The organism is Bartonella capreoli (assembly GCF_902813205.1).
In the GTDB taxonomy this organism is placed as follows: domain Bacteria; phylum Pseudomonadota; class Alphaproteobacteria; order Rhizobiales; family Rhizobiaceae; genus Bartonella; species Bartonella schoenbuchensis.
Genome location: NZ_CADDZX010000002.1, coordinates 57,672 through 288,357, shown reverse-complemented (window position 1 = coordinate 288,357; position 230,686 = coordinate 57,672). Strand labels below are relative to the sequence as shown.

Sequence of the window (230,686 nt, the reverse complement as noted above, 5' to 3'; positions counted from 1 at the left end):
CAGAAGTTTACGATAAACGTATGGCAATTATGCGTGATAATGTTCTTCAGCAACTTTATTTTAAACAGATGGTTGTTGATAAAATTCAAGATGCTGATTTGCAAGCTCTTTATGATAAGGAAGTTGCTGCTTTACCTAAAGAGGATGAGGTTAAAGCACGTCATATTTTGGTTAAAACGAAAGAAGCAGCAGAAGCTATTATTAAGCGCTTGAAAAAGGGTGAAAAATTTGAAGAGATTGCAAAAAAAGATTCAACAGATGGTTCGGCTTCTGTAGGCGGTGATCTCGGTTATTTTAGTTATGGTCAAATGGTTAAGCCCTTTGAAGATGCCGCATTTAGTTTGAAAGTTGGTGAATACACTAAAAAACCTGTTGAAAGCCCATTTGGTTGGCATATTATCAAAGTGGAAGATCGTCGCCCCAAACAACCTCCTGCATTTGATGATGTTAAAGAGGTATTGCGTACACAGATTATGAAAGATCGTTATCATGCATTAATCACTGATTTGCGTAATAAGGTAGATGTGAAATATCCTGATTCTCATATTGCAAAACTCATGCAATCACTTAATGAAAATAATGCAACCCTTCCAGGTGAAACATCCAATGAAGAAGAGGAATAATATCTTTTCAATCTAGGTTATTTGATGTTTTTTCTTTTTCAAAAATTTCAGCAATTATTTAATTACATGGGATTTCATTGATTTTGACGGGAAAATACGTAATGGCTGTACAGATATCGCCTTTATCTCCCAAAACAATACAAGAGCTTCCGCCATTATCCGGTGTACGGATGGCAACGGCGGAAGCTGGGATTAAATATAAAAATCGTACAGATCTTCTCTTGATTGTATTTGATGAGCCAGCAAATGTGGCAGGTGTTTTTACACGTTCTAAATGTCCGTCTTCTTCTGTAGATCATTGTCGTGCATCGCTTTCTCATGGAGTTGCGAGGGGTGTTGTCGTTAATTCTGGGAATGCAAATGCTTTTACAGGACATAAAGGTAAGCAAACAACAGATGCAATAGTACACACTGCAGCGAGTATCTTAAAGGCTAGAGAAAATGAAATTTTTTTGGCCTCTACTGGTGTTATTGGCGAATTAATGAATGCCTCTTGTTTATTAAATCTTTTGCCCAATATGGTTGCTGAAGCAGAAGAAGGAAATTGGTTAGAAGCTGCAAAAGCTATTATGACAACTGATACGTTTCCAAAGCTTGCAACACGCAGATTTGACTTTGGTGGGGAAGTTGTGACCATTAATGGAATTGCAAAAGGTTCTGGTATGATTGCTCCAGATATGGCAACAATGCTTTCTTTTGTAGTAACTGATGCAGCAATTGCTTCTGATATACTTCAATCTATGTTATCAGAGGCGGTTCAGGGATCTTTCAATTCTATTACTGTTGATAGTGATACTTCAACATCCGATACATTGATGTTATTTGCAACAGGGAAAGTAACAGGCAATTCCCTTTGTTTGACGAGTAAATCAGATCCGCGTTATAAGGCATTTACAAAGCAATTGAGTGAGCTTTTGCATGAACTTGCATTACAGGTTGTTTGTGATGGTGAGGGGGCCCGTCATTTAATTGAAGTTAGCATAACTGGTGCCACAACAAATAGCGCCGCTAAAAGCATTGCTCTATCAATTGCAAATTCACCACTTGTAAAAACGGCTATTGCGGGTGAAGATGCTAATTGGGGGAGGGTGGTTATGGCAGTTGGAAAAGCTGGTGTTGAAGCAAATCGCGATCTCTTAACAATCTGGTTTGGCGAGCATCGTGTGGCTGTCAATGGAGAGCGTGATCCTGATTATAGTGAAGAGATGATGAGCACTTATATGAAAAACCAATACATTACGATTCGTGTTGATATCGGTCTTGGAAGTGGTAAAGCGACAGTTTGGTCTTGCGATTTAACAAAAGAATATGTTGCAATTAATGGCGACTATAGAAGTTAATTGATATAATATAAATTCAGATATTAAATATACATTCTCTTTTAATTATTAGACACTCAGACTTTTTCAATTCTTTAAGGAGAGATAATAGAAGAGGTTAGAGTTATTATATTACTGTTGGAGACAAGTAATGCAGATAAAACGCTCACTTCTTCTTGTCGTTGCATGTGCATTGTTGGATAAAGATAATCGAGTTTTACTTGCAAAGAGACCTTCAGGAAGATCAATGAGTGGTTTGTGGGAATTTCCTGGTGGAAAGGTTGAAGAGGGGGAAACACCAGAGGAATCATTGATTCGTGAATTAAAGGAGGAGCTTGATATTCATGTTCAAAAAAATGACTTTTTGCCTTTAACATTTGCAAGCCATAGTTATGAAACATTTCATTTATTAATGCCATTTTATATATGTCGCCATTATAGGGGTATCCCTCAAGGGCGAGAAGGGCAAAATTTAAAATGGATTTTTATTAACGATCTTGATAAATATTCTATGCCTGATGCTGATAAGCCATTAGTACAGGTGTTGAAAAACTTTCTTCTGTAATATGTTTATGAGTGGAGAAAATATTGAAAAATGGACGTTTTGTTCATTAAATATTTTGATAAAAGGAGGCTTTAGATAGATCTACCTCCGAAAAGGTGTTTTGTGATTATCCTCAAGGATTTTCTTATTTCTCTTTAAGATCAATCGCTCCATCATTACTGTTTATGGCTTTTATATATTGTTTTTCATTGAGATGCGATAGTGATTGCATGGAGCTTATTATTTATGAAAGAAATATTATATTCTTTAAAATAGAATTTTGTAGATATGTAAAAATCAGCTTATTTATTTTCTATTTTTATATAACTATGAATATGAATAGGTGAAAATTCGTTTCTGGCCTATAACTAATAAAAATAATGATTTTGTAAAAATATAGTAAGCTCTATATTTTTTTAATATTACGAGTGAATTTTAAATTATATATTATTTTTTAATGTAAAGCACAAAAAATAGTAGGCATAAGCAATGACATTTAATTTTTTTATTAATTTATTTCTATTTATTATTTTTTTATTATTGCTTTCTCAAAGTAAAAAAATCAAATGGGGTTTTGCGTTACGTGTTATGTTGGGTCTTATTGTTGGCCTGATTTTTGGAAGTGCTTTGCAGTTTATTTATGGGGAAGGCGAGTCAACACTATTAAAATCTGTTGAATGGTTTAACATTATTGGAGATGGTTATCTATTATTGTTGCAAATGATTGTTATGCCATTAGTGTTTATCTCTATCGTTTCAGCGGTAGCACATTTGCATTCTTCTTATGCTGTTAGCAGAATTAGTGTAGTAACAATTTCAATATTACTTTTTACAACATGTATTTCAGCATTGGTTGGTATTTTAGTAGTTAACTTTTTTGGGTTAACAGCGAATGGTTTAGTGCATGGGGGGGAGGATATATCTGCTGTTCTTGGCGGGAATACTTTTCAAGTTGGAGAAATAAATATACCAAAATTAATTTTATCATTTATTCCCCAAAATCCATTTGCTGACTTAATGGGATCTGAACGTACATCGATTATTAGGGTTGTTATTTTTTCAGCGTTTTTAGGATCTGCTGTTCTTCTTTTAAAGAAAGATGATCCAGATAAAGGGGAAAAAGCTCTTTCGTTTATTCAAGTTATACAGTCTTGGGTTATGTGGTTAGTACGTATTGTAATTGCGTTAACACCTTATGGTATTTTTGCTCTTATGACTAAGGTTGGTGCAACCTCAAATGTTGCTGATATTTTTAAATTACTAGTTTTTATTATTGCTTCTTATGTTGGTATTATTCTTATGTTTGGAATTCATGGTGTGTTGCTTGGTGTATCAGGCATTAACCCATTTCGTTTTTTCAAAAAAGTTGTACCTGTTTTGACATTTGCTTTTAGTAGCCGTTCAAGTACTGCTACTATTCCTCTAAATATTGAAGCGCAAACCCAGTGGATTGGTGTACCACAATCAATTGCAAGTTTTGCAGCTTCTTTTGGTGCAACGATTGGCCAAAATGGTTGTGCAGGTCTTTATCCAGCTATGCTTGCAACCATGATAGCACCATCTGTTGGTATTAATCCTTTCGACCCTATCTGGATTACTACTCTTGTTGGGGTAGTAACTTTGAGTTCTATTGGAGTTGCTGGTATTGGTGGTGGTGCTGTTTTTGCTGCATTAATTGTTTTACCAATTATGGGGCTCCCTATTGCTTTGGTAGCCGTACTTATTTCTGTTGAACCTTTAATTGATATGGGGCGTACAGCTCTTAACGTTAATGGTTCAATGTTGGCTGGAGCTATGACAAGTCAAATATTACGCACAACGGATAAGAGCATTTTTGAAAAATGATTTTTCTATAAAATTTGCGGTTTTTTCATTGTTATTTTGATTGTTTTTCTAAAACATCAACAAGGGATATTTGCGCTGAACCAGGACGTAAGGGTTTTTGTTGATTTTGATCAGGTGCCCAGCCGGATAACCATATGAAAGAAAAATGCGCGCGAATGCGACCATCTGGATCACTAAATTGTTGTGCGTAGATTTCAGCAGCGCGAAGAAAAAAGCGCTTAGATATAGGGCGTTGTGAGCGGTTAATTAACGCATTTTGCATCCCCATGGCTTTAAGGTCATGCATGAGATCAAACATTGTATTGTAACGTATTGTGATATTTTCGACATCCACTACGGGCATAGCAAAACCAACACGTTGTAAAATAGCTCCTACATCACGAATATCGGCAAAAGGATAAATTCTTGGGCTAACTCCTCCATAAATTTCGAGTTCAGCTTGAAGCAAACTTTCTCGCAATTCTCTTAATGTTCCAGCTCCAGTCATAACTGCAAGAAATAGGCCATCTGGTTTAAGAATGTCCTTTATTTGTTTTAAAACACCAGGGGTATCATTGGTTAATTGTAGTGAGAGAAGCGAAACAATAAGATCACAATAGTGTGGTGGAAAATCAAGAAATTCTCTGTCACGTAAATGAAATTTTTGATCATGACTTTGGTAAAGAATGTCAGTTTCAACACGTTCTATAGAGCTAATTTTGCCAGATTTTTTTAAAGTTTGTACAGCAAGGCCCGTATGGCTATGTAAATCTAGAGCTAGTGTGAATTGACGCTCAACAGTTTTTAGACGTTTGTAAAGATCCTCAGCAACATAGGATAATAAAAAATCATATCCCTCTTTTGCTTTTTTAAAAGCGCGTTTGCGAAATTGTTCAATGCGGATATGGTCAAAAATAAGAGGATGAGGCATATCGCTTACCATTTCCTGTTTTGGGGATATAGTTTTAAATAAGTTTATTATGATGCAATGCTATATCAAGCTTATGATGAAAAAGGAACGATGAAATAGCTTGATAAAACTGAGTATTTTTGAAAAAATCAAATTTTATAGGTTTTGAAACGTAAAAAAAATGTCTTATGCTACAAAGCTATGAAAGAATAAACTGATGAAGTGATACTTTTGAGATTTTTAAAAATAGGGGGATATGTTGGGTAAATTCATTGAGTCCTTAATAAAAATTTTATATCTACCGACTTGCCCTGGATGTAAGAAAATTGTTTCTGCTTATAGTACGGTTTGTTCTGATTGTTGGAAAGATTTTCAATTTATTACGAAACCTTATTGTCCTGTTATGGGGATTCCTTTTGCTTACGATATGGGAGAAGGTTTTCTTAGTGGTGAAGCAATTCAAGCTTCTCCTCCTTTTTCACGTGTTCGTTCAGTGGTTGTTCATAAGGGGTTAGCGCGACTTTTGACAATCCAATTGAAATATAGTGATCGTCTAGAATTAGCACGTTTTATGTCTAATTGGATGGTACTTGCAGGGCGTGAACTTCTTGATGATTGCGATGTTATTATACCTGTTCCATTGCATTTTCGTCGTTTTTTTTGGCGACGTTATAATCAATCTGCTGAACTTGCCCGTTATATTGCAGCAGCACGGAAAAAACCTTTTAAACCTAGCTGGCTTGTTCGTTCTCGGCATACTCGTCCACAGGTTGGTTTATCTGCTAAGGAAAGAAAACTTAATGTGCAAAGCACTTTTAAGGTACCTCATAAAATTAAAAAGCATTTAAAAGGGCGTTCTATTTTGCTGATTGATGATGTTTTGACAACAGGTATGACAATTACTGCAGCAGCTGCAACATTAAAACATGCAGGTGCACAACAAGTTGATGTACTGACATTTTCGCGCGTATTGAAAGATGTTCCTGTTTTATCTCACTCTTGAGAAGTGATTAAAGATTGATTATATCAAAAAACATTGGAGAAATATTATGAAAGAAATAACACTTTATACACGTCCCGGTTGTCCCTATTGTACAAAAGCGCGTGCTTTATTTGATAAAAAGGGCGTCAAATATACAGATATTGATGCATCAACTTCCCTTCGCCAACAAATGGTACAACGAGCGAATGGGCGTAATACATTTCCTCAGATTTTTATAGGTGATTATCATGTTGGAGGTTGTGATGATCTTTATGCTTTAGATGCTGAAGGTAAACTCGACTGTTTACTCAAAAGTGCCTAATAGTTATCTGTTATGGTTGGCTTATTCAAACCGTTTTGCAAGAAGCATGTAGTTAACGTCCATATCTTTTGAGCGATTCCAGCTATCATTTAATGGATTATAAGTAATGCCAATCTCATCAATAACGGATAGAGTATTTTGAGATAATAGCTTTTTTAGCTCTTGAGGTTTTAGAAATTTTTTATAGTCATGAGTTCCTTTTGGGAGCCAACGTAGAATATATTCAGCACCGACAATTGCTAGCCCCCAAGCTTTCCATGTACGGTTAAGTGTTGCAACAAACATAAGTCCTTGTGGTTTGAGCATTTTGGCAGTGGCCGACATGAAGAGATTAACATCGGCAACATGTTCAACAATCTCCATGTTGAGAATTACATCAAATTGTTCTTCTTCATCTGCAAGTGTTTCTGCAGTGGTGGCGCGATAATCAATTGAAAGACCGCTTTGGATTGCATGGGTTTTTGCTACCTCGATATTGGTTTGCGAAGCATCGGCTCCTATAATAGTGGCTCCAAGGCGGGCCATTGGTTCACATAATAAGCCGCCCCCACAACCAATATCAAGAATCCTCAAACCTTCAAAAGGCGTAAGGGACATAGGGTCACGATCAAATTCTAAACAGATTTTTTCTTTAATATAAGAAATGCGTGTTGGATTGAATTGATGGAGGGGGCGAAATTTGCCTTGGGGATTCCACCATTCAGAAGCAATTTGTGAAAAATGATCAATTTCACTCTGATCAATCGTAGTGTGAGCTTTATTTATCATATCACTCTCCTTTTATTTTTATATTATCAAGTCAGGTAGATTTTTCTAAAGTCAAGAGTAAATTAACATAATCACGCTGGGCTTGCGAAAATTATAGATATTGGTTATGTCGAAAAGAAATTTGATACGGCGACAGGACCTTATTCTAACTGTCTCATTTGAAATAAGAAATATAAGAGTATTATAAATGGCACGTATTGTCATGAAATTTGGTGGCACATCTGTAGCAAACATTGAATGTATTCATAATGTTGCTCGACATGTCAAAAGAGAAGTAGATGCGGGTAATGAGATTGCAGTAGTGGTATCTGCAATGGCCGGTAAAACAAATGAGCTCGTTCAGTGGACGCGTGAAGCTTCACCAATGCATGATGCTCGTGAATATGATGTAATCGTTTCTTCTGGGGAACAAGTAACAGCAGGTTTGTTGGCTATTACACTCCAAGCAATGGGAGTGAATGCTCGCTCATGGCTTGGGTGGCAAATCCCTATTTATACTGATAATGCACATAGCGGTGCACGGATTGTAGATATTGATGGATCTTTTTTAATACAGCGTTTTCAAGAGGGGCAGGTAGCAGTTATTGCTGGTTTTCAAGGATTAGCTCCAAATAATAGAATTTCTACCTTGGGACGAGGTGGGTCAGATACAAGTGCTGTTGCAGTGGCGGCGGTTTTGCAGGCTGATCGTTGTGATATTTATACAGATGTAGATGGTGTTTATACAACTGACCCGCGAGTTGAACCTAAGGCACGTCGTTTACCGAAAGTGGCTTTTGAAGAAATGCTTGAAATGGCTTCTCTTGGGGCAAAAGTTTTGCAAGTTAGGTCTGTTGAATTAGCTATGGTCCATAAAGTTCGTACTTTTGTACGCTCAAGTTTTGAAGATCCCGATGCTGTGGACATGTGCAGTTCAGTTAATCCCCCTGGAACACTTATTTGCGATGAGGATGAGATTGTGGAACAACAAAATGTTACTGGTATTGCTTTTGCTAAAGATGAAGCACAAATTTCACTACGCAGACTGGCAGATCGTCCGGGTATTTCTGCAGCAATTTTTGGCCCTTTGGCTGAAGAGCGTATCAATGTTGATATGATTGTGCAGAATATTTCTGAAGACGGTTCAAAGACTGATATGACTTTTACTGTACCATCAGCTGATGTAGATAAGGCTGTTGCACTTCTTGAAAAAAATCGTGCAGAGATTGGGTTTGATGTTATTCAGTCTGAGAGTGATCTTGCAAAAGTTTCTGTTATTGGTGTTGGTATGCGCAGTCATGCAGGGGTTGCAGCTACAGCATTTAAGGCTTTGGCTGAAAAAGGCATTAATATTCAAGCAATTACCACTTCAGAGATTAAGATTTCTGTTTTAATTGATAGTGCTTATACTGAACTTGCAGTAAGAACTTTGCATGCTGTTTATGGTCTTGAGATAGGATAAGTATTTTTAATTTTAAATATTTTCCAATTAATTAGGCATATTTAGATTTTATATGTACAAGTAGCTAAGAGCCTTACTAAGATTGCTTCTTATCTTTTTCAGCTATTATGGGCATAAAATTTTTCTTTATTTTGTTCTAAAAATATAAAAGAGTCTATTATTGAGGTGTTTATTATTAGAGTGTTATGTGGTTTGTTTATGCTTAATCAAGTTACATTGGTATGAATGCAAATTATACGCGCTTTTAAAAGATTCTTGTAGGTATAAATTGCACTTTTTGTTGCCTATGATGAATGACTGAAATCAAAAAAAATAATCATGTGCAGTCATTCATTGAATGTAATTAAAGCCTTAAATGTTTTCAAAGTTTTAGCTTAAAGTAAGCTCTATGGCTTGGTTAATTGCAATTTGTGACACGCTTTTTATTATTTTTGATATAAAAGAGGCCATATCCAAGGCCAATAAGGGCAGAAAGGCCAGAACCACAAAGTACACCAATTTTTGCAGAATCAAGTTGAACAACATCTTTAAAAGCAAGCATTGAAACAAAGATTGACATTGTAAAACCAATACCTGCTAAAAATCCAATTAATAATATACCCGCCCATGCTACATTAGGAGGAAGGCGGCATAGACCTGATTTTACTGCTAAATAGCTAGCTGCAATAATACCAAGCGGTTTACCAATACATAGTCCCATGATAATGCCGAGAACAATCAAAAATGATTTGTCAGAAGAGAGGTCAAAGTTTGCAAAGTTAACGCCAGCATTTGCAAAAGCAAAAATTGGCATAACGCCGTACGCTACCCATGGATGTAATGCTTTTTGAACCCGTGTTACAGGTGCGATTATATCGCGTTGTCCTCTACGCACTTTTTTTAATGTGGTTGAGATATGATGAAGATCTGTATTTTTTTCTTGAAGTGTTTCAACTGCGTTGCTTAGCATTGTAAGCGGAGCTACAAGATTACGGGTAGGTAAGACTGGGGTCATCATGCCTAAAATTACGCCGGCAAGTGATGGATGAGCGCCTGTTATCATTAACCCCCACCAAATGATTGCACCAGGCAAAATATAAAGCCACGCTGATGCAAACCCAATCCATTGAAAAAATAAGACTAAAACAATACCTGCTGCTGCGATAGCTAAACCATTGGGATCTAAATTAGTTGAGTAGAAAAAAGCAATAATAAGAACAGCGATAATATCATCAATAATTGCTAATGATAAAAGAATGATATGAAGATTAGAAGGAATTGCTTTCCCAAGAAGTGCGAGAATACCTAATGCAAAAGCAATATCAGTAGCTGTCGGCACAGCCCAACCATAAGTATCCCCCCCATTTAAGTTAATGCTCAGATAAATAATTGCAGGAAGACAAACTCCACCTATTGCCGCTACAATTGGTAAAATTGCTTGTTTAAAATTAGCAAGAGCACCTTCGTGAATTTCACGCCGAATTTCCATTCCCGCTACGAGGAAAAACACAGTCATAAGAGCATCATTAATCCAAAAATGTAGATCCCATGATAAGTTAAAATAGCCAAAATTAAAGCCAAGAGGTGTATGCCAAAATGCTTCATAGGAAGAAGAATATTTAGAATTAGCAAGTATGAGCGCAATTGCAGCTGCTAATAAAAGAACAATACCACTTACAGCTTCAATATGGAGAAAACGTTCAATTGCGGAAAGTGCCCGATTTGCGACAAGAGAAGCTCGATTTGGTAAGCGATTTGAGGATAAATCAGGCATAAAAAACTCCAAATATCAATTTATTCATATATGCTTTGTTTATAAGGTATTCTGTGTATCGCTTATAGTATTTATATGAAGAAAAAAGGGGATGGTAATTCTCCAATTTTAAAACCAATTATGTTTTTAATGAGATGCTTCATTTTTAACAGTGAGACTCATTTTATTAAGAACAGCTGATAGATTATTTTGTAAAGCAGCTTCAAGATCAGATGTTGTAAGCCCTTTATTATCTTTTGCTGCTATTTTTATTTTTAATGTTTGTGGATTTCTAGCAAAATTGCCGAGGGCTTTCGAAATATTTTCAGCTTCATCATGATTTTTTAATAATATTTTGGGGCTTTGGGTCACGATTAAATAAAAATTATCATAAAGTTCTTGTTTGAGATCATGTTCATTATCGTTAAGACTTTGTGCAAGATAAGAAAAGATTTTATCAATAAGACCAGCGTCTGTATAACATATGTCAATTTCAGAGATGCCAAGATTTTGAGAAGCAGCAATGATTGCGTCTTTTTGACCAGAGAAGAATGTTTTATCAACATCAGTAACTGTAGCTGAAATTTTTCCAGAGCCAATGTTTTGGACGTTAAAAGACATTGCATTAAGCGAAAGGATACGCTTTTTTTCATTGTAAGAGATATCAAGCTTTCCGGAAATATCAAGGTGCTCAAAGCCCGTATTTTTAAGAAAATCTAAGTTTTTTCTCTCCATTTTTTTAGGTAAGATTGAAAGGCCATTAAGAGAGAGTAAAAGATTTTCTGGTATGGCTTGTTGCCATTGGTCTGATTTTAATTGGAATGATTCAAGGTTTGTTTTTATCTGTGGTGTATCAATAATTACTTTATCAATTTTAGCATCAACTGAGGTAATAGCTGAAAGGCCATTTACGAGAATAGCATTTTGTGCTGTTTGATTGTTTGCTTTTTTTGCGCTGAGGTAATCTTGAATAAGTTTTTTAAAAGGTTGATCGAGAGGCTGTATTTTCAAGCCAGATGTTTTAAATTTTCCAAAAAAGAAAGAAGTGTTTTTTTCTTTTCCTTCAAAAACATCAACTGCTACATTACCCAATGTAATAGGACCAATAACAGTTTTGCCTTGATTCTTGACATTGTCTTTATCAGAAATGATAGAATAAGCATAACCCACATCAATATTATGGGCTTTTATTGGGTTACTTTTAACGGTTAGATATATCTTTTTAGTACTATCTGCAGCTGTCTTTGCAAAACTTATATTAGTCGTTATATCTTTGATACCAACGGAATGAATACGACCGTTTTGAAGATTAGAAAGCTGAAAATTCTTGATATTAATTCTTTCAGTTGGCTTATTCTCATCCTCTATGAAAAGTAATATATCTGGTGCATTAATTGATGAAATATCAATACGCATAAACGATTGCAAAAAGGAAGACGTGATCGTAGCATCTTTGTTTTTCAAGGATACATTATTAATAGAGATTTTAGGAACTTGTAGACGAACATTCTTATATGTTAAGTCAATATCATAAAGTGTGAAAGCACCAGGAATGAATGCAATGGGGGGACGTCCTGAAATAGAACCAATTTTAAGTGATGTATCAGCTGGGGTTGGTAGAGTGACGTTAGTCAAATTTATTTTACCTAGAATACTGACTTCGGATGTTTCTGCGTTGATAGAACGGCGGGCTATTTCTTTTTTTACAAAGCTATCAAGATGGGGTTTTGCCATATAAAAACCACCAATAACTACTATTGTTAAAATAGCAACAAATCCAATAATATACGTCAACCAATATTTTAGGTTATTGCGATACCAACTATTAAAATTGATCATTATTTTTTCTTTCAGTTTTGTCACTATATGCTGAGAGTATAAATAAATTTCTTTAAACAACGATAAAAGCTCAGGTATGATGTATATCAACTAAATATCTGTCTATTTCCTTTGATGTAAGATCATCATAATTTTTTTTTCAACAAGCTTTTATCAACTGTCACCAGTTTTTTTCAATATTTTACATGAAACTATAATCATGAATAAGGAACTGTGCACTAATTATGACCTTATTTATCATGTTTAATCATTTTTAAGGAGGAGTAATGTGTCGTTTTTTATGTCACTGACTAAAGGAACGATTAAAGGGAATATATGATGTTGGTGATTATAAGCTGACAGGGAGTCGTTAGTGTTATGACAGAAGATCAAATAATGGCTTTTTCTATTATTGGTCTCATGATGGCTGTTTTTATGTGGGGTCGGTTTCGTTATGATATCGTTGCTGTTTGTACATTATTAATTGCTTGCACTCTCGGTCTTGTTAATCCGAAGGAAGCATTTAGTGGTTTTAGTAATGATATTGTTATTATCGTAGGTAGTGCGTTTATCATCAGCACAGTTATGTCACGCTCTGGCATTGTGGAATATATTATTCAACGAATGTGGCCTGATGTAAAGTCAGTAAAACTTCAATTAGCTTTTTTAGTTATTTCTGTGGTTCTTTTATCAATGTTTGTTAAAAACATTGGTGCTTTAGCCATTATGCTTCCGATTGCTTTCCAATTTGCTCGCCGTTCTCATGTTTCACCATCTGTGTTTTTGATGCCAATGGCATTTGGTTCTTTATTAGGTGGTCTCATGACACAGATAGGCACTTCTCCCAACATTGTTGTTTCAGCTATGCGAGAACGTTTAGAAGGAATCCCTTTCACTATGTTTGATTTTATACCGGTTGGTGCAACAATTGCTGCTGTTGGAGTTTTCTATTTAATATTTTTTTCTTGGCGTTTACCTATCCGTGCGCATTCAAGCACATCATTTGATGATGCTGTTGATATTTGTAATTATGTTTCAGAAGTGCGTATTCCCGTTAATTCTCCCATTGTAGGAAAAACTATTATTGATCTCATTAAACCATCAGGCGGTGAAGTTATGGTTATTCAGATCATTAGAAATGAAGTATCCATTTCACCATTACCAGATTTTGTTTTTGCCAAAGATGATACTGTTCTGCTGGAAGGCTCACATACAGGGCTAGACACTGTGATTAATTCAGCTCGCTTAGAATTTGCTACTGGTCGTACTCTTTCTGTAGGTGATAAAGGTAGCCAGCTTGATATTGTTGAGGCTGTTATTACAGATAATTCTCCTCTTATTGGTATCAGTGCTAAAAGACTTTCGTTGTTTGATCACTATGATGTAAATTTACTTGCTTTAAGTCGTCAATGTGAAAGGATACGTGGTAGGCTTGGTGATGTTGTTTTCCGTCTCGGGGATGTCATTGTTTTGCAGGGACAGGATATGGTTATTCCGAGCTTGTTAAGAGAATTGAAATGTCTTCCTTTAGCAAAACGCAATATCATGTTCGGTAATTTACGACATGGCCTTATGTCTTTAGCTATTTTGTTTGTAGCAATTATTACGACGGCTTTTCAAATTGTTCCGGTTGCATTTTCTTTTTTTTCTGCAGCTATTGCGATGGTCGTTTTTCGGATTCTTCCAATGCGGGATTTGTACCATGCTTTAGATGGACAAATATTGGTGTTATTAGCAACTCTTATTCCAGTAAGTGAAATATTGGAAAAAACAGGATGCACGGATTTGATTGGTGGTTGGCTTAGCCAAATGGCTGTATTTTTACCACCATCTGGTGCATTAGCACTTATCTTGATTACAGCAATGCTGATAACACCATTTTTAAACAATGCAGCAACAGTGATGGTTATCGCACCAATTGCATCAAGTTTTGCTCATTCTCTTCATTATAAACCTGAGGCTTTTTTAATGGCTGTTGCGATAGGCGCTGGGTGTGATTTTCTTACACCTATTGGGCATCAATGTACTATGTTAGTAATGGGGCCTGGTGGTTATCGTTTTAGTGATTATGCACGTTTTGGTGCTCCGTTGGCAGTGTTGATAGCAATCGTTGCGGTTCCGATGTTAATGTGGGTTTGGCCATTACAATAAACAGTAGGAAAACCTTTGAATAGATTTTTTTACTGAGATGAAGATTAAGTGGAAAAGCTATGTTTTACGCAAAGATTTTAAGATGGAGGGCCTTATTATGATAAGGCGCAAGCGTTTCCTTAGTATTGTAGCAATGTTTGTCTATTTTTCTCCAGATATTCTCAGTTATGAAAAGCTGGGCAATATATAAATTGATAAGGATTTTAATGAACGTTTTAATTGTAATATTGGCAGAGATGAGGATGATGTTTGTTGGTTGAAAATTTAATGATTGGCATCACTCTATAGGGTTATTTTTCTGATTTTGAAGCCATTCTAATTGATATTTGATGTATGAAACTATTTTCATGAGTTAATTTTTAATAATAGTTTTCTAATAGAAGCTATGGAAAGATACCATACAATAGTTGTTATTTTAAGGTTTTAGAAGTTGTAATGTGCACATAGAATGTTAATACAGCTAAACAATGCTACCCGAAATGGCATATAATCTATGCGTGTTAGATATTAAGGTGATTATATTCGGTTGTTATTAGTATGTTTGCAATTATCTAGTAGGTGATATAAAGCAGTATGGGCTAAATATTTCGCTTTTGTTTTAAATTAGCAATATGGCGTTAATGTATAACAAGAGTTGAAGTGATTGAAAGTAACTTTACGCATTTCAATAGGAGTGAGATGCGTAAAAATTCATGTCAATCAAAAGATAATCGCGAGAGATTTTAATTCGGTACAGTTATAAAAACAGTTGATAAGGGTATATGTTAATTTTAAATCAATCAACTGACAAAATAAAGATTATTGGTGGATAGGGCTCTATCTTTGTTTATTTATACGTAATAGTGTAAGAATTAAGATTCTTTCCAGGGTAGGGTGTATGTCATACGATAGTTTTATTCATGAAGTTAATGAAGAGCTCCGTCAGGAAAAAGTTCGTGCTTTTTGGGGGAGTTATAGTTTCTTGATTATTGTTTCAGCTATTATTTTTGTACTAGCGATAGCTGTTTATCAAATTTATCATTATGGGCAAATGAATAAAGCCAGCAAGATTGGTGATATATTTATAACAAGTCTTAATTTGGCGGACTCACTTCAATTTGATGAAGCGATGAATCAATTAGAGAGTGTCAAAACATCTAATTTTGGAGGGTATCCTTTTCTTGCTCGTTTACGTGAAGCTTCTTTGCTGATGCAGCAAGGCAATACTGTTAAGTCAGTAGAGGTTTTTGATGCGGTTGCGGCTGATAAGAATGCACCGCAGATATTACAGAGAGTTGCAAAAATTCGAGCGGCTTATATTTTAGTTGATATAGGCACATTTGATGATGTTAAAAAACGTGTCAACGATATGGCAAATGATATCGACCCTATGCGCATGTCTGCAAGAGAAGTTTTAGGTTTAGCTGCTTATAAAGCTAACAAGATAGATGATGCGATTTATTATTTTCAAAAAATTTCTGAAGAAAATATTTTAGGACTAAAAATAATTGATCGAGCAAAAATTATGCTTGAGCTTATTCAGTCTGAAAGAAAGGTGAATAAGGGGTAAATTAATGAGCCTCACCATTGCTATAGTTGGCCGGCCCAATGTTGGGAAATCAACATTATTTAATCGTTTGGTTGGGCAAAAATTGGCTTTGGTTGATAATAAGCCAGGTGTAACACGTGATCGGCGTGTTCATGAGGCAAGGCTTCAAGATTTGCGTTTTAATGTAATTGATACAGCTGGTTTAGAAGATGCAAGTGATCAAACACTTGAAGGCCGCATGTTTTTTCAGACAAAGGCTGCTATTAAAGAAGCGGATCTTATCCTATTTGTACTTGATGCAAAGAGCGGGATAACACCAAGTGATTGCAGTTTTGCTTCATTGGTTCGCAAGTCGGGAAAACCAATTGTGCTTATTGTCAATAAATCTGAGTCAAAAATGGCAATAGAAGGGGGATATGAAGCATGGTCTTTAGGTTTAGGTGAGCCTTGCGCAATATCTGCTGAACATGGTCTGGGCTTTTCGGATCTTCGTGATGCAATTGTAAATGCTGTTGGTAAAGATAAAGCTTTTGAGCAAGTAAAAGAAGAAGAATGTGCTCTTACGCGGTGTGTGTCTTTAGATAATGATTTTGACGATTTGGAAGAAAGAGGTTTTGTTTACGATGAAAGCAAACCTATTCGGATAGCAATTGCTGGTCGTCCCAATACTGGAAAATCAACACTGATCAATAGTATGTTGGGGCAGGATCGTTTGCTGACAGGGCCTGAAGCTGGTATTACGCGTGATTCTATTTCTGTAGATTGGGAATGGCGTGGTCGTTGTTTTAAACTCTTTGATACTGCGGGGTTGCGTCGAAAATTAAAAGTTCAAGAAAAGTTAGAAAAACTTTCTGTTGCAGACACTTTACGCGCAATCCGTTTCTCGGAAGTGGTGGTGATTGTTTTTGATGCAACCATGCCTTTTGAAAAGCAAGATTTACAAATTGCTGATCTTGTGATTCGTGAGGGGCGAGTTCCAATTATAGCTTTCAATAAGTGGGATCTTATTGAAGATTGCCAAGAAGTATTGGCTGATTTACATGAAAAATGTGCTCGTCTTCTTCCTCAGGTTCGTGGTTTGAGAGCTGTCCCTTTATCAGGCCAGTATGGTAAAGGGATTGATAAACTTATGGAAAATATCATGATGATTCATCGTGTGTGGAATCGTCGTATTCCTACAGGGAAACTTAATCGCTGGCTTGAAACTATAGTTGCGCACCATCCACCACCAGCGGTTTCTGGGCGTCGACTTAAGATTAAGTATATAACACAAATTAAAACGCGTCCTCCGGGGTTTATGATTTCTTGTTCACGGTCAGATGCAATGCCTCAATCATATTTGCGTTATCTGTCTAATGGGTTACGTGATACATTTGATATGCCAGGGGTACCCATCCGTTTATTACTGCGAACATCTGATAATCCTTTTGCATGATGGAAAAAAGTAACAATTTCCTTCATGTTCTAAGTCATTTTTAGACTTTTTAAAGGTTTAAAAATGGGTATTTAATAACTAGCTTTTTAAAGAGGCTTTGCTTTGATTTGTTAAGTTTTTGGAACAGAAATGGATGTGTAAAATAAACAAACAAGAATATAGCTTTTTAAAGTGAGAGCAGAAATGCAATTTAGTTGGTTCTATAAGATAGCTACCTTATTGTTTGATAGTTAAAGTTGATAAAATTGGTATGCCTATTATTATACCTATTATAGAATGCGTAGTGTTAATCAGGAGTTGAGTCATATTATTATGTTTTTCGATGATAAATCATTATCTGTTTTATTTATTGATAAAAATCCTTGTGATAGACGCTTTTGGGTAGCTTGACGAATGAATTTAGTAACAATATGTTGCAGGAAGCTTTATATGTATTTTGCTTTTGATTAAGGAGCCAATTATGGCAAAGGGCGATAAACCCGTTGTGCCACAAAAGGAGGCTGAAGAGAAAAAGCAAAGAGATTCTTTTCATTTAGAGGATTTAGAATGGCGTAGTCAAAATTTGGGATTGGCTTTAATGCGTAAGAAAGCATTAAAGAAACAGGATCTTAAAAATGAGAACAGAGAGTCACAAAACAAAGTAGGGCATGCCATTAAGTTGTCGAGTGAGTTTCTGGCAAGTGTTATTGTAGGTATTGTCTTAGGGTTGGGATTTGATAAGCTAACAGGTTTGTTGCCATGGGGATTGATATTTTTTCTTTTTCTTGGGTTTACTTCTGGTATAGTAAATATTCTTCGGTCTTTAGGGCACATTGCTCCTAGTCAATTAGGAAAAAATAGCGTATCGCATCAGAATAAAAGGGTCGATAAATTTAATAAATGAGGTTAAAGTGACAGCGCACGCTCCAGATCCTATTCATCAATTTGAAGTTTCACGGCTGATTAATATTTCTATAGGAAATATGGATTTATCGTTTACGAATGTATCATTTTTTATAGTCGTTACGGTTGTTTTATCTTCAGTATTTCTTTTTCTCTCATCATCAAGTCGTAGATTGGTTCCAACACGTATGCAGTCTATTTCTGAAATGGCGTATGAATTTGTAGCGTCGACTTTGCGTGAATCAGCTGGCGTACAGGGAATGCGTTTTTTCCCTTTAGTATTTTCATTATTTATTTTTATTTTGGTCGCTAATTTTATTGGTCTTTTTCCTTATTTTTATACTATTACCTCTCAAATTATGATCACTTTTTCATTGGCGATGTTAGTTATTTTGACGGTGATTGGTTATGGTTTTTATAAACATGGGGTTTGTTTTTTAAAACTTTTTGTGCCTAGTGGTGTGCCTGTTATGATTTTGCCTTTAGTCACAATGATTGAGCTTATTTCTTTTTTGTCTCGCCCTATTAGTCTTTCACTTCGTCTTTTTGCTAATATGCTTGCTGGTCACATCACGCTTAAAGTGTTTTCTGGTTTTATTGTTTCAATGGTTGGGGTAGGGGTTATAGGTATTGGTGGTTCTATTTTACCTCTCATTATGACTGTGGCAATTACTGCTCTTGAATTTTTGGTAGCATTTCTACAAGCTTATGTCTTTACGGTTTTAACTTGTATGTATCTTAGTGATGCTGTTCACCCGGGGCACTAGTAAATAATGAATTTTAGTCAAACAATGCAATTTCACTTCAAAGGAGAATAATATGGAATTAGCACTTGCAGCAAAATATATTGGCGCTGGTCTTGCCTGTTTTGGTATGGCTGGGACAGCATTGGGGCTGGGAAATATTTTTGGTAGCTATCTTTCTGGTGCCTTACGTAATCCATCAGCAGCAGATAGTCAGTTTGGTCGTTTAGTTTTTGGTTTTGCTGTGACGGAAGCTTTGGGTATTTTTTCGTTGCTTATTGCTCTTTTGCTTCTTTTTGCAGTTTAACCAATTTAAAAAGGTATGTCTGTTTTTGTGCAAAGAGCAGACATAGTCTTGCGTTTTTTAATACAAGGGAAATGACTCAGTTATCATAGGTTCTAAATAAAGGGCCTGAGGTAGTTGTTTGAAGGATAAATAGGATGTTTATTTCCAGTGCTTATGCACAAGCTGCTGAAACGCCCATAGAACATATTGAAAATGCGGTAGAGCACGCAAACCGCGTGTTTCCACCTTTTGATTTTGTGCATTTTAGTTCTCACCTTTTTTGGTTGGCAATTTCTTTTGGTTTTTTTTATCTCTTCATTGCTCGGGTGATTGTACCCCGTATTGGAAATGTTATTGAAACGCGTCGTGATCGAATTGCATCTGATTTAGATCAGGCTATGCGCATGAAGCAAGAAGCAGATACTGTGATTGAAGTTTATGAGAAAAAACTAGCAGAAGCTCGTTTACAGGCGCGTATTGTAGTGCAAGAGGCAAGAGATAAAATTAAAGAAAAGGCTGATCTTGAACGAAAAGAAGTTGAAAAAAAATTAGAGAAAAAGCTAGCAACTGCTGGAGATCAAATAGCAGAAATTCGAGATAAAGCTATGCAAAATGTTGGTTTAATTGCAGAGGAAGTAATTCGTGAAATTGTTAAGAAATTGCTTGATATTGATGTGAGTGAAGAAGTTGTCAATTTAACTGTTAAAGCTACGAGCTGTAAGGAATCACAAGGATGACTGATACGTTTTGGGCTTTTATTGGATTAGTTCTTTTCTTAGCTCTTTTAGTTTATTTTAAAGTTCCAACTATGGTAGCGCGTAGTCTTGATATGCGAACAAAGCGTATCACGGATGAGCTTGATGAAGCTCTTCGTCTTCGTGAAGAAGCGCAGGAGATATTGGCTGAATGTCAGCGCAAATGTGTAGAAGCAGAAAAAAATGCTCAAGAAATTATTGCTGCTGCTAAGAATGAAGTTTCAGTTATTGTTGCTGAAGCTCGCACAAAAACAGAAGAATATGTTAAAAATCGCAAAAAAATGGTAGAACAAAAAATTGCTCAAGCAGAAGCAGATGCAATTCGAGTTGTTTCTCTATCTGCTATTGATTTAGCAATTTCTTCCTCACGTACGCTTATTAATAAGGAATTAGATTTTAAGGAATCTAAAGACCTTATTGAAAAATCTCTCACTAAAGAATCTCTTTCCAAAATGAAAGAATACCTTAATTAATATTGTTTGAAGAGTTTAAAGCGCTGGTCTTTTAGGAGCAAAGATTTGGGGAAAGGGGGGATGAGTAGATTTCCAAGAATTGGTGCTTTTATCAAACAGAAAATTATCTATTGAGTGTGATTTTTATTTTTCGAGGTTGATCAAGAATTTCTGACTTTTACCTATCCTCGATTTATGTTTTCTAAATTTTTTGTCAATTTATTAGAAAGTGTAATTTCTATTTGATTTTTACTGTTTTGAAATTATTTAAGGCACTATTAACAAGTAGTTTATTATTTTTTTGAGCTATTTTTGGTATAAAAAGCATTTCAAAAATAACAAAAATTATTTTTATCATTTTAAAATTGAAAGAGCGTTAGTTTTAGGTTGTAAGCTTCGAAAAATCCGCGACATTTTGTGTGATTAAGCGGATACGTTCAAGAAGAGCAAGACGATTAGCGCGAATAGCGGAATTTTTATCGTTTACTAATACTTTTTCAAAAAATGTATCAATAGGTTTTTTAAGTGGTACAAGGGCATTGAGTGCAAGTGATAAATTAGTTGCATTAGTCTGATCATGAAGCTTTTTTTCTGCGTCAATGATTGCTTGATATAATTGTTTTTCTTCTGTTTCGCTAAAAAGTTCAGGGTTAAGTGTGTTTATTGTTGTGATATCTTTAGATGGTTGATTTTCAAGAATATTTACGACACGTTTTACAGAAGCTAAAAAATCATTTCCATCATTTGTGTTGATGAAAACAATGAGTGATTCAATACAGCGTGCAACTAACAAAAAGTCATCAGCATCTTTGGTTAAAACTGCTTCAATAGCATCATAACGAGCTCCTTCATCTTTAAGATAAATTTTCAAGCGTTCATGTAAAAACGACAAGAGATCTGATAAAATATCTTTTTTTATTTCTGAAAGAGTATTTTGTTGTTGTTTAGCTTCTATTTTTGGGGAGGTATATTTTATTTTTTGTTGTAAAAAAAGATCCACCGCCTGATCAAAGAGGGGCATAAGGTTAATTTTCCAATCACGTGAAAGTACAAGCTTTATAATTCCTAGTGCTGCTCGCCTTAATGCATAAGGATCTTTTGAACTGGTTGGTTTTTCATTAATAAGCCAAAAACCAACAAGTATGTCAATTTTGTCAGCTAATGCAACTGCTATAGCGATAGGTTCACACGGGATTCGATCTGTTGGTCCTAGAGGTTTGTAGTGATCTTCGATTGCTTCAGCCACGTGGGGATCTTCTCCTTGGAGAAGTGCATATTTTCGCCCCATCAGCCCTTGTAGCTCAGGAAATTCGGCAACAATTCCTGTTTGCAGATCAGCTTTTGCAAGTATTGCTGCACGTTTTGCCAGTAGAGGATCTGCTTGCACTAAAGGTGCAATTTTTTGTGCTAAAGCAGCAATCCTTTCTACCCTTGCACCTTGCGTCCCTAACTTGGCATGGAAGGTCACATTCAAATAATCTAGCTGTGCTATTCGCTGATCAAGAGGTTTATTTAAATCAAGATCAAATTTTGCAGCAGAATCTTTCAAATGCGCGATATCCGGTAAATCATGCTGATCTGTTTGCCAAAAATAAAGTGCATCGGAAAGACGAGCGCGTACAACTTTACTATTACCCTTGGTAATTTCTTTACCACCATCATTTGCAAGAACATTGGAAACGAGGATAAAATGATTAGATAGTTTAATCTTTTCCCCCTGTTTGCGAGTGACGAAGCATTTTTGATTAGCTCGAATGGTTAAGCGGATAATTTCTGGAGGAATATCAAGAAAAGTCTTATCGAAATCGCCCATAAGGACAACAGGCCATTCAACAAGTCCTGCGACTTCTTCCAAAAGCGCATTATCTTGAACAAGCTCTAAACCGTTGGCAAAACAAAGATTTTGAGCATCTGCTAAAATAATATTTTTTCGCCTTTCTGTATCCAGAATAACTTTGTGAGCTTCAAGCAGAGTGACATAGTCATCAAAACGGCGTATTTGGATAGGTTTTTCATTACTTAAGAAACGATGACCATAGGTTAAATTATTACTTTTAAGAGAACCAACTGTAAATGGAACGATGTGTGTTTCCCCAATTTCTGGTCCGAAAACACAAAGAATATTTTGTAAAGATCGGACCCATTTCAAGGCTCCAGTTTGGGCTGAATCTTGGCCCCAACGCATAGATTTTGGCCATGGAAAGTTACGGATAATATCAGGCAAAATATCAGCAATAATTTCTTCAGCAGCTCGACCTTTTTTGGTGATTTTAGCAACATAAAAATCACCTTTTTTACTATCATGTACAATATCTGCTTCAGAAATATTATTAAGGCCTGTAGCACGCAAAAAACCATCAACCATATGCTGTGGTGATTTTGTGTTGGGACCTCTGCGTTCCTCGTGGGTATCTTGTGAGCTTGTAGAAAGACCACGTATATCTAACGTTAACCGACGGGGTGTCCAATATTCACAGGCAGCTTTATAAGTTAATCCTGCATGGATAAGTTGGTCAGTAACACACTTTTTGAGATCACAAGCAGCTTTACGTTGCATCCGAGCAGGGATTTCTTCACTAAAGAGCTCGAGAAGAAGATTAGACATTAGATTTCACCTTTCGTATGAGCTTGACCAGTCTCAGTTGATAGAAAGGCTTCACCACAACGGCGTGCTAGATCACGGATACGAAGAATATAACTTTGTCTTTCGGTTACAGAAATAACACCGCGTGCTTGAAGAAGATTAAAAATATGACTAGCTTTAATACATTGATCGTAAGCTGGTAAAACACATTGATGGTAGCTATTTTCTTTGTTTGGTTTTCCAGCTTCAAGAAGTGCAATACACTCACGTTCTGCATCAATAAAATGTTGATGTAGCAATTTGGTATCAGCAAACTCAAAATTATAATGTGAATATTCCTGTTCTGCTTGTAAAAAAATATCTCTATAACTTATTTTGTTTGCGCCATCTAAACCGTTAAAATTAAGATCATATACGTTGTCGACTCCTTGGATGTACATTGCTAAGCGTTCAAGTCCATACGTAATTTCTCCTGAAACTGGCATACACTCAATGCCGCAAACCTGTTGAAAGTAAGTAAATTGAGAAATTTCCATTCCGTCGCACCAGCATTCCCATCCAAGTCCCCAGGCCCCAAGTGTTGGGCTTTCCCAATCATCTTCGACAAAACGAATATCGTGCAGTTTTGTATCGAGGCCAATAGCTTGTAGAGAATTAATGTAAAGCTCTTGTAAATCTGGAGGCGAGGGTTTGAGAAGCACTTGAAATTGATAATAGTGCTGTAAACGATTTGGATTTTTACCGTACCTACCATCTGCTGGACGCCGGGAAGGCTGGACATAAGCCACTTTCCAAAGGCGTGGTCCTAATGAACGCAGCGTTGTAGCTGGATGAAAAGTCCCAGCGCCTACTTCCATATCATAGGGTTGCAGAATTGCACATCCATATTGAGCCCAGTAATTTTGCAAAGTTAAAATGAGCCCTTGAAAAGAACGTGCAGGATTGAGATACTCAGGGAAGTTCACGTTTGATACTCTTAATATGTGATTAGTAGATAAATCAAAGAAATTTATAATCTTTATTACTGTCTATTGCTTCGCATGGTCAAGCATTGTTGTGTCTTGCAAACCAAATTTCAATTTTTCTTTGATTTTTTCTAAATTTTCTGGCTGTCCATCAATGGCGTGATTCCATTGAAATATTGCTTCACGTTTGCGCCCAACTTTCCAATAAACATCGCCTAAATGATCATTCAATATTGGGTCTTGAGGTTGCAATTTGACAGCAGTTTCCAATATTTCTACAGCCTGGTTATATTGCTTTAGTTTATAATGAGCCCATCCTAGAGAATCAAGAATATAACCATTTTTTGGCTGTAATGCTGAGGCTTTTTGAAGCATGGATAATGATTCTTCAAGTTTTTGATCACGATCAATAAGTGTATAACCTAGATAATTAAGCACGTGTGGCTGTTCAGGGAATAATTCCAGTGCTTTTCGTAAATCAGTTTCGGCTTTTGTCCAATGTTTTAAACGTTCAAATGCGATGCCGCGTTGATAAAAGAGTTTCCAATCATCTTTTTGAAAATCTACCATTTGTACAATAGCACGATCCATAATTTTAGCAGCTTCAGCAAAGTTATTTTTTTGCATATAAATAGCAGACAACGCTATATAAATAGCGCGATCATTGGGATTTTTTTTCTCTAATGATGTTAATAATTTAATAGCTTCAGTGTGTTGATTGTTATTGGCAAGCGTTAGTGCGAGCTGCAATTGTCCCTCTCTATAATAAGGAGAGTGGGGTGATAAGGCACGATAAAGTTTAATTGCTTGATGAGGGTCATTCAATTTAGCAGAGACGTTTGCTAGTTGGAACAATGTGGCATCATTTTGAGGATATAAGGCTAGAGATAATTGTTTGAAAATACGTGCAACATATTCTGATTTTCTTCGATTAAGTGTTGTTCCAAAATCATACAATATTTCACCCGCTCCTTGCTGAGGTGTTTTTACAGGATTTTCTAAATTAGCGCCTTTTTCAACTTTTTGTCGGATGTTTTTAAGTATCTCTTGGTCTGACAACATCTTTTCGCCGTTCTGAATAGTTTGAATAGCTTGGTTACGCATTTTTTGACGCAATTGAAATGAAGCATAGGCTATAATGATACGTTCATAGGTGTCAGGAGAAATCATAGCACCTTGTTGATTGTTTAATGCTTGCATAAAGTATTTTTTTGCCTCTTTAGGGCGTTTTGCCAGATCACTCATAAGAGCGAGATGGTAGTGTATAAAAAGATTATACCAAATAGGTCCTAAAAGCTTTTTAAGATCGGCTATTGCTTGAGAGTGATTACCTGATCCAAATGTAGCCCAAGCGCTTATCACGTCAAACGCCGGGTTATTGGTTGAAGGAGATGTTTTTAATTGTGGAAGGGGTTTAACGTCTTTATAATTTTTTTTGATGAGGTTATCTATTGACAATGTCAGGGAAATAAAAGGATGGCTAATATTTTGTGCTTTCAATTTTTTTGCTTGTTTGACAGCCTCTTTAAATGCACCTACTGAAAGCATCGCTTCAAAGATTTCTTTTTGTGCATCAATGTTATTGGGGTTATAGGTGAGTGCTTGTTTAAAATAATTAATAGCAAGATTAGTTTCATTTTCGTGATTTGCAATTCGCCCTGCTAGATAGGCACCTGTAAATGATCGTGCATCAATAGCTGAATCGATTTTGCTATAGACGGGTGAGGACATCAGCACGATTCCCGCTATAGAGAGAGTAAAAAAGCAGGGCCTTATTGCACAATGCATAGAGCTCATCCTTCCAAAAATCATGAATTTATGATATGATTTATAAACATATTAGGTTTCTTTGTAGAAAATATTATTATTTTTGCAAATAATCAGTTTACACGTGCAATACAAAAATCAACAATTTCAATGAATGCGTTTTTTTGAGGGTTTTCTTTTATTGGAGAAAGAGCGTCGATTGCCTGTTTTCCATAGATGCGTGCTTGTTTTATAGTATCGGTTAGGCTATCATATTTTTCCATTAAATGTTGTGCGTGTGCTAAAGATTCATCGTTATTATTATTGTTTTCAAGAGCTTGTTTCCAAAATGCTTTTTCTGTTGCATTACCGCGTGTATATGAAAGGATAACGGGCATAGTAATTTTGCCTTCTCGGAAATCATCTCCTATATTTTTTCCTAAATGTTCAGCATTGCCACTATAATCAAGTGCATCATCAACCAGTTGAAAAGCTAATCCTAATGATGTGCCATATTTGCGTAATGCTAAACGTTCTTCGTGTCCATAACCAGCGATGATTGGCCCAACTTCAGCGGCAGCTGAAAAAAGTGCGGCTGTTTTCGCATTAATGATTTTAAGATAATCTGCAGCAGTGGTTTCTATATTTTGGGCAGCGGCAAGCTGCATGACCTCTCCTTCAGCAATAATTGCTGCGGCGTTTGCTAAAATAGCGAGTGCTTCCATAGAGCCAACATCTACAATCATTTTAAAAGCTTGCCCTAGAAGAAAATCACCAACAAGTACACTTGCTTTATTTCCCCAAATCATTCGTGCAGTAGATTTTCCACGGCGGAGATTACTTTCATCAACTACATCATCATGTAATAAAGTTGCTGTATGCATAAACTCAATTGCTGTTGCAAGCTTTATATGTCCATCACCTTGATATCCAAACATATCAGCTGCAGCTAGTGTAATCATTGGACGTAACCGTTTTCCTCCTGATGAAATAAGATGATTACAAATTTCAGGGATCATTTCGACATCAATTTGAACCATAGAGATAATTAGTTGGTTTACATGTTCCATATTATCTTTGGTGAGGTTGATGAGAATTTGAGAAGAAACCTGGTTATTTTTTTTATGGTCTTGTTTTATGATAGCACCCAATTGGTTTACTCCTAGAGTATTTTCAATAAATATAGATAAGCTTTATTTTCTATTTGTAGCATAAAGCGGGATTACTTTTGACTCAAGCTTTGATACTGCCTTGAAGTAGAAGTTTTTTAAATATTTAGAAGAGTGTTTTTTCTACGCTTAGGGAATATAATTATTATAATAAGGCAATAATTTTGAAATTAAGATAATTTAATTACAATTGGAAGAAGGGCAATATAAAGATCAATATTAGGCTTACAGATGGATAGCGCGACGAATCATAGTGATGAGACAATTGATGAATTTCATCGTGGGAAGTTTTACTTAGTTCAACCACGTTTGCAGGGGCATCGTTCTGGTATGGACGCTATGTTGTTGGCTGGTCTGGTTCCTGATAACTTTAAAGGAAAGGTTGTCGATTTAGGCGCAGGCGCAGGCGCAGCGGGATTAGCAGTTGCTGCACGTTGTTTAGAAACTCACGTTACATTAGTTGAACGATCAGCTTTTATGATATCTTATGCTCAAAAAACGCTTGCGCTAAAACAAAATAAGGAACTAGCTAGCCGAGTGTGTTTATTAGAAGCAGATATTGCTTTAAAAGGCAATGCACGCTTAAAGGCAGGTTTAATGGATAATGTTTTTGATTTTGCGATTATGAATCCACCTTTTAATAATCCTATGGATCGTAAAACACCTGATGAACAAAAGTCTGAGGCACATGTTATGCCTGAAGCAATGTTTGACAATTGGTTACGCAGTGCAGCTGCAATTGTTAAACCAGGTGGATATCTAGGGTTGATTGCACGTCCCCAATCGCTTAATGATATATTACACGCTTTAGAGGGGCGTTTTGGTAATATATGTGTAATTCCTGTTCATTCTCGAGCTAAAGCGGCCGCAACTCGTATGTTATTTTATGCAAAACGGGGAAGTCGAGCAGCTTTATCTATATTGCCGGCGTTAATTGTGCATGAAGATGAAGGTCATGCTTTTTCGCCACGGGTTGATGCAATCAATAATGGGTGTATAAGCTTGTGGGAACTTTTTTAATGATGTCTTGTGTTTTTTAGCTTATTTTTTAAATTCGGATTAAGCTTTTTATTTATTTTCGAGTTATGTTTTCTCGATTTCTTATAGGGAGATTTTGTTTTGATTAACAGTGTTAAAAATCTTATTCCACGTCGTTTTCTTTCCAGTAAACTTGAAATTCCTGTAGTACGACTTCATGGGGCAATTATGGATTCAAATTCATTTATGGCTCGTACGCTTTCGCTAGGTAGATGCGCCCCCCTTTTAGACAAGGCTTTTGCCGATAAAAAAGCACCAGCTGTTGTTTTAATTATTAATTCTCCCGGTGGTTCACCTGTACAATCACGTCTCATTTTTCAGCGTATTCGGGATTTGGCAAATGAGAAGAATAAACAGGTTCTCGTATTTATTGAAGATGTAGCAGCATCAGGTGGTTATATGATTGCTTGCGCTGGGGATGAAATTTTTGCTGACTCTTCTTCTGTTGTGGGCTCTATTGGGGTTGTTTCAGCTTCTTTTGGTTTTCCTGAGCTTTTGAAGAAAATTGGTGTGGAACGGCGTGTTTATACAGCAGGAAAAAACAAAGTTGTATTAGATCCATTTCAGCCAGAAAAGAAGATGGGCGTTGAACATTTGAAATCTTTGCAACTTGAAGTTCACCAAACTTTTATTGATTTGGTCAAAGAACGGCGTGCATCGAAATTATCAGATGATTCAGATATTTTTACAGGAATGTTTTGGAGTGGAAAGAAAGGTGTTGAGCTTGGCTTGGTTGATCAGTTAGGTGATGTACGCTCTGTTATTAAAGACCGGTTTGGTCATGATACAAAGCTTCGGTTAATTTCTCCTTCCAAAAGTTTTTTTGGGCCTAAAATGCCTTCGGGAGTTACTGCTGATATGGTTTATACAGCAGTTGATAGTGCATGGATAGCAGCAGAAGAACGGGCACTTTGGCAACGGTATGGTTTGTAATTAGAATACCATTTTATTTACATTTAATTTGGTTGGCGATTTTGCTTAGAAGCTATTGCGAGAGGAAAAGGGATTTAAAATGATCCGACTTATTTTATTCAGTTTCATTGGTGTGATGATTCTGTATATTTATTATTTATTTAGGCGCCAGTTACACTGGGTGTTGCAACGTGTTTGCCATACAAGAATTAAATCACGTACAGATGTAAAAGGAACTCTTGTGAAAGACCCTCGTACAGGTGAATATTACGTTAAATGATATCAGGTGCGCAGGCTTCTCTTAAAGAGGGTTTTCATTTTTTAACACCTATTAAGTTGAATCTGGCTTTGCACGTTGTGGGTCAGCGCGCTGATGGTTATCATTTATTAGAAAGTTTGGTCTATTTTAGTCTTAGTGGTGATTGTTTAAGTTATACACCTTTTACAAAAGATCACTTTATTGTAAAAGGTCCCTTTGCTAATGGGCTTGTTTCTTATTCAGATAATTTAGTTGTCCGCGCCCACAATTTGATGCGCAAGATATTTCCTGAAAATGCTAAACCTGCCTTTTTTCAGCTTATTAAAACGTTACCTGTTGCTTCGGGTATTGGTGGTGGATCAGGAGATGCTGCTGGGGTTTTTAGTATATTGCGCCGGCAATGGAATCTTGATTGTTCTTGTGAAGAATTAGCGGCAATTAGTTTAGAACTTGGTGCTGATGTACCGATGTGTCTTTTTGCATTAGAATATCAGCAACCGCTTTTTGTCCAAGGAATTGGCGGTGATATAACGCGACTAAAAGAAGCTTGTTCTATTGCGATGGTATTGGTAAATCATGGTCAACAAATTGAAACATCCGCTATTTTTCAGGCCTTAGAAAAGCGCGATCATCCTCATTTAAAAATTGATCCAGCAGCTTTAAAAACAGTTTTTTCATTGGTTGAAGCTTTACAAGAAACGCGTAATGATCTTTTTGCTCCTGCATTAAAAATTGCACCTCAATTGGCTGAGGTTTTATATGCATTAGATGAAAGTGGAGCTCTTTTTTCTCGTATGTCTGGTTCAGGCGCAACTTGCTTTGGCATTTTTAAAGATCAACAAGCAGCTCAAAAAGCGGCTTTCCTTATCAAATCAGTACATCCAAATTGGTTTGTGAAATCAATTATGACTGTAGGAAGGTTTTGATAAGCAATGTGAACATTAAGGGTTGTTGTTTATAGTGATAATTAACGAATTTATGTTTCTGCTCTTTAGTATTAAATTCTTTATTCATATCCAAATACATTTTGGAAAAGAGCAATAATTCCTTTACCGCCTTTGAAAAGGGTAGCTTAAAATAGTTTTCCTAGTCGAGTGATACGTATTTTTAAAAGTGATGTTAGCAATAATATGTTGTGTAGGTAAAAGACATGGGAGATGCTCTTTACTTGAGATTATCATCACAATAGTTTTTTGTTTAGAGGGTGGAAGTGTTTACACGAGAAACTTTAAAGCATCTTTTAAACAAACAAATAAAAGAATTTTGAGTATATTTTTCACAGAGTTTTTTATTGAGATGATTGATGTTGTAATAATCTCATCATGTACAAGAGTGGGAGATAATCAATGGAATTTTCGTGTTTGTTTTCTAGGTTTGATTAAGGCATGTAAAGATGTATAAATAATATTTGGTTGGAAAACTAACGCTCCCCCCTATACTTGATTTTTTTTGTTATCATGTTGTTTGAGAGCTAAAAAATGTTGGAGTAAGCTATTTTTACTGTGGGGCTTGCGGAAAATAGGTGGTAATGCAAATATAAATATATGTTTCGTCGTGTTCGCAATTTGTCAAATGTATTTAATGTGCCACTTCAGCCAGATTTTTCGCACGAATTGGATTTACACAAACAAGGCTTCTTTTATATAGCGGGTGTTGATGAAGTTGGACGAGGGCCTTTAGCTGGACCTGTAGTAACAGCAGCAGTTATTTTAGATAAAAACCACATTCCTGAAGGGTTGAATGATTCAAAGAAATTTTCTGCTCAACAGCGCAATCAACTTTATGGTAAAATTTTGCAAAATGCGTTGGCAATTTCTGTTGCGAGTATTTGCGCCCGTGCGATTGATCAATCTGATATTAGGAAAGCAACTTTAGAAGCAATGCGCCGCTGTGTTGTAGGACTTTCCATTCCAGCTCATTATGTATTGGTTGATGGGCGTGATATTCCACCCCATTTGCCATGTCCAGCAACTGCTTTGATAAAAGGTGATCAGCGTTCGGTTTCAATTGCGGCAGCATCCATTGTTGCCAAAGTAACACGTGATCGAATGATGGAATGTGCTGGGCTGGTTTATGAAGGTTATGGTTTAGAAAAACATGTGGGTTATGCAACAGTAGCACATCGTACGGCTATTGCTAAATATGGGCCCATTTTAGGGTTGCATCGTTATAGTTTTGCACCACTGAAAGAAGATTATAAGGATGATATTTCATGACAATCCTATCTTTAAACAGTGCTTCAATAAAAGAAGCGGTTGAGGTTCTGAAGCAGGGTCAATTAGTGGCTTTACCAACAGAAACTGTTTATGGATTGGCTGGTGATGCAACTAATGGAAAAGCAGTTGCTTCTATTTTTACCACAAAGAAGCGGCCACAATTTAATCCTCTTATTGTTCATGTGAGTAGCATTGTTATGGCAGAACATTATGTGGAAATTGATCTGCTTTCACGTCGATTTATGGAAGCATTTTGGCCAGGGCCTTTGACATTAGTTTTACCATTAAAGGTTAATCATAATATTCATCCTTTAACGACTTCTGGTCTTGATACATTGGCTGTTCGTTTTCCTGTTGGCGGCTTTGCAGAAGTTGTTCAACATTTTGGTCGACCTTTAGCAGCTCCTAGTGCAAATCAATCGGGAGGTCTTAGTCCCACTTCAGCTGCATCTGTATTTGCATCTTTGGGGGCATCAGTGCCTTTAATTATTGATGGAGGAGTTTCTAAGATAGGGCTTGAATCAACGATTGTTAAGGTTTGTGATAAAAATATCTATCTATTGCGTCCTGGTGGGGTAACTGCTGAAGAAGTTGAAGAAGTGGCAGGGCAGTCTTTAAAACAATTAGATCAGCGTGCTGCAATTGAGGCACCAGGTATGTTAAAATCACATTATGCTCCTAATGCTTTGGTGCGTTTAAATGCACAAAAGGTGGAGAGCGACGAAGCACTTTTAGCATTTGGCCCTAAGCGCATTGTAGGTGCTGAAAATGCTGTCTCTATTTTAAATTTAAGTGAAAGTGGTCAATTGGAAGAAGCTGCATTCCATTTGTTTGATTATATGAAACAGTTGGATTCATTAAAGGTGAGATGTATTGCAGTGGAGTCTATTCCATTTTACGGATTAGGTGTAGCTATTAATGACCGTTTAATGCGTGCTGCAGCTCCGAGAGGAAAATGAAGGTGGAGCAGAATTTAATTGAGTGTTTTAGAAAAATTGTTGGTTCTGCAAATGCTATCACAGATCAATCTTTGATTGCACCATATTTGCTTGAAAATCGTGGACTTTTTCATGGAAAAACGCCATTACTTTTACGTCCATCCTCAACAGATGAGGTGTCATCTATTATGCGTTTGGCCAGCAAAACACGCACACCAATTGTACCTCAAGGAGGAAATACTGGTCTTGTGGGTGCTCAACAGCCAGATGATAGTGGGGGTAGTGTTGTTTTATCTATGGAACGTTTAAACAAAATTCGATTAGTTAATCCTGAGGGTAATTTTGCTGTTGTGGAGGCTGGTGTTATTTTACATACCTTACAAAAAAAGGCAGATAAAATAGATCGTTTTTTCCCTCTTTCTTTAGGCTCAGAAGGTTCCTGTCAAATAGGGGGCAATCTTTCATCTAATGCCGGAGGGACAGCTGTTTTAGCTTATGGTAATATGCGTGAGCTTTGTCTTGGTTTGGAAGTTGTTTTGCCTGATGGGCGTATTTTAGATGATCTGCGTTTTGTTAAAAAGGACAATAGCGGTTATAATTTGAAAGACCTTTTTATTGGTTCAGAAGGGACTTTAGGGGTTATTACTGCAGCGGTTTTAAAGCTTTTTCCAAAGCCTAAAGGAAAAGCAGTTGCTTTTGTAGGTTTACGCAGTCCAGCTAATGCTCTTAAATTTTTATCCCTTGCTCAGTGTTATGGGGGGCCATTGTTAACTGGTTTTGAGCTTATGGGAAAACTCAGCTTACAAATGGCTTTAAATTATACGATGCATGCTAATTCACTTTTTGAACATGAGCATGAATGGTATGTTTTGATTAATATTTCATCGTCACGTAGTGATGATGAAGCGCTGTCGGTGTTAAATGTTATTTTAGAAACAGCTTTAAAGGATGATATTATACAAGATGCAGTTGTTGCACAATCGTTAAAACAGCAAGATTTTTTTTGGCAATTGCGTGACAATATGTCACCAGCGCAGAAGTTAGCAGGAGGGTCTATTAAACATGATATTGCTGTACCTATTGCCTCCATTCCTGACTTTATTGCTGAAGCTGCTCTTATTGTTGAAGAGATTGCTCCAGGTGCGCGGGTGGTGTGTTTTGGTCATATGGGTGATGGGAACCTCCATTATAATATTACACAACCCATAGGGGCTGATACTGCATCATTTTTGCAATTATATTCACAAATGAATGATCGGATCCATTGTTTAGTGATGCATTATCAAGGTACATTTTCTGCTGAACACGGAATTGGGCAGCTCAAGCGGAAAGAACTGCGTACTTTTAAATCACCCGTTTCATTAGAAATTATGCAAGCGATTAAAAAAACATTCGACCCTTTAGGAATTATGAATCCTGGCAAAGTATTATAAATTGAAAATGATGAATATTTTTCTATTCTTATTGGGATTTTGATAACTGAAAAGAAAACAATTTTTACCTAAAGCTTAATAATTCAATGAGAAAAAGATATTATATAGAGTATGTTTTATTGAAGTGAATTGGGAAAACTATATGGTTAATCAATGTTTTAATCGGGCAAAAGTGGGGTCTGAGTTTCGGTTAGATCCATGTCATTTGCCACAAACGGTGACATACTTTGTATCAAAAACGGGAAATCACATGATTTGTTCGTTGAATGAACGCAGTGTTTCTCTGAAAGTTGATAATCCTTCCAGTCTGTCACGTTTGATTCCAGTTTATCACTTCAAAGGAATTGCAGCGCGTATAGTAGAAACTCTTACAGGAGAAAAAGCTGTCGCATTAGAATTGCTCCATACAGATGAAGAAGCTTGTATTCCACTTTTAGTTTCTAGAGATTTGAATAATGTTCTTTTAGACTGGCGGTTATGGGGAAAGATTTATAATCTACCAATGTTTATGATCTGTGAAGATAAGAATATTATCACTATCAAAGATCATTCTATTTTACGTCAATTTTTTTATATGACATCACCATCTTCTAGGGGAAAGGGCTTTTTACTCCGTTGTGGTGATTCATTAGGTTTACGTTTAATGATCACCAATCGGATTGTCTTACAGTAAATTGATATAGATTAATTTTTCATGTTGCATGAGTAGACATGTTTATTTCAGAGGCATTCTGATTCTATGTTTTTCATTAATTGTGGTAAAGAAGTAGTTTTAGTTGTGTGATTAGGGAAAAATCTTTTTTTCCGATTTTTACATATCTACTACAATCGTTTGTGTTTTTAGGGCGTTATATTATTATGCTTTGATGTCATACAAAACATATCACTTTCGTAGAAAGTGATTAACAAATTGGCTGCAAACAAATAAGATGGTAAGATGATCGCAAAATTTGTAGCTTTTGTGTTTGGAACATCTACTCTTTTCATCTAAAGCTTTTGTGAATAAAGGGTAATAAGCAGATCAATTGATCTTTTTACTGTGTGAAATACCTCACTTCAAAAAAGAGTTCAAAAGGTCTATTTTTTTTGTGCGATAGCACGCCAGCCAATATCCCGGCGAACAAAGCCTTGTGGCCAATCAATACAATCGACAGCTTCATAGGCGCGTTTTTGTGCGTGTGCAACAGTTTCTCCTGTGGCTGTTATATTTAAAACACGTCCACCATTAGCGATTAATTCTCCATTATGTAGAGCTGTGCCTGCCTGGAAAACTTTTACATCAGGAAGAGCGTTTACCTTGTCGACATTGCGGATAATGCTGCCTTTTTGAGGAGCATTTGGGTAGCCTTTAGCAGCCATAACAACTGTTAGAGCGGTTTTTTCAGACCATTGAATGTGTTTATTTTTAAGGTTTCCTTGAGCTGCTGCAAGGAGAAGTGGTAAAATATCATCTTTTAAGCGCATCATTAAAACTTGGCATTCAGGATCACCAAATCGTACATTAAACTCAATTAATTCAGGCCCTTTTTGGGTTATCATCAATCCGGTGAAGAGAATACCTTTAAAAGGAGCTCCCATTGCGGCCATATCACGCAAAGCGGGTTCGACAATTTCTTTAAGAGTACGGTTAACCATTTCCTCAGTCATAATTGGAGCTGGTGAATAAGCTCCCATGCCACCAGTGTTGGCTCCAGTATCGCCATCACCAACACGTTTATGATCTTGCGCTGATCCAAAAGGGATGGCGGTTGTACCATCACAAAGACAAAAGAAGCTCGCTTCCTCACCTTCCAGAAATGCTTCGACAACAATTTTCTTTTTTGCATCATTAAATGTGCCTTCAAAGCAGGCATCAACGGCATCAAAGGCTTCTTGCATTGTCATAGCTACAACAACACCTTTACCAGCGGCCAGGCCATCAGCCTTAATAACGATAGGGACACCTTGTTGGCGGATGTAGGATTTAGCTTGTGAAGCATTGTTAAAACATTGATAGATACTTGTAGGAATGTTATTTCTGTAACACAAATCTTTTGTAAAGCTTTTTGAGCCTTCCAATTGAGCTGCTTTTTGAGTGGGGCCGAATACACAGATGCCAGCAGCATTAAGAGAATCAGTTATACCTTCAACCAATGGTCCTTCTGGTCCAACAATGACGAGGTCAATAGAGTGTTCTTTACAGAAATTAATAACAAGAGAGTGATCATTGATGTTTAAATCAATATTTTCACCTAATTCTATTGTTGCAGGATTTCCAGGAGCGCAATATAATTTTGTAAGTAGCGGTGACTCTGCTATTTTCCATGCTAAAGCATGTTCTCGTCCACCTGATCCAATAAGAAGAACGTTCATGATTTGCTCCTACCATAACATAAAGATGATTAAATCAGTTTTTCTTTCATAAGAATGAAATGGTTCTATCGCAAGACCAAAGGTGAAATCATTTGATGAAAAAAAGTAAAAATATTTTACATGTTCAATCCTGTGAAAATCAAGGACGAGTTATGGATGCGCCCCCTAAACAATGGGTCTACTATTTACTTCCTTGTTCTTTGTGGCTTTATGCTCAATTGGCACGTTGGGATAGACCTATTGGGTGGAAATTGTTGATGTGGCCTTGTTTCTGGTCAACAACCATGGCTATGCTTTCTTATGAGATGCCCCAAGTACCTCTTTTGTCAATTATAATGTGTTGGATTTGGTATCTTTTTCTTTTCTTTTTGGGTTCCATAGCCATGCGAGGTGCAGGCTGTACTTGGAATGACCTTGTTGATCACAAAATTGATTCTCAGGTAGAACGAACACGTTCTCGTCCATTACCTGCAGGTCAGGTAAGTCGATTTCAAGCAAAAATTTTTATATTAGTGCAGTGTTTCATAGGTTTAGGTGTTTTATTACAGTTTAATGCATTTAGCTTTTTTTTAGGTATTTCATCCTTAGTGGCGGTTGCAATTTATCCTTTTATGAAACGTATAACAAATTGGCCACAATTTTTTTTAGGCGTTGCGTTTAATTGGGGTGCATTAATGGGGTGGGCGGTTGTATATGGAAGTCTGAGTTGGGCACCAATCGCACTTTATGCAGGATCAATCTTATGGACGATTGGATATGATACAATTTATGCTCATCAAGATAAGCAAGATGACGCTATTGTTGGCGTGCATTCTACAGCACGCCTCTTTGGAAAAAGCACCAAATGTGCACTAGTGATTTTATATAGTGGTTTTATAATCCTGGTCAGCTTGGCATTTTATTTGGCGCAAGTATCCATTCTCAGCTTTGTAGGGGTTTTTATTGCTGCCATCCATATGTTCATTCAAATCAAAGTCATCGATATAGATGATAGCTCACAATGCTTAAAACTTTTCAGATCCAATTCGTTTGTTGGTTTTTTTATTTTTGCTGGTTTAGTGTGTGGGGGTATTTGGATGATATTACATTCTGCAGTTTAAGAACAATCTAGTTAGAAACAAGGTCATATATTCTTGTAATAGTAGAGCAGAAAGCCGTTATTATAGGGGGGTAAAGGCTTCATAAAGAAGTGGTTAAGGATAGAGTCTTTGTTTTTGCCAGTTATCTTGTTTAATAGAGTCGCGTGTAAAAAGTAAGCGATCATGTAAACGAAACGGCCGATCGCACCAAAATTCAATAAAAAGAGGTTTAATGCGGAAACCAGACCAATAGGGTGGGCGAGGAATATTCCCTACTGCATAACGTGCAGCGTATTTAGCAACTGCTTTTTTGAGAGTAAGGCGATTTTCTAATGGCTGAGATTGTTTAGATGCCCATGCACCGATTCGACTTTTTCGTGGTCGTGACTGAAAATATGCATCTGCTTCTTCAGTACTTACTTTTTCAACAATGCCTCTAATTCTAATTTGGCGGCGAAGTGATTTCCAATGAAAGCCTAAGGATGCTTTCATCGATCCTAAAATTTCCCGTCCTTTACAGCTTTCATAGTTGGTATAGAAGACAAAACCTTTAGGACTAAAATCTTTAAGAAGAACCATACGAACATTGGGTAAACCTGTTTCATCAACTGTTGCTAGTGCCATAGCATTGGGATCGTTTATTTCGCTTATTTTTGCTTCTTCAAGCCAATTTTCGAAAATTGCAAAAGGATTTTGTGTTTGTATAAAATCATCATTCGTTTGTGTTTTATTATTCATAATATACTCCACTGTTAGTGAGTGTGAGTGAGAAATTCTTTGATTTATTTTTGCCATCAAGAATAACATGCTGCTATTCTTTTGTTCTAAAAAGCTAATAACTTTATATATTTTTATTATGGTGTTTCAATTATGTTTATCTTTAACATAAGCTTCCATAAGCTATATTGAATTAAAAATGTTCATTTTATCTGGTATTTTGTTTTTTTATAAACATATTAGATAAGAAAAATGATTTTATTGAATAGCTTGATGAAGTAATGAAAAATATTTAACGATATTACTGGTTAATATTTGAAAAACGGGAAGGCTAGAAAGAGGGCAATATGCGTGATCCCTATACGGTTTTGGGTGTGGCACGTACCGCAAAACCGCAAGAGATTAAATCTGCATTCAGAAGATTAGCAAAGCAGTATCATCCAGATCATAATATGGGTGATGCCAAAGCTAAAGAAAGATTTTCTGAAATTAATCAAGCTTATGAAATTATAGGCGATAAAGATAAAAAAGCACGATTTGACCGTGGTGAAATTGATGCAGAAGGAAAACCACTTCACCAAGCTTATGGCGCTGGGGGAAATTTTAGGAGCAGACAAAACCCTTTTACTGGTGGCACAAGAGGATTTGATTTTGGATCTTCAGGTGCTGCAAGTTTTGATGCAAGCGATATTTTTCGTGATTTATTTGGAAGAGGAAGGAATTTTTCAAATTCAACACAATATAGTCAACCTCAACAAGGGGCCCATGTTCGTACCAGCCTTTCAATTACATTAGAGCAGATGGTGGGTGCAAGCAAAGTAGAAGTGACTTTTCCTACTGGCAAAAAATTAAAAATTAAATTACCAGACTATGTTGAAGATGGGCAAACCATTCGTTTAAAAGGTCAGGGAGAAGAGGTGGCGCACGGGCAAGCAGGGGATGCTTTAGTAACTATTCGTATTCAGAAACATCCTCGTTTGCGAGTTGAAGGGCGAGCACTTCATCTTGATTTGCCGGTTTCTCTTAAGCATGCTGTTTTAGGAGCCAAAGAAGAAGTTGACACTTTGGAAGGACGTGTGGTTTTGAAAATTCCCCCATGGTCGAGTTCTGATCGTGTTTTACGGTTGAAAGGAAAGGGGCTTCGTTTAAAAAATGGTGAAAGAGATGATCTTTATGTGCATGTTCGTATTATGTTGCCAGAAGGTGGAGATGCTGCATTAGAACAATTTTTGCAAATGCAAAACAATTAACATCTTTTTTCTTATACAAAAGCATAACTTAAGTTTGATTTTAAACCAATTGCTTGAAGAAAAAGGTAACCTGTGTCATAGGCATATAGATAATGTTGATGCCAAATAGCAATGAGGCGATGCTAATGACGAAGAGTAATGGTTTATTGTATGGAAAGCGTGGCTTAATTTTAGGATTGGCAAATAATCGCTCTATCGCTTGGGGAATAGCGAAGGCGGCCCATGCAGCAGGGGCCGAGCTTGCTTTTACCTATCAGGGTGAAGCAATGAAGAGGCGTGTTGAGCCTTTGGCCCAAGAGTTGAACGGTTTTGTTTGTGGTCATTGTGATGTTTCCGATAGTGCATCTATTGATGCAGTTTTTAACACAATAGAAAAAGAGTGGGGTAAACTTGATTTTTTAGTTCACGCTATTGGTTTTTCGGATAAAGATGAATTAAGTGGTCGTTACGTTGATATTAGTGAATCAAATTTTATGATGACGATGAACATTTCTGTTTATTCGTTAACGGCTCTTACACAACGTGCAGAAAAGTTGATGCCAAATGGCGGTTCAATTTTAACGTTGACCTATTATGGTGCAGAAAAGGTTGTTCCCAATTATAATGTAATGGGGGTTGCTAAAGCTGCTCTTGAGGCTAGTGTTAAGTATTTAGCTGTTGATTTAGGGCCAAAAAACATTCGTGTTAATGCTGTATCTGCAGGGCCAATTAAAACATTAGCTGCTTCTGGTATTGGTGATTTTCGTTATATTTTAAAATGGAACGAATACAATGCTCCTTTGCGTCGTACAGTGACAATCGAAGAAGTAGGTGATTCTGCCCTTTATTTTCTTTCAGATTTATCGCGTTCTGTTACAGGTGAGATTCATCATGTTGATTCTGGATATCATGTTATCGGTATGAAGGCTGTTGATGCACCTGATATTTCTGTTGTTAAAGAATAAGGCTTGGTTCATAAAGTTTTATATGTTAGCGACAATTTGATTTAAAGTTCAGACAGTCAATGACACATTTGAATGAAATCGTATTGCACGGTTCAGTCCACACTATAGTTGCATGTATTTGAAGAAGAAATGGATCTTTCTCCATGTCGTATAATACATTTGGTCATTTGTTTCGTGTAACAACATGGGGTGAAAGTCATGGTCCTGCTCTTGGTTGTGTTATTGATGGTTGTCCTCCAGGAATTGCCTTCACTCTTGCAGAAATTCAGGCATATCTTAATAAACGTAGACCTGGGCAATCAAAATATACAACGCAACGTCAAGAGTTAGATCAAATAGAAGTGCTTTCAGGAGTTGTAACTCAAGATAACGGCACAACATTGGTAACAACAGGTACACCAATTTCATTATTTATTCAAAACACAGATCAATGTTCTAAAGATTATGATGAAGTTATTTATCAATATCGTCCAGGTCATGCAGATTACACCTATGATATTAAATATGGCATTCGTGATTATCGTGGTGGTGGGCGTGCCTCAGCGCGAGAGACGGCGGCACGTGTTGCAGCAGGTGCTCTTGCCCGTAAAATTGTTCCTGGTTTGATTGTGCGAGGAGCTGTGACGGCGATTGGCCCTTATAGTATTAATCGTGATCATTGGGATTGGTCAGAGGTTGATAACAATCCTTTTTTTACACCTGATGCAGAAGCAGTACGCATTTTTGCTGATTATATGACTCAGTTACAAGAAAGCGGTTCATCAACTGGTGCTATTGTTGAGATTGTCGCGGAAAATGTTCCAGTAGGCTTAGGGGCACCTATCTACGCAAAACTTGATCAAGATATCGCATCATTTTTAATGTCAATTAATGCGGTTAAGGGCGTTGAAATTGGTGATGGTTTTGCCGCAGCTCGCTTGACTGGTGAACAAAATATAGATGAAATGCGAATGGGAAGTGACGGTAAACCGCTTTTTTTATCTAATCATGCCGGGGGTATTTTGGGTGGGATATCAAATGGGCAGCCGATTATTGCACGTTTTGCGGTTAAACCCACTTCATCAATTTTGGCTCCTTGTCGTTCAATTGATGTTAATGGTAACAATGTGGATGTGGTTACAAAGGGGCGTCATGATCCATGTGTTGGAATTCGTGCTGTTCCTGTTGGTGAAGCAATGGTTGCTTGTGCTGTTGCTGATCATTATTTAAGACACCGCGGTCAGATCAGTTGTAGTTGAAAGGTAAACGATGGCTTATAATCAGAAAAAAGTTGTTGCTGCTATTCAGGCTTTTGAACGCGGTGAAATTGTTGTGGTTACAGATGATGATGACCGTGAAAATGAAGGTGATTTAATTGTTGCTGCTGTTCATTGTACAGAAGAAAAAATGGCATTTATCATTCGCCATACGTCGGGTATTATTTGTACACCAATGCCAAAAGAAGAAGCACAACGATTTAATCTTGCTCCTATGGTGTCGGATAATGATTCAGCGCATCGTACCAAATTTACTGTTACCGTGGATTTTAAACATGGAATAACAACGGGTATTTCAGCATATGATCGTACATTGGCTGTTCGTAATTTAGCTAATCCCAATGCAAGTGCTAGTGATTTTGTCCGTCCGGGACATATTTTTCCTTTAATTGCAGATGAAGGTGGTGTTCTTATGCGCTCAGGCCATACTGAGGCAGCTGTTGACTTGTGTAAATTAGCTAGTTTGCCACCGGTTGGTGTTATTGGTGAATTAGTTAATGATGATGGTAGTGTTAAACATGGAGATGAAGTTACAAAGTTTGCACAAGATAATCAGTTACACATCATAACTGTTGCTGATCTTATTGCTTATCGTCAGCGTAAAGAGACGCTTATAAAATATGTTGGAGAAATGCATATTGAAACATTTGTAGGTCCAGCTATAGTCAAAAGTTATCAACTTCCTTGGGAAACAGTTCAGCATGTGGCAATTGTTTTTGGCGATATTCGTGATGGGGAAGATATTCCGGTACGCCTGCATCGTGAAAATATTCTAAAGGATGTTTTTGGTCAGTCACCAGATGTTGAAGTTGTCATGCGGCGCATGGTAGAAAAAGAAAAACGTGGTGTATTTGTTTATTTGCGTGAAGGATCTGTTGGTGTTGGTTCTCAATTAGCTGTTTGTGAACAGAAAATGGCAATGGTAGGTTTAGAAAACCATGCACAAGCAATTGAACGTGCAGAAGAATGGCACCAAATTGGTCTAGGAGCGCAAATTTTGAAACATCTAGGGATTAGTTCTGTTATTGTCTACTCTTCTAAAGAGCGTCATTATGTTGGTTTAGAAGGTTTTGGAATTCGCATATCTAGAACAGATATCTTGTGAGGGTTATATGAAGAAAGGAATGAAAAAGGGCGACATTGCTGCATTAAGTTTTGAGGAAGCACTGAAACAACTTGAAGTGATTGTTGAAAACTTGGAACGTGGAGATGTTCCTTTAGAACAATCAATTGATATTTATGAGCGTGGTGAAGCTCTTAAAAATCATTGTGATAAACTGTTGAAAGTGGCTGAAGCTAAAGTTGAAAAAATCCGGCTTTCAGATACAGGTCATCCAGAAGGTTTAGAGCCACTTGATTCTGAATGATATTTAGTAATCGTTTATTGTTATTGATTGTAAAAACAAGAATCTTAATTGATTAAAATAACTTATCACTCTTATTTCTGATGAATGAAAAAGAAGAAAATCTGTAGATAATCTTAAATAAGTAAAGTATTTCAATGAATAATACATCACATTCTACACAAAATAATAGAATATGTGTGCCTATATAACTATTATTGGTAAGGGAAGGAGTTTTTTTTGTCTCGGTCATTAACGCCATTACTTGATCGTATTTGTTTTCCACAAGATTTGCGGGCATTTTCTGAGTCTGATTTAGTACAGTTAGCTAATGAATTACGAGCTGAAACAATTGATGCAGTTTCTGTAACAGGTGGTCATCTTGGCGCAGGGCTTGGTGTTGTTGAGCTCACTATTGCGCTGCATTATGTTTTTAATACACCTGATGATAAGATTATTTGGGATGTTGGTCATCAAACTTATCCCCATAAAATTTTGACTGGTCGTAGGGATAAAATTCGTACTCTACGCCAAGATGGCGGCTTATCAGGTTTCACAAAGCGTTCAGAAAGTGTGTATGACTCATTTGGAGCAGGTCATTCTTCTACTTCTATTTCAGCTGGTCTTGGTATGGCAGTGGCAAGCATGTTAAAGGCAGAAGAAAGACGTAACATCATTTGTGTGATTGGTGATGGCGCTATGTCTGCTGGTATGGCTTATGAGGCCATGAATAATGCTGGTGCTTTGGATGCACGTTTAATTGTTATCCTTAATGATAACGATATGTCTATTGCACCTCCTACTGGTGCTATGAGTGCTTATCTTGCAAGATTAGTTTCTCGTCCTTCTTATCGTAGTTTGCGTGAGCAAGTAAAAATATTAAGCAAGAAGTTACCAAAGTTTTTTTCAGATAAGGCACGGCTTTCAGAAGAGTTTGCGCGTGGTTTTTTAGTTGGGGGAAGTTTATTTGAGGAGCTTGGCTTTTATTATGTCGGGCCTATAGATGGCCATAATATGAATCATTTATTGCCTGTTCTAAAGAATGTTCGCGAATATCCCAATGGTCCTGTTTTAGTGCATGTGGTAACACATAAAGGGAAAGGGTATGCACCTGCAGAGGTGTCGTCTGATAAATATCACGGTGTTAATCGTTTTGATGTTGTTACGGGCAAACAGGTTAAAACACAAAGTAAGTTTCTTCCTTATACTAAAGTGTTTTCTAAGGCTTTAATAGAAGAAGCCAGTCATGATGATAAGATTGTTGCTATAACGGCTGCAATGCCAACAGGAACGGGCCTTGATTCTTTTGCTGAAAAATTTCCCGATAAAATGTTTGATGTTGGTATTGCTGAACAACATGCTGTAACTTTTGCTGCAGGTATCGCCTGTGAAGGGTATAAACCTTTTGTTGCAATTTATTCTACCTTTTTACAGCGTGCTTATGATCAGATTATTCATGATGTATCGATTCAAAAGTTACCCGTGCGTTTTGCAATTGACCGCGCAGGTTTTGTTGGCGCGGATGGTGCAACACACGCTGGGAGTTTTGATATTGTTTTTTTGGCGACACTTCCTGAGTTTGTTGTGATGGCCCCTTCTGATGAAGTTGAACTTATGCATATGGTGCGCACAGCGGCAGCTTATGATCAAGGGCCTATTTCTTTTCGTTATCCACGTGGTGAAAGTAGTGGTATAGATTTACCACAACGTGGTGAGGTTCTGGAGATTGGTAAAGGGCGAATTTTATGTGAAGGCAGCAAAATAGCTTTGATTTGTTTTGGAACACGGTTATCTGAAGTGTTAATAGCAGCTAATGAGTTAGCAGCAGAGGGGTTATCAACAACTGTTGCAGATGCACGCTTTGCAAAGCCTTTGGATAAAGATTTAATACGTCGTTTAGCACGTGAGCACGAAGTATTAGTCACAATTGAAGAAGGAGCAATGGGTGGATTTGGGGCGCATGTACTGCAGTTTTTGGCACAAGAGGGGCTATTAGAGCACGGTTTAAAGGTTCGCACATTGAAATTTCCTGATGAATATTTAAATCATGGTTCACCAAATAAAGTTCTTTCGAGTATTGGGCTTGATGCAACGGGTATTATTAATACTGTTTTTAATGCTTTGGGACGTGAAATGCCGATAATACCGCAAGTTCAAGTATAACAATAAGGTAGTCGTAAATAGTTGTAAAAATTGATGCCTTTTAGTTATTTTTACAATCAATGTGTTTACGAGCATGTAATGCAAATTGTGTGGCAAATGGTTGTTAAGATTGACAGGAAAATACTTTTTCAATTGAGAAGATAATTTCTAATAATACAGAACTTATAGTTTATTATTCTGTCTAGAGTTATGCTTTACGTGCTAGAATTACAATTGCCGAATGCATTTAAGTATATTTCTGATTATAGTAAATTAAGTGATGGTATAATATTGGTATATCAGTAGTAATTTTAAGCAATTTTTCTTAAAATGTGAGGGTAAAGCTATAATTATTGCTTCTGATATTGATAATAATAAATTTAATGCACGTTTAATCTAGTACTAGCGTTGATAATATTATGAAAAGGTTTAAATGTAGGGATTAAAGGCAGTAATAATTGTGAAATTAATTTCACTATATCAAATGTCAATTCACTTTGCTTAAGTTTGTATTCTACTTATGTTATCGAAGAGAGCCAAGTTATTTGCTAGTAAAATCTCAATTTGAAATTGATGATAAGGGTGGGGTATTGAAAAATCCATCAATTGTAAGAAACTTTAGAAGCACTTTTTTGATAAACTGAATCTTAAAAGGGATAAATAAAAAAGGTTTCTTTCTTCATTCAATTATAAACGATGATAAGCGTTTAGAATATTGATTATTCGGAGAAAAAAGAGTGAGTGACAACGTTATAATTGATCATATTGGAGCTGATGGTCATGGTGTAGCAAAAACACCGCATGGCTCTGTTTATATACCTTTTACCTTACCGGGAGAGGTTGTTAAAGTTACTCTTCATGGAAAATACGGTACATCTATTGCATTAATGAAAAAATCATTAGAACGCATTGATGCTATTTGTAAACATTTTAAAGAATGTGGAGGGTGTATGCTTCAGCATTGGCATGTTGATGCGTATCATTCTTGGAAGCGACAGTTGGTTGTTGATGCACTTAAAAAGTACAGGTTTGATGTAGCTGTTTCTCCTTTAGTAACGTGCGCACATTATAGCCGCCGGCGAATCATTTTAACAGCATCCATGACAAAGCAAGGTCATATCGTTGGTTTTAATCGTCATCTTTCACATGATGTTGTGGCTATTGAGGAATGTCCGGTTACTCGGTCACAGATTATATCAAAATTAAATGATATTAGAGAGATATGTGCTCTTTTAGGCAATCATGCTAAGCGATTTCATGTGACAGTAACATCTGTTGATAATGGTTTTGACGTTGCTTTAAGGGGTTGTATCGTGCGCGATGAGCTTATTCGTCAAAATATGATACATGCAGCTCTTGTACGTGGAATTACGCGCTTATCTATTGAAGGTGAAGTTTTAGTTGAGCAAGAAAAACCGTTGATTTACTTTGGTGATGTTTGTGTTGAACTTCCTTCTGGCGGTTTTCTTCAGGCAACTTCTGAAGCAGAGGATATCATCAGTCATATTATTTTAACTCATTTTAAAAAAGCAAAAAGTGCTGTTGATTTATTTTCAGGGGTGGGAACTTTTACTTTACGTATGGCTAAAACAATGAATGTTCATGCAGTAGAAAATGATGAAACAGCATTGGCGAATTTAGAGCACGCAGCACGTTTTGCTTCTGGCTTAAAAACAGTCACTTGTGAAAAGCGTGATTTGTTTCGTCGTCCACTTTCTGCAAAGGAACTTGAACGTTTTGATAGTGTTGTTTTTGATCCACCACGCGCTGGTGCAAAAGAACAAGTATGTGAATTAGCAAAGACAACAATACCACGTGTGGTAGCTGTTTCATGCAATCCTGTTACATTTGCTCGTGATTTATCCATTCTTGTTGCAGGCGGTTATACAGTAGAACAGGTCATACCGATTGATCAATTTTTGTGGTCGCCTCATGTTGAAGTTGTTGCGATTTTGAGTAAACGCAAAACAAAGGTGCGCTAAGAAATTTAGCTAACATAAAAAGACTATTTAAATATATTGAAAATTTTTTATTAAGCTTAGTTGGTTGATGTTATGAAAGCGTTGTCCCGCCGATTGTCATATTATTGATTCGTAAATGGGGCTGTCCAACGCCAACAGGAACATTTTGTCCCGCTTTTCCACACATACCTACACCATTATCCAGTTTGCTGTCATTTCCAATCATTGTAATGCGTTTCATAGCATCTGGCCCATTACCAATAAGGGTTGCGCCTTTGATTGGAGCTAAGATTTTGCCATTCTCTACTCGATAAGCTTCGGTACACTCAAATACAAATTTTCCAGAAGTAATATCAACTTGTCCTCCACCAAATGAAACTGCATAAATACCGCTTTTTAATGAAGACAAAATTTCTTGAGGTGTTTTATCTCCCCCTAGCATAATTGTATTTGTCATCCGTGGTATTGGTGTATATGCATAAGATTCACGCCGCCCATTTCCGGTTGGATTAACACCCATGAGCCGAGCATTTAACCTATCCTGCATGAAGCCTACGAGTTTACCGTTTTCAATCAGAACGTTATGTCTTGATGGTGTTCCTTCATCATCAATAGTAAGTGACCCGCGGCATTGGGGAATTGTGCCATCATCAACAATAGTCACACCTTTTGCGGCGACTTGTTGCCCCAAAAGCCCAGAAAAAGCGGATGTTTTTTTGCGGTTAAAATCACCTTCCAAACCGTGTCCAACAGCTTCATGTAGCATAACGCCAGGCCATCCATTAGCCAAAACAACATCAAATGTTCCTGCTGGTGCTTCTTGTGCTTCTAAGTTGACTAAAGCCATACGCAAAGCTTCATCGGCAGCCATTTTCCAATTTTCTTCACTAATGAATTGATTAAATGTTTGTCGTCCACCACATCCATAAAATCCATTTTCACGTCGATTATTATCAGAAACTACCACAGATATAGTAAGTTTTACGAGGGGGCGAATGTCATGAACAAAGTATCCATCACCGCGTAAAATTTCAACATGTTGAAGTGAACCGGAAAGAGCGACGGTAACTTGATGCAGTTTGTTATTTTTTTCACGTAAATATGCGTCAATTTTTTGTAAAAGTGCGCTTTTTTCTTTAAATGATGGAGCATCAAGAGGATTGTTTGGTTGGTATAATCTTTGCTTTGGTTGTGAGGGAGCTGCACTATAAGACCCTGTATGATTATTATAGGTTACAGCTTTAGCAGCTTCAATAGCGCGTTTGAGTGCAGCGGCTGATAATTCACCAGAGTGAGCGTATCCAGTAGCTTCTCCAGAAACAACGCGTAAGCCAAATCCTATATCTTGCTGAAATGACCCATTTTTAAGCTGGCTATTATCAAATAAAAGTGTTTCACTTTCTGTATATTCAAGATAAAGTTCACCATCATCAGCATTATGAAGAGTTTCTTGAACAAGAGACTGTACTTTGGACGAAGAAATATCAAAACGGTCAATCAGTGATTTCATGGTGGTTATCCTATTTGCATTGGTGCCGGCAATGTTCATTTTCTTTATTTAGGAACGCTTCCAAATTTAAGAAGATTCCCAAAGAGTTATTGGATGCACTGATCATTTAGTATTTGCAAATACTTTTTGTTATTCTGATAAGTCTGCGTAAGCTTCATTCAGTCCACGTAAATCAATAAGACCGCCGACTCCTTGCTCAGGAGTTGTAAAGATAAAATAAGTGGCTGTTTTGCCGTTTAAAAAGAGTTTTAATATATCTTCTTTAAGGAGAGCTTCAGCAACACAGTTATCGCCCAAACAACGCCGATATTCTATTTTTCCTATATTTTTATCATCGATTTTAATGCCAATACCAGAACGCAATTCCACACGAATAGGAACAAAAACCCGCATCAAAGTTTCTTGATTTTTAGGCAATTTATGAAATGTAACCCGAAAGGTAATATCGCGACGATCTTGTGTGCGCACATCTTGTGTGATTTCACATTGTATATTAGGTGTACCTGGTGGTAGTGAGCAAACTTTTGTCCATGCACCATAGGTTTGTGGGGCAGGGACATTTTGTGTATTGGGTACTTGCGCAATAGCATAATTGGTGAAAGAAACGCAAAATGCGCATATAATAACGCAAAAGAAGTTTTTTTTAAGAAATTCATAAAGTGTCATGGAAAACCCTGCCCAAATCGTTATTATGTTATTGTGCATAGGTTTTCATGAAAAGTAAATCCTTGTCTTAAAAGTGTAACACAAAACCAATTCTTTTCTGGATGTATTTATGCATATTTCATATAAATAGAACAAAAGTACAAAATAAAAATAATATTTCACCAGAGTGGGATCTTCTAGCACTATCTTGTGGCATTTAGTAAAATCTATTTATTTTTGTGATGCCTTTTTATATAAAGGATAACAGTGATTGGAATTAATGTAAGTATTTCTATCTGTTTTGAAAATACATATAAATAAGATAGATATTATATGGTCTCGAAAATGCTATAATATTAATGGGTCATTTCCATATGTTAAATAGTGTTTTTTTGTGAGTAATACTGATAGAAAAGGTTCTTTAGTGGAATGTGTATTTTAGAAGAATTATCAGCTAAAAATAGTCAGTCAATTCCGCCAAAAGCCAATCTTTATGATTATATTACATTATTGAAACCCCGAGTTATGTCACTTGTTGTGTTTACAGCTCTGGTTGGGCTGATGGTGTCACCTGTTACTGTAAATCCACTTCATGGTGTGTTAGCAATTTTATGTATCGCTGTGGGCGGTGGTGGTGCGGGGGCACTTAATATGTGGTATGACGCTGATATTGATGCAGTAATGAAACGTACGCAAAAGCGCCCTATTCCTACTGGTAAAATTAGCCGTAAGAAAGCATTTGTTTTTGGTTTGGCTCTTTCTGTGCTTTCGGTTACGGTTATGGGAGTTTTTATTAATTGGTTTTCAGCGATTTTTCTTGCTTTCACAATTTTCTTTTATGTTGTTGTTTATACGATTTGGTTAAAACGCGTAACACCACAAAATATTGTTATTGGTGGTGCAGCTGGAGCTTTTCCACCAATGATTGGGTGGGCAGCTGCGACAGGGGCAATAAGTATTGAAAGTTTCTTATTATTTTTGATCATTTTTATGTGGACTCCACCGCATTTTTGGGCTCTTTCTTTATTTTCATCTATTGATTACGATGCAGCAGGTATTCCTATAATGCCCAATGTACGAGGTGAATATTCAACCAAGAAACAAATTTTAGTTTATACTGTAATTATGGCGTTATGCGCTATTGGGCCTTATATTATAGGTCTTGCAGGTGTGACTTATGGTGTTTGTTCAGCAATTTTAAGTGTTACTTTTATTTATCTTTCTTATCGTTTATGGAAAGCTGATACACGTGATGAAACCATTTCTATAGCAAAGAAAGTGTTTTTCTTTTCATTGTTTTATTTAGCCGCTATATTTGGAATTCTTTTAATTGAAAATCGTATTTTGTATTTTATTATCTAATGTGATTTAAGCTGAAGAGCAAAATTAATTCGCATCAATAGAATAATAATGTCCTACAGGTGCAACTCTTTATATAAAAAGGGTGATATTTTAGTTTTTCTCTATACATTTCTTATATAGTGCATAACAACAGTGTATTTTGATACATGGAGAAAGTCATAAAAATGAAGGATGAATTATGTGCTTACTCCCCCCTTTAACAATACGCCTTTGTAGTCCGCGTGGTTTTTGTGCTGGGGTTGATCGTGCTATTCAAATTGTTGTTCTTGCATTAAAAAAATATGGTGCTCCAGTGTATGTTCGCCATGAAATTGTGCATAACCGCTATGTGGTTGAAGGGTTACAACAGCGTGGAGCCATTTTTATTGAAGAACTTCATGAAATTCCAGAAGAACATCGCAATCAACCCGTGGTGTTTTCTGCTCATGGTGTGCCAAAATCTGTACCAGAAGAGGCGCATCGTTATAATTTATTCTATATCGATGCAACGTGTCCGTTGGTTTCTAAGGTTCATAAGCAAGCGATACGGCATCAACGTTATGGTCGTCATGTCATATTAATTGGTCATTCTGGCCATCCTGAGGTGATAGGAACAATGGGGCAGCTTGAAAAAGGAGCTGTTACATTAATTGAAACAGTAGAAGATGCTTGGCGTTATCAACCGGAAAATCCAGATAAATTGGGATTTGTGACACAAACAACGCTTTCTGTTGAAAATACAGCTGAAATTTTGGATGTTTTGCAAAAACGTTTTCCTGCGTTAGAAACACCGGCTGCCGAGTCAATTTGTTATGCTACGACCAATCGACAAGAAGCTGTTAAGGCAGCGGCGTTAGGGAGTGATTTATTTTTGATTGTTGGTGCACCAAACTCATCTAATTCGCGGCGCTTGGTAGAGGTTGCTGAAAGGTTTGGTGCACAGCGATCCATTTTAGTTCAATGTGTTGATGAAATTGATTTTGATAATTTAGGTGCTCTTTCCGTTGTTAGTCTTTCAGCTGGAGCATCTGCTCCTGAAATTATTGTCGATGAAATTATTACAGCTTTTCATAAGCGTTATAATGTCAAAATAGAATTGGCTGAAACTGCGTTAGAGACAGAGACATTTTTGGTCGCTCGCGAGTTGCGTGATGTTGTTTTAACCCCTCAAGATATGGCTTTTGTTAATGGTTATGCTAAAGATACTAACAAATAGAAATTATAATATTACTAGTGCTTAAAACGAAAGCAAAATAATGGCAGTTCATACTGACGTACATCAGAGCGATTTGGAAGAATTTTTAACGCGTTATTCAATAGGTTGTCTTCTATCTTACCAGGGAATAGCAGAAGGTATCGAAAACTCAAATTTTACACTTCATACAACAAAAGGAAGATTTATTTTAACACTTTATGAAAAACGCGTTTCAAAAAGTGATTTACCCTTTTTTTGTAGTCTTATGCAGCATTTACATCAGCGTGGGATTCCTTGTCCTCAGCCAGTTCTTCAGAATGATGGTGCAATAATTGGTAAGTTAGCAGAGCGCCCTGCTGTTATTGTTACCTTTGTGGAAGGGACATGGGTGCGTAGGCCTGATGTATATCATTGTTGTGAAGTAGGTACTGGTTTGGCACAGCTGCATTTGGCTGGGCAAGATTTTGTACCCAACCGCAAAAATACTCTTTCTATTGTAGATTTAAGACCATTGTGGGCGAGTTGCCAAACAAAAGAAGATATTTTATTGCAAAAGTTTGGACAAAAAATTGATACAGAGTTAGCATTTTTAGAAAAAAACTGGCCATTATATTTACCAACAGGCATTATTCACGCTGATTTATTTAATGATAATGTATTTTTTTTAGACCATTGTCTTTCTGGTATTATAGATTTCTATTTTGCTTGTAATGATTTTTTTGCTTATGATTTAGCGATTTGTTTGAATGCTTGGTGTTTTGAAAGCGATTATTCTTATAATCTTGTCAAAGCACGTGGATTATTAGAAAGTTATCAAAAAATTAGGCCATTAATACCTTTAGAATTAAATGCGATTCTTTTATTGGTACGTGGCGCAGCTTTGCGCTTTTTACTGACACGCCTTTATGATTGGTTTAATACACCTGCTGGTAGTTTTGTTGTTAAAAAGGATCCGTTGGAATATTGGCATAAACTTAGTTTTTTTAGTAGTGTAGATTCGTTGACTGAATTGGGTTTTTAAATTTTATGTTCAATCGAAAAAAAGTCATTGAAATTTATACAGATGGTGCTTGCTCTGGAAATCCTGGGCCTGGGGGATGGGGGGCAATTTTACGCTGGAATGGTCGTGAGCGTGAACTGTATGGTGGAAAAGAATATACGACTAATAATCAAATGGAACTTATGGCAGCAATTTGCGCGTTAAATGCCCTTAAAGAATCTTGTTCAATTGATCTTTATACAGACTCAGTCTATGTGCGCAATGGGATATCTATGTGGCTTAAAGGCTGGAAGAAGAATGACTGGCGCACCGCATCGAATGATCCTGTTAAAAATGTGGAATTATGGCAGGCTCTTGATGATGCTTGCTCCCGGCATGATGTTAGATGGCACTGGGTAAAAGGGCATGCCGGCCACCCAGATAATGAACGGGCAGACGCTCTTGCGCGTAAAGCAATTGCTGAATATCGCAAGAATGGACATTTTTCTACATAATTTTATAAAATAGCTTTTCTAATGTATTATGGAATGACAGTAGAATTTGATTGCGTATTTATTACGAATGTTCCACTCAAGGCGTGATTTTGAGAAGAAATTGCATAAAAAATTGTTTGGTTTAGCTCGTCTGGCATAAAATATATAGGTGCGCTAAAGAGTGTATATTCTTCATGGTCGCTTACTTTTTTTGCTGGTCCAATTTGCATATCTCCTCCATCTAAAAAAAGAGATAAGATTTTGATTTTGCTGTTATTTTGTATTTTTATAAATAAGGTATTTTTATCTTTTTCAGCACTTATTGTAAATTCATTATCCATTGCACGAGGAAGAGCAGCTTGGGCACGCTTTAATAAAGATGGAGAGAGATATGTATTTTTCTGAGTGGATGAGGAAAAATCAAAGTCAACAGTAAAAGGGATACAGATTTCATCACACAGTCCAAGAGTTAAAGAGCCACTAAGATTTTCACTTGAATCAGAAACACTAAATGGTAGTACAACTTTATTTTTATAACCTAATGACCAATCATTTTCTGTTTCATAAAGTTGTGGTATGGGATAAAAAATTTCATAAGAGACTTGTTGGTTAAAGTTAAAAAATGGTGCCATACCGGAGTTTCCTGGATTGCGCCAATAGGTTTTCCATTTTGGCTTGAGCATCACTTCAATAAAACCGTTTCTTATTCCAGAAGGGGAAGATTTGGTGAGTGCCAATCTCACGCTGCCACCTTCTGATTCATACCAAGGCGTCGCAAGAAGTTGTGATTCTTGTTCTTTTTGAGCAGCAATGGTGAGATTGGATGAGCTTAAAAGAACGAACGTTAAGCTAAAAATGATTAAAAACTTTTTATAAAAGATATTTGAAATTCTTTGTAAATTTAGAAATATTTGAATTTTTTTCATCTAGTTTTTATTTTCTTCTTGTACTGCCTGAATTGAAGTTTAACATATAGATTATGGAAAATGTCAAATTAATGAAGCAGCGTGATGGATTTTTAAATGGAAAATTGCTCATAGCAATGCCCGGAATGAGTGATAAACGCTTTGTCCGTTCTGTTATTTATGTTTGTGCTCATTCTAATTCTGGTGCTATGGGAATTATTCTCAATCAATTGCACAGCATTGATTTTCCTGAGCTTTTACTTCAGCTTGGAGTGATTGAGCAAGCAAAAAAAAGCTATCTTTCTGAATCGATAAAAAAGTTTCCAGTACGCTATGGCGGGCCTGTTGATCCTTCTCGTGGTTTTGTACTTCATTCGGGTGATTACACTTGTGAAGCAACTATTTCTGTTACAGACAAGATTTATCTTACTGCAACTATTGATATATTAAAAGCAATCAGTTGTGAACAAGGCCCTCAACATGCGCTGGTAGCATTGGGTTATGCTGGGTGGAAAGCAGGGCAGCTTGAAACAGAGATTTCTGCGAATGGTTGGTTGATCAGTTCTGCATCGCCTAGTTTTATTTTTGAAAGTGATTTAAGCAATACGTACGATGAAAGTTTTACCCGCATGGGCATTAATCCAACTTATCTCGTTTCTGAAATAGGTCATGCATAAACGTATTTGCTATTTTCTCTGGGTTTTATAAAAGCCTATGAGTCTGATTTATTTTTATAAGAAAATTGATTTTGAATAAGAGTAATTAATTCTTCGGCAGTGATTGGTTTAGTGATAATTGTACTTTGAATATATTTGCAGCCTTCTTGACGCAAGAAGAGAGCCACTTTTTCATCTTCAACACCTTCTGCAATAATCTGTAAATTAAGATCAGTAGCCATATTAATAATTGATTTAAGAACAAGCTTTTTCTTAGGTGAATCGAGAGAGACAAATGAGCGGTCTAATTTGACCATATCAAATGGATAACGAACGAGATAAGCAAGTGATGAATAGCCTGTTCCAAAATGATCTAATGCCAGATTCATTCCTAGTGCTTTGATCTGCTCAAGGAAATGAGCTGATTGTTCAGGATTTTTTCTCAAAACAAATTCTGATACTTCTATCATCAAGTGCCCTTTATTAAGTGGATTGCGAAGAAGGGTAGAACGCAATTGACTTATAAAATTAGGGTGAATCATTTCTACACTTGGTAAATTGATTGAAATGAAGAAAGGTTGTTGAGCGCATTTCTTTTTTATCTTGATAAGATCAGCAATAGCATTATCAATGATAAATTGTGCTAAGTCTGTAGTGATCTGTTCGCTTTCTACGATTTTAATGAAATCATTGACATTTAAATTTCCATGATATGGATGATGCCATTCTACGATCGCTTCAAAACCTATAATTTGTCCATCTGATAGATTAAAAATAGGATGATAGAGAATTTTTATTTCATTATGCTTTATGGCAGAATGAATATCATGTTCAATGTTGTTATGTTTAAGGCCTAGAGTACGAAAATTGGGGCGAAAAGGTACAATATCATTACCACCCATTTGTTTTGCTTGGATCATTGCCAGTTCACTATCGTGGAAAATATCTTTAGCATTTAATCTACATTCATTCCATGTAACCAGTCCAATTGATGTTGAAAGCGATATTTCTTGTTCTGCAAGTGAAATAGGCGCTGAAATTGTTTTGTGCAGATGATTCACAAAAGCTGCAATTTTTTGTGATTCAGTTTCACTGAGTAAAATGATTGCAAAACGATCTGCAAAAAGACGAGTTAAGGTATCTTGGGTATTAATAAGACGGCTCAAACGTCGTGCAATGATCAAGAGTACAGTATCACCAACAGCTATACCTAATTTGTGATTGATTTGGCGGAAATTGTCGAAATCAATCATTAAAACAGTTGGTTTAATTTTTATATTTACTTTAGCAAGAGAGATATAATGCTGTAATCTGTCCAAAAAAATTTGTTTGTTAGGAAGACCAGTTAAGTTGTCATAAATTGCATTATGTAGTAAACGTTCTTCAGCTTTTTTGTGGTTGGTAATATTGATAATGGTTCCAATTACACGGGTAACTTTTCCATCTTTTTTAACAATAGCTGGACTCGCGCGAAGTGAAAACCAATGATAATAACCACTACCGCAAGAAAGTCGAAAAATTTGGTCAATACGTCCTTTTTTGTTTTTAAGAATGATGTCTAGCATGGCGTGAAAGTGTTCACGGTCATCATGATGCAAGGCTGAAATCCAGTCATTCATAGTACCATTAAGTTTGTGTGCTTCAGTACCAAAGAGGGGGGTCATATCCGGATGAACAACAATACGATCACGCTCAACATCCCAATCCCAAATGATGTTCCCAGCGCCTTTTGCTGCAAGTGCTTGTTGTTCAAGGTCAGAAAAGATTCCTTCATAGAAAGCATCATGGGAAAAAGTTTGTTGCATAATGGTAAAGCTAATAAGAAGAACAATGAGCACCAACCCTCCTGCTAGAGCTGGTTGAATAATATCGTTATCTAAATATCCTTCTATGCAAGCAAAAGCTCCAATAGACCAGAAGCTGATGAGCAACCATGTTGGGATAAGCATAATTGCGCGATCATAGCGGCGGATTGAAAAATAACTGATTAAGATAATACCAAGTATGGTGGTAAGACCAAATGATACACGTGCGATACCAGCAGCTCTGGTCGGATCATAAATAGCAAATGTTCCCAAGCCACAAAGAGCTATAATCCATATGATTGCTCCGTAGCTAAAATGATAATGCCAGCGGTTCAAACATAAATAGGTAAAAAGGAAAATGAAAAGTGTTGCTGCAAGTGCAATTTCTGTACTAGCACGCCAAATTGGTTCTATTGTTGGTGTAATTGCAAAGAGTTTATTCAAAAAATTGAAGTCAATACCAATATAGAAAAGAATTGCCCAAGCAACAGCAGCTGTTGCAGGAAAAAGACCTGTTCCACGAACAACGAATAGAACCGTTAGTAAGAGCGCTAAAAGGCCTGATATACCAAGGAGGATACCATGATAGAGCGTATAGGAATTGATTGTATCTTTATAGGTTTCAGGTTTCCATAAATAGATTTTGGGCAGATTTGCAGAGTTAAGTTCTGCAACAAATGTAATAACAGCGCCAGGGTTGAGTGTAATACGAAAAATATCAGAATTTGTACTAGCTTGACGGTCAAGAGAAAAACCTTCATTTGGAGTAATAGATTGAATACGTGTTGATCCAAGATCTGGCCAAAAAAGACCTGAATTAGCTATACGATAGTGAGGTGCAACAATGAGGCGGTCTATCTGTTCATCTGTTGGGTTTGCAAGGGCAAATACTGCCCAGCTTCCAGAAAAATTTTCATTGTTAGCCTGTACTTCAATACGCCATATAATACCATCTGGTCCTGGTGCAGTACTTGTTTGAAAAATGGGGTTGTTTGTGTGGTGAATTTCGATTGTTTTTGATAGATCAATAGCCGTATCTTGAGGAGAAATTTTAATTGGTTCAATGGCTTGTGCTGATGTAAGTTGAACAAAAAAGCTAATGATTATAACAATGATAATATTGATTATCTGATGCAAACTTTTCACAACGTCTCACTCTCAGTATTTTAAACTGTTTAATTTTAGATTATATTTTTGGAAAAATACATTCATCTTTTAAGATTTATTTTTATAAGAAGTAGCTATTGTTTTCTTTAAAAAAGAATAGTTTTATACAAAGATAAACCAGATATCTATTCTTATAAACGAGGCTTAAAACGAGTGTTTATGTTTTAAAAAGACAAGCTTAAGCTATGGGTTTTCAAGATTTCACTAATATATCTTTGCTTATTGATTTTCTATCACATGAAGCGTTGGTTGAGTAGCTTTACACGCTTTTTTAATTCATCTTTCCAAAACTTATTTAATGAGTAAAACTCTTGTGGTGATTTTATAATCAAAAATGCGTAGATGGTGTTAATATCAGCTACTTATATAATCGCTTTATTCATTACAAAGGCGATGAATTGAAGTTTTGGAAAGGATTCCGTTTAGTTTATTTACGTTCAGAAGGAGCGGTTATATTAGACAAAAGAGTTGATGTTAAATCATCAAAGTTTATAAGCCGGCCAACAGGACCAATAGCTGCTAATGTTGGTTTTGAGTTGGTAAAAAGGTGAGTGGCAAGTTCAGTTAGTCGTTTTGGGGTAATAAGCTCTAAGCGTTCAATCATTTCAGATACTGGAATTGGTCGATCATAAAGAAGCATTTGGCGTGCAATAAGGTGTGCTTGGCTAGATGGGTTTTCTTGTGATATTGTGAAGTTGGCACGATATTGTGCCCGCGCTCGTTGAAGTTCGCTTTCGTGAATATTTTTACTTGCTTTAGAAAGTTCATCGAGAATGACAGGCAAAAGTGTTTCTAGCCCTTCTTGTCCGGTAGCAGCATGGATACCAAAAAGCCCAGTATCTGAAAACCCCCAGTGAAAAGAATAAATAGAGTAACATAATCCACGTTTTTCTCTAACTTCTTGAAATAAGCGTGATGACATGCCTCCTCCAAGAATAATTGAAAGAATCTGAGCTGTATAGAAATCACGTGCATGATATGGGCGCCCTTCAAAACCAAGAACAACTTGTGTATCCATTAAATCACGGTATTCACGAAAGTCACCACCGATATAATTGGCAAGGTTGGTAAAAGAGGTCGTTGAATGAGAGCGAAAAGTACTAAGACGGCTTTCAACCTCACGCAAAAAGCTTTCATGATTCACAGCTCCTGCAGCCACTACAATCATGCGGTCTGCACTGTAGTGTTTCTTCATAAAACTATGTAAGTCAGCAGACGTAAATGATTGGACTGTCTTTGGTGTTCCTAAAATAGAGCGCCCAAGAGACTGATGGCGAAAGGCTGTTTCAGTAAAATGATCAAAAACAATGTCATCCGGAACATCATAGGTAGCACCAATTTCCTGAATAATCACTTGTTTTTCTCGCTCTAATTCGTTTTCATCAAATTTTGAGCATATCATGATGTCAGATAGAATATCGATAGCCAGCGGGATATCGTCTTTAAGTACACGTGCAAAATAGGCAGTTGTTTCAATACTGGTATGGGCATTAATTTCCCCTCCAACATCTTCAATATCAGCTGCAATTTTAAAGGCTGTGCGGTTTTCAGTTCCTTTAAAAGCCATATGTTCAAGGAGATGGGCAATGCCGTGTTGTGTAAAAGTTTCGTTACGTGAGCCAACTTTAACCCATATTCCAAGTGCGACACTGTCAATTTGTTGCATTGTATGCGTGGCAATAGTCAAACCATTACTAAGGCGGCTGATATCTACACCCATGCTTTATGACTCCGTTAAACAAACTAAATGCCCAATCATAAGGACATTACATATTTTTTGATTTGGATAGACGCAGTTAACATCTAATGCGATGTACGCGATTTTAAAGAGATATAATCTTTGACTATTTTTTCATCATTAGCAAGACTTGTAAAGTGCTCTTCGCGCTGCATTAAATCATTTAGACAAGATGGCCATGGCGCATTAATACCACAAGCGTTTTGGATAGCATCAGGAAATTTAGCAGGGTGAGCAGTAGCAAGGACGATCATTGGAATAGGTGATTGCTTCTTTTCTCGGGCTACTTTCAGTGCAACTGCTGTGTGTGGATCAACCAGGTAACCACTTTCTTTATAAACACTATTAATTGTTTGTGCTGTTTCAGTTACACTACTTTTTCCAGCAGAAAACAAAGTACAAATATTTTTAAGTTGCTTTTTATCAAGGTTAAACCAGCCTGATTGGTTCAAATTTTCCATTGCATTGCAAATCCATACTGAATCACGATTGCAATTTTCAAATAATAAGCGTTCAAAGTTGGAAGAGACTTGAATGTCCATCGAAGGAGATGTGGTATGTATTGTAGGACGTATTTCGTAAGTACCACTGGTTAATGCACGATGAAGAATATCGTTATCATTTGTTGCTATAACCAATTGAGCAATAGGTAGCCCCATACGAGCAGCAACATAACCTGCAAAAATATCACCAAAGTTTCCAGTAGGAACGGTAAATGAAACAGATCTATCGGGTGCCCCAAGGGAAAGTGCAGATGAGAAATAGTAAACAATTTGCGCCATGATACGCGCCCAGTTTATAGAGTTTATTCCTGAGAGCGCTGTTTTTTGACGGAAATTGTGATCATTAAACATTGCTTTGACAAGTGCTTGGCAGTCATCAAAATTGCCTTGAATAGCTATAGCATGAACATTAGCACTGTGATTAGTGGTTATTTGCCGTTGCTGAACTGATGATATGTGCCCTTTAGGAAATAAAATAAAAATATCTGAGTTCTCTCTCCCAGCAAAAGCTTGGATCGCAGCACCGCCTGTATCACCTGATGTAGCACCAATAATTGTTGCACGTTTATTTTTTTTAGTCAGGATATAGTCCATTAGTCTAGCAAGAAATTGCATTGCGACGTCTTTAAATGCCAAAGTAGGGCCGTGGAAAAGTTCAAGGATAAATTCATTGGGGCCGGTTTGCTGCAATGGACAGATTGCTGGATGGCGAAAAACAGCATAAGATTCAGTGATTATATTTTCAAAAGCTGTGCGCTCAATCTCATTATCTATAAAAGGCCAGAGAATGGTTTTAGCAATTGTAGCGTAAGATTGACCACGTAGCGCTCGTAATGCATCAGGTGAAAATTGAGGGAATTTTTCTGGAAGATAAAGACCACCATCACTAGCTAGACCCGTCATAATTGTGTCAGTAAAGTTTAAAGCAGGAGCCTTGCCTCTTGTACTGATATATTTCATAAGTCTTCGCTTTCATTTATTTTGAGCAAATAGGCAATTTTTATATTTTACTTTTTTAATAATATTTAAATTATCCAATGAATGAAAGTGCGGTTGCTCATTTTTGTGCAAAATGAGAAAATTACGCTAAAAATTTCAGATGTTAATATAAAACTCAGATGCTAATATAAAATATTGACTATTAAAGAATATGCTAGTTTATAAACAAAGTATCTATTTTATTTTTTTATTAACTGTGATTTGTATAACTTAATCGCGTTCTTTAAAACTGAAGAAAATCACGATAATTTTTCCTGAAGATATCTTTATATTATAAATCTTGCCATATTGCCATTGCTTCTAAAACTTCCGGTAAATGTGCATGTTTCGTAATTACTGTTTCAGCTCCAGCATCTGTAAGAGCATTGGAGTGGCCAAGATAACTGTGCGATCCTCCCGTAAAGCCAACAACGCGCATCCCCGCTGCTTTTGCTGCATGTACGCCATGAATAGAATCTTCTATAACAATAACATTTTGTGGTTGTACACATAATTTTTGTGCAGCAAAAAGAAAAATATCGGATGCAGGTTTTGGTTTTTGAGTTCCAACTTCGAGTGCAGAAAATATTTTGTTTTCAAAAAGATCATAGAGATTAACGGCAATGAGCATCTGTTTTATATCTGCGCTCATTGCATTAGAGCAGATACAATAGGGGTATCGAAGTTTAATAGTTTCTATTGCTTTTCTTATACCGTCAATAGCACGTAATTTGGTTGTTATTTGTGCACGAAAAAGGTTTGACATTTGATCTATAAGGCGAGCAGAAATTGGCTTTTTTGTTTCCTGTTCGACTTTTTGAAGAATATCACGAAAAATAAGCCCTGCGTAGCGTTCACTTAATTCTTCAGGTGATATTTCATATCCTGCTTCTGTCAGTAATTGCGCACCAATTTCTGCTGCTAGATATTCAGAATCTACCAAAACTCCATCACAATCAAAAATAATAAGGTCGATTTGAGGCATAAGATATTCCTTATTTATGGCTTAAAAGCTTGTAATAAAACGATATAAAGGGGTCCCTTTTTATAAAAGTATATTTTGAAAGGTACGCCCTATTAACTTAATAAGGTAAGAAATGTTTAAACTATGCACTGAAGAAAAGGAAATAAAAGTTAATAGATATAAATTATTTTACCCGATTTTAAAGAAAAAAGGCAATTAGTTTTAAAATAGTTTAACGATCCTTTTACTCTATTTTGTAAATATAAGGCATAATATCAAATCCGTAAATCATTTTGACTATAGGATAGTCTCAGCCCGTATTGTTGAATATTTTATGACAGTTGTTCAGTTTCAAAAAGATCTGGTTTGTACGTCTTTACAGACACAGTGGTGCAATAAAATCCTCAAAGGTGATTGTGTTGCAATGCTGGAAAAGCTTCCTAAGCATTCGGTTGATATGATTTTTGCAGATCCACCTTATAATTTGCAGTTAGAAAATACATTATATCGTCCAGATTATTCACGTGTTGATGCGGTTAATGATGCATGGGATCAATTTGAAAATTTTGCTGCTTATGATGCTTTTACACGTGCATGGCTATTGGCTTGCCGTCGCGTATTAAAACCCAATGGAACGCTTTGGGTTATAGGGTCTTATCATAATATTTTCCGGGTTGGCACGGCATTACAGGATTTAGGTTTTTGGTTACTCAATGATATCATTTGGCGCAAAAATAATCCTATGCCTAATTTTCGTGGGCGTCGCTTTCAAAATGCCCATGAGACTCTTATTTGGGCTGTGCGTGATCAAAAAGATAAGAAATATACATTTAATTATAAGGCATTAAAGGCTGCCAATGAAGATGTACAAATGCGTTCAGATTGGCTTTTTCCTCTTTGTACAGGCGCTGAGCGTTTAAAAGATGAAATAGGGCGTAAATTACATCCAACACAAAAGCCGCAAACATTATTAGCACGTATTATTATGGCCTCTAGCAAGCCGGGTGATATTATTCTTGATCCGTTTTTTGGTTCGGGAACGACAGGAGCTGTTGCTAAACTTTTAGGGCGTAATTTTGTGGGTATTGAGCGCGAGCAAAGCTACATTGATGCAGCGCATGAAAGAATTGCTATGGTTAAGCCTCTAGCTGAATCGGAATTAACAGTTTTAGCAAATAAAAAAGCAGAACCGCGTGTAGCATTTACTAATTTACTTGAGGCAGGTTTGTTACATCCTGGAATGATTCTTTATGACCGGAAGAAACGAGTATCTGCTATTGTAAAAGCTGACGGTACTATTATGTATGGTGGTGAAGCTGGCTCTATTCATATGATGGGAAGAAAAGCTCAAGCTTCACAAAGTTGTAATGGCTGGACATTTTGGTATTATGAAGAAGATGGTCAGTTGAAATCAATTGATGATTTAAGAATGGTAATTCGTTCACAAATGTTAAAAACTGGCATTATGTGAGCAATAAATCACATTTATTTGCCTTTCAAATCTCAATAAATTAGCACTAAATTAAATACTAAAGCTTTTACGCAAGCAAAGCTATTTTAGTTTAAAAGAGTTGGGGAGTGCTACAGAAATAGCTTTTTTCATAACGGTAGGAAGTGCCTCTTTGGAAAGATCATGGATATCACACCACCAGCCGTTTTTGAGTTTCGTTTCGCTAATATTGTCGACACAATAGACATCGAGTTTCAGAGAAAAATGAGTAAAAATATGTGTGACTTGTCCTTTAAATTGCCAATTGGCTTGGAAAGGTGCATTTTGGAGCTCATTTTCACCATTTGTTCCAATATGATTGGGTATTTGGGTCATTCCATTGAGTAGTCTGTTACTTTGTTGTTTTTCTAAGTAAATTTGCTTATTTTTATTGAGCACTACAAAAGCAACGCCAGTTTTAAAGAGCCGTGCTTTTTTAGGGGCTTTAACTGGAAATGCTTCTGTTGTATGCATTTTCTTTGCTTTGCATAGATTTTGAAGAGGGCAGAGTAAACAAGATGGTTTACGTGGTGTACAAATTGTTGCACCTAAATCCATCATGGCTTGTGCAAAGTCACCAGGACGATTTAAATCAGTAATTTTTTGAGTTTTTTCTTTTATTTCAGATTTTGCTTTAGGTAATACTGAAGTAATAGCAAATAAACGGGTTATAATGCGCTCAACATTACCATCAACAACAGCTACAGGGTGTTCAAAAGCAATTGCAGCAATAGCTGCTGCAGTATAATCTCCGATACCGGGTAAAGTACGTAATGTTTTTACAGATTGAGGGAATTCACCTTTATAGTTTTCAACAAGTTGATGAGCACAATTTTTAAGGTTACGTGCCCGCGAATAATAGCCAAGGCCAGCCCATGCTTTCATAATATCATCTTGTGATGCTTGTGATAGAGAAGAAAGATTAGGCCAAAGCTTTAAAAATTTTTTAAAATAAGGTTTAACTGTTTCAACGGTTGTTTGTTGAAGCATGATTTCAGATAGCCAAACTTTATAAGGATCAGGGCGAATACCTTCCATTTGTTCTTTAGGGGTAATACGCCATGGCAAATGCCGATGATTTTGATCGTACCAAGAAAGAAGGCGCGAAGAAATTTCATGCATCATTGTCTTCAATCATAGGAAGATATAAAATACAAAGAAAAAATTTTTATAATTTAGTAATAATCTGATATGAAATGAGTAAGACATCTCAAAAGCACCATTTTTATTCTCTTTCTAAAACAGTGTCCAGTATGCTTGATCCGATTTTACGCAGGCGGACAGGGCTTAATATGGCGCTTATAGAACACTGGTCGCAGATTGTAGGCTACGATATTGCTGAATCCACAATACCACTCAAAATTATTTGGAAACGTCGTGCAAATCAAGATGAAATTTTTAAACCTGCAACACTTGTCATAGCATGTGAAGGATTTACTGCGTTAAAATTGATCCATGAAACAGAGGAATTGATTCAGCGAATTAATGGTTTTTTTGGGTATGTTGCTATTGACCGTATTAAGATAGAACAAAAGCAAGTATCAACTCTTACTGAGCAGCTAAGGGCAGAGCCAATTGCGAATGAAAAAGATAAACAACACGTAAAAAAAATGCTTCAATATGTTGAAGATGAAAACCTCCGTCAATCGCTTTATGAACTTGGATGTTGCATTTTTGCAGAAAAAAATAATAAATAAATCAAAACATTTTTGTATATTTTTACTATTATCTTTAATATATAAAAGCACTGAATTTCTACATATCTAATAATAACAGAAAAGTTTTTTTTATGCTAAACTATCGTTCTTCTTTATTTTGCATGGTGATTTTAATCTCGGCTATAACTGCACAGATTAATGCGACTACAGCCTTAGCTGGTAAAGTTAAACCAGTTGCAACTGTTGATATGGTTAAGCTTCTTCAGGATGGTAAGGATAGAGTTGAAGGTGATATTAATGCACCAGTGACTATTGTTGAATATGCTTCAGTTACCTGTGGTCATTGTGCTGACTTTTATAATAATGTGCTGCCCAAAATTCGGAAAAAATATATAAAAACGGGTAAAGTAAAGCTTATTTTCCGGGAATTTGCTTTTGATCCTCGGGCAACAGCAGGCTTTATGTTGGCGCGTTGTGCACCAGAAGATCGCTATTTTCCTTTGATAGAAGTTTTATTTCAAAAACAAAGTGAGTGGGTTTGGGTAGAGGATTCTTTAACGCCATTGAAGAAAATTAGCTCACTAGCTGGTTTTACAGATGAGAGCTTTGAGGCTTGTCTAAAAAATCAGTCTATTTTAGATGAAGTGAATGCATCTTTTGAGCGTGGGAAAGAATTTGGTGTTACAGCAACACCTACCTTTTTCATTAATGGTAATAAGTATGAAGGTTTGATGTCAGAGGAAGATTTTTTCTCAATTATTGATAGTTTTCTTTGAACACACACATTCTACTAAGAAAATAAGCAATTGATAATTATGGCGGTTCTCCTTCTTTTTACAAAGGGTTACTTTCGTGCGTTTATGAAACAACGTTTTATTTGGTTAAGCTAATTTGGGATAGGGTGATTCATTTGGACAGTTAGCTTAAGTCAAATGATACTTTAATGTTGATAATGGGAGAACTTGTACAGTGACAAAATGGATTTATAGTTTTGGTGATGGTAACGCAGAGGGAAGCGCAAATGAGCGTAATCTCCTTGGTGGCAAAGGGGCTAATTTAGCAGAAATGAGCAAGCTTGGCTTACCTGTTCCTCCCGGATTCACTATTACGACAGAAGTTTGTAACTTTTATTATACGCATAACAAGGCATATCCAAAGGAATTGCAAGGAGCTGTCAAGCAAGCACTCAAACGCATTGGTGAACAAACAGGCCGCGAATTTGGTAGTAAAAGCACACCACTGTTACTTTCTGTTCGTTCTGGGGCTCGGGCTTCTATGCCGGGGATGATGGATACAATTCTTAATCTTGGTATGAATGATGAAACAGTGAAAGCAATCGCTTTGCAGACTAGTAATGAACGCTTTGCTTATGACAGTTATCGCCGTTTTATCCAAATGTATTCCAATGTTGTTTTAGGTTTGGATCATTCGTGCTTTGAAGAGATTCTTGATGAGGTAAAAGTATCCAACGGTTATGATGTTGATACAGAAATGACAGCCACTGATTGGAAAAACGTTATTATTTCTTACAAAGCATATGTTGAAGAAAAGTTAGGTGAGCCTTTTCCGCAAGATCCTGAAGAGCAATTGTGGGGTGCAATTAGTGCAGTTTTTTCAAGTTGGATGACTACTCGTGCAATCACTTATCGTCGTTTGCACAATATTCCTGAAAATTGGGGAACGGCGGTTAATGTGCAGGCCATGGTTTTTGGTAATATGGGTGAAGATTCTGCAACAGGTGTTGCGTTTACACGCAATCCATCGACAGGGGAAAAAGAACTTTACGGTGAATTTTTAATCAATGCACAGGGTGAGGATGTTGTAGCAGGCATTCGTACTCCACAAAATATCACTGAGGTTGCAAGGATTGCTGCTGGTTCGAATAAGCCGTCGCTAGAAAAAATTATGCCAGAAGCTTTTTTACAGTTTTGTCAAATTGCCCAAAAACTTGAAAAGCATTACCGTGATATGCAAGATCTTGAATTTACAATTGAAAAGGGTAAATTATGGATTTTACAAACTCGCTCAGGAAAGCGAACGGCACGTGCAGCCTTAAAAATGGCAGTGCAAATGGTTGAGGAGGGGTTGATCAGTCGTGAAGAGGCGGTGATGCGAATTGAGCCAAAATCGCTTGATCAACTTTTACATCCGACTCTTGATCCCAAAGCGGCCCGTTTTGTTGTAGCGCGTGGTTTACCTGCTTCTCCGGGTGCAGCAACTGGTGAAATTGTTTTTACTTCAGAAGAGGCAGAGGCAGCATCAAAAGAAGGCCGTAAAGTTATTTTGGTGCGCGTAGAGACGAGCCCAGAAGACATTCATGGTATGCACGCTGCAGAAGGAATTTTAACAACACGCGGTGGTATGACAAGTCACGCTGCTGTTGTAGCACGTGGTATGGGAAAGCCCTGTATTTCTGGTGCAGGTAGTGTACGAATTGATTATACCACAAACACAATGATTGTTTCAGGAGAGACTTTTCAAAGGGGAGATGTCATTACAATTGATGGTGCAAGTGGAGAGATCCTTAAAGGGAAGGTTGCAATGTTGCAGCCTGAGCTTTGTGGAGACTTCGCTCAATTAATGGAATGGGCTGATAAAATACGGCGTATGAAAATTCGCGTCAATGCAGAAACACCATCTGATGCACGTATGGGGCGTTCTTTTGGAGCTGAAGGTATTGGTCTTTGTCGTACCGAGCATATGTTTTTTGCTGGTGAACGTATTGTTGCTATGCGTGAAATGATTTTAAGCAATGATCAAGATGGACGCCGTAAAGCATTGGATAAGCTTTTGCCAATGCAACGGTCAGATTTTACAGAATTGTTTGAAATTATGTCTGGTTTGCCTGTCACTATCCGTTTTTTGGATCCTCCTTTGCATGAGTTTTTACCAAAAACGGACGCAGAAATTCGTGATGTTGCAATGGCTATGGGAATTCCTTCTGAAATTATTTCCGAACGGGCGCAGCAACTACATGAATTTAACCCTATGCTTGGGTTACGGGGATGTCGTTTGATCATTACTTACCCTGAAATTGCTGAAATGCAGGCACGAGCAATTTTTGAAGCAGCGGCAGATGCTGCTCAAAAGTCTGGATCTCCTGTTATGCTTGAAATTATGATACCGCTTGTTGCGCTTAAATCTGAATTGGATTTTGTAAAAACCTGTATTGACGATGTAGCTAGTACAGTAATGAAAGAAAAGGGAAGGGAAATTCAGTATATAGTTGGAACTATGATTGAATTACCAAGAGCTGCTCTTCGTGCAGGTGAGATTGCTGAAACTGCAGAATTTTTTTCGTTTGGAACAAACGATTTGACACAAACTACTTTTGGTATTTCACGTGATGATGCAGCTCCTTTTTTAGCAACTTATTCTCAAAAAAGAATTTTGGAACAAGATCCTTTCGTGTCAATTGACCGTGATGGAGTAGGGGAGCTTATCGCTATTGCTGCACAGCGTGGGCGTTCTCAGCGTGCAAAAATTAAATTAGGTATTTGTGGTGAACATGGAGGCGATCCTGATTCTATTGCTTTGTGTGAGGAAAATAACTTAGATTATGTTTCATGTTCACCTTTTCGGGTACCAATTGCACGTTTAGCTGCAGCACAAGCAGCAATTGCCCAAAAGGCATAAAAATCTAAAGATATTATTCTTTACTTTAATGGCTTTGGTATATTGGAATAATACTTTAATACGTTGCTAAAGGTAGACAAGAAAATTTCTTGAGATGCTTTGTTTGAGGTGCCTTATTTGAGTTATGTATATGGAAGATAGCATTGCGTTTGATGTATTTTATGAGAAAGCTTAAGGTACAAAGCATGTTATCATGTTATGCATACATACCGTATCTTATGATGCGTAATAGGTATTAAAGTATTAGACTTGTGGAATTTTTATTGAATGCTGATAGTGATGTTTCTTTACCTGTAAAATAATAGGTGAATATATTAAAGAAACAAAAAAACATTGATTACTACTTATGTAAATTTACTAATAACTATCGAAAATGAATGTTGTGTAGAGTTATTTATGATCTTATAAATAAGTACTTATTTGTGTTATGTGATTGAAATTTCTCTGTAAAATATGAAATTGGAAGAGAATTTTTTGTAAAAGTGCTTTACAATTTATGACTATATAGCACTCATGATGGAATAGAATCTCTAAGAGGGTAATGTTTATTCGTTACTATTACTTCATTAATAGCATTCATTTAGTTTTTGTTTATTTTGCTCCCTCCATCTACGATGGATCCAAACTAATACAGCAAGTTCCAATTTTTTATACCATATGTTTTAGAAATTTTTGTCATTGAAGTTTTCTAAACGTATTTCAATATCTTAGAAGGGGGATGATTTATGAAAAGCAATTATTTATAGTTGGGAATAAAGTGTATCGTTACATATGAGAAGTCTATTTGAGTGATAGCACGTGATCTTTTGTTGAATTTTCTAAACTCAGCTGCGATAATATTTATCTATAAGAGAATAACTAAGGAAAATACCATTTTTATACACGAAAAGTTTATATAATCACTGTATCGCTTAAGTATTGTTTAGTTGCCGTTATTCAATAATTTTAGCGTTTTTCAAGAGGATATTTGAATTAAGTTTACTCTGTGAAATGATGATATTTATGATAAAAAAGCTATAACAGCTATAATGTGAACTAAAATTATTTGATCAAGAGAATAAACGTATAGATTTTTTTTGGTATAGTTCTTTTAATATTTGTGGTGTATTGCTCTGTGTTATTGTAATAATTAGAAAGCTTTTGTAAGAAGAAAAATGAAAGCTTTAGCTTTCAGATATTGCGTACAATTACAAGAATCGGTATAAGGCGCGAGCAGAGTGTAATAGTTTTCTTTTTTTGGGGTATAGCCAAGCGGTAAGGCACCGGTTTTTGGTACCGGCACTCCCTGGTTCGAATCCAGGTACCCCAGCCAAATATCAATAAAATAAATCGGCTACTGTACAAATAAAGGAATTTGTACTTATTGATTCTATTGCCCTTATTTTTTGCTATCTCTCATTTTTTTGAAGTTTTTTAATTGCTTTTATGGCAGGTCGCTTTCTATTTGCTGTCTTTAGTCTTTATAGAGTGATGCCATATCATCTCCAGTCTATCCAAAGTGCTTTAGCTGGTAAAATCGTGGCATCTACATGCAGCTCTTGTTGTTGCTAATTTTCTCAATCCATGAACTGAACTGATTTCTTAACGCCAGCTGTATTACAAGCATCTCTCAACAGATTACCAAAGCTTTCTTTGGTTAGTTTTTTGCCCTTTTCCCATAGATATAAATGTTTCATGGCCGATAGGGTCCCGTTTCAAATGTTTTTGCTAATTCAAGTAAAATAAGAGCAAAAAGCAGTGCGGCCATTGCAAGTCGTGGGAAATATACTTCCTTTATATCTGATAATAGTTTTACCAGATCAATAATGAGGGTGAGGTACTGCTTATTGGTTTTAGTAAGGTCAATAAAACGGTTTTTGCACTCTATCACAATTTTATCGATGACATGCAAGCGTGCATTAATCCGGTTTATTCATGGATATACTTTTCAGTTAATGACGGTATCATCAAAATACATATTCATGTTTATGATTAGATTTTACAAATATAGAGTGTAATTAGAAGGCATAGTAAGTCAGAGGAATGTAAGCAGCTTGTGTTAATATTCTAAAATTTGTGAAGAGGAATGACTATAGTTGATGTGTTTATGTGCTTACTCATTTTATTGATAGCATAAATATAGATTTAATTTTATGTATGCATTGGTAAGCTTTTCATTAAGTGCGATATATTGTGATATTTTTAAATATATTCAAACTTAGATTATTTTTACTAAATAAGGGGGATAAGAACTTTTTTAGTTTATAATTTTTATCTTTTTTGATGACTTAGTAGGAGAACAATTTTCTATAAATTAATTTGGCATATTTTTTTTATTAGTGCCATTATAGTGTTTAGTTTCTCATTAGTTTAATTGGTTTATAAAAACGGCTTTTAAAGCTAAATTGATTGTAAACAAATATTCAATAACATTTGCTTTTAAGTGCTGTAAGTGCCAAAGTAAATTTTGGGAGAGAGCTTAATAATTAGAATCGAGGAGATTTTTAAAATGGCTTTTGAATTAGCTGAATTGTCTTATGATTATGACGCCCTGTTACCTTATATGTCACGTGAGACGCTTGAATATCACCGTGATAAGCATCATTTTGCTTACCTTACTAATACAAATAATTTGGTAAAAGATTTAGGTTTAGAAAATAAGAGCCTTGAAGATATTATTAAGGAAAGTTTTGGCAAAAATCCTGGTTTGTTTAATAATGCAGCTCAATCTTATAATCATCATCATTTTTGGAATTGGATGAAAAAAGGTGGTGGTGGTCAGAAGCTACCTGGAAAATTAGCAAAGGCTATTGAGTCTGATCTTGGTGGTTATGAGAAATTCCGTACAGATTTTATTGCAGCTGGTAGTACTCAATTTGGTTCTGGCTGGGCGTGGATAGCTGTTAAAAATGGCAAGCTTGAGATTATGAAGACACCCAATGGTGAAAACCCTCTGATTCATGATGCTCAACCTATTTTAGGTGTTGATGTGTGGGAGCATTCTTATTACATTGATTACCGTAATGCACGTCCGAAATATCTTGAGGCTTTCGTGGATCATTTAATTAATTGGGATTATGTTTTAGAACTGTATGAAAATTGCGGGTTTTAAGTAGTCTATAGGGCTATTTATCTTAAAGAATAAAGGCTTCATAATTTATTAGATTGTGGGGCCTTTATTAGTAAGATGTTTAGTTATCAATAATTTTTCCAACTATTTTTAGGATATATGCGTATATATATGCGGTTTCTTCCAATTTTGAGAAACGTCCAGCCGCACCTGCGTGACCTGAATCCATATTTATACGCAATAAAATTGTATTATCATCTGTTTTAAAATCACGCAGTTTTGCTACCCATTTTGCAGGTTCCCAATAGGTTACACGAGGGTCTGTTAAGCCTGCAATGGCAAGAATAGGGGGGTATTCCTGGTGTTTGATGTTATCATAGGGTGAATAAGAAGCGATAAGGTTATAGTCTTCTTTTGATTCAAGAGGGTTACCCCATTCAGGCCATTCTGGAGGTGTTAGGGGCAATGAAGCATCTAGCATTGTTGTTAAAACATCAACAAAAGGGACATTAGCAACGATGCCAGCAAAATCCTGAGGAGCTAGATTTGCTATAGCTCCCATCAGCATTCCTCCTGCTGAACCACCTTGGGCGATTAGCCGGTCATGAGCAGTAAATTTATGATTTACAAGATGACGTGCACAGGCAATAAAATCATAAAATGTATTGTGTTTAAAAAGATGTTTTCCTTTTTCATACCATTCAGTGCCCTTTTCTTTTCCACCACGAATATGAGCAATGGCATAGATAAAGCCTCTATTGACTAATGAAAGTACATTACTATTGAAACTTGCAGGAATGGAAAATCCATAAGCACCATAACCGTAAAGTAGACAAGGTGCACTACCATTAAGCGCAGTAATTTTATGATATACAAGAGAAATAGGGATCTTTTCACTATCATCTGCAATTGCTGTAATACGCCGTGTTACATAGTCATCTTTATTATGCCCAGAAGGGATTTTTTGTGTTTTTAAAAGCACTCGTTTACGACTTTTTACTTCATAATCAAAAATTTGATTAGGTGTTGTCATAGATGAATAAGCAAAACGAATGGTTTGGCTATTATATTCTGCAGCCCCTTGTAGATCTAAGGAATAGGCTTCTTCTGTAAAGGCAATGGAATGAATTTGTTTTGTTGAACGCTCCATAAGTTGTATAGAAGGAACCCCTTCAAATTGTTCAAACCAAATAAAAAAATCTTGATAGGCATCGTGAGATAGGATCAGTCGTCTGGGTTGATGGGGTACAAGCTCAGACCAGTTTTCTGATTGCGGAGATGAATATGGGGCGACCATGATTTTAAAGTCTTTTGCATTATCCTGATTGGTGAGAATATAAAAAACATCGCCTCCTTCTGTAAACGAATATTCAATGCCTTTTTGTCGTTTTTGTACACATTGGGGTGCTGTAAGGGGCGCTGTAGCAGGGATAAGCCAGGTTTCTGATGTTTCATGGTCGTGAATGTTAATATAAATAACGTCATTAAGCTTTGAGCCACTCACATGTAAGAAAAACCCGGGGTTATCTTCATGAAAAATAAGCTTATCTTGAGATGGGTCAGTGTTTAATTGGTGGTAATAGAGTTCTGAGGGGCGGTGGTTTTTATCCATTTTAGTGTAGAAAAAGCCTTCAGATTTAGCGTCCCAGACGAGTTGTCCGGATGTATTTATGATTGTATCTGTGTAATCAGATAATGTTTTAAAGCTACGAATTTTAACTGTATAAAATTCAGAACCCTTATCATCATAGCTCCACGCAACATGTGTATGATCGGGAGATACATGGACTGAGCCAAGATTAAAATAATCTTTACCTTCAGCCAAAATGTCACCATTAAGGTAAATGTTTTTTTTACCTCCATTTCTTGGTGTACGAAAATAGTGTGGCTGTTCTCCCCCAGTTTTATAGCATAGCCCATAGGCAAAAGGGCCACGTTTTATAGGAACGGAACTGTCATTTTCTTGAATGCGGTTTTTCATTTCTGCAAAAAGCAGATTTTGTAATGTTTTTGTATCGGCCATTTGAGAAGTTTGATAAGCATTTTCTTCTTCAAGGTGGCGTCGAATATTTTCATCAAGACAGCTAGGGTTTTTTAAAACATCTTGCCAATTAGCTGCACGCAGCCAATGGTAAGGATCCTCTCGGTAAATACCGTGATACATCTTTTTATAAATGATTTTAGATGCTTTTGGGGGAAGTTTAGGTAGATGCATCATACCATGGTCCTATAAGATCTAATGGTTTTATTCATATGTTAGAGCAACACCATTCATGCAAATAGCATAAACTTGTAAATTCTAATTTACCTGTAAAACATGGTTAAGTTAATTTCTATTATATACAAAATAAGATTATACTGAAAATAGAGATATCAAAATCTGAATAGAAAGAGTTTTTAAATATTGTATTAATACGTGATGTTATATCTTTCTGGTATTAATAACCATACCATTCTTAAGTTTTTGTACGTTTTTGATTTTTGTTTTTGTCTGCAGTGTTCTTTTTTTGCTGAACTTAAAAAATTGTTTAAGTCACTTTTTGTATTTTAAAAAGTTGTTTATCTACCAAAATTGAGATTTGCATGGTGGATATAAAACTATGAAGTTATCATTGTTTAATACAAAACTCGTTCTATATATCATGATTTTGTATTAAATATCTTTATAAATTCAATGAAAAATGATTAATTTTATGCTATGTTTTGTATTTATAGACGATATCTTGTAACACAAACTTAGCTTATAAAAGGAACAAGTTGAATTTTTATAATATAATATGTCAAAAAGGAGGAGTTTATTTGTTTTTTCTGTGTTGAGATGATTTTATAAAATAATTGAATTGACAAAAAAGATTTTTGTACAATATGAAACTTATATGCATTAAAATTTCAATGTCATGAGTGTAAATGCGAATATTGCCTCAATTTTAAAATTAAAGGAAACAAGGATGGAACATCACCCAGTCCTAGAGACTGAAAGCAATTTAGTTATTACGTTAGTTGCTGATATTGTTGCTGCTTATGTAAGTAATAATTCAATTCGGCCGACTGAAGTGCCAGGTCTAATTGCTGATGTTCACGCTGCTTTTTTGAAAGTGGAGAATGCTGCATCGGCAGAAGCTGGAGTTGAAAAACAAAAACCTGCTGTTAATCCAAAACGTTCAATTTTTCCTGATTATCTTATTTGTCTTGAAGATGGAAAAAAGTTTAAATCTTTAAAGCGTCATTTGATGACACATTATAAAATGTCTCCTGAGGAATATCGTGAGAAATGGCAATTGGATAGCTCTTATCCTATGGTTGCGCCTAATTATGCAAAGGCCCGCTCAACTTTAGCTAAGGAAATGGGACTTGGGCGCAAACGCCAAAAAAAGAAAACTAAATAATCTATTTTCAAAAAAACACTCTTCAAATTTAACATCTCAAAATACTTTTTTGAAAGTACATTTTTATAAGGCGCTTTATATAGTTGTTAGTATGAAAGTTTTAAAGGTTATGAATAACTTTCAGTACGAATTCGTTCAATCATAGATTTAAAACCATTCGATCGTTGTGGTGTTAATTGTTCATTTAAACCGAGTGTTTTAAGCAATCCCTCAGCATCAGCTATACGAATTTCAGAGGCTTTTTTACCTGAATAGAAGGCGAGAAGAATATAAATTAGCCCACGAACAATATGGGAATCGGAATAGCCTTGAAATGTTAATATAGGATCTTCTGAATTATCACGTGAAAATAAAAGCCATACTTGACTGACACAACCAGGAACTTTGTGAGCATCATTTTGTGCATTTTCTGGAAAGGGCGGTAACTCGTTGCCGAGTTCAATAATGTAACGATAACGATCTTCCCAGTTATCAAGAAAGGAAAAATTTTCTATGATATCATCAATCGTTTCTGCCATAACTTCAATCCTTGTTTTGTTTTTGTGATTGTATAGTACATTTAGTTGACAGATACGTATCTCTTTCTTGTAAAATACAAAAAAACAGTAAAAGTTAAGAATTTTTGTTTCAAGGTAATTCTATATAATCTTGTTTGATCTGCTTTTCTGCAGGGGGTAAAATCTCGTCTTCTGAGGTAGTATTTTCAGGTTGAATGGTATTTTTATTACTAAATATACTATCAAGGTATTCATAGGCTATTTTTGCACCATCACGTGCGCGTTCAGCAAGTGGGTTGAAAAAGGATTTTCCAGTTTTACAAACCTCTACATTACGCTCACAGAATTTTCCTAAATCAGTGATTGTATTTTTTAAAGCGATAATAGCATCGCTTGCTGTTATATTAGCTTCTAGGCTGGAGGAGTGATTGTCCTTTGGTTTTGCAGAAAAAAATGAAATAACTACAAAAATAATAAATAGAAAAAATGCTGATTTGATTAAAAAACGTATCATAGAACACCAACATACTGTAGTTACAACTGAATAAAAAAATAATTTATGTTATTTTCCTTGATGAAAGATTTATATCACACTGACTTTGTAAAATTTTGCGTTCATTTTTAAAATTGCATTATTAGCTCTTGTTGCCAAAATATATGATATAGTCTCGTGTACAGGCGTTATTTATTTTCTTTTCATAAAAAACTAGATCTCTAATTTGTTTTGTAAAAATTCTCTCATTTTGTAAATACATAGGAATAAACGCAGTTACGAAAGGGGACATGGTCAATAATCACGCCCTTGAATTAGGGTAATGAATTGATATTCAAGGTGTTATATAGCTATTTGTTTTAACGTTTTATTATGAAAGAAATTTCAAACCTTAAGTGTTTTAATGGATTCTATGTACCTTAAACTGGATTATATTTTTACGTTTTTTAGATGATTTGGGTGAATGTAAAAAGGACCAATTGTAATTTGGGTTTATAAGGCAGACCTTATACATTTTGTTTTTATGCTATTTAATACGTGATGTAAAAGTTTAGATAATGATCTTTCATTTCAGTATTTTTGATTATTTTTTTAATTGTTTGTTGTTATTTTAGGCGGTGCTAATTTTGTGGCTTATATTGAAGAAGAATGAAAAGCCGAAAAAATAAATGCGCATTTTCGGTGAGAAAGTTAAATAGTTTTTTACCCTTCAGATATTGCAAATAGAATCCGAAATAAATCTTATAAGATTGAGCAGGATATTAGTGGATAAAATTGCTATCAACGTGTGATACTATATTTGAATTTGTATTGATCAAATCATTACGTCAAAGGGTATAAGTTCATAAATAAGCTATCTAGGAAAAAAATATGCTGCAAAGTTGGCTTTTAATAATCATGAAATATATCTCAATATGATTTCGTCATAGCATAATAAGCACAAGAAAAGTGTAATTTAAGATACAACATTGTTAAGGTAATTTGTTAGAGGGTATTATATGCAAGTAAGATTGAGATGAAAAAATGTTATATAAACTAGATATCTCTTTACAGATTGCTAAAAATATTGTGGCAATGTGAAATTGAGAAAAATAGATTAAGACTTGTCTTACTTGTGTATGTAAGTTTGTATATCGGTATAATGAACATATTGAGTCTAACTTAAAAAGTACAAATGATAGCAGTAGGTATGCTTTTCTAGCTGAAAGTGATAATAAGTTTGATTTTATACGGAAAGCAATTACGGTTAAAAATAAAAAATTAAAATAATGGCAAAAAAACGAAAAACGCGCAAAACGAAAGTCATAAAAAAGCGTAGTATTATTATAACATTTTTCTTAATAAATTGCCGTTTTCTGCTTTGGTTAGTAAAATGGCTTTATCATCGTACGCGCATAAATGCTTTATTGGTTATAGGCTTTTTCTTTTTTATTATCAGTTTTGGTTTTTTTGCTTTCAATGCTTTGTTTTCACAAATAAAAATGCGTCAGGATAGCTTCGTTGAAATGAGCTTGGCGGCAGTTCCAACTGTTATACAAAATTTTATTTTACTTAAAGAACGCGCTACATCTCAAGAAAATACTTTTGTTATTCCTGTACCTGCTATAAAGAGTTTGCATCAAAATTTATCGTTCAATTCTTTGCAGAGTGCTTTACCGGAGGATTTGTTAGAAATACAAAAAGAGTTAGCAGAACTTGGATTGTATGATGGTCCTTTAGATGGTGTGCATAATCTTAAGATGCGTCGTGCTATAGAGCTATGGAAACAACAAACTGCTAATAAAACTTTGCTAGTGCAAAAAGATAAAGATATTGTGTCAAAACATCCGAAAGATGAAGTTGCTGCACTCATTGAGCGTAGCGAAGTAGAGATGGCAAATAATCCAATAACAACAAGTGATTTAACTCACTCAGAGGAAGTTATTTTAAAGCCTCTTGTTATAGATATTATACGGGTACAGGAAGCATTACGTATGTTTGGTAACCAAGAGGTGACAATCACTGGTATAGAAGATGAAAAAACTATGCGTGCTTTAAAGCAGTTTCAAAAAATATTTAATCTTCCCGTAACAGGTAAGATTGATCGTGAAGTTTTGCTCAAAATGCATGAAGTTGGTTTGCTGAGTTAAAAATAATTCTTTCTATAGATTCCTTATTTTTTGATTTGGGTTTTATGACTTATAATTTGGATTCCATAAAAAATAAATTGAGACTAGAATTTTTAAAAGTAAATATAAATTTGTTTATCTAAAATTTTTGGATATCTGCTCTTGTTTGTTCTATACATGGCGTACGTGTGGGAAGTGTATGTTATGTTGTTGTAGAGATAATTAGGGTATCATATAAGTTAATTTTTTTGGAATTTATCATTGCAAGTCAGGTACTACTTTATGATTTTGCGTAAATAAAAATTCTATTGTTCATTTTCTATTCAGGTAAAGTAGATTATAAGCTATTTATGATAGAAAAAATTTTCTTATTTATAATGTTCTTAAGTGTCATCAGTGTGGATTCTGTTTTAGCGGCCGATTGTACTGAGGTGGGTAAAAGAATTGCTAGCCGTCAAGGCGGAATGTTGACGCGCTCAACACCAATTATGCGAGATGGCGAAAATATGTGCGTGGTTGTAATCGTAGTGCCTGCTCATAATGGTAAGAGACCACGTCGTGTTGAAGTTGTTGTTCCTGCTGATTAATTTTTTGTGCAGGTATAGTAATGCGCATTTTAATTGTTGAAGATGACCGAGATCTTAATGATCAATTAGCAGAAGCTTTGAAAAATGCAGGATATGTTTTTGATTGTGTTTTTGATGGTGAAGAAGCTTATTTTTTAGGAAGTACAGAGCCTTACGATGCTGTAATTCTTGATATTGGTTTACCACGCATGGATGGGATTCGTGTTGTTGAGAAATGGCGCCAAGAGGGGTATTCCATGCCTGTTTTAATGCTAACAGCACGCGATCGTTGGTCTGATAAAGTACTTGGCATTGATGCAGGTGCTGATGATTATGTTGTTAAACCGTTCCATATAGAAGAGGTAATAGCACGGTTGCGGGCGTTAATTCGTCGAGCTGCAGGCCATGCAACAAATTCATTATCTTGTGGGAGTGTTTTGTTAGATACTAAGACTTCTCGTGTTTTTGTTGATGGTCAATTGATTAAATTGACATCACATGAGTTTAGGCTTCTTTCTTACCTTATGCACCATTGTGATCAAATCGTTTCAAGGACAGAGCTTATCGAACATCTTTATGATCAGGATTTTGATAAAGATTCAAATACGATTGAAGTTTTTGTAGGGCGATTACGAAAAAAGCTTGGAGTAGATTTGATAGAGACTGTTCGTGGAATGGGGTATCGGGTAAAAACATTAGGTGACAAATGACAGCTTTGAAGAACAATAGCCAGTTTAAGAAGTTCTTTTATTTTATTGGTAACTCTCTCAGTTTACGCGTTATGATTTTGTCTACATTGTGGGTTACTATTTCGATTTCGTCTATTTCAGCAATTAGTATTTTATTTTATCAGCGTTCAAGTGAACAAAGTCTATGTCGTATTCTTTCTGCTCAGCTTTATAGTCTTATTGCAACTGTAACTGTAACGCCTGAGGGGTATTTAAAAGGAGGTCTTGGATTTGATGATATTCGTTATTCAGATTCCACATCAGGGTGGTATTGGGAAGTAGTTGCTGTATCACCTGATTTACATGGAAGATTGGTGTCACCGTCATTGGGAACTAAAAAAATTTTTTCACCAAGCGATGTTGATGTGCCTTTTGACAATCAATTCTTTCGTTCTTATCGAGTAAAAGGGGATGATGGTAAGAACCTACAGGTTATTGAAAGCGATATTGTTTTAGATAATCAGAATAGGGTTGCTCGTTTTCGCCTCGTTGGGAATATTGATGAAGCGCATGCGCAAGTAAAAGAGTTCAAGCAAACTTTACAAATTTTTCTTTGGAGTTTTGGTATAGGCAGTGTTCTTATCAATATTGCTGTTATTTTTTTTAGTTTTCAACCATTGAAACGGATTCGACAAACATTGAATGATATTCGTGAAGGTAAAGCTGATTATGTCAATACGGATTTATTGAGTGAAGTTATGCCGTTGGCACAAGAAATGAATGCTCTTATTAATAATAATCAGCGTATTATTGAACGATTTCGGATGCAAGTGGGTAATCTTGCTCATTCATTGAAGACACCTTTATCAGTTATCATGAATGAAACTGATAAAATGAGCGGAAAACAGGCCGTTTTATTATGTGAACAAGCTAAAATAATGCAGGCTCAAATCAATCATTATCTACAACGTTCTCGGATTGCAGCGCAGTGCAACAGTATTATTAATCACACGTCTGTTCGCAAAGTGCTCGATCGTTTGGTGCGGGTCATGGAAAAGCTCAATCCTGATAAACATATTCAATTTATCATGGATATTGATGATATTATTTTTTCTGGTGAAAGGGAAGATTTAGAGGAAGTTGTCGGTAATTTGGTTGAGAATGCTGCTCAATGGTCTCGCACCCAAATTTTAATTTGCTGTGGTTTAGAAGAGGGTGTTGAAGAGGAAGCATTCTTTAATATCATTATAGAAGATGATGGTCCTGGTTTAACAGAAGAGCAAATAGATAAAGCTTTAAAAAGGGGACAGCGACTTGATGAAAGTAAACCGGGAACGGGATTAGGATTAGCGATCGTTTCAGATATAGTCAGTGAATATGGGGGAAGTCTTTCTTTATCACGTTCTAAATTGGGTGGATTATATACAAAAGTTTTATTGCCAAGGCGGTAAATATATTTTTTCTAAGAGGCGCGTATATTAGAATTAATAAATAGAGTAGTATCTTCATACAACGCATTGAGGTAAAAAAGTCATTTTTTGTATATTAGGATGGTGTTTGTATACACTAAAGATCTATAAGTGGAGTCTTTGTATATGTGGGTAAAATTAATAATGAATTTTGCTCAAGTCATAATGCAAAAGTGGCTTTGTTTTCATGGGTTTTTTAATGCTTTTTTTGGCAAGTCATTACAAAATTTGTAAAGGATATAATGTATTAGAGGATGTTGGATACTGAAAAAATCACTTGAATGTTTATACGAGGTAAGTATTCCTATAAATGGTGATACTAGGATTATTTTATCCAAGTTGGTTTGAAAATTGTTATCAATACAGTTTTTTATCCTCAATGATACGCTACAAACAGTTTATAGTAGTACATGTCACAATTCTAATGGAAACTAGGGGATTTCTTACATGAATTACGAAGTAAAGAAGAACAGATTATAGCTTTTTAATTATTATAATGATATTACAGTAATATGCTATTATTAATTTTAGCTGCATTTTTTCTCATTCTTTTAACAATTGCTATCTTTTTTTTGCTGCATTTTGACTATGGATCTAAAAAAGATGGGCAAGTTTTGGTTATGGATGAGGGCAAAAATCAGATTCATAGAATTGAATCTGGCTTTGAACATAACTTCATTGATAAAGAGCGCATACAAGAAGTACATCTTGAATTACCCAGTACAGCTATTTCTGTTGAAACACACAAGGCTTTTGTACAAAAACCTTATAAGCACCGTAAGGGCCTTTGTGTTTTAAAGGCATTTGTTATTTTATTTGTTCCATTTGTAACGTGCGGTATTTATAGTTTAACAGGCAGTCCGGGAACCAAAAATTATTTTTTTAATGAATTAATGGATAAGGATCCACAAACGTTAAATAGGCGTGAGAAACTTGTACGTTTACAAACGCTTTTTTTTCGCACGCCCAATGATGGCAAGATAGCAGATGCTTTAGCAATCAGTTATTTTGAGGAAGGTCTTTTTCAGGATGCGGTGAATATTTATTTAGATGCACTTCGTTTAAATGGAGAGACAGCTCCACGGTTGATGGGGTATGGTCTAGCGTTGGTTGGTTATGAAGGCGGAATAATTACACAAGAAGCGCAGAATGCTTTTCAAAAGGCTGCAGATTTAGCTCCAGATGATTTTTATCCTCGTTTATTTTTAGCTGATGCACTTTGTCAGGCTGGTAAACCTGAACAGGCAGTCCAGCTTTTACAAAATTTTCTCGGTACAATATCTAAAGATGTTCCAGGAAGATCCCGTATTGAAGAAATGATAGTTCAGTTACGTAATACATGTCATTAGATGTCAAAGAAGTAAATTGGAGCAGCTTAAGGCTATTGAAACAAATGGGCTTATTGAGTAGTAAAATATTAGATAAGCAAATTGATCAGTGTATAGAATACTGCAAAGCTGTCTAAAAAGATGAAATATATGAATGATTAAATTGTACTTATGTATATCACGTAATTTATAAAAATATTTTTTGTAAATAGGCTATGAACAGTCAATCTTTAAAAAGTCTCCCTTCACTTAAGCTTATTTTGAAAAAGCGGAAAAAAAAGCGTTTGCTACTCATTTTATTATGTCTTTTTATACTGGCAATTGCAGCAGGCTTTTTGTTGTACGCAATGCGTAATGCTGCAAGTTTTTTCCGAACGCCATCTGAGATCACTAGGGAGGATATTTTAACAGGTCACTCTTTGCGTCTAGGTGGCTTTGTTGAAAAAGGGACCGTTGAATACGGTGACAAGATGAAAGTAACTTTTTTCGTGACTGATCATTCAAAGCGCCAAAAAGTAGTTTTCAATGGCATATTACCAGATCTATTTCGTGAAGAGCAGGGTGTTATCGTAGAAGGATATTTTGACGAACAGGGGCTTTTTATAGGCACACGTGTTTTGGCAAAACATGATGAGACTTATATGTCTAAGGAAACAGCTGGTCATTTAAAAAAGCGTCATAGTATGGAAGGGGCATTTGATCGTGCTCGTTGAATTGGGTCATATTTTTTTAGCTTCAGCATTTGCAGTTAGTTTATTGCAAGCTTTTTTACCTATTTTGGGTGTTTTGTGGGCAGAGCGCTCATTGATGCGGATAGTGGAACCACTGGCATATATCATCTTTATATTATTGTTCTTGTCTTTTTCAATTATTGTACATGCCTATATGGTATCTGATTTTTCTGTTCTGAATGTTGTTGAGAACTCTCATTCAGAAAAACCAATGTTTTATAAGATCATTGGTGTTTGGAGTAATCACGAAGGATCAATGTTATTATGGGTTTTAATCCTAGCTTTTTTTAGCGCATTAGTGGCATTGTTTAGTCATCAACTGCCAGAAAAATTTAAAGCATTAGTTTTAAGTTGCCAAAGTTGGATTACAAGCGCTTTTCTTTTATTTATTCTTTTTTTATCCAACCCATTTGTACGTATTGATCCACCAGCATTACAAGGAAATGATCTTAATCCTTTTTTACAGGATAATGCTTTAGCAATTCATCCACCACTTCTTTATTTAGGCTATGTTGGTTTTTCAGTTTGTTTTTCTTTTTCAATAGCTGCATTAGTTACAGGATATGTTGATAGAGTTTGGGCACGTTGGGTACGTCCATGGATTCTTCTCTCATGGGTTTTTTTAACGCTTGGAATTATGGTTGGTTCATATTGGGCTTATTATGAACTTGGCTGGGGTGGTTATTGGTTTTGGGATCCCGTTGAGAATGTTTCACTTATGCTTTGGCTTTCAGGAACGGCTTTCTTGCATTCTGCTATTGTTCTTGAAAAGCGAAATGCCTTAAAAAGTTGGACTTTGTTTTTAGCTATTCTTACTTTTTCTCTTTCTCTTATGGGGACTTTTCTTGTTCGTTCGGGTATTTTAATGTCTGTTCATAGTTTTGCTGTTGATCCAGCACGTGGGCAGGCAATTCTTGCTATTTTGCTTTTTTTCATAAGTGGGGCTTTTTTGCTCTTTGCTTTGCGTGTACCTGTTTTGAAAACAGGTGGTTTTTTTCAACCAATTTCGCGTGAAGGTTTTATTGTTTTAAATAATTTATTTCTCACCACGGCAACAGCAACAGTGTTAGTTGGTACAGTTTATCCTTATTTTATTGAAGCATTAACTGGACAAAAGATTTCCGTAGGTGCTCATTTTTTTAAACTTACATTTGGACCTTTAATGGTGGTGCTATTATTGTTGGTTCCATTTGGGCCAATGATAGCGTGGAAGCGCGGCGATTTTCTTGCAGTTTTTGAGCGGTTGTGGTTTGTTTTTGTATTAGCTTGCGTGGCCTGTTTTGTCACATTTTATACAACGTCTTGGCGTGATATTTTTGCAGCTTTGGGAGTTGGGCTTTCAATTTTTGTTGTCTTGGGTAGTTTAGCTGGTCTTTGGGTGAAGAGCGGTCATAGAAAAACACCCATGCTGATACGAGCGAGGAGATTTTTTGGGTTACCATGGTCTGTTTTTGGCGCTGCATTGGCACATATGGGATTAGGGGTCACATTATTTGGTATTGTTTGTGTTGCAACTTTTGAGCAAGAACAGATGTTAACCATGCAAATAGGGGATACGGTTACAATAGCTGGTAAAACTATTCGTTTTGACGCATTACGTAATGTTGCTTTCTCAAATTATTCTGAAATGCAATTTGATTTTAAAATATATAAAAATCAGAAATCTGTGCGCAATGTAACGGCATCAAAAAGATTTTACTCAAGTAAAAATATATCAACGACAAAAGTTGGTATTGAAAGTTATGGTTTTTCTCAATTTTATGTTGAACCAGGTCGGATAGGTGACCAAGGTCTTGATGTGTATATACGGTGGAAACCTTACGTAATCTGTATTTGGTTTGGCGCATTGATGATGGCAGTTGGTGGCTGTTTTTCCTTTTTAGGTTATTGGTTACGTATGAGGATGCATCAATGAGTAATTTCCAATTTTAAATATTTTTGAAAGAGTATTGTGGTGAAAAGGTTTTTCTGTTGGGCTATTATTTTTTGTGTTATTCTTTTTCCTATACAATTTGTGATAGCAGTAGAGCCACATGAAATTTTAGAAGACCCAATACTTGAATCACGGGCTCGTAATATTTCATCACAGTTGCGTTGCCCAGTTTGCTACAATCAATCGATTAATGATTCAGATGCTCCATTAGCACATGATTTACGCCTTTTAATACGTGAACGCTTAAAAGCAGGTGATAGTGATCAACAGATTATTGATTTCCTTGTTGAAAGATATGGTGAATTTATTTTATTAGAATTACCGTTCAATAAAGTAACATGGTTTTTATGGTTATTTCCTCTGATATTTCTTATCATTGGTATCAGTGTTATATTTTTTCAAATAAAACGCCGTAAACGCTCAAAATTAATCGCTTTCAAAACTAATGAATAGAGATGACTAAAAATGTTATCAAAGTGAAGTAAATTATATACAGAAAAGAAGTTTGGTCTGTTTAAATTAATGCTTTGTCTCTATCTATTATTATGAATTGTTGTTTGTCTAACCTTACAAAACTTTAACGATTTAGACAGAAAACGGTAAGGTCTGTTGTTTTATTACTAATTTTAATAAAGACCTCAATATTACTAAATAGGAGCACACAAAATGGTTAAACCAATCTTCCGTATGATATCACCGGCAATAGGTCTTTCTACGGTTTTAGCAAGTACAATGTTTTTGAGTGGATCAAACTTTTGGATAACAGCGGCTCATGCAGATCCTGTGTTTGTTCCATCAGTGCAGCAGCAGGGGTTTGCAAATGTTGTATCTCAAGTAAAACCTGCTGTTGTTTCAGTACAGGTGAAGAGCAATGCAAAAAAAGAAGAGTGGTTCTTTGATGGCTTTTTTAGTGCTCCAGGTATTGATCAATTACCTGATCAACATCCTTTTAAAAAATTTTTCAAAGAATTTTATGACCATAGTTGGCCTAACAATAAGCATTCTCATCGTTCGCATAAACCCCGTCCTATAGCTTTTGGATCTGGTTTTTTTATTTCGTCTGATGGTTATATTGTGACTAATGATCACGTAATTTCTGATGGAACAAGCTATTCTGTTGTTCTTGATGATGGTACAGAACTTAATGCCAAACTTGTTGGAACAGATTCTCGAACTGATTTGGCAGTGTTAAAAGTGGATGATAAACGAACATTCCCATATGTTGATTTTGCTGATGATTCAAAGCTTTATGTTGGCGATTGGGTTGTTGCTGTTGGTAATCCATTTGGTCTTGGTGGAACTGTAACAGCAGGGATTGTTTCAGCACGTGGACGTGATATCGGTGCTGGTATTTATGATGATTTTATTCAGATTGATGCTGCTGTTAATAGGGGGAATTCTGGTGGGCCAACTTTTAATCTTAATGGGCAAGTTGTTGGGATTAATACAGCAATTTTTTCTCCCTCTGGAGGAAACGTTGGAATTGCATTTGCTATTCCTGCGACAACAGCAAAACAGGTTGTAAAGCAGCTTATTGAAAAAGGTTCAGTTCAACGTGGTTGGCTTGGTGTTCAGATTCAGCCAGTAACCAAGGAAATTTCTGATTCAGTAGGTTTAAAAGAAACCAAAGGTGCTTTAGTTACTGATCCACTCAAAGGGCCTGCAGAGAAGGCTGGTATTAAAACAGGTGATGTAATTATTGCAGTAAATGGTGAAAAGGTTACTGATGCGCGTGATCTAGCAAGGCGTATTGCACATATTAGACCGGGAGAAACAGCAGTCTTAAATGTTTGGAGATCTGGCAAAGAAGAAAAAATTAAAGTTAAGCTTGATGCGATGCCAGAAAGTGAAAATAAGAAAGAGGCTTCAAGGTCTTCATCAAGTAAACAACAGAGTTCGAATGAAACTCTAGAAGATTACGGTTTGATTGTAACCCCTTCTGATGATAGCACAGGAATGGTTGTAAACGATGTGGATTCCGATTCAGAAGCAGCAGAGAAGGGAATTCGCCCTGGTGATGTAATTGTAACAGTTAATAATAAGCCGATCAAAAAAGTATCTGATATTACTGATGCAATTAAGAATGCGCAAAAGCTAGGACGAAATGCAATATTGTTGCAAGTGCGTACAAATGATCAAAATCGTTTTATTGCTCTTCAAATTGTTAAGAAATAACGTCTGTTAACAGTGGGACAGAATTTTTATAAATTTCTGTCCCATAATTGTTTAATAAAATAATTGGAGAAGCGTCTTATGAAGATACTTGTCATTGAAGATGATCGTGAAACAGGACGTTATCTTGAAAAAGCGTTTTTGGAAGTAGGATATACAGCTGATATTGCTTGTGACGGGGACACTGGTTATTCTTTGGCTGAAACAGGCAATTATGACGTTATGGTTGTTGATCGGATGCTACCGCATCGTGATGGTCTGTCCATTGTTTCTGAATTACGCGCCAAGGGTAATGAAACGCCAGTTCTTATTCTTTCTGCTTTAGGGCAAGTTGATGACCGTGTAACGGGTTTACGTGCAGGAGGTGACGATTATCTAACAAAACCTTATGCATTTTCAGAGCTTCTTGCACGTGTTGAAGTATTGCAACGACGGAAAAGCCCTAAAGAGGCAGAAACTGTTTATTGCGTAGGCAATCTTGAGCTTGATCGGTTAGCGCATACAGTAAAACGTGGTGGAATAAATATCATATTACAACCACGCGAATTTCGTTTGCTTGAATATTTAATGCGGTATGCTGGTCAGGTTGTTACACGCACTATGCTTTTGGAAAATGTTTGGGATTATCATTTTGATCCGCAAACAAATGTAATTGATGTTCATATATCTCGCTTGAGAGCAAAAATTGAAAAAGACTTTGATATTCCACTTTTACATACGGTACGTGGAGCTGGATATATGCTAAAGGCTCCAGATAAAACAATATGAACCGTTTAATCAATATAATGCGCACAACTGCTCTAAGGCTTTCTGCACTTTATATTTTATTGTTTAGTTTGGTTGCAGCTGGTCTTTCTATTTATATGACAGCATTTGCTGTCTCATTATTAACAGATCAAACTGAACAAGCTTTACGTGAAGAATTAAGGAATATTGAAAGCGCTTATAATTATGGTGGGTTGTCTTTATTAATGCGTACTATTGATTATCGTTCGCGACAACCTGGAGCTTTTCTATATCTTGTTACTGATCCTATGGGGCGTATTTTAACAGGCAATGTTGCGCGTATTGAACCTGGTTTGCTTAAATATAATGGCTTTCTTTCGGATTCTTTTTTATATTCACGTTTTGGAGAGCATGGCAAAACAAGTGAGCATCGTGCTTTAGCAGTTGTTGTTGATTTACCAAATGCTATGAAACTTCTTGTTGGACGGGATTTAGATGAACCAGAACGTTTTGCAAAGGTTATTCGTAAAGCTGTGGTGATTGCTCTTATAGCAATGGTTGGAGGGGCTTTGCTAATATGGTTTTTTGTTGGCAGACGGGCGTTGCAGAGGATTGATCGTGTCACAGCTGCATCACAACATTTAATGGATGGTGATTTTAGTGAGCGCTTACCTGTTTCTCAAGCAGGTGATGAGTTTGATCGATTATCAGCTAATCTCAATGTTATGTTAGATCGTATTGAAGAATTAAATATTGGTCTACGTCAGGTATCAGATAATATTGCTCATGATCTTAAAACGCCGCTAACACGTCTTAGAAATCGCGCTGAAGAAGCACTGTCAGGACAAAAGACAGAGCTTGAATATCGGCAAGCGCTGGATGATGTTATTGCTGAATCAGATCAACTTATTCGTACTTTTAATGCTATTTTGATGATTTCCCGCATTGAAGCTAGCAGTTCTATTGCGCGTCTTGAACCCATGAATGTGAAGTTAATTCTTGAAGATGCGGTTGAACTTTATGAACCTTTTGCTGAAGAAGCGGGTATTTTGCTTCGATTAGGGCATGTATTTGATAAAGAGGTCAGGCTCAATCGTGAACTTATTGCACAATCGATTTTTAATCTTATTGATAATGCAATCAAATATGCACCTAGTGGTGAAAAAAATACAGAAATTTCTTTGTCAATGGAATACCGTGGCGAATGTTTGCTCGTTGTGGTTAGTGATAATGGTCCGGGAATTGCAGAAGATAAGCGTGAAAAAGTAACAGAACGGTTTATTCGTCTTGAGAAAAGCCGCACACAGCCTGGTTGTGGTATTGGTTTAAGTATAGCAAAAGCTGTTATGAAATTTCATGGGGGAGAGCTGTTACTTGAAGATGCAAACCCAGGGCTTAGAGCTGTTTTGATGTTTCCTTAATATTTGTTTACTTCATCACCTTATTTGATGTGTGTAAGACTGTTTTTCTAAGTCTATAATGTAAATACAATAAAACGAAACTCAAAATACTTCCTCAAGGAAATGTAGATGAAAAAAGCTTTTTTAAAAACACAGCTTCTCTCTTTACGTCCACTTGATGAAAGTGGTTCTAAATGGTTGAAGGATATTACAGAACAAGCAAGAAAAGAAAATTTAGAATCATTGGTTTCCTATATTACAGTTGGGGGAGAGCGGGTTGATTTCATTAGTGCAGTTATGACTTTATCTCCTTTTTTGCGTGGAGCTTTGATTGTCAATCCATCTTATCTTAATTCCTTATTGGACGTTGATATAGAAACAAGGCTTAGCAAAATTATAGAAGATATTGCAGCTATCGATAGAGTTGAAGGTATTCATGAAGTTTCATTAATGGCTGTTTTAAGACGCAAGAAAAAAGAAGCACATGTTCTTATCGCTTTAGCTGATTTAAGTGGTATTTTTACTTGCGCAGTATCATGTATGTGGTTAACCCACTTGGGTGAAGCGGCTTTGGGTGCGGCTTTACGTTTTCTTTTAAGGGAAGCGCATGATCATGGAAAGATTAATTTGCTTAATCGTGACAATCCAGAACAAAATTGTGGTTTGATCATTTTAGGTATGGGAAAGTTTGGTGCAGGAGAACTTAATTATTCTTCTGATATAGATCTTATTATTTTTATTGATGACACGTTGCCTCATGTTAGTGATTTTTGTGAAAGTGTCGATGTATTCTCTAAAATAGTACGTCGATTGATCCATATCATTCAAGCTCGCACTGCTGATGGATATGTTTTTCGGCTTGATTTGCGACTTCGTCCTGATCCGGGTTCAACGCCTTTAGCATTACCGGTAGGAGCAGCTTTGCGTTATTATGAAGGACGTGGACAAAATTGGGAACGTGCAGCTATGATTAAAGCACGTCCGGTAGCAGGTGATATTATTGCAGGTTTTAATGTACTGAAAGATCTTTCACCTTATATATGGCGAAAATATTTAGACTATGCTGCTATTGCTGATATTCATTCTATTAAACGTCAAATCCATGCGTATAAAAATTATGGTCAGATTGCTGCTTTTGGCCATAATATAAAATTGGGAAGAGGTGGTATTCGTGAGATTGAATTTTTTGTTCAGACACAACAGTTAATTGCAGGTGGACGCTTTCCTCAATTGCGTGGACGTGAGACAGTTGCAATGTTGAAAGAACTTCATAATCTTGGTTGGATTGGTAAGGAAACCAGAGATAGCCTTATAAAAAGTTATGCTTTTTTACGTAATGTTGAGCACCGTATTCAAATGTTTGCAGATGAGCAAACACATATTTTACCAGAGGATGTTTCTCAATTCACTAGTGTTGCATATTTGATGGGGTATAAAAAGAAAGACTGCTTTATTAGCGATTTATTAGAAACACTTAAAATAGTTGAAAAACATTATGCAGCGCTATTTGAGCATGAACAAGAACTTGGCTTGGAAATTGGCAATTTAGTTTTTACAGGTGAAGAAGATGATCCCGAAACACTTATCACATTAAGTCGTTTAGGTTTTGAAAGGGCTAGTGATATTTGTCGTATTATGCGCACGCTGCATTGTGGGCGTTATAAAGCCACTCAATCTGCTGAAGCACGTGAAAGGCTAACGGAACTTACACCAGCACTTTTGAAAGCTTTCGGTGCTACTAAAAGAGCTGATCAGGCGATGTTGCGTTTTGATAGTTTTTTGCAAGGTTTACCTTCAGGGATTCAACTTTTTAGTTTATTGCAGTCTAATCCATCTCTTTTAAATATGTTGGTACGTATTATGGGAGCAGCTCCGCGCCTTGCGGAAATTATTACACGTAAACCGCATGTTTTTGATGGAATGCTAGATCCAACAATTTTTTCAGAATTACCGACAAAAGCTTATCTAGAAAATCAAATTAATTATTTCCTTGAGGGTGTAACTGCTTATGAAGATATTCTGGATCGTTTAAGAATTTTTGCAGATGAGCAACGTTTTTTAATTGGTATCCGGCTTTTGAACGGTACAATTACAGGAGATAAAGCAGGCTTTGCTTTTACTACACTTGCAGATCTTATGATTGCAAAAACGATTGCTGTTGTTCAAGAAGAATTTTCTCGTTGTCATGGTCATGTTAAAGGAGGACGTATTGGCATATTAGGTATGGGTAAGCTTGGAAGCTGTGAATTAACTGCAGGCTCAGATGTCGATCTTATTGTGCTTTATGATCATGATGAGGACGCAGAAAAATCTGATGGAGAAAAGCCTCTTTATGTTTCCCAATATTATACTCGTCTAACACAACGTTTTGTTTCTGCTTTATCTTCTTCTACAGGTCAAGGTGTCCTTTATGCGGTTGATCTACGATTGAGACCATTGGGCAATAAAGGGCCTGTTGCTGTTTTTTTTGAAGTTTTTGCAAAATATCAGCGTAAGGAAGCATGGATATGGGAACATCTTGCTTTAACCCGAGCACGGGGTATAGCTGGCGATGCTGATTTTTTACAAAAATTAGAAAATGAGGTTCGTGCAATTATTGCACTTCCTCGCGACAAAAAAATGATAGCAAAAGAAGTACGTGAAATGCGTGCTTTAATTGAGCAAAAAAAACCACCAAAAAATCGATGGGATTTAAAAACTATACCTGGTGGAATTATGGAGCTTGAATTTATTGCTCAATATGCTCTTATAACTCATATGATTGAATTCCAGATTGGAACGACGACTGCTGATATTCTTTCTCATTTACCGAAAAGTTTTCTTGATCAATCACTTATTTCTGAATTACATCACGCTTATTGCCTTTATACAAATTTGAGTCAAATTATACGCCTTTGCTTAAATGATTATCTTAATCCTGATGATATGCCGCCTGGACTAGGTGATCTCTTATTGCATAGCGTTGGTGAGCCTGATTTGCTGCGCGTTGAGAAACTTATTGAAGAAACAGGCCAATTGGTACATTCAATTTTTACACAGGTGTTTAAAGATTGAACACGCTTTATCATAAAATCATAAAATTTCCATTTTGTTAGAAGATTAAATTGTACAAAGTGTTAACTCAATTCTCGAAAAGCATTCATGATAGGGCTTAAGAACAAGAATTCGCAAGATGCGATTGTTGTTATTTTGAAAGAGACATCAATAGGGGTTCTCTTAATTGCAAAATCTCGCAAAGGTATTTGTAATATAGCTTTAGGCGATACTGCCGGACAGTTATTACAGGAATTGAAAATAACCAATGTGCAATACAATATTGATGACAATGTATTAAATAGAGAAATTGCGCATATTGTAGCAATGGTGGAAACTCCTAAATTGGTAGAACATCATGATTTACAATTAGATATTAAAGGTACAGCTTTTCAACAAAAAGTGTGGGGTGCATTATGTGAAGTACAGTGTGGGGAAACGGTTTCTTATAAAGAATTAGCGCAACATATCGGTATGCCGAAGGCTGTTCGTGCGGTTGCAAATGCGTGTGCACATAATAAGTTGGCATTAGTCATTCCTTGCCATCGTGTGATATACAAAAATGGCGCTATTGCAGGTTATCGTTGGGGTATTCAACGAAAACAAATTTTGCTTCATCGAGAACGGCAAGAATATTTTGTTTGAAAATTTTAATTTTGTTGAATTGGCATTGTAATAGTTACAGTTGTACCTTTTTCTTCTTTAGAAGTAATTTCAAGTTTTCCTTTGTGTAGTTTAACGAGAGAACGAGAAATAGCTAACCCAAGGCCTGAGCCGGTATGAGTTTTGGTAAATTGATTTTCAACTTGTTCAAAGGGTTGCCCAAGTTTTTTTATTGCTGCTTGAGGAATACCAACTCCTGTATCTTTTATTTTAAAGATAAGGTTATTTTCTTTCTGGAAGGCACAAACATCAATATTGCCACCAGAAGGTGTAAACTTAACGGCATTGGAAATAAGATTAAGGAAAATCTGTCTTATGGCACGGCAATCAACTTCAGCATGAAGTTTTGGTGCAATATTCTCTGTAACGGAAACCTTTTTTTCTTGTGCTTGTGGGGTAAGTGTTCGAACTGCTTCACTGATGATTGGTCCAAGATCAATATTTTGACAATCAAGAGTAAATCTTCCAGCTTCGATTTTTGACATATCAAGGATATCATTGATGAGAGTTAAAAGATGTGTTCCTGAATTGTGAATATCACGCATATATTCTTTATAGCGTTGTGAACCAAGAGGGCCAAAGGTAGATTGCAACATGATATCTGAAAAACCAAGAATAGCGTTAAGAGGTGTACGTAATTCATGGGATATATTGGCTAAAAATTCTGATTTAGCTTTATTAGCACTTTCAGCTCGCTCTTTTTCTGCTTGCAGACTTTTGTTCAGTTTTTCAACCTCTGTTGCACGTTGCTGGGCATTTCCTCGTGCACGTTTGAGTTCTTGAATGAAAGAAAAAAGGCTTTTTTCGCTGTTTTTAAATTTTTCTTGCTGTTGTTTAAGTTCGGAAATGTCAGTACCAGTGCAAACAAGCCCTCCATCTTGTGTACGCCGTTCATTAATTTTGAGCCAGCATCCATCTGCGGTTTGGCGAATACTGGTTAAATTACCAGCTCCATCTTCTTTGAGGAGATATTCATTAATAGCAGGACGTGCCATAGCTTCAACAGTCGCACGTTGAATGCCTGATTGCAGCATTTGTTTTGGGATAGCTGCATATTCGCAAAATTTGCTATTGGACATAACTAAACGCCCTTCAGAATCCCACAATACAAAAGATTCTGAAATATTTTCAATAGCATCGCGAATACGAAGGTCAGCTTGTGCTGTTTGTTCAGCAAGTTGACGTTGTTCACTAATATCGAAGGAAATACCAACTAAATGAGGCTCTTCTCCTTCAGTAACTTCGGCACGAAAACGCATCCATATATAATGACCATCAGCATGACGCATGGGAATATTAATATCGATGTGTTTTTTTTCACCGCTCATTAATTCCTGAGCGAGATCAAAGAAATTAGTATCAGTTGGGTTGATGATGGCAGTAATTTGAGAAATTGACAGCAATGCATCTTGAGGCACATAACCAAGCATTTCATACATGGCTCGTGACCAATATACTCGACCGCTTGCCATATTCCAATCCCACAATCCACAACGTCCACGCATCATTGCCATATCAATACGGTTTTGATTTTTTTCTGAAACCAGATTCATATTATGTGCGCGTAAAACTTGATTGTAATATGCATAAAGAAGGGCCAGTATAATACCGGTGGTTCCTATGAATAAAGTCATATTTAATGAGAAGATTTTACGCCATTCCATATAGATGTCGTGTGTTTTTTCACTCATAAATACGCTATATTGACTATTTTTTGTTTGGCTAAATAAAGCTAAGGCAGGTTCTGTTCCTATTTTGATTTGTGTAGCGCCAGTGTGCTGTTTAAGAGACTCTAAAGCGGCATTTTCAGAGATGAAATTTTTTAAAGGTTTTCCTAAGATTACCTCTGAACTAGATGAAGCTAAAACATTTTCATTTTGATCGACTATAGCGATTATAGTATTGGTATTGACAAGGTTTTGGTTACGCAGATCAACAAGGATATCTTCTAAATGACTATGAGAAAGACTAGTAGTTTTTCCTTGCTTGGTAACGGTAGATAAGTCACGATCAATCGTATTTACGATGTAAGCAGCTAATAGATTCATTGTAGAGCGCGTATCTTTATCAATCGTATGGCGTAAGTCATAAATTGACACAAAGCGGACTGCTGCTAACACAATGAGAAAAAGAATGATGATAAATGGGATAGACCGACGTAGCCAAGGCTCAATCGATAAAAGTTTTTTATGAATTGAACCAGAAAGTAAATCAATATACGCTTCCTGTGCCTTGCGATTTTGAACGCTCGGCTTTGAATCGGAATATATTCCTGTGGGCGCATTATATACGTCCAATTTCTCCATTTCTGGTTCCTCTAATCATGAATAATATGACTGGAAAACTATTTCTGTACTCATAACAAACCAGTGGGTACAGTGAATCAAAACAGGAGTCTTCTGTCTAGTCTTTTTTTTAGGAGAAAGTAATTTTACTGCTATGAACGTAAATTATTGACTATTGAAAACGCTTTAATATTGCTCATAAACAAGCTTGCACGACTTGTTTATGAGCTTACCTTTATTGAATAGATATTTCTAATTTAGCTTCAAAACATCTTATAATATATTGATTATAAATATATTTTAATTGAGCATACGATTAATGATATCTGCTACATCACTTGACAATTTAGGTGCTGCTGCAATTGTTTTTAATGCAGTTTCAAGTTTCTGCTGCCGAATGGGCTCCCATTGTCGCCAGGAGCGCATAATTGTTAATAATCTCGAAGAAAGCTGTGGATTCTTTTTATCAATTTCTAAGATGATTTGGCAAAGGAAATGATAAGCTGCTCCATCAACTCTATTAAAACCTGTTTGGTTTCCTGCTGCAAAGGCACCAATCAGGGCACGAACTCGATTAGGATTATCCTGTGAAAAGAGCGGATGTTTCATGAGTTTTTGAATCTGGCTAAGTGTTGCCTCTCCAGCAACCATTGCTTGAATAGAAAACCATTTATCCATAACCAAAGGATCGTGACGATATCGGTTTTCAAAATCATTTAAGGCGTCTTGTGCTTGTTTACTTTCATTAAAGCGTTGCACTAAAATCGTTATGCTGGCCACGCGGTCAGTCATATTATCAGCCATTGCATATTGTGTGGCAGCACGGTCTGGTTTGTTTTCTGCAATAGAAAGATAGTCTAATATAACATTGCGTAATGCTCGTTTTCCAATTTGTGCAGTGTTTGGTGAATAAGGCTCTTTTATCTCCATCTGTGTATAGATTTTTGTTAAGAGTTCTTGATGAGTGTGTGCGATAGAAGCTAAAAATTGATTACGCACGTGATGAATACGATCTGGATCGACATTTTCAGCAAGTGTGCGAGCAAGTTCAACTTCGCTAGGTAAGCTTAAGCAAAATGCACGAAATTCAGGTTCAAGATTTTCATCTTTAACGATAATTTCGATGAGTTCTAGCAAATTAGAGGGCATGCCACTCTTTTCTAGCGTTTTATCTTTAATTACTTGAATAAGGGCTTGCGTTATCAGATGGTTGAGTGATTGCCAGCGATTAATTTGATTACTATCGTTTTTAGCAAGAAAGATCAGTTCATCTTCATTGAATGGGGTTTGTAAAGTAATAGGGGCAGAAAAATTTCTAAGAAGTGATAAAACAGGCTTTTCACTCAATCCTTTTAATGTAAAGGTCTGAGTTTCTTGAGATAGTATCATAACATCTGCTTGAATATTTGCATCAGATTCATAAGTTAACGCTTCTCCCTTATGCCCCAGTAAGCCAAAAGCGATAGGAATGAGCATAGGTTTTTTTTCGTTTTGTTGTGGTGTTGCTGGAATATGTTGTTTTGCATGAATTGTTAAAACGCCATTGTTATAATCACTATCGATTTTCACATTAGGCGTACCAGCTTGTTCATACCACAACATAAATTGTGAAAAATCTTTACCAGAGACTTCAGCAAAACAGGTGATAAAATCCTCAATAGTGCATGCTTGCCCATCATGGCGTTGAAAATAGAGATCCATACCTTTACGAAACAGAGTAGGGCCTAAAATAGTGTGCACCATGCGGACCACTTCTGCTCCTTTCTCATAGATAGTCGTAGTATAAAAATTGTTGATTTGACTATATTGACGAGGTCGTACAGGATGAGCCAATGGACCAGCATCTTCAGAAAATTGTGTAGCTTTCAGAGTTTTTATGTTTTCAATTCGCTGTAGGCTGCGTACATTTTGATCTGCAGAAAATTCCTGATCGCGGTAAACAGTTAATCCTTCTTTTAAACAGAGCTGGAACCAATCACGGCACGTAATACGATTTCCCGTCCAATTGTGGAAATATTCATGTGCAATAACACGTTCAACATTTCGGTAATCATGGTCGGTTGCTGTTTCATGGTCTGCAAGGACATATTTATCATTAAAAATGTTTAATCCTTTATTTTCCATTGCACCCATATTGAAATCTGAGACAGCAACAATATTGAAAACATCAAGATCATATTTGCGTCCAAAGCACTGCTCATCCCAACGCATGGAGCGCTTGAGTGCATCCATCGCATAGATTGCTCGTTTTGTTTTTCCTTTTTCTACATAGATGCCAAGTTTGACACGCCGCCCAGATTCCGTGGTAAAATGATCTTCTAACTCATCAAGATCTCCACCAACTAGAGCAAAGAGGTAGGATGGTTTCGGATAAGGGTCTTCCCAAATGGCAAAGTGACGGTTGTTATCAAGGGTTCCTGTTTCAACAAGGTTACCATTAGAAAGCAAGATAGGAATTGTGTGAGAATCTGCTTCAATTCTTACTGTATAAGTGGAAAGAACATCTGGGCGGTCATAAAAATAAGTAATACGGCGAAAACCTTCCGCTTCACACTGTGTGCAATAAACACCGTTTGAAAGGTAAAGCCCCATGAGTTTGCGGTTATTTTCAGGGTTTAATTCTGTAACCAATTGCAATGTAAAAGGAGAAGTAGGTGGAGTTGTAATTTCCAGATATGAAGGGGTGCTTTTGTAAGTATTGTCAGCTAATTTTTCACCATTTATGGCAACAGAAATTAGTGTAAGTTCGTCACCAGAAAGTACCAAAGGTGTTAATTTTTTTATATTTTCACGAGGCTCAATCAGTAATGTTGCTGTAACACGAGTTTTTGTTGGCTCTAAGCAAAAATCAAGCTGCGTTTTGGGTATAGTGTAAGGTGTGGGCTGATAATCTTCCAAATGATAAGTGGGAATAGTTGGTTGTTTCATAATTTTTTCCTTATTGTATTTAGGGATGTGAGTAATTAAGTGTTTGTATTTTTAGAAGAAGGAAGATCAATGAGTTATAAAAGATTATTAAGACGGTCTTTTACTTCTAAAAAATCCATCCATGTAAGCTTTTTTTGACTAGGGGTTCGTAAAAGATAAGCAGGATGAAAAGTTGGCATAACAGGTATTTTAACGTTATTTGCGCTCTCATAGATTTGCCACTTTCCCCTTATGCGTATAATTCCGCCTTGAGCCCCTGTAAGAAATTGTGCAGCAGTTCCTCCTAGCGCAATAAGAACACGAGGGTTAGCTAGCTCAATTTGTCGTTCAATAAAGGGGCGACATAATGCAACCTCTCTTGGTGTTGGTGTGCGATTTCCAGGTGGGCGCCATGGAATAGTGTTTGCTATATAAACATTTTTTCTTGTTAGACCAATAGATGCCAATATTTTGTTAAGTAGCATTCCTGCTTTTCCAACGAACGGAATTCCTTGTATATCTTCGTCTCGTCCTGGTGCTTCTCCTATAAGCATAAGTGGACTTCCTGCTGTTCCATCTGAAAAACAGGTGTTTTTAGCTGTCAGTTTTAATGAGCAACCATTAAAAGCGAGGAGGGCAGATTTTAATTCGTCAAGTGTATGGGCATTTTTTGCCATCTCTATAGCTGAGAGCGTGTCATGTGTTTTATTGTCAAGGTTATGCGGTGGTTTGTTATGCAGTTTTATGGGTTGGGAAGTTTGTTTATGATGGATAATATCAACTGCTTGTTTTGATTTTTGCTCTAAAATAGCAGATTGGCTAAAACGGTCAATTGGCGTGTCGTTAAGCGCAGCATCTACACCACTTTCTTTATAAAAGCTTAATAGTTCTTCATATGAGATTAAACATTGAGTTTGTTCTGACATTTCGCTTTTTTACTTGTAACCAATCCATTAATGGATAAACCAAGCAGAATTATTCTTCAAGCTTTATAATGTATTTTATTACGAATGAAGGTATAGTAATATTGTTTGATGATTTTTTAGAAACTGGCCTTAATGAAATTATAAGATTCAATAATTGAAGTTCATAGTTTTTCTTTGGCGTGCAAATGACTGGAACTTTTATCTATGCCCTTATTGATACACAGGTTTTCTGTATGATTTATGCGATGTGAAAGATGTAAGGGTATAATTTATATTTTGTATTTGCTAAAAGTGCGTGATGGATCATTTCAATGTATTTATACGTTTTAGTATCACGCGATTACTCTAAAACCAGTTATTTTATTCCATTATAAGCAAGTTTCACGTGATATAAAAGGATTAAAACAATTTTAAAAGAAAATGGAATAGTGTTTAAAATTTTAATGCTCTTTTTGAGAGTGATTTAAAAGCAGTGTATAAAGATATTCTTTTGATTTTTTTACGGCTGTCATTATAGATTTGTTGAATGCCAAATGTGCAGTAATGGCACTTGAAAGGATGCAACCTGTTCCACGCATTTCTCCTTTTAAACGTGGGGCAGAAATATTTATTGCTTGGGTTTTATCAATTAAAATGTCGGTTGCAAAAGCGCCATGTGCGTGTCCACCTTTTATCAATATATAGCGCGGACCAAATGAAAGAAGTTTTTTGGCTTGTTGTATTGCCTCTTCACAATTAGAAGCTAATGGACTTTGGCTAAGAAGAGCTAGTTCTTCCATATTAGGTGTTAAAAGTTCAATGTGAGGAAGCAGTTTATTAAGCATAATTTCTGTAGTTTTTTCTGTTGTAAGTTTTCCCCCTGATGAGGCAGTAAGAACAGGATCAAAAACAACTGGAATATGGGAGTAGTCTTCTAATACATTGCAGATTTCCACTATAATTTCTTGAGTGCCTATCATTCCGATTTTGATTGCGCGTATAAGATTGGCTTCTAAGGCCACTCGCATTTGTGCGCCAACAAATTCTCCACTCATGGGTACAATTTTGGCAACGTGGTTGTCATCTTGCACATTAACACAGGTGATTGCTAAACTTGCTTTTGTTTGAAAATATGCAGCTGTCTCTATATCGCGAACAATGCCAGCACCACCTGTTGGATCAGTACCAGCAACAATAAGAATAGAAGGAATTAACGCCATTTTTGAGTTACCTTCATCCACTGTTGGGTGCGCTCTTCTGGTTTTTTATGTAAAATAATATCGGTTACAACAGCAGCACTATTAGCCCCTGCTTCCAAAACATCAATTGCGCGTTCTGGTGTTAAACCACCAATGCCAACTAAAGGCAAAGCTCCAATCCGTTTTTTCCATTGTTTGATTTTTTCTAATCCTTGTGGAGCCCATTTCATTTTTTTTAAGATTGTCGGATAAATCGGACCAAGCGCAATATATTCAGGAGAAAAAGACATACTAATATCTAATTCATGTTCATCATGAGTGCTAAGACCAAATTTAATACCATTTTTACGGATTGCAGGAATGTCAGCGTTGCATAAATCTTCTTGTCCAAGATGAATAAAATCGCACTTTTCATCGATTGCTATTTCCCAATAATCATTAATGACTAATTGTGCTCCAAATTTATCGCATATATTTTTTGCTCGTTTTATATGGTGGTTTATTATTTCTATATTTTTGTTTTTCATACGTAATTGTATCAGTTTAACCCCGAGAGGAACCAAGCGTTCAACCCAATCGGCATTGTCAACGATGAGATAAAATGGATCAAGTTTCATGAAAATACTGCTTGTCCAATAACTGGTGTTGAAGGCACAGCTACATTGCGTGCTTCAAGGATTCCTGCTTTGTACCCCATACGTCCTGCTTTAATAGCGTGAGAAAATGCTTCAGCCATTAATACAGGGTCACCTGCTTTGGCAACAGCGGTGTTGAGCAATACTGCATCATAACCAAGTTCCATAGCAATAGCGGCGTGCGATGGTCGCCCAATGCCGGCATCGATAACAAGAGTAAGATCAGGCAAATAAGCACGGATAGAACGCAATCCGTCAGTGTTACAGGGGCCTTTGGCAGATCCAATAGGAGCACACCAAGGCATAATGACACGGCAGCCAGCTTCTAAGAGTTTTTCAGCTACAATGAGATCATCTGTTGTATAGGCAAAAATTTGAAACCCTTCATTGTTTAGAATTTTTGCTGCTTCAACTAAGGCAAAAACATTTGGCTGTAATGTATCCGAATTACCTATAACTTCGAGTTTAATCCAAGGTGTCTTAAAGAGATCTCGTGCTAATTGGGCTGTGGTAACAGCTTCTTTAACAGTATAACAGCCGGCAGTATTAGGGAGTACTGTTACGTTAAGTTCTTTTAAAAATTGCCAAAATTGTCCGCCTTGTTTTCCGCCTGCAGTTTCTCGACGCAATGAAACTGTCACAATTTCTGTATTAGATTTACGAATGGCTTCACGAAGGATTGCTGGTGAAGGATATTGAGCTGTTCCTAATAAAAGGCGGGAAGAGAACTGAGAGCCATAAAAATTCAACATAGTTTCAACCTCCTTGCATTGGGCTTAGAATTTCAATTCTATCTCCTTCATGCAAAACAAATTGATTTCGTGCATCTGCAGGAACAACTTCAGAATTTACAGCGGTTGCTAGCCAATTTCCTTCATAACCTAATTCTTCAAGAAGTAAATTGAGGTAAGTTACTTCTGTCTGGAGCATTTGACCATTGACCAATATTTGCATGCTTTATTCCAATGCTAGTTTTACTGCTTGTTTTGCCATTTCTGGAGACAAAAGAAAACCATGTCTATAAAAACCATTAATAGAAATATGATTACCGTGTCTATTAACGCAAGGTAAATTATTAGGATAGCATGGACGTACACCGACGCCAGATTCTATAATTTCTGCTTCTGCAAAAGCAGGATGCAAAGTATAGGCAGCATTAAGAAATTCCATCATTGATCTTGCCGAAATTGCACCATTAAAGTCACTTTCAATCATTGTTGCTCCAACCATAAAAATGTTATCTTCTCGGGGAACGATATAGAGTGGAATACGTGGATGAAGAAGACGAATGGGGCGAGAAATTTGAATATCTGTACTGCGTATTAAAAGCATTTCCCCGCGTACTCCCCGTATATTTTTGTCTTTTCCTAAACGCGCTATTCCTGTTGCATCAATAATGATGTCAAAATTCTTTTCAAGCACTCCTATATCAGCAAAACATGCTCCGTTTTTTATGAGAGTCTCTTTTAAAATAATCAGTGCTTTACGGGGATCAATATGTGCTTCATTTTCATAAAAAAGTGCATAATTAAAACGTTCTGCAAGATCAGGTTCAAGATGCGCTATTTCTGAGCCTTCTATAGTTTTGTGATTATTGGTGCGCACTGAAAATCGTTTAAGTTCTGTTATATCTCGTGTGGGTGCAATGACTAAAGTGCCTTTTTGTATCACAATTTCGGGGAGTATTTCTTTCCACCATTGTAAACCTTGTATACCAAGATCTTCAACAATTGGTTCAGAGCTTTCTCTTTCACAATAAGGCGCTAGCATACCTCCTGCATACCAGCTTGCAGTCCCTATGGGGGAATGGGGGGGAGCAGATACAGTAACAGTTGCGCCTTTTTGTTGTAACATAAAGGCAACTGTTAAACCGCCTACACCTGCACCTTTTACAAGAATATTTTTCAACCGTTTACTATTTCTTTTTTTGTAGGAACAGCTTCTATATAGAGATCACCGTTCTTTCGATATTGTTCGGCCATGGCAACCATGCCTTCATCTTTCACTTTTTTTGTTTCTACTGCATCACGGATATCATGAGAAATGCGCATTGAGCAGAACTTTGGTCCACACATAGAACAAAAATGGGTTAATTTATGTGCCTCTTTGGGCAGAGTTTCATCATGAAAAGCACGTGCTGTGTCTGGATCAAGTGAGAGATTAAATTGATCATACCACCGGAAATCAAACCGTGCACGTGAAAGAGCGTCATCACGCATTTGAGCTCTAGGAAGGCCTTTGGCAAGATCAGCAGCATGGGCAGCGATTTTATAAGTGATAACACCAGTTTTTACATCATTTTTGTCAGGCAGTCCTAGATGCTCTTTAGGTGTTACATAGCAAAGCATGGCAGTTCCAAACCAACCGATCATAGCAGCTCCAATTGCTGATGTAATATGGTCATATCCAGGGGCAATGTCAGTTGTAAGGGGGCCTAAGGTATAAAAGGGTGCTTCATGACAAAGAGCTAGCTGTTGTTCCATATTTTCTTTAATTTTATGCATTGGCACATGACCAGGTCCTTCGATCATAACTTGTACGTCTTTTTCCCATGCAATTTTTGTTAATTCTCCTAAAGTCTTCAATTCAGCAAATTGAGCTTCATCATTAGCATCAGCAATAGAACCAGGACGCAATCCATCACCCAATGAAAGAGAAACATCATATGTGCGTGCAATGTCACAAATTTCATCAAAATGTTCATATAAAAAATTTTCTTTGTGGTGATACAAACACCACTTAGCCATAATAGATCCCCCACGTGAAACAATACCTGTTACGCGATCAATAGTAAGCGGAATGAAAGGTAATCTTACTCCTGCATGAATAGTAAAATAATCAACACCTTGTTCTGCTTGTTCAATGAGGGTATCGCGAAAAATATCCCATGTTAAATTTTCAGCAATACCGTGCACTTTTTCGAGTGCTTGGTAAATTGGAACGGTTCCAATGGGAACTGGAGAATTTCGAATAATCCACTCACGAATATTATGAATATTGCGCCCTGTTGAAAGATCCATAACTGTATCTGCTCCCCAGCGAATGGCCCAAACCATTTTTTCAACTTCTTCTGTCATAGATGAAGTGACTGCTGAATTGCCGATATTAGCATTAATTTTAACACGAAAATTACGCCCAATAATCATTGGTTCGCATTCTGGATGATTGATATTTTTAGGAATGATAGCTCGTCCGCAAGCAATTTCATTGCGTACAAATTCTGCAGTATAGATTTCTGGTATTGATGCACTAAATGCCTTATTATTTAATGCTGTTTTTTGTTGGTCTTGTTCTGTTAGACCTTCATTTTCACGGATAGCAACATATTCCATTTCTGCAGTAATAATACCGGCACGTGCATAAGCCATCTGTGTAATTGTTTTTCCATTTTTTGCACGCAAAATAGGCCTTTTTTGTTCAAAGGCTGGTGTAAGGTTGTTATCGTGAGTATAGCCATTATCTTCAGGTTTGACTAATCGAGCAGGATAAGATTCAGTGTCAGCACGTTCAGATAGCCAATATTTACTGATTGCAGGAAGTCCTTTAGTGATATCAATGACAGCATCTTTATCGGTATAGGGCCCTGAAGTATCGTAAACGTTTAAAGATTTTTCATCACAACCATCTGTCAGTGAAATCTCGCGTAATGGTACACGCACATTAGCAAAGAGAGAACTTTGTTGATAAATTTTGCGTGAGGCGGGAAAGGGACTGCAACTAACTGATGGAGTGTTTTTTTGCACAAACTTTTTCCTTATAAATTCATAATTAAAAAACGCATTGCAGGATTAACAAAAATGTATTCAACTAATAAGGTGCACTTTAGTGAGGTTGTATACAATATCACTTTACCCCCAACACGTATTATCTAATCAAGCTCTGAAGATTTCATTGTGAGAAAGCCAGTAAAAATTTTTAATATATTTGCTTATAATATCCCAACCATGATCAGAGCATTTTATTTCCTAATTATGATCAGCTTAAATGTTTATGTTGTCAATCGCAAAGATATGTTCTCAACGATTTTAGAATATTTTGGAAGGATGAAGGCAAAAATCATTGCAAATAATTAGCTAATAACATTAAGCATTCTTTCAAGAAAGCAGCATAAAGAATGTGTTGTCATTAATTCACATACTATATGATATCCAACGTAAAAGATAGAATATTAGTTATTGCTACGTACTCGTGGCATATTCCTTAAAGTTTAACAATAATTGGGGTCAAGAGCCAGCAGAGCACAATACGTTTGCTAGATAATATTAGATATAGTGACTTGTTATTTTGAGAGATATAGTTGCCACTCCAATAAGTACATATCTCAATATCAGAAGGACTATTAAGACTCATAAATTGATTATTTGTTTTAAATAGCTGTTATTGATAGATAGTCTCAAACTATGAAAGTGTGCAGATAAAACTCTTAACGGTAGATCAAAGTTTTAAATTAACATTTAAAGGCATTCACACGATCTTAATAAGAAACTACATTATAAGAAATTACATTGGCGATCAAAATTTGCACTTAATTTCTTATGACTTATATAAAAGTTGAGACGTATGTTTATCAATACGCTATCGAATTAATTCATATAAATATTTTCATAAAGCAACCTAATTTAGGTCATGGGATAATGATGAGTAAATTTAATGTTTTATGACTTTATGGATATTTTTAAGAAATAAAAAAAACTGGCAGTTTAGACTGCCAGTTTTTAAGAGCGTAATTCTTAAATTATTAGAATGAACGCTGGAAGCGAATCATACCTTGCAAGGCATTTTTTCCATTTAAAGCAGTTATATAGCTTTTTCCAGAAGCACTAGCGAAACTGCGATTGTCATTCCAAGAAACATAAGTTAACTCAGGTGTAATAGTGAAACCTGGAACCAATGTGTATGCAATATTAACAGAGGTTGAGAAAGTTTTTACAGCACTGTAAGAAATTTGAGCATTTAGATTTGCTTTTGGTGTAATCTTATAGGTTGCACCAGTCCAAGCAGCCCATTTACCGCCCCAGTTTGCATAAATTGTAGTATTTTCTCGTGATAATATACGGTCATCACTTTCGGTGTAATAATCAAGATTGTTTTTATAACCACCCATAGCCCAGAGGCTTAAGTAGTCGTTAACATTGAAGTCAACACGCATTTTACCCGCCCATTTTTTATAGTAAGCGTCATAAGCTGCAACTGTTGATACACCTCCCCATTCTTGGAAAAATTTCATACCCAAAAGAATATTCGGAGTATAACCTTTTATATATTTACTTGGAGCATCAATAACATTGGTAATTGAGCCATCTTTATTAACATAGTAATAGCTATTTAAAGGAGAAGGGCCTGAAGCATTACCTGTCTCAGCTCCGATAATAGCAGAAAACCCAGCATTGCTATTGTAAGTATAAGAAATAACATTGGTACGTGTATTTCCTGCTGGCGCTACAAGGTCATCATTGATGACTTTACCATAAAAACCAGTCCAATGATTAAAAATTGTATCATCAAGACCTATGCGAAAACCACCAAGCTCAATATAAGCAGAACGAAGCGCTCCACCACTTTTGTCTTTTCCACTGTTCCAGTCCGAACGGATTTCTGCATGTGAACGAAGTGTTCCTAATTCGGTTTCAGAAGCAGTTTGAAAAATAAGGGTTAAGCGTGAAGCTATGCGATAGGTGTTTTGATCGTTATTTAAATCAGCATTAGTTTTTGCATCGATCTTATCACCACTTTTGAAGTCAGCACGAACATAACCTGATAAACGAATGCACGTTTCTGTTCCAGGAATATAGAAATATCCTGGACCATACGCATCACAAACACGAACATATTCTATAGGCTTTGATTGTGCAGTAACTGTTGAATGAGCTTGTGCACTAGAAATTTCTGCAAGAATTACCGCAGAGCCTAAAAGAAGAGCTTTAATATTCATAATTAATCTCCGATTAAAGTTTAGTTTTAAGGGTAAAATCATGCAGTTTTTGAATTGATTAAGATAACGACATCAAAAGAGATTCGACCCCCTCATCAGCTGCAACATACTAGTCTTTGCTCGATATACATAATACGAAATGGTTTTATTAAAAGTTATCCATGTATTATTTAGGTTATTGTGGCAAAAATGTTACAATATATCTCCTGAATGTTTATTTGTTAATTTTTCGTCTTAAATAAGGTGCAGAAAAAAACAAAATTTTAGATTTTTTAAAAAAAATCGAAAATGTCTTGAACTTTTTGTCGATACCGTTTATGCACCGCTTTTGGAGAGGTGGCCGAGTGGTCGAAGGCGCTCCCCTGCTAAGGGAGTAGGGCTCAAAAGGCTCTCGAGAGTTCGAATCTCTTCCTCTCCGCCAGATTCTAATAAAATAAAAGAGTTATTAGAAGCTAGGGATTTTTGATTCTGTTAACTTATTTGTTGTTATCCTGCTTTTTTTGAGATTTTTTGATTACTTCTATTGTAAATTGTTTTCCGCCAATTGTCTTAGATTTAAGTGAAGTGATTGCTATAATATTCTTAATTTAGCCAAAAAGTGTTTTCATTTGTGAAATAGTAGCTTTTGTATTAGTTGATGCGGTATTATCCATTTTCTTCATCTACATACGCTGATTTTTGATATTTGCTTAAGGTAGGCTTACAAAAGTTTTGCGTAATCAATTTTGTGCCTTTTCCAATACATAAAGGCCTCATGTTAATTATGATAACTTTAAATATTATAAGTTATCCATGCAAAATTGAAAAATAGCTGTTTAAGATTAGCTCTTTTTTATTTTTATCAATTTTTATTGTAAAATATTACTCTTTTAAAGCAAGTGTGGTATCTTTTTTAAGATAAGTTGAAAGCTTTATATTCTAAGTTTATTATAAAGCTCAAGCCATTAAAATATTAAAAAAACCAGTATATTATGAGATTTGTGCTTTAATTTTTCTATTTAATAAAATATATTAGAAAAAGGTACTATTTCATGTTTATAAGTAAGTTGCTGTCTGTGGTAATATAAAAGGGATATCTGCTTTAGGTAATGTAGAAACGCTTAAAGGACAGTGATAAACATCACGCAAATTTTGCGTTGTTAAAACGGAGGAAGCATTTCCTTGACAATAAATTTTTCCCTGACTGAACAGTATTATTTTATTTGCGTAGCAAGCAGCCAAATTAAGATCATGCAGGACAGCAAGAACACCACCACCACAACGAGCAAAATTTTGAGCAATATTCATAACAATGAGCTGATGTTGGATATCAAGGTTGGCAATAGGTTCATCTAATATTAGCCAACGAGGGATTTTGTTATAAACAGGTGTCCATACTTGGCAAAGTACACGGGCAAGTTGTACTCTAGCTTGTTCTCCACCTGATAATTCATGATAATACCGGTCACTATAGTTAGCTAAACCAACACGTTCTAGAGCTTTTTTAGGCAAAATTTTCAGTTCTGTTTTTGTTATATCACGTTGGTGAATAGAAAGGCCGAGTTTTACCACTTCATGAACTAAGAATGGAAAAGCTAGTGTTGTTGATTGCGGTAGAACTGCACGCATCATTGCCATTTTACAAGTTTTTGTCTTGGTAATATCATGACCATTCAATGTCATTTTTCCTCTATAGGGAATCTCTCCACTCAATGCTTTAATGAAAGTGCTTTTTCCAGATCCATTTGGACCAATAATGACAGTGAAAGTACCACTTTTAATTTGAAGATTAATGTGATCGATAATGTATGTTTTTCTGCGTTGAATGCAAAGATTAATTGCCTCAATCATAAAACATTTATCCCCCGTTGATATATGAGAATCCAAAGAAAGAAGGGTGCTCCAAAGAGTGCTGTAACAATCCCGATTGGTAATTCTGCAGGGGCAATAATAAAGCGCGCAAATGTATCAGCACAAATAAGCAAAGCTGCTCCTAAAAGAATAGAACAAGGAATAAGATAGCGATGATCAGGCCCAATAAGCAGGCGTAAAATATGTGGGACTATAATGCCAATAAAACTAATGCCACCGCTGACAGCAACTGCACCACCGCACATAAGAGCAACAAGTATAATAGAAATATTTTTAACTTTTTGAATATGAAAACCAATATGACTGGCAACAGCTTCTCCAAGAGACAAAGCATTTAGTGCGCGTGACAAAAATGGAGAAAAAAAGAGACCAATTCCAACAAAAGGTATAATAAACCCAACTTTTAACCATGTCGCACCCGCAAGAGATCCAAGGTTCCAAAAGGTAATATCACGCAATTGTTGATCGTTTGCGATAAAGATTAAAGCTCCAACGATAGCACTATTTAAAGCGCTGAGAGCAATTCCCGCAAGAAGCATTGTTGCAATAGAAGTACAATTATGACGTGTTGCGATTGCGTAGAGAGTAATTGTTGATAAAAGTCCGCCCAAAAAAGCATTTATAATGACTTTATAAGATTCTAAAAAAGGTGGAAATAGGGGCGGAAAAGTAACACCTACAACAATTGCTAAAACAGCACCAAGACTTGCACCTGCTGATACACCTACAATTCCAGGATCAGCAAGGGGATTACGGAAAATTCCCTGCATAAGAACACCAGAAACAGCTAAAGCTGAACCAACTAATAAACCCAAGATGATACGGGGAAGTCTTATATCAATAAGCACAAGATAATCATGGGTTTTACTGCTTACTGAAGAATCTTGTGTAAGAATCGCATGAATAAGATTAATAAAAGAAACATTAGACGCGCCGTTTAATAACCCTACTAAAATGCTAAAAATAAGAAATATTATTAAACTTAATAATGCAATTTTTCCTCGAATTGCATGCTTTTCTTTTTTAATTTCAGGTGCTTGTGCTGTTGAGATGCTATTGATCATTTTTATTAGCTCTTACCATTTTAATTCTCACTATAAAGCAGATTAATCAGTTCTTTTGATGCCTCTGCAGTACGTGGACCAAAACTTAAAAAATACATAGCATCTATTTGTTTAATAGCATGATTTTGTACTGCGGGTGTAGCTTGAATTGCTGGTATGGCTAAAATTTGGTCAATTTGGGATGAATTTTTGGGATGTGTCATAAGCAAGATAACATCGGGATTTGATTTTAATAAGGCCTCATTATTTAAAGGTTTATATCCTTTATAACTAGAGATGGCGTTAATACCACCTGAAAGTTTTATCATACCATCGGCAGCTGTATTTGTTCCAGATACCATGATACGCCCGTTTTGCATTGAAAAAATAACAAGAACGCGTTTTGGTTTAGTTACTTTTGCCAAAAGCATATCGTTATCCATGAAGCTACGGTTTATCTTTTTAATTAATGCAGCTGCTTGTGTTTCTCGGTGAAGTGCTTTGCCAACAAGGTGAATTTTTTCTATTACATTTTCACGAGAAAAATTTTCTGGCACAATCACTAACGGTATTGACGTTTTTTTGAGAATGTCAATTGTTAAGGGAGGACCACTTCCTTCAATCAGCAATATACCTTCTGGGGTGAGCGATAAAACTCCTTCGGGTGAAAGGGCTCGCATATATCCAAGCTCAGGGAGTTTGAGTGCTTCTCGGGGGTATATACTCGTACTGTCGCGAGCAACAAGCTGATCTTGAGCTCCTAATGCATAGACAATTTCTGTGAGAGATCCACCAATCGAAACAATTCGTGCATTTTTAGGAAAACTGGTTGTAATTTCAGCGATTGCTTGATGAGAAAAAGAGGTAAAATAAAACAAAATGGAAATAAAAATAAGGTTTGATAATCTGCGCAAAAGAAGTGTGGACATTTCTTACCTTACCTTTTTAAAGTAATTGTTGTTTTCTAGTATGGAGGCAAATCATTCAATAAAGAACGCCAATCTTCACGTTCTTTTTGGCCCTCTTTTCTTAGGCCAAAAAATTGAACAATCATCTCACCATTTTTATCAAAAACTTCTAGTGAACTGACATAACCATCGCGAGTGGGTTTACGAACACGCCATATTTTATCAATACCAGAAACAAGCATATGAAGGTTAAATTTTTTATCAAGGATATTAAGCCAAGGGCCTATTTGTTTAATATTTTTAATTTGTCCACTGAAAATTTGAATGCACCCTTTATTGCCAACAAAACACATAATTGGTATTTTTTGTTGTGCGATTTTGTTTAGCAACATTTCAAGAGATTCTACGCTTAATTCATCAGCAAATTCATTACCAGCATATTTTACAGCATCATGTCGATTGATTTTAAATTCTGAAATAATTTCATGAAGTTGATGTACATCAGTCATTTGTCGCCAACGATCGCGGAATTTTTCAACATTTATATCTGCTGTATCATGTTGTGTGAGGGTAGGAGAGGGCTGAATTTCAAGATTAGGTAACTGATCTTTACTGAGCAATTTTTTAACAAGTATATTCCATTCCTCCATATTTGTTGTATCTTTAGAATAAATTTTGAAGATAGCAACACCGTACTGATCAAAAAATTGCAAACTTTTAGTAGGTTTTCCAAAAACAACCATTTCATATTCAAAACCAAATTTCCATTGTTTTGGAAAGATACGCAAATCGATTTCACCAAGCGTTATAGGAACATGTTGGTTTTGCACAATTTTTTCAAAACATCCTATTTTTTCGTGAACAGCATACTCATTACGTGTTAATACCATAACTGTTCCAATTTTGGGAGCATTTTTAAGGAGAGTAGTCACATCAGCATTTAATTTTTTTGCTTTTTCGGTAGTACAATAAGCAGCAATAAGCTCTGCTTCAGATATGCCAATCGAAGTAGCAAAATCACGATTACGCATTTCTTTTTTTTCTCGCAGTCTAATAATTTCTTCAGCTGTGTAGGACATAAATTTTCCTTGAATTACTTATTTGAAGTAGACTTCCCATATTTTATAATCTTAAAACGATGAGCTGAACTATAGCTTTGCAATAGTTCAGCTTACCATCAATCTTTATTATCGATAATAGAACAACCAAAACCAGGTAAATTAGAAACATTAAAAGCGCTTATCTCAATTTTTTGTTTAAGGAAAAAAGAAAATAAAGCGCGATATTTCTCCTTTTTAATATGATTTTTGAAATTTCTAATAAAGATAGTTAAAATTTTTGCACAAGCGATACCTTAAAGTTACGACCTGGCTGACTGAAATAGTCTTTAGGTGGTGGTGGTGCACCCCTAGGTGAAGCAGAAGGAAGATCAGTTGCATTCCAATATTTTTTATTGAAAAGGTTGTAAACCCCAACTCTTATAATAGGGCCTTTTTCACCAAAAGGTTCCCACCATCCCACCACATCAACTAATTTATAACTTGGAGTTTTTGCATAATCGGAATTCTTTTCTACTTTATCACGTTTAGCGGCTAAAGTGAGCATAATATCAGCTCCCCAAGTCTCTTGTGCATACCCAAATCCTATAATAGCTTTTAAAGCTGGGATTGAGTTGAGATATTCATTTTTATCAAGATCTTTTCCTTGTGCGTATGCAAAGGAAAAATTACTATGGAAATTTTGATTAAGAGCTAAAGATGTTTTAGCTTCAATACCAGAGATACGAACATGAGCACGATTTATGTAATGTTTGCGTGCTAACATAAATTCTCGTGATGGTCCTTTATCTATAATATCAATAAAGTTTTTATATTGATTGGTGAAGATGCTGATAGAACCATCAAAATTTACATTTCCGTATTTTATACCAATATCATACCCATTGCTGATTTCTGGCTTAAGATTGGGGTTGCCAGCCGTATAATAAAAAGAGGGATTAACATAGATGAGGTAGAGTTCGGAAACACTTGGTGCACGGAAAGCTTGTGCCCACTGGCCATAAAATGTCACTTGATCATTAGCATCCCATTCTACACGCAATTTGGGAGAAAAATGCGAACCGCCATTTTCTGTAAGCTGTTCTTTAGAAATGGTTGTTTTTTTATAAGAAGGTGTTTTTTGCGGGACGTGTTTGTACCAGTCGTAGCGGATTCCAGGTATAACGCGAACATGGTTATTAGAAAAACCAATTGCATCTTCAAAAGCTAAACTAAAACCATGGCTATGAGTATCTGGTGTATCAGATTGATTGGTATGTAAAAAAGCACATCCACGTGCATTCTCTCTCAAGTGACAATTATCTTGACCAGACGCATATTGATGCAGTTTGGATGCAAAGATGTCAGTAGAAAATTTCAGCGTATGACTGATAGTACCTATATCAATTTTTTTGAGACTATCGGCATTAAAGCCATAATTAATATTACGTATAAGGTTATCTCTTAAATAGTTCCCTTGTGGCTGTTTGATACGATGCCCTTTTAAAACCTGGTTATTTGATAGTTTCTGCCAATAAAGTTGTCCATGGAATGCATCAAAAACAGCATCTCCATTACCACTATAATCGTAGAAAATCGAAAAACGCTCACGATATTTATTATTCTTATCATAAACTGAGCCTGGAGAATATGTTGTGGAGGAAGCATTTAATGAATGAGTGTCTTTATTATAAGAAAAACGTTCTGCTGTAAAACCAACCTTATGATCGCTATTTAAATATTGATGCATTTTAAAAAGCAGATTATTTTGGTCAAAATCAGCAGGATTTGCGCGTGTACGCTCACTTCCGTAAGTATCTACAGTTCCCATATTTTTGCGTTCATGACCTCCTACACGAGATCCTTGGAACAGTAGAAAGGTTTGGTAAAATCGTACTGCAAAAGCTTCATCTATATGCCAGCTACTATCAGCAGAATTGTAACTGCCCTTTGTAAGACTACCCCAATTTTTTTCTTCTGTGAGAAGGTCTTCAGGATCAAGAGTACGTAAAGCAACAATTCCACTTAGTGCTCCAGAGCCATAACGGCTAGAATCTGATCCTCTAATGATATCAAGTGTAGAAAGGGCATTAAGGTCAAACATTGAACTCCCACCCTTAACACCACGTACTCCATCATTAAGCCACGGAAGGGGAATGCCATCCATCGTCACGAGAACGCGATTGGCACTTAAACCACGAATTACAAAACTGTCATTATTTGAATTATAAGTTATAGCTGGATTAAGACGTCCAATATCGTGGATATCATTTATTTGTTTTTGTTCAATATCTCGAGCAGTTTCACGGTCAGTTAAAACTGTTACTGTATCCAGAGGATTTATCGTTTCCCTTTTTTCAATCACAATTGGGTTGAGCTCAATTACGGTGTTCGAATTGCTGTTTTGTGAAAAAATAATATTGCTGTTTTGTGCAAAAACGAAAGAGGGTATCCAGATTGATAATGCGCTTAAAGTTATACAACTTTTATAAATACTTTTTGGTTTTATTTGCATAAGACACCATTAAAAATTTTTAAAATTTCTCTAATGCCCCGTAACTTTAAAATATTTCACACCACAAAAACCCCGTTCCCCAACCACAAAGATCAGTTAACCGAGCCCTAATGATCCCAATATGAAGTAAAAGTAATATATTAAACATGACAAAAAGCGTCAAGAAAAAAGTTGTAATTTAAAAAGGATCAGTTTTAATACAATTTGGTGCTAATTTAATGTAGAATACTAATGGATGGAGATTATGAATTTTACAAATACTAGGCGGTTATCAATCCTTTGGATAGGGGCGTTTATGAGTGCTCTTTCTTTACATGCTGTATTGGGGATACAGTTTTATTTTCAAAATATTAATGTGAGCGATAATGTATTTCCACCGGCGATTATGCTGACTTTTGCACAAGAAATTTCACACCCTAATATTAATACTAATACGGATTTGGAAATATTGCAGTCTAGTGTTTTAGAGCAAGAACAAAAGATATCAGAGCCAGCACTCAATGAGGTTCAATCGATGGAATCTCAATTTTCAGAAGAGATGCAATCTTCGCAAGAACTCCAACCTATTATAGAAAAAAATGATTTTATAGTAGAAAAAACTTTGAAAGAATCTCAAACTTCTAAAATGGCACATAAAGCGCTTGTCAAAAAAGCATTATCAGTGTCAAAAATTGCAGCAAAACAAAGCGATACAAAATCAGTACACTCGTTTGCGGTTAGTAAGAATAATTATACAAAGCTTGATGATGCATTATCTATGCAGTGGTTGGCAAAGGTACAAGCACAATTAGAAAGGCAAAAAAATTATGTTATAAGGCACCGTACTACTCATGCAAAAGGGGTAGTACAATTAGAATTTAAAGTGCATAAGCAGGGAAATATTTTTGCAAGCCGTATTGCATTTTCTTCTAATGATCAGGAACTTGATCGATTAGCTATGGCAGCACTTCAGCGTGTTGGTATTCTTCCTCCTCCCCCATCTTCAAAAGAGAATAAAATTATTAGAATATCTTTAATATTTAACTGATTTTACACAGTTTTATCCGTGAACAGAATATATCTTGTACAAAAAAGATTAGATTAAAGTGCATTGATATTCATTCAAAACAAGTAGATTTTGTTATATTGGGCTTTTGAATCAGCTTTTATGGTGTATATTTTCAAAATTAGTATGGCATTATAATTTATGAAATAAATAGTAGCCAAAAAATTTTTTTTAAATGAATTAAATTGATGATCTTTAGTATCCCGTAACAAGGTGCGTTTTAATATCTGTTGTTCCATGAAAACGTGTTTTGTAAACTACATAATTTTCCATAACGCGCATTACATAGTTACGTGTTTCTGGATAAGGGATCCGCTCAACCCAATCGACAACTTTATCGAGAGATTGTCCTCTAGGGTCGCCATAACGTTCTATCCATTCATTTGCACGACGAGGCCCTGCATTATAACCAATAAAAGTTAATATATAAGATCCGTTAAAACGTTCCAACTGTTCACCTAGAAAATGAGCACCTAATGTAGTATTATAACTAGGATCGTTTTTAAACTTTTGCGGTGACCATGCAATCGAATATTTATCTGCAAGTTCTTTTGCTGTTGTTGGTAATAATTGGAGCATACCTTGGGCTCCTGCTTTTGATGTAGCTGTTGGGTTAAATTCGCTTTCTTGGCGTGCAATAGCATAGACGAGAGCTTTTTCTGTTGCAGAAATGTTAGCAGATGGTGGAATGGCACCGATAGGGTGGGATAGTGCACCGACATTTTTCCCTTGAAAAACAGCAGTTTTACCTATTTTAAGACTGGTATGATAGTCGCCTTTTTTTTCTGCCATAACGGCCAGAAGGGCTAATTCCCCAGGGCTCTCTATTTCTTTACTAAGTTCTCTATAGAAAATGTTAGCAAGATTAGCATACTCGGCAGCTTCAAGTCGTTGAATAATTTTTACAGCTTTTCGTGCGCTAAAACGTTGCCGTTCAATAGTTGTTGGCTTAGGAAAGGAAATACTAAGCTTTTTTTGATTAAGTCGTGAAGCTGCTAATTGACCATAATAAGTTATATTAAAACGGGCAGCACGACGAAAATAATGCTGAGCATTTTCATGATCACCTAGGGTTTCTGCTGTTCGTCCCATCCAATAATAACCACGGGATTTTGAAAAATAATGAGGAGATAACTGAGGAATACGTGTAAAATGGCGCATTGCCAATTTAGGATCATGAAGAAATCTTAATGCATACCATCCTGCATGGAATTCAGCGTCAGCTGCTAATGAAGGTGTTAAACCGGTGTGGGTTGCAACGAGTTGATAAGCAATTTTAGGTTTATTTAAATCGAGCATTTCGCGGGAAATAGTGCGCCGTTCTATCCACCATGCATCAGGGTTAATAAGGCTTGCTGCATCTTGAGGTGCTTTCGTCATGAGTGTTGCCGCAGCACTGTATTGTCCGGTTCGCCTAAGATAGCGAATATGAGCAAATTGTAAGAGAGGATCTTGTTTCCAAGATCGATCAACAGCTTGTAATTTTTGTGCAGCTCTAGGGTCATTATTTGTAACTGCAGCAAAAGCGTTAAAAAGAGATTGGGCACGAGCTAACGTTGCGATTCGCCCAGCTGAATCAATACGGTTTTCATACAGCATAATCTGCATGCGTTTTAGATGGTCAACAGGTTTTAGTGCAGCGCTTGCGTTTTTAAGGATGAGCTCTTCTTCTTTTGCACTAAGTTGTGCTTTATACCACCATGGTGCAATAATTTGTCGTGCACGGGTGGTTTTCCCAGTTGTTATAAGCGCTTTAACAAATGCAGCCATACCTTGTACGGTAAGGGGATGTGTGTGTGCAAATTTTTGAATGATTATTTGTGAAGAACTAGTTTCATTGATAAAAGCACGTTCAGCATTACGTTTCATAGTGGCCATGCCAGGCCACCCTTTTAATTCATTAATTGCGTTAAATAGTTCAGAGCTGGGTACGTCAGTATGATTTGATGTGTTGATTGCCCATGTTAAAATATGGCGGTCAAGGCTATTTTTCGCCATTGTGTTACGAAGAGCTATCGTTTTTGCAATATTTTTATTTGAAAGGGTATCTAAACCTAATTTAAGTTGATTGACTGAAATGATATCGTTAGTCGTAAGATTGTTGTTAATTGTATTGTTAGTCGATTTAAGTTGGTTCTTAGGTTTTTCTGTTATTGCAAATGGGTAAGGTCGAGCTAAAGGGATTGGTATTTTTTTCGGTGGCAAAACTGTTTGAGAAAACGCATTTGAGCACAAAATTGCCAATATTAATGTAGTAAAAATTGGTATGAGAAGATGGACAGAAAATACACGCATCGAAAAATCTTAAGATCTTGCTTTTTTAAGCATTTTATAAACTTTAAAACAAAAAGCGTGAAAGACACGTTAACGGATTATAGTATTTTTAAGAAATATTCTAAATTGAAAGAAGTAATATATTAACGTTGTGAAAGCATTTATGGAATTCTTCTTGTTTCAAGAATAGAGCAGGACTATGCTCTATAATGAGTAGTTTAAAAGACAATTGTTTTTAAGTAAAACTTAAATTGCGAGGAGTTTATCATGCTCGAGGGAGCGTTGACTGCACTTATCACACCATTTGATGAAAATGGTGATGTCGATGAAAAAGCATTTTGCGATTTTGTTGAATGGCAGGTTATACAGGGTATTAATGGTGTAATCCCTGTTGGAACAACGGGTGAGTCACCAACTTTAAGCCATGAAGAACATAAGCGAGTTGTAGAGTTATGTGTTGAGCAGGTTGCTAAGCGTATTCCTGTTGTTGCAGGGGCAGGGTCAAATAGTACAGATGAGGCTGTGGAACTTGCCCAACATGCAGAAAAAGCAGGTGCTGATGCAGTTTTGGTTGTAACCCCTTATTATAATAAACCTAATCAAAGAGGGTTATATGCTCACTTTGCAGCTATTGCGAAAGCTATTTCTATTCCGATTGTAATTTATAATATTCCTGGGCGCTCTATTGTTGATATGAGCGTAGAAACCATGAAAAATCTATATCAGGATTTTAACAATATTATTGGTGTCAAGGATGCGACAGGAGACATTGAACGGGTAAGTCAGCAACGCAAAGAGTGTGGCAAGGATTTTGTACAGCTTTCTGGTGATGATAGTACAGCATTGGGTTTTAATGCACATGGTGGCGTGGGGTGTATTTCAGTTTCATCTAATGTTGCTCCAAAACTTTGTACACAACTTCAAGCTGCTTGTCGTCGTGGTGATTATAAAATGGCATTAGAATTAAATGATCGTTTAATGCCTCTAAATTATGGAGTGTTTATTGAACCAAATCCAGCAGGTATTAAATATGCTGCTGCAAAATTAGGGCTTTGTCGTGATACTGTTCGTTTACCGATTGTTCCATTAGAAGATACTACAAAAAGAATTATCGATGCGGCTTTACAACATGCTGGTCTCATCCAATAATAAGATGGTATTGAAATAACCATGAACAGAAAAAAAAATGCACTAGCGCGTACAATAATTGCTCATAATCGTAAAGCTCGTTTTAATTTTGAAATTTTGGATAATCTTGAAGCTGGGCTTGTGCTTCATGGAACTGAAGTTAAATCTTTACGTTCCAATAATGCTAATATTTCTGAAAGTTATGCTAGCTTTGAGAATGGAGAGTTATGGTTGATCAATGCCTATATTCCTGAATATACGCAAGCTAATCGTTTTAATCATGAACCACGTCGTTTACGTAAGTTATTGCTTTCAAAGCGCGAAATGGCACGTTTTTTTAATGCAGTTTCTCGTGAAGGGATGACCATTGTTCCACTTCAACTTTATTTTAATGAAAAAGGATGTGTGAAGTTAGAGATTGCTATAGCGCGGGGTAAAAAACTTCATGATAAACGTGAAACAGAAAAAAAACGTGATTGGGGACGTGAAAAAGCAAGATTGTTGAAAAAATACGGATAGTTTGGTTGGTTTGTATTTTCTTTTTTATAATAATACTAAAGGAATTTCAGCATTGATCTAAATATGTTTTCACTGTTTGAAAAATTTGATGAAACATAGCATCTGTCAAACGGTTAGTATTAGTATTATAGCGGGAACAGTGATAGCTTGAGAAGATGCGTAATCTACCAATATTATTTATTGCTCCGTGACCAAAAGGGTGTTCTGGGACTTTTGCATTTAAAGCACGTATGGTTGAATGATGGGCAATGGCGCCAAGGGTAATAACGGCTTTGAGTTGAGGAAGATTTGTTAAAAGAGGTGCGAAAAAATATCGGCAAGTATTAATTTCTGTGCTGGTAGGTTTATTTTCTGGGGGCACACAACGAACTGAGTTAACAATTGCTGCATCAATCAATTCAAGACTATCATCAGGTCTTTCTTCAAAAGTTCCTTGGGCAAAACCAAATTTTTTTAAAGTAGAATAGAGCAGTAGACCAGCATAATCACCAGTAAAAGGGCGTCCAGTTCGGTTTGCTCCACGCAATCCAGGTGCAAGCCCGACAATAAGAAGGCGTGTTGTTGCAGCACCTTTAGAGGGGAAGAATGGGCTCACAGGTGCATTGTGCCAATGGGGTTCTTTCATACGCCAGCCGGAGATAAAGTCGTGTAAACGGGGACATAAGTCGCAATTTTGCGGTGGTTCTGGGCAAAATGTTGTTAATTGACTGTTCATGGTCGTAGGCATTCGTTATCTTGATAAAAAATTTTTGAATTATTTTATTGGGTATACGGCAGATATTATTTTTGTAAATAACTTAATGATTTGTTTGATGGAGAAAGTATTGATTGGCACAATGTTAAATAAATTCAAAGCTTTTATTTTAGATTAATACGATTATAAATAATACATTACAGCGTTGTAATTCAAAAGATTTTTAAGAAATTTGAATGATTATATAGTTTTAAAGCTTTGGAATCTGAAAAAACTCACTCTATTAATGGGGAAGGTTATTTTCCCATTTGAAACCAATATCATTCCATTTATTTTTTAAAGAATGCTATTAGTCATTTAAACTTGGTTGATTGTGTTCTTTTTATACAATTATGTTATCAAGAAATTTCTGCAAAAAAATGCTAAAGCTTGCATTGTTTTTCTTGTTTTTTGTTTTGATTATTGTATATACTCTAAATTAAATATTGGATTTTGAACTTTAAGAAAGGGGCGTAAATGGCCCGCGTAACGGTCGAAGATTGTATTGATAAAGTTGATAATCGTTTTGAATTGGTGCTTTTAGCCGGGCATCGAGCGCGCCAGATTTCACAAGGTGCACAGATTACAGTTGATCGTGATAATGATAAAAATCCAGTTGTAGCTCTACGTGAAATAGCAGATGAAACCTTATCACCTGCAGATTTGAAAGAAGATCTTATTCATTCATTGCAAAAGCATGTGGAAGTGGATGAGCCGGAAACGGTTAATGAATTTATTTCTCACTCAAGTGAGTCTGAAAGTGCTTTTGGCACGTCACAGGAAGAGGAAAAATGTTCATTTGACTCTATATCGGAAGAGGGGCTTTTAGCAGGTATTGAAGGTTTGGTTGTACCCGAGAAAAACGACGATTATTAATTTTGTAGTTTATTGAGAGAGAGTATTATATATACTTTATTTAAGAGTGTATATTTTATTTTGAGACCTTTTATTGATAGAATATTCAATAATATTTAAATTATGAAATTTCTGAGGATATGCCTACATGATGCGTCAGCATGAGCTTATCGAGCGGGTGCGACGTTATAAGCCTGATGTAAATGAGGCTTTATTGAGTAAAGCCTACGTTTATGCAATGGAAAGGCATGGGCATCAAAAGCGTGCTTCGGGTGATCTTTATTTTTCTCATCCTTTGGAAGTTGCTATTATTTTAACGGATATGCGTTTAGATGAAGCAACAATTGCTGTTGCTCTTTTGCATGATACAATTGAAGATACAAGCGCTACACGAACAGAAATTGATCAGCTTTTTGGATCTGAAATTGGTAAGTTAGTTGAAGGGCTAACAAAGCTTAATAAGCTTGATTTTGTCTCGAAAAAGGCCATACAGGCAGAAAATCTTCGTAAGCTTCTTATTGCTATTTCTGATGATGTCCGTGTTCTTTTGGTCAAACTTGCAGATCGTCTTCATAATATGCGTACTCTTGGTGTTATGCGTGATGATAAACGTCGGTGGATTGCTGAGGAGACGATGGATATTTATGCACCACTTGCTGGCCGTATGGGTATGCAGGATATGCGTGAAGAATTAGAAGATCTTTCTTTCTTTTATTTAAATCCAGAAGGTTACCGTATTATTACTGACAGAATTTCTGAATTATCGAAGTGTAATCAGGATTTACTTTCTACAATCGAAAACGAATTGACAAGACTTTTTTCTCAGCATGGTATTAAAGTTGATGTTAAAAGCCGTCGGAAAAAATCTTATTCAATTTTTCGCAAAATGGAAAGCAAGGCATTATCTTTTGAGCAATTGTCTGATATTTTTGGATTTCGTGTAATTGTTGAAACAGTGGATGATTGTTACCGTGCTCTTGGTATTATCCATACTACATGGCCAATGGTACCTGGTCGTTTTAAAGATTATATTTCTATACCTAAACAAAATGAGTATCGTTCAATTCATACGACAATTGTAGGACCTTCAAGGCAGCGTGTTGAATTGCAAATTAGAACCAATGCAATGAATACGATTGCTGAATATGGTGTTGCAGCACATTCCATTTATAAAGATTATGGTTCTAATTATTCAGTTTCGAAATTGTCGAGAGAAACCAATGCTTATGCGTTGTTGCGTCAAACAATTCAATCTTTATCAGATGGAGATAATCCGGAAGAGTTTTTAGAACATACAAAGCTAGAACTTTTTCAAGATCAGGTTTTCTGCTTTACACCAAAAGGGCGGCTAATTGCCTTTCCAAAAGGTGCCACACCTATTGATTTTGCTTATGCAGTTCATACCGATATTGGTGATTCTTGTGTGGGGGTGAAAATCAATGGTCGTATTATGCCTTTAATGACCAAATTAAAAAATGGTGATGAGGTTGATATTATACGTTCACAAGATCAAGTTCCACCGGTAGCGTGGGAATCTTTTGTTGTAACGGGGAAGGCACGTTCCGCAATTCGCCGGGCAACACGTGCAGCAGTGCGTAAGCAATATTCAGGTTTAGGTTATAATATTCTTGAACGTTCGTTTGAATGCGTGGGAAAACCTTTTTCAAAGGATATGCTTAAACAAGTTCTACCGCGTTTGGCACGCAAGGATGTGGAAGATGTATTAACAGCTGTTGGGCGTGGTGAATTGTCTTATGTTGATGTGGTTAAAGCAATTTATCCAGATTATCAAAAACACAATGGAGTGCATCAGTCGTTTTTAAAATCTGAGGAAAAGGGTCGGTTTAATATTGAGACCTCTCAAAGCATGCTCTTTAGAATGCTTAAAAATGAAAAGGAAGGAACTTCAGAAAAGAAAGATCAATACAAAGCATTACCTATTCGAGGAATTAGTGGAGATATTCCAATACGATTTTCTCCTGAAGGAGCTGTACCAGGGGATCGAATTGTTGGTATTATGCAGCCGGGTGCGGGTATTGTTATTTATCCAATAGAGTCTTCAGCTTTAATGGCTTATGATGATCAGCCAGAACGATGGATTGATGTATGCTGGGATCTTGATACCGAAACAAGCGAACGTTTTCCTGCTCGGATAAATATTTGGGCTGTTAATAGTCCTGGCTCTTTGGCTAAAGTAACTCAGGTTATTTTTGCAAATGATGCTAATATTCAAAATTTATCTTTGATCCGTATGGCTTCAGATTTCACGGAAATTGTGCTTGATTTAGAGGTTTGGGATCTAAAACACTTGAATCGTATTCTTTCTCAGTTAAAAGAAACAGGCTCAGTTAGTGCGGTGAGTCGGGTGCACGGATAAAACACGAGATTTTGCAATGAATACACAAGATGTAATTGATATTTTTAAACAGGCAGATGCGATTCTAGAGGGGCATTTTATTTTAACATCAGGTCGCCATAGTGCTACTTATATGCAGAAGGCGAAAGTATTCATGCATGCTGATCTAACCGAAAAACTATGCTGTGGGTTAGCTCAAAAAATTAGGGACTGTGTTGAAGGAAAAATTGATTATGTAGTTGGTCCTGCGATTGGTGGTCTTATTCCTTCTTATGAAACTTCACGTCACCTTGGTGTACCTTCTATTTGGGTAGAGCGTGAAAATGGCATATTTCAGCTGCGTCGTTTTGAAATCGAAAAAGGGGCAAGAGTTGTAATTATCGAAGATATTGTGACAACTGGTCTTTCTATTCGTGAGACGATTGAAGCTTTAATTAAGGTGAAAGCTAATGTTGTGGCAAGTGCATGTATCCTTGATCGTTCTGGTGGTAAAGTTGATGTTGGAGTTCCGTTAATTGCGCTTGCAGAATATGAAGTGGCATCTTATGCCGCTGATGCACTACCTCCTGAGCTTGCTTGTCTTCCTGCAATTAAGCCAGGAAGTCGCAATATCTAACCATTTTTAAATATACTCTGTTTTGTGCAAAAACTTCATTGAGATTAATTTGAATAACAAAGATTGTTTTGTACAAATAGTATGTGTATGAGTATCTTATGCTTTTTCATCATCGAAAATTAGTAGATTTTGGAGAGCGTATTCGGCTTTGGTTTTGGTCGCGTCGCTCATTTTGTTATATGCGCAAGCGTATTTTGCGCATATCAGAAACGCCACATAAAGTAGCGTTGGGGTTAGCTATTGGCATTTTTTCAGCTTGCTCACCCTTTTTTGGATTGCATATTATTTTGGCACTATTTTTTTCTTGGATTTTACGCGGTAATTTTACTGCAGCAATTATTGGGACTGTTTTTTCAAATCCGCTAACATTTTTACCTATTGTTATGATTGATTATAAGATAGGTTATCTATTTTTATCACTTTTTGGAAATGTGGGTAAAATTTCTCTTTCCCAAATTCGCACTATATTTAGTAACTTGACGTTTTCGAAGGTATGGGTAATTTTTGAGAATACGTGGGATTCTATTATGCTGCCAATGATTTTGGGCGGTGTTCTTTTAGGTTTTGTCTTTGGAGGTTTGTCTTATATAGGTGTTTACAAGGCAATAGGTCGTTTCCAGCAAAAAAGATATCAGAAGATGATGCAAAGAGTGCATTTGCAGCAAGAAAATTCAAGTAATGTTTTATGATTATAGGTCTTGGCAGTGATATAGTTGATATAAGGCGAATTGAGAAAATGTTGGTTCGTTATGGTGACTATTTTATCCAACGCATTTTTACAGATGTTGAACAGGCCAAATCTGAAAATGTCCAAAAAAGTTCTTTTTCTTATGCTAAAAGATTTGCCGCTAAAGAGGCATGTGCTAAAGCTTTAGGGACAGGTATCGCCTGTGGTGTTAGCTGGAAAGACATGGAGGTCGTTAATTTATCGTCGGGAAAACCGACTATGCAATTAACAAATTGCGCGCAGTTGCAATTACAAAAGTTATTGCCTCCTCACCATAACGCTTTCATTCATCTCAGTATAACAGATGATTTTCCTTGGGCGCAGGCAGTTGTTATTATAGAAGCACTTCCACGTGGATAGACGGGGGAAGAGATTGTGCTTTTGTTATTTGAGCATTATGATGAAAAATGAATTTTATTTATGATGAGAAGGCAGTGTATGATGAGTCAAAAAGAAAAAGTACAAAAAAAGAAAGAGAAAGGTGGAGTCTTTGAATTGATTTCTGTTCTCATTCAGGCTCTATTTTTGGCTGTTCTTATTCGCACGCTTTTTTTTCAACCCTTTACAATTCCTTCTGGTTCTATGCGTCCTACTTTACTTGTGGGGGATTATCTTTTTGTTTCCAAATATGCATATGGATATTCTCGTTTTTCCCTTCCTTTTTCTCCTCCTATTTTTTCAGGACGTATTTGGGCATCTCAACCTAAACGAGGGGATGTTGTAGTATTTCGTTTACCTAGCAATCCAAGTGTGGATTATATTAAACGCGTCGTTGGATTACCGGGTGATTATGTTCAGGTTCGTCAAGGTGTTCTTTATATCAATGATAAAGCTGTTTCACGCCAATTAATGGGGCAGATTGATGATGCTGACGTAACAGAGCTCAACCGCCCTGTGGATGTTTATCGTGAGACACTGTCTAATGGTGTAAGTTACAATACGCTTGATTTAGGTTTTTTCCCACAGGTTGATAATACAAAAGTTTTTGAGGTTCCTCCAGGGCATTATTTTATGATGGGTGATAACCGTCATAATTCAGATGATAGCCGTTTGGGTGTAGGTTATGTTCCAGAAGAAAATCTTGTTGGTCGAGCAAATTTAATCTTTTTCTCTATAAGTAATGGTTCAAGTGCATGGCAGATTTGGCGCTGGCCGTTTGATGTGCGCTGGGCACGTTTGTTTTCTTTTGTTAACACTATTCACTATTTTCCACTGACTAAGTAGGGTCTAATGATGAAGCGTCACATCATTGATCAGCTTGAAAAGCTGACGGGGCATCGCTTTAAGAATGAAGATAGATTAAAAAGAGCATTGACACATTCTAGTGTTCAAGGGTTATCGGAAGGCAATTATGAGCGGTTGGAATTTCTAGGTGATCGCGTTCTTGGGCTTTTGGTTGCGGAGATGTTGTATCAATTTTTTCCACACGCTAGTGAAGGTGAATTATCGGTACGTTTAAATGGCTTAGTGAATACGCAAACATGCGCTGAGATTGCGCTAGAAATGGGTTTGCCTGATATGATTCATGTTGGTTTTGAAATGAAAAACTTAGAGAATCGCCGGGTAGCTAATATGTATGCCGATGTCATTGAAGCGTTAATTGCTGTAATGTACCTTGATGGGGATTTGGAGTGTGTACGGTCTTTCATCCGAAAATATTGGCAAGATCGTGCAAGGAAGATGGATGCCGGTAGGCGTGATGCCAAAACAGAGTTGCAAGAATGGGCTCATACACAAGATGGTGCACAGCCGCAATATCGAGTTGTGAAGCGTTATGGACCAGATCATGATCCCATTTTTATGGTTGAAGTAAAAGTTTTTGGTTTTGCACCTGAGATTGGGCAAGGCAGTTCTAAACGACATGCTGAAAGAGTAGCTGCTGAAAAAATTTTACGACGTGAAGGTGTATGGCAATCAATAGAGAAAAGTGATCATGAATGATGTTATCAAAACACGCTGTGGTTTTGTTGCGCTCATTGGGGTGCCCAATGCTGGTAAGTCGACATTAGTTAATCAGTTGGTTGGAACAAAAGTTTCAATTGTAACCCATAAGGTACAAACAACACGAACTTTGGTGCGTGGTATTGTTATTTATGAGAATACTCAAATTGTTCTCATTGATACCCCAGGCGTTTTTCGTCCTCATAAGCGGTTAGAGCACGCTATGGTTTCTGCTGCTTGGGGCGGTGCTAGAGGTGCTGATATCCTGTTAATTTTAATTGATGTTCAAAATGGTCTTTCGGACGAAGTTGATGCAATGTTGAATGTTTTAGAAAATATTAAACAGGATAAAATTCTTGTTCTTAATAAGATTGATACAGTTGCAAGAACATCTCTTTTAGCATTAACCGCTAAAATTAATGAACGAATGAAGTTTTTGCAGACATTTATGATTTCAGCTTTAAATGGTTCGGGTTGTAAGGATTTACTTCATTATCTAAGTACAATGATGCAAGAGGGGCCATGGTACTATTCAGAAGATCAAGTTTCGGATATGCCTATGCGTCAACTTGCTGCTGAAATCACGCGTGAAAAACTTTTTCTTCGTCTCCATGAAGAAATTCCTTATTCCTCTACAGTTGAAACAGAAAATTGGGAGGAACGTCCAGATGGATCAGTTAAAATTAATCAGGTTATCTATGTAGAGCGTGATAGTCAGAAAAAAATTGTTTTAGGAGCGGGAGGTGATACAATTAAAGCGATTGGTCAAGCAGCGCGTGAGGAATTAATGGAAATCATGGAACAAAAAGTTCACCTTTTTCTTTTTGTGAAAGTGCGTGATAATTGGAGTACTAATCCAGAGCGCTACCAAGAAATGGGATTAGATTTTTTAAAATAAAATGAGATGGAAAGAGCAGGCTATTATCCTTGGTACACGTCAGCATGGTGAAACGAGCGTTATTCTTGAAATTATGACACGTCAGCATGGTCGCTATATGGGAATGGTAAAGGGGGGGCGTTCTCGTAGTATGGCGGCTCTTCTTCAACCTGGAAATTTTGTTGAGGCTGAATGGTGGGCACGTTTGGATGAGCATTTGGGATTATTTAAGCTTGAAGCGCTTGATTTACATGCTTCAAGATTAATGCTCATACCAGAAGCGCTTTATACTTTGCAGTTGATGGCTTCTTATTTACGCCTTCTTCCCGAACGTGATCCTCACCCTATTTTATATGATATGTTGCATATTTTTATGCAGAATTTTGATGAATGGTTTGTTATCGCTGAATTACTTATACGTTTTGAAATGCGGCTTCTTAAAGAACTTGGATTTGGTCTTGATTTATCTTGTTGTGTTGTAACAGGTTGTCGGGAAAACCTTCATTATGTGTCACCAAAATCAGGACGTGCTGTGAGTGAAGAAGCAGGGTATCTTTGGAGAGATAAACTTTTACCTCTACCGCAGTTTCTTATACAAAGAGCCAGTCGTCCTATTGATTTTAATGATATGAGAAATGGGTTTGCTTTAACAAATTTTTTTTTAACACGCCATGTTTGGGAGCCAAGAAGGATACAACAACCATCGGTTCGCGTTAATTTAATAAACTTATTTGAACGGCGATTTTGTATGAAAGAGTCAATTTACTGATTTTATAAAATAGGTATAATTTAAATATGCAAATCTTAAAAACAATTGCTGAAGTACGGCAATGTATCGCAAAGGAGCAACGTTTAGGATTATCGATTGGTTTTGTTCCAACTATGGGAGCATTGCATGGTGGTCATATTGCTTTGGTGCAACAGGCAAAAGTAATGTGTGATCGAGTGTTAGTTTCTATTTTTGTTAATCCAAAGCAATTTGGACCTCATGAAGGTTTTGATATGTACCCAAGAGATCTTGCGGGCGATTGTGCTTTGTTGAAAAAAGCGGGTGTTGAATATGTTTTTGCACCTTCTACAGAGGAAATGTGGCCGCTGGGAAATGAGACAGTTGTAAGGGTAGAAAAATTATCACATGTTTTAATAGGAAAATTACGCCCAGGGCATTTTTGTGGTGTAACCAGTGTTGTTGCTAAGCTTTTTAATATTGTGCAGCCAGATAAGGCTTTTTTTGGGGAAAAAGATTTTCAACAGCTTCTCATTATTCGTCGTATGGTTAAGGATTTAGCTTTTCCTGTTGAAATTGTTGGTGTACCTATTTTACGTGATGCAGATGGTGTAGCCAGCTCTTCACGCAATCAGCTTTTAACATTAGAAGATCGCAAAGCTGCAAAAATTATTCCTGAAAGCGGTGAGGCTGTTGTAAGGCTTTATAGTCAAGGTGAACGATCAGTTAATAAACTGTGCAAAATTGCCCGTGATATTTTGCAAAAAGAACCGCGTGCTATCATTGAGTCAATAGATTTAAGAGACATGGAAACTTTATGCATGTTTAGAGGAAAACTGAATAAACCTGCTGTTTTATTACTATGCGTCCGCTTTGGTGAGGTCAGACTTATTGATCAATATATTTTACAATAGGAAATACAACAATGACTTCATATAAAACTATAAATCGTATTACTGCTTCTGAAATACGCTCCAAAAAGGGTCAAGAGCCAATCGTTTCTTTAATGGTTTACCAGGCTTATAGTGCTCGAATTGCTGACCCATATTGCGACTTTCTTTTAGTGAGCGACAGCGTTGCTATGATTGTGCACGGGTTTGATACAACATTACCTGTCGATGTAGATATGATGATTTTGTACGGAAAAGCCGTTATGCGTGGTTCTCAAAGAGCGCTTGTGGTTGTTGATATGCCTTTTGGTTCTTATGAAGAAAGTCCACAGCAGGCTTTTAAAAATGCGTCACGGATTATTGCAGAAACAGGTTGTGGTGCAGTCAAACTTGAAGGTGGTGTTCATATGGCTGAAACGGTTAGGTTTTTGCACAAACGTGGTATTCCAGTTATATGTCATATTGGTCTCATGCCACATACAGTTCGTTTAGAGGGGTTTAAGGTACAAGGGCGCGATGAGAAGAGTTGGCTCCAGATTGAAGCTGATGCATTGGCAGTTGAGGAAGCTGGTGCTTTTGCTGTTATGGTGGAAGCGGTAGTAGAGCCATTAGCAATAAGGCTTACAGAAAAGCTCTCTATTCCTACTATTGGTGTTGGTGCGTCCAATCAGTGTGATGGGCAGATTTTGGTAATGGAGGATATGTTAGGCTATAATACTTGGTTAGGTTATGGTAGCTGGATGCCTAAATTTGTACGTCGGTATGGTTCTTTTGAGGAAGTAGTGGCTACAGCAGTCAAAAATTATGCAAATGATGTTAAATCACGTGCTTTTCCAGCTGATACAGAGGTTTATAAGCATTAATTGGACCCTTAAAAATTCTATAAAAGCGTTTTTTGACGCTGAAATTACATGTAAAAAGGCTTTTTTATGTATTTTTGCAGTTTTATTGCTGACTCTTAATTTTAGTGAAGTCAGACTTATTGATTAATGTATTTTACATATGGAAACTAAAAATGGATTCACATAAAGCTATAAAGCGTGTTTCTTCTTCTGAAATACGGTCGAAAAAGGGACAAGAACCAATTATTGCTCTAACAGCCTATCAGGCTTATAGCGCGCGGATTGCTGATCCATATTGTGATTTTCTTTTGGTTGGTGATAGCGTTGGTATGGTTGTGCATGGTTTTGATACAACACTGCCTGTTACTATGGATATGATGGTTTTACACGGACAAGCGGTCGTACGTGGTTCTCAAAAAGCGCTTGTAGTTGTTGATATGCCTTTTGGTTCTTATGAGAAAAGTCCACAGCAGGCCTTTGAGAATGCATCACGGATTATTGCAGAAACAGGGTGTGGTGCAGTCAAGCTTGAAGGTGGCATTTATATGGCTAAAACAATTGATTTTTTATGCCAACGGGGTATCCCAGTTATGGGGCATGTTGGCCTTACACCACAAGCGGTAAATCGTTTTGGTAGTTTTAAGGTACAAGGGCGCACTGAAAATGATCGGTTAAAGATTGAGGCTGACGCAACAGCGGTTGAAGAGGCAGGTGCTTTTGCTGTTGTATTAGAGGGGGTAGTAGAACCCTTAGCAGTGAAGATCACAAAAAATCTTTCTATTCCTACTATTGGTATTGGTGCATCCAATCAGTGTGATGGGCAGATCTTAGTGATGGAAGATATGTTGGGTTACGGGGCTTGGGTACCTAAATTTGTACGTCGTTATGGTGCTTTTGAGCAAGCAATGGATACAGCAATTAAAAATTATGCACATGATGTTAAGTCACGTGCTTTTCCATCTGATTCAGAAATTTATAAGCCAAAATAAAATTAGGTTTAAGAGAAAACCCTATAAAAATATATTAGTTATATGCAGCGTAAGATAAAAGAAATTTTCTTAAGTACGTTTTGCTTACACTAAATTTGAACATATTTTTCATATGACTATTCTGTCTATATCTCATTGATTAATGAGATCCTGAAATCTTTTTGTATATCTTAAAGTATTTGTAGCAATGCATTGAGAATCAATGATATTTATTTTGTAATGGTAAACTACAGATAATAGAAGAAACAAAGATTATGGATTAGGTAATCTCCAAATTAATAGAAATAAGAAAGAAAACAAATTCTGTTCTATTTATAAACCATATTCAAACAAGGTATGACTATAAAGATAATATGTAATAAAAAGTTGCATGAGATATTTTAATATTTATCCAACTGGTGGGGCTATAAGCTAAGATACTTTGCGTTTTATTCCCGTAAAAACAAAAGACAAGTGACTAAAAAGATATGAATATCATCTTTGACTATCTATATCACGAAAGCGGGTTAAAAAGGCATTTTCAATTTGTTGTGTGGAATAGGGCTGCAAATTAAGTTTATCGGGTAAAATATTATTTGGAGAACCAAAATAACGCATGGCTTCTTTTGTACTAAAGCCAGCAAGAGTGACAGCTTCGTAGAAAGCAGCAATACGATCAGCTTGTTTGATTTTTTTTAATAGTTTGTGAGGTGGATTAACAGGTAAAGAAAAGCGTATGCAGATGGTATCTTGTATGCGTTTTTCGACAAGCTGATACTGTTTTCCTATAACAGCTTTAAAAGGTGAAATCATATCACCAATAACATATTCTGATGCATCATGGAGAAGAGCTAAAAGACATTCGTTATTGTGGGATTGTGGAAAGAGTATCTGAAATATTTGTTCTACTAAAAGTGAATGTTGCGCGACAGAATATGTATGCTCACCGTGTGTTTGGCCGTTCCAGCGTGCAACACGAGAAAGGCCGTGTGCGATATCTTCAATTTCGATGTCAAGAGGAGAAGGATTAAGTAAATCAAGCCGCCGACCAGAAAGCATTCTTTGCCAAGCACGTGCTGTTCCATCTTGTGATAATTCAGCTTTAGCCATTAGTTAGTTTCCACGGTGTTTTCAGGAAAGCTGAAGTTCATATTTTCAGCAATATTTATTGTTACAGGAAGATTTTCTATTGTAAACGGAATATGTTTGTCCATAACATCTTTAACATGGTCAATACGCATTAAAGCTAAAGCTTCGTTTTCTACACATGTTCCTAATTCACCAAGTATTTTAGTGCCGGCTTGAATAGTGGATCCTGGCATTAATTTATGCTGGCCTTTTACTATCAAAAAACGGCGACGAGCTGCTCTGCGGTGGTGCATTCGTGAAACAACTTCCTGTCCGATATAACAACCTTTATTGAATGATAATCCACTAATTTGATCGTAATTAATATCATGAGGAAAGACTTTACCTATTTCATAATCTTGCCCACTTTCTGCAATTGCATAGCGGATACGCATTCGGTTCCAATTATCATTATGTTCTGAAGCAAGAAACGGTATTTTTCCATAAACACGTACCATTTTTTCCTTTTTTGGAAATCGTTTATCAATAAAACTTAAATCAAAATCACAAGTACTTATTTCAGTTTTCCAAAAAACTGTAACAACTAATTGTAATGGTTGTGTAATTTCCACTTTTGTATGTAACTTATAAAGGATAAGGCGTTGTTGAAAGGTGTCAGCTAAAGGTGCAGCGATATCAATCATATAGCCTTGGTCTATTTTACCGATTAGAAAATCAGCAATAACTTTTCCTTGTGGTGATAAAAGAGCACCAGGGAAGAGTTCTTGTGAGTTGATTTTTTCAACATCTGTTGTAATTAGGGCTTGTAGGAAACGTGTTGCTTCTTCACCTATAACTTTAATAATTTTGCGGTTTTTTAAGCTAATAGTGTTTTGTTTTTCGATCATGGTCCTTGCCTTTCTGCCCAGAGTTACATAATCGGTAAAGAGATGATGTCTAAGGAGTATGGCTGTGTTTAAAACATTTGATACAATTTTTAAAGGTGCAACACTTGTTAATCATGATGGAAGTGGCAAACGTGATATTGGTATCACGAATGGCCGTATTGCTGAAATTGGTGACCTGACGTGTGCATCTGCTAATGAGGTGATCGACTGTACAGGGCTTCATATTTTACCAGGTATCATTGATAGCCAGGTTCATTTTCGTGAGCCAGGGCACGCACATAAGGAAGATCTAGAAAGTGGTTCTCGTTCTGCGGTTTTAGGGGGGGTTACAACGGTTTTTGAAATGCCTAATACAAATCCACTGACGATAACAGAAGAGATGTTGACTGATAAAGTTAAACGCGGATTTCATCGGATGCATTGTGATTTTGCGTTTTGGGTTGGGGGAACACGTGAAAATGCGCATGAATTGGCTGAATTAGAGAGACTTCCCGGAGCTGCTGGAATTAAAGTATTTATGGGGTCTTCTACAGGTAATCTTTTAGTTGATGATGATGAAGGTGTCCGTCTAATTTTGAAAAATACGCGTCGTCGCGCAGCTTTTCATTGTGAAGATGAGGAGCGGCTCAATGAACGTAAAGCGCTTTGCGTTAAGGGAGATGTATCATCACATCTAGTTTGGCGTGATGAAATTGCTGCTTTGAAATGTACACAACGTTTAATTAAAATTGCGCGCGAAATGGGGAAACGCGTCCATGTGTTACATCTTTCTACAGCGGAAGAAATTGATTTTCTGAAACATCATAAGGATTTAGCGACAATTGAGGTAACTCAACATCATTTGACTTTGACTTCTGATGATTATCAAAGGCTTGGCACATTGATCCAGATGAATCCACCTATTCGTGAAAGCCACCACAGTAAAGGTCTTTGGTACGGTGTTCAGCAAGGTATCATTGATGTTTTAGGTTCAGATCACGCTCCTCATACGCTTGAAGAAAAGCATAAGTCTTATCCTCTTTCACCTTCGGGTATGACAGGTGTTCAAACCACAGCAGCAATTATGCTGACTCATGTGAATACGGGGAGGATATCTCTTGAACGCTTTGTTGATCTCACCTCGCATGGTCCTAGTCGCGTTTTTGGTATCAGCTGTAAAGGACGCATTGCAGTTGGATATGATGCTGACTTAACCATTATTGATCTTAAGCGGGAGGAGATTATAACCAATGCACATATTGGTTCACGAGCAGGGTGGACACCTTATGATGGCAAAAAAGTTAAAGGTTGGCCAGTTGGGACAATTATTCGTGGAATGCGGGTTATGTGGGAAGGTGAAATTGTTACACCGTCGCAAGGTGAACCTGTTAAATTTATAGAAGCATTAGCATAATAAGACTAAAAGCTTGGTGTGTTGTTTAAATAATTGTCTTTTGTGAAAAAGGGCACTCATAACAATTTTGTTACGCAATATATGAAAACAACTTTAAAGCTTGTTTTTCTGATTATGTTTACGGAGAATGTTAATATTATAACATGGTGTACAAAAGCAGTTGTTACAAGAATTTCTGGTTTAATACTGTTTACAATTCCATTAAAATTTACGCTTCAATTTGATGTTTCAATAGAAGTAAGTTTTTGTTCTTTGGTTATTAAACAGGTTGTACCTATAAAATGAACTTATAGGTAATGCATTTTTGAGCAATTATTGTTTTTGTAAAGTAAATTCAAAACTTCTCAGCACGCGTTATCTTTTTGTTTTGTAATGATAATTTACCGTGTATTAAGGGCTCATTCCTCTTTAGATCAAGCAGCATGATATTGATTGTTAGTGTTTAATATTCATTTTAAATAATAAAAAAGAGAAAACAGCCTTTGTTTATATATTGAGTTATCGACATAATGGTACCAACAAACTGAATTCTTTAAATAAAAATATGATGTGAAAATCATGGCTTCATTTGTTGTAAAATGAAGGTCTTATTGTTTTAGGTAAGGCTTATGGAAATCTGAAGTGATATGAAAGAATTTGCAAAAAATACTATAATGATCATTATGCGCTTATCTGTTCAAACAATATTATCTTCCATTTATCATTTTATACTTGCGATTATAAGTCGTAACAATGTTATGTAGTGATTTGATTGTTATTATTGGAAGAAAAGTGTTATGGGATTTTATCAAAATGTCAGAATACGGTATTTGAGTTTTATTCTGTTATAGATGAAGTAGATAATATAACTGATATGTTGCCAAATATTCCAGATATTCTTGAAGCAGTATCATTTGCTAAATGAAATGGTTTATTTATCCATTATCAAAATAATAAACAACTTGATCTGTTTTGATTGCTTTATGCACGTATTATGTATTTAGTATGTATTTATTAGTTATCGTTAATTAATATTTTTTGCATTATATGGATCAAATAGTTCGATGTTGGAAATAAAAAACCAATATCGCGCTATTTTTTTCAAGCAGTGTTATTAACTCATAATATGAGTAAGTTTTGCCGGAGCGACACCAAGTAATATCACTAACGGAGCATAATTATGGGAAATCTGCGGTTTTATAACACGCTTACACGCAAAAAAGAAAATTTTACACCGATTGATGCTGCTAAGGTACGTCTTTATGTTTGTGGTCCGACAGTTTATGATTATGCTCATATTGGTAATGCGCGTTCTGTAATTGTTTTTGATATTTTATTTCGTTTTTTACGTCATGTTTATGGCGAGGACCATGTGATATATGCCCGTAATATTACGGATGTTGATGATAAGATTAATGCACGAGCAATCCATAAATATCCGGAGCTTGCATTAAATGATGCTATTCGTCAATTAACAGAATGTACATATGACCAATTTCAAAAGGATACAGAAGTGCTTGGTTGTTTATTACCAACTAGCCAGCCACGTGCAACCGATCATTTGGAAGAAATACGATCTTTGATTGAAAGACTTCTTGAAAGAGGACATGCTTATATAGCAGGAAATCATATATTATTTTCTATAAGCAGTATGGGGGAATACCCCCGTTATGGCGAATTTGCAAAACGATCGCTTGATGAAATGAGAGCAGACTCACGTATAGATATTGCTATTTATAAAAAAGAGAAAATGGATTTTGTTTTATGGAAACCCTCTCAGGAATGGGAACCAGGTTGGCCATCGCCAGCAGGAATCCCTGGTTTAGGGCGCCCGGGTTGGCATATTGAATGCTCAGCAATGTCGATGGCGAAGTTGTTGGCTCCTTATGGTGGTGGTTTAAATTGTGATGATCCTGTAGCAAATGTTTTTGATATCCATGGTGGTGGTATTGATTTACTTTTTCCTCATCATGAAAATGAGATTGCACAAAGTTGTTCAGCTTTTGGAACTGAGCGAATGGCTAATTTTTGGATGCATAATGGTTTTTTGCAGGTTGAAGGCAAAAAAATGTCCAAAAGCCTTGGTAATTTTATCACTATTCGTTCTCTATTAGAAAGTGATTTTCTTGAATTTAATGATGCTTTGACAGATGAAATAAGACAAAACTGGGCAGGTTTGTCTATCCGTTTTTCAATGTTGCAAACTCATTATCGTGAACCGTTAAATTGGACAACTCATCGCTTAGCGCAATCTAGTAGCGAGTTATATCGTTGGTATGAATTTCTTCGCTGTGAGAAATGTTGTTTGGATGACGATAAATCTATAGATGAATCTTTAATCAATACATTAAGTGATGATCTTAACACTTCAAATGCATTTACTATTTTACGAAGATTTTATAAAGAAGGAAATGCTATAGCTCTTGCACGCGGTATGGATTTATTTGGGCTATTGCGCCAAGAGTGGGTTCAAGAAATAGAATGCCCGCTTTTTGTTAGAAAGACATATCTTGATTCAAAATTTATTGATCAGCGCATTGCCGAAAGGCTACGACTTATCCATAATAAAGAGTGGGAAGCTGCGGATAAAATTCGTGATGAGCTTGCAGTAGGGGGGATCTCATTAAAAGATGAAAAAGACCCGCAGACTGGTAAGCGTATTACTACGTGGGAAATAAAACGACAATAATTCCTATGTTCCAGCAGCTCTCATAAAAAAGGAGAGAGTTTGATGGAATTTTTATGCTTTTATGGATATATCGCGCTTAAGTTAGTTGTGGGCCTTACCGCTTTTTTGTTAATTTTAAGAACAACAGGTCGTGGTAATCTCAGTCAAATGACGCCAGTTGATTTGGTGAGTAATTTTGTAATGGGGGGCATTATTGGGGGGGTTATTTATAACCCGAGCATTAGTAGTATCCAATTATTGCTTGTTTTATTTATTTGGCAAACTTTGATCACATTTCTTAATTTTTTTGCGCGGCATTCAGTTTTTTTTCACCGGCTTATTGCGGGAGGGAATGTTATATTAGTTTCAGATGGTGTATTTCAAATAGATGAAATTAAGCGTTTGCGCATTAGTATAAGTGATCTAATTACCATGTTGCGTATTAAAGGCTGTAGTTTACATGAGGCAGCTTTTGTTCGTTTGGAAACCAATGGTGATTTTTCTGTAATTAAGAAGGAAGAAGGTAAAAAATCTACCATTGTGATACAAAATGGTGAAATTCTCGGAGAAGGCCTTAAAGCAATTAATAAATCAAAGACGTGGCTTAAAGCAGAATTGAAAAAAAAGCATGTGAAAGTAGAAGATTTATTCGTAGCAGAATGGTACGAAAATACAGACAAAAACGATAAATCTTATAGCGGATTGTTTCTTGTTCCTTTATCGAAAATGGTCTAACCTGAAATTTCCATAAGCATATAGGTTATTCAGAGGTGAAGGAAAGGTAATAAATAATCTATGGAGGACAGTTTAGAAATTATTTTTTACATGTTTATGAATAATAAAAGAAATTAAAGACTTTATGAAACAGAATGAAATAGTAAAAACCGTTTCGGTAGATTCAGACCAAACTCTACGCACCCTTTATAATTTGTGGCCTTATATGTGGCCATCAGCCAGGTCTGATCTGAAAATGCGTGTGGTATGGGCAATATTTTATCTTATTTTGTCCAAACTTATTCTCATATCTGTGCCGTATTTTTTTAAATATGCTACAAATGCGCTTGATCTAAACTTTTTTCAAGTATTTACAAGGTCTTCATCCATTTGGGTGGTGCCTATTATGCTGGTTTTGGCATATAATTTTGCACGCATCGTTCAAGCTGGATTAAACCAGTTACGTGATTCTCTTTTTGCAACTGTTGGTCAATACGCTATTCGTCAATTGGCATATAAGACTTTTGTTCATATTCACGGATTGTCTTTGCGCTTCCATTTAGAGCGGCGGACTGGTGGTCTTTCTCGCGTGATTGATCGTGGCACAAAGGGGATTGAGGCCCTTGTTCGATTTTCAATTCTTAATACAGTGCCGACCATTTTAGAATTTGTTTTAACGGCGTTTGTACTTTTGATAAATTATGGGTGGCGTTATTTTCTTGTCGTTGTTGTGGTAGTTGGTTTGTATACTTGGTTTACGATCAAGGCGAGTGATTGGCGTATTAGTATTCGGCAAGAAATGAATACGGCTGATACTGAAGCAAATACACGGGCAGTTGATTCTCTTTTGAATTTTGAAACAGTCAAATATTTTGGCAATGAAGCTTTGGAAGCAAGTCGATTTGATTCTTCTATGGCAGGATATGAAAAAGCTGCAACAAAAATCTGGACATCTCTAAGTTGGCTTAATTTTGGTCAAGCTCTTATTTTTGGTATTGGAATGACAATCCTGATGTTAATGTCAGCTTATGAAGTTTTGCATATGACACAAACTTTAGGGGACTTTGTTTTTATTAATGCGCTTTTAATACAGCTTTCCATTCCGTTGAATTTTATTGGCTCGATTTATCGTGAAGTTCGGCAGAGTTTAAGTGATATTGAAGCTATGTTTGATCTTTTAGATGTTCAGCAGGAAATTGTTGATAAACCAGATGCTAAACCGTTGGTGGTAAGCAATGGTACTATTCGGTTTAATCAGGTGAAATTTTCCTATGATTCCGATCGTTCAATTCTCAAAGATATCGATTTTGAAATTCCTGGAGGTAAAACAGTTGCAATTGTTGGGCCATCAGGCGCTGGTAAGTCAACGATTTCCCGATTGCTTTTTCGATTTTATGATGTTGACTCAGGGTCGATAACAATTGACGGACAGGATATCCGTGATGTAACGCAAAAAAGTTTACGTGAAGTGATCGGTATGGTGCCGCAAGATACAGTTTTATTTAATGATACAATTGCATATAATATTCGTTATGGGCGCCCTAGTGCAACAGATGAAGAGATACACAAGGCTGCTGAAATGGCACAGATATTAAAATTTATTGAAATGCTTCCAGAGGGCTTTCAGTCTATGGTAGGTGAACGAGGTCTTAAATTATCTGGTGGTGAGAAACAACGCGTGGCAATTGCGCGGACACTTTTAAAAGCACCTCCACTTCTTATTTTAGATGAAGCAACTGCAGCTCTTGATACAACGACAGAACAAGAAATTCAGCGCGCATTGGATATTATAAGTCGTGGTCGTACAACATTAATTATTGCTCATCGCCTTTCTACTGTTATTAATGCTGATGAAATTTTAGTATTAAAAAATGGCCGTATTATTGAGAAGGGAAATCACACTGATCTTTTAAGCAAGAAAGGTTTATATGCTTCTATGTGGAATAAACAGCTTGAAGTTTCACAGGCTGAAGAAAAATTACGTAAAATACGTGAAGAAGATGAACTAGGCGTTGTTAATCGTAAGAAATGATCTACATGGAAATCATATCTAGTTTTGTATAAAATAATTGATTAAATATACAAAAGAGAAGAGGGGAAAACAGGAGTTTATTTATTGTTCAATCATTTGTGAATAGGAAATTATATGCGTATTGTTCAATCTATCTGTAATAGTTTTGTCCCAATTCATAAAGAAGGCTATCCTTTTATTATAGCATTTTTTGTTGTTTCACTCGTTCTTGGTTGGATATGGAGCCCGTTGTTTTGGTGTGGTCTTATTTTAACCGTGTGGTGTATATATTTTTTCCGTGATCCAGAACGTGTAACGCCTGTAAATTCAAATTGGATTATCTCTCCTGCTGATGGCCGTATTTCGTGTGTTGAATCATGTGTTCCCCCTGCAGAATTAGGGTTGGGGAGCGACGAAATGATGTGTGTTTCTGTGTTTATGGATCTTTTTTCATGTCATGTAAATCGCATTCCTATGAGCGGTACAATAGAATCTATTGTTTATCATCCGGGTAAGTTTGTGAATGCTGAGCTTGATAAAGCCAGTCAATTTAACGAACGTAATGGGGTGGTGATTGACAGTGAACACGGCAAAATTGGTGTCGTACAAATAGCGGGGTTGATTGCACGTCGAATTGTTTGTTGGTCTCAAAAAGATGATGCTGTTATTACTGGGCAACGTTTTGGGTTGATACGTTTTGGTTCTCGCCTTGATGTTTATATGCCTGCTGAAGTAAAATTGCGTGTCGCTGTTGGTCAGGTAGCAATTGCTGGAGAAACAGTTTTAGGTTCTTTTGGTGATGCTACTGAGATAACTGACTTTAGACTTGATTAGGATGAGTCATGAAAATTTTTTCGCTATTTTCTTCATTTGATCCTGAAGAGCAACGTGGCGATATTACGCATCGGTTACGTTCACCTATGCCGATGCGGTTTGTTATTCCTAATATTATCACTATCTTAGCGATTTGCGCGGGGATAAGCGGTATCCGTTTGGCTTTTGAACATCACTATGAGTCAGCTATTTTGATGGTGCTTTTGGCAGCAGTTTTAGATGGAGCTGATGGTCGTGTTGCACGTTTGATGGATGGCAGTTCATCTTTTGGAGCCCAGATGGATTCACTTGCTGATGTTATTAATTTTGGTGTTGCTCCTGCTCTTGTTGTTTATTCTTTTATTCTCGCTCAGGTTCATCAAGTAGGCTGGGTTGCAGCGCTTGTGTATTGTGTTGCTTGTTGTTTGCGGTTAGCTCGTTTTAATGTTACGTTAGATAATACAGATATACCAAGATGGCAGAAGAATTATTTTGTTGGTGTTCCTGCACCAGCAGGGGCATTATTGCTTTTATTGCCTGTTTATTTAGGAGCTCTTGGTTTGATACCCAATAGGGGTTGGGCTTTATTTTTTAGCTTGTATACTGTGGTTGTCGCTTTTCTTTTAGTAAGCCGCTTCCCGGTATGGAATGCAAAGGAAATTGGTCAAAAATTAAGGCGTGATATTGTTGTGCCGTGTATGCTGGTTATTGTTATTTATGTTGGTTTTCTTGCAACTTACACGTGGTATACTTTATTGATAACAGCTTTTAGCTATATGATTTTTCTACCTTGTAGTGCTTTAGCATATAATAAACGAGCTGCTTTAGAAGCAAAGAAGATAACCATTCAAACTGACCAGGAATCATAAGATTTTACCTGATTTTAAGAAGCAGAGTAAAATTATAGAAGTTTAGTTCAATATATAAACTGTTATCAATGAGGTGTATGATAGTTCATGAACTGATTTTTACGAACATCAAAAAGCCTACCTGTTTCTTTTAAATAAGGTGAAGATAAATGTACTATTTTTTCAGCAACTTCTTGGGGAGAGGGTAAGGTCTGAGGATTTTCGTTAGGCATAGCTTGTACTCGCATTGCAGTGCGTGTTGCACCTGGGTTAACGCAATTAACTTTGATTGACGTTTCTTTAAGTTCTTCTGCCCAGCAACGAGCAATAATTTCTAAAGCAGCTTTAGAGGCTGCATAAGGTCCCCAGAAAGCACGTGCGCAGTGAGCAACGCTTGATGATAAAAAAATAACACGTCCAGCATCCGATTTGCGTAATAAAGGTTCAACTGCTTTCATTAAACGCCATTGATTGATGAGGTTCACTTGAAACACTTCTTCAAATACCATATTTTCAATATGAGCCATTGGTGAGAGAATTCCCAGAATTCCTGCATTTACAACCATAATATCAAGTTTTTTCCAGCGTTCAGCAATTGAAGTACTTAGAGTGTCAATGGCTTGTGTATTATGTAAGTCAAGTGGTACCAACGTTGTGGAGGAACCTTTCTCTTGGATTTTAGTATCAAGCATGGTTAAATCACTAATTGTTCGTGCAAGGGCTATAATATGAGCACCCCGTGCTGCTAGCTCTAATGCTAAATGATACCCAATTCCTCTGGAAGCACCTGTGACCAGTGCGACACGTCCAGAAAGGTTAAAATCAGATTTCCTCATTATTAATTTCTTGTTTTCAGAACAGATAATTTATGAACTTTTGGAATACTTTTTTGATCGGTAAGGTGTGTGGGATAGTGGCCAGTAAAATAATGATCAGTAAATTGAGGGGAAGAGTTATTTCGTTTTTCCCCTATAGTAGCGAGATAAAGGCCATCAGTTGAAAGAAATTCTAATGAATCGGCTCCAATGAAATTACACATGGATTTTAAGTCTGGGTATTTATTAGCTAAAAGATCTTCAATTCTAGGTGTATCGATTCCATAAAAATCAGGATAAAAAATCATTGGGCTGGAAATGCGCATATGAACTTCTTTTGCTCCTGCATCGCGGAGCATCCGTACGATTTTAGTGGATGTTGTTCCACGCACAATGGAATCATCCACTAGAATGACACGTTTTCCTTCAATAATAGGGCGGTTGGCAGAATGTTTTAATTTCACGCCAAAAGCACGAATTTGTTGAGTTGGTTCAATAAAAGTGCGACCAACATAATGATTGCGAATAATGCCGAGTTCAAAGGGAATACCAATTTTTTGTGCATAACCAATTGCAGCAGGTGTTCCCCCATCAGGAACGGGGACAACAACATCACCCTCACACGGTGCTTCTTGAGCCAATTGGATACCCATATTTTTACGAACTGCATAAACACTGCGCCCTCCAACAATTGAATCAGGTCGAGCAAAATAGACATATTCAAAAAGGCAAAGTTTTTCTGGTTTTTCTATTTCTGGTTTAATAATTTTTGTAGTGATTTCACCATTGTCTTGTATTTCACATATGATGATTTCGCCATTTTTGATGTCACGAACGTATTTTGCTCCAATAATATCAAGTGCACAGGTCTCTGAACAGAAGATTGGTTTACCATCAAGTTCACCTAAAACAAGTGGCCGAATACCTATTGGGTCACGTGCAGCAATAAGCTTGGTACGTGTTAGCGCTAACATGGCATATCCACCTTCCACTTGGCGAATAGCATCAACAAAACGATCGGATGATGATTCATGACGTGAGCGGGCAATAAGGTGGAGAAAGACTTCAGAGTCTGAAGTTGATTGACAGATAGCACCAGAAGCAATTAATTCATGGCGTAATGTAAGGCCATTTGTTAAATTACCGTTATGTGCGATAGCAATACCTCCGGCTTTTAATTCAGCAAATAGAGGCTGTACATTGCGTAATGCTATTTCTCCCGTTGTTGAATAACGAGTATGTCCAATCGCACGATCCCCAGGCAAACGGGCAAGTGTTGCAGGATTTGTGTAGTGATCTCCAACAAGGCCTAGGTGTTTTTCTTGATGAAACATCTTGTTGTGATAAGAAACAATTCCAGCGGCTTCTTGCCCACGGTGTTGTAGCGCATGGAGTCCAAGAGCTGTTAGTGTTGCTGCATCTTTGTGCCCAAGAATACCAAACACTCCACATTCTTCATGAAGGGTATCATCGTCAAATGAGGGTTCCTGATAAGGAATATTAATTTTTGTCATCATATTACTTTCAGTAATGATGTTAAATGATTAATATCACAACTACTACATATTATTTAAGACCAGTTCTCAAATAAAAACTCTAATTTATTCTGTAGAGATATGTTTTGGTTAGTATTTTCAAAATCTTGCGGAAAAGTCATTTTTGTTAAAGAGCTTTTCCAGTTTTTCGAGGGCATAATCGGGATTTTTAGGCAACAATTCCCAAATTTGTTGGCTTAATGAATCCAACATAGGCTTTGTTTTTGCATCTTTCAGCCAATGAGATTGTTGTTCAGGTTTAATAAGTGCATTAATAAGTAAAATGCCAATAACTGTGATTAATAAACCGCGAAATGCTCCAAAGATAAAACCAATAGTGCGATCAAGTTTGCCGATTCGACTATCAATGATAAAATCAGAAATTTTCATTGTAATGAGAGAAATAATAATTAGAGCAATAATAAAAATCGTAACTAATGTAGCTATTAATGCGACTGTTTCGTTAGAGAGGTATTGTTCAACAAAAGGCAATACAGGTTTAAATAAAAACAGTGTGATAACAGCTGAAATTACCCAAGAAAGCAATGATAAAACTTCGCGGGAAAAACCTCGGAGCATGGCTAGAAAAGAAGAAAACAGGATGATTGCAATGACAATGCCATCAAGAACTGTTACACTCATTTGTTTGCTCCTTGTATAGGTTATGTAAAATTACGTTTTATTTTAATCAGTCTAAAAGTACGTAAGAACATTTTCTGTTATGCTAGTTTCTATTTTATAGCAAGGCTCTTTTGTACTTTATAGAAGTGATTCTATATTATTATTTGTATGACAGTCATTTTTTACTTGCAACAATAGTGGCAACAAATTCAGAAAGGTCGGAAAATATTTTTTGTTGAAAGGTTGTTGATTTTATCATTTCGGTTGTTATTGCGGGCTGAACAGCACCTTGAAAACCGAGTTTTTGAGCTTCTTTGACACGTTGTCCTGAATGAGTAACAGCGCGAATTGTTCCTGAAAGGCTAACTTCACCAAAATATACATAATGAGTTGGAAGAGGAATGTTTACAAGCGAGGATACTAAAGCTGCTGCAACGGCTAAGTCAGCTGCGGGTTCTGATATTTTGTAACCACCTGCAACATTAAGGTAGACATCATGTTGTCCAAAACGAATACCACAGTGAGCTTCTAATACGGCGAGAATCATTGAAAGACGATTTCCATCCCACCCTAAAACAGCACGCCGTGGTGTACCAAGCGAAGAAGGTGCAACAAGAGCTTGAATTTCCACCAATATAGGGCGTGTTCCCTCCATTCCTGCAAAGACAGCAGCTCCTGGAGCTTTTTCATTACGTTCACCTAAAAATAGTTCGGATGGATTGGTGACTTCTTTTAGACCTTTGTCGGACATTTCAAAAACACCAATTTCATCAGTTGGTCCAAAGCGATTTTTCACAGTTCTAAGAATTCGATAACAATGACTATTCTCGCCTTCAAAATAGAGAACACCATCAACCATGTGTTCAACAACACGGGGACCAGCAATTTGCCCATCTTTTGTAACATGCCCAACAAGAACAACAGCTGCCCCTGTTTTTTTAGCAAAGCGTATGATTGCTTGGGCGCTAATGCGTACTTGTGTTACACTTCCAGGAGCTGAATCGGCTGCATCTGACCATAGAGTTTGAATTGAATCGATAATAACTAGATCAAGTTTTTTATGCGCATTTAAAGTTGTTAAAATGTCTTCAACATTGGTTTCTGCAGCAAGTTTAACTGTTGTATCATGTGCGCCAAGCCTTTGTGCTCGTAGACGGATTTGTGCAACAGCCTCTTCACCAGAAACATAAATGACATTATACCCTTTTCGCGATAATGCAGCTGCCGTTTGTGTAAGCAAAGTTGATTTGCCAATACCTGGATCACCACCAACAAGTAATGCTGATCCTCGAACAAAGCCACCACCGGTCACACGATCAAGTTCAGAAATACCAGAATGAATACGTGGAGCATCTTCAAGATCTCCAGAAAGAGAAGTCAACGTTATGATACGCCCTTGACGAATATTTTGCGTTGGCCCACTGCCAATGCCACTGTTCGTACCTTCTTCGACAAGGGAGTTCCACTCCCCACAAGAATCACATTTTCCAGCCCAGCGTGAGTAGACGGTACTACAATTTTGACAGATAAATTGAGTGCGATTGCGTGCCATAGTGGTTAATTACGTTGTTCTGGAAGATAATCACTTTCTGCCAAGTCGCTAAAGCGTGTAAACTCTGACTGAAAAGCAAGATGAGCTGTTCCTGTTGGTCCGTGTCGTTGTTTTGCTATAAGAATATCTGCTATTCCGAAAACTTTTTCCATTTCAGCTTGCCATTTTACATACTCAGGAGTTCCTTCTTTAGGCTCTTCATTTTTGAGATAATATTCTTCACGATATACAAAAAGAACAACATCCGCATCTTGTTCAATGGAGCCAGATTCACGTAGATCTGATAATTGTGGGCGTTTATCAGTTCGGTTTTCAACTTGACGTGAAAGTTGTGAAAGGGCGATGATAGGAACATTAAGTTCTTTAGCTAAAGCTTTAAGCCCTGTAGTAATTTCTGTAATTTCTTGAACGCGATTTTCAGATGAACGTTTTGAATTGCTTGTCATTAGCTGTATATAATCAACAATCAGAACGTCTAAACCATGTTGTCGCTTTAGTCGACGTGCGCGTGCAGCCAATTGAGAAAGCGATATACCACCAGTTTGGTCGATGTAAAGTGGCGCTTTTTGGAGGCGACGCGTTGCATTCACTAGTTTTTCAAATTGTTCTTCTGAAATATTACCACGCCGAATTTCAGAAGAAGATATTTCTGTTTGTTCAGAAATAATACGCGTTGCAAGTTGTTCTGATGACATTTCAAGTGAGAAAAATCCAACGATTCCTCCCTCATTTTCTTGTGATGAATTATTCATTTTAGCATCATGATTATAAGCATCAGCAATATTAAAGGCTATATTGGTTGCAAGAGAGGTTTTTCCCATACCGGGGCGCCCAGCCAGAATAATCAAATCAGAAGGCTGCAATCCTCCCATTTTTTCATCAAGTTTTTTCAAGTGAGTAGCTATGCCTGATAGATGCGAGGACCGTTTTTTTGCAGCGGATGCCATATCAATAGCTTTTTGGATAGCATCATTAAAACTTTCAAATCCACCACCATATTTTCCCGTTTCTGCCAATTGAAATAAATTACGTTCGACAATCTCAATTTGTTCGGTTGGTGTAAGTTCAACAGGAGCATCAAAAGCTGTATTTACAACTTGATTGCCAATATCAATCAAGGATCGTCGGATAAAAAGATCATAAATTACTCGACCATAATCTTCAGCATTAATAATGGTAACTGCTTCTTTGGCTAAGCGAATAACATAATTGAATACAGTGATATCCCCGATTTTCTCTTCAGCTGGAATAAAAGGTTTAATGGTAACAGGATTTGCAAGTTTTCCTTTTTTTATAATTTGTGATAAAATATCAAAGATCTTTTGATGCAATATTTCGAAAAAATGTTCTGGTTTTAAAAAATCTGAAACACGATCAAGAGCATCATTATTAATGAGAATAGCACCAAGAAGTGCTTGTTCAGCTTCAATATTATGTGGTAGTTGCCGGAAAGAAGAAGTCTCTTCTTTATGTAAAGGGTTGAAATTAAGGATGCTTGTTTCTTCCATTAAGTTTTTTCCACTAAGATTTTAAGTTTAGTCATCTTAGACAACGGATTAAATGCTGTACATTAAAAGAGCAAAATTGCAAATTTCCACTTTCAATTAAAACCATATTTTTAATTTTTAATGATACTTTTTTCAACAAATCAATTGTTTATAATATGCAGCTTATATTTTTTGTATTTTATGGTTTATAATTGTAATTATTTCAGACAAATATCAGAAACTGTTTTTTATATAAAATATAATATGGGTAAGAAAGATTGCAATTTATATACAAATTATTTGAATTTGAAAAAACGCATTTTTATCAGAGAAAAAGAACATTTCCAGGGATTATAAAAAGGTGTTACATAAAATACAAACGGACGCTCTAGAGAAATTTTTCTTTCTCCCAGAATATTTAAAAGATATGGAGCTATATTTTAAATATTTTACAGTAGTATAGGCTCAAAATTATTATCAATGATAATAAGCTTACTTTTCTCTATAATCTCCTTAATAAGGATAACTTCAGATAAAATGGGGGTATAATCGTTTTTCCCCCGGTATAGTTTTTTTGAGTTGGGATATAATATTATGATATCATTATAAAATACCCTGCTTAAAAGCAGGGTATTTTTTGTAAGATATCAATATGTTAAATAGTAAAAATAAGCACAAAAAGTCGACAAGATAAGAAAAATATCAATTAAGCTGTTTCGTTCACGCTCTTTTCATCATTGTCATCAATTTCTTCTGCTAATGGCTGTTCTTGAATACCATATATTGCTTCGATTGAAGTGAGGTTTTCACCTTCTGCTTGACGTTGTGCTTCATTAGTCGAACGTGCAATATTAATTGTCACAGAAATTTGAACTTCAGGGTGTAAACTAATTGTGATGGTATGAAGACCGATTGTTTTGATTGGGTGATTAAGCTCAATCTGATTGCGCCCAACAGAAAAGCCTTCTTCTGTTATAATTTCTGAAATATCACGTGTTGATACAGAACCATAAAGTTGACCTGTTTCACCAGCGGAACGGACAACAATAAACGATTGACCATCAAGTTTTTCAGCCACTTTTTGAGCTTCATTTTTTCGCTCAAGATTACGGGCTTCAAGCTGTACACGTTGTGTTTCAAAATATTTTTTATTAGCTTCATTAGCGCGTAAAGCTTTACCTTGAGGCAACAAAAAATTACGTGCATAACCATTTTTAACTGAAACAATATCACCTATTTGACCAAGATGGGGAATGCGTTCAAGTAAAATAATATCCATAGTTTATTCCTTTCGAATAAATAAATTAATGAAGTTTGTTGTATGATTGGAAGTTGTGTTGAATAGTTGCCCAAATGCCCATCAGTATGGTCATGAAAACAATAGGTGTTGTAAAAACAACAGTAAAAGCAGCTATATAAACGAGCGATAATATAATTACCCGTCCACTTATCCCTTTTGTAATATGATGGAGATACGCTAAACCACTGATTGATATGACAACAGTATATGCAGTGGTAAAAACGCGTGTACCTAAATTAAGAATAGAACCGAGTTCAAGCATTGATGCTATACAAGCGACGATAAAAATAATGAGTCCAGAAAGTGGGAGGCGGAAAGTTTGCCTCCAATCATCACGAGGTCTTGTCAACCACTTCATATGTCGTGCTGTTATCATTGAAAAATAAAGATTGCCAATGAGAAAAATCAGACTGTAACCAGTAAGTGCAATAGCTGTTAAGGTGGCTGCATGTGTCGTTAAAAGTTCGCTAAAGGCAAGAATATCATCTTCATTTATAGACTGCGATTGACGCATAACTTGCACTATATTTGTGGTAACCTCTTGTGCAATGATAGGAGTTATTGGGTGCATTTGCACATAGATTCCAATAAAGGTTAATATAAGAGCAATAAAATTGGTTGAAAGGAAAATAACTGATGATAATGGATACCATATTAGTTCATTTTCCTTTTGTGTTGATCGAGCAAGCCCAAAGAGCCAAGAGGTATAGACGGCTGGAAGAAAAAACAGCAACATAAAGCCAAAACCAATATAAATATTGTTAGCTATGCTAAAGATAAAAGTGACACTTGTTAAAGCAATAAGGCTAGATAACGTTCCAAAGCCGAAGGCTACAATAAAAATTGGAAGTGAAATAAAGAAACCAAGAAGGAGAGAAAAATAAGGTGCAATATTGGCAACACTAATAATTGCCATTCCTATAACAGCAGCAAATAATCCTGCTAAAATACCAATCATTATTTTATAAAAATGAAAATGTTCCATTTATCGCTGTCCTGCCTTTTGCAGTTAGGGGCAATGCCCCAACTTTAGGTATTTTAACGTTTGCGTACTTGACTTGTATGTGGAGTAATTAATGTACTTCTAACATACCAATAAAAATAGTTAAAAAATATTCTGATTTTATTTTGAATATATACAGTCTATTTAACAACATATGGAAGTAACCCGAGAAAACGGGCACGTTTGATAGCATTAGCTAATTCGCGCTGTTTTTTCTGGCTGACAGCGGTAATACGTGAAGGGACAATTTTACCACGTTCTGAAATGTAGCGCTGTAACAGCTTAATGTCTTTATAATCAATCTTCGGAGCATTTGCACCTGAAAACGGGCACGTTTTACGACGACGATGAAAAGGACGACGTACAGGGGTTTGATTAATTTCAATCATTATTCCATTCCTTCCGTGGTGTCTTCATGTTGGTGGCGCGTAGGGCGAGACCGCTCCTCATTTTTGCTAAAGGAGTCTTCCTGATTAGATCGTGAAAGCATGGCAGATTGTTCTTTTTCATGCTTTTCTACGCGGATTGTCATATAACGCAAAACGTCCTCGTTAATACGCATTTGGCGCTCAATTTCAGCCATTGCTGCAGCTGGGGCATCGATATTAAGTAATACATAGTGAGCTTTGCGGTTTTTGCGGATACGGTAAGCAAGAGTGCAAAGACCCCAATTTTCAATACGCCCGATTGTTCCTCCGTGCGCTTCAATGACATTTTTATAAATTTTTAAAAGTTCATCAATCTGCTGTGGCGTGACACCCTGTCGGGCAAGAAACACGTGTTCATAAAGAGCCATTAATTTTGCCTTTCTTCAATTAAACTTCACCAGTTTTGGCGCAAAGCCTCTGCGACTTGTCTTTTTAGGAAACCCAAAAAGAAGAAAGGACGCATTTATAATTCGAGACATCCGAGAGTGGAGATACGGGAGGTCGGAATTATTGTATTTCCTACTGGTATTTTCCAGTCCTCCGTTCAACCTCCAGCCAAATGCTGGTAATGAGTGGCTGATATTTACAGCTTATCTCAAAAAATAGCAAGTTGATGATTGCAAAAAATGTGACTTAATTAAGTTTTGATATATTTTTATATATCTATTGTCTTTAAATATATAAAATAACATTCTATGGGGTGTAGGGATAAAAGAGGTGAAAATGGTTTTTTTAAACCAGATTGATGTAGCACTTTTTGAGATACTTTCTGGCAATCATCAAATGGGGATGGTGTTGGTTTGGATTGGTATTATTTGCGCAAAGTTTTTAATTTATGTGATTCCTGTACATCTTTGTGTGCTGTGGTTTTGCAGCGGATATAGGGAACGACGTGTAGCGCTAAGTATTTGTGTTAGCATTTGTGCTGCTCTTTTTTTTAGTTATCTTATTTCTCTTATTTATTTTCGTCCACGTCCGTTTGTTGCAGGTTTAACACAGTCATTAATTGAACATAAAGCAACAGCTTCTTTTCCTAGCCATCATGCTTTAGTTATTGCATCTTACACTACTTGCCTTTATTTTTATCAATACAAACTTGTCTCTAAATTTGCATTAATACTGTTATTTTTGATCTGTTGGGGGCGTATTTTTACTGGCGTGCACTATCCTTTTGATGTTTTAAGTGGTGCAGTTTTGGGAAGTCTAACAAGTTGGGGTGTTATTCGATTGATTGCACCTTATTTTCCTGGGTTTTTATATCAAATTCCACCCTTAAAATATAATTTTAAGACAAATATCTGTTCTAAATAGGTTGCTTTGTTTTGATTTATGCTTATGTGTTGGGGCAATAACAAATATTAATGCTCGATTGAGGAGTTAAACTAATGGTGGCAGCATTTACTTTTCCAGGCCAGGGAAGCCAAGTTGTTGGTATGGGCAAAATGCTTGCAGAGCAATTTGTTGAAGCACGTATGGTCTTTGAGGAAGTTGATGATGCTTTAGGTGAAAAATTATCACATATTATTTTTGAAGGGCCAGAGGATGTTCTTGCATTAACAGCGAATGCACAACCAGCTTTGATGGCTGTGTCGCTAGCAATTATTCGTGTGATGGAAAAGTTGGGATTAGATATAGAATCAAAGGTAAAATTTGTTGCAGGACATTCTTTAGGGGAATATTCAGCACTTTGTGCGGTTCGTACATTGAGTTTGGCTGATACAGCAAGGCTTTTACGAATTCGTGGCAATGCTATGCAGAAGGCTGTCTCTGTTGGTGAAGGTTTAATGGCAGCACTTATCGGTTTGGATGAACAAGATGTTGAAGAAATTTGCAGCGCCGTTTTAGGAGAAGGTCTATGTCAGATTGCTAATGACAATGGTGGTGGACAAATTGTTATTTCAGGTGAAGCAAAAGCAGTTGAAGCGGCAATGAAAGCTGCTTTAGAAAAAGGTGCTAAGCGTGCGCTTCTTCTACCGGTTTCAGCGCCGTTCCATTCGGCTTTAATGCAACCTGCTGCTGATGTAATGAAAGATGCTCTTTTAGCTGTTAACAAAGTAGCGCCTATTGTTCCGGTTGTTGCAAATATTTCTGTTGCACCAGAAAGTGATCCAGAGCGCATTTTTATGCTACTTGTTGAACAGGTGACTGGGCGAGTGCGGTGGCGTGAAACAGTTGAGTGGTTTGGATCCAATGGAGTTGATACACTTTTTGAAGTTGGTTCTGGAAAAGTGTTAACAGGTTTAGCTCGACGTATTAATAAAGATATTAAAGGGTTAACAATTGGTACGGCTGAGGAAATTGAAAGTGCATTACAGGTACTAGGTGTTTAATTTTAGGAAGTTTGAAAGATGTTTAAATTAACAGGTCGTAAAGCTCTTGTAACAGGAGCGTCAGGGGATATTGGTGAGGCAATTGCGCGTTTTTTTCATGCGCAAGGAGCAATTGTTGGGCTTCATGGAACACGTGAGGAAAAGCTCAAGGAAGTTGCTGCAGATCTTGGTCAGAATGTTTTTGTCTTTCCTGCTAACTTTTTTGAGCGTGAAAGCATTAAACAATTGGCTGAAACGGTAGAAAAAGAGATGGGTGGTGTAGACATTCTTGTTAATAATGCTGGTATCACTCAAGATGGCCTTTTTGTGCGTATGCAAGACCAACATTGGGATGATGTATTAGCTGTCAATTTGACAGCTACTTTTACTCTAACGCGTGAATTGATACATGCTATGATGCGGCGTCGCTACGGACGTATTATTAATATAACATCTATTGTTGGTGTTGTTGGTAATCCTGGGCAAACAAATTATTGTGCTGCGAAAGCTGGTGTGATAGGCTTTTCTAAATCATTGGCACAGGAAATTGCATCACGAAATATAACTGTTAATTGCATTGCTCCAGGATTTATTAAATCTGCGATGACTGATAAACTTAATGAAAAACAGAAAGATGCAATTATGACTGCTATTCCCATGAAGCGTATGGGCATAGGTGAAGATATAGCTTCTGCAGCTGTTTATTTAGCGAGTGATGAAGCAGCCTATGTCACAGGTCAGACGATTCATGTTAATGGTGGTATGGCAATGATCTGAGTATTTATTTTATTCTACATTGATTTATAAGTTTTATTATTTTAGATAATAACAAGTGAAATAAAGCGATGCGTTTATTTCTTTGACGGGGTGATTGCTCAATCTTATATCTACGATGCAAAATTAGTTCATTTTTAAAGGATATCCACAGAATGTTCTAAAAATCATCGTTAAAATTTTGGAGCAATGCATCTATTGCTTGATTAGGTAAACTTATATCGCTAACCAAACAGGGAAACAATATAGAATTGTGAGGATAATATGAGTAATACAGAAGAGCGCGTCAAGAAGATTATCGTAGAGCATCTTGGAGTTGACGCAGATAAAGTTGTAGAAAATGCAAGCTTTATTGATGATCTAGGTGCAGATAGCCTTGATACGGTTGAGCTCGTTATGGCTTTTGAAGAAGAGTTCGGTGTAGAGATCCCAGATGATGCTGCTGAAACGATTTTCACAGTTGGTGATGCTGTAAAATTTATTGATAAAGCTTCTGTGTAATTTGATGTAAAGGGCAAGAGTGGTAGAATGCTTTTGCCTTTATTCTTTACTTAAAGCCATTTGAATTTGAACATATGGCTTTGAGGGGGTGAAGGGTTGATTCAAGGTTAAAAATATGAGACGGGTTGTTGTTACTGGTTTGGGATTAGTATCTCCATTAGCTGGTAATGTCGAATATAGTTGGAAGCGGCTTCTTGAAGGGAAAAGTGGTGTTCGACGTATTACTGAGTTTGATGTAGCTGATTTACCATGTCAAATTGCTGCACGTATCCCCTTGGGGGATGGAACAAACGGTACATATAATGCTGATTTGCATATGGAACCTAGGGAACAACGCAAAGTGGATGCATTTATTACTTATGCGGTAGCTGCTGCCGATCAAGCATTTGCAGATGCTGAATGGTGTCCCAAAAATGATGAAGACCAAATTCGTACGGGTGTGATGATTGGTTCTGGTGTTGGCGGCATTGAAGGCATTGTTGAAGCTGGTTATACTCTTCGTGATAAAGGGCCAAGAAGAGTTTCTCCTTTTTTTATTCCAGGACGTCTGATTAACCTTGCATCCGGTTATGTCTCTATTAAATATGGTTTACGTGGTCCTAATCATTCAGTTGTAACAGCTTGTTCAACGGGTGCGCATGCGATTGGTGATGCAGCTCGTTTGATTGCGCTGGGTGATGCGGATGTGATGGCGGCAGGTGGTGCTGAATCCCCAATCAATCGGATATCTCTTGCTGGTTTTGCTGCTTGTAAAGCTCTTTCTACTAACCGTAATGATGATCCTGAGCGTGCGTCACGCCCTTATGATGCAGATCGCGATGGTTTTGTTATGGGAGAGGGGGCTGCAGTTGTCATTTTAGAAGAGCTTGAGCATGCAAAAAAGCGAGGTGCTCGTATTTATGCTGAGGTTATTGGTTATGGTTTATCTGGCGATGCTTATCATATTACAGCTCCCTCAGAAAGTGGTGAAGGTGCTCAGCGCAGTATGGTAGCTGCTCTTAAGCGTGCACAAGTGAATGTATGTGATATTGATTATATTAATGCTCACGGTACATCAACAATGGCTGATGTTATAGAATTAGCAGCTGTTGAGCGTGTTTTAGGTAGCTATGCGTCGCAGGTATCAATGTCATCAACCAAATCATCTATTGGGCATTTGCTTGGTGCCGCTGGTGCGGCTGAGGCTATTTTTTGTATTTTAGCAATACGAGATAATATAGCACCAGCTACCCTTAATCTTGATAATCCATCGATTGAAACAAAAATTGATCTTGTGCCACATAAGCCACGTGAACGAAAAATTGATACGATTCTTTCTAATTCATTTGGTTTTGGGGGAACAAATGCATCTTTGGTGATGCGACGCTTTGGAGAATAGTAAACATTTTTATTTATTATTATCGCTTCTTGAGCTTTTTTCTTTATAATAAGTTTAGGGTAAGAAATGATAGCGTAATATTTAAAAGTTACCAAAATTGATAAATCATGTCCGATGCGAAAAATGAAATACCGCCACAGGGTGTAAATGATTCTTTATTGAATCATTTGCTTAGTAATAATGGTATGTTACCGTATAAAAAGCGGAAGAGGTCGTCTATTTCCCGTAATCCATTTGTCATTCTCGGTAATTTTTTTCTAATGTTGATAGTGGTTATTATTTTGGCTGTCAGCATTCCTCTTTATATTGGGAAAAGTATATTTGAAGGAAAGGGAACGGCTGAGAAAGAAGAAATTATTTTGATCCGTCCTGGAACAGGAATTCGTGAAATTGCATCATTGCTTGAGCAACGTAGTCTTATTCGATCGTCTGATGTTTTTGTTTATGGAGTTGGTTATCATCAGAGTACGACACGTCTTAAAGCGGGTGAGTATTTGATACCAGTTCATGCTTCGATGAAGGATATCATGGATATTCTTGTGAAGGGAAAGTCTATTGAGCATACATTCACAGTGCCGGAAGGTTTAACGGTTCAACAGGTTTTTGACCGATTAGCTGCTAATGAAGTTTTGGTTGGTGATCTTCCTGAGGTTTTACCTCCAGAAGGAAGTTTAATGACTGATACCGTTCATTTCATTCGTGGCACAACACGTGCAGAGATTATAAAGAGATTGCGTGAAGAACAAACGAAATTAATTAATGAGATATGGGAATCTCGCTCATCCAATTTACCAATCAAGACCGTTGACGAATTTGTCATATTGGCATCAATTGTTGAAAAAGAAACGGGAATTGCGTCAGAAAGACCTCAAATTGCTGCGGTATTTCATAACCGCCTTTCTAAAGGTATGCGCCTTCAATCCGATCCAACGGTAATTTATGGTATTTTTGGTGGAAAAGGTAAGCCTTCAGGTCGTCCAATTTATCGCTCGGATCTTGAAAAGGAAACTCCATATAATACTTATAAAATTAATGGATTACCGCCAACAGCTATTGCAAATCCAAGTCGTGATTCTTTAAAAGCAGTAGCGCATGCGCCGAAAAGTGATGCACTCTATTTTGTAGCTGATGGTTCAGGTGGGCATATTTTTTCTAAAACTTTAAATGAACATAATGTGAATGTCCGTAAGTGGCGTGCATTAGAGAAGATACGTTAGATCTTTTTAGATCTGAAAATTCATGACTTAAATTTTAATATATGGTTTTAGAAAAAAACTTTAAAAAAGAGTGATATGATGGCATTACCAGATAGTAAATTAAGCGCTCAAACAACAAATAGACGTCGTGGTTTTCTGTTTATTCTCTCTTCACCTTCAGGCGCTGGTAAATCAACCCTTTCTCGGTTAATGCTGAAAGATGCACAATTAGAACTATCTATAAGTGTAACAACACGACAAAAACGTCCCAGTGAAGTAGATGGTCTTCATTATCACTTTATTTCAAAGGAAGAATTTGAACATAAGCGTGATAAAGATGAATTTATAGAATGGGCTGAAGTTCACGGAAATTATTATGGAACTTTACGTAAAAACGTTGAAAATGCGCTGATAAATGGCCAAGATATGTTGTTTGATATTGATTATCAAGGGACAGAACAGCTTCAACAAAAAATGCCAGGGGATACTGTATCTGTTTTTATCCTCCCCCCATCGATGAAAGAGCTAGTTTCCCGTTTACATCGTCGAGCAGAAGATAGTCAGAGTATCATTGATCTGCGGTTGAATAATGCACGAACAGAGATACAACAATGGCGTTCTTACGATTATGTTGTGATTAACGAAGATTTAGATCAGTCCTTATTACTTATTAAATCAATTTATTTAGGAGAAACAGTGAAACGTAAGCGTTGTAGTTTTCTTGAATCTTTCGTTAATACACTTGTTAGCGAAAAAATTGATTGAGGCATTTATTGTTTTAAAAAGCCTTTACATGAGTAAAAGTTTTAAACTTTTAAATGACCAAATTTGCTAAAGATACAAATTCAGAAATCGAGAGTGTTTCAGCTCGACGTGTTCCGTCAATTCCAGATTTTTCTAAAAGCATTTCGCCTCCAATAGCTTTAAGACTTTGACGAAGCATTTTCCGCTTTTGTCCAAAGGCAGCTTTTGTCACAAGGCTTAATTTTTGCGTTGAACAGGGGAGAGGTTGTGGACGCGGAATAATGTGAACAACGGAAGAAGTAACTTTAGGTATTGGTGTGAAGGCTTTTGGAGAAACGTCAAAAGCAATTTTTGCAATAGCGCGCCAGCCAATTAATACACTAAGGCGGCCATAGTGAGGGGAATGAGGAGTAGCGGTAATACGTTTAGCTACTTCACGTTGAAACATCAGTGTCATTGATTTATAAAAAGGAGGCCATGGTTCAGTTAAAATCCAGTTCAATAAGAGCTGTGTTCCGATATTGTATGGAAGATTTGCAATGATATGTGGTTTCTCTGGATGTGCTTCAAAAATTTTTGAAAAATTTTGCTTTAGTGCATCATTACAAATAACTTTTAATTTTTGCGGATAGTATTTTTCTATATCCAATAGCGCCTGTAGACAGCGTTCATCACGTTCTATTGCTGTTACAATGGCACCTTTTGCGAGCAAGGCGCGCGTTAAACCTCCAGGGCCTGGACCAACCTCAATGACAGGTTTTCCTGCTATATTTCCTGCTTGTTGGGCGATTTTAGATGTTAAATTAAGATCAAAAAGGAAATTTTGACCAAGAGATTTATTAGCTTGCAGTCCGTATGTATTAATTACTTCACGCAGGGGAGGGAGGTTATCTATTGGCATGTTGTAAAACTATTTTTAGCAAGTTGATTTGCAAGTGTAAGAGCAGCAATAAAACTTTCAGGAGAGGCTATTCCCTTGTTGGCAATGTCAAAAGCAGTTCCATGATCTGGAGATGTTCGAATAAAGGGCAATCCTAAGGTAATATTAACAGTGGTATCAAAGTCCAAAGTTTTAACGGGAATAAGGGCTTGATCGTGATACATGCAAAGAGCAACGTCATATGTTTGTCTTGCACGTTGATGGAACATTGTATCAGGAGGTAGAGGGCCTATGATATTAAGTCCCTTTTTCTTAAGGTATTTAATTGCAGGAGCAATAATTTCGATATCTTCTTTTCCCATCGTACCATCTTCTCCCGCATGCGGGTTAAGACCGGCTACAGCTAAACGAGGTGCAGTAATTACAAATCGTTTTTTTAAATCATTTTCAACAATTAATGCAGTTTGAATGATTAAGTTATACGTGAGGTGTGAGGGAATTTCATTAAGTGGAATATGGACAGTAATAGGCACTGTTTTTAATTGCGGTCCGGATAACATCATAACCGGGTGGTAATGTTTATTTGAAGCTTTATAGGCAAGATAAGCAAGAAATTCAGTGTGGCCTGGAAATTTAAATCCAGCATCATAAAGGCTTTTTTTTGCAATAGGGCACGTGATTAGTGCACACGCATGACCATCTTGAATCAATTGAACGCCGCGTGTGATAGCTTCAACTATTCCAGCGATATTGCTTGATGAGGGGATTCCTAATTGGTCATTTTGCCGATTTTTTAATGGCATTACAGGAAGAGCCGTTTGGAAGTTTTTTACAAGATTATCTACAAAAACAGTTTCTATATCAACATTGAGTTGTAAAAAATGAGCACGTGAACGAATAACTTCAGGATCAGCCAAAAGAACAAAAGGTGGAACATGCCGTGTATTACGCATACTCCACGCTTTTAAAACTATTTCAGGGCCAATACCGGCTGGATCACCACTACTAACGACTAGCGGAACCATGATGATTTTGAATATGCGCTCTTTGTCGCAATTCTTTCAAATATTTCTCACTTAAAGCTTCAAGTTTTTGAGGAGTCCTTTTTTGACTGTCTTGAATAGAAAACATAAGTTGGGCAACACGATCATCAGAAACTTTTTTTATTTGGCAGACAGCAAGCGCTTCAATACCATATGGAGTTTCATGCGGTTGGGTCATTTTTCCAGCAGGTGTTGCACGGATAGCTTGTTCCCAATCTGTAGGAAGTTGAGGTTCCAAAAATTTACCTAAATTACGAACAGTAACATCTAGAATGCCTCGTGTTTGTTTTTTGGTATTATTGCATCCTCGGAAATGTGCACGGAAATTATTTATTTCTTGTGTACGTTTTGTGAGAAGTTCTGTACGACGGTGGGCAGGAATAACAAAAATAATTTGCTGTAATGTATATTCATTTGTTGAAGGTTTTATACCACCATTTTTTAATATTCTATGTGCAGCTTCTTGTTCACTAAGGTACCCATCTTCAGATTGATAACGCGCATTAACAAGACGCCCCCATCCCATTTGTCCGCTAATATATGCTTTAAAGTGCTCTTCTGTGACCTCAGTTTGATTCAACATTTCACGAAGCTGATCAACGGTCATATTATTTTGTTCTGCAAAATTTGCAAAGGCGCTATTAATCTCATTATCACTAACATCAATATTAAGACGCTTTATTTCAATGTTTTTAAGCATCTCATCAATGAGTTCATTTCTGGCTTGTGCAGAAAGATCGCCCTGTTTTTGTTGTAATTTGAGAAAAGCGATGCGTCTTTGAATATCGTAATTTGTAATAGGATTACCATTGACTGTGATAGCAACCGTCGTTTGCGCAAATACTGATGATGTAAAAAATGCGCCTGTAAAGCTACTTACACCCAAAACAGCAATACAAAAGGTTAAAATAGAAGTGTAAAATAAAACAAAAGAACTATTCTTTAATCTGTTCATATAAGTAAAATTTCGCATTGTTTATCAATTTTCATTGGCAAATTAAATATATGTTTTCCTACATAAAAACAATGATAAGTTAAAGCATTTCTACATTATTACTACATTTATTATAAATCTAATTTTATCTTTTGCCCAATATCTGTGATTGTACGTAATGAAAGAGAGAAATTAAAATTCTGCAAAGGTGCGTTTTTTCCTGGATTAGCTATTTGTTGATAGCCGATTTTTATTTCAAAACATTCATTTTTATAATTTAAATTTATTTCCCGCTTTACAAATGTACTAGATACTAAGTCATAACTAATATTGTTATATATAGACCAATATTTAGAAAATTTAATACCAGTTTGAAAAGAAATTTCTTGACGATCTTGTGTATATTCATAATTGGGTTGGCTTTGGATATAAGCATATTGTAAGGATGCTCTAAAATTTTCCCATTTTTGAGATGCTTCTATTTCACCACGGCGGATTTGACCTGTCTTTTTATCAAAACGTCCACGAGATTCTAAAGCAAAACCACTATCATGGTGTGCATTAAACATTGCAACATAGTCTGAACGCGATGTTTCAAGACCAGAATTAGCACTTACATTGACAAAGTTTTTTTCTGCAAAAGAATTTTTTCCTGCAACATGAAAAGATTGTCCAACAAGACCATAAAGTGACCAATTATTATTGAAACTTCCAGAATATCTTAGGCCTATATTTGCTCGTGTTCCACCTTCGACACGGTCATAACCAGAGAATTTGTCGCGTTGAAATAGAGTGATTGCATCAAATACGAAGCTTTGTGCATCTTCATTTGGTAACAGTCCGGCATATTGTTCATTATTGCGTATAAAGAGTTGCGCTGTTGGTTCTAAGACATGTGAAGAAATGCCAGAAGTTATAAGGAGAGGGTAACGTAATTCTAAACCTGCTGTTGCTATGCCGCGAATAGTTGGTGAGGCAATGTTAAATTTTGTCGACGAGTCATTTATAAGATGGTCAGGATAACTTTTCCGGGCATTTGTTATTGTATCAGTACGTAATGCGAAAATAGGGGTTATTAGTAATCCGTTTTGTGTATTAAAACGCTTTTTCCATTCTATTTCACCTGTTAACCGAAAACTATTTCCAGGTATATCAGAAGGCCGAGAGACATAAGGGGGATGTTCTTGCCAATCGGTATAGTTGAAGTCAGAGTGATTACGATAAATTGATTGCATATTGCCATGAAAAGTAAGTTTCCCAGTGTAAACTTCTTTGTCTGGTGTGAAAAAATAATCGATACGGGGTAAAACCCATACTTGCTGAGAATGACGTTTGTTAATGGTATTTGTAGGTATCAAATCTTGGACTATGAAATGGTAAAAACGCGTATCAAAGTAATTTTTTCCTCCAAGGCCGTTCAAATAAAGCTGAGAAAGCTGTACAGGATTACTATAGTTTTCAAGTTCATATGTACGGCTAAAATGCCTATCTGACTGGGCAAAAATATCCCAACCATAAGTCCAACGTGAATTAATACGGAAATCACCTTTTGTTGCCACCATATAACGGTTATTTTTTTGCGCATCAATTGTGTTATTATCAAACTTATGAGGATTAATTTGATATATATGAGCAAAACGGATGTTATAATTTCCTATTTTTAAACGCTGACGCCATTCTCCTTCAGTTAAAAGTCCTTGTTTTGTGTAGAAAGTAGGGGAAAGTGTAAAATCATAATGAGGTGAGAGATTCCAGAAATAAGAATTCTTAACACCAACACCAAGATGATCAGTATAAAAAAGATGAGGAGCAAATAAACCGCTGACGCGTTTTACATTTGGATCAGGCAGTTTTAAAATAGGAAACCGGAAAATTGGTATACCAAAAATTTCAAAATGACCGTCTTCAAATTGAATTGTTTTAGTGGTGCTATTCCATATGATTTTTTTTGCTTTAATTTGCCAAAAGACTTCATTATCTGATTTGTAATGATGAGGTTCACACGCTGTATAGACAGCATTATTGAAGATTGTAAGCTGACTTCCTCTGCGTTCAGCATTTTCAGCTACAAAATGTGTGTTGTTAATAGCTTCAACGCGTAAAAAATTTACAAATCCTTCACCAAGGTCTTGAGTCATGTCAATATAATCAGAATAGACTTTATTACCATCCTTTTGAATAATTTCAACATTTCCTTGTGCTATAATACGTCCTGTTTTTTGATTGTAAGTGACTTTTTGGGCAATAACTTTATTGTTATCATATTCAATTTGAACATTTCCTTCAGCGGAAACAGTGTCTGCGTCATGGTTGTAAGTGAGTTTGTCAGCAGAGAGTAAAAGGGGGGATGTTAGGGATTGAATGTGGTTTTGAGGAGAAAGATTAGAATTTTGTGCTATTACAGAATAAGATAAAGTTATGCCTAAAACAAAACTAATAGCACTTTTAAAAACCAATGTGTTTAGTTTTGTCAAAATTATCCTCTTACTTGTAAGCAATTTCACTTAGCCATCCTCTTTATGAAGTAAAAAGGAAACTCCAAAAAACAACGCAATAACAACAGGTGTCCAAGCAGCAATAACTGGAGGAATGTATCCAGCATTACCAAAAGCTTGAACCAGTACGGAAATAACATAAAGCATGAATCCAGCGATTACACCACCAAGAATTAATGCTTTAGATTGTCCGAAGCGTGTAAATTTTAGCGATACTGTTGCAGCAATAAGAGTCATTGCTACAAGTAATGCTGGTAATGCAATCAATGATTGTAAGTACATATCGAACTTATTTACAGAATAACCAAATGATCGCGCAGCTGAAATTTTTCTTGGTAATTTATAAAATGGAATAGTTGCAGGATCGGCTAAATATTCAGTTAAAAACTCGGGTTTTAGATTTGTTTTTATCTGAAATTCAGTAAATTTTTCAGGGGCATAACCTGTTTTATAGATCGTGCCATTCGTTAGCAACCAAGCGTCATTTGTTAGTGTTGCTTGTTTTGCGTGGATCCAGTTCTTAACTGTCGCGTTATCATTATATTGCACAAAGGTTGCATCAATAAGAGAGAGACCTTGCTGTGTGATTGATCTAGCTCCAATGGTTGTTGTCCCTAAATTTGTATGTTGTGTTAACCATGGGATACGATTCTTGTTGATAGATGTTTGAACATTATTACTACGCCATTCAGCAATCATTTTTTCTGCTTGAGAAGATCCCCACGCGGCAAGTGGATTTATAAAAAGAATCGAAAATAATCCAAAGAGAAAAGCTCCAAGACAGGCAGGTATGAGAAATTGCCACGCAGAAACACCGATTGAACGAGCAACAACAAGTTCAAATTTTTTGTTAAGTGATATTAGCATAGTCATTGCAGAAAATAGTGCAATGAAAGGAAAGAGTTGCTGCATAATAAAAGGAACACGCAACGTTGAAATGAGAAGTGCGCCTTTTGCTGTATAATGGGGAAGAGAAGCTAGCCGACCAGAATTTTCCGTAAAGTCAATTAAAAGGGCAAGTATAAAAATACTCAATACAAAATAACAGGTTGTTTTGATATAACGTACAAAAAAATATCGTCCAAGCGTCCATCCAATCATGATGTTTTGTCCGAAGAATAGTGAGATTTTCGATATTTAGATTTGTTCGTCATTTTCTGAAGAAATGCTTGAATAGTATCGTTAAATCTTGCGGGTATACTAATTTTACGGTTTGTCAGTAGCATAAAAAAGATTAATACGCTTACTCCTATTGGAGTAATATAGAGCAGAGGGACGTAAGTGAGATCATTCTTTGTTTTTTCAGCGAAAAAATATTCTATCCAATAAATCAGCAAGGAAAAAGTAATCGTGAAAACAATTGCCGATGTGCGTGCTTGTCGATGTGAACGCGCATCTCCTGCTGCAGCTACTGCAATTAAAGCAAAAACAACTGGGTAGAGCCACTCTGTGAGTCGACGGTGAAATTCAGCTTTGTATTGAAGCGGATTACGCTGATAATAGGGATCATATGGGTCAGGATGCAATAAATAAGAAAGAGGCCTGTCTTTAGGATAAATAGTTGGTACTCCATTATTGGGGATGAATTCACTTAAGCTAAAAGTATAGGAGTTAAATTTAATAATCGAAACACTATCATTTTGATAATTCACTCTTTCAATTTCACCGTCATTGAGGACTAAAAAATTTCCATTTTTATTACTAACAATTGCACCTTTTTTTGCATAATAGAGAAGATCAATCTTAGAATCGCGCTGATCGGCGATGAAAAGACGTCCAATGGTTCCATCTGGGTATCGTTCGCCAATTTCTATATAAAGATTGTTTGTTAGTGCTTGAAAGCTGCCTTCGCGAATAAAAAGATTAATGAGATCTGAATGAGTGTTTGCCAGCATTTGTCGCATATTAAGGCGCGCTTGAGGAGCTACAAAATTAGCGATTGAAAAAGATGTACATGCAGTAAAAATAGCTAAAAGAAGAATTGGTTTTAAAACAGTGTTTTTGGAAAAGCCAGAGGCACTGATAATAGCTAACTCTGAATCTTGATTCATTGTTGAAAAGATAGTTGTAATTGCAATTACAAGTGCAAATGGGATGATGAGGGAAATAACAGGAGGAACTAATAAGGATGAAAAGTATAAAACTGTTAGGAATGTTTGCCCACTTGTTGTAAGAAAATCAATTCGTGCAAGGACTTGCACTGTCAAACTAATACCGATTGCTGCGACCATCACAGCGCTAAATAAAATAAAAACACGTTTTAGGATGTATAACTCAATAATACGCATAAATTGGGTAACATCCTTGGTTTTAATTTAAAGAAGATACTATATAATGTTGCCAAATTAATAAGATATAGTAGTCAAAAACTTAAAAACGACCTTTTTGTGCTCTTTTTTCTAATAAGCAACAGGAGATGATTAAATAATCTTAATTCATTTTGCTATGTTTTTTCAAGTATGGTATCAAGAAAAGCTAAGAAAATGGCACAGAATAAATTTTTTCATTTATTTTAAAATTACGATTTTTCTTGTTTCTCTTCGCTATCATTTAATACATAAAAAAGACAATACACATAAAAAAAGAGAAAATTATAGTGTTCCAAGCCATTCCTTCTCTGTTTAGTAATATAAAAATATTTCTAAACAGAGTGTTACACTTTTTCGATAAAGAGTGATGAGGATTAAGAAGTGGATATTCTATTCTATCATTTAACACAATCAACACTAGAAGATATTTTACCAATATTGATAGAACGTGCAGTTGCACGTTTTGATAGAGTAACAATACAATGTATAAGTGAAGAACAGCGCGATGCCATAGATACTCGTTTATGGGTTTACGCTGAGGGATCATTTATTGGACATGGAACTGAATGCGATAAATATCCAAATTTTCAGCCTGTATTTCTCACTACGGGTCATGAGAACCCGAATGATTCAAAAATACGCTTTCTTGTAGAGGGAGCAGTTTGTCCGGATATTAATATTTATCAACGGCTTGTAGTGATATTTGATGGCCGTAATGACGAACAATTGAATCTTGCTCGTGCACAGTGGAAGGAATATGGAACAGAAAACCATAATTTAACTTACTGGAAGCAGACTGAAAGTCGCGGTTGGGAGAAACAAATTTGATATGCATAGCATTTATTATTCTAATTTATTGGTATTGTTGGGATAATTAATAAAGAACTCTTTATTATGAAAAAATTAGAAGGAAAATCATTAGTTTTATTGTTATTTTTCTTTTGGGGAGCGATAAAAATATTGCCTGTAATCACAATATTCAAATGGAATAATAGCGGTGGTTGATCGGATTTTACTTGCTTTATGGTCAGTAATGCTGGCTTTTTTTTGTGTTTCATGGTTGGGTACAACGCATATTCTATCACAAATATTTTCTATCATTCATATTAATTATATTGCAGATATTTTATTCTTTTTTCTTTGTGTATTGTTTGCTGGGATATTATGGTGGAGTGTGCCTCGACCAATGTCTTTAAAAATAAAATTGGCGGCATTTCTACCGCCAGCGTTAATTTTATTATACTTCATTGTATTTTAGTAAGATATCTCTTTATCTGTAAAGCAAATAAAGCAAATAAGTGAAATAAAAGCAGAAAAGAAAAGATAATAGCCAACGTAAGTCACATCAAAATACTGCACCAAAGATTCTGCAATATAAGGTGCAAAAGATCCGCCAACAATGCCAGCTAAGTTGAAGGTTAAGGATACACCAGTGTACCGAATGGCTGTTGGGAATGGTGATGCAAGAATGGTACCCAACGGGCTATATGTAATCCCTAGAAGCACTAAGCCAATGATAGACATTGCAAGAACGCCTATAATTCCAGAATGTAGGAAGTAGGGAATTGCAAAAGAGTAAATACCAGTACTTATTGTCACCCAAATCATCAAAGTTCTGCGCTTAATACGATCAGAGAATTTTCCAGTGAGGGCAATAGAAAGGCCAAAAACAATAGCTCCAATCATCTCTATTTGCAGTGTTTGATTAAATGGTAATTGCAGATGATTTTTTGAATAACTTAATAAATAGGCAGTGACCAAATAAAATAAGACAAATGCTGTCATGCTGGCAAATGTACCAAGAAGCACAATCCGTGGATGTTTGAAGAACACATTGATAATAGGTACTTTGACACGCTCTTCATAATCAAGCGCTTTTTTAAATTCAAGTGTTTCACCAATTGAAGTACGCACCCATAATCCTAAGATGATGAGAAAAGCTGAAGCAATGAATGGAATACGCCATCCCCACGTGAAAAGTTGGTTAGAGTCAAGTATGTTCCACAGCCCAAAATAAACTGTAATAGATAGAAGTAAACCGGCTGGAGATCCTAATTGGGGAAACATTGCATACCAACCACGTTTTTCTGGTGGAGCATTTTCTGTTGCAAGTAGAACAGCTCCACCCCATTCTCCTCCTAATCCAATTCCTTGACCAAGACGGCACATAGTTAAAAGAAAAGGCGCCCACCAACCGACTGTTTCATAAGTAGGAAGAATGCCAATGATAACTGTTGAAATACCCATTGTGAGAAGAGCAGCGACAAGTGTTGCTTTCCGTCCGATTTTATCACCAAAATGTCCAAAAATAATAGATCCGAGAGGACGGGCAAAAAAAGCGACACCAAAAACAAGGAAAGATTGTAGAATAGCCAGTTGATTGTTTTGCGGTGGAAAAAATAAATAAGGAAATACAAGAGCTGCAGCAGTTGCAAAAATGTAAAAGTCGAAATATTCAATTGTTGTGCCAACAAGGCTTGCTAACAAAATTCGAATAGGTGAATTTGTTTGATTTACGCGCTGTCTTTCTACGCTTATAGACATGAATAGGATATTCCTTTTAATATAGATAATTAAAATATTAAGATAAGATTTTAATAGTTATAAAAATTTCATATTAGTGTCGAGTCAGTATTGTTACGATTTAATTGTATAAGAATAATAATAGAGCGTGATAAGAGTGAGGGAATATGTATTGTTACTACTAATCATGCTATTTATTAAATTTAGCGTTAGATTAAATGTAATAAGAAATCTTTTTTTAAAAGCAGCAGGGGGATAGAGATATATCATTCTGCATAAACGGTTTAATCTCTCAATTGTTTCATTTTGTATTTTTAAATGAAGAATATTGTTTTCATTTTTTCTACACAAATTTGCTTCTATAAGCCTGAAGAAATTCGCTGAAAAGTGCTTTAGCAATTTCTGATTAAAATTTATTATCGCTGCATATAAAACACATTACGACATAAATAAAACACATTATGATATAAACAGGAGCAGTCTGTTAAGAAGGAGGGGTGTTTATTTAATTATTGGTAATGGAGTGTAGATTGTGCAGCACAAATACAGACTAAATGTTTCGATATTATTAATGAGTAGTCTTCTCATACAAAATATAAGTGCACGTGAAGGAAGTTTTGACGGTTTAAATGACCAATTTCTGAGAAGTATTCTGTTAAAAAATTTCTCTTACGGGAAAACACTAATCGATTCTACACATACTATTTCTTTTGGAGTCAGTCAGAATGCTAAGATTGGGAAAGGGGGCATTGAAATTGTTCAGAATAGTGGAACTTCAAATAATGCTACTGTTAACATAGGTGGAAAACAAATCGTTACATACCAAGGAACTGCAATTGGAACTAAAGTTAAGGGTGGCTCGCAGTTTGTTTTTAATCAGGATAATTCTACAGGTACGTCTAATAATAGCAGAATTTATGAGGCTGTAGTTTCTGGTGAAAATAGAATTTGGGGTCAACAGAATGTGTATGATGGTGGGGAAGTTTGGAATACGAAAGTTATGAAAGATGGAGAGCAAAATATTTATAAAGTACGAACAAAAAAAGGTGGCATTGCATCAGGTACTGAAGTCTCTGAAAATGGTAGGCAGCGTGTTTTGGCAGGAGGTAATGCCAAAGATGTTACTTTAAAAGAACATGCTACTCAAGTAGTATATTGGGGTGGATTTGTAGAAAATCTGACGGTTAATGATTTTGCTAGTTCATGGATATACACTGGTGCCATATTAAAAGGGAACATAAAGGTTAATGATAATGGACATCTTTATCTTTATGCTGGTGATCCTACAAGTCATCTTACGAAGGAAAATATTATTGTAAATGGACAACCAAGTATATCATTGTTTTCTGTTGGTACGTGGAATGATAAAAACAACTCTCGGATTAACATTGACGATTTAACTGGGAATGGAACTGTTAGTGTTGCTTCTGTTGGGTATAATCCTCACCATTTACATCTTTATGTTGGAAATCTTTCAGGAAGTTTACATTTCCGGTTTAATTTGAGTAACATGGAAGATCGTAGTGATTACCTCTTAATTGATAATGGTGCAGGTAGTCACAAAATAAGTGTTGCCGATTCAGGTGCTGAAATCATGCAATCTCTTTCGCGAACGTATGATTTAATGACCGAGCTCAATTTAATTACCGATAGAAGTGGAAAAGCTAAGTTTACTTTGGTGGATCGATCTGGTCAGAATACCAATGCTTTTGATGGTGGAACTTATATGTATAGTTTGTATTCTAAAGAAAGCAAGAAAAGCGGGAAAGTTTGGTATTTAAGCGCAGGTTTTACTAAATCAACACATCAAAGTCGACCCCGTCGACATTTGAAGCAACATGGGTTTGATACTTCGGTGCTTAGCTCAGAAAATCCGCAGGTTGCTAATATATCAACTGTTCCATTTATGGAAGATCAGGCTACTGAGTCTAGATCTGGAAGACGTCTTCCTCGACATCTGAGTCAGCATGAGTCTGATATTTCAGTGCTTAACTCAGAAAGTTTGCAGATTTCTAATCCATCAACTGCTCCATCTATGGATGATCAGACTACTGAGTCTAAACCTAAAAAGCGTACTCGTCGGCATCTGAGCATACATGAGTCTGATACTCCAGTACTCAGTTCAGAAAGCCCGCAGATTTCTGATGTATCAACTGCTTCATCTGCAGAAGATCAGGCTGCTGATCTTAAATCTCAGAAACGTTCTCCTCGGCATTTGAGTCAGCATCAACTAAACTCTTCGGAGCTTGATTTAGAGGAACCACAAGCTTCTGATTTTTTAACCACTCCTTCAACTGATGCGATACTATCTCTAGCGGTTGCTCCTGAACTTGTTTTTAACAATGAGTTACAAAGTTTGCGTGCTGGAAGGGGTATTTTAGAGAGAAATAGGAAGAATGCAGCTTTCTGGACATATACGATCAAGAATAAAGAACGAATTTCTACAGGTCATACACACTTTAAGTTGGATCAAACAGGGATAATATTGGGTACTGATTGGGTAGCACAGTTACTATATGGAAATCTCTATATTGGTGGTTTTGGCAGTTATGATCAAGCACGTATTAACCATGCTCGTCGTGGTGTCAGTGGTATAAATACTTATAGCTTTGGAACTTATGCGACCTATTTAAATGAATATGGTTGGTATTTGGATAGTATTTTGAAATATAATCGTTACCAAAATCATCTTAAAGCAGTTTCTACAAGTGGCTTAGCTATCCAAGGAGACTATAACCAATGGGCGATAGGTACATCCTTGGAAGGAGGTTATCGTTTTCAAACAGGGCAAAGCACTTGGGTGCGACCTTATAGCCAATTTACATGGTTACAGGTTAAAGATAAAGAAATACAGCTTTCCAATGGTATGATAGGTGATATAAGCTCCTCTACTTCATTACGTAGTGAAATTGGTTTATCTATTAGGCGTGCATTTAACTTTAATACAAATGCTTCATTAATAGGTTATGTAACGGCTGCTTGGTTACGTGAGTATATAGATAATAATCATACAATGATTAATAAACGGCATAAATTTATCACTGACTTGTCTGACAATGCAGGTAAATTGGCAATAGGTTTGAATAGTTTTGTCAGCAAAAACTTAACATTTTATACAGAAGCTCAATATCTTAAAGGTTATAAAATGACGCAGTCACTTCAAGGGATTTTGGGTATACGCTATAGTTTTTAAGTATGCGATTATTTGTTCTCTGATCAATTTTAGATATGTATTTGTTTATTGCAAATAAATACTTCAATATGAGACCTATTTTTGAAAAAGTGTGCTTTGTCATAATAAGCCTTAATGTATTATTGTGTGTTGTGTTTTTGTATTTTGTCCTCCTATTTAATCCTTGATCTTAAGGGCATATTTTAGAACAAACGATGTATTCTTAAGTCAAATAAAATCTCATGGAATGAAAAAGGAGTCTTTAGTTTGCCTGTTTTTGAAACATATGAGTGATTTGACCTAATTAATTGATCAAGACAATTGAGGATGTAAAGAAGTATCTCTTTTAATAAAAAAGAATAGAAAGAAAGTAGAGTAGTAGCTTTAATTCTTACGTCTATTTTTATTTTAAAGAAAAGATTAGCATATTTTTTGTCGTGGTTAGAATAATTTCAAGAAAGATTGTTTAGTTGTTTATACTTCTTAGATAACTTTCTCAATTCACTATTTTGAGACATGATGATATTACCATTTTGTGGTGGGAGGTCGCCTGTGATAGCGTGAGAAAGCTTAATTTCCAATTACTATGGTGGTAGATCCAATTTTTGAGCCAATGGGATGGAAAAGCGATGTTGGAGTAATGGCCAATCAAAAATATCTAGTCATCCGTATTACAATATCATTAGATATTCAATGAAATGAGAATCTTCCATTTTGTATGGATTTTTAATCAACACGATTAGATTTGATCTGTAGAAAATAGAAGATGGTTTTGTAGGTGTTGAAGTCATTGACCGATAGCATTTCTATTTTATATAGGGGGAAGCTTTATAAGAATATGCAATTTTAAAATTGATATAAATTCACTAACGATTACTTGGCAAAAGGCTCCTTATAGAATAACAAGATAATTTTTTATGAAATTAAAGGTAATCAAATGGCTGTAGAACGTACTTTTTCGATGATTAAACCCGATGCAACGCGTCGTAATTTGACAGGAGCAATTATTAAAATGCTTGAGGATGCAGGTTTACGTGTTATTGCATCTAAGCGTGTGTGGATGAGTCAACATGAAGCTGAAGGGTTTTATGCGGTTCATAAAGAACGTCCTTTTTTTGGAGAGTTAGTACAATTTATGTCTTCTGGTCCAACTGTTGTTCAGGTTTTGGAAGGTGAAGATGCAATCGCGAAAAACCGTGAAATTATGGGGGCTACGAATCCTGCTGATGCACAGGAAGGGACAATTCGTAAAGCATATGCCTTGTCGATTGGTGAAAATTCTGTTCATGGTTCAGATAGTGCTGAATCTGCAAAAACAGAAATAGCTTATTGGTTTTCCGATATTGAAATCGTTGGTTAATGAAAGCATGTGCGAAAAGTGGAAAATCCTGAAATAGTATTCAGGATTTTTTTTCCTGCTAAGTTATAAATCTTTATTCAAAAGTTCATAACATAAATATCATATAAATTTTTTGATTGTTTTGAGATAATACTCCATTTCAAATATATGCAATGGAGTATTTTATCATGACAAAAGCTCAAAAATGCATAATTGTAATCAATGGCTTTATTTTATTATTTGCATATTTTCCGATTTTACCATTGATATTAAAACATTACATTTCAGTACATAGTGCCGGATATTTTTCTAACCGCTAATTAAGCCACAATTTTATCATTTATCTTTTATGTAATAACGTGTTTTAAGCCTGCACGAAAATAGTCCCATCCTGTCCACAATGTGAGAAGAGCTGCAATCCATAGCATAATTATGCCAAATTCCATTGTATAAGGGAAAATTTTATTACCGGCTGGGCCCGCTAAGAGAAAGACAATGGCTACCATTTGTACAGAAGTTTTCCATTTTGCAAGACGAGAGACAGGAACACTAACTTTTAATTCAACCAAATATTCACGTAATCCTGATACAAGAATTTCCCTACAAAGAATGATAATGGCTGCCCAAAGTGTCCACCCAGCAATAGTGCTATCTGCAGCAAGTAAGAGCAAACATGATGAGACAAGCAGTTTATCTGCAATTGGATCTAACATACGGCCGATATTGGATGTTTGTTTCCAAATACGGGCAAGATAACCATCCAAAAAATCTGTAATAGATGCAATCACAAAAATAAAAACAGCAATCCAACGCCCAATATCACTTGATTGTAGCCGTCCTTCTACAAAAAAACACGCAACAACTAATGGAACCGCGACAATTCGTACATAAGTCAGAATATTTGGAAAAGAAAAAGTATGATTTTCCATCGAGCCGTTTTCAATCCTTTGTGAAGTACAGCATATTTTATAAACGTAACAAGGCAATGAATATGAAGCAAGTCCTTATTTTTCATTAAAATGGTTGTGAATTTTTTGTGCCATTGCGGTGGAAATACCTGCCACTTTGTTTAAATCTTCTACAGAGGCGTTGGCAATGGCTTTGGTACTTCCAAAATGGTTAAGCAAAGCGTATTTTCTTGTGGGGCCTATATTTTCGATTTCATCAAGTAAATTTTTGAATGTTTCTTTTTTTCGTTTTGTTCTATGGGTTTCGATCGCAAAACGGTGTGCTTCATCACGTAAACGTTGCAAAAAATAAAGAATAGGATCGTGTGAGGGCAGTGTGAAGGGTGGTTTTCCTTTTATAAAAAATCGTTCACGACCGGCGTTACGGTTAGCACCTTTTGCTATACCGATTGCTGTGACAAAATCATCTAGCCCCAATTGAGATAATAATGTACGAACGACATTTATTTGTCCTTCACCACCATCGATTAAGATAAGATCAGGCCAAGTTGGAAAAGAATTATCACTATCATTTTTTGTATCTTTGTTTCTATTGGGCAAGCCATATTCTTTAATAAGGCGTGAAAATCTTCGTTCAATAACTTCTTTCATCATGCCAAAATCATCACCAGGTGTAATATCAGTCGAACGAATGTTGAATTTGCGATATTGATTTTTGATAAATCCTGTTTGATCGAAAACAACCATCGCACCTACCGCATTGGTACCCATGATATGTGAATTGTCATAGATTTCTATGCGCCGTGGAGTATGAGGTAGTTGAAATGTTTCAGCAACACCTTGAAGGAGTTTTATATGTGTTGCTGTTTCAGCAAGTTTGCGTCCCAGCGCTTCATAAGCATTAGTATAAGCGTGATTAACAAGAGATTTGCGTTCACCTTTTTGCGGTAAGGATAGAGATATTTTGTGATTTGCTTTTAGATTTAATGCTTCTGTAAGAAGTGCTTCTTCTTCAATTTTTTCCGATAAAAGGATGAGTTTTGGAACTGGTTTATCATCATAAAATTGAGTGATAAAACTCGTTAAAATCTCAGCATTAGAGAAAGATGAATCTGCTTTTGGAAAATAAGCTCGATTTCCCCAATTTTGCCCCATGCGGAAAAAAAACACTTGAATACAGGTCATTCCTCCTTGTTGTGCAATTGCAAATACATCCGCTTCTTTTACCGTTTGAGGATTAATGCCTTGATGGCTTTGTATATGAGAAAGGGCTGATAAACGGTCGCGATAAGCAATCGCTTGTTCAAAATCAAGATTTTCTGAGGCTTTATGCATAGCTTGAGCCATATCTTTTTTTACCGATTGGCTTTTTCCAGAAAGGAAAGCCTTTGCTTTTTGAACCAGTTTTATATAATCGCTATCATTGATTTCATGTGTACAAGGGGCTGAACATCGCTTAATTTGATAAAGCAAACAAGGTCGTGTGCGATTGTTAAAAACTGAATCAGCACAAGTTCTTAATAAAAAAGCACGTTGCAAAGCGTTGATTGTTTGTGCAACAGCACCCGAAGAGGCAAAAGGACCAAAATAATGGGCTTTTCGTGTTCGAGCACCACGATGTTTGTAAAGTGCAGGTGCTCGGTGATCATCAGTGATAATGATATAGGGAAAGCTTTTGTCATCGCGCAGTAATACATTAAAACGTGGGTGTAATCTTTTGATGAGGTTAGCTTCTAAAAGTAATGCTTCTGTCTCTGTATGGGTAACAACAAATTCCATATGATATGTCGCACTAATCATACGGATAATACGGTTATTATGCCCTTGTTCACGAGTATAGCTTGAAACGCGTTTTTTTAAATTCCGTGCTTTACCAACATAGAGAACGTCACCATTTTCATTAAACATTCGATAAACCCCTGGTTTATGAGGAAGGTGTTTAACAAATTCTTGTATAAGTGCAGTTCCTTTGAGTTGATGGTTATCATTTCTTTGGTGAGCATTGTCCCATATGATGTTAGACAGAAAAGATAGTTTTTTTTCTTTATTTGGAAGACAGGATGTATCGTTTTTCAGGGTCATTCAATTTTTCCAACAAGATTTTGCGTTTGCCACATGAAATGTTGTTTTCTGTCAAGTATTATTGTTTGTTTGTTTGAAATTTTATCTCCCAATAAATAAGCGCATTATAGTATAAATTCTATGATTTTTAGTTATCATTTTAGACAAAAGAACACCAAGCTAATTCCATAAGGCAATTTATGAGCTGGCCTATCTTACCTATAAATTGATTGAAAGAGTAAATCTAATCATGATTTGATTACCAGAGATTTTTAAAATGGTTTTGTAAAAAAGAAAATCAAATTTACACTATTATTTCGTCATATTCATTTCTGTTTTGGCTATCTTTAGAAGTTGAAAAATCTGTAGTGGAGTGAGTAGTGAGTTCTCTATCTAATCAGTTTATGAGATTTATCTTTATTGTGAAGAGTGTTTTCTTAAGTAAGATGCTTTCATATTATAACTATTCTTTATCTAGCCATTTGTAGGTAATTTGCGCACTCTTATCTTGTCCAAGGCGGTTGATAAGAAAAGGACTAAGTTTTTGCATTTCTTCTTCAAGAAGATAAGGAGGGTTTATAAGAATCATACCGCTCCCATTCATTGTAGTTGGTGTTAATTTTTTTCTAATACGCATTTCAAGCTGGAGAATTTTTGGAATTCCCGTTTTATGTAGAGCGTGAAGAAAATTCTCAATTTCTTTATTGTATTTAACAGGATACCATAAAGCATAAGTACCTCCAGAAAAACGTCGATATGCTTTCACCACCCCATCAATGAGACGAGAAAATTCACCCGGTTTTTCAAAAGGTGGATCAACAAGAATAAACCCACGTTTTTCTTTTGGTGGTAAGTGAGAATTTAAAGAGAGCCAACCATTTAAATGCAAAACTTTTGTTTGATAATCGCCGGCAAAGTTTTCTGCTAAGGTTTGGTAATCTTCCTTGTGTAATTCAATTGCAGTGAGCCGGTCTTGCTTACGCAATAGTTGACGGATAAAAATAGGCGATCCAGGATAGAATATAAGCTCTTTGTTTCCTTTATTCATTGTATAGATAACATTACACCATGGATGTAAGAGTGTTTTCACATCTTCCGGAATAGGTGTTGACAAAAGCCTTCCCACGCCATCACGCCATTCTCCTGTTTTATGTGCTTCTAGGGAAGAGAGATTATAAAGTCCAATTCCTGCATGCGTATCTATAACACGAAAAGCTTTTTCTTTACGTTTGAGGTACTCTACAATGCGTGTGACAATAATGTGTTTAAAAACATCAGCAAAATTGCCAGCATGATAAATATGCCGATAATTCATAATCAAATTTTATCATATATATAATTGACTGACCAAGATTCTTTTATTTCTTTTTAAATCTTTTTTTGATGTAAAATAACAAATTTATGTATCAATGAGAGCTCTATTATAAAAGCAATATATTGATTAAAAAGCTGATACATCTGGAAAACTTCAACGCTATGTATTGGCATTTATCCATTAAATTATTCTTTACATCAATGCTATTTATATAAACCAGATTTATTGTTAATGAGATCATTTACCAACCCAATGAAAAATTAAGAAGTACAAGCTCAGTCATTCCAATTGAGGTGTTAATTTATAGGGTTAAGTAATTTTATTATCACTATGCTTAAAATTATAGCAAAAGATAGTGAATCATCATGGGTGATAAAGATAGTTCTATTATTTTATAAGTGTTTGAATAAATAAGATTTTCAAAATCATTTTTCTAAGGGAATACTCTCTCTTAAACTTTATAATTAAATTTCAACCATGTCAGATTGGTGAAATGTTATTAAAAATAATAATTACCTCCTTTTTTCTTTCATCATCTGTAATTTACAATTTTCTATAATAGAAACTTTAATAGCGAAAAATATTTGGAGTTTTTAGTTGTTTTAAAATTTAGAACGTTAGAAAATATCTAATGATGAATACAAATAAATAATTACAAGCCAAGTTTGGCTTTCCAATAGAAAAATATTAATGCTTGTAAAACAAAAATAGAATTATTTTGTTAGAATGTTTTTTAAAATTATGAAATCATATTTGGAAAAAGAATCTTTTCAATTCATTCAAAATTTATTGATGAATCATTATCAAATAAACATTAAGGTTTCATAATAATGTTAGAAATGAAAGCCATGATTACCGGTATTTCAGGTCCGGTTCTAACAAATGATGAAAAGGCATTTATTACTGAGCATAAGCCTTGAGCTTTTATTTTATTTGCGCGTAATATTAGCACTGCAGATGATATCAAAGCACTTACTACATCTTGATGTGAAGTTAGCGGACGTGATGATATTTTTATTTTCATTGATCAGGAAGGGGGGAAGGGTGCAACACTTGCACCCACCTTTGGCACCTAATTATCCAACGGCTGCAACTTTAGGGGCTATTTATAAAAAAGATCAGGAAGCAGGGCTTCGTGCTGCTTGGATTATGTCACGGCTTCATGCTTTTGATTTGATGAAACTTGGTATTAATGCAAATTGTCTTCCACTGTTAGATGTGCCGGTGGTAGGGGCTCATGATGTTATTGGAACGCGCGCTTATGCTCAGGAACCAGAAACGGTTACTGCTTTGGGGCGTGCAGCTGCTAGGGGGCTTTTAGATGGTGGTGTTTTACCAGTAATGAAAATATCCCCGGACATGGTCGGGCATTATGCGATACGCACTTAAAGATGGCACGTGTAGATGCAACCCTTGATATTTTAGAACAGTATGATTTTATGCCTTTTAGAAATTTAGTGGATTTTCCAGCTGCAATGACTGCCCATATTGTTTATGAGGCAATTGACGATAAAGTACCTGCAACACTGTCTAAAAAAGTTGTAGAGGATATTATTCGTAAAAAGATTGGTTTTTATGGCCTTTTAATGACAGATGATGTGTCAATGAAAGCTCTTTCAGAGAGTACATGTTCGAACAATCTTTCAGATTTAACACATAAAATTTTTGCAGCTGGTTGTGATGTTGTTCTTCATTGTAATGGTAATTTGGAAGAAATGCTTGTTGTTGCTCATGCTACCCCGTTTTTATCAGGAAAAGCATTAGAACGTGCTTATAATACTCATACTAGGGTTGGGAAGCCTGATTTATCAGATGAGGTTGCTTTAAGAGAAGAATTTTCAAGTCTCTTAGCTTTTGTTAAATAAATGTGTAATTTTGAGTTAGCTTGATTTATTAAATATTGCTGAATAAGAGTGAAAATGGCGTAACAATATTAATTTGAGACAATTGATGTTTTGTTACCTTTCATTCAGAAAAGAAATATACAAATAAGATATAATTATATTTGAAATATTACTTATATAGTGAGCATTCATGCTATAAAATTGATGTTGCTCTCAACAATTTCAATTACTATCAGTAGAACTTGCAAGTCAAATGCCAAAAGAAATTCTTCTTTTGTTAAAACAAGAAAAAGCCTGTTTCTAAAAAGTAATATGAAATCATAATTTTAGCATCAATCATTTAGTGAGGAAGTCGAATGTAAACAATGTATAGGATGTGGGATTAATAGGGCAGAGTTTTTAATTATCTTACTTGTTTTCATTATTGTAGTTAAATTAAAAGATTAGCCTAACATTTTAAGGTAATCATAAAGGCTAATACATATATACGTTCGACGGCCAATGAATCTCGACATCAGTTTGATGAAACAATGAAATAAACTGAATTGAATGATTTGCAAAAGACATTATCAGATCGCAAAAAACCTTATTCCTTACAAAGAATTAACGAAAGTTTTTGATTCAATTCATGATGTAGTGAATGATGTCCACGACAGTCTTGATGTAAATACGATATTTCATAAATTGGAAAAAGATAAAGACGTTTTTTATATTGCGATAGGAAGCATTTAGATAAAGAGTTAAGGGTATCTATTGCTCATAGTTATGAGCTATAGCCTATAATACTTCGGGTTAGCCTCTCTTTGAACTTCATTGAAGAATAGAGTTTATAGCGCATATCTTTGATTATCTGAGCTTTATGCACCATTTATCTGGATTTTTGGTTTGATTTTTCAATTACCTCTTATTGCTAGCCTGTTAAAAAGTTGGATTGTTGACATCTCATATGTTGCCGTCCAAATGAAAGTGAATCATCTGATTTCTTTTATAATTGCGGTTATGGTAACACTGTCGGATTTTTTTCTATGTTTGCAGTAGCTTTACCGACGATAATTCTTTATGAAATATCAATTTTAATTACTTGCTGGATAGGAAAAAGAAATCCTCTTAATAGAAGTTTATATTTTGTATGATAAGCAATCAAATAGAAACGATGCAAATAAGGAGTTCTAATGCTCGATATTAAATGGATCCGTGAAAATCCTGAAAAATTAGACGCAGCTCTAAAAAATAGGGGGATTGAACCACAAGCTCAAAGGTTGATAGAGCTTGATCTTGAACGTCGATCGCACGTTGCAAAAATACAATGCGCACAAGAACGTCGCAACGTGGCTTCAAAAGAAATAGGGCAAGCATTAGCTGCGGGTGATCAGAAAAATGCTGAACGTATTAAAGCTGAGGTTGAAGAAATTAAAGATTTTCTTTCTTCTGCTTCAATGGAAGAAAAGCAATTGACTGAAAATCTTGAAAAGACTCTTTCAGCTATACCAAATATTCCATTAAATGATGTTCCAAAAGGCAAAGATGAAAGCGCTAACGTTGTCGTTCGGCATTTTGGTACACCTACGACATTTGATTTTACACCGAAGGAACATTTTGATCTTGGTCAGAATCTTCAACAGATGGATTTTGAGCAGGCAAGTCGTTTGTCTGGTGCACGCTTTACAGTACTTTCAGGGGCATTGGCGCGTCTTGAGCGTGCATTGGGCCAATTTATGCTTGATATGCATGTGGATGAACATGATTATACAGAGGTTTCAGTACCTCTTCTTGTGCGTGATGAAATTGTTTATGGAGCAGGACAATTACCAAAATTTTCTGATGATCTTTTTCAGACTACAGATGGCAAATGGCTTATTTCCACAGCGGAAGTGCCATTAGTTAATTTAGTAAATAGTGAAGTTCTTGATATATCAGATTTACCTCTGCGGTTTTCTTCTCTTACACCTTGTTTTCGTTCAGAAGCAGGGGCGGCTGGGCGTGATACACGTGGGATGTTGCGTCAGCACCAGTTTTGGAAGGTAGAAATGGTATCGATTACCACTGAGGAACAATCCTTAATTGAATTAGAGCGTATGACAGAGTGTGCAGAAAATGTGTTGAAACGGCTTGGGTTGCCTTTTCGTACTGTACTTCTTTCTACTGGTGATATGGGGTTTGCTGCCCGTAAGACCTATGATATTGAAGTTTGGCTTCCAGGCCAGGGGTGCTATCGTGAAATTTCAAGTTGTTCAGTCTGTGGAGATTTTCAGGGGCGACGTATGAATGCTCGATATCGTACAAAAGGTGAAAAAACATTACACTTTGTGCATACTCTGAATGGTTCTGGCACAGCTGTTGGTCGTTGCCTTATTGCTATTCTTGAAAATTATCAGCAGGCTGATGGATCAGTTATTGTCCCAGATGTTTTGCAGCCTTATATGAAGGGAATAAGTCGTCTCACTATTTAACTTGTGTGAATAAGCACCAATACACGTTTATTATCGATAAATGATAATAGCGTTTATCAGAAAATTTGAATGCTTTTAAAAAGTAATGCACGTGTAAATAGAGTAATCGTTACATTAAAAATCGAATGATATTATGAAGCAGAAGAAAAATTTACAATTTCGTGAGGAATTGGCAAGCCTTGTACTGAAAATGCGCAGTAAAGGGGTCGATGATCTGCGCTTTTTTGCTGCGTTTGAGAAAATTCCACGTCATCATTTTGTAGCTGTTCCTTGGCTTAAGAGTGCATATGATAATAAAATTATTCCAATTGAGTGTGGTGAATATATTGAGCGTTTAGAAGAACAGCTTTTAATTCTCGCTGCGTTATCGTTGAAAAAAAAACACCGTGTTTTAGAAATTGGTACAGGTTCTGGTTTTTGTACTGCTCTTATGGCATGTCTTAGTGATCGAGTGATAACGATTGATCGTTATAAAACACTTGTTGAATTGGCACGACAAAGATTTCAAACTTTAGGGCTTGACAATATTGTTGTACAGCAGATTGACGCAAGTAAAGGTATTACGGGTTTTGGATCGTTTGATCGTATTCTTATTTGGCCATCGCGCTCTGATGAACCAGAAGAATTTTTAGAAATTTTAGCTGGGAATGGAATTCTTATTCAAGCTATTGGGCCAGATGAGGGGGTACAAACTGTTATGCGTTATACGAAAATTAGTAGCCAATTTGAACGTTCAGAAATGTTTCAAGTGCGTTATCAACCCTTTATTGAAAACGTTGCAGAAATACTTTGATTTTTAAGGTTAAGAGATTGTGAAGAAACCTATGTGCTCTATTTATAACGAATTCATTTTGGTCTTTTTGTGAAATTTTTATAGGTAAAATATTCAATCTTTAACTCTTAGGTAATATTAGCAAGATTTAATAGAATGAGTTGGGTATTGGCCAATAAATAAACCATATATTTGAATTTTTGAGTAACATTATGCGGTATAGTCTTCAGGGGATAGTTCTTTGGGTGGTAGTAACGATAATAACGGGTTGTAGTTCTGGTACACAGCGTTTTTATGATGGCTTTTATAAAGGTCCTGCTCAGTCGATTACACTCACAACAATGTCTGGTGATTCACAAATGTTATCACAAGGTGGAGTAATACAAAGCAGTGAGTTACCACCTATGGAGTCACCTTATAATTCAGGAGTTAGCGATAGTTCGTATGATTCTCTAGAACAGGAAGCCACATTTTATTCTGATAAGCACAGAGAGTTTTCGTCTGATGGGCGAATTATGGGCTCTCCACCGCAAAATCTTGGAACACTTTCTCGTTCACAAGTGAATAATCCTCCTACTTCTAGGCGGGGATCTTATATTGTACAAAGTGGTGATACCCTGTTAAGTATTGCACGGCAAATAGGAGTTAGTGTTGAGGCGTTAAAATTAGCAAATGGTATGAATAATCATTCTATCCATGTTGGTCAGGTGCTCATTATCCCAGATGAACGCACAAGTGTATCTTCAAATGCTCCAAATAATACTCAAGTAACATCACAAACTCCATCTCCAACTCCATCTAAAGTTGTATCCTCTGTTGAAAGTAGAAAGGATTCATCATCTGTGTATGGAACTTCTGTAACAACTACATCTGCAACAAAGACTGATTCCTCAAATGTTAAGCAGGATTCTTCTCTGCAAAAGCCTGCAGCTGCTTTATCAGATACAGTTGTTGATTCAGATGATGTTGTTGCTCCACAAGCAACAGGGATTTCTAAAATGCGTTGGCCGGTACGAGGACGTTTGTTAAGCCACTTTGGTCAAAAGAAAGGAACAGTAGTTAGTCGAGGAATAGAAATTACTGTACCTGAAGGTTCATCAGTAAAGGCAGCGGAAAATGGTGTCGTTATCTATGCAAGTGATGGATTAAAAGAACTTGGCAATGTTGTCATGATTCGACATGAAGACAATATTATTACTATTTATGGACATAATGATAAACTTGTTGTTAGTAGAGGGCAAAAAGTACGGCGTGGTGATGAGATTGCTAAGTCTGGTATTTCAGGAGATGCTACAACGCCACGCGTTTATTTTGAAGTCCGTAAGGATACTGTGCCTGTTGATCCTATCAAATATTTAGAAAATTAACGAAGAGTCATTTTATTATATAAAATTCAAGGTTCTCTAAGTTGTTTTTGATTACACTATATAATTTATTGAATCACTAATGACTAGTCTGTGTTATATATGTTCCGCATCCCCATAAAATGGGCTATTTTTGAATAGATTGTTACATGTTTTCAATGAGATGTTCTTTATATTAAAGATTGCAAATAAAGTTTATGTCAACTCAATTGGCGTTATTAGCAAGCCCGAAATATAATACTGGAATTTAGCAAAATAATCAGCTCAGGTAGCATTTAAGCGAAAGATATTATACGATTAAGATTGGCGATCAATTGATCTAATTTTGGAAACAAAAAATTATTTTACATTAGTTGTTTTTTCAATTTATGAGAGATCTTATATTTTTTTGTATGTATTGGACAGAATGAAATCATTTTTTAGAAGTATTTATTTGTTGTATTTTAGCTTTTAAGGTTTTATTTCCTTTGGAAAAGCTAAAACTGTATGATGTAGTGGTTAGGATATATAGTATCTAAGAAATTTTTCTTTCTCTAAGCCAAAAGCTTATTTTAGTAGAGGGGAAATATATGAAGTTTAATCTATAGGAGATCAAAATGTTTATTACTAACGCTTATGCTCAGGCTGCAGGCGGCATTTCCGGTGGGTCGTCGCTTATTACCTTTGTTCCTTTCATTCTGATTTTTGCTATTATGTACTTTTTGATTATTCGCCCACAGCGTACGCAAATGAAAAAGCGGCAAGAAATGCTTAACGCTGTACGCCGTGGTGATACAGTTGTAACAGGTGGCGGTATCATCGGTAAAGTTACAAAGGTTTATGATGAGCAGGGTGAGTTAGAGGTTGAAATTAATGATAGTGTACGCATTCGTGTTGTTCGTTCAACTTTAGCTGATGTTCGTATTAAAGGTGAGCCACTTTCGGAAGAAAAGCCAAAATCTACTACTAAGGTAAAGGCACCTAAAAAACCTGTGGCTAAAACTGTAAAAAAAGCAAGTACGGTAGTAACGAAGAAGGAGAAAGTTGCACCAAAGGAGAGTAAACCGAAACTGTAATTGCATTTGTAGAATTTTTCACCCTTATAGAGGTAAAATGGCTTTTCATAGAAAAGCCATTTTATTTTAGGGGTATTTATAATCAATAATAAAGATTGTATCTTTGATTATTATTCTATGAGAGTATATTTTTTTGAATAGTCGTTGTTAAATTAATAAAAGATTAGAATGGTTTTAGCTATTAATATAATTGCTATATGACTGAAATTACTTATTTTTTAAGTAAATAGGCTAAAATAAGTCTTCCTTTTGGGCATAGTTGTTTAAATATCATTTGTAATATTTTTTTTATATATTCACCTGTTTTGTTTGATAATATTGATAAAAGATTTTGTGTCAGTGTTGTTATAAGAGCTATTATAGCGGCTTAAATTTATTATTGGTCTTTTGTTAGTTTTTGGGGGGAGGAAAAAGGACAGTTTTGTTTTAAAAAAAGGTGCTTATTATGTTTCATGCAATTCAAATCCGTGAAGCACATTTTCCGGGACGCGCACCTATTGATGCTTATGGAAATGGTGGTTTTCGTTTCGCTGATATGTCACATCGGGGTTCTATTATGTGTGTACCATCGGGCGTTTACGGTATTAATATGGTAGAGCCTATACCCACTCAGGATGATATTTCTCGTATTTTAGAAGAAGCAGATCAGATTGAAGTTTTATTAGTGGGTACTGGAGTCGAATTATTGCGATTACCTGAAACATTACGAGCACTTTTACGAGAAAAGCATATTTCAACAGATACTATGAATACAGGGGCAGCAGTGCGTACATTTAATGTTCTTTTAGCTGAAAATCGTGCAGTTGCTGCAGTGTTGTTTGCAGTAGAATGACAAATTTTCTCCCTTATTGTCTTGATATTTTACGCGCTACAGACCGTGATCGCTATATATCAGTTTTATTCGCACCCAAAAAAAAGCGCTGGGCATTAGCTGCTCTTTACGCTTTTAATGCAGAAATTGCTCGTATTCGTGAAAGTGTGCACGATCCACTTATTGGTGAGATACGATTACGTTGGTGGTATGATTCTATTGCCAATGGTGAAATAAAAAATAATAAACATAATCCAATTTTGGATGATTTATTGACAACAATAGCTTTGTTTAATTTACCTAAGACAGCTTTTTTACATTATTGTAATGCGCGGGTTTTTGATCTTTATAATGATCCAATGATAACCATTCATGATCTTGAAGCTTATTGTAGTAAGACAGCAAGTACAATTTTACAGCTTGCATGCCAGATATTAGATTTTGATGCAGCGCAAAATTTTACAAAAGCATACGAACATGGAGGAATTGCTCAAGCATTGAGTGGTATATTGCGTCTTTTATCGCTTATGCAATCACGATATCAACGCTATTTCCCTTCTGATATGTTAAAGGCTATGGGGATGGAAAGGGAAGAGTTGGAGTTCAATCACATCAATAATGAGCAAAAACATGAGATCATTAAAGCTATGGTAGCGCTATCAAAAGACCATTATCTCAAGTTTTACGAACATTCTATCACTTTACCTAAAACACTCAAACCAGCATTCCTTCCATTGTCAATTACACCAGCATCTCTTCAAAGAACGATGCAATTAGGAGAGAAAGTTTTTCAAGAGGATGCAACTTTATCGCAGCTTCATCGTTATTGGTTGATAACAAAAGCAGCGATGAATGGCCGTTTTCCAAAATTATTATAAATCAATGTCATCCAGGAAGGAGTTTATTTAACTTTTTCCATTGTAAAAAAACGCTTATACAATTTTATCATTAGATACGTAAAATCGTTCATAAAATTTCACTAAAAAGTATTGAAGATGCGATTATAGTTAGAATTGTTAATTTTCACTGGGTGTTCTTTATTCGCGACTTGGAGTATTTCTAGCTTTAAATCTTCTCTTATCATCATATCCAGATTATTGCGGACATCAGGTGAAATGGTTTGAGCAGTGATATTGTCAGGTATTGCTGAGGCTGTTATTTTATAGACGATACGGTTTGTTGTGAGTGTACTTTTTGCGATGCCATAGTGACCTTTAGGCTTAGAAAATAATGCTTTAATATCTTCAAATCCAAAAACTTCTGATGAATCTTGGCGCCGTAAAGCTTGAGTCGTTTGTTTTTTTACGCCAAATTCAGCAGCAAGAGAATCAAGGCTTTTTCCTTTATTGAGCTGTTTGAGAGCATTTTCAGCTTTTTCATCGAGAAGGCGTTGAATTTCTTCACTTTTCCATTGAGCAATGGCATCTTGTTTTACTTCCTCAAGTGCCCTGTCACGGGCAGGGATAATCGTATCTACTTGATACCAGAGATACCCTCCTTCTTGAAGAGAGAGCAGGTCAGGCTCAGTTTCTACATTTGCTTGATAGATGGCATCTAACAAGATGTCTTTTTCAGGTAAATCTGTTAGTGTTATCCCTTCAATTGTTATTCCTTTTTTATCGATAGTGACTTTACGCAGAGGCAAGTTATATTGGTCGGCAATTTCTTTAAGAGAGGCTCCTTCAAAACGGGCATTTTCAATTTCTGTATACTTATTATGCATATCAGTAGCAGCACGGTTTTGCGCAAGTGTTTGGCGAATATTCTTTTCTACAGTTTCAAAAGGAATAGGACTTGAAGGTGTAATATCTATAACACGAATAATTACAGGACCTTGCAGATCATCAATGACAGTACTAACTTGTCCTTTTTTGAGTTCAAAAATCTCAGATTCTAGGTAATTAGGGCGTTCACTTTTTACTAAGGGGCCTTTTTTAATGTCATTGAGAGTCTTTTTTTCAGCTTTAACTAAGTCATCAAAACTTAAACCATCAGCTATTTTTTTGGCAGCTTCATCAGCTGCTTTGCGTGTAGGGAAGCGTAATTCTTCAATTATGCGTTTTTCAGGAGTTGTAAAACGTGAGATATTTTGAGTGTAATAGGTTTTAGCTTCATCTTTAGAAATATCTTCTAATTGCACTAACTTTTCTGGTGTTATAGACAATAAAGAGACAGTACGATACTCCGGGGCGCGAAATGCATTTTTGTGCGTATCAAACCATTTTTGCAAAGTTTTTTGATCGGGATCGGCAGTACTTTCTTTTTCTTTTAAATTGACAATGAAATAATCAGCGATACGTGTTTCTTCCTGATAAATAGCAAAGGCTTTATAGAAGAGGTCTGGTACCTTCATACCGGATAGTAAAGCTAGAGTGAGCTGATTGCGCTTTTCTTTTTGAGTGTAATAATCAAAGAAATCATTTTGGTTAACACGTAATTGCTGAAGAAAATTGAGAAATAAATCTCGACTAAAGGCTCCATTTTCCTGAAAAATATTGTCAGCACTAATAACCTGGGCTATCATGTCTTTTGAAAGATTAATTTTCATTTTACGTGCTTGTTCATTAAAAAGTACATCTTGTTGTAACTGATTAAGGACAAAAGCAGGGATTCTATATTGCTGTATTTCCTCTGGGGTAAACATTCGTCCAAGATGGGAATTGAGCGCTAAACGTAAACTTTGATCAGCAAGTGCAAGGCGGTAAGTATCAACAGTTATTGTCGACTTGCCAGAAGTGAGTAAATCTCTCTCACCTTGTGTGTATAACTGTGGTATACCCCATAAAAAAATGAAACATAAAAGTAAAATAGCAAAAAAAAGCCTAGCAAACCAAGAATTTTTAGCGCTTCTTAGGGTATCAAGCATCGTTTAATTCCATTTATATACACAATGATTATCCAAAGCAGTGATCGAATTTGCAATAAAGATGCGCAAGATGCAAGCTTAAAGACTTGCTTTCGTTTCATAATTTGGTACTTAAAGCGATAATTTTTTTTAAAAGCTCTTGAGGTAAAGACATGACTCCAAATGTTCGGCCTTTAATTGCTGGAAATTGGAAAATGAATGGAATGGATGAATCTCTTAAAGAGTTACATGCCATCGCTACTGGTATTCGCTCTGATTTGGGTTGTTTATTTGAAGCGCTTATTTGCGTTCCAGCAACGCTTTTATCGCGTGCTTCTGATATGGTGAGTGATGAAAAGTTGCTTTTAGGGGGGCAGGATTGTCATTTCAGTGATAGTGGTCCTTATACTGGGGATATTTCAGCTGCTATGCTTAAAGAGGCAGGGGCTAGTCACGTTATTATTGGGCATTCAGAACGTCGTACAGCTTATCATGAAAGTAATGCGATTGTTTATGCTAAAGTACAAGCTGCATGGCGGGCAAATCTTGTTGCTCTTGTTTGTATCGGTGAGACATTGGAAGAGCGTGAGAATGGCAAAGTATTAGATGTAATCGCACACCAGCTTGAGAGTTCTTTACCAGATAATGCGACAGCACAAAATATAATTATTGCTTATGAACCTATATGGGCTATAGGTACGGGTAAAACTCCCACTTCAGAGGATGTTGCACAAGTGCATAATTTTATTCGTGATAAGATAAGCTATCGTTTTGGTAACGAGGGATGTAACATGCGCTTGCTTTACGGTGGATCTGTCAACTCATCAAACGCACTTGAACTTTTGAGTACTGCTCATGTTAATGGTGCTTTAATTGGTGGAGCAAGTTTAAAAGCGGTTGATTTTTTAACTATTTGTGATGTTTATCGTCAATTATAAGAAGAGAATTCATAATTATCTCTTGGATTATGCGCAATTTGTATATAAATAACTATAAATGTTTATAAAGAGCAGAGTTTATGCAAACAGTACTAATTGTAATTCATTTTTTGATTGTTATTACTTTGATTGGCGTTGTGTTGATTCAGCCCTCAGAAGGTGGCGGGCTTGGTACAAGTAGTGGCTCAGGGTTTATGAGTGCTCGTGGGACCAAAAACATGTTGACACGTTTAACGACTATCTTGGCAATTTGTTTTTTTACAATGTCCATTGTACTGGTTGTGGTTGGAAATATATCGAACTCTGATTCTGATATTCTTAATCGCATTCCAATTAATTCAGAACAAAATCCGGTAAACAAAAATACGACAGAGGAAGGTAAACCATCATCTAATCAAAGTTCCAAGCCTTCTATTCTTGAACAATTAGGTGGTGCTTCGACACCTTCTCAAAAGCAAAGTAAACCTGATACTCCTGCAGTTGAAAATCCGATTCCATCACCAATTGAAAATCCAAGTGATAATGGCGTCAACTAATTTTAAAAATAAAGTTTAGATTGTAAAAAATTGTTTTTGCATCTTTTTTTACTTTGCGAAGATAAAAATTTCTTTTTAGCATTTTTTTGACTAGAAAAATTATAATAAACTGCTTATTACCGTAAGCCCATGGCACGTTATGTTTTTATTACTGGTGGTGTGGTTTCTTCTCTTGGAAAAGGCATTGCTGCAGCAGCTTTAGCTGTGATATTACAGGCACGAGGATATCGTGTACGGATCCGTAAGCTTGATCCTTATTTAAATGTTGATCCAGGCACGATGTCGCCTTATCAGCATGGTGAAGTATTTGTTACCGATGATGGTGCAGAAACAGATCTTGATCTTGGTCATTATGAACGTTTTACTGGGCGTTCTGCTAATAACCAGGACAGTATCACGGCAGGGCGTATTTATCGCAATATCATTGAGAGGGAGCGTCGCGGTGATTATTTAGGAGAAACAGTTCAAGTTATTCCTCATGTTACAGATGAAATTAAGGCATTCATTACTACAGGAAATGAAGAATTTGATTTTGTCTTATGTGAAATAGGTGGGACGGTTGGTGATATTGAGGCAATGCCTTTTTTGGAAGCAATTCGTCAACTGCGTAATGAGTTGCCAAGGCAAAGTGCTGTTTATATGCATCTTACATTAATGCCTTATATTGCTTCTGCAGGTGAGTTAAAAACTAAACCGACACAACATTCTGTTAAAGAGTTGCAATCAGTTGGTATTGCTCCTGATATTTTATTAGTGCGTGCAGATCGACCTATTCCAGAATCAGAACGGCGCAAATTATCACTTTTTTGTAATGTTCGTCCAAGTGCAGTTATTCAGGCATTAGATGTTCTGACTATTTATGATGTTCCCATAGCATATCATAAAGAGGGTTTAGATTCAGAAGTTCTTTTTGCTTTTGGAATTAATTCAGCACCTCAACCAAATATGGATCGTTGGGAGGATATTACATATCGTATTCATCATCCTGAAGGGGAAGTAACGGTTGCAATTGTTGGGAAATATATAGGCCTGAAAGATGCTTATAAATCTCTTATTGAAGCAATTGCGCACGGTGGGTTAGCTAATAGAGTGAAGGTCAATATTGAATGGATTGAAGCAGAGCTTTTTGAAAAAGAAGATCCTGCGCCTTATTTACAAAAAGTTCATGGGATTTTGGTTCCTGGTGCTTTTGGTGGGCGTGGTGCAGAAGGTAAAATTCGAGCAATTCAATTTGCACGAGAACGTAAAATTCCATTTTTTGGCATTTGTTTTGGAATGCAATTAGCTTGTATCGAAGCTGCTCGCAATATTGCAAATATTGTAAATGCTTCATCAAGTGAATTTTGCGAGACAAAGGATGCGGTTGTAGGTTTAATGACGGAATGGCTTAAGGGGGATTTGCTTGAAAAACGTACAACATCTGGAAATCTTGGTGGAACAATGCGCCTTGGTTCTTTTGCAGCTCAATTAAAAGAAGGTAGCCATATCTCCAAAATTTATGGAACAACAAATATTTGCGAGCGGCATCGCCATCGTTATGAAGTCAATATTCATTATAAAGAAAGGCTGGAACAACTTGGATTTATTTTTTCTGGTATGTGTCCAGATGGTATTTTACCAGAAACAATAGAATATGTAGATCATCCATGGTTTATTGGTGTTCAATATCATCCAGAGTTAAAGTCACGTCCATTTGATCCGCATCCACTTTTTTCCTCTTTTATTGAGGCTACTTTAGAACAGAGCAGGTTGGTTTAGCTTTATAAATTACGTGCTCATTTTTTGAGGAATACAATGTCTAAACCAAATGTTTCTGTTAAAGTTGGAAATATTGTTTTTTCTAATGATGCACCTCTTTCTTTAATTGCAGGTCCTTGCCAGATGGAAAGTCGAGATCACGCTTTTGAAATGGCGGGTCGGCTTAAAGCAATTGCTGATCAAATTGGTATTGGGTTTGTTTATAAATCTAGTTACGATAAAGCTAATAGGACGTCTCTTAATGCGGCGCGTGGTATTGGTCTTGAAAAAGCAATGATTATTTTTTCTGATCTTAAGAAAGAATTTGGCTTTCCGATATTGACTGATGTGCATACAGAAGAGCAATGTGAGGCTGTTGCTTCAACGGTAGATATTTTGCAAATACCAGCTTTTTTGTGTCGTCAAACAGATCTTTTAGTTGCAGCCGCTAAAACGGGGCGTGTAATCAATATTAAAAAAGGTCAGTTTTTAGCTCCTTGGGATATGGAGAATGTCTTAAAAAAAATAACTCAGAGTGGTAATCCTAATGTTATGCTTTGTGAACGTGGTACTTCATTTGGTTATAACCGTCTTGTTTCTGATATGCGCTCATTGCCAATTATGCGTTCATTTGGAGCGCCTGTTATTTTTGATGCGACACATTCTGTTCAAGAACCAGGTGGAAAGGGTGATTCATCTAGTGGGCAGCGGCAGTTTGTTGAAGCATTAGCGCGTGCGGCTGTTGCTGTTGGTGTTGCAGGTGTTTTTTTAGAAACACATCAAGATCCAGATAATGCGCCATCTGATGGGCCTAATATGATTAAAATTGATAATTTACAAAGGTTGCTTGAAATTTTAATGGATTTTGATTGTTTGGCAAAAAAACATTGAATATTCGAGTATAGATAATTTCTATGAATGACGTTAAGAATAATGTGAATCAAAACATTCATTGTAAAAGAGAATTCGTATGACTGTAATTGTAGATATCATTGGGCGTGAAGTGCTTGATAGCCGTGGCAATCCAACTGTAGAAGTTGATGTTTATTTGGAAGATGGAGTTTTTGGTCGTGCCATGGTTCCTTCAGGGGCGTCGACTGGTACGCATGAAGCAGTGGAACTTCGTGATGGTGGTACGCGCTATCAAGGCAAAGGTGTTCAAAATGCTGTTGCTGCAATTAATGGCGAAATTCTTCAAGAACTTGGTGGGAGAGATGCAAGAAATCAAATGGCAATTGATCAAGCAATGATTGCTTTGGATGGAATACCTAATAAAGCGCGTCTTGGTGCTAATGCAATTTTGGGTGTTTCATTGGCAGTTGCAAAAGCGGCGGCAACATCATTAGGTCTGCCTTTATATCGTTATATTGGTGGGACGCAAGCTCACCTTCTTCCTACACCAATGATGAATATTATTAATGGTGGTGTGCACGCTGATAACCCAATTGATTTTCAAGAGTTTATGATTATTCCAGTAGGGGCGCCAACACTGAAAGAAGCGGTTCGTTATGGTGCTGAGATTTTTCATACACTAAAAAAACGTTTACAGGATGCAGGTTATAATACCAATGTTGGTGATGAAGGTGGTTTTGCACCTCATTTTAAGAGTGCTGAACAAGCAATTGATTTTATTATGGAATCTATTGCTGCATGTGGGTATAAACCAGGTGAACAAATTGCTATTGGTTTAGATTGTGCTTCAACAGAGTTGTATAAGAATGGTTCATATTTTTATGAAGGTGAAGGTAAGTGTCGTAATGTACACCAACAGGTAGAGTATTTAGCTCAGCTTGTTGATGCTTATCCCATAATAACGATTGAAGATGGAATGGCTGAGGATGATTGGGAAGGTTGGAAGCTTCTTACTGATTCGATCGGCAAAAAATGTCAACTTGTTGGTGATGATTTATTTGTAACAAATTCAGCGCGTCTGCGCGATGGTATTAAGATGGGTGTTGCCAATTCTATTCTTATTAAAGTCAATCAAATTGGCACATTAAGCGAAACGCTTGATGCTATAGAAACAGCGCACAAAGCAGGTTATCGTGCTGTTATATCTCATCGTTCAGGCGAAACGGAAGATTCTTTTATTGCTGATCTTGCAGTTGCAACAAATTGTGGGCAAATTAAAACTGGCTCACTTGCACGTTCAGATAGATTAGCAAAATATAATCAACTTATTCGTATTGAAGAAATGTTAGGAACGCAGGCCCTTTATGCGGGCAATTTGCATCGTTAATAGCTGTTAAACAAAATATTATATTCTTTATATTAACAGCATTTTTTAATTTTACTATTTTATTAATAGCTTCACTGTTTTATTAATAATAAGTAAATAATAATTTTATAGGTGGTTGTGATGAGAGGAAGAATTATTAGTCAGCAACAGGGGACATACCTTATTTCAGGTGATGATGGTGAACGTTACCGATTTGCGCTTTGTGATTGGTTAGGAAAAAGCTCACCAAAAGTTGGTGATTATCTTGACTTTGTTGGTAAGGATGGTGCTGCTACTTCTGTTTTTCCATTGGTGAAGCAACAATATTCAAAATTAGTTCTCGCACTTGTTTGTTTCTTTATAGGTACTTTTGGTGTTCATCGTTTTATAGTTGGTAAAACTGGAACTGGTGTTTTTATGCTTATCCTGTCTTTATCTATTTTGGGGTTACCTATTTCTGGAATTTGGGCATTTATTGATTTTATCGTCATTTTAGTAGGGGGATTTACTGACAAAGATGGAAATAAAATTAGAAGTTAGCGGATTTTATGTTTCGCTATAAAGTGTGACATTTTTATTGTTGCGGGTAATATAAAGTATAAAAATAAGCTGCGTACGGTTGTTTTGATAATAAGCTGTTAATCAAAGTCATGCATAAGTTGAATAGAATATTTTAAAAAGATCATGACTGTTATGTGGACAAAACAAAAACGTAGATCAATTATAGCACGCTTTATTCTACCATTTATGACGGTTGGGGTTTTAAGCTATTTTGGTTATCATATTTATCATGGTGACTACGGACTTTCTGCACGCAGCAAAATTATTCAGCATATTACTGAATTGAAGGAGGAGCTTTATAAAATAGAAATTGAGCGAATGTCTATTGAAAAACGTATTTCTCTTTTACGTGATGGGCATATCGAAAAAGATATGTTGGATGAATATGTAAGGAAGAATTTAAACTTTTCCAAACCAAATGAACTGACAATTTTAATTTCTCCTGACGAGATTAAAGGTTAACTACAATCGGTTAATCTAAAAAAACAATTTAAAACAGTCACTTATGATGAAATGTGAGCTGATTTTATAATACTTGTAACTTTTGTTCGTAAAGGTTATTTCTAGATAATCGTCGAAGGGAGTTTAATATGGCAGAACGGGCTAAAAAAAAATCTGCGCCGGTAGTGCAAGCCACATTATCAAACGTTATCAAAACAGCGAAGAGGGCTAATTTTACAAAAGATGAAACAATTGCTGCTTATCGCGAAATGCTTTTGATTCGTCGTTTTGAAGAAAAAGCAGGTCAACTTTATGGTATGGGCTTAATTGGTGGGTTTTGTCATCTTTATATCGGGCAAGAAGCCGTTGTTGTTGGCACATTAAAAGCAGCAAAAAAAGGTGATCAGATCATTACATCTTATCGTGATCATGGTCATATGTTAGCAGCTGGTATGAGTCCGCGTGGTGTTATGGCGGAATTGACAGGGCGTCAGGGAGGCTTTTCCAAAGGAAAAGGTGGCTCAATGCATATGTTTTCAAAAGAAAAGAATTTTTATGGTGGGCATGGTATTGTTGGTGCGCAAGTTCCAATTGGTACAGGCTTGGCTTTTTCGAATCAGTATCTTGGTAAAGATAATGTGACATTGGTTTATTTTGGTGATGGTGCTGCAAATCAGGGGCAAGTTTATGAAAGTTTTAACATGGCCTCACTTTGGAAGCTTCCTGTTGTTTATATCATTGAAAATAATCAATATGCTATGGGGACGTCAGTTTCTCGTGCATCTGCGGAAACAGATTTTTCCCGTCGTGGTCTTTCTTTTGAAATTCCAGGCATTGTCGTTGATGGTATGGATGTTCATGCAGTAAAAGGGGCTGCTGATGAGGCAATTGCTTGGGCACGTTCGGGGAAGGGGCCGATCATTCTTGATATGCAGACTTATCGCTATCGTGGTCATTCCATGTCTGATCCAGCAAAATATAGATCAAAAGAGGAAGTGCAAAAAATAAAAGAAGAGCAAGATCCGATTGATCAAATAAAACAACACGTTATTAAACAGGGTTGGGTTAGTGAAGACGATTTGAAGTCTATTGATAAAGAAGTCCGTGCAATTATCGCTGATGCAGCAGATTTTGCACAAAATGATCAAGAGCCAGATGCTTCTGAGCTCTATACTGATATTCTAGTTTAAAGTGGGGAACGTGAATATGTCTATTGATATTTTGATGCCAGCACTTTCACCAACAATGGAAGAAGGTAAATTGTCTAAGTGGCTCAAGAAAGAGGGTGATAACGTCAGCTCCGGTGATGTGGTTGCTGAAATTGAAACTGATAAAGCAACAATGGAAGTAGAGGCTGTTGATGAGGGTACTATTGGTAAAATTTTAGTTCCTGAAGGTACTGAAGGTGTGAAGGTTAATACTGCTATTGCAGTATTGTTGGAAGAGGGTGAAAATGCTGCAAATATTTCACAAACAACAACTAAAACAATAGAGAAAGCTTCTTCTTCTTTATCAATGCCAGTTCATCCTGTTTTTGATGTTGGAAGTGATCCTGATATCCCTGCGGATATTGAAATGGTTACGATGACGGTACGTGAAGCACTTAATCAGGCTATGGCTGAAGAAATGCGACGCGATGAGGCAGTTTTTTTAATGGGTGAGGAAGTAGCACAATATCAAGGCGCTTATAAGGTCAGCCAAGGTTTATTGAAAGAATTTGGTACGCGCAGAGTTATTGATACACCAATTACAGAACACGGTTTTGCAGGGTTGGGTGTTGGTGCAGCATTTGGAGGTTTGCGTCCTATTGTTGAATTTATGACATTTAATTTTGCTATGCAGGCGATTGATCAGATTATTAATTCAGCGGCAAAAACTCGTTATATGTCTGGTGGACAAATGTCTACTCCTATGGTTTTTCGTGGTCCCAATGGTGCTGCAGCACGTGTTGGAGCTCAGCATTCACAGTGTTATGCTGCATGGTATAGCCATATTCCGGGTCTCAAAGTTGTTATGCCTTACAGCGCAGCTGATGCAAAAGGTTTGCTAAAGGCTGCTATTCGTGATGATAATCCTGTTATTTTTCTTGAAAATGAGATTCTTTATGGTCATCAATTTGAAGTTCCTCAAATGGATGATTTTGTTTTACCCATTGGTAAGGCGCATATTCATAAGTCTGGTCAGGATGTGACAATTGTTGCTTATGGGATTGGAATGCATTATGCAGTTCAGGCGTTGCCGGAGATTGAGAAGCTTGGCATTGATGTTGAATTAATTAATTTGCGTACTATTCGCCCAATGGATCTTCCAACAATTCTTGCTTCAGTTAAAAAGACTGGTCGTTTAATAACGGTTGAAGAGGGGTATCCTCAATCATCTGTTGGTACTGAAATAGCAACACGTGTCATGCAGCATGCTTTTGATTATCTTGATGCACCAGTTTCTACAATTGCTGGCAAGGATGTTCCCATGCCTTATGCTGCCAATCTTGAAAAATTGGCTTTACCGAGTATTACTGAAATTGTCGAAGCTGTTAAGGCTGTGACTTATCGAGCATAACGAAGGAAAAAGCACTATGCCTATTAAGATTACAATGCCTGCGCTTTCTCCCACAATGGAAGAAGGAAATTTGCTGAAATGGAATATCAAGGAAGGCGATAAGGTCTCTACAGGCGATGTTATTGCTGAAATTGAGACAGATAAAGCAACGATGGAAGTAGAAGCTGTTGATGAAGGAACAGTTGCAAAGATTGTTGTTCCTGCTGGAACGCAGGGAGTTAAAGTTAATACTTTAATCGTGGTTTTGGCAGAAGAAGGTGAAAAGTTAAATGAAGTGGCTAAAATCACGGAAGATAAGTCTTCTTCTATTTCAGAGAGAGCACCGGTTGATGAAAAACAGGTGGTATCAAAGGATATACAGGTTTCTAATGCACCACAAGCTCAGCTATCAGTGCAGAAACATGAAAATAATACACGTCTTTTTGCATCACCTTTGGCGCGGAGATTAGCGGCTCAAGAAGGTCTTGATTTATCACTTATTTCTGGCACAGGCCCTCATGGGAGGATTATTAAGCGTGATGTAGAGAAAGTTCTAAGTGATGGTGCTCTTAAAGCTTCTTGTTCATTACAAGTTGGTCAACCAATGGCAACTGGTATTGCGGACGAACAAATAATAAAACTATTTAGAGAAGGTGAATATACACTTACACCTCATGATAGTATGCGTAAAACAATTGCTAAGCGTTTGACTGAATCAAAACAAATGGTGCCGCATTTCTACGTAACAGTAGACTGTGAGCTTGATGCACTGTTAGCGTTACGTGCGCAACTTAATGCTGCTGCTCCAATGGTTAAAACGCAAGAAGGTACTAAACCTGCTTATAAATTGTCCATAAATGATATGGTTATTAAAGCTATTGCGCTTTCTTTGAAAGCTGTACCTGATGCCAATGTGTCATGGCTTGAAGGTGGAATGCTTTATCACAAACACTGTGATGTTGGTGTTGCTGTTTCTATTCCAAATGGGTTAATTACACCAATTATTCGCCATGCAGAAGAAAAGTCTTTGCCTATTATTTCTAATGAGATGAAGGATTTTGCAACGCGTGCTCGTGAACGTAAGTTGAAACCAGAAGAATATCAGGGGGGGACAACAGCAGTATCGAATATGGGTATGTATGGCGTGAAAGAGTTTTCTGCCATTATTAATTCACCGCATGCAACGATTTTTGCAATTGGTGCAGGTGAACAGCGAGCAGTTGTTAAGGATGGTGCATTAGCGATTGCTACTATGATATCAGTTACACTTTCCACTGATCACCGCGCAGTTGATGGTGCGTTAGCAGCAGAACTTGCTCAGGCCTTTAAAAAGCTGATTGAAAATCCACTAGCAATGTTGATGTAGTGATTGTTAAAGTACTTCACATAAATTGTGTATGTGGCAAAAGTGATGATATGGAAAAAGTAGATCTGAATAGTCTTAATAATAGTTTTGTAGCTTCTTTTGATTTAATGAAGGTGTTTATGTGTATTCTTATAAACAGGATATACGAAAAAAATTTATCCTGTTAGTTTTCTGTTTTAAGCTCGGATAGTCTGGATCCGTTTTGTTTATGTCCATGGAGGGATTACTGTGGCAAATCTTTATGATATAATTGTGATTGGTTCAGGACCGGGCGGATATGTAACTGCAATTCGCGCGGCACAATGTGGTTTCAAGATTGCAATTGTTGAACGTGAACATTTGGGTGGTATTTGCTTAAATTGGGGTTGTATCCCAACAAAAGCTCTTTTGCGTTCAGCGGAAATGAAGCATTTTGCTGAACATGCAGAAGATTATGGGCTAAAACTTAATGGTTCAATTGAAGTAGATATTAAAAATGTTGTAGCGCGTTCGCGTGGGGTTTCAGCACGTTTAAATGCTGGTATTGGTTTTCTAATGAAGAAAAACAAGATTGATATTATTTGGGGTGAAGCAAAGCTAACTAAGGCAGCTAAAGGTAGCCAGCTTGCAGAAATTGTGGTTTCTCCATCATCCAAAGCAATTGTGCAACCACAAAATCCAATTCCTAAGGGAACATTAGGTGAGGGGACTTATCAGGCAAAGCATATAATTGTTGCGACAGGTGCTCGTCCACGTTCTATTCCCGGTATTGAACCAGACGGGAAACTTATTTGGACTTATTTTGAAGCGATGGTACCGCATACACTACCAAAGTCACTGTTGGTGATGGGGTCTGGAGCAATCGGTATTGAATTTGCTTCTTTTTATCATGATATGGGTTCTCAAGTAACTGTCATTGAAATGATGCCTCAAATTATGCCGGTTGAGGATGTTGAAATTTCAACATTTGCGCGTAAACAGTTAGAGAAAAAAGGCATACGTATTTTGACTGATGCAAAAGTAACAAAGGTTGAAAAAGCTGTTGATTCTATTACGGCGCATATCGATGTTAAAGGTAAAACAGAAACAATAACAGCTGACCAATTAATTTCAGCTGTTGGAGTTCAAGGTAATATTGAAAATCTTGGTTTAGAAGCATTAGGTGTCAAAACTGATCGTGGATGCATTGTAACTGATGAATGGAGCTGGACGGGTGTGGAAGGGATATATGCTATTGGTGATGTTGCTGGTCCCCCTATGTTGGCTCATAAGGCAGAAGAAGAAGGCGTAATCTGCATTGAGCGTATTGCAGGCCTGAAAAGTGTTCATGCACTTGATAAAGGAAAAATTCCTGGATGTACCTATTGTACACCACAGGTTGCCTCTGTAGGACTTTCAGAGAAAGCAGCAAAAGAGGCTGGTTACGATATACGTGTTGGTCGTTATTCTTTTTCAGCTAACGGTAAGGCAATTGCTTTAGGTGAAGATCAAGGGTTGGTTAAGACTATTTTTGATAAAAAAACAGGGCAGCTTCTTGGTGCCCATATGGTAGGAGCAGAAGTAACAGAACTCATTCAAGGTTTTGTTATTGCCATGAATCTTGAAACAACTGAAGAAGAATTAATGAGCACTGTTTTTCCACATCCGACATTATCAGAGATGATGAAAGAAAGTGTATTAGATGCGTACGATCAGGTTTTAAATGCTTGATAATTAGGTTATATGAAAAATTTTATATTTTATGATTTTTCATCGTCGGTTGCTCTTGAGAAGGCAGAGATCTTAGATGGTTACGGTGGTTGATAGAGTTACGAATAGACGTGTCCGTCATCCTGAAAAGGTGCATCGTCCAGATACGGTCATTCAGAAAAAACCAGATTGGATTCGTGTAAAAGCACCAACATCACAAATCTATAGGGAAACCCATAGTATTGTACGTTCCAATAAATTGGTGACAGTATGTGAAGAAGCCGGTTGTCCAAATATTGGTGAATGTTGGAGCCAGCGACATGCTAGCTTTATGATTTTAGGTGAAATATGTACACGAGCTTGTGCTTTTTGCAATGTTGCAACAGGTATTCCGCTTGCAGTTGATGATGATGAACCAGAGCGTGTGGCAGATGCTGTTGCACAGATGGCGTTAAAGCATGTTGTCATTACATCTGTTGATCGTGATGATTTGGTTGATGGTGGTGCACAGCATTTTGCGAAAGTTATTCACGCTATTCGTCAAAAGACTCCTACAACAACAATTGAAGTTCTTACACCTGATTTTCGCCATAAGGATAATGCATTAGAAATTGTAGTTGCTGCTAAACCTGATGTTTTTAATCATAATTTGGAAACAGTTCCATCTAAATATTTGAAAGTGCGTCCAGGGGCACGTTATTTTCATTCAATTCGATTGTTACAACGCGTTAAAGAACTTGATCCAACAATTTTTACAAAATCGGGAATTATGGTTGGTCTTGGGGAAGAACGGAATGAAATTTTTCAATTGATGGATGATTTGCGTTCTGCTGATGTAGATTTTATGACAATTGGGCAGTATTTGCAGCCTACGCGAAAGCATCATCCTGTCATTCGTTTTGTAACTCCTGATGAATTTGAATCTTTTGCCAAGGTTGGTAAGGCAAAAGGTTTTTTACATATGGCTTCTAATCCTCTGACACGTTCATCTCATCATGCTGGAGATGACTTTAAAGCTTTACAAAAAGCACGTGCTGAAAAATTTGCTTGATAGAGAGAGTTATGCCAACTTTTACAACACATCGGCAAATTGCCCATACTGCTCATGAAATGTTTAATCTTGTTGCAGATATTGAGTCTTATCCTGAATTTTTACCAATGTGTGAGGCTTTAATAATACGTTCTCGGAAGGAGTATGAGGAAAAGACATTGCTCCTTGCTGATATGACAGTTGGTTATAAAATGATTCGAGAAATGTTTACGACACAGGTACTTCTTCAACCTAAGAAAAATCTTATTGAGGTTAAATATATTGATGGTCCATTTAAATATCTTGAAAATCATTGGGTATTTCATCAAATTCAAAATATGAATGCGTGTAATGTAGAGTTTTTTATTAATTATGAATTTAAGAGCAAAATGTTAGAATTACTCACGGGATCGATGTTTGATATTGCTTTTCATAAATTTACAAATGCTTTTGAGAAGCGTGCTCATCAGATTTACGGTGTTTTAGAGATATAATAGTTGAGTTTGCTTGGATGCGTAATAAATATTGCATTTGCAGGCTGCATTATAACAAGACCAAAAACTAAAAATTAAATGCAGGGGGATATTATGACAAAATGCACAAATCTCATAAATTTATTGAGATACTATTTTCAAAATTTTTCATGTTTGTAACAAAAATCGAAATTATAGTCTTTTAAGTATTTTTTATTTTCAGTTATTGTAAGAACAAATTTTTGTAAAAGACATAGTGCGTTTATAAATTTAGTGCATATAGCTACCAGATTTATTTTAATTTCTTTGAATAAACAATGAATTTACTAATCGGATCTATCCAATGATTTTACAATATTGGTAGGGTTTGCAACTGTGATTTCTTTATAAAAACGCTACGGTTGTGAGTAATAGACCTTTTGAAAGACAAGTCGTTAGAACTATATGAGTCTGCATTTCACAAATGCATATTATTTTAAAATTTCTCCTGGGTAAATGACAGTAGCTGTTGCAAGAGAGGCAATGCCTTCTTCACGGCCTATGAACCCTAGTTTTTCATTAGTTGTTGCTTTAATAGAAATACGATCAGCTGAAATTGTGAGTATATTCATAAGGTGTGCTACCATCCTATGACGATAAGGACTGATTTTAGGTTTTTCTGCAATGAGTGTGATATCAACATTAGCAATACGACCGCCTGCTTTCTTAATAATATTAACAGCGTGGCTTAGGAAGATTTCTGATGATGCATTTTTCCATTGGGGATCAGAGGGAGGAAAATGGGTGCCTATATCTCCGGCACCTTGAGTAGCTAAAAGAGCATCTGTTAGTGCATGCAGAGCAACATCAGAGTCTGAATGCCCATTTAATTTCTTTGTAAAAGGGATTTTTACGCCACATAATGTGATATAATCACCATCTATAAAAGAATGGACATCATAGCCATTTCCAGTACGAATATCGGGGAACATAGGTGCTCTTTTTTGGAGATATGAATGTGCGGTTTCAAGATCTTCCGGCCATGTAATTTTTATATTATTAGAATTTCCAGGAATGATTCGCATAGGAATACCAAACCATTCGGCAATTGCTGAATCATCGGTGAAATTTTGTTTGCAAGATTGTATTGCTTTTTCATGAGCTGCTAAAATAAGTTCAAATGGAAAGCACTGCGGAGTTTGTGCACTATAGAAATTGGTACGAGGAACTGTTTCTACAACATAATGTGCATTGTTTACACGTTTAAGAGTATCGGAAATGGGAAGAACAGGCAGAACACCTTCTTGATGGTTGACAGTACTATGAATTTGCTCAAGAAGCTTGCTTTCGACAAAAGGGCGTGCACCATCATGAATATGAACATAGTCTGGTTTAATATCTTTGAGTGCATAAAGCCCGTATAAAGCGGAGAGTTGACGTGTAGTGCCCCCTTCTACAATGATGAGATCTTTCTTAAAATCAGCTATAGCATTTTCACATATTTGGTGGTCATCTGGGTGGATAACCAAAATAATGGTTGTGATAGCTGAATGTTGCAAAAAACAACGCACAGTATGATAAATAACCGGCTTTTGCCCTAAAAGTCGGTATTGTTTTGGACTATTTTGTAAAGATCCTGCTCTTTCGCCACGTCCAGCGGCTAATATTATAGCTGCAATAGAAATACTTAATTCCTTTTTAAAGTTTGGTTTAGGCTAATTGTTTTATTATTTTTCTATGATCAACTCTTTATTAACGTTGTAATAATGGTTGTTGTAAATCAGAAATGGATGTTGTTGATAACACATCGAAAAAAGCATTTAATGCATTTTTGAGTACGATATTTAAGTTACAGGAATTAACCAGTGGGCAAGTAACTTCTGTTTTATCAAAACATTCTGCCATAGAGAAATTGTCTTCTATTATTTTTACGACATCAGCCACTGATATCTCTGTTGCTGGTTTAGCCAATTTGATGCCACCATTGCGTCCACGTACTGTTTGTAAAAAACCTGCTTCCACTAATGGTTGAAGGATTTTAAATAAAAAAAACTCAGAAATGGCATATGTTTTAGCAATTTCAGGGATAGAACTTAAACTATCTTGATTAGATGCGCAGTACATGAGTATTCGGAGAGCATAATTTGTTTTTTTTGTTAATCGCATGACATCTCCTTGAAAAGTATTAATCAGACATACTTTATTTTAAAACTGTTTCAAAAATGTAGAAATTCTTTCTTAATTTTCTGAATTAGTTATATTTTAAACATAGCATTGCCAATTTTTATCACAAAGGGTTGTGTGAGAACAAGGAGATAAGTAACGTAAGATCACTATGAATACAACATCTGTGACAAATATCCAGCATATAAACCAAAATACTTATAGCGATGAGTCGCGTCGTTTAAGTAATGTGTATACATTTTGGGGTATCACAATTATTGTATTAGCTTTGCTAACAGCTTCTGTTTCATTTATTATTCTTGTCGGGTTAACCTCTATTGTACCTAATAGAGCTGTAACATTAGTCCTTATAGGAATTAATAGTATTTGGGTTTTGGGGCTGGGAGTTATTGTTCTATATGAAATAATTCCTATTATGCGTGCGTGGCGGTCAAGGCGTGCTGCTTCACGTCTTCATGTGCGTCTTATTTCATTGTTTGCACTTGTAGCAACATTGCCGGCTGTTGCTGTTGCTCTTGTTTCAGGGCCTGCTCTTAATTTAGGGCTTGATCGGTGGTTTGATACAACAACTCGGCAAATTGTGGGTTCTTCTATCGATTTAGCTAATGCTTATGCGGATGAAATGCTCCAAAATTTGAAAAATTTATCTTATGCTATGGCGTTTGCGCTTGATAATAAAAAGCTCCTAGCACACAATCCAGTTGAATATCGGTTACAATTAACACGTCATGCTGCAGGTCGTAATCTTCGTGGTGCGTTTTTGTTAAGCTCGACAGGGGCTATTTTTGCTTCAAGCGATCTTGGTGATGAAGATAAATTGCCCATTCCACCATCCCATCTTATTGCTCAAGCAACTAGTGAAAGACCTTTTTCTTTTCAGCCGGGAGTTCATGATTATTTTGGTATTGTTTTGAAATTTACGAATATCTCAAATACATTTTTATATTTGGTGCGTGATGTTGATAAAGATGTATTATCTGCTTTACGTTTAACGGAAATCAATACAGATCGTTATCGTGGTTTGAATGAAAATCGCCTGCCAACGCAAATTGCTTTTGGTATGCTTTATTTATGTCTTTTTTTAAGTTTATTTCTATCAGCTATTTGGGCTGGTATCGCTGTTGCTGATCGTTTGGTACGTCCTATTCGGCTTCTTATAGGTGCGGCTGATGATGTGGCCTCTGGAAATATGGAAGTTTTTGTGCCGGTACGCGCGAAGGATGGAGATATTGCCCAATTATCAAAAACTTTTAATTACATGGTCAGCGAACTTAAGAGTCGGCGCAATGAGTTGATAGCAGTTCGCGATCAAATCGACGAAAGGCGGCGTTTTTCTGAAGCTGTTTTATCGGGTGTAACAGCAGGTGTGGCTGGAATTGATGATAATGGGAATATTACAATTATTAATAGGTCTATTGAGACAATGTTTGGTATTAATTCTGAACAAGTTATAGGACACAGCCTTTTATCATTAAGTGCTGAAATCGGGAAGGTTTTTGAGTTTGTTCGTTCGTCAGGGCGCAAAAACCATCGTGAGCAGGTGACTTTAAATGTTGCAGAGAAAGAGCGCGTCTGTAATGTACAAATTACGATGGAAGAAGATGATGGGCAAGGGCAATCTTGGGTTCTAACAATTGATGATATTACAGACCTTGTAGAAGCACAACGTTCATCAGCATGGGCAGATATTGCACGCCGTATTGCGCATGAAATCAAAAACCCACTTACACCTATTCAGTTATCGGCTGAGCGTATTCGTAGACGCTATGGCAAAGTTATTACGCAAGATCAGGAGGTTTTTAATCAATGTGTTAATACAATTATTCGACAAGTTGGGGATATTGGGCGTATGGTTGATGAATTTTCTTCTTTTGCACGTATGCCCAAACCACACATGAGTTTTTCTGATGTACGTGGATTACTGCATGAGGCGTGTTTTTTGATAGAAGTTGCACGACATGATATCCATTTTGAACGAGATTTGGGAGATGTACCGCTTATAGGTGAGTTTGATAATCGTCTTATTGTTCAGGCATTCAGTAATGTTATTAAAAATGCGAGTGAAGCGATTGATGCAGTTGCGCGAGAAAAAGGTGTTCATGGCCATATTTTGATACGTTCTTATCGTCAAAGAGAACACTTGGTTGTGGATGTTATTGATAATGGTAAAGGGCTTCCTAAAGAACAAAGACAAAAATTATTAGAGCCTTATATAACAACGCGGGAAAAAGGGACAGGGCTTGGTTTGGCTATTGTCCGTAAAATTATTGAAGATCATGGTGGCTACATGGAATTGCATGATGCACTAGATAGTTTTTATGAAGGTCGTGGTGCGATGATTCGTATGGTATTTCCGGCGGTTTGAGCAAGAAGTGTGGCACAAATCATAAGATAAGGGAATGAGATGGTAGCAGATATCTTAATTGTTGATGATGAAGCAGATATTCGTGAGCTTATTGCTGGTATTTTGAATGATGAAGGTTATGAAACACGTGTTGCGTGTCATGCTGATGAGGCATTAGCACAAATTAATGAACGTGTTCCAAAGCTGATTTTTTTAGATATTTGGTTGCAAGGAAGTCGTCTTGATGGTTTGGCATTGCTTGATGAAATCAAAGCGCGACACCCCTCTCTTCCAGTAGTAATGATTTCTGGTCATGGCAATATTGAAACAGCTGTTTCTGCTATAAAGCGAGGTGCGTATGATTTCATTGAAAAGCCCTTTAAAACTGATCGCCTTATCTTGGTTGCTGAACGAACTCTTGAAAACTCAAAATTAAAACGTGAGCTTTTAGAATTACGGCAACGCTCAAGTGAGATACAAGAGTTGCTTGGAACATCGACTGTTATGAAACATTTGCGCCAAGTTATAGAAAAAGTGGCGCCGACTAATAGTCGTATTATGATTACTGGTCCTTCAGGTGCAGGGAAAGAAATGGTGGCGCGTACTATTCACGCACTTTCAGCACGTTCTAATGGACCATTTGTTACGATAAATGCCGCAACGATTGTTCCCGAAAGAATGGAAATAGAATTATTTGGCAATGAAATAGAGGGTAGTGAACGCAAAATCGGTGCATTGGAAGAGGCTCACGGTGGGATATTATATATTGATGAAATTTCTGATATGCCACGTGAAACTCAGGGTAAGATTCTTCAGGTATTAACGACACAAACATTTGAGAGAGTTGGTGGTACGAAGCGTGTCAAAGTGGATGTTCGTGTAATTTCTTCAACAGCACAAAATATTGAAAATTTAATTTCTGATGGGCGATTTAGAGAAGATCTCTTTCATCGTCTTGCAGTTGTTCCCATTACTGTTCCACCGCTTTCTGCACGTCGTGAAGATATTCCGGAACTTGTTCGACATTTTGTTAAAGTCATATCACATCAACTTGGTATTAAACCACGTGAAATCAGTGATGATGTTATAGCTGTTTTGCAAGCACATACGTGGCCAGGTAATGTGCGTCAATTACGTAATAATATTGAGCGTCTCCTCATTCTTGTGCGTGATGATGAACCAATAACAACAGAGTTACTTCCTGTTGAAGTGAGTGATTCTTTTCCACGTGTTAAAATAGATACAGATGAGAATATAATGGATTTACCATTGCGTGAGGCGCGTGAATTATTTGAAAAGAGGTATTTAGTGGCACAGATCGGACGTTTGGGTGGGAATATATCTCGTACTGCTGAATTCATAGGTATGGAACGCTCAGCTTTACATCGTAAACTTAAAGCGCTTGGAGTTTCATAAATTATGCGTGTTATTATTTGTGGGGCAGGGCAGGTCGGTTATGGGATAGCAGAGCGTCTTGCTGCTGAGAATCATGATATAACTGTTATAGATGTTGAAGCGAGATTGGTTGAAAAAATTCGCGATGCATTAGATGTTAGAAGTTTTGTTGGTCATGGTTCACACCCTGAAGTTCTTTTGGCTGCAGGTGCTGATGAAGCTGATATGCTGATCGCAGTAACTTTATTTGATGAAGTCAATATGGTGGCTTGTCAGGTAGCACATTCATTATTTAATATTCCAACTAAAATAGCTCGTATTCGTTCACAATCGTATTTAGATCCACGTTATAAAACTCTGTTTGCAAGGGAAAATATTCCTATTGATGTAGTTATTTCGCCAGAAGTTGAAGTTGGGGAAATGGTTCTACGGCGGATTGCCTTGCCTGGGGCGATAGATGTTCTCTATTTTTGTAATGATGATATCGTTGCATTTGCTTTGGAGTGTATGGAGGATTGCCCAGTCATTAATACACCTTTACGCCAGTTAACGGAGCTTTTTCCCGATCTTCGAACAACAGTTACTGCTATTAAACGTGGTTCAGAATTACTGGTAGCGCATTCAGATACGCAATTGCGCGTTGGTGATGTTACTTATCTTATTGCGGCTCGCGATCAGGTACGTCGTGCAGTTGGACTTTTTGGTCATAAAGAACAGGAGGCACATCGCATAATTATTGCAGGGGGTGGTCACATTGGTTTATACGTTGCTCAGGCTATTGAAAAACGCCTGCATAAGTTAAAATTAAAAATTATAGAGGCAGATAAAGAAAGAGCACTAACAATTGCCGATCAGCTCGAAAAAACAACTGTTTTATATGGTAATGTATTAGATCCGGTAATTCTTCAAGAAGCTGGAATTGACCAAGCTGATTTGATGATTACATTAACCAATCAAGATCAGGTTAATCTTTTAAGCGCTATTATAGCTAAAAGACAGGGGTGCAAAGCCAACATGGTTTTGATTAATAATGTTACTTATCAGGAATTTAGCCGTACAGTTGGTATAGATGCGTACTTAAATCCTCGTAGTGTTACTGTATCAAAAATTTTACAGCAAATGCGTCGGGGACGCATTCGTGCTGTTCATTCGGTTTTTAATGGTGCTGCAGAAATTATTGAAGCTGAAGCAATGCAGACTTCCTCACTGATTGGTAAGTCATTATCAGAGCTCAAGTTGTCAGATGGTTTAAGGATTGGTGCAATTTATCGCAATAATACAATTATACAACTTTTAGCAGATACGCGTATTTTACCGGGTGATCGAGTAGTAATGTTTGCTCTTTCTGATAGTGTTCGTGATGTTGAACAATTATTTCGTGTAAGCTTAGAATATTTTTAAATTACCTAGGATATTTGTATTTTTAGTATGATCATAAAAAACTGATTAATTGGCTTTTGTTAAGCAATCAAAAATTGAAATCAGCTAGTATCTTAAGTTTTAGTGATAAAAAATGCACTTTTACTTGTTGATGTTAATCATATAAGGCCGAATCAATTCTATTGTATTTAATACACTATCACTTTAGTTTCAATTTTCATAAGTTATGAACACAATTATATAAATTACTCAATTTTCAGATTTTTTTGTGTTATGTTAATGTTCAAATTAATAAAGTGTTTGGTTAGATCTAAGTATTTATCTTGAAAATAGTTTCATCTAATAGCAAATCAAATGTGGTTAGCAAAAACAATGCTAAAGAGTCAAAATTTTAGCATTTTATTGTTTATCTGGTAATCCCAATGATGAAAATGTTTGAAGGTTATTTTGCAAGTTTAAAAATTATTTTTGATATTAATTGGAGTTTTAAACACTGCATCTGAAAGCCATAATTAATAGAAAGAAAAATTCCTAATTCTAGCAAGAAGGTTGGGAATAACAATGTCTAATAATGATGATATTGTGTGATTAACTAAATAATATGATTTTTTCATAAACAAGAAAATTTTATTACTAAACAAGGTGGCAAAGCTGGAAGGATTTTTAATTTAGCTTTTAATTTTGAAATAATGAATAAGCTACTTTGTATAGAGTTTCATTATACAAAATGTTAGAAATATCTTATTTGAGAAGAAAGTTTTTAGCATTAAGCAAAATTGCGTATATTTAATGCTCAGAATTTGTTTGAGTAGAGTTTTTATAACTATTTTAACTATTGGAATTTTAATTCTATTTATCATGGTTGATTGTGGCTTGCGTCAGGAGAGTATTGCTAGCCTATGACTAATGCAGTTATATGCATCAATAGAAATTTTTATTAATGGAAGTAAAAATATGAGCGATCCAATAAAAACAGCACTGAATTTGATTCCTATGGTTGTCGAACAGACTAATCGTGGTGAACGTGCTTATGATATTTTTTCCCGTCTGCTGAAAGAACGAATCATTTTCATTAATGGCCCTGTTGAAGATGGTATGGCAATGCTTGTGTGCGCTCAATTGCTTTTTTTAGAAGCGGAAAATCCTAAAAAGGAAATCAGCCTTTATATTAATTCACCAGGTGGTGTGGTAACATCTGGAATGGCGATTTATGACACTATGCAGTTTATTCGTCCTCCTGTTTCTACTTTATGCATGGGGCAAGCAGCATCTATGGGGTCATTACTTTTAACAGCTGGAGCAAAAGGTCACCGTTTCTCGTTGCCAAATGCACGTATCATGGTACATCAACCGTCTGGTGGTTTTCAGGGGCAGGTCTCTGATATTGAACGGCATGCGCAAGATATTATAAAGATGAAACAACGTTTAAATGAAATTTATGTTCAACATACAGGTCAGGATTATGAAATTATTGAAAAAACTCTTGATCGCGATCATTTTATGACAGCAGAAGAATCTAAAAATTTTGGTTTAATTGATGATGTTATACAATATCGCACGGTAACTGAAAAAGAAGAAACAGATTAAGAATTTTTATAGAAAAAGTAGCTAATTGTTAAGTACATAAAAATTGCCTTTAAAATAGCTATTTTAAAATATAAGTTTTATAAAATTTGTCATAAAATAATAAGAAAACACCCAAGAATATTGTGATAATCGTAGTTTTGATATATTTGGGATTGTTGTTATAAAAAACCTCTTTAAGAAGATGAAGTTCAGATATTGAGGTGAAAGGAAAATGAGATGAGCAAAGTTAGCAATAGTGGGGGCGAATCAAAAAATACTCTCTATTGCTCATTCTGCGGCAAAAGCCAGCACGAAGTGCGTAAGCTCATTGCAGGGCCTACTGTATTCATTTGTGATGAATGTGTAGAACTTTGTACAGATATTATCCGTGAAGAAAGTAAATCTTCAGGGGTCAAAGCACGTGATGGTGTTCCTACTCCACAAGAAATTTTAACAGTTCTTGATGACTATGTTATTGGTCAGCGGTATGCAAAACGTGTCCTTTCTGTTGCTGTTCATAATCATTATAAACGTCTTGCGCATCAGTCTAAGAATGGTGATATTGAATTATCTAAATCGAATATTCTTCTTGTTGGCCCAACGGGATGCGGTAAAACCTATCTTGCACAAACATTGGCACGCATTATTGATGTGCCCTTTACTATGGCAGATGCAACCACTTTGACTGAAGCAGGTTATGTAGGTGAGGATGTTGAGAATATTATTTTAAAACTTCTACAATCTGCAGATTATAATGTTGAGCGTGCACAACGTGGCATTGTTTATATTGATGAAGTTGATAAAATTTCTCGTAAAGCTGACAATCCTTCTATTACAAGAGATGTTTCAGGTGAGGGGGTTCAGCAAGCATTGTTGAAAATTATGGAGGGGACAGTGGCTTCTGTTCCTCCCCAAGGTGGGCGTAAACATCCACAACAAGAGTTTCTTCAGGTTGATACAACAAATATTTTATTTATTTGTGGAGGTGCTTTTGCTGGTTTAGAGCGAATTATTTCAGGGCGTGGTGAAAAAACTTCAATAGGTTTTTCTGCTACTGTAAAAGCTCCCGATGAGCGTCGGGTTGGTGAAATTTTTCATGATTTAGAGCCTGAAGATCTTGTAAAGTTTGGTTTAATACCAGAGTTTATTGGCCGTCTTCCTATTATAGCTACTTTAGAAGATTTAGATATTAATGCGCTTGTTCAAATTTTATCGCAACCAAAAAATGCATTGGTTAAGCAGTATAAACGTCTTTTTGAAATGGAAAATGTTGAATTAACATTTCATGAAGATGCTTTACGCGTTATCGCCAATAAAGCGATTGAGCGTAAGACTGGAGCACGCGGTTTGCGCTCTATTATGGAGAAAATTCTTCTTGATACTATGTTTGAGTTGCCAACTCTTGAAGGGGTCCAAAAGGTGGTGATTTCAAGTGATGTAGTTGAAGGAAAAGCTCGCCCTCTTTACATTTATTCGGAGTGTACAGAAGATAAAGAAAACGTATCAGCATGACGTTATAGTAAATATCGTTAATGAGTACTATTTTAAGTGGATCTTCTGAAGTATTATAGCGTAATGCTTGATTTATTTATTCGTAATTACTATTTCATTTATTATAGAGAAGCTGCTATTTTCTAGAGATAAGCTTATGTGGGGGTGAATTATAGGCTCCAGAAAGGAAAAATATGCAACATATTGATGAAAAGACAAAAAAGGTAACAGAAGAGCTTTACGCTGTTTTACCGCTTCGTGATATTGTTGTTTTTCCACATATGATTGTTCCGCTTTTTGTTGGTCGAGAGAAATCAATTCACGCTCTTGAAGAGACGATGATAGTAGATAAGCAGATATTATTAGCCACACAAAAAAATGCTTCTGATGATGATCCAAAATCAGAAGATATTTATGATATTGGTACTTTTGCCAATGTTCTTCAACTTTTAAAACTTCCTGATGGCACTGTAAAAGTTTTGGTTGAGGGGACTGCGCGTGCAAAAATTAACCAATTTACTGAAAATGAAAGTTATCATCAAGCTTATGCAACTGTTATAGAAGAGTCTGAAGAGAACGAAGTTGAGATTGAAGCTCTTTCTCGGTCAGTGATTGTTTATTTTGAAAATTATGTAAAACTTAATAAGAAAATTTCTCCTGAAGTTGTAAGTGCTATCGGCCAGATTGATGATCCTTCTAAGCTTGCTGATACTATTGCTTCACATTTGGTGATTAAACTTTCAGAAAAACAAGAAATTTTGGCATTATTATCTGTTCGTGATCGTCTTGAACGTATACTTTTCTTCATGGAAGGGGAAATTTCTGTTTTACAAGTTGAGAAACGTATTCGTTCACATGTCAAGCGGCAGATGGAAAAAACTCAACGAGAATATTATCTCAATGAACAAATGAAAGCTATTCAGAAAGAGCTGGGAGCGGGTGATGATAGCCGTGATGAGTTGTCTGAATTAGAGGATCGTATCAAAAAAACAAAGCTTTCAAAAGAGGCAAGTGTAAAGGCTGGGGCAGAGCTTAGAAAATTACGTAATATGTCTCCCATGTCTGCGGAAGCAACAGTTGTACGTAACTATCTTGATTGGCTTTTAACTATACCTTGGGGCAAAAAGTCGAAGATTAAGAATGATTTGAACTTTGCTGAAAAAGTCATGGACAATGAGCATTTTGGTCTTGAAAAAATTAAAGAACGAATCGTTGAATATTTAGCAGTACAAAGTCGATCATCAAAAATAAAAGGTCCCATTATTTGTCTTTTAGGTCCTCCGGGTGTCGGAAAGACATCACTTGCACGTTCTATTGCAAAGGCAACAGGCCGTGAATATGTCCGCATCTCATTAGGGGGTGTTCGCGACGAGGCAGAAATTCGTGGGCATCGCCGAACTTATATTGGTTCTATGCCTGGAAAAATTATTCAGTCTATGAAAAAGTCTAAAAAGACTAACCCTCTTTTTTTACTTGATGAAATTGATAAGATGGGCCAAGATTTCCGTGGAGATCCTGCTTCAGCTTTGTTGGAGGTGCTTGATCCTGAACAAAATAGCACATTTATTGATCATTATTTAGAAGTGGAATATGATCTTTCTGATGTGATGTTTATTGCAACTGCAAATACGCTTAATATTCCAGGGCCGCTAATGGATCGGATGGAGATTATTCGTATTGCTGGTTATACTGAGTGTGAAAAGGTAGAGATTGTTAAGCGGCACCTTTTGCCAAAAGCATTGAAAGATCATTCTTTATCCAAAAAAGAGTTTAGTGTTTCTGATGGTGCTATAAAATCGGTTATCCAGTTTTACACACGTGAAGCCGGTGTTCGTAATCTTGAGCGTGAATTAATGAAGATGGCGCGTAAATCGGTTACAAAAATTCTTAAAACGAATCAAAAGTCTATAGAAATTACAGAAGATAATATTAATGATTTTTTGGGAACGAAGCGTTATCGCTTTGGTCAAATTGAGGGTGAAAATCAAATTGGTGTTGTTACTGGGCTTGCGTGGACCGAAGTTGGTGGAGAACTATTGACTATTGAAGGTGTTATGATGCCAGGTAAAGGCAAAATGACTGTTACTGGGAATTTGCGTGATATCATGAAAGAATCAATTTCTGCGGCAGCATCTTATGTGCGTTTCCGTGCTGTTGATTTTGGTATCGAGCCGCCTCTTTTTGATAAGCGTGATATCCATGTTCATGTTCCAGAAGGTGCTACACCAAAAGATGGTCCATCAGCTGGAATTGCAATGGTAACAGCAATTGTTTCAGTATTAACAGAGATCCCTGTTTATAAGGACATTGCTATGACTGGTGAGATTACCTTACGTGGGCGCGTTTTGCCAATTGGTGGATTGAAAGAGAAATTGCTTGCGGCTCTTCGGGGAGGTATTAAAAAGGTACTTATTCCTGAGGAAAATGCAAAAGATTTGATTGATATTCCTGATGACGTCAAAAATAATATGGAGATTATTCCAGTAAGTCATGTGAGTGAAGTTCTTAAACACGCTTTGGTTCGTTTTCCTGAAGCAATTGAATGGACAGAGCCTTCTACAGTGTCTACGTCTATCAGAACGGAAAGCGATAATGAGGGGGTGCCGGTAGCGCACTGATTCTTATATTGATTCTTATTTTGTTCTATAATTTCTAAATTTTAAAGACGGTGAAGTCCATTTTTGGGGTTACTACTTTATTTATTTTAGAAAAAAAATGAAAAATTCCGTGAATAACTGTGATTAATGCTAAAAAACAATATTTTCAAAGAAAATAAAACTTCTGTTTGCTGCGCTTTTCAATAAACTTATTGACGATCGGATGAATTATATTGTCCGACTAATATAGGGAAAGGAAAAATTCAATGAATAAAAGTGAATTGGTTAATTCTATTGCTGAAAAAGCAGGTGTTTCAAAAACACTGGCTGGTTCAGTTCTCGATGCTTTTATCGCTTCTGTAACAGAAGCTTTGGCTTCAGGAGGTGATGTTCGTCTTCCAGGTTTTGGTTCTTTTGAAGTTTCTAAACGTGCTGCTACAAAAGGGCGCAACCCTTCAACAGGTGTTGAAATTCATATTCCAGCGCGCTCTGTACCTAAATTTTCTGCAGGTAAAAGCCTTAAAGAGGCCGTTAATAAAAAATAATTGAGCTACATGAAAAAACCCGATTTATATATAATCGGGTTTTTTTTAAGTTTTTTTAAATACTTTCGCGCAACTTTGCACAAGCAAGGGCGATTTATATTATTATTAAGGCTATTTATTAAAAAAAGGTCCTTTTAAATAGCTGAGATGGGGTAATAGCTGTATATTAAAAAATGTATTTACCCCACATTTTAAGTAAAATGCTCGATTGTAAGTTAGATATCTGTTGTGAATAATAGTTGATAATTCAAGTTAGGCTAATAATTATCACGAGTTTATTCATACAAGCTAGATCTGTTGAAGTACTGAAATATTAGATTATAAGCAGATCTAGAATAGCTTTTTAACTCTATTTAAGCACTGCAATGTATTGAATGATCCACTTTAAGGTTAATTAAAGTTTGTTTAATGGGCTAAAAACAGAAGCAATGAGTGCTTTATTAAGATTAAAAGGATAATGATTAGTTTAGAGATTATTTTGATTCTTCATGTGTTAACCACTGAATACAATCATTTAAGGCTCGTGTAATTATAGCTTGTTTTTTCGCTAGTTTTTTTTCTTTGCTAGATAAACGTTTTGAGTGATGAACACAGTCAACAGGTGGAAAAAGACCAAAATTGATATTCATTGGTTGGAAAGATTGTTTGCCTGTTTCTTGAGTTGCAATGTGTCCACCAGTAATATGGTTTAAAAGAGCTCCAAATGCTGTAGTTTTTGGCGGTAAAGAAGGACAAGTATGATTATATTCAGCAACAGCAAAACGCCCAGCTAAAAGCCCAATTGCAGATGATTCTACATAACCTTCGCAACCTGTGATTTGTCCAGCAAAACGTAATTGGGGCTTTTGTTTTAAGCGAAGGCTTTTATCAAGAATAATTGGTGAATTGAGATAAGTATTGCGATGAAGACCGCCAAGACGTGCGAATTCTGCTTTTTCAAGTCCAGGTATTGTTCTAAAAATACGAATTTGTTCACCATATTTTAGCTTCGTTTGAAAGCCAACCATATTGTAAAGAGTGCCAAGTGTGTTATCTTGACGTAATTGAACAACGGCATAGGGTTTAACTGTAGGATTATGAGCGTTCGTTAGTCCTATAGGTTTCATTGGCCCATATCTGAGGGTTTCAAGGCCACGTTCAGCCATCACTTCAATTGGTAGGCATCCATCAAAATAAGGTGTCTTTTCAAATTGACGAAATTCTATTTTTTCTGCACTTTTCAGTGCTTGAACAAATGTTTCATATTGTTCTCTATTAAGGGGGCAGTTAAGGTAATCTTTTTCAGTTTTTTCAGGGCCGATTTTGTCATAGCGAGATTGATACCAACAGATGTCCATATTAATGCTATCAGTATAAATGATAGGTGCAATAGCATCAAAAAAGGAAAGTGCTTCTGTTCCTGTTATTGCTTGTATTGTTTGTGCAAGTGCTGGTGAAGTAAGCGGACCTGTTGCAATAATAATATTATGCCAGTTTTCAGGAAGGTTATGAATTTCTTCGCGTTCTATAGTTATAAGGGGATGATTTTCAAGTGCTTCTGTAACAGTTTGGGAAAATCCATCACGGTCAACAGCAAGAGCGCTTCCTGCTGGAACTTTATTAGCATCTGCAGCCTTCATAATTAGGGATTTGGCTAATCGCATTTCAGCGTGTAAAAGACCAACGGCATTTGTGGATGAATCATCTGAACGAAATGAATTTGAGCAGACAAGTTCTGCAAGTTTATCTGTTTTATGAGCATCGGATTTTCTTTTTGGTCGCATTTCATGTAAAATGACAGGGATTCCTGATTGGACAATTTGCCAACTTGCCTCACTACCAGCAAGACCACCACCGATGATATGAATTGGAATGTTAAATTTATTTGACATAATCTCCTTTTAATGGAAGTAGTGCTATCTGAAAAGCATAGATTTTACTTCTGTAATTTATAAGAAGTATATATATTTGAGTTTTTAAATGTATTTACTTTCTTTTTTGCTTTAATTGGTTGGGATTGAGTGGTATAGAAACGCCGCTTATATGAGGTTATTGGTTAACGGGTTTAAGCGGATGTGGCGAAATTGGTAGACGCACCAGATTTAGGTTCTGGCGGGAGACCGTGGGGGTTCGAGTCCCTCCATCCGCACCAAAATGATCCTTACATACCACGGGTTTTTGCGTATGTGAAAATCCGCTTCATGTAGATCTAACACTACAGTGTTGGGGTGTAATTGTTACCGGAGTGGATTTATCCATTCCTCAGAAATATGAAAGTTGTTCGATGCAAGTTACCGAAACGCTTAATGAAGGACTGAAGCGCGAAATTAAAATCGTGGTTCCAGCAAAAGATTTGGAAATAAAATTGAATGAACGGTTGGATGAAACCAAAGATAAGATTAAGCTTAATGGTTTTCGTCCCGGTAAAGTGCCCACTAGTCATTTGCGGAAAATGTATGGTAAATCTTTTATGGCTGATCTTCTTAATGAGATTATTAAGAACGCTCCAAGCTCCATTTTGGCTGACCGCAATGAACGTTCTGCAACACAGCCGCACATTGATATAAAAGAAGATAAAGAAGTTCTGGATGGCAAGGCTGATTTTGTTTTTAATTTGAAGTATGAAGTTTTACCACAGTTTGACATTAAAGACTTTAAGAACATAAAAGTTACCCGTGAGCTTGCTGATATTCCTGAAAAGGAGATTGATGAACAGGTAAAGAATGTTCTTTCTTCTACTCGTAATTATTCTGAAAAAAATGCTCCTGCTGTAGAAGGTGATCGCGTTACAATCGATTATATTGGTAAACTTGATGATGTTCCATTTGATAATGGAGCAGGTAATGATGCACAATTGATTCTTGGTTCGAAACAATTTATTCCTGGTTTTGAGGAGCAATTGGTTGGTGTAAAAGCAGGTGATACAACAACAATTTCTGTTAAATTTCCTGATGATTATAGTGCTGCACACTTAGCTGGTAGAGATGCTGTGTTTGATGTCACTGTTAAAGCTGTGTTCAAACCAGATGAATTAGAGATTAATGATGAATCAGCTCAAAAGCTTGGTGTAGAGTCTCTTGATCGTTTACGTGAAATTGTACGTGGGCAAGTTGAAAGTAAATATGGTTCAATGACACGTCAAAAAGTTAAGCGTCAAATTCTTGATGCATTAGATGCTGACTATAATTTTGAAATTCCTAAATGCCTTTTGGATGTTGAATTTAATAACATATGGGGTCAGGTTAATAACGATTTACAAAAAGCTGGTAGCAGTTTTGAAGATGAGGGCACTACAGAAGAACAAGCACGGCAAGAATATCAGCTGCTTGCTCAGCGTCGTGTTCGTCTTGGTCTAGTACTTTCTGAAATTGGGGTGCGGGCTGATGTTAAGGTAAGCGAAGATGAGTTACAAGCAGCAATCTTTGATCAGGTTCGTCAGTATCCTGGGCAAGAGAAAGAAATTATGAATTTTTTCCGGAATACACCGGAAGCTGTAGCAAGCCTACGTGCACCGATTTTTGAAGAAAAAGTCATTGATTATTTGTTGGCACAGATAAAAGTCACAGATAAAACAGTGACTGTTGAAGAGTTAATGAAAGAGGATGACGAATTAGATTTAACTAAGAAGAGTGTAACTAAGAAAAAATCCGCAGTGAAAGAAAAAGGTGTAAAAAAAGTTTCAGCTAAAAAGAAAGCACCTAAAAAGGATTAATTGCATACAATAAAATAGTCTAATAAAACCAGGGTTTTATTAGACTTATATTCTTAAAGTTTGCACTTATAGTAGTTTTAAACCGGCTTGAGTGTATTTTTAATATTGATAGTGGATTAGCAATGGAAATCGTTGATACTCGTACCCCTGATCCTAGGCGTTTTATTTCCGGAGCTACAGGAGATTGGGAAGTTATCATTGGCATGGAGGTCCATGCGCAGATTACATCGGATTCAAAGCTTTTTTCGGGTGCATCAACTAAATTTGGTGCTGAACCAAACAATCATGTATCGTTTATTGATGCAGCTATGCCTGGTATGTTGCCTGTTATTAATCAAGAATGTGTTCGCCAAGCTATTCGGACTGGTTTGGGGTTAAAGGCTAAAATTAATTTAAGATCTGTTTTTGATCGTAAAAACTATTTTTATCCAGACTTGCCACAAGGGTATCAAATTTCGCAATTTCAGTATCCGATTGTAGGGGAGGGGAAAGTCGTTGTCTCTGTTGGGCCAGATTCGAATGGTCAATTTGAAGATATTGAAATTGGAATTGAGAGGTTGCATCTTGAACAGGATGCAGGCAAATCCATGCATGATCAGCACCCAATAATGTCTTTTGTGGATCTTAATCGCTCTGGTGTAGCTCTTATGGAAATTGTTTCCAAACCGGATATGCGTTCATCAGATGAGGCTAAAGCCTATATGACGAAATTACGCACTATTGTTCGTTATTTGGGTACTTGTGATGGTAATATGGATGAGGGTTCCATGCGTGCTGATGTGAATGTATCAGTTCGCCGTCCTGGTGAGGCTTTTGGGACTCGTTGTGAAATTAAGAATGTTAATTCTATTCGCTTTATTGGTCAGGCGATTGAATATGAAGCACGTCGTCAGATTGCGATTTTAGAAGATGGTGGTGTAATAGATCAGGAAACTCGACTTTTTGATGCCACTAAAGGTGAAACACGATCTATGCGTTTAAAGGAAGAGGCGCATGATTATCGTTATTTTCCTGATCCTGATCTTTTGCCATTGGAGTTTGATCAAGCATTTGTAGATGCTTTAGCTGCAGAATTACCAGAATTTCCTGATGATATAAAACTACGCTTTATCAATGAGATGGGGTTGACTGTATATGATGCATCCATTCTTGTAACAGAAAAAGCAATTGCTGATTATTTTGAAGAAGTAGCGCGTGGACGTGATGGAAAAATAGTTGCCAATTGGGTGATTAATGACCTTTTAGGTGCTTTGAATAAAGATAATCGTGCAATTGAGGATACGCCAGTTACTCCAGATCAATTAGGGGCGATTATTGACCTTATTAAAGAGGGGGTTATTTCTGGAAAAATTGCCAAAGATTTATTTGAGATTATCTGGAATGAAGGTGGAGATCCACGTCAAATTGTAGAAGAGCGTGGTATGAAACAAGTGACGGATACAGAGGTTATTAAGGGCGTTGTTGATGAAATTATTGCTAATAACTCTGATAAGGTTGCTCAAGCAAGGGAAAAGCCCGCTTTAGTTGGTTGGTTTGTTGGACAAGTTATGAAAGCAACAGGAGGCAAGGCAAATCCTCAGGCTGTCAATGAATTGGTTAAAACGAAACTAAAAATAGATTAGGTATTATAGGGTGGAGGAAAGTTTATCAATATGATATTTATTTGTAATATGAAATATACAAAATAAAAGTTCGTTTTTCAAAAAGGTACGATTGAGTTTTATGATAGTTTTTATTTTTTGGTAGTTTCAGGCATCGTAACAATTTATTCTAACGGGTAAGGTTGTGGGGTGCACTAAAGAAGTGGAATCGGAAATGGCTGGTTTTTTAAAACAAACCTTTACATGGTGGAATGGTAATACTATCAACACACGTTTTTTTACGTGGCTCAAAGGTAAGCGTGTAGGGGAAGATCAGTTAGGAAATGTTTATTATGAAGGTGGTTACCATAAGGATGGTTATCCACGCCGTTGGGTGATTTATAAAGATTATTCTGAAGCCTCTAGCATTCCTCCAGGTTGGCATGGTTGGATTCATCATCGTTGTAATACACCACCTACGAAAGAAAATTATCAATCGCATGAATGGGAAAAGCCCCATATTTCAAACATGACAGGGACAAGCAAAGCTTATCGGCCAAAAGGTTCTATTGGCTATAATGATGAACATATTGTTCGTAAGGATTATCATGCATGGTCACCTAAAAAATGAAGTATTTTTTGTATGATGTGTTATTTTTTTAATGTTGCACTATCTTATAGATAGTTTTGTTAAATGCAGTTGATTTAGTTTTATGAAGTTTTTCCTACAGTTAGAAGTAAGACGCCTTTTTTGTGCTTATTTAATAGGAATTATAGTAATTTTGTCCTCCGTTAATAGTGTACAGGCTGAACGTGTTAGCAATGCAGTTGTTGTTTTTGCAGGTCTTGATAAAATTACTGGCCGGACTATTCGTTTTGAAGTTTCTATTGGTCAAGTTTATCAATATGGTGCTTTACGAGTAACACCACGGGTATGCTATACAAGTCCTGAAGGTGAACCAACTCGCACTAACGGTTTTGTTGAAGTGGATGAAATAACATTAAATAAAGAAACGCGACGTATTTTTACAGGATGGATGTTTGCAGATAGTCCTGGTTTGAATGCTGTAGAGCATCCTATTTATGATATATGGTTAAAAGATTGCAAGCAGAATTCTGATATTCTTTCAAACCAATGATTTAAATAGTTTCTTTGTTTTTTAGTGGGTGTTTTTATATAAGCTTGGCGTAAGAATAGTTTTCTAAACTATAATAGTCAGATTGTGAAATTACAGGTTCTCTTATGCTCTCGTCCTTGCATTTAACAAGCAGATTATTTACTATCGTGTTTATAATTGTGTTAGCGGAATGTCAGTTTTCAAGTTAGCCAACTACCAAGCATAATGATTATACGCGGGTTACAGAGATCAGTACTGAAGTTTTTTATTATACCAATAACCCTTTAATTCTACTTAAAATGCGAACTAAATGGATAAGCAATCAAGGTTATGTTGTTGATATCGTAGCTACTTCGGTTACTTTAGATAATCTTGATTTAAATTTAGCATGGTTTCAAAATCGTAATTATAGGTATGTTTCAGGTGGAAAATCGTCACTAGTATGCGTCGTTGGTTGTACGGTATCTGAAAAGGGGCGTTTATTTATTCCTGAAGATGAATTTCATACATATGCACATACAGGCTTCACATTTAAATTAATAGGGCGTAGCAATTCTATAGATGGTTTTCTTAATGCTCGTGCTTTTCAGCGTGTTTTGTATAAGATGCAAACATTACCACAGATGCAAACATTATCAGGTAGATAATATTTGGCATTTAGAATGCACACTAGAAGAATACAAAGCTTAGTTTTTCATTTATAATAGTTGATATATTTGGGTTTTGCAAAGTACTATTGATTTATAAATAAGATGGGGATTTTAAAAAATGTGGGATTTTGTTCCTCAACATAATAACTCTCCGTTATTATCAAAACAACTTAAAGAACCATTATTCAATGTTCCATTTATTATAATTGTTTTGATAGCGTTTTGTTTTTTCGGTTATATTATTCCTCAATATTTCCTTTCTGATCAGCTATATATGAGAAGTCTTATTCTTTTTTCGTTTATACCTGTTTTTTTTCAAACTGAGCCTTTAATGTTTTGCTACACCATTGTTAGTTACTCATTCATGCATGGCAGTTTTGGGCATATTGCTATGAACATGGTTTGGCTTTTAGTTTTTGGGTCTCCTTTAGCAAAGCATTTTGGTAATTTACGTTTTTTGCTTTTTTGGATGTTAACAGCGGGTATTTCTGCGTTGACCTATTTTATTTTTCATCAAGATAGTATGATACCACTTGTTGGAGCATCTGGCGCAATTTCCGGAATGATGGGCGCTATTGCGCGTTATGGTTTTTTTGCTGTCTTTAATTCCAATATGCACAATGAGAGGTTTTTAGGTCCTATTTGGCCTATCAAGAAAGCACTTCGTTCAAAGACTGTTCTTGTTTATATTGGTATGTGGCTTATAATTAACTGTCTCACAGGTATATTTCCATATCTATTTGGAGACAGTGATATTTTAATAGCATGGGAAGCTCATGTTGGTGGACTTATTTCAGGTTTTATATTGATTAGTTTTTTTGATAGTCCACGGAAAAAGTCAAAAATTAATGTTTAAGATAATTATGAGCCGCATAAAGTGCTATTGCTGCTGCATTCGATACATTTAATGATTTAATATCCCCAGGTATATTAAGGCGTGCTAATGAGTGAACAGTTTCGCGTGTTTTTTGGCGCAAACCTTTGCCTTCTGCTCCCAGGATAAGAGCAATTTTTTTACCTGTTAATGCTGTCTCTAAAGGCAATTCACCTTCTGAATCAAGCCCGAGGCTATTAAAACCGGCTTGATGAATCTCTTTAAGTGCTTCAGAAAGGTTTCGTACGGTAATGTAATCGATAAGCTCTAAAGCTCCAGAAGCTGCTTTGGCAAGCACACCGCTTTCTTGTGGTGAATGACGATAAGTGGTGATAATTGCCCCAGCTTTAAATGCAACTGCAGAACGCATAATAGCGCCAACATTATGTGGATCGGTAATTTGATCCATTACAATGATAAGGTTAGTATTTGTAAGTTCAGATAAATGTCGTGGTTTAAGAGCTTCAGTTTCTAAGACAACACCTTGATGAACTGCATCTTTTCCAACAAGCGTATCAAGTTTTTTAGGTGGGTATAGTTTTAAAGGACAAGGCACGTCTGATTCGGTTATATTTAATCGTTTTAACGCATTGGGTGTAGCATAGAGATGATTGAAAACTCTCTTGGGATTTTTAAGTGCTTCTTTGACTGAATGGATACCATAAAGGTAAACTGTACTTTGTGTTAATGGGGTAGATCGGTGTTTTAGGTGTGTTGAAGGCACACGAGTGGCGCTCTTTATATCGCGATATTGGCGACGAGGATGAGGAAAATAAGAATTTTTAGATATTTTTTCTTTCATATTTTTCTTATAGCGTGTTCAAAGTAAATGTAGTAGAAAAAACATAAAGTTTAAAAAATTAGTAGGAAATTTGTACAGAACCGTATTTATTCTGTTGACAGATACGCTAGTAATCGTCATAACCGCCCCGCGGCCAGTTTAAATTGAATAAGAGAAAATTGGTTGCTATAATGCCTTATCGCGCAACTTTACCGATGATGGAATGGAGGGGTGCCCGAGTGGTTAAAGGGGGCGGACTGTAAATCCGTTGCGTATGCTACGTTGGTTCGAATCCAACCCCCTCCACCATTCATTGCAGTAAAGTTGATGCATGGGCGGGTATAGCTCAATGGTAGAGCAGCAGCCTTCCAAGCTGAATATGCGGGTTCGATTCCCGCTACCCGCTCCAAATAGTTGTTAGTGGTTAGGCGAATAACTATGATGGGAGTATGCTTTCATCATAATAAATGAGGCGAATATTTTCGTCTTAGAATTGTAGTAATCGGCTTGATATATCAGGTCGATGGGATTCACTTCTAAAGGCCTGTTTTTCAGGTACGGAAAAGACAAGAGAACGACGGCGATGGCAAAGAGCAAATTTGAACGTACGAAGCCGCATGTTAATATAGGAACGATAGGTCACGTTGACCATGGAAAGACGTCCTTGACAGCTGCGATTACGAAATATTTTGGTGAATTTAAAGCGTATGACCAAATTGATGCGGCGCCTGAAGAGCGTGCTCGTGGAATTACCATTTCAACAGCGCATGTTGAATATGAAACAGAGCAACGTCACTATGCGCATGTTGATTGTCCAGGTCACGCAGATTATGTGAAGAACATGATCACGGGTGCAGCACAAATGGACGGGGCGATTTTGGTTGTTTCAGCAGCTGATGGCCCGATGCCTCAGACGCGTGAGCATATTTTGCTAGCACGTCAGGTTGGTGTTCCTGCGATTGTAGTTTTTTTGAATAAGGTTGATCAGGTTGATGATGCTGAGCTTTTAGAGCTTGTTGAGCTTGAAGTTCGGGAGCTTCTTTCGAAATATGACTTCCCTGGTGATGATATACCGATAATTAAGGGTTCTGCGTTAGCAGCTCTTGAGGATTCAGATAAAAGTATAGGTGAAGATGCAGTTCGTCGTTTGATGAATGAGGTTGATAATTATATTCCAACGCCTGAGCGTCCGGTTGATCAACCATTTTTGATGCCTATAGAGGATGTTTTTTCGATTTCTGGGCGTGGAACGGTTGTAACAGGTCGTGTTGAGCGTGGAATTATTAAAGTTGGTGAAGAAATCGAGATTATAGGTATTCGTCCGACTTCTAAGACGACGGTTACAGGTGTTGAAATGTTCCGTAAGCTTTTAGATCAAGGTCAGGCAGGTGATAATATTGGTGCATTGCTTCGTGGTATTGATCGTGAAGGTATTGAGCGTGGGCAAGTTTTGGCGAAGCCTGGTTCTGTTACGCCGCATACCAAGTTTAAAGCTGAGGCTTATATTTTGACGAAAGATGAGGGGGGTCGTCATACACCGTTTTTCACGAATTATCGTCCACAGTTTTATTTCCGCACCACGGATGTGACAGGAATTGTTACGCTTCCAGAAGGTACGGAAATGGTTATGCCGGGTGATAATGTTGCAATGGATGTTTCTTTGATTGTTCCGATTGCAATGGAAGAGAAGCTTCGTTTCGCTATCCGTGAAGGGGGGCGTACTGTCGGAGCTGGTATCGTTTCTAAGATTATTGAATAATATCAATAAATTATGTGAAGGCTTTGAAGGAAGGGGCTTCAAAGATTAGGGGTATAGCTCAGTTGGTAGAGCAGCGGTCTCCAAAACCGCAGGTCGCGGGTTCGAATCCTGCTGCCCCTGCCATGTAGTTATAGTTTTTAATCATATTGTTTAGTGAAGGAGGTCTTTTTAAACTTCCTTCTTGCTTTTTTTTATACAGGGCTTGTTTTTTTGTGTATGAATCGGTATTGAGTAAATAAAATAAAGAAGACTGCATAAAGTTGATTATGGCTTTTCAGGTTTTTATTGTATGTATTTTGTTGTATGATTTACGGTAAGTTTAGAAAGAATGTAGTGTAACTTATGGCGTCTAAAACCAATCCCATTACTTTTTTTAAGCAGGTTTTTGCGGAAACAGCTAAAGTAAAATGGCCTACGCGGCGTGAAACGGTAGTCTCTACTGTTATGGTGTTGGTGTTGGCGGCGTTTGCTTCGATTTTCTTTTTTGTTGTGGATCAGATTATAAATTTTGGTGTGTGGCAAGGTATTGATCTTCTAAAGTACCTTTTTGGTCGATAGTGCAAGGAAGTGTGACTGTGGCTGCTCGTTGGTATATTGTTCAAGCGTATTCAAACTTTGAAAAAAAAGTAGCGGAAGCTATTGAAAAAGAAGCAAAACAAAAAGGGCTTGATCATTTATTTGAAAAGATTTTTGTTCCAACTGAGCGTGTTGTTGAGGTTCGTCGGGGTCGTAGGGTTGATTCTGAGCGTAAATTTTTTCCGGGTTATGTTTTGGTTTGTGCTGAATTAACAGATGAGGTTTATCACCTCATTAAAAATACTCCTAAAGTAACAGGTTTTCTGGGTTCGGATGCGCGGCCTGTTCCTATTTCTGATCGGGAGATTGAGCATATTCTTAAACAGGTGCAAGAAGGTGTTGAGTCTCCTAAATCTTCCATTTTGTTTGAGGTTGGTGAGCAGGTCCGGGTAGCTGATGGGCCTTTTGTTTCGTTTAATGGTATTGTTCAAGAGGTTGAAGAAGAGCGCTCTCGTCTTAAGGTTGAGGTGATAATTTTTGGGCGTCCTACACCTGTTGATTTAGAATTTAGTCAGGTTGAAAAGCTCTGATTGAACTTAAAGTGATGTTTGATCGCTTTAAAAATAATAGGTAGAAGGTGATTTTATGGTTTTTGCCGGCTTAATGATCCGAACTACCCAACTGCAGCGGGTATTCTGTGTGATGAATTGCCAGTTTACCAGTTTAAATTAAAGGCAGATTATTATGGCAAAAAAAAATGCAGGGCAGCTAAAATTGCAGGTTCCAGCGGGGGCGGCTAGTCCTTCTCCTCCAATTGGACCTGCTCTTGGTCAGCGTGGTATCAATATTATGGAATTCTGTAAGGCGTTTAATGCGGCTACGCAGGAAATGGAAAAGGGAGCTCCGATTCCAGTAATTATTACTTATTATCAAGATAAGTCTTTTACATTTTCTCTAAAAACTCCTCCTGTATCATTTTTCTTGAAGAAAGAGGCAAATTTGAAATCTGGTTCAAAAGAGCCTGGTAAGGTATCTGCAGGGACTATTTCTCGTGATAAGATTCACTTGATTGCGGAAGCAAAAATGAAAGATCTTAATACAAATGACATTGAAGCGGCGATGCGTATGGTTGAAGGTTCTGCTCGCTCGATGGGTTTAGAAGTCGTAGGCTAATGTTATGGTAAAAGTAGCAAAGAGAATAAAAAAAATTCGTGAAGGTATTGATTTTGATAAACTCTATGCCTTAACAGATGCTGTTTCAATGGTTAAAGAGCGTGCGGTTGCTAAGTTCGATGAAACAATTGAGATTTCGATGAACTTAGGTGTTGATCCTCGTCATGCAGATCAAATGGTCAGAGGTGTTGCTCATTTACCTAATGGGACAGGAAGAAATATCCGTGTTGCTGTTTTTGCACGTGGTGACAAGGCTGAAGAAGCAAAGGCTGCTGGTGCTGATATTGTAGGTGCTGAAGATTTATTTGAGACTATTAATGCTGGGGTTATTGACTTTGATCGTTGTATTGCAACGCCAGATATGATGCCTCTTGTTGGTCGTCTTGGTAAAGTTCTTGGTCCGCGGAGTTTGATGCCAAATCCAAAGGTTGGTACTGTAACGCTTGATGTTGCTGCTGCTGTTAAAGCTTCTAAAGGTGGTGCTGTTGAGTTTCGTGTTGAAAAAGCTGGTATTGTACATGCTGGTATTGGTAAGGCTTCTTTTGGGGTTGATCAAATCGTGGAAAATATTAAAGCTTTCGCCGATACAGTTACTAAAGCTAAGCCGCAAGGTGCAAAAGGTGAATATATTAAGCGAGTTGCAGTTTCTTCAACAATGGGAGTTGGGGTGAAGATTGATCCTGCAACAGTTTGTGCAGAGTAGGTTGAACAAACTTATGATTTTACTGTAAATAATTATTGCAGTTTTTGGTTGTCGGGTTCATTCGGCATCCAGTTATCTAAGCTTTTTTTTAAGCTTAGGTCATACCGGAAGAAATTCCGGGATGTCCTGTCCGAGATTGTGGGTGATACTTTGGGTATCTTAATCGAAAGAAAGCCTGCATGAGACTAGGGTAAAAGCTTTAAGTTAAGAGACTTAAAGGGTTTGAGCCAAGGTTGCCTTTGATCGTTTATGCGTGAAAAGGGGGCAGGATCCTCGTCGGTAGCATAGAAGAATGATTTTATGTTATCAAAGGTAACCAGCAGGTTTGTTTCAAATGGGCCTGTTAAATGGAGAGAAACAGTGGATAGAGCGGAAAAACGCGAATTTGTCACATGGCTTAACGAGGCTTTTCAAAAGTCTGGTTCTGTCATTGTTGCGCATTATTCTGGTTTAACGGTTTCGCAAATGAACGATCTTCGTTCAAAAATGAGCGAAGCAGGTGGTGCTATTAAAGTTGCCAAAAACCGCCTTGCTAAAATTGCCCTTCAAGGCACAGATTCTGAATCAATGAGAGATCTGTTTACTGGGCAGACGCTTATTGCTTATTCAGAAGATCCGATTACAGCGCCGAAAGTTGCTGTTGATTTTGCAAAAACAAATGAGCAATTTGTCATCCTTGGTGGTTCAATGGGTGCAACAAGTTTGAGTGTTGATGCTGTGAAATCATTAGCTTCGTTGCCTTCATTGAACGAATTGCGGGCAAAGCTTGTAGGTATGATTTCCACTCCTGCAACTCGTGTTGCTCAGGTTGTCAATGCTCCTGCGAGTCAAGTTGCGCGTGTTGTTGGTGCGTATGCTCAGGAGGGCCAAGCGGCTTAGTACTGTTTTGTGTCTCACAATTGCAGAAAGGTTTTAATGCTTTTCTGTTTTTGAGATAAATTTTAAACAATGATTCAAACCTTTTAGTTGAAGGAATTTAAAAATGGCTGATCTAACAAAGATCGTAGAAGATCTTTCTAACCTTACTGTTTTAGAGGCTGCTGAACTTTCAAAATTACTTGAGGAAAAATGGGGTGTTTCCGCTGCTGCTCCTGTGGCGGTTGCTGCTGTTGGTGGTGGAGCTGCTCCAGCTGCTGAAGAAAAAACAGATTTCGATGTTGTTCTTGTTGATGGTGGTGCTCAAAAAATTAATGTCATTAAAGAAGTTCGTGCTCTTACTGGTCTTGGTCTTAAGGAAGCGAAGGACTTGGTTGAAGGGGCGCCTAAGCCTATTAAAGAAGGTGTTTCGAAAGACGAAGCAGAAAAAATTAAAACTCAGCTCGAAGCAGCAGGTGCTAAGGTTGAGCTTAAATAATCTTAATTGTGTCGGTGGGCATTTGTGTCCATCGACTTCCTCTTTTTAGGGAAAAGGCTTGATTGATATAGCTTTTTTTCTGACAGTTTAGTAGCTGTAAGAGGAGTGGGTTTAATCTGTGAGAACTTTAGTAACAGAACTAAATAGGATAAATATTTGGTTATGTGTATGAAAGTAAACGGTGCTCACAGGGTATCAAATAAACTGGTCTGTGTATGCAGGCTAATGATATGGAGCTTTCAAGGTTTAGTCTGCCTTGAATAGTAAAGATCGAGGAACGATGATGGCTCAGACCCTAGCGATGATGTCTCAATTCAATGGTCGTAAGCGCGTACGCAAGTTTTTTGGTAAGATTCCTGAAGTGGCAGAAATGCCGAATCTTATTGAGGTCCAAAAAGCATCATATGATCAATTTCTCATGATTGAGGAGCCAGAAGGTGGGCGTCCAGATGAAGGCTTGCAAGCTGTTTTTAAATCAGTATTTCCTATTTTGGATTTTTCTGGTACAGCTATGCTTGAATTTGTTCGTTACGAATTTGATTTGCCAAAATTTGATGTTGAAGAGTGCCGTCAGCGTGATTTGACTTACGCAGCTCCATTAAAGGTAATATTGCGTTTAATCGTATTTGATATTGATGAAGATACAGGTTCGAAAGATATCAAAGATATTAAAGAGCAGGGCGTTTATATGGGTGATATGCCTTTAATGACGAGTAATGGTACTTTTGTCATTAACGGTACAGAGCGTGTTATTGTTTCGCAGATGCATCGTTCTCCAGGGGTGTTTTTTGATCATGATAAGGGGAAATCGCATTCATCAGGAAAATTACTTTTTGCGGCTCGTGTAATTCCTTATCGTGGTTCTTGGCTTGATATTGAGTTTGACGCTAAAGATATTATTTATGCCCGTATTGATCGGCGGCGTAAGATTCCGGTTACGAGTCTTTTGATGGCGTTGGGTATGGATGCGTCAGATATTTTATCAACATTTTATAATAAAATTACCTATGAGCGTGTTGAAAATGGTTGGCGTGTTCCTTATTCAATTGATCGCTTTAAGGGAATGAAGCTGGTTTCTGATCTTATTGATGCAGATAGTGGTGAGGTAGTTGCTGAAGCGGGTAAAAAACTCACAGTTCGTACTGCAAAACTTTTGGCAGAAAAAGGTCTAAAAGCGATTAGAGTTAGTGAAGATGATTTGCTAGGGTCTTATCTAGCAGAAGATATTGTTAATTATCAAACGGGTGAGATTTATCTTGAAGCCGGTGATGAAATTGACGACAAAGCATTGAAGATTTTGTTTGATATTAATGCTGATCAAATTGATGTTCTTGATATTGATCATATGAATGTTGGTGCGTATATCCGCAATACTTTAAAGGTGGATAAAAATGAAAGTCGGCAAGACGCACTGTTTGATATCTATCGAGTAATGCGTCCAGGTGAGCCTCCAACAATAGATACAGCGGAGGCTATGTTTCTTTCGTTATTTTTTGATCCTGAACGATATGATCTTTCAGCTGTTGGTCGTGTTAAAATGAATTTGCGTATGGGGCTTGATTGCCCTGATACGGTTCGTATCTTGCGTCAGGAGGATATTCTTGGCGTTGTTAAGATGTTAGTTGAACTGCGCGATGGCCATGGTGAGATTGATGATATTGATAATCTCGGCAATCGTCGTGTTCGATCAGTTGGGGAGTTGATGGAAAATCAGTATCGGATTGGCTTGCTTCGTATGGAGCGCGCAATAAAAGAGCGTATGTCATCGGTTGAAATCGATACTGTTATGCCACAAGATTTGATTAACGCAAAGCCAGCAGCGGCAGCGGTTCGTGAATTTTTTGGATCTTCGCAATTGTCGCAGTTTATGGATCAAACTAACCCCTTGTCAGAAATTACCCATAAACGTCGTCTTTCTGCTCTTGGGCCAGGTGGTTTAACACGTGAGCGTGCAGGTTTTGAGGTGCGTGATGTGCATCCTACGCATTATGGTCGTATTTGCCCAATTGAAACACCAGAAGGTCCTAATATTGGTCTTATTAATTCTTTAGCAACATTTGCACGAGTTAATAAATATGGCTTTATTGAAAGTCCATATCGCAAAATTATTGACGGTAAAGTGACAACAGAGGTGATTTACCTTTCTGCAATGGAAGAATCAAAACATTATGTAGCTCAGGCTAATTCTTCATTAGATTCAGAGGGGCGTTTTACGGAAGAGTTTGTAGTTTGCCGTCACGCAGGTGAAGTTTTGATGGCTCCACGTGATCATGTGGATTTGATGGATGTTTCACCAAAACAGTTAGTTTCAGTGGCTGCTGCTCTTATTCCATTTTTGGAAAATGATGACGCAAACCGTGCATTGATGGGTTCAAACATGCAACGTCAAGCGGTTCCACTTATACGTGCTGAGGCACCATTTGTTGGTACAGGTATGGAATCGATAGTTGCTCGTGATTCTGGTGCTGCTATTGGCGCAAAACGTAGTGGTATTGTTGATCAGGTTGATGCAACACGTATTGTTATTCGTGCAACAGAAGATTTGGATCCTTCAAAATCTGGTGTTGATATCTATCGTTTACAGAAATTTCAGCGTTCCAATCAATCGACTTGTATTAATCAGCGTCCTCTCGTGCATGTTGGTGATCGGGTGGAAAAAGGTGATATCATTGCTGATGGTCCATCAACTAATCTTGGTGATTTAGCTCTTGGACGAAATGTTCTTGTAGCATTTATGCCTTGGAATGGTTACAATTATGAAGATTCCATTCTGCTTTCTGAGCGTATTGTTGCTGATGATGTGTTCACTTCGATTCATATTGAAGAATTTGAAGTTGCTGCACGCGATACTAAACTTGGACCAGAAGAAATTACCCGTGATATTCCTAATGTTGCAGAGGAGGCATTAAGGAATCT

The 230,686-nt window shown here is 36.5% G+C and carries 191 protein-coding genes, 6 tRNA genes and 3 pseudogenes (2 of these 200 only partly in view); 135 read left to right on the top strand and 65 right to left on the bottom strand.

Going from position 1 to position 230,686, the window contains the following annotated elements; all coding sequences use genetic code 11:
• The 4 genes from J7R05_RS03225 to J7R05_RS03210 form a co-directional block, all read left to right on the top strand.
• Positions 1-623: the 3' portion of a peptidylprolyl isomerase gene (locus J7R05_RS03225; RefSeq protein WP_208541166.1), read on the top strand. The gene continues 328 nt to the left of window position 1, outside the view; only the last 623 of its 951 coding nucleotides appear in the window; the start codon falls outside the window, past its left edge; it ends in the stop codon at positions 621-623.
• Positions 624-724: 101 nt separating this feature from the next.
• Complete coding sequence (gene argJ, locus J7R05_RS03220) at positions 725-1,963, top strand: bifunctional glutamate N-acetyltransferase/amino-acid acetyltransferase ArgJ (protein ID WP_208541165.1); 1,239 nt, start codon at positions 725-727, stop codon at positions 1,961-1,963.
• 130 nt (positions 1,964-2,093) lie between these two features.
• Positions 2,094-2,507, top strand: a complete 414-nt coding sequence (gene mutT, locus J7R05_RS03215) for an 8-oxo-dGTP diphosphatase MutT (RefSeq protein ID WP_208541164.1) — start codon at positions 2,094-2,096, stop codon at positions 2,505-2,507.
• A gap of 468 nt (positions 2,508-2,975) precedes the next feature.
• Positions 2,976-4,331: an L-cystine transporter gene (locus J7R05_RS03210; RefSeq protein ID WP_208541163.1), complete on the top strand. Its 1,356-nt coding sequence runs from the start codon at positions 2,976-2,978 to the stop codon at positions 4,329-4,331.
• A gap of 31 nt (positions 4,332-4,362) precedes the next feature.
• Here the strand turns inward: J7R05_RS03210 and J7R05_RS03205 are convergent, their stop codons facing one another.
• Positions 4,363-5,241, bottom strand: coding sequence for a methyltransferase domain-containing protein (locus tag J7R05_RS03205; protein WP_208541213.1), 879 nt, complete (start codon positions 5,239-5,241; stop codon positions 4,363-4,365).
• A 235-nt stretch (positions 5,242-5,476) separates the two neighbouring features.
• Between J7R05_RS03205 and J7R05_RS03200 the strand changes: the two genes are divergently transcribed.
• Positions 5,477-6,223, top strand: a complete 747-nt coding sequence (locus tag J7R05_RS03200; protein ID WP_208541162.1) for a ComF family protein — start codon at positions 5,477-5,479, stop codon at positions 6,221-6,223.
• Between the two features lie 46 nt (positions 6,224-6,269).
• The gene (gene grxC, locus J7R05_RS03195; protein ID WP_010703447.1) at positions 6,270-6,524 is read left to right on the top strand and encodes a glutaredoxin 3; all 255 of its coding nucleotides are present in this window, start codon (positions 6,270-6,272) and stop codon (positions 6,522-6,524) included.
• 21 nt (positions 6,525-6,545) lie between these two features.
• On the opposite strand, the gene ubiG is transcribed toward grxC, so the two are convergent.
• Positions 6,546-7,292 carry a bifunctional 2-polyprenyl-6-hydroxyphenol methylase/3-demethylubiquinol 3-O-methyltransferase UbiG gene (gene ubiG, locus J7R05_RS03190; RefSeq protein ID WP_208541161.1) on the bottom strand — a complete coding sequence of 249 codons (747 nt, stop codon included), beginning with the start codon at positions 7,290-7,292 and terminating at the stop codon, positions 6,546-6,548.
• Positions 7,293-7,479: 187 nt separating this feature from the next.
• Between ubiG and J7R05_RS03185 the strand changes: the two genes are divergently transcribed.
• The gene (locus tag J7R05_RS03185) at positions 7,480-8,733 is read left to right on the top strand and encodes an aspartate kinase (protein WP_208541160.1); all 1,254 of its coding nucleotides are present in this window, start codon (positions 7,480-7,482) and stop codon (positions 8,731-8,733) included.
• Between the two features lie 397 nt (positions 8,734-9,130).
• On the opposite strand, the gene nhaA is transcribed toward J7R05_RS03185, so the two are convergent.
• Positions 9,131-10,486: a Na+/H+ antiporter NhaA gene (gene nhaA, locus J7R05_RS03180; RefSeq protein WP_208541159.1), complete on the bottom strand. Its 1,356-nt coding sequence runs from the start codon at positions 10,484-10,486 to the stop codon at positions 9,131-9,133.
• 126 nt (positions 10,487-10,612) lie between these two features.
• Complete coding sequence (locus J7R05_RS03175) at positions 10,613-12,304, bottom strand: hypothetical protein (protein ID WP_208541158.1); 1,692 nt, start codon at positions 12,302-12,304, stop codon at positions 10,613-10,615.
• Between the two features lie 357 nt (positions 12,305-12,661).
• On the opposite strand from J7R05_RS03175, the gene J7R05_RS03170 reads away from it, so the two are divergent.
• The 8 genes from J7R05_RS03170 to J7R05_RS03135 all read left to right on the top strand — a co-directional run bounded on the left by J7R05_RS03170 (position 12,662) and on the right by J7R05_RS03135 (position 20,536).
• The gene (locus J7R05_RS03170) at positions 12,662-14,434 is read left to right on the top strand and encodes an SLC13 family permease (protein WP_208541157.1); all 1,773 of its coding nucleotides are present in this window, start codon (positions 12,662-12,664) and stop codon (positions 14,432-14,434) included.
• Positions 14,435-15,311: 877 nt separating this feature from the next.
• The gene (locus tag J7R05_RS03165) at positions 15,312-15,983 is read left to right on the top strand and encodes a DUF2659 family protein (protein WP_208541156.1); all 672 of its coding nucleotides are present in this window, start codon (positions 15,312-15,314) and stop codon (positions 15,981-15,983) included.
• 4 nt (positions 15,984-15,987) lie between these two features.
• Positions 15,988-17,397: a ribosome biogenesis GTPase Der gene (der, locus tag J7R05_RS03160; RefSeq protein WP_208541155.1), complete on the top strand. Its 1,410-nt coding sequence runs from the start codon at positions 15,988-15,990 to the stop codon at positions 17,395-17,397.
• A gap of 460 nt (positions 17,398-17,857) precedes the next feature.
• The gene (locus J7R05_RS03155; protein WP_208541154.1) at positions 17,858-18,280 is read left to right on the top strand and encodes an AtpZ/AtpI family protein; all 423 of its coding nucleotides are present in this window, start codon (positions 17,858-17,860) and stop codon (positions 18,278-18,280) included.
• 7 nt (positions 18,281-18,287) lie between these two features.
• On the top strand, positions 18,288-19,046 hold the full coding sequence (locus J7R05_RS03150) for a F0F1 ATP synthase subunit A (protein WP_078689492.1): 759 nt from the start codon (positions 18,288-18,290) through the stop codon (positions 19,044-19,046).
• A 52-nt stretch (positions 19,047-19,098) separates the two neighbouring features.
• Positions 19,099-19,329: a F0F1 ATP synthase subunit C gene (locus tag J7R05_RS03145; RefSeq protein WP_007477984.1), complete on the top strand. Its 231-nt coding sequence runs from the start codon at positions 19,099-19,101 to the stop codon at positions 19,327-19,329.
• Positions 19,330-19,463: 134 nt separating this feature from the next.
• Positions 19,464-20,045 carry a F0F1 ATP synthase subunit B gene (locus tag J7R05_RS03140; protein ID WP_208541153.1) on the top strand — a complete coding sequence of 194 codons (582 nt, stop codon included), beginning with the start codon at positions 19,464-19,466 and terminating at the stop codon, positions 20,043-20,045.
• Positions 20,042-20,536: a F0F1 ATP synthase subunit B gene (locus tag J7R05_RS03135; RefSeq protein WP_208541152.1), complete on the top strand. Its 495-nt coding sequence runs from the start codon at positions 20,042-20,044 to the stop codon at positions 20,534-20,536. The genes J7R05_RS03140 and J7R05_RS03135 overlap by 4 nt, the downstream gene beginning before the upstream one ends.
• Before the next feature lie 361 nt (positions 20,537-20,897).
• On the opposite strand, the gene glyS is transcribed toward J7R05_RS03135, so the two are convergent.
• The 4 genes from glyS to J7R05_RS03115 all read right to left on the bottom strand — a co-directional run bounded on the left by glyS (position 20,898) and on the right by J7R05_RS03115 (position 26,961).
• The gene (glyS, locus tag J7R05_RS03130; RefSeq protein ID WP_208541151.1) at positions 20,898-23,120 is read right to left on the bottom strand and encodes a glycine--tRNA ligase subunit beta; all 2,223 of its coding nucleotides are present in this window, start codon (positions 23,118-23,120) and stop codon (positions 20,898-20,900) included.
• Positions 23,120-24,064 (bottom strand): glycine--tRNA ligase subunit alpha, encoded by a 945-nt coding sequence (locus J7R05_RS03125; RefSeq protein WP_208541150.1) that lies wholly within the window; start codon positions 24,062-24,064, stop codon positions 23,120-23,122. The genes glyS and J7R05_RS03125 overlap by 1 nt, the downstream gene beginning before the upstream one ends.
• Positions 24,065-24,127: 63 nt before the next feature.
• Positions 24,128-25,852, bottom strand: coding sequence for a tetratricopeptide repeat protein (locus J7R05_RS03120; RefSeq protein WP_208541149.1), 1,725 nt, complete (start codon positions 25,850-25,852; stop codon positions 24,128-24,130).
• Positions 25,853-25,944: 92 nt separating this feature from the next.
• The gene (locus tag J7R05_RS03115) at positions 25,945-26,961 is read right to left on the bottom strand and encodes a polyprenyl synthetase family protein (protein ID WP_208541148.1); all 1,017 of its coding nucleotides are present in this window, start codon (positions 26,959-26,961) and stop codon (positions 25,945-25,947) included.
• A gap of 249 nt (positions 26,962-27,210) precedes the next feature.
• Here J7R05_RS03115 and J7R05_RS03110 point away from each other — a divergent pair, with 249 nt between their 5' ends.
• The 7 genes from J7R05_RS03110 (at position 27,211) to J7R05_RS03080 (ending at position 34,448) form a co-directional block, all read left to right on the top strand.
• Positions 27,211-27,999: a tRNA1(Val) (adenine(37)-N6)-methyltransferase gene (locus tag J7R05_RS03110; protein ID WP_078689498.1), complete on the top strand. Its 789-nt coding sequence runs from the start codon at positions 27,211-27,213 to the stop codon at positions 27,997-27,999.
• A 99-nt stretch (positions 28,000-28,098) separates the two neighbouring features.
• Positions 28,099-28,950: a S49 family peptidase gene (locus J7R05_RS03105; protein ID WP_208541147.1), complete on the top strand. Its 852-nt coding sequence runs from the start codon at positions 28,099-28,101 to the stop codon at positions 28,948-28,950.
• A 255-nt stretch (positions 28,951-29,205) separates the two neighbouring features.
• A complete protein-coding gene (locus J7R05_RS03100; RefSeq protein WP_208541146.1) occupies positions 29,206-30,114 on the top strand; it encodes a 4-(cytidine 5'-diphospho)-2-C-methyl-D-erythritol kinase in 909 nt (302 codons plus the stop codon).
• A gap of 618 nt (positions 30,115-30,732) precedes the next feature.
• The gene (locus J7R05_RS03095; RefSeq protein ID WP_208541145.1) at positions 30,733-31,404 is read left to right on the top strand and encodes a ribonuclease HII; all 672 of its coding nucleotides are present in this window, start codon (positions 30,733-30,735) and stop codon (positions 31,402-31,404) included.
• Positions 31,401-32,363, top strand: a complete 963-nt coding sequence (locus tag J7R05_RS03090) for an L-threonylcarbamoyladenylate synthase (RefSeq protein WP_208541144.1) — start codon at positions 31,401-31,403, stop codon at positions 32,361-32,363. Before J7R05_RS03095 ends, J7R05_RS03090 begins: the two co-directional genes overlap by 4 nt.
• 2 nt (positions 32,364-32,365) lie before the next feature.
• Complete coding sequence (locus J7R05_RS03085) at positions 32,366-33,775, top strand: FAD-binding oxidoreductase (protein WP_208541143.1); 1,410 nt, start codon at positions 32,366-32,368, stop codon at positions 33,773-33,775.
• Positions 33,776-33,917: 142 nt separating this feature from the next.
• Positions 33,918-34,448, top strand: coding sequence for a DUF6101 family protein (locus J7R05_RS03080; RefSeq protein WP_208541142.1), 531 nt, complete (start codon positions 33,918-33,920; stop codon positions 34,446-34,448).
• 404 nt (positions 34,449-34,852) lie between these two features.
• Here J7R05_RS03080 and purD read toward each other — a convergent pair whose 3' ends face one another.
• Positions 34,853-36,127: a phosphoribosylamine--glycine ligase gene (gene purD, locus J7R05_RS03075; RefSeq protein WP_208541141.1), complete on the bottom strand. Its 1,275-nt coding sequence runs from the start codon at positions 36,125-36,127 to the stop codon at positions 34,853-34,855.
• Positions 36,128-36,222: 95 nt separating this feature from the next.
• Here purD and ubiA point away from each other — a divergent pair, with 95 nt between their 5' ends.
• Complete coding sequence (gene ubiA / locus J7R05_RS03070; RefSeq protein ID WP_010703471.1) at positions 36,223-37,227, top strand: 4-hydroxybenzoate octaprenyltransferase; 1,005 nt, start codon at positions 36,223-36,225, stop codon at positions 37,225-37,227.
• A 93-nt stretch (positions 37,228-37,320) separates the two neighbouring features.
• On the opposite strand, the gene pdxH is transcribed toward ubiA, so the two are convergent.
• Entirely contained in the window at positions 37,321-37,944 is a 624-nt protein-coding gene (gene pdxH, locus J7R05_RS03065) for a pyridoxamine 5'-phosphate oxidase (protein ID WP_208541140.1), read from the bottom strand.
• A 326-nt stretch (positions 37,945-38,270) separates the two neighbouring features.
• Here pdxH and J7R05_RS03060 point away from each other — a divergent pair, with 326 nt between their 5' ends.
• The 7 genes from J7R05_RS03060 (at position 38,271) to J7R05_RS03030 (ending at position 46,840) form a co-directional block, all read left to right on the top strand.
• Positions 38,271-39,173, top strand: coding sequence for a DnaJ C-terminal domain-containing protein (locus J7R05_RS03060; protein WP_208541139.1), 903 nt, complete (start codon positions 38,271-38,273; stop codon positions 39,171-39,173).
• A gap of 125 nt (positions 39,174-39,298) precedes the next feature.
• Positions 39,299-40,117 carry an enoyl-ACP reductase FabI gene (gene fabI / locus J7R05_RS03055; RefSeq protein WP_010703474.1) on the top strand — a complete coding sequence of 273 codons (819 nt, stop codon included), beginning with the start codon at positions 39,299-39,301 and terminating at the stop codon, positions 40,115-40,117.
• 143 nt (positions 40,118-40,260) lie between these two features.
• Positions 40,261-41,355, top strand: a complete 1,095-nt coding sequence (gene aroC / locus J7R05_RS03050) for a chorismate synthase (RefSeq protein WP_208541138.1) — start codon at positions 40,261-40,263, stop codon at positions 41,353-41,355.
• A gap of 10 nt (positions 41,356-41,365) precedes the next feature.
• The gene (gene ribB / locus J7R05_RS03045) at positions 41,366-42,478 is read left to right on the top strand and encodes a 3,4-dihydroxy-2-butanone-4-phosphate synthase (RefSeq protein ID WP_208541137.1); all 1,113 of its coding nucleotides are present in this window, start codon (positions 41,366-41,368) and stop codon (positions 42,476-42,478) included.
• Positions 42,479-42,485: 7 nt separating this feature from the next.
• On the top strand, positions 42,486-42,740 hold the full coding sequence (locus tag J7R05_RS03040; RefSeq protein ID WP_010703477.1) for an exodeoxyribonuclease VII small subunit: 255 nt from the start codon (positions 42,486-42,488) through the stop codon (positions 42,738-42,740).
• 216 nt (positions 42,741-42,956) lie between these two features.
• Positions 42,957-44,879, top strand: coding sequence for a 1-deoxy-D-xylulose-5-phosphate synthase (dxs, locus tag J7R05_RS03035; RefSeq protein WP_208541136.1), 1,923 nt, complete (start codon positions 42,957-42,959; stop codon positions 44,877-44,879).
• A 716-nt stretch (positions 44,880-45,595) separates the two neighbouring features.
• A complete protein-coding gene (locus tag J7R05_RS03030) occupies positions 45,596-46,840 on the top strand; it encodes a class I SAM-dependent RNA methyltransferase (RefSeq protein WP_208541135.1) in 1,245 nt (414 codons plus the stop codon).
• Positions 46,841-46,910: 70 nt separating this feature from the next.
• Here the strand turns inward: J7R05_RS03030 and tldD are convergent, their stop codons facing one another.
• On the bottom strand, positions 46,911-48,329 hold the full coding sequence (tldD, locus tag J7R05_RS03025) for a metalloprotease TldD (protein ID WP_208541134.1): 1,419 nt from the start codon (positions 48,327-48,329) through the stop codon (positions 46,911-46,913).
• A gap of 129 nt (positions 48,330-48,458) precedes the next feature.
• The gene (locus J7R05_RS03020; RefSeq protein ID WP_078689511.1) at positions 48,459-48,995 is read right to left on the bottom strand and encodes an invasion associated locus B family protein; all 537 of its coding nucleotides are present in this window, start codon (positions 48,993-48,995) and stop codon (positions 48,459-48,461) included.
• Positions 48,996-49,403: 408 nt separating this feature from the next.
• Between J7R05_RS03020 and cyoE the strand changes: the two genes are divergently transcribed.
• The 4 genes from cyoE to rnhA all read left to right on the top strand — a co-directional run bounded on the left by cyoE (position 49,404) and on the right by rnhA (position 53,004).
• Positions 49,404-50,336, top strand: coding sequence for a heme o synthase (cyoE, locus tag J7R05_RS03015; RefSeq protein ID WP_208541133.1), 933 nt, complete (start codon positions 49,404-49,406; stop codon positions 50,334-50,336).
• Positions 50,337-50,514: 178 nt separating this feature from the next.
• Entirely contained in the window at positions 50,515-51,531 is a 1,017-nt protein-coding gene (gene ispH / locus J7R05_RS03010; RefSeq protein ID WP_208541132.1) for a 4-hydroxy-3-methylbut-2-enyl diphosphate reductase, read from the top strand.
• Between the two features lie 40 nt (positions 51,532-51,571).
• The gene (locus tag J7R05_RS03005) at positions 51,572-52,531 is read left to right on the top strand and encodes a homoserine kinase (RefSeq protein ID WP_208541131.1); all 960 of its coding nucleotides are present in this window, start codon (positions 51,572-51,574) and stop codon (positions 52,529-52,531) included.
• Between the two features lie 5 nt (positions 52,532-52,536).
• Positions 52,537-53,004, top strand: coding sequence for a ribonuclease HI (rnhA, locus tag J7R05_RS03000; RefSeq protein WP_078689515.1), 468 nt, complete (start codon positions 52,537-52,539; stop codon positions 53,002-53,004).
• 26 nt (positions 53,005-53,030) lie between these two features.
• Here rnhA and J7R05_RS02995 read toward each other — a convergent pair whose 3' ends face one another.
• The gene (locus tag J7R05_RS02995; protein ID WP_208541130.1) at positions 53,031-53,909 is read right to left on the bottom strand and encodes a protein-disulfide reductase DsbD domain-containing protein; all 879 of its coding nucleotides are present in this window, start codon (positions 53,907-53,909) and stop codon (positions 53,031-53,033) included.
• A 71-nt stretch (positions 53,910-53,980) separates the two neighbouring features.
• Here J7R05_RS02995 and J7R05_RS02990 point away from each other — a divergent pair, with 71 nt between their 5' ends.
• Positions 53,981-54,565: a YqgE/AlgH family protein gene (locus J7R05_RS02990; RefSeq protein ID WP_034990060.1), complete on the top strand. Its 585-nt coding sequence runs from the start codon at positions 53,981-53,983 to the stop codon at positions 54,563-54,565.
• A 35-nt stretch (positions 54,566-54,600) separates the two neighbouring features.
• Here J7R05_RS02990 and J7R05_RS02985 read toward each other — a convergent pair whose 3' ends face one another.
• From J7R05_RS02985 to J7R05_RS02970, 4 genes are all read right to left on the bottom strand, one after another.
• On the bottom strand, positions 54,601-57,495 hold the full coding sequence (locus J7R05_RS02985; RefSeq protein ID WP_208541129.1) for an EAL domain-containing protein: 2,895 nt from the start codon (positions 57,493-57,495) through the stop codon (positions 54,601-54,603).
• Between the two features lie 448 nt (positions 57,496-57,943).
• Positions 57,944-59,236, bottom strand: a complete 1,293-nt coding sequence (locus tag J7R05_RS02980; RefSeq protein WP_208541128.1) for a M16 family metallopeptidase — start codon at positions 59,234-59,236, stop codon at positions 57,944-57,946.
• Between the two features lie 83 nt (positions 59,237-59,319).
• A complete protein-coding gene (gene thrC, locus J7R05_RS02975; RefSeq protein WP_208541127.1) occupies positions 59,320-60,717 on the bottom strand; it encodes a threonine synthase in 1,398 nt (465 codons plus the stop codon).
• A 310-nt stretch (positions 60,718-61,027) separates the two neighbouring features.
• Entirely contained in the window at positions 61,028-61,720 is a 693-nt protein-coding gene (locus J7R05_RS02970; RefSeq protein ID WP_208541126.1) for an HAD family hydrolase, read from the bottom strand.
• Between the two features lie 313 nt (positions 61,721-62,033).
• On the opposite strand from J7R05_RS02970, the gene J7R05_RS02965 reads away from it, so the two are divergent.
• Positions 62,034-63,170 (top strand): site-specific DNA-methyltransferase, encoded by a 1,137-nt coding sequence (locus J7R05_RS02965; protein WP_010703492.1) that lies wholly within the window; start codon positions 62,034-62,036, stop codon positions 63,168-63,170.
• 81 nt (positions 63,171-63,251) lie between these two features.
• Here J7R05_RS02965 and mutY read toward each other — a convergent pair whose 3' ends face one another.
• Positions 63,252-64,310: an A/G-specific adenine glycosylase gene (gene mutY / locus J7R05_RS02960; RefSeq protein WP_208541212.1), complete on the bottom strand. Its 1,059-nt coding sequence runs from the start codon at positions 64,308-64,310 to the stop codon at positions 63,252-63,254.
• Positions 64,311-64,384: 74 nt separating this feature from the next.
• On the opposite strand from mutY, the gene J7R05_RS02955 reads away from it, so the two are divergent.
• The 4 genes from J7R05_RS02955 (at position 64,385) to J7R05_RS02940 (ending at position 69,794) form a co-directional block, all read left to right on the top strand.
• Entirely contained in the window at positions 64,385-64,885 is a 501-nt protein-coding gene (locus J7R05_RS02955) for a DUF721 domain-containing protein (RefSeq protein ID WP_078689523.1), read from the top strand.
• A gap of 92 nt (positions 64,886-64,977) precedes the next feature.
• Positions 64,978-65,622, top strand: coding sequence for a DsbA family protein (locus J7R05_RS02950; RefSeq protein ID WP_078689524.1), 645 nt, complete (start codon positions 64,978-64,980; stop codon positions 65,620-65,622).
• Between the two features lie 193 nt (positions 65,623-65,815).
• Positions 65,816-68,482 (top strand): pyruvate, phosphate dikinase, encoded by a 2,667-nt coding sequence (gene ppdK, locus J7R05_RS02945; RefSeq protein WP_208541125.1) that lies wholly within the window; start codon positions 65,816-65,818, stop codon positions 68,480-68,482.
• A gap of 1,237 nt (positions 68,483-69,719) precedes the next feature.
• A tRNA-Gln gene (locus J7R05_RS02940) sits at positions 69,720-69,794 on the top strand.
• Between the two features lie 76 nt (positions 69,795-69,870).
• Here the strand turns inward: J7R05_RS02940 and J7R05_RS09615 are convergent.
• Positions 69,871-70,217, bottom strand: a pseudogene (locus J7R05_RS09615) (tyrosine-type recombinase/integrase); the annotation flags it as partial.
• 753 nt (positions 70,218-70,970) lie between these two features.
• Between J7R05_RS09615 and J7R05_RS02930 the strand changes: the two are divergent.
• The gene (locus tag J7R05_RS02930) at positions 70,971-71,573 is read left to right on the top strand and encodes a superoxide dismutase (protein ID WP_010703497.1); all 603 of its coding nucleotides are present in this window, start codon (positions 70,971-70,973) and stop codon (positions 71,571-71,573) included.
• Positions 71,574-71,652: 79 nt separating this feature from the next.
• Here J7R05_RS02930 and J7R05_RS02925 read toward each other — a convergent pair whose 3' ends face one another.
• Positions 71,653-73,746, bottom strand: a complete 2,094-nt coding sequence (locus tag J7R05_RS02925) for a S9 family peptidase (protein WP_208541211.1) — start codon at positions 73,744-73,746, stop codon at positions 71,653-71,655.
• A 733-nt stretch (positions 73,747-74,479) separates the two neighbouring features.
• On the opposite strand from J7R05_RS02925, the gene J7R05_RS02920 reads away from it, so the two are divergent.
• Positions 74,480-74,917, top strand: a complete 438-nt coding sequence (locus tag J7R05_RS02920) for a Ros/MucR family transcriptional regulator (RefSeq protein WP_208541123.1) — start codon at positions 74,480-74,482, stop codon at positions 74,915-74,917.
• A 107-nt stretch (positions 74,918-75,024) separates the two neighbouring features.
• On the opposite strand, the gene J7R05_RS02915 is transcribed toward J7R05_RS02920, so the two are convergent.
• Both J7R05_RS02915 and J7R05_RS02910 read right to left on the bottom strand, forming a co-directional pair.
• A complete protein-coding gene (locus tag J7R05_RS02915; RefSeq protein WP_208541122.1) occupies positions 75,025-75,435 on the bottom strand; it encodes a SufE family protein in 411 nt (136 codons plus the stop codon).
• A 109-nt stretch (positions 75,436-75,544) separates the two neighbouring features.
• Complete coding sequence (locus tag J7R05_RS02910; protein WP_208541121.1) at positions 75,545-75,928, bottom strand: DUF5330 domain-containing protein; 384 nt, start codon at positions 75,926-75,928, stop codon at positions 75,545-75,547.
• Positions 75,929-77,175: 1,247 nt separating this feature from the next.
• On the opposite strand from J7R05_RS02910, the gene J7R05_RS02905 reads away from it, so the two are divergent.
• The 13 genes from J7R05_RS02905 to J7R05_RS02845 all read left to right on the top strand — a co-directional run bounded on the left by J7R05_RS02905 (position 77,176) and on the right by J7R05_RS02845 (position 92,686).
• Positions 77,176-78,036, top strand: a complete 861-nt coding sequence (locus tag J7R05_RS02905; RefSeq protein ID WP_208541120.1) for a peptidoglycan-binding domain-containing protein — start codon at positions 77,176-77,178, stop codon at positions 78,034-78,036.
• A 329-nt stretch (positions 78,037-78,365) separates the two neighbouring features.
• Positions 78,366-78,602, top strand: coding sequence for a hypothetical protein (locus J7R05_RS02900; RefSeq protein ID WP_010703503.1), 237 nt, complete (start codon positions 78,366-78,368; stop codon positions 78,600-78,602).
• A gap of 20 nt (positions 78,603-78,622) precedes the next feature.
• Positions 78,623-79,291: a response regulator transcription factor gene (locus tag J7R05_RS02895; RefSeq protein WP_034990115.1), complete on the top strand. Its 669-nt coding sequence runs from the start codon at positions 78,623-78,625 to the stop codon at positions 79,289-79,291.
• On the top strand, positions 79,288-80,700 hold the full coding sequence (locus J7R05_RS02890; RefSeq protein WP_208541119.1) for a sensor histidine kinase: 1,413 nt from the start codon (positions 79,288-79,290) through the stop codon (positions 80,698-80,700). The genes J7R05_RS02895 and J7R05_RS02890 overlap by 4 nt, the downstream gene beginning before the upstream one ends.
• A 530-nt stretch (positions 80,701-81,230) precedes the next feature.
• Positions 81,231-82,067 carry a tetratricopeptide repeat protein gene (locus J7R05_RS02885; RefSeq protein WP_208541118.1) on the top strand — a complete coding sequence of 279 codons (837 nt, stop codon included), beginning with the start codon at positions 81,231-81,233 and terminating at the stop codon, positions 82,065-82,067.
• A gap of 194 nt (positions 82,068-82,261) precedes the next feature.
• A complete protein-coding gene (gene ccmE, locus J7R05_RS02880; RefSeq protein WP_208541117.1) occupies positions 82,262-82,759 on the top strand; it encodes a cytochrome c maturation protein CcmE in 498 nt (165 codons plus the stop codon).
• Positions 82,749-84,692, top strand: coding sequence for a heme lyase CcmF/NrfE family subunit (locus J7R05_RS02875; RefSeq protein WP_208541116.1), 1,944 nt, complete (start codon positions 82,749-82,751; stop codon positions 84,690-84,692). The genes ccmE and J7R05_RS02875 overlap by 11 nt, the downstream gene beginning before the upstream one ends.
• A gap of 39 nt (positions 84,693-84,731) precedes the next feature.
• The gene (locus J7R05_RS02870; protein ID WP_208541115.1) at positions 84,732-85,163 is read left to right on the top strand and encodes a cytochrome c-type biogenesis protein; all 432 of its coding nucleotides are present in this window, start codon (positions 84,732-84,734) and stop codon (positions 85,161-85,163) included.
• A 213-nt stretch (positions 85,164-85,376) separates the two neighbouring features.
• A complete protein-coding gene (locus J7R05_RS02865; protein WP_208541114.1) occupies positions 85,377-86,885 on the top strand; it encodes a Do family serine endopeptidase in 1,509 nt (502 codons plus the stop codon).
• Between the two features lie 78 nt (positions 86,886-86,963).
• Entirely contained in the window at positions 86,964-87,650 is a 687-nt protein-coding gene (locus tag J7R05_RS02860; protein ID WP_208541113.1) for a response regulator transcription factor, read from the top strand.
• Positions 87,647-89,029 (top strand): sensor histidine kinase, encoded by a 1,383-nt coding sequence (locus tag J7R05_RS02855; protein WP_208541112.1) that lies wholly within the window; start codon positions 87,647-87,649, stop codon positions 89,027-89,029. Before J7R05_RS02860 ends, J7R05_RS02855 begins: the two co-directional genes overlap by 4 nt.
• A 108-nt stretch (positions 89,030-89,137) precedes the next feature.
• Positions 89,138-92,062 carry a bifunctional [glutamine synthetase] adenylyltransferase/[glutamine synthetase]-adenylyl-L-tyrosine phosphorylase gene (locus J7R05_RS02850; RefSeq protein ID WP_208541111.1) on the top strand — a complete coding sequence of 975 codons (2,925 nt, stop codon included), beginning with the start codon at positions 89,138-89,140 and terminating at the stop codon, positions 92,060-92,062.
• 87 nt (positions 92,063-92,149) lie between these two features.
• Positions 92,150-92,686 (top strand): methylated-DNA--[protein]-cysteine S-methyltransferase, encoded by a 537-nt coding sequence (locus J7R05_RS02845; protein ID WP_010703514.1) that lies wholly within the window; start codon positions 92,150-92,152, stop codon positions 92,684-92,686.
• Between the two features lie 5 nt (positions 92,687-92,691).
• Here J7R05_RS02845 and J7R05_RS02840 read toward each other — a convergent pair whose 3' ends face one another.
• From J7R05_RS02840 to J7R05_RS02795, 10 genes are all read right to left on the bottom strand, one after another.
• A complete protein-coding gene (locus J7R05_RS02840) occupies positions 92,692-95,010 on the bottom strand; it encodes a PAS domain-containing sensor histidine kinase (RefSeq protein ID WP_208541110.1) in 2,319 nt (772 codons plus the stop codon).
• 279 nt (positions 95,011-95,289) lie between these two features.
• A complete protein-coding gene (gene pepN, locus J7R05_RS02835; RefSeq protein WP_208541109.1) occupies positions 95,290-97,917 on the bottom strand; it encodes an aminopeptidase N in 2,628 nt (875 codons plus the stop codon).
• A gap of 74 nt (positions 97,918-97,991) precedes the next feature.
• The gene (locus J7R05_RS02830) at positions 97,992-98,822 is read right to left on the bottom strand and encodes a uracil-DNA glycosylase (protein WP_010703517.1); all 831 of its coding nucleotides are present in this window, start codon (positions 98,820-98,822) and stop codon (positions 97,992-97,994) included.
• 440 nt (positions 98,823-99,262) lie between these two features.
• Positions 99,263-100,021 (bottom strand): hydroxymethylpyrimidine/phosphomethylpyrimidine kinase, encoded by a 759-nt coding sequence (locus tag J7R05_RS02825; protein ID WP_208541108.1) that lies wholly within the window; start codon positions 100,019-100,021, stop codon positions 99,263-99,265.
• On the bottom strand, positions 100,012-100,617 hold the full coding sequence (locus J7R05_RS02820) for a thiamine phosphate synthase (protein ID WP_078689544.1): 606 nt from the start codon (positions 100,615-100,617) through the stop codon (positions 100,012-100,014). Before J7R05_RS02820 ends, J7R05_RS02825 begins: the two co-directional genes overlap by 10 nt.
• Positions 100,614-101,387 carry a thiazole synthase gene (locus J7R05_RS02815; protein WP_078689545.1) on the bottom strand — a complete coding sequence of 258 codons (774 nt, stop codon included), beginning with the start codon at positions 101,385-101,387 and terminating at the stop codon, positions 100,614-100,616. The genes J7R05_RS02820 and J7R05_RS02815 overlap by 4 nt, the downstream gene beginning before the upstream one ends.
• A 4-nt stretch (positions 101,388-101,391) precedes the next feature.
• Positions 101,392-101,589: a sulfur carrier protein ThiS gene (thiS, locus tag J7R05_RS02810; RefSeq protein ID WP_208541107.1), complete on the bottom strand. Its 198-nt coding sequence runs from the start codon at positions 101,587-101,589 to the stop codon at positions 101,392-101,394.
• A gap of 3 nt (positions 101,590-101,592) precedes the next feature.
• Entirely contained in the window at positions 101,593-102,543 is a 951-nt protein-coding gene (locus tag J7R05_RS02805) for an FAD-dependent oxidoreductase (protein ID WP_208541106.1), read from the bottom strand.
• Positions 102,540-104,378, bottom strand: coding sequence for a phosphomethylpyrimidine synthase ThiC (thiC, locus tag J7R05_RS02800; protein ID WP_208541105.1), 1,839 nt, complete (start codon positions 104,376-104,378; stop codon positions 102,540-102,542). Before thiC ends, J7R05_RS02805 begins: the two co-directional genes overlap by 4 nt.
• A gap of 995 nt (positions 104,379-105,373) precedes the next feature.
• Positions 105,374-106,567 carry a porin gene (locus J7R05_RS02795; RefSeq protein ID WP_208541104.1) on the bottom strand — a complete coding sequence of 398 codons (1,194 nt, stop codon included), beginning with the start codon at positions 106,565-106,567 and terminating at the stop codon, positions 105,374-105,376.
• Between the two features lie 330 nt (positions 106,568-106,897).
• Between J7R05_RS02795 and J7R05_RS02790 the strand changes: the two genes are divergently transcribed.
• Positions 106,898-106,988 (top strand) — tRNA-Ser (locus tag J7R05_RS02790).
• Positions 106,989-107,602: 614 nt separating this feature from the next.
• On the opposite strand, the gene J7R05_RS02785 is transcribed toward J7R05_RS02790, so the two are convergent.
• From J7R05_RS02785 to J7R05_RS02765, 5 genes are all read right to left on the bottom strand, one after another.
• Positions 107,603-108,397: a heme ABC transporter ATP-binding protein gene (locus J7R05_RS02785; protein WP_208541103.1), complete on the bottom strand. Its 795-nt coding sequence runs from the start codon at positions 108,395-108,397 to the stop codon at positions 107,603-107,605.
• Complete coding sequence (locus J7R05_RS02780) at positions 108,394-109,482, bottom strand: FecCD family ABC transporter permease (RefSeq protein WP_208541102.1); 1,089 nt, start codon at positions 109,480-109,482, stop codon at positions 108,394-108,396. Before J7R05_RS02780 ends, J7R05_RS02785 begins: the two co-directional genes overlap by 4 nt.
• Positions 109,483-109,502: 20 nt before the next feature.
• Entirely contained in the window at positions 109,503-110,390 is an 888-nt protein-coding gene (locus tag J7R05_RS02775) for a heme/hemin ABC transporter substrate-binding protein (RefSeq protein ID WP_208541101.1), read from the bottom strand.
• Positions 110,391-110,425: 35 nt separating this feature from the next.
• Positions 110,426-111,448 (bottom strand): hemin-degrading factor, encoded by a 1,023-nt coding sequence (locus tag J7R05_RS02770; RefSeq protein WP_208541100.1) that lies wholly within the window; start codon positions 111,446-111,448, stop codon positions 110,426-110,428.
• 250 nt (positions 111,449-111,698) lie between these two features.
• Positions 111,699-113,921, bottom strand: coding sequence for a TonB-dependent hemoglobin/transferrin/lactoferrin family receptor (locus J7R05_RS02765; RefSeq protein WP_208541099.1), 2,223 nt, complete (start codon positions 113,919-113,921; stop codon positions 111,699-111,701).
• 244 nt (positions 113,922-114,165) lie between these two features.
• Here J7R05_RS02765 and J7R05_RS02760 point away from each other — a divergent pair, with 244 nt between their 5' ends.
• Complete coding sequence (locus J7R05_RS02760; protein ID WP_208541098.1) at positions 114,166-114,948, top strand: energy transducer TonB family protein; 783 nt, start codon at positions 114,166-114,168, stop codon at positions 114,946-114,948.
• A gap of 213 nt (positions 114,949-115,161) precedes the next feature.
• On the opposite strand, the gene J7R05_RS02755 is transcribed toward J7R05_RS02760, so the two are convergent.
• Positions 115,162-117,261 (bottom strand): lytic transglycosylase domain-containing protein, encoded by a 2,100-nt coding sequence (locus J7R05_RS02755; protein WP_208541097.1) that lies wholly within the window; start codon positions 117,259-117,261, stop codon positions 115,162-115,164.
• 246 nt (positions 117,262-117,507) lie between these two features.
• Between J7R05_RS02755 and dapA the strand changes: the two genes are divergently transcribed.
• Both dapA and smpB read left to right on the top strand, forming a co-directional pair.
• Positions 117,508-118,389, top strand: coding sequence for a 4-hydroxy-tetrahydrodipicolinate synthase (gene dapA / locus J7R05_RS02750; RefSeq protein WP_208541096.1), 882 nt, complete (start codon positions 117,508-117,510; stop codon positions 118,387-118,389).
• Positions 118,390-118,410: 21 nt separating this feature from the next.
• Entirely contained in the window at positions 118,411-118,887 is a 477-nt protein-coding gene (smpB, locus tag J7R05_RS02745) for an SsrA-binding protein SmpB (RefSeq protein ID WP_078689555.1), read from the top strand.
• Between the two features lie 46 nt (positions 118,888-118,933).
• On the opposite strand, the gene J7R05_RS02740 is transcribed toward smpB, so the two are convergent.
• Positions 118,934-119,602, bottom strand: a complete 669-nt coding sequence (locus J7R05_RS02740) for a uracil-DNA glycosylase (RefSeq protein WP_208541210.1) — start codon at positions 119,600-119,602, stop codon at positions 118,934-118,936.
• Between the two features lie 495 nt (positions 119,603-120,097).
• On the opposite strand from J7R05_RS02740, the gene rpoZ reads away from it, so the two are divergent.
• The 12 genes from rpoZ (at position 120,098) to panB (J7R05_RS02680) (ending at position 130,440) form a co-directional block, all read left to right on the top strand.
• Positions 120,098-120,496, top strand: a complete 399-nt coding sequence (gene rpoZ, locus J7R05_RS02735) for a DNA-directed RNA polymerase subunit omega (protein ID WP_010703534.1) — start codon at positions 120,098-120,100, stop codon at positions 120,494-120,496.
• Between the two features lie 127 nt (positions 120,497-120,623).
• Complete coding sequence (locus J7R05_RS02730; RefSeq protein ID WP_208541095.1) at positions 120,624-122,852, top strand: RelA/SpoT family protein; 2,229 nt, start codon at positions 120,624-120,626, stop codon at positions 122,850-122,852.
• A 16-nt stretch (positions 122,853-122,868) separates the two neighbouring features.
• On the top strand, positions 122,869-123,447 hold the full coding sequence (pyrE, locus tag J7R05_RS02725; protein ID WP_078689558.1) for an orotate phosphoribosyltransferase: 579 nt from the start codon (positions 122,869-122,871) through the stop codon (positions 123,445-123,447).
• A 98-nt stretch (positions 123,448-123,545) separates the two neighbouring features.
• Complete coding sequence (locus J7R05_RS02720) at positions 123,546-124,136, top strand: DUF2062 domain-containing protein (RefSeq protein ID WP_208541094.1); 591 nt, start codon at positions 123,546-123,548, stop codon at positions 124,134-124,136.
• A complete protein-coding gene (gene acpS / locus J7R05_RS02715; protein WP_078689560.1) occupies positions 124,133-124,534 on the top strand; it encodes a holo-ACP synthase in 402 nt (133 codons plus the stop codon). The genes J7R05_RS02720 and acpS overlap by 4 nt, the downstream gene beginning before the upstream one ends.
• An 81-nt stretch (positions 124,535-124,615) precedes the next feature.
• Positions 124,616-125,398 carry a signal peptidase I gene (gene lepB / locus J7R05_RS02710; RefSeq protein WP_208541209.1) on the top strand — a complete coding sequence of 261 codons (783 nt, stop codon included), beginning with the start codon at positions 124,616-124,618 and terminating at the stop codon, positions 125,396-125,398.
• Positions 125,399-125,407: 9 nt separating this feature from the next.
• Positions 125,408-126,115 (top strand): ribonuclease III, encoded by a 708-nt coding sequence (gene rnc, locus J7R05_RS02705; protein ID WP_208541208.1) that lies wholly within the window; start codon positions 125,408-125,410, stop codon positions 126,113-126,115.
• Positions 126,108-127,013, top strand: coding sequence for a GTPase Era (era, locus tag J7R05_RS02700; RefSeq protein WP_208541093.1), 906 nt, complete (start codon positions 126,108-126,110; stop codon positions 127,011-127,013). Before rnc ends, era begins: the two co-directional genes overlap by 8 nt.
• Position 127,014: 1 nt before the next feature.
• Positions 127,015-127,761, top strand: coding sequence for a DNA repair protein RecO (recO, locus tag J7R05_RS02695; RefSeq protein WP_208541092.1), 747 nt, complete (start codon positions 127,015-127,017; stop codon positions 127,759-127,761).
• A gap of 26 nt (positions 127,762-127,787) precedes the next feature.
• Positions 127,788-128,633 carry a pantoate--beta-alanine ligase gene (gene panC / locus J7R05_RS02690; RefSeq protein WP_208541091.1) on the top strand — a complete coding sequence of 282 codons (846 nt, stop codon included), beginning with the start codon at positions 127,788-127,790 and terminating at the stop codon, positions 128,631-128,633.
• Positions 128,634-128,644: 11 nt separating this feature from the next.
• Entirely contained in the window at positions 128,645-129,472 is an 828-nt protein-coding gene (gene panB / locus J7R05_RS02685; protein ID WP_208541090.1) for a 3-methyl-2-oxobutanoate hydroxymethyltransferase, read from the top strand.
• A gap of 152 nt (positions 129,473-129,624) precedes the next feature.
• Complete coding sequence (gene panB / locus J7R05_RS02680; protein ID WP_208541089.1) at positions 129,625-130,440, top strand: 3-methyl-2-oxobutanoate hydroxymethyltransferase; 816 nt, start codon at positions 129,625-129,627, stop codon at positions 130,438-130,440.
• 474 nt (positions 130,441-130,914) lie between these two features.
• Here the strand turns inward: panB (J7R05_RS02680) and J7R05_RS02675 are convergent, their stop codons facing one another.
• Both J7R05_RS02675 and ygfZ read right to left on the bottom strand, forming a co-directional pair.
• Positions 130,915-131,529: a YfbR-like 5'-deoxynucleotidase gene (locus tag J7R05_RS02675; RefSeq protein ID WP_208541088.1), complete on the bottom strand. Its 615-nt coding sequence runs from the start codon at positions 131,527-131,529 to the stop codon at positions 130,915-130,917.
• The gene (gene ygfZ / locus J7R05_RS02670) at positions 131,529-132,395 is read right to left on the bottom strand and encodes a CAF17-like 4Fe-4S cluster assembly/insertion protein YgfZ (protein ID WP_208541087.1); all 867 of its coding nucleotides are present in this window, start codon (positions 132,393-132,395) and stop codon (positions 131,529-131,531) included. The genes J7R05_RS02675 and ygfZ overlap by 1 nt, the downstream gene beginning before the upstream one ends.
• Before the next feature lie 64 nt (positions 132,396-132,459).
• Here ygfZ and J7R05_RS02665 point away from each other — a divergent pair, with 64 nt between their 5' ends.
• The 6 genes from J7R05_RS02665 (at position 132,460) to pssA (ending at position 140,842) form a co-directional block, all read left to right on the top strand.
• The gene (locus tag J7R05_RS02665; protein WP_208541207.1) at positions 132,460-133,788 is read left to right on the top strand and encodes a dihydroorotase; all 1,329 of its coding nucleotides are present in this window, start codon (positions 132,460-132,462) and stop codon (positions 133,786-133,788) included.
• 1,159 nt (positions 133,789-134,947) lie between these two features.
• Positions 134,948-136,456: a cysteine--tRNA ligase gene (cysS, locus tag J7R05_RS02660; protein WP_208541086.1), complete on the top strand. Its 1,509-nt coding sequence runs from the start codon at positions 134,948-134,950 to the stop codon at positions 136,454-136,456.
• Positions 136,457-136,498: 42 nt separating this feature from the next.
• Complete coding sequence (locus J7R05_RS02655; RefSeq protein WP_208541085.1) at positions 136,499-137,170, top strand: DUF421 domain-containing protein; 672 nt, start codon at positions 136,499-136,501, stop codon at positions 137,168-137,170.
• A 124-nt stretch (positions 137,171-137,294) separates the two neighbouring features.
• On the top strand, positions 137,295-139,181 hold the full coding sequence (locus tag J7R05_RS02650) for an ABCB family ABC transporter ATP-binding protein/permease (RefSeq protein WP_208541084.1): 1,887 nt from the start codon (positions 137,295-137,297) through the stop codon (positions 139,179-139,181).
• 114 nt (positions 139,182-139,295) lie between these two features.
• On the top strand, positions 139,296-139,994 hold the full coding sequence (locus J7R05_RS02645) for a phosphatidylserine decarboxylase (RefSeq protein ID WP_208541083.1): 699 nt from the start codon (positions 139,296-139,298) through the stop codon (positions 139,992-139,994).
• 8 nt (positions 139,995-140,002) lie between these two features.
• Positions 140,003-140,842 (top strand): CDP-diacylglycerol--serine O-phosphatidyltransferase, encoded by an 840-nt coding sequence (gene pssA / locus J7R05_RS02640; RefSeq protein ID WP_208541082.1) that lies wholly within the window; start codon positions 140,003-140,005, stop codon positions 140,840-140,842.
• Positions 140,843-140,907: 65 nt separating this feature from the next.
• On the opposite strand, the gene J7R05_RS02635 is transcribed toward pssA, so the two are convergent.
• The 9 genes from J7R05_RS02635 to rpsF all read right to left on the bottom strand — a co-directional run bounded on the left by J7R05_RS02635 (position 140,908) and on the right by rpsF (position 149,930).
• Positions 140,908-141,657 (bottom strand): SDR family NAD(P)-dependent oxidoreductase, encoded by a 750-nt coding sequence (locus tag J7R05_RS02635; protein ID WP_208541081.1) that lies wholly within the window; start codon positions 141,655-141,657, stop codon positions 140,908-140,910.
• A gap of 2 nt (positions 141,658-141,659) precedes the next feature.
• Positions 141,660-143,150, bottom strand: a complete 1,491-nt coding sequence (gene purF, locus J7R05_RS02630) for an amidophosphoribosyltransferase (protein ID WP_208541206.1) — start codon at positions 143,148-143,150, stop codon at positions 141,660-141,662.
• 120 nt (positions 143,151-143,270) lie between these two features.
• Positions 143,271-143,813 (bottom strand): CvpA family protein, encoded by a 543-nt coding sequence (locus J7R05_RS02625; RefSeq protein ID WP_208541080.1) that lies wholly within the window; start codon positions 143,811-143,813, stop codon positions 143,271-143,273.
• A gap of 154 nt (positions 143,814-143,967) precedes the next feature.
• Positions 143,968-145,344, bottom strand: coding sequence for a DNA repair protein RadA (radA, locus tag J7R05_RS02620; protein ID WP_078689575.1), 1,377 nt, complete (start codon positions 145,342-145,344; stop codon positions 143,968-143,970).
• A 5-nt stretch (positions 145,345-145,349) separates the two neighbouring features.
• Entirely contained in the window at positions 145,350-146,852 is a 1,503-nt protein-coding gene (locus J7R05_RS02615; RefSeq protein ID WP_208541079.1) for a replicative DNA helicase, read from the bottom strand.
• A gap of 685 nt (positions 146,853-147,537) precedes the next feature.
• Positions 147,538-148,110, bottom strand: a complete 573-nt coding sequence (gene rplI, locus J7R05_RS02610) for a 50S ribosomal protein L9 (protein ID WP_078689576.1) — start codon at positions 148,108-148,110, stop codon at positions 147,538-147,540.
• A 25-nt stretch (positions 148,111-148,135) separates the two neighbouring features.
• Positions 148,136-149,116, bottom strand: coding sequence for a hypothetical protein (locus tag J7R05_RS02605; RefSeq protein ID WP_208541078.1), 981 nt, complete (start codon positions 149,114-149,116; stop codon positions 148,136-148,138).
• Between the two features lie 158 nt (positions 149,117-149,274).
• Positions 149,275-149,523, bottom strand: a complete 249-nt coding sequence (gene rpsR, locus J7R05_RS02600; RefSeq protein ID WP_007477487.1) for a 30S ribosomal protein S18 — start codon at positions 149,521-149,523, stop codon at positions 149,275-149,277.
• On the bottom strand, positions 149,523-149,930 hold the full coding sequence (gene rpsF, locus J7R05_RS02595; RefSeq protein WP_010703562.1) for a 30S ribosomal protein S6: 408 nt from the start codon (positions 149,928-149,930) through the stop codon (positions 149,523-149,525). The genes rpsR and rpsF overlap by 1 nt, the downstream gene beginning before the upstream one ends.
• Positions 149,931-150,285: 355 nt before the next feature.
• Between rpsF and J7R05_RS02590 the strand changes: the two genes are divergently transcribed.
• The 7 genes from J7R05_RS02590 (at position 150,286) to gmk (ending at position 156,485) form a co-directional block, all read left to right on the top strand.
• Positions 150,286-150,873, top strand: a complete 588-nt coding sequence (locus J7R05_RS02590) for an undecaprenyl-diphosphatase (RefSeq protein ID WP_208541077.1) — start codon at positions 150,286-150,288, stop codon at positions 150,871-150,873.
• A gap of 74 nt (positions 150,874-150,947) precedes the next feature.
• Positions 150,948-151,892, top strand: a complete 945-nt coding sequence (gene fabD, locus J7R05_RS02585; RefSeq protein ID WP_208541076.1) for an ACP S-malonyltransferase — start codon at positions 150,948-150,950, stop codon at positions 151,890-151,892.
• 18 nt (positions 151,893-151,910) lie between these two features.
• Positions 151,911-152,648: a 3-oxoacyl-[acyl-carrier-protein] reductase gene (gene fabG, locus J7R05_RS02580; RefSeq protein WP_078689580.1), complete on the top strand. Its 738-nt coding sequence runs from the start codon at positions 151,911-151,913 to the stop codon at positions 152,646-152,648.
• 261 nt (positions 152,649-152,909) lie between these two features.
• Positions 152,910-153,146, top strand: a complete 237-nt coding sequence (locus J7R05_RS02575) for an acyl carrier protein (protein ID WP_007477496.1) — start codon at positions 152,910-152,912, stop codon at positions 153,144-153,146.
• A gap of 115 nt (positions 153,147-153,261) precedes the next feature.
• On the top strand, positions 153,262-154,524 hold the full coding sequence (gene fabF / locus J7R05_RS02570; protein ID WP_208541075.1) for a beta-ketoacyl-ACP synthase II: 1,263 nt from the start codon (positions 153,262-153,264) through the stop codon (positions 154,522-154,524).
• A gap of 107 nt (positions 154,525-154,631) precedes the next feature.
• Positions 154,632-155,741: an endolytic transglycosylase MltG gene (gene mltG, locus J7R05_RS02565; protein ID WP_208541074.1), complete on the top strand. Its 1,110-nt coding sequence runs from the start codon at positions 154,632-154,634 to the stop codon at positions 155,739-155,741.
• A gap of 78 nt (positions 155,742-155,819) precedes the next feature.
• A complete protein-coding gene (gmk, locus tag J7R05_RS02560; protein ID WP_010703568.1) occupies positions 155,820-156,485 on the top strand; it encodes a guanylate kinase in 666 nt (221 codons plus the stop codon).
• 49 nt (positions 156,486-156,534) lie between these two features.
• Here gmk and rsmA read toward each other — a convergent pair whose 3' ends face one another.
• From rsmA to lptF, 6 genes are all read right to left on the bottom strand, one after another.
• Positions 156,535-157,365 (bottom strand): 16S rRNA (adenine(1518)-N(6)/adenine(1519)-N(6))-dimethyltransferase RsmA, encoded by an 831-nt coding sequence (rsmA, locus tag J7R05_RS02555; RefSeq protein ID WP_208541073.1) that lies wholly within the window; start codon positions 157,363-157,365, stop codon positions 156,535-156,537.
• Positions 157,356-158,369, bottom strand: a complete 1,014-nt coding sequence (gene pdxA, locus J7R05_RS02550) for a 4-hydroxythreonine-4-phosphate dehydrogenase PdxA (RefSeq protein ID WP_208541072.1) — start codon at positions 158,367-158,369, stop codon at positions 157,356-157,358. The genes rsmA and pdxA overlap by 10 nt, the downstream gene beginning before the upstream one ends.
• Complete coding sequence (locus J7R05_RS02545) at positions 158,350-159,360, bottom strand: peptidylprolyl isomerase (protein WP_208541071.1); 1,011 nt, start codon at positions 159,358-159,360, stop codon at positions 158,350-158,352. Before J7R05_RS02545 ends, pdxA begins: the two co-directional genes overlap by 20 nt.
• A 92-nt stretch (positions 159,361-159,452) precedes the next feature.
• Positions 159,453-161,825, bottom strand: a complete 2,373-nt coding sequence (locus J7R05_RS02540) for an LPS-assembly protein LptD (RefSeq protein WP_208541070.1) — start codon at positions 161,823-161,825, stop codon at positions 159,453-159,455.
• The gene (lptG, locus tag J7R05_RS02535; protein ID WP_208541069.1) at positions 161,826-162,917 is read right to left on the bottom strand and encodes an LPS export ABC transporter permease LptG; all 1,092 of its coding nucleotides are present in this window, start codon (positions 162,915-162,917) and stop codon (positions 161,826-161,828) included.
• On the bottom strand, positions 162,914-164,104 hold the full coding sequence (gene lptF, locus J7R05_RS02530) for an LPS export ABC transporter permease LptF (protein ID WP_208541068.1): 1,191 nt from the start codon (positions 164,102-164,104) through the stop codon (positions 162,914-162,916). Before lptF ends, lptG begins: the two co-directional genes overlap by 4 nt.
• 402 nt (positions 164,105-164,506) lie before the next feature.
• Here lptF and J7R05_RS02525 point away from each other — a divergent pair, with 402 nt between their 5' ends.
• Positions 164,507-164,953 (top strand): DNA polymerase III subunit chi, encoded by a 447-nt coding sequence (locus J7R05_RS02525; RefSeq protein ID WP_208541067.1) that lies wholly within the window; start codon positions 164,507-164,509, stop codon positions 164,951-164,953.
• A 205-nt stretch (positions 164,954-165,158) separates the two neighbouring features.
• Positions 165,159-165,383, top strand: coding sequence for a hypothetical protein (locus J7R05_RS09190; protein ID WP_246468206.1), 225 nt, complete (start codon positions 165,159-165,161; stop codon positions 165,381-165,383).
• Here the strand turns inward: J7R05_RS09190 and J7R05_RS02520 are convergent.
• Entirely contained in the window at positions 165,380-166,669 is a 1,290-nt protein-coding gene (locus J7R05_RS02520; protein WP_208541066.1) for an MFS transporter, read from the bottom strand. The genes J7R05_RS09190 and J7R05_RS02520 overlap by 4 nt on opposite strands.
• Before the next feature lie 511 nt (positions 166,670-167,180).
• Here J7R05_RS02520 and bafA point away from each other — a divergent pair.
• Entirely contained in the window at positions 167,181-169,841 is a 2,661-nt protein-coding gene (gene bafA, locus J7R05_RS02515; protein ID WP_208541065.1) for a BafA family autotransporter, read from the top strand.
• A 916-nt stretch (positions 169,842-170,757) separates the two neighbouring features.
• The gene (gene ndk, locus J7R05_RS02510; RefSeq protein ID WP_208541064.1) at positions 170,758-171,180 is read left to right on the top strand and encodes a nucleoside-diphosphate kinase; all 423 of its coding nucleotides are present in this window, start codon (positions 170,758-170,760) and stop codon (positions 171,178-171,180) included.
• A gap of 326 nt (positions 171,181-171,506) precedes the next feature.
• Here the strand turns inward: ndk and pgsA are convergent, their stop codons facing one another.
• The 3 genes from pgsA to J7R05_RS02495 form a co-directional block, all read right to left on the bottom strand.
• Positions 171,507-172,088 carry a CDP-diacylglycerol--glycerol-3-phosphate 3-phosphatidyltransferase gene (gene pgsA, locus J7R05_RS02505; protein WP_208541063.1) on the bottom strand — a complete coding sequence of 194 codons (582 nt, stop codon included), beginning with the start codon at positions 172,086-172,088 and terminating at the stop codon, positions 171,507-171,509.
• Between the two features lie 75 nt (positions 172,089-172,163).
• Positions 172,164-174,149: an excinuclease ABC subunit UvrC gene (gene uvrC, locus J7R05_RS02500; RefSeq protein ID WP_208541062.1), complete on the bottom strand. Its 1,986-nt coding sequence runs from the start codon at positions 174,147-174,149 to the stop codon at positions 172,164-172,166.
• A 442-nt stretch (positions 174,150-174,591) separates the two neighbouring features.
• On the bottom strand, positions 174,592-175,443 hold the full coding sequence (locus J7R05_RS02495) for a 23S rRNA (adenine(2030)-N(6))-methyltransferase RlmJ (RefSeq protein WP_208541061.1): 852 nt from the start codon (positions 175,441-175,443) through the stop codon (positions 174,592-174,594).
• 830 nt (positions 175,444-176,273) lie between these two features.
• Here J7R05_RS02495 and J7R05_RS02490 point away from each other — a divergent pair.
• The 9 genes and pseudogenes from J7R05_RS02490 to J7R05_RS02455 all read left to right on the top strand — a co-directional run bounded on the left by J7R05_RS02490 (position 176,274) and on the right by J7R05_RS02455 (position 184,617).
• Positions 176,274-177,308, top strand: a pseudogene (locus tag J7R05_RS02490) (glycoside hydrolase family 3 N-terminal domain-containing protein).
• A 528-nt stretch (positions 177,309-177,836) separates the two neighbouring features.
• On the top strand, positions 177,837-178,019 hold the full coding sequence (locus J7R05_RS09185) for a hypothetical protein (RefSeq protein WP_246468202.1): 183 nt from the start codon (positions 177,837-177,839) through the stop codon (positions 178,017-178,019).
• An 85-nt stretch (positions 178,020-178,104) separates the two neighbouring features.
• A pseudogene (locus tag J7R05_RS09610) lies at positions 178,105-178,420 on the top strand (twin-arginine translocase subunit TatC); the annotation flags it as partial.
• Between the two features lie 39 nt (positions 178,421-178,459).
• Positions 178,460-179,737: a serine--tRNA ligase gene (serS, locus tag J7R05_RS02480; RefSeq protein WP_208541060.1), complete on the top strand. Its 1,278-nt coding sequence runs from the start codon at positions 178,460-178,462 to the stop codon at positions 179,735-179,737.
• A 133-nt stretch (positions 179,738-179,870) separates the two neighbouring features.
• Entirely contained in the window at positions 179,871-180,530 is a 660-nt protein-coding gene (locus J7R05_RS02475) for a protein-L-isoaspartate(D-aspartate) O-methyltransferase (RefSeq protein WP_208541059.1), read from the top strand.
• Between the two features lie 191 nt (positions 180,531-180,721).
• Complete coding sequence (locus tag J7R05_RS02470; RefSeq protein WP_208541058.1) at positions 180,722-181,876, top strand: M23 family metallopeptidase; 1,155 nt, start codon at positions 180,722-180,724, stop codon at positions 181,874-181,876.
• A 593-nt stretch (positions 181,877-182,469) separates the two neighbouring features.
• Complete coding sequence (gene yajC / locus J7R05_RS02465; RefSeq protein ID WP_208541057.1) at positions 182,470-182,928, top strand: preprotein translocase subunit YajC; 459 nt, start codon at positions 182,470-182,472, stop codon at positions 182,926-182,928.
• 445 nt (positions 182,929-183,373) lie between these two features.
• Positions 183,374-183,760 (top strand): Mth938-like domain-containing protein, encoded by a 387-nt coding sequence (locus tag J7R05_RS02460; protein WP_208541056.1) that lies wholly within the window; start codon positions 183,374-183,376, stop codon positions 183,758-183,760.
• Positions 183,757-184,617 (top strand): phytoene/squalene synthase family protein, encoded by an 861-nt coding sequence (locus tag J7R05_RS02455; protein ID WP_208541055.1) that lies wholly within the window; start codon positions 183,757-183,759, stop codon positions 184,615-184,617. The genes J7R05_RS02460 and J7R05_RS02455 overlap by 4 nt, the downstream gene beginning before the upstream one ends.
• Before the next feature lie 101 nt (positions 184,618-184,718).
• Here J7R05_RS02455 and J7R05_RS02450 read toward each other — a convergent pair whose 3' ends face one another.
• Positions 184,719-186,605 (bottom strand): peptidyl-prolyl cis-trans isomerase, encoded by a 1,887-nt coding sequence (locus tag J7R05_RS02450; protein ID WP_208541054.1) that lies wholly within the window; start codon positions 186,603-186,605, stop codon positions 184,719-184,721.
• A gap of 152 nt (positions 186,606-186,757) precedes the next feature.
• Between J7R05_RS02450 and tpiA the strand changes: the two genes are divergently transcribed.
• From tpiA to J7R05_RS02385, 13 genes are all read left to right on the top strand, one after another.
• A complete protein-coding gene (gene tpiA / locus J7R05_RS02445; RefSeq protein WP_208541053.1) occupies positions 186,758-187,522 on the top strand; it encodes a triose-phosphate isomerase in 765 nt (254 codons plus the stop codon).
• Positions 187,523-187,602: 80 nt separating this feature from the next.
• Positions 187,603-188,058 (top strand): preprotein translocase subunit SecG, encoded by a 456-nt coding sequence (gene secG / locus J7R05_RS02440; RefSeq protein ID WP_078689605.1) that lies wholly within the window; start codon positions 187,603-187,605, stop codon positions 188,056-188,058.
• A gap of 129 nt (positions 188,059-188,187) precedes the next feature.
• Entirely contained in the window at positions 188,188-189,816 is a 1,629-nt protein-coding gene (gene pyrG, locus J7R05_RS02435) for a CTP synthase (protein ID WP_208541052.1), read from the top strand.
• 36 nt (positions 189,817-189,852) lie between these two features.
• The gene (gene kdsA / locus J7R05_RS02430; RefSeq protein ID WP_208541051.1) at positions 189,853-190,686 is read left to right on the top strand and encodes a 3-deoxy-8-phosphooctulonate synthase; all 834 of its coding nucleotides are present in this window, start codon (positions 189,853-189,855) and stop codon (positions 190,684-190,686) included.
• 79 nt (positions 190,687-190,765) lie between these two features.
• On the top strand, positions 190,766-192,034 hold the full coding sequence (eno, locus tag J7R05_RS02425) for a phosphopyruvate hydratase (protein ID WP_208541050.1): 1,269 nt from the start codon (positions 190,766-190,768) through the stop codon (positions 192,032-192,034).
• Between the two features lie 120 nt (positions 192,035-192,154).
• Entirely contained in the window at positions 192,155-192,553 is a 399-nt protein-coding gene (locus tag J7R05_RS02420; protein ID WP_208541049.1) for a TM2 domain-containing protein, read from the top strand.
• A 153-nt stretch (positions 192,554-192,706) separates the two neighbouring features.
• Positions 192,707-193,036 carry an FtsB family cell division protein gene (locus J7R05_RS02415; RefSeq protein ID WP_208541205.1) on the top strand — a complete coding sequence of 110 codons (330 nt, stop codon included), beginning with the start codon at positions 192,707-192,709 and terminating at the stop codon, positions 193,034-193,036.
• 128 nt (positions 193,037-193,164) lie between these two features.
• Positions 193,165-194,205 carry a pyruvate dehydrogenase (acetyl-transferring) E1 component subunit alpha gene (gene pdhA / locus J7R05_RS02410; RefSeq protein WP_208541048.1) on the top strand — a complete coding sequence of 347 codons (1,041 nt, stop codon included), beginning with the start codon at positions 193,165-193,167 and terminating at the stop codon, positions 194,203-194,205.
• 16 nt (positions 194,206-194,221) lie between these two features.
• Positions 194,222-195,574, top strand: a complete 1,353-nt coding sequence (locus J7R05_RS02405; RefSeq protein WP_208541047.1) for a pyruvate dehydrogenase complex E1 component subunit beta — start codon at positions 194,222-194,224, stop codon at positions 195,572-195,574.
• A 16-nt stretch (positions 195,575-195,590) separates the two neighbouring features.
• Positions 195,591-196,919: a pyruvate dehydrogenase complex dihydrolipoamide acetyltransferase gene (locus J7R05_RS02400; RefSeq protein WP_208541046.1), complete on the top strand. Its 1,329-nt coding sequence runs from the start codon at positions 195,591-195,593 to the stop codon at positions 196,917-196,919.
• Between the two features lie 228 nt (positions 196,920-197,147).
• Positions 197,148-198,608 (top strand): dihydrolipoyl dehydrogenase, encoded by a 1,461-nt coding sequence (lpdA, locus tag J7R05_RS02395; protein WP_208541045.1) that lies wholly within the window; start codon positions 197,148-197,150, stop codon positions 198,606-198,608.
• A gap of 76 nt (positions 198,609-198,684) precedes the next feature.
• Positions 198,685-199,638, top strand: coding sequence for a lipoyl synthase (lipA, locus tag J7R05_RS02390; protein WP_010703603.1), 954 nt, complete (start codon positions 198,685-198,687; stop codon positions 199,636-199,638).
• An 11-nt stretch (positions 199,639-199,649) separates the two neighbouring features.
• Positions 199,650-200,111, top strand: a complete 462-nt coding sequence (locus tag J7R05_RS02385; RefSeq protein WP_010703604.1) for a type II toxin-antitoxin system RatA family toxin — start codon at positions 199,650-199,652, stop codon at positions 200,109-200,111.
• A gap of 449 nt (positions 200,112-200,560) precedes the next feature.
• Here J7R05_RS02385 and J7R05_RS02380 read toward each other — a convergent pair whose 3' ends face one another.
• On the bottom strand, positions 200,561-201,754 hold the full coding sequence (locus J7R05_RS02380) for a bifunctional 2-C-methyl-D-erythritol 4-phosphate cytidylyltransferase/2-C-methyl-D-erythritol 2,4-cyclodiphosphate synthase (RefSeq protein WP_208541204.1): 1,194 nt from the start codon (positions 201,752-201,754) through the stop codon (positions 200,561-200,563).
• Positions 201,755-201,821: 67 nt separating this feature from the next.
• The gene (gene rirA / locus J7R05_RS02375; protein ID WP_208541044.1) at positions 201,822-202,235 is read right to left on the bottom strand and encodes an iron-responsive transcriptional regulator RirA; all 414 of its coding nucleotides are present in this window, start codon (positions 202,233-202,235) and stop codon (positions 201,822-201,824) included.
• Between the two features lie 169 nt (positions 202,236-202,404).
• On the opposite strand from rirA, the gene J7R05_RS02370 reads away from it, so the two are divergent.
• From J7R05_RS02370 to J7R05_RS02340, 7 genes are all read left to right on the top strand, one after another.
• Entirely contained in the window at positions 202,405-204,618 is a 2,214-nt protein-coding gene (locus tag J7R05_RS02370; protein ID WP_208541043.1) for a sensor histidine kinase NtrY-like, read from the top strand.
• A gap of 39 nt (positions 204,619-204,657) precedes the next feature.
• Positions 204,658-206,013, top strand: coding sequence for a nitrogen assimilation response regulator NtrX (gene ntrX / locus J7R05_RS02365; protein ID WP_078689621.1), 1,356 nt, complete (start codon positions 204,658-204,660; stop codon positions 206,011-206,013).
• Between the two features lie 3 nt (positions 206,014-206,016).
• Positions 206,017-207,393, top strand: a complete 1,377-nt coding sequence (gene trkA, locus J7R05_RS02360) for a Trk system potassium transporter TrkA (protein ID WP_208541042.1) — start codon at positions 206,017-206,019, stop codon at positions 207,391-207,393.
• A 933-nt stretch (positions 207,394-208,326) separates the two neighbouring features.
• Positions 208,327-208,959, top strand: coding sequence for an ATP-dependent Clp endopeptidase proteolytic subunit ClpP (gene clpP / locus J7R05_RS02355; protein ID WP_208541041.1), 633 nt, complete (start codon positions 208,327-208,329; stop codon positions 208,957-208,959).
• Positions 208,960-209,175: 216 nt separating this feature from the next.
• The gene (gene clpX / locus J7R05_RS02350; RefSeq protein WP_010703611.1) at positions 209,176-210,450 is read left to right on the top strand and encodes an ATP-dependent Clp protease ATP-binding subunit ClpX; all 1,275 of its coding nucleotides are present in this window, start codon (positions 209,176-209,178) and stop codon (positions 210,448-210,450) included.
• Between the two features lie 173 nt (positions 210,451-210,623).
• A complete protein-coding gene (lon, locus tag J7R05_RS02345; RefSeq protein ID WP_208541040.1) occupies positions 210,624-213,047 on the top strand; it encodes an endopeptidase La in 2,424 nt (807 codons plus the stop codon).
• 245 nt (positions 213,048-213,292) lie between these two features.
• Positions 213,293-213,571, top strand: coding sequence for an HU family DNA-binding protein (locus tag J7R05_RS02340; RefSeq protein WP_010703613.1), 279 nt, complete (start codon positions 213,293-213,295; stop codon positions 213,569-213,571).
• 473 nt (positions 213,572-214,044) lie between these two features.
• Here J7R05_RS02340 and trmFO read toward each other — a convergent pair whose 3' ends face one another.
• Positions 214,045-215,442: a methylenetetrahydrofolate--tRNA-(uracil(54)-C(5))-methyltransferase (FADH(2)-oxidizing) TrmFO gene (gene trmFO, locus J7R05_RS02335; RefSeq protein WP_208541039.1), complete on the bottom strand. Its 1,398-nt coding sequence runs from the start codon at positions 215,440-215,442 to the stop codon at positions 214,045-214,047.
• Positions 215,443-215,619: 177 nt separating this feature from the next.
• Between trmFO and J7R05_RS02330 the strand changes: the two genes are divergently transcribed.
• The 7 genes from J7R05_RS02330 (at position 215,620) to J7R05_RS02300 (ending at position 221,466) form a co-directional block, all read left to right on the top strand.
• Positions 215,620-215,702, top strand: a tRNA-Leu gene (locus J7R05_RS02330).
• A 132-nt stretch (positions 215,703-215,834) separates the two neighbouring features.
• Complete coding sequence (gene tig, locus J7R05_RS02325; protein ID WP_208541038.1) at positions 215,835-217,262, top strand: trigger factor; 1,428 nt, start codon at positions 215,835-215,837, stop codon at positions 217,260-217,262.
• 122 nt (positions 217,263-217,384) lie between these two features.
• Positions 217,385-218,884, top strand: a complete 1,500-nt coding sequence (gene gatB / locus J7R05_RS02320; RefSeq protein ID WP_208541037.1) for an Asp-tRNA(Asn)/Glu-tRNA(Gln) amidotransferase subunit GatB — start codon at positions 217,385-217,387, stop codon at positions 218,882-218,884.
• A 193-nt stretch (positions 218,885-219,077) separates the two neighbouring features.
• Positions 219,078-219,473 carry an NADH:ubiquinone oxidoreductase subunit NDUFA12 gene (locus tag J7R05_RS02315; RefSeq protein ID WP_208541203.1) on the top strand — a complete coding sequence of 132 codons (396 nt, stop codon included), beginning with the start codon at positions 219,078-219,080 and terminating at the stop codon, positions 219,471-219,473.
• An 82-nt stretch (positions 219,474-219,555) separates the two neighbouring features.
• A complete protein-coding gene (locus J7R05_RS02310) occupies positions 219,556-219,981 on the top strand; it encodes a DUF2155 domain-containing protein (RefSeq protein WP_208541036.1) in 426 nt (141 codons plus the stop codon).
• Positions 219,982-220,259: 278 nt separating this feature from the next.
• Positions 220,260-220,607: a hypothetical protein gene (locus tag J7R05_RS02305; RefSeq protein WP_246468201.1), complete on the top strand. Its 348-nt coding sequence runs from the start codon at positions 220,260-220,262 to the stop codon at positions 220,605-220,607.
• A gap of 121 nt (positions 220,608-220,728) precedes the next feature.
• Positions 220,729-221,466, top strand: coding sequence for a rhomboid family intramembrane serine protease (locus tag J7R05_RS02300; protein ID WP_208541035.1), 738 nt, complete (start codon positions 220,729-220,731; stop codon positions 221,464-221,466).
• Here the strand turns inward: J7R05_RS02300 and J7R05_RS02295 are convergent.
• The gene (locus J7R05_RS02295; RefSeq protein WP_208541034.1) at positions 221,456-222,286 is read right to left on the bottom strand and encodes a TrmH family RNA methyltransferase; all 831 of its coding nucleotides are present in this window, start codon (positions 222,284-222,286) and stop codon (positions 221,456-221,458) included. The two genes, J7R05_RS02300 and J7R05_RS02295, sit on opposite strands and share 11 nt — an antisense overlap.
• Before the next feature lie 204 nt (positions 222,287-222,490).
• Here J7R05_RS02295 and J7R05_RS02290 point away from each other — a divergent pair.
• The 11 genes from J7R05_RS02290 to rpoB all read left to right on the top strand — a co-directional run.
• A tRNA-Tyr gene (locus J7R05_RS02290) sits at positions 222,491-222,574 on the top strand.
• Positions 222,575-222,600: 26 nt separating this feature from the next.
• Positions 222,601-222,674 (top strand) — tRNA-Gly (locus J7R05_RS02285).
• Between the two features lie 174 nt (positions 222,675-222,848).
• Positions 222,849-224,024: an elongation factor Tu gene (gene tuf / locus J7R05_RS02280; RefSeq protein ID WP_007477058.1), complete on the top strand. Its 1,176-nt coding sequence runs from the start codon at positions 222,849-222,851 to the stop codon at positions 224,022-224,024.
• Positions 224,025-224,071: 47 nt separating this feature from the next.
• A tRNA-Trp gene (locus tag J7R05_RS02275) sits at positions 224,072-224,147 on the top strand.
• Positions 224,148-224,366: 219 nt separating this feature from the next.
• Entirely contained in the window at positions 224,367-224,582 is a 216-nt protein-coding gene (secE, locus tag J7R05_RS02270) for a preprotein translocase subunit SecE (protein ID WP_208541033.1), read from the top strand.
• A gap of 17 nt (positions 224,583-224,599) precedes the next feature.
• Positions 224,600-225,130: a transcription termination/antitermination protein NusG gene (gene nusG, locus J7R05_RS02265; protein ID WP_034990066.1), complete on the top strand. Its 531-nt coding sequence runs from the start codon at positions 224,600-224,602 to the stop codon at positions 225,128-225,130.
• A 154-nt stretch (positions 225,131-225,284) separates the two neighbouring features.
• Positions 225,285-225,713, top strand: a complete 429-nt coding sequence (rplK, locus tag J7R05_RS02260) for a 50S ribosomal protein L11 (protein ID WP_208541032.1) — start codon at positions 225,285-225,287, stop codon at positions 225,711-225,713.
• 4 nt (positions 225,714-225,717) lie between these two features.
• Positions 225,718-226,416, top strand: a complete 699-nt coding sequence (gene rplA / locus J7R05_RS02255; protein WP_208541031.1) for a 50S ribosomal protein L1 — start codon at positions 225,718-225,720, stop codon at positions 226,414-226,416.
• 360 nt (positions 226,417-226,776) lie between these two features.
• A complete protein-coding gene (gene rplJ / locus J7R05_RS02250) occupies positions 226,777-227,295 on the top strand; it encodes a 50S ribosomal protein L10 (protein ID WP_078690298.1) in 519 nt (172 codons plus the stop codon).
• Between the two features lie 103 nt (positions 227,296-227,398).
• Positions 227,399-227,770, top strand: a complete 372-nt coding sequence (rplL, locus tag J7R05_RS02245; RefSeq protein WP_010703627.1) for a 50S ribosomal protein L7/L12 — start codon at positions 227,399-227,401, stop codon at positions 227,768-227,770.
• A gap of 283 nt (positions 227,771-228,053) precedes the next feature.
• Positions 228,054-230,686, top strand: the 5' portion of a protein-coding gene (rpoB, locus tag J7R05_RS02240) for a DNA-directed RNA polymerase subunit beta (RefSeq protein ID WP_208541202.1). 1,516 nt of this gene lie beyond the right edge of the window; only the first 2,633 of its 4,149 coding nucleotides appear in the window; it begins with the start codon at positions 228,054-228,056; its stop codon lies off the right edge, out of view.

What these genes read in the sequence shown, in the direction of transcription:
- argJ (WP_208541165.1), top strand. Translation starts at nt 725, where the DNA reads ATGGCTGTACAGATATCGCCTTTATCTCCCAAAACAATACAAGAGCTT.
- mutT (WP_208541164.1), top strand. Translation starts at nt 2,094, where the DNA reads ATGCAGATAAAACGCTCACTTCTTCTTGTCGTTGCATGTGCATTGTTG.
- J7R05_RS03210 (WP_208541163.1), top strand. Translation starts at nt 2,976, where the DNA reads ATGACATTTAATTTTTTTATTAATTTATTTCTATTTATTATTTTTTTA.
- J7R05_RS03205 (WP_208541213.1), bottom strand. Translation starts at nt 5,241, where the DNA reads ATGCCTCATCCTCTTATTTTTGACCATATCCGCATTGAACAATTTCGC.
- J7R05_RS03200 (WP_208541162.1), top strand. Translation starts at nt 5,477, where the DNA reads ATGTTGGGTAAATTCATTGAGTCCTTAATAAAAATTTTATATCTACCG.
- grxC (WP_010703447.1), top strand. Translation starts at nt 6,270, where the DNA reads ATGAAAGAAATAACACTTTATACACGTCCCGGTTGTCCCTATTGTACA.
- ubiG (WP_208541161.1), bottom strand. Translation starts at nt 7,292, where the DNA reads ATGATAAATAAAGCTCACACTACGATTGATCAGAGTGAAATTGATCAT.
- J7R05_RS03185 (WP_208541160.1), top strand. Translation starts at nt 7,480, where the DNA reads ATGGCACGTATTGTCATGAAATTTGGTGGCACATCTGTAGCAAACATT.
- nhaA (WP_208541159.1), bottom strand. Translation starts at nt 10,486, where the DNA reads ATGCCTGATTTATCCTCAAATCGCTTACCAAATCGAGCTTCTCTTGTC.
- J7R05_RS03175 (WP_208541158.1), bottom strand. Translation starts at nt 12,304, where the DNA reads ATGATCAATTTTAATAGTTGGTATCGCAATAACCTAAAATATTGGTTG.
- J7R05_RS03170 (WP_208541157.1), top strand. Translation starts at nt 12,662, where the DNA reads ATGACAGAAGATCAAATAATGGCTTTTTCTATTATTGGTCTCATGATG.
- J7R05_RS03165 (WP_208541156.1), top strand. Translation starts at nt 15,312, where the DNA reads ATGTCATACGATAGTTTTATTCATGAAGTTAATGAAGAGCTCCGTCAG.
- der (WP_208541155.1), top strand. Translation starts at nt 15,988, where the DNA reads ATGAGCCTCACCATTGCTATAGTTGGCCGGCCCAATGTTGGGAAATCA.
- J7R05_RS03155 (WP_208541154.1), top strand. Translation starts at nt 17,858, where the DNA reads ATGGCAAAGGGCGATAAACCCGTTGTGCCACAAAAGGAGGCTGAAGAG.
- J7R05_RS03145 (WP_007477984.1), top strand. Translation starts at nt 19,099, where the DNA reads ATGGAATTAGCACTTGCAGCAAAATATATTGGCGCTGGTCTTGCCTGT.
- J7R05_RS03140 (WP_208541153.1), top strand. Translation starts at nt 19,464, where the DNA reads ATGTTTATTTCCAGTGCTTATGCACAAGCTGCTGAAACGCCCATAGAA.
- J7R05_RS03135 (WP_208541152.1), top strand. Translation starts at nt 20,042, where the DNA reads ATGACTGATACGTTTTGGGCTTTTATTGGATTAGTTCTTTTCTTAGCT.
- glyS (WP_208541151.1), bottom strand. Translation starts at nt 23,120, where the DNA reads ATGTCTAATCTTCTTCTCGAGCTCTTTAGTGAAGAAATCCCTGCTCGG.
- J7R05_RS03120 (WP_208541149.1), bottom strand. Translation starts at nt 25,852, where the DNA reads ATGCATTGTGCAATAAGGCCCTGCTTTTTTACTCTCTCTATAGCGGGA.
- J7R05_RS03110 (WP_078689498.1), top strand. Translation starts at nt 27,211, where the DNA reads ATGGATAGCGCGACGAATCATAGTGATGAGACAATTGATGAATTTCAT.
- J7R05_RS03100 (WP_208541146.1), top strand. Translation starts at nt 29,206, where the DNA reads ATGATATCAGGTGCGCAGGCTTCTCTTAAAGAGGGTTTTCATTTTTTA.
- J7R05_RS03095 (WP_208541145.1), top strand. Translation starts at nt 30,733, where the DNA reads ATGTTTCGTCGTGTTCGCAATTTGTCAAATGTATTTAATGTGCCACTT.
- J7R05_RS03090 (WP_208541144.1), top strand. Translation starts at nt 31,401, where the DNA reads ATGACAATCCTATCTTTAAACAGTGCTTCAATAAAAGAAGCGGTTGAG.
- J7R05_RS03080 (WP_208541142.1), top strand. Translation starts at nt 33,918, where the DNA reads ATGGTTAATCAATGTTTTAATCGGGCAAAAGTGGGGTCTGAGTTTCGG.
- purD (WP_208541141.1), bottom strand. Translation starts at nt 36,127, where the DNA reads ATGAACGTTCTTCTTATTGGATCAGGTGGACGAGAACATGCTTTAGCA.
- ubiA (WP_010703471.1), top strand. Translation starts at nt 36,223, where the DNA reads ATGAAAAAAAGTAAAAATATTTTACATGTTCAATCCTGTGAAAATCAA.
- pdxH (WP_208541140.1), bottom strand. Translation starts at nt 37,944, where the DNA reads ATGAATAATAAAACACAAACGAATGATGATTTTATACAAACACAAAAT.
- J7R05_RS03060 (WP_208541139.1), top strand. Translation starts at nt 38,271, where the DNA reads ATGCGTGATCCCTATACGGTTTTGGGTGTGGCACGTACCGCAAAACCG.
- fabI (WP_010703474.1), top strand. Translation starts at nt 39,299, where the DNA reads ATGACGAAGAGTAATGGTTTATTGTATGGAAAGCGTGGCTTAATTTTA.
- aroC (WP_208541138.1), top strand. Translation starts at nt 40,261, where the DNA reads ATGTCGTATAATACATTTGGTCATTTGTTTCGTGTAACAACATGGGGT.
- ribB (WP_208541137.1), top strand. Translation starts at nt 41,366, where the DNA reads ATGGCTTATAATCAGAAAAAAGTTGTTGCTGCTATTCAGGCTTTTGAA.
- J7R05_RS03040 (WP_010703477.1), top strand. Translation starts at nt 42,486, where the DNA reads ATGAAGAAAGGAATGAAAAAGGGCGACATTGCTGCATTAAGTTTTGAG.
- tldD (WP_208541134.1), bottom strand. Translation starts at nt 48,329, where the DNA reads ATGAAATCACTGATTGACCGTTTTGATATTTCTTCGTCCAAAGTACAG.
- J7R05_RS03020 (WP_078689511.1), bottom strand. Translation starts at nt 48,995, where the DNA reads ATGACACTTTATGAATTTCTTAAAAAAAACTTCTTTTGCGTTATTATA.
- cyoE (WP_208541133.1), top strand. Translation starts at nt 49,404, where the DNA reads ATGTGTATTTTAGAAGAATTATCAGCTAAAAATAGTCAGTCAATTCCG.
- ispH (WP_208541132.1), top strand. Translation starts at nt 50,515, where the DNA reads ATGTGCTTACTCCCCCCTTTAACAATACGCCTTTGTAGTCCGCGTGGT.
- J7R05_RS03005 (WP_208541131.1), top strand. Translation starts at nt 51,572, where the DNA reads ATGGCAGTTCATACTGACGTACATCAGAGCGATTTGGAAGAATTTTTA.
- rnhA (WP_078689515.1), top strand. Translation starts at nt 52,537, where the DNA reads ATGTTCAATCGAAAAAAAGTCATTGAAATTTATACAGATGGTGCTTGC.
- J7R05_RS02995 (WP_208541130.1), bottom strand. Translation starts at nt 53,909, where the DNA reads ATGAAAAAAATTCAAATATTTCTAAATTTACAAAGAATTTCAAATATC.
- J7R05_RS02990 (WP_034990060.1), top strand. Translation starts at nt 53,981, where the DNA reads ATGAAGCAGCGTGATGGATTTTTAAATGGAAAATTGCTCATAGCAATG.
- J7R05_RS02980 (WP_208541128.1), bottom strand. Translation starts at nt 59,236, where the DNA reads ATGGGTGTAGATATCAGCCGCCTTAGTAATGGTTTGACTATTGCCACG.
- thrC (WP_208541127.1), bottom strand. Translation starts at nt 60,717, where the DNA reads ATGAAATATATCAGTACAAGAGGCAAGGCTCCTGCTTTAAACTTTACT.
- J7R05_RS02970 (WP_208541126.1), bottom strand. Translation starts at nt 61,720, where the DNA reads ATGCCTCAAATCGACCTTATTATTTTTGATTGTGATGGAGTTTTGGTA.
- J7R05_RS02965 (WP_010703492.1), top strand. Translation starts at nt 62,034, where the DNA reads ATGACAGTTGTTCAGTTTCAAAAAGATCTGGTTTGTACGTCTTTACAG.
- mutY (WP_208541212.1), bottom strand. Translation starts at nt 64,310, where the DNA reads ATGCATGAAATTTCTTCGCGCCTTCTTTCTTGGTACGATCAAAATCAT.
- J7R05_RS02955 (WP_078689523.1), top strand. Translation starts at nt 64,385, where the DNA reads ATGAGTAAGACATCTCAAAAGCACCATTTTTATTCTCTTTCTAAAACA.
- J7R05_RS02950 (WP_078689524.1), top strand. Translation starts at nt 64,978, where the DNA reads ATGCTAAACTATCGTTCTTCTTTATTTTGCATGGTGATTTTAATCTCG.
- J7R05_RS02930 (WP_010703497.1), top strand. Translation starts at nt 70,971, where the DNA reads ATGGCTTTTGAATTAGCTGAATTGTCTTATGATTATGACGCCCTGTTA.
- J7R05_RS02925 (WP_208541211.1), bottom strand. Translation starts at nt 73,746, where the DNA reads ATGCATCTACCTAAACTTCCCCCAAAAGCATCTAAAATCATTTATAAA.
- J7R05_RS02920 (WP_208541123.1), top strand. Translation starts at nt 74,480, where the DNA reads ATGGAACATCACCCAGTCCTAGAGACTGAAAGCAATTTAGTTATTACG.
- J7R05_RS02915 (WP_208541122.1), bottom strand. Translation starts at nt 75,435, where the DNA reads ATGGCAGAAACGATTGATGATATCATAGAAAATTTTTCCTTTCTTGAT.
- J7R05_RS02910 (WP_208541121.1), bottom strand. Translation starts at nt 75,928, where the DNA reads ATGATACGTTTTTTAATCAAATCAGCATTTTTTCTATTTATTATTTTT.
- J7R05_RS02905 (WP_208541120.1), top strand. Translation starts at nt 77,176, where the DNA reads ATGGCAAAAAAACGAAAAACGCGCAAAACGAAAGTCATAAAAAAGCGT.
- J7R05_RS02900 (WP_010703503.1), top strand. Translation starts at nt 78,366, where the DNA reads ATGATAGAAAAAATTTTCTTATTTATAATGTTCTTAAGTGTCATCAGT.
- J7R05_RS02895 (WP_034990115.1), top strand. Translation starts at nt 78,623, where the DNA reads ATGCGCATTTTAATTGTTGAAGATGACCGAGATCTTAATGATCAATTA.
- J7R05_RS02890 (WP_208541119.1), top strand. Translation starts at nt 79,288, where the DNA reads ATGACAGCTTTGAAGAACAATAGCCAGTTTAAGAAGTTCTTTTATTTT.
- J7R05_RS02885 (WP_208541118.1), top strand. Translation starts at nt 81,231, where the DNA reads ATGCTATTATTAATTTTAGCTGCATTTTTTCTCATTCTTTTAACAATT.
- ccmE (WP_208541117.1), top strand. Translation starts at nt 82,262, where the DNA reads ATGAACAGTCAATCTTTAAAAAGTCTCCCTTCACTTAAGCTTATTTTG.
- J7R05_RS02865 (WP_208541114.1), top strand. Translation starts at nt 85,377, where the DNA reads ATGGTTAAACCAATCTTCCGTATGATATCACCGGCAATAGGTCTTTCT.
- J7R05_RS02860 (WP_208541113.1), top strand. Translation starts at nt 86,964, where the DNA reads ATGAAGATACTTGTCATTGAAGATGATCGTGAAACAGGACGTTATCTT.
- J7R05_RS02855 (WP_208541112.1), top strand. Translation starts at nt 87,647, where the DNA reads ATGAACCGTTTAATCAATATAATGCGCACAACTGCTCTAAGGCTTTCT.
- J7R05_RS02850 (WP_208541111.1), top strand. Translation starts at nt 89,138, where the DNA reads ATGAAAAAAGCTTTTTTAAAAACACAGCTTCTCTCTTTACGTCCACTT.
- J7R05_RS02845 (WP_010703514.1), top strand. Translation starts at nt 92,150, where the DNA reads ATGATAGGGCTTAAGAACAAGAATTCGCAAGATGCGATTGTTGTTATT.
- J7R05_RS02840 (WP_208541110.1), bottom strand. Translation starts at nt 95,010, where the DNA reads ATGGAGAAATTGGACGTATATAATGCGCCCACAGGAATATATTCCGAT.
- pepN (WP_208541109.1), bottom strand. Translation starts at nt 97,917, where the DNA reads ATGAAACAACCAACTATTCCCACTTATCATTTGGAAGATTATCAGCCC.
- J7R05_RS02830 (WP_010703517.1), bottom strand. Translation starts at nt 98,822, where the DNA reads ATGTCAGAACAAACTCAATGTTTAATCTCATATGAAGAACTATTAAGC.
- J7R05_RS02825 (WP_208541108.1), bottom strand. Translation starts at nt 100,021, where the DNA reads ATGGCGTTAATTCCTTCTATTCTTATTGTTGCTGGTACTGATCCAACA.
- J7R05_RS02820 (WP_078689544.1), bottom strand. Translation starts at nt 100,617, where the DNA reads ATGAAACTTGATCCATTTTATCTCATCGTTGACAATGCCGATTGGGTT.
- J7R05_RS02815 (WP_078689545.1), bottom strand. Translation starts at nt 101,387, where the DNA reads ATGTTGAATTTTTATGGCTCTCAGTTCTCTTCCCGCCTTTTATTAGGA.
- thiS (WP_208541107.1), bottom strand. Translation starts at nt 101,589, where the DNA reads ATGCAAATATTGGTCAATGGTCAAATGCTCCAGACAGAAGTAACTTAC.
- J7R05_RS02795 (WP_208541104.1), bottom strand. Translation starts at nt 106,567, where the DNA reads ATGAATATTAAAGCTCTTCTTTTAGGCTCTGCGGTAATTCTTGCAGAA.
- J7R05_RS02785 (WP_208541103.1), bottom strand. Translation starts at nt 108,397, where the DNA reads ATGATTGAGGCAATTAATCTTTGCATTCAACGCAGAAAAACATACATT.
- J7R05_RS02780 (WP_208541102.1), bottom strand. Translation starts at nt 109,482, where the DNA reads ATGATCAATAGCATCTCAACAGCACAAGCACCTGAAATTAAAAAAGAA.
- J7R05_RS02775 (WP_208541101.1), bottom strand. Translation starts at nt 110,390, where the DNA reads ATGTCCACACTTCTTTTGCGCAGATTATCAAACCTTATTTTTATTTCC.
- J7R05_RS02770 (WP_208541100.1), bottom strand. Translation starts at nt 111,448, where the DNA reads ATGTCCTACACAGCTGAAGAAATTATTAGACTGCGAGAAAAAAAAGAA.
- J7R05_RS02765 (WP_208541099.1), bottom strand. Translation starts at nt 113,921, where the DNA reads ATGCAAATAAAACCAAAAAGTATTTATAAAAGTTGTATAACTTTAAGC.
- J7R05_RS02760 (WP_208541098.1), top strand. Translation starts at nt 114,166, where the DNA reads ATGAATTTTACAAATACTAGGCGGTTATCAATCCTTTGGATAGGGGCG.
- J7R05_RS02755 (WP_208541097.1), bottom strand. Translation starts at nt 117,261, where the DNA reads ATGCGTGTATTTTCTGTCCATCTTCTCATACCAATTTTTACTACATTA.
- dapA (WP_208541096.1), top strand. Translation starts at nt 117,508, where the DNA reads ATGCTCGAGGGAGCGTTGACTGCACTTATCACACCATTTGATGAAAAT.
- smpB (WP_078689555.1), top strand. Translation starts at nt 118,411, where the DNA reads ATGAACAGAAAAAAAAATGCACTAGCGCGTACAATAATTGCTCATAAT.
- J7R05_RS02740 (WP_208541210.1), bottom strand. Translation starts at nt 119,602, where the DNA reads ATGAACAGTCAATTAACAACATTTTGCCCAGAACCACCGCAAAATTGC.
- rpoZ (WP_010703534.1), top strand. Translation starts at nt 120,098, where the DNA reads ATGGCCCGCGTAACGGTCGAAGATTGTATTGATAAAGTTGATAATCGT.
- J7R05_RS02730 (WP_208541095.1), top strand. Translation starts at nt 120,624, where the DNA reads ATGATGCGTCAGCATGAGCTTATCGAGCGGGTGCGACGTTATAAGCCT.
- pyrE (WP_078689558.1), top strand. Translation starts at nt 122,869, where the DNA reads ATGAATACACAAGATGTAATTGATATTTTTAAACAGGCAGATGCGATT.
- J7R05_RS02720 (WP_208541094.1), top strand. Translation starts at nt 123,546, where the DNA reads ATGCTTTTTCATCATCGAAAATTAGTAGATTTTGGAGAGCGTATTCGG.
- acpS (WP_078689560.1), top strand. Translation starts at nt 124,133, where the DNA reads ATGATTATAGGTCTTGGCAGTGATATAGTTGATATAAGGCGAATTGAG.
- lepB (WP_208541209.1), top strand. Translation starts at nt 124,616, where the DNA reads ATGAGTCAAAAAGAAAAAGTACAAAAAAAGAAAGAGAAAGGTGGAGTC.
- rnc (WP_208541208.1), top strand. Translation starts at nt 125,408, where the DNA reads ATGAAGCGTCACATCATTGATCAGCTTGAAAAGCTGACGGGGCATCGC.
- era (WP_208541093.1), top strand. Translation starts at nt 126,108, where the DNA reads ATGAATGATGTTATCAAAACACGCTGTGGTTTTGTTGCGCTCATTGGG.
- recO (WP_208541092.1), top strand. Translation starts at nt 127,015, where the DNA reads ATGAGATGGAAAGAGCAGGCTATTATCCTTGGTACACGTCAGCATGGT.
- panC (WP_208541091.1), top strand. Translation starts at nt 127,788, where the DNA reads ATGCAAATCTTAAAAACAATTGCTGAAGTACGGCAATGTATCGCAAAG.
- panB (WP_208541090.1), top strand. Translation starts at nt 128,645, where the DNA reads ATGACTTCATATAAAACTATAAATCGTATTACTGCTTCTGAAATACGC.
- panB (WP_208541089.1), top strand. Translation starts at nt 129,625, where the DNA reads ATGGATTCACATAAAGCTATAAAGCGTGTTTCTTCTTCTGAAATACGG.
- J7R05_RS02675 (WP_208541088.1), bottom strand. Translation starts at nt 131,529, where the DNA reads ATGGCTAAAGCTGAATTATCACAAGATGGAACAGCACGTGCTTGGCAA.
- ygfZ (WP_208541087.1), bottom strand. Translation starts at nt 132,395, where the DNA reads ATGATCGAAAAACAAAACACTATTAGCTTAAAAAACCGCAAAATTATT.
- cysS (WP_208541086.1), top strand. Translation starts at nt 134,948, where the DNA reads ATGGGAAATCTGCGGTTTTATAACACGCTTACACGCAAAAAAGAAAAT.
- J7R05_RS02655 (WP_208541085.1), top strand. Translation starts at nt 136,499, where the DNA reads ATGGAATTTTTATGCTTTTATGGATATATCGCGCTTAAGTTAGTTGTG.
- J7R05_RS02650 (WP_208541084.1), top strand. Translation starts at nt 137,295, where the DNA reads ATGAAACAGAATGAAATAGTAAAAACCGTTTCGGTAGATTCAGACCAA.
- J7R05_RS02645 (WP_208541083.1), top strand. Translation starts at nt 139,296, where the DNA reads ATGCGTATTGTTCAATCTATCTGTAATAGTTTTGTCCCAATTCATAAA.
- pssA (WP_208541082.1), top strand. Translation starts at nt 140,003, where the DNA reads ATGAAAATTTTTTCGCTATTTTCTTCATTTGATCCTGAAGAGCAACGT.
- J7R05_RS02635 (WP_208541081.1), bottom strand. Translation starts at nt 141,657, where the DNA reads ATGAGGAAATCTGATTTTAACCTTTCTGGACGTGTCGCACTGGTCACA.
- purF (WP_208541206.1), bottom strand. Translation starts at nt 143,150, where the DNA reads ATGACAAAAATTAATATTCCTTATCAGGAACCCTCATTTGACGATGAT.
- J7R05_RS02625 (WP_208541080.1), bottom strand. Translation starts at nt 143,813, where the DNA reads ATGAGTGTAACAGTTCTTGATGGCATTGTCATTGCAATCATCCTGTTT.
- radA (WP_078689575.1), bottom strand. Translation starts at nt 145,344, where the DNA reads ATGGCACGCAATCGCACTCAATTTATCTGTCAAAATTGTAGTACCGTC.
- J7R05_RS02615 (WP_208541079.1), bottom strand. Translation starts at nt 146,852, where the DNA reads ATGGAAGAAACAAGCATCCTTAATTTCAACCCTTTACATAAAGAAGAG.
- rplI (WP_078689576.1), bottom strand. Translation starts at nt 148,110, where the DNA reads ATGGATATTATTTTACTTGAACGCATTCCCCATCTTGGTCAAATAGGT.
- J7R05_RS02605 (WP_208541078.1), bottom strand. Translation starts at nt 149,116, where the DNA reads ATGGAACATTTTCATTTTTATAAAATAATGATTGGTATTTTAGCAGGA.
- rpsR (WP_007477487.1), bottom strand. Translation starts at nt 149,523, where the DNA reads ATGATTGAAATTAATCAAACCCCTGTACGTCGTCCTTTTCATCGTCGT.
- rpsF (WP_010703562.1), bottom strand. Translation starts at nt 149,930, where the DNA reads ATGGCTCTTTATGAACACGTGTTTCTTGCCCGACAGGGTGTCACGCCA.
- J7R05_RS02590 (WP_208541077.1), top strand. Translation starts at nt 150,286, where the DNA reads ATGGTTTTTTTAAACCAGATTGATGTAGCACTTTTTGAGATACTTTCT.
- fabD (WP_208541076.1), top strand. Translation starts at nt 150,948, where the DNA reads ATGGTGGCAGCATTTACTTTTCCAGGCCAGGGAAGCCAAGTTGTTGGT.
- fabG (WP_078689580.1), top strand. Translation starts at nt 151,911, where the DNA reads ATGTTTAAATTAACAGGTCGTAAAGCTCTTGTAACAGGAGCGTCAGGG.
- J7R05_RS02575 (WP_007477496.1), top strand. Translation starts at nt 152,910, where the DNA reads ATGAGTAATACAGAAGAGCGCGTCAAGAAGATTATCGTAGAGCATCTT.
- fabF (WP_208541075.1), top strand. Translation starts at nt 153,262, where the DNA reads ATGAGACGGGTTGTTGTTACTGGTTTGGGATTAGTATCTCCATTAGCT.
- mltG (WP_208541074.1), top strand. Translation starts at nt 154,632, where the DNA reads ATGTCCGATGCGAAAAATGAAATACCGCCACAGGGTGTAAATGATTCT.
- gmk (WP_010703568.1), top strand. Translation starts at nt 155,820, where the DNA reads ATGGCATTACCAGATAGTAAATTAAGCGCTCAAACAACAAATAGACGT.
- rsmA (WP_208541073.1), bottom strand. Translation starts at nt 157,365, where the DNA reads ATGCCAATAGATAACCTCCCTCCCCTGCGTGAAGTAATTAATACATAC.
- pdxA (WP_208541072.1), bottom strand. Translation starts at nt 158,369, where the DNA reads ATGGTTCCGCTAGTCGTTAGTAGTGGTGATCCAGCCGGTATTGGCCCT.
- J7R05_RS02545 (WP_208541071.1), bottom strand. Translation starts at nt 159,360, where the DNA reads ATGCGAAATTTTACTTATATGAACAGATTAAAGAATAGTTCTTTTGTT.
- lptG (WP_208541069.1), bottom strand. Translation starts at nt 162,917, where the DNA reads ATGATTGGATGGACGCTTGGACGATATTTTTTTGTACGTTATATCAAA.
- lptF (WP_208541068.1), bottom strand. Translation starts at nt 164,104, where the DNA reads ATGCGTATTATTGAGTTATACATCCTAAAACGTGTTTTTATTTTATTT.
- J7R05_RS09190 (WP_246468206.1), top strand. Translation starts at nt 165,159, where the DNA reads ATGCTGGCTTTTTTTTGTGTTTCATGGTTGGGTACAACGCATATTCTA.
- J7R05_RS02520 (WP_208541066.1), bottom strand. Translation starts at nt 166,669, where the DNA reads ATGTCTATAAGCGTAGAAAGACAGCGCGTAAATCAAACAAATTCACCT.
- ndk (WP_208541064.1), top strand. Translation starts at nt 170,758, where the DNA reads ATGGCTGTAGAACGTACTTTTTCGATGATTAAACCCGATGCAACGCGT.
- pgsA (WP_208541063.1), bottom strand. Translation starts at nt 172,088, where the DNA reads ATGGAAAATCATACTTTTTCTTTTCCAAATATTCTGACTTATGTACGA.
- uvrC (WP_208541062.1), bottom strand. Translation starts at nt 174,149, where the DNA reads ATGACCCTGAAAAACGATACATCCTGTCTTCCAAATAAAGAAAAAAAA.
- J7R05_RS02495 (WP_208541061.1), bottom strand. Translation starts at nt 175,443, where the DNA reads ATGAATTATCGGCATATTTATCATGCTGGCAATTTTGCTGATGTTTTT.
- J7R05_RS09185 (WP_246468202.1), top strand. Translation starts at nt 177,837, where the DNA reads ATGATTTGCAAAAGACATTATCAGATCGCAAAAAACCTTATTCCTTAC.
- serS (WP_208541060.1), top strand. Translation starts at nt 178,460, where the DNA reads ATGCTCGATATTAAATGGATCCGTGAAAATCCTGAAAAATTAGACGCA.
- J7R05_RS02475 (WP_208541059.1), top strand. Translation starts at nt 179,871, where the DNA reads ATGAAGCAGAAGAAAAATTTACAATTTCGTGAGGAATTGGCAAGCCTT.
- J7R05_RS02470 (WP_208541058.1), top strand. Translation starts at nt 180,722, where the DNA reads ATGCGGTATAGTCTTCAGGGGATAGTTCTTTGGGTGGTAGTAACGATA.
- yajC (WP_208541057.1), top strand. Translation starts at nt 182,470, where the DNA reads ATGTTTATTACTAACGCTTATGCTCAGGCTGCAGGCGGCATTTCCGGT.
- J7R05_RS02460 (WP_208541056.1), top strand. Translation starts at nt 183,374, where the DNA reads ATGTTTCATGCAATTCAAATCCGTGAAGCACATTTTCCGGGACGCGCA.
- J7R05_RS02455 (WP_208541055.1), top strand. Translation starts at nt 183,757, where the DNA reads ATGACAAATTTTCTCCCTTATTGTCTTGATATTTTACGCGCTACAGAC.
- J7R05_RS02450 (WP_208541054.1), bottom strand. Translation starts at nt 186,605, where the DNA reads ATGCTTGATACCCTAAGAAGCGCTAAAAATTCTTGGTTTGCTAGGCTT.
- tpiA (WP_208541053.1), top strand. Translation starts at nt 186,758, where the DNA reads ATGACTCCAAATGTTCGGCCTTTAATTGCTGGAAATTGGAAAATGAAT.
- secG (WP_078689605.1), top strand. Translation starts at nt 187,603, where the DNA reads ATGCAAACAGTACTAATTGTAATTCATTTTTTGATTGTTATTACTTTG.
- pyrG (WP_208541052.1), top strand. Translation starts at nt 188,188, where the DNA reads ATGGCACGTTATGTTTTTATTACTGGTGGTGTGGTTTCTTCTCTTGGA.
- kdsA (WP_208541051.1), top strand. Translation starts at nt 189,853, where the DNA reads ATGTCTAAACCAAATGTTTCTGTTAAAGTTGGAAATATTGTTTTTTCT.
- eno (WP_208541050.1), top strand. Translation starts at nt 190,766, where the DNA reads ATGACTGTAATTGTAGATATCATTGGGCGTGAAGTGCTTGATAGCCGT.
- J7R05_RS02420 (WP_208541049.1), top strand. Translation starts at nt 192,155, where the DNA reads ATGAGAGGAAGAATTATTAGTCAGCAACAGGGGACATACCTTATTTCA.
- J7R05_RS02415 (WP_208541205.1), top strand. Translation starts at nt 192,707, where the DNA reads ATGTGGACAAAACAAAAACGTAGATCAATTATAGCACGCTTTATTCTA.
- pdhA (WP_208541048.1), top strand. Translation starts at nt 193,165, where the DNA reads ATGGCAGAACGGGCTAAAAAAAAATCTGCGCCGGTAGTGCAAGCCACA.
- J7R05_RS02405 (WP_208541047.1), top strand. Translation starts at nt 194,222, where the DNA reads ATGTCTATTGATATTTTGATGCCAGCACTTTCACCAACAATGGAAGAA.
- J7R05_RS02400 (WP_208541046.1), top strand. Translation starts at nt 195,591, where the DNA reads ATGCCTATTAAGATTACAATGCCTGCGCTTTCTCCCACAATGGAAGAA.
- lipA (WP_010703603.1), top strand. Translation starts at nt 198,685, where the DNA reads ATGGTTACGGTGGTTGATAGAGTTACGAATAGACGTGTCCGTCATCCT.
- J7R05_RS02385 (WP_010703604.1), top strand. Translation starts at nt 199,650, where the DNA reads ATGCCAACTTTTACAACACATCGGCAAATTGCCCATACTGCTCATGAA.
- rirA (WP_208541044.1), bottom strand. Translation starts at nt 202,235, where the DNA reads ATGCGATTAACAAAAAAAACAAATTATGCTCTCCGAATACTCATGTAC.
- J7R05_RS02370 (WP_208541043.1), top strand. Translation starts at nt 202,405, where the DNA reads ATGAATACAACATCTGTGACAAATATCCAGCATATAAACCAAAATACT.
- ntrX (WP_078689621.1), top strand. Translation starts at nt 204,658, where the DNA reads ATGGTAGCAGATATCTTAATTGTTGATGATGAAGCAGATATTCGTGAG.
- trkA (WP_208541042.1), top strand. Translation starts at nt 206,017, where the DNA reads ATGCGTGTTATTATTTGTGGGGCAGGGCAGGTCGGTTATGGGATAGCA.
- clpP (WP_208541041.1), top strand. Translation starts at nt 208,327, where the DNA reads ATGAGCGATCCAATAAAAACAGCACTGAATTTGATTCCTATGGTTGTC.
- clpX (WP_010703611.1), top strand. Translation starts at nt 209,176, where the DNA reads ATGAGCAAAGTTAGCAATAGTGGGGGCGAATCAAAAAATACTCTCTAT.
- lon (WP_208541040.1), top strand. Translation starts at nt 210,624, where the DNA reads ATGCAACATATTGATGAAAAGACAAAAAAGGTAACAGAAGAGCTTTAC.
- J7R05_RS02340 (WP_010703613.1), top strand. Translation starts at nt 213,293, where the DNA reads ATGAATAAAAGTGAATTGGTTAATTCTATTGCTGAAAAAGCAGGTGTT.
- trmFO (WP_208541039.1), bottom strand. Translation starts at nt 215,442, where the DNA reads ATGTCAAATAAATTTAACATTCCAATTCATATCATCGGTGGTGGTCTT.
- tig (WP_208541038.1), top strand. Translation starts at nt 215,835, where the DNA reads ATGCAAGTTACCGAAACGCTTAATGAAGGACTGAAGCGCGAAATTAAA.
- gatB (WP_208541037.1), top strand. Translation starts at nt 217,385, where the DNA reads ATGGAAATCGTTGATACTCGTACCCCTGATCCTAGGCGTTTTATTTCC.
- J7R05_RS02315 (WP_208541203.1), top strand. Translation starts at nt 219,078, where the DNA reads ATGGCTGGTTTTTTAAAACAAACCTTTACATGGTGGAATGGTAATACT.
- J7R05_RS02310 (WP_208541036.1), top strand. Translation starts at nt 219,556, where the DNA reads ATGAAGTTTTTCCTACAGTTAGAAGTAAGACGCCTTTTTTGTGCTTAT.
- J7R05_RS02305 (WP_246468201.1), top strand. Translation starts at nt 220,260, where the DNA reads ATGCGAACTAAATGGATAAGCAATCAAGGTTATGTTGTTGATATCGTA.
- J7R05_RS02300 (WP_208541035.1), top strand. Translation starts at nt 220,729, where the DNA reads ATGTGGGATTTTGTTCCTCAACATAATAACTCTCCGTTATTATCAAAA.
- J7R05_RS02295 (WP_208541034.1), bottom strand. Translation starts at nt 222,286, where the DNA reads ATGAAAGAAAAAATATCTAAAAATTCTTATTTTCCTCATCCTCGTCGC.
- tuf (WP_007477058.1), top strand. Translation starts at nt 222,849, where the DNA reads ATGGCAAAGAGCAAATTTGAACGTACGAAGCCGCATGTTAATATAGGA.
- secE (WP_208541033.1), top strand. Translation starts at nt 224,367, where the DNA reads ATGGCGTCTAAAACCAATCCCATTACTTTTTTTAAGCAGGTTTTTGCG.
- rplK (WP_208541032.1), top strand. Translation starts at nt 225,285, where the DNA reads ATGGCAAAAAAAAATGCAGGGCAGCTAAAATTGCAGGTTCCAGCGGGG.
- rplA (WP_208541031.1), top strand. Translation starts at nt 225,718, where the DNA reads ATGGTAAAAGTAGCAAAGAGAATAAAAAAAATTCGTGAAGGTATTGAT.
- rplL (WP_010703627.1), top strand. Translation starts at nt 227,399, where the DNA reads ATGGCTGATCTAACAAAGATCGTAGAAGATCTTTCTAACCTTACTGTT.